At 66.7% G+C, this 230,686-nt stretch carries 148 protein-coding genes, 3 tRNA genes and 1 pseudogene (2 of these 152 cut by a window edge); 70 read left to right on the top strand and 82 right to left on the bottom strand.

All coding sequences use genetic code 11. From position 1 onward, the window contains the following. Positions 1–239, bottom strand: the 5' portion of a protein-coding gene (locus LZC94_19715) for a retropepsin-like domain-containing protein (protein ID WXB19446.1). Its footprint begins 676 nt before the window's first position; 239 of the gene's 915 nt are visible here — the first part of the coding sequence; the start codon lies at positions 237–239; the stop codon falls past the left edge of the window. A gap of 852 nt (positions 240–1,091) precedes the next feature. On the opposite strand from LZC94_19715, the gene LZC94_19720 reads away from it, so the two are divergent. Genes LZC94_19720 through LZC94_19740 form a run of 5 tightly spaced genes read left to right on the top strand, consistent with a single transcriptional unit; the run spans position 1,092 to position 5,950 of the window. Beyond that, positions 1,092–2,243, top strand: coding sequence for a hypothetical protein (locus tag LZC94_19720; GenBank protein ID WXB19447.1), 1,152 nt, complete (start codon positions 1,092–1,094; stop codon positions 2,241–2,243). A 9-nt stretch (positions 2,244–2,252) separates the two neighbouring features. After that, positions 2,253–3,743 carry a hypothetical protein gene (locus tag LZC94_19725; protein WXB19448.1) on the top strand — a complete coding sequence of 497 codons (1,491 nt, stop codon included), beginning with the start codon at positions 2,253–2,255 and terminating at the stop codon, positions 3,741–3,743. A gap of 16 nt (positions 3,744–3,759) precedes the next feature. Beyond that, on the top strand, positions 3,760–4,986 hold the full coding sequence (locus LZC94_19730) for a hypothetical protein (GenBank protein ID WXB19449.1): 1,227 nt from the start codon (positions 3,760–3,762) through the stop codon (positions 4,984–4,986). Next, complete coding sequence (locus LZC94_19735) at positions 4,983–5,210, top strand: acyl carrier protein (GenBank protein WXB19450.1); 228 nt, start codon at positions 4,983–4,985, stop codon at positions 5,208–5,210. Before LZC94_19730 ends, LZC94_19735 begins: the two co-directional genes overlap by 4 nt. Continuing rightward, the gene (locus LZC94_19740; protein WXB19451.1) at positions 5,207–5,950 is read left to right on the top strand and encodes a 4'-phosphopantetheinyl transferase superfamily protein; all 744 of its coding nucleotides are present in this window, start codon (positions 5,207–5,209) and stop codon (positions 5,948–5,950) included. The genes LZC94_19735 and LZC94_19740 overlap by 4 nt, the downstream gene beginning before the upstream one ends. Here the strand turns inward: LZC94_19740 and LZC94_19745 are convergent. Genes LZC94_19745 through LZC94_19755 form a run of 3 tightly spaced genes read right to left on the bottom strand, consistent with a single transcriptional unit; the run spans position 5,931 to position 7,403 of the window. Then, positions 5,931–6,665 carry an ABC transporter ATP-binding protein gene (locus LZC94_19745; GenBank protein WXB19452.1) on the bottom strand — a complete coding sequence of 245 codons (735 nt, stop codon included), beginning with the start codon at positions 6,663–6,665 and terminating at the stop codon, positions 5,931–5,933. The two genes, LZC94_19740 and LZC94_19745, sit on opposite strands and share 20 nt — an antisense overlap. After that, positions 6,662–6,943, bottom strand: coding sequence for a hypothetical protein (locus LZC94_19750; GenBank protein WXB20216.1), 282 nt, complete (start codon positions 6,941–6,943; stop codon positions 6,662–6,664). The genes LZC94_19745 and LZC94_19750 overlap by 4 nt, the downstream gene beginning before the upstream one ends. Next, complete coding sequence (locus tag LZC94_19755; protein ID WXB19453.1) at positions 6,837–7,403, bottom strand: hypothetical protein; 567 nt, start codon at positions 7,401–7,403, stop codon at positions 6,837–6,839. Before LZC94_19755 ends, LZC94_19750 begins: the two co-directional genes overlap by 107 nt. 137 nt (positions 7,404–7,540) lie before the next feature. On the opposite strand from LZC94_19755, the gene LZC94_19760 reads away from it, so the two are divergent. The 4 genes from LZC94_19760 (at position 7,541) to LZC94_19775 (ending at position 14,163) form a co-directional block, all read left to right on the top strand. Next, positions 7,541–8,524 carry a chromate resistance protein gene (locus LZC94_19760; GenBank protein ID WXB19454.1) on the top strand — a complete coding sequence of 328 codons (984 nt, stop codon included), beginning with the start codon at positions 7,541–7,543 and terminating at the stop codon, positions 8,522–8,524. Positions 8,525–8,601: 77 nt separating this feature from the next. Then, positions 8,602–9,804: an MFS transporter gene (locus tag LZC94_19765; protein ID WXB19455.1), complete on the top strand. Its 1,203-nt coding sequence runs from the start codon at positions 8,602–8,604 to the stop codon at positions 9,802–9,804. A 273-nt stretch (positions 9,805–10,077) separates the two neighbouring features. Further along, positions 10,078–12,489, top strand: a complete 2,412-nt coding sequence (locus LZC94_19770) for an RES domain-containing protein (protein WXB19456.1) — start codon at positions 10,078–10,080, stop codon at positions 12,487–12,489. 867 nt (positions 12,490–13,356) lie between these two features. Then, positions 13,357–14,163: a hypothetical protein gene (locus LZC94_19775; protein WXB19457.1), complete on the top strand. Its 807-nt coding sequence runs from the start codon at positions 13,357–13,359 to the stop codon at positions 14,161–14,163. A gap of 350 nt (positions 14,164–14,513) precedes the next feature. Here LZC94_19775 and arsB (LZC94_19780) read toward each other — a convergent pair. From arsB (LZC94_19780) to LZC94_19795, 4 genes and pseudogenes are all read right to left on the bottom strand, one after another. Next, positions 14,514–15,255 (bottom strand): annotated as a pseudogene (arsB, locus tag LZC94_19780) (ACR3 family arsenite efflux transporter). Positions 15,256–15,258: 3 nt separating this feature from the next. Beyond that, positions 15,259–15,726 (bottom strand): VOC family protein, encoded by a 468-nt coding sequence (locus LZC94_19785; GenBank protein ID WXB19458.1) that lies wholly within the window; start codon positions 15,724–15,726, stop codon positions 15,259–15,261. A gap of 57 nt (positions 15,727–15,783) precedes the next feature. Then, the gene (locus LZC94_19790; protein WXB19459.1) at positions 15,784–16,095 is read right to left on the bottom strand and encodes a metalloregulator ArsR/SmtB family transcription factor; all 312 of its coding nucleotides are present in this window, start codon (positions 16,093–16,095) and stop codon (positions 15,784–15,786) included. Between the two features lie 185 nt (positions 16,096–16,280). Further along, the gene (locus LZC94_19795) at positions 16,281–16,718 is read right to left on the bottom strand and encodes a hypothetical protein (GenBank protein WXB19460.1); all 438 of its coding nucleotides are present in this window, start codon (positions 16,716–16,718) and stop codon (positions 16,281–16,283) included. A 167-nt stretch (positions 16,719–16,885) separates the two neighbouring features. Between LZC94_19795 and LZC94_19800 the strand changes: the two genes are divergently transcribed. Together LZC94_19800 and LZC94_19805 are read left to right on the top strand one after the other, a co-directional pair. After that, the gene (locus LZC94_19800; GenBank protein ID WXB19461.1) at positions 16,886–17,155 is read left to right on the top strand and encodes a DUF3630 family protein; all 270 of its coding nucleotides are present in this window, start codon (positions 16,886–16,888) and stop codon (positions 17,153–17,155) included. Positions 17,156–17,374: 219 nt separating this feature from the next. After that, positions 17,375–17,656: a hypothetical protein gene (locus LZC94_19805; GenBank protein WXB19462.1), complete on the top strand. Its 282-nt coding sequence runs from the start codon at positions 17,375–17,377 to the stop codon at positions 17,654–17,656. 179 nt (positions 17,657–17,835) lie between these two features. On the opposite strand, the gene LZC94_19810 is transcribed toward LZC94_19805, so the two are convergent. Both LZC94_19810 and LZC94_19815 read right to left on the bottom strand, forming a co-directional pair. Further along, the gene (locus LZC94_19810; GenBank protein ID WXB19463.1) at positions 17,836–18,027 is read right to left on the bottom strand and encodes a hypothetical protein; all 192 of its coding nucleotides are present in this window, start codon (positions 18,025–18,027) and stop codon (positions 17,836–17,838) included. 135 nt (positions 18,028–18,162) lie between these two features. Further along, a complete protein-coding gene (locus LZC94_19815) occupies positions 18,163–19,245 on the bottom strand; it encodes a hypothetical protein (GenBank protein WXB19464.1) in 1,083 nt (360 codons plus the stop codon). 284 nt (positions 19,246–19,529) lie between these two features. Between LZC94_19815 and LZC94_19820 the strand changes: the two genes are divergently transcribed. After that, positions 19,530–22,220: a chitobiase/beta-hexosaminidase C-terminal domain-containing protein gene (locus tag LZC94_19820; protein WXB19465.1), complete on the top strand. Its 2,691-nt coding sequence runs from the start codon at positions 19,530–19,532 to the stop codon at positions 22,218–22,220. A gap of 1,117 nt (positions 22,221–23,337) precedes the next feature. On the opposite strand, the gene LZC94_19825 is transcribed toward LZC94_19820, so the two are convergent. Beyond that, positions 23,338–23,610, bottom strand: coding sequence for a VOC family protein (locus LZC94_19825; GenBank protein ID WXB20217.1), 273 nt, complete (start codon positions 23,608–23,610; stop codon positions 23,338–23,340). Between the two features lie 228 nt (positions 23,611–23,838). After that, positions 23,839–24,135, bottom strand: coding sequence for a hypothetical protein (locus LZC94_19830; GenBank protein ID WXB19466.1), 297 nt, complete (start codon positions 24,133–24,135; stop codon positions 23,839–23,841). 295 nt (positions 24,136–24,430) lie between these two features. Here LZC94_19830 and LZC94_19835 point away from each other — a divergent pair, with 295 nt between their 5' ends. Further along, on the top strand, positions 24,431–24,703 hold the full coding sequence (locus LZC94_19835; GenBank protein ID WXB19467.1) for a hypothetical protein: 273 nt from the start codon (positions 24,431–24,433) through the stop codon (positions 24,701–24,703). Between the two features lie 51 nt (positions 24,704–24,754). On the opposite strand, the gene LZC94_19840 is transcribed toward LZC94_19835, so the two are convergent. Next, a tRNA-Gly gene (locus LZC94_19840) sits at positions 24,755–24,827 on the bottom strand. 751 nt (positions 24,828–25,578) lie between these two features. Between LZC94_19840 and LZC94_19845 the strand changes: the two genes are divergently transcribed. Continuing rightward, on the top strand, positions 25,579–26,580 hold the full coding sequence (locus LZC94_19845; GenBank protein WXB19468.1) for a hypothetical protein: 1,002 nt from the start codon (positions 25,579–25,581) through the stop codon (positions 26,578–26,580). A 370-nt stretch (positions 26,581–26,950) separates the two neighbouring features. Here LZC94_19845 and LZC94_19850 read toward each other — a convergent pair whose 3' ends face one another. Both LZC94_19850 and guaA read right to left on the bottom strand, forming a co-directional pair. Next, entirely contained in the window at positions 26,951–27,283 is a 333-nt protein-coding gene (locus LZC94_19850) for a PEGA domain-containing protein (GenBank protein ID WXB19469.1), read from the bottom strand. Beyond that, the gene (gene guaA, locus LZC94_19855) at positions 27,283–28,839 is read right to left on the bottom strand and encodes a glutamine-hydrolyzing GMP synthase (GenBank protein ID WXB19470.1); all 1,557 of its coding nucleotides are present in this window, start codon (positions 28,837–28,839) and stop codon (positions 27,283–27,285) included. The genes LZC94_19850 and guaA overlap by 1 nt, the downstream gene beginning before the upstream one ends. Positions 28,840–28,896: 57 nt before the next feature. Between guaA and dut the strand changes: the two genes are divergently transcribed. Continuing rightward, positions 28,897–29,349, top strand: coding sequence for a dUTP diphosphatase (gene dut, locus LZC94_19860; GenBank protein WXB19471.1), 453 nt, complete (start codon positions 28,897–28,899; stop codon positions 29,347–29,349). 208 nt (positions 29,350–29,557) lie between these two features. Continuing rightward, the gene (locus LZC94_19865) at positions 29,558–30,610 is read left to right on the top strand and encodes a protein kinase (GenBank protein WXB19472.1); all 1,053 of its coding nucleotides are present in this window, start codon (positions 29,558–29,560) and stop codon (positions 30,608–30,610) included. A 348-nt stretch (positions 30,611–30,958) separates the two neighbouring features. Here the strand turns inward: LZC94_19865 and LZC94_19870 are convergent, their stop codons facing one another. Continuing rightward, complete coding sequence (locus tag LZC94_19870; protein ID WXB19473.1) at positions 30,959–31,510, bottom strand: CGNR zinc finger domain-containing protein; 552 nt, start codon at positions 31,508–31,510, stop codon at positions 30,959–30,961. Positions 31,511–31,595: 85 nt separating this feature from the next. Here LZC94_19870 and LZC94_19875 point away from each other — a divergent pair, with 85 nt between their 5' ends. Then, the gene (locus tag LZC94_19875; GenBank protein WXB19474.1) at positions 31,596–32,849 is read left to right on the top strand and encodes an MFS transporter; all 1,254 of its coding nucleotides are present in this window, start codon (positions 31,596–31,598) and stop codon (positions 32,847–32,849) included. Here the strand turns inward: LZC94_19875 and LZC94_19880 are convergent. The 3 genes from LZC94_19880 to LZC94_19890 form a co-directional block, all read right to left on the bottom strand. After that, positions 32,830–34,398 carry a sigma-54 dependent transcriptional regulator gene (locus LZC94_19880; protein ID WXB19475.1) on the bottom strand — a complete coding sequence of 523 codons (1,569 nt, stop codon included), beginning with the start codon at positions 34,396–34,398 and terminating at the stop codon, positions 32,830–32,832. The genes LZC94_19875 and LZC94_19880 overlap by 20 nt on opposite strands. Before the next feature lie 3 nt (positions 34,399–34,401). Continuing rightward, a complete protein-coding gene (gene bamD, locus LZC94_19885) occupies positions 34,402–35,202 on the bottom strand; it encodes an outer membrane protein assembly factor BamD (GenBank protein ID WXB19476.1) in 801 nt (266 codons plus the stop codon). A gap of 238 nt (positions 35,203–35,440) precedes the next feature. After that, positions 35,441–35,839, bottom strand: a complete 399-nt coding sequence (locus LZC94_19890) for a hypothetical protein (protein WXB19477.1) — start codon at positions 35,837–35,839, stop codon at positions 35,441–35,443. Between the two features lie 75 nt (positions 35,840–35,914). Between LZC94_19890 and greA the strand changes: the two genes are divergently transcribed. The 5 genes from greA to LZC94_19915 all read left to right on the top strand — a co-directional run bounded on the left by greA (position 35,915) and on the right by LZC94_19915 (position 44,449). After that, a complete protein-coding gene (greA, locus tag LZC94_19895; GenBank protein WXB19478.1) occupies positions 35,915–36,388 on the top strand; it encodes a transcription elongation factor GreA in 474 nt (157 codons plus the stop codon). Between the two features lie 26 nt (positions 36,389–36,414). Beyond that, positions 36,415–38,610 (top strand): ATP-dependent DNA helicase RecG, encoded by a 2,196-nt coding sequence (locus tag LZC94_19900; protein WXB19479.1) that lies wholly within the window; start codon positions 36,415–36,417, stop codon positions 38,608–38,610. Then, complete coding sequence (locus LZC94_19905) at positions 38,607–41,720, top strand: sulfatase-like hydrolase/transferase (GenBank protein WXB19480.1); 3,114 nt, start codon at positions 38,607–38,609, stop codon at positions 41,718–41,720. Before LZC94_19900 ends, LZC94_19905 begins: the two co-directional genes overlap by 4 nt. A 120-nt stretch (positions 41,721–41,840) precedes the next feature. Continuing rightward, positions 41,841–43,100: a hypothetical protein gene (locus LZC94_19910; GenBank protein ID WXB19481.1), complete on the top strand. Its 1,260-nt coding sequence runs from the start codon at positions 41,841–41,843 to the stop codon at positions 43,098–43,100. Positions 43,101–43,111: 11 nt separating this feature from the next. Next, on the top strand, positions 43,112–44,449 hold the full coding sequence (locus LZC94_19915) for a PQQ-binding-like beta-propeller repeat protein (GenBank protein WXB19482.1): 1,338 nt from the start codon (positions 43,112–43,114) through the stop codon (positions 44,447–44,449). A gap of 143 nt (positions 44,450–44,592) precedes the next feature. Here the strand turns inward: LZC94_19915 and LZC94_19920 are convergent, their stop codons facing one another. From LZC94_19920 to LZC94_19995, 16 genes are all read right to left on the bottom strand, one after another. Continuing rightward, positions 44,593–45,153: a GNAT family N-acetyltransferase gene (locus LZC94_19920; GenBank protein ID WXB19483.1), complete on the bottom strand. Its 561-nt coding sequence runs from the start codon at positions 45,151–45,153 to the stop codon at positions 44,593–44,595. 86 nt (positions 45,154–45,239) lie between these two features. Continuing rightward, positions 45,240–46,304, bottom strand: coding sequence for a polyprenyl synthetase family protein (locus tag LZC94_19925; GenBank protein ID WXB19484.1), 1,065 nt, complete (start codon positions 46,302–46,304; stop codon positions 45,240–45,242). Then, positions 46,301–47,344: a hypothetical protein gene (locus tag LZC94_19930; protein WXB19485.1), complete on the bottom strand. Its 1,044-nt coding sequence runs from the start codon at positions 47,342–47,344 to the stop codon at positions 46,301–46,303. Before LZC94_19930 ends, LZC94_19925 begins: the two co-directional genes overlap by 4 nt. A gap of 97 nt (positions 47,345–47,441) precedes the next feature. Then, positions 47,442–48,809 carry a hydroxymethylglutaryl-CoA reductase, degradative gene (locus LZC94_19935; GenBank protein WXB19486.1) on the bottom strand — a complete coding sequence of 456 codons (1,368 nt, stop codon included), beginning with the start codon at positions 48,807–48,809 and terminating at the stop codon, positions 47,442–47,444. A gap of 76 nt (positions 48,810–48,885) precedes the next feature. Then, the gene (gene mvk, locus LZC94_19940; protein WXB19487.1) at positions 48,886–49,857 is read right to left on the bottom strand and encodes a mevalonate kinase; all 972 of its coding nucleotides are present in this window, start codon (positions 49,855–49,857) and stop codon (positions 48,886–48,888) included. Then, complete coding sequence (gene fni / locus LZC94_19945; protein WXB19488.1) at positions 49,854–50,948, bottom strand: type 2 isopentenyl-diphosphate Delta-isomerase; 1,095 nt, start codon at positions 50,946–50,948, stop codon at positions 49,854–49,856. The genes mvk and fni overlap by 4 nt, the downstream gene beginning before the upstream one ends. A gap of 37 nt (positions 50,949–50,985) precedes the next feature. Then, positions 50,986–52,491, bottom strand: a complete 1,506-nt coding sequence (locus tag LZC94_19950; protein ID WXB19489.1) for a hypothetical protein — start codon at positions 52,489–52,491, stop codon at positions 50,986–50,988. Beyond that, entirely contained in the window at positions 52,488–53,504 is a 1,017-nt protein-coding gene (mvaD, locus tag LZC94_19955; GenBank protein ID WXB19490.1) for a diphosphomevalonate decarboxylase, read from the bottom strand. The genes LZC94_19950 and mvaD overlap by 4 nt, the downstream gene beginning before the upstream one ends. Before the next feature lie 11 nt (positions 53,505–53,515). Next, positions 53,516–54,295, bottom strand: coding sequence for a hypothetical protein (locus LZC94_19960; GenBank protein WXB19491.1), 780 nt, complete (start codon positions 54,293–54,295; stop codon positions 53,516–53,518). Positions 54,296–54,907: 612 nt separating this feature from the next. Continuing rightward, positions 54,908–56,002 (bottom strand): LuxR C-terminal-related transcriptional regulator, encoded by a 1,095-nt coding sequence (locus tag LZC94_19965; GenBank protein WXB19492.1) that lies wholly within the window; start codon positions 56,000–56,002, stop codon positions 54,908–54,910. A 630-nt stretch (positions 56,003–56,632) separates the two neighbouring features. Then, positions 56,633–57,442 (bottom strand): LytTR family DNA-binding domain-containing protein, encoded by an 810-nt coding sequence (locus LZC94_19970; GenBank protein ID WXB19493.1) that lies wholly within the window; start codon positions 57,440–57,442, stop codon positions 56,633–56,635. 5 nt (positions 57,443–57,447) lie between these two features. Then, complete coding sequence (locus tag LZC94_19975; protein ID WXB19494.1) at positions 57,448–58,629, bottom strand: histidine kinase; 1,182 nt, start codon at positions 58,627–58,629, stop codon at positions 57,448–57,450. After that, on the bottom strand, positions 58,626–61,907 hold the full coding sequence (locus LZC94_19980) for an efflux RND transporter permease subunit (GenBank protein ID WXB19495.1): 3,282 nt from the start codon (positions 61,905–61,907) through the stop codon (positions 58,626–58,628). Before LZC94_19980 ends, LZC94_19975 begins: the two co-directional genes overlap by 4 nt. Next, positions 61,904–63,331, bottom strand: coding sequence for a TolC family protein (locus tag LZC94_19985; protein WXB19496.1), 1,428 nt, complete (start codon positions 63,329–63,331; stop codon positions 61,904–61,906). Before LZC94_19985 ends, LZC94_19980 begins: the two co-directional genes overlap by 4 nt. Further along, positions 63,328–64,533, bottom strand: coding sequence for an efflux RND transporter periplasmic adaptor subunit (locus tag LZC94_19990; GenBank protein WXB19497.1), 1,206 nt, complete (start codon positions 64,531–64,533; stop codon positions 63,328–63,330). The genes LZC94_19985 and LZC94_19990 overlap by 4 nt, the downstream gene beginning before the upstream one ends. Before the next feature lie 107 nt (positions 64,534–64,640). Continuing rightward, positions 64,641–65,102, bottom strand: coding sequence for a carboxymuconolactone decarboxylase family protein (locus LZC94_19995; protein WXB19498.1), 462 nt, complete (start codon positions 65,100–65,102; stop codon positions 64,641–64,643). Positions 65,103–65,725: 623 nt separating this feature from the next. Here LZC94_19995 and LZC94_20000 point away from each other — a divergent pair. Further along, the gene (locus LZC94_20000) at positions 65,726–65,998 is read left to right on the top strand and encodes a hypothetical protein (GenBank protein ID WXB19499.1); all 273 of its coding nucleotides are present in this window, start codon (positions 65,726–65,728) and stop codon (positions 65,996–65,998) included. Between the two features lie 724 nt (positions 65,999–66,722). After that, a complete protein-coding gene (locus LZC94_20005) occupies positions 66,723–67,121 on the top strand; it encodes a RidA family protein (protein WXB19500.1) in 399 nt (132 codons plus the stop codon). A gap of 111 nt (positions 67,122–67,232) precedes the next feature. Here LZC94_20005 and LZC94_20010 read toward each other — a convergent pair whose 3' ends face one another. After that, positions 67,233–68,579 carry a sigma 54-interacting transcriptional regulator gene (locus LZC94_20010; protein ID WXB19501.1) on the bottom strand — a complete coding sequence of 449 codons (1,347 nt, stop codon included), beginning with the start codon at positions 68,577–68,579 and terminating at the stop codon, positions 67,233–67,235. A gap of 196 nt (positions 68,580–68,775) precedes the next feature. Beyond that, positions 68,776–70,392 (bottom strand): hypothetical protein, encoded by a 1,617-nt coding sequence (locus LZC94_20015; GenBank protein ID WXB19502.1) that lies wholly within the window; start codon positions 70,390–70,392, stop codon positions 68,776–68,778. Positions 70,393–70,943: 551 nt separating this feature from the next. On the opposite strand from LZC94_20015, the gene LZC94_20020 reads away from it, so the two are divergent. From LZC94_20020 to LZC94_20030, 3 genes are read left to right on the top strand one after another with little or no spacing between them, the layout of a single operon-like run. Next, positions 70,944–72,683, top strand: a complete 1,740-nt coding sequence (locus LZC94_20020; GenBank protein WXB19503.1) for a fatty acyl-AMP ligase — start codon at positions 70,944–70,946, stop codon at positions 72,681–72,683. A 5-nt stretch (positions 72,684–72,688) separates the two neighbouring features. Further along, on the top strand, positions 72,689–74,080 hold the full coding sequence (locus tag LZC94_20025) for a cytochrome P450 (GenBank protein WXB19504.1): 1,392 nt from the start codon (positions 72,689–72,691) through the stop codon (positions 74,078–74,080). 25 nt (positions 74,081–74,105) lie between these two features. After that, complete coding sequence (locus LZC94_20030; protein ID WXB19505.1) at positions 74,106–74,369, top strand: acyl carrier protein; 264 nt, start codon at positions 74,106–74,108, stop codon at positions 74,367–74,369. A gap of 77 nt (positions 74,370–74,446) precedes the next feature. Here the strand turns inward: LZC94_20030 and LZC94_20035 are convergent, their stop codons facing one another. Then, complete coding sequence (locus tag LZC94_20035) at positions 74,447–76,360, bottom strand: protein kinase (GenBank protein ID WXB20218.1); 1,914 nt, start codon at positions 76,358–76,360, stop codon at positions 74,447–74,449. 173 nt (positions 76,361–76,533) lie between these two features. Here LZC94_20035 and LZC94_20040 point away from each other — a divergent pair, with 173 nt between their 5' ends. Then, positions 76,534–78,264, top strand: a complete 1,731-nt coding sequence (locus LZC94_20040) for a serine/threonine protein kinase (protein ID WXB19506.1) — start codon at positions 76,534–76,536, stop codon at positions 78,262–78,264. A 62-nt stretch (positions 78,265–78,326) separates the two neighbouring features. Next, the gene (locus tag LZC94_20045) at positions 78,327–79,355 is read left to right on the top strand and encodes a PEGA domain-containing protein (GenBank protein WXB19507.1); all 1,029 of its coding nucleotides are present in this window, start codon (positions 78,327–78,329) and stop codon (positions 79,353–79,355) included. A 354-nt stretch (positions 79,356–79,709) separates the two neighbouring features. Here the strand turns inward: LZC94_20045 and LZC94_20050 are convergent, their stop codons facing one another. Genes LZC94_20050 through LZC94_20060 form a run of 3 tightly spaced genes read right to left on the bottom strand, consistent with a single transcriptional unit; the run spans position 79,710 to position 82,779 of the window. Continuing rightward, positions 79,710–79,955, bottom strand: a complete 246-nt coding sequence (locus LZC94_20050; protein ID WXB19508.1) for an acyl carrier protein — start codon at positions 79,953–79,955, stop codon at positions 79,710–79,712. A 20-nt stretch (positions 79,956–79,975) separates the two neighbouring features. Next, positions 79,976–81,118: an acyl-CoA dehydrogenase family protein gene (locus LZC94_20055; protein ID WXB19509.1), complete on the bottom strand. Its 1,143-nt coding sequence runs from the start codon at positions 81,116–81,118 to the stop codon at positions 79,976–79,978. Next, entirely contained in the window at positions 81,118–82,779 is a 1,662-nt protein-coding gene (locus LZC94_20060) for an amino acid adenylation domain-containing protein (GenBank protein WXB19510.1), read from the bottom strand. The genes LZC94_20055 and LZC94_20060 overlap by 1 nt, the downstream gene beginning before the upstream one ends. A gap of 425 nt (positions 82,780–83,204) precedes the next feature. On the opposite strand from LZC94_20060, the gene LZC94_20065 reads away from it, so the two are divergent. Next, positions 83,205–84,902 (top strand): B12-binding domain-containing radical SAM protein, encoded by a 1,698-nt coding sequence (locus LZC94_20065; GenBank protein WXB19511.1) that lies wholly within the window; start codon positions 83,205–83,207, stop codon positions 84,900–84,902. A gap of 4 nt (positions 84,903–84,906) precedes the next feature. On the opposite strand, the gene LZC94_20070 is transcribed toward LZC94_20065, so the two are convergent. The 3 genes from LZC94_20070 to LZC94_20080 are packed head-to-tail and all read right to left on the bottom strand — an operon-like array spanning position 84,907 to position 89,000. Next, positions 84,907–86,634 carry a hypothetical protein gene (locus LZC94_20070; GenBank protein WXB19512.1) on the bottom strand — a complete coding sequence of 576 codons (1,728 nt, stop codon included), beginning with the start codon at positions 86,632–86,634 and terminating at the stop codon, positions 84,907–84,909. Positions 86,635–86,676: 42 nt separating this feature from the next. Then, positions 86,677–88,140 carry a condensation domain-containing protein gene (locus tag LZC94_20075; GenBank protein ID WXB19513.1) on the bottom strand — a complete coding sequence of 488 codons (1,464 nt, stop codon included), beginning with the start codon at positions 88,138–88,140 and terminating at the stop codon, positions 86,677–86,679. Continuing rightward, on the bottom strand, positions 88,137–89,000 hold the full coding sequence (locus LZC94_20080; protein WXB19514.1) for a thioesterase family protein: 864 nt from the start codon (positions 88,998–89,000) through the stop codon (positions 88,137–88,139). Before LZC94_20080 ends, LZC94_20075 begins: the two co-directional genes overlap by 4 nt. A gap of 116 nt (positions 89,001–89,116) precedes the next feature. On the opposite strand from LZC94_20080, the gene LZC94_20085 reads away from it, so the two are divergent. The 4 genes from LZC94_20085 to LZC94_20100 all read left to right on the top strand — a co-directional run bounded on the left by LZC94_20085 (position 89,117) and on the right by LZC94_20100 (position 93,797). Continuing rightward, positions 89,117–90,325, top strand: coding sequence for a hydroxymethylglutaryl-CoA reductase (locus LZC94_20085; protein WXB19515.1), 1,209 nt, complete (start codon positions 89,117–89,119; stop codon positions 90,323–90,325). A gap of 283 nt (positions 90,326–90,608) precedes the next feature. Next, entirely contained in the window at positions 90,609–91,442 is an 834-nt protein-coding gene (locus LZC94_20090) for a tetratricopeptide repeat protein (GenBank protein WXB19516.1), read from the top strand. A 129-nt stretch (positions 91,443–91,571) separates the two neighbouring features. Further along, positions 91,572–93,299, top strand: coding sequence for an ABC transporter substrate-binding protein (locus LZC94_20095; protein WXB19517.1), 1,728 nt, complete (start codon positions 91,572–91,574; stop codon positions 93,297–93,299). 24 nt (positions 93,300–93,323) lie between these two features. Further along, positions 93,324–93,797, top strand: coding sequence for a DUF3574 domain-containing protein (locus tag LZC94_20100; protein WXB19518.1), 474 nt, complete (start codon positions 93,324–93,326; stop codon positions 93,795–93,797). Here LZC94_20100 and LZC94_20105 read toward each other — a convergent pair. Further along, a complete protein-coding gene (locus LZC94_20105) occupies positions 93,794–94,327 on the bottom strand; it encodes a DoxX family protein (GenBank protein ID WXB19519.1) in 534 nt (177 codons plus the stop codon). The two genes, LZC94_20100 and LZC94_20105, sit on opposite strands and share 4 nt — an antisense overlap. An 86-nt stretch (positions 94,328–94,413) precedes the next feature. Here LZC94_20105 and LZC94_20110 point away from each other — a divergent pair, with 86 nt between their 5' ends. After that, positions 94,414–96,036, top strand: a complete 1,623-nt coding sequence (locus tag LZC94_20110; protein ID WXB19520.1) for a PLP-dependent aminotransferase family protein — start codon at positions 94,414–94,416, stop codon at positions 96,034–96,036. Between the two features lie 46 nt (positions 96,037–96,082). Here LZC94_20110 and LZC94_20115 read toward each other — a convergent pair whose 3' ends face one another. The 4 genes from LZC94_20115 to LZC94_20130 all read right to left on the bottom strand — a co-directional run bounded on the left by LZC94_20115 (position 96,083) and on the right by LZC94_20130 (position 101,966). After that, positions 96,083–96,520, bottom strand: coding sequence for a GFA family protein (locus LZC94_20115; GenBank protein WXB19521.1), 438 nt, complete (start codon positions 96,518–96,520; stop codon positions 96,083–96,085). Between the two features lie 50 nt (positions 96,521–96,570). Beyond that, positions 96,571–98,286, bottom strand: a complete 1,716-nt coding sequence (locus tag LZC94_20120) for a serine/threonine protein kinase (protein WXB19522.1) — start codon at positions 98,284–98,286, stop codon at positions 96,571–96,573. A gap of 271 nt (positions 98,287–98,557) precedes the next feature. Continuing rightward, a complete protein-coding gene (locus LZC94_20125) occupies positions 98,558–101,017 on the bottom strand; it encodes an ATP-binding domain-containing protein (protein ID WXB19523.1) in 2,460 nt (819 codons plus the stop codon). A gap of 181 nt (positions 101,018–101,198) precedes the next feature. Continuing rightward, on the bottom strand, positions 101,199–101,966 hold the full coding sequence (locus LZC94_20130) for a 3',5'-cyclic-nucleotide phosphodiesterase (protein WXB19524.1): 768 nt from the start codon (positions 101,964–101,966) through the stop codon (positions 101,199–101,201). A 203-nt stretch (positions 101,967–102,169) separates the two neighbouring features. Here LZC94_20130 and LZC94_20135 point away from each other — a divergent pair, with 203 nt between their 5' ends. The 3 genes from LZC94_20135 (at position 102,170) to LZC94_20145 (ending at position 106,601) form a co-directional block, all read left to right on the top strand. Further along, a complete protein-coding gene (locus tag LZC94_20135; protein WXB19525.1) occupies positions 102,170–102,796 on the top strand; it encodes a hypothetical protein in 627 nt (208 codons plus the stop codon). Continuing rightward, positions 102,796–104,385: a hypothetical protein gene (locus tag LZC94_20140; protein WXB20219.1), complete on the top strand. Its 1,590-nt coding sequence runs from the start codon at positions 102,796–102,798 to the stop codon at positions 104,383–104,385. The genes LZC94_20135 and LZC94_20140 overlap by 1 nt, the downstream gene beginning before the upstream one ends. A gap of 188 nt (positions 104,386–104,573) precedes the next feature. Continuing rightward, positions 104,574–106,601 (top strand): CocE/NonD family hydrolase, encoded by a 2,028-nt coding sequence (locus LZC94_20145; GenBank protein WXB20220.1) that lies wholly within the window; start codon positions 104,574–104,576, stop codon positions 106,599–106,601. Positions 106,602–106,639: 38 nt separating this feature from the next. On the opposite strand, the gene LZC94_20150 is transcribed toward LZC94_20145, so the two are convergent. From LZC94_20150 to groL, 7 genes are all read right to left on the bottom strand, one after another. Continuing rightward, entirely contained in the window at positions 106,640–107,626 is a 987-nt protein-coding gene (locus LZC94_20150) for a hypothetical protein (protein ID WXB19526.1), read from the bottom strand. A 7-nt stretch (positions 107,627–107,633) separates the two neighbouring features. Continuing rightward, positions 107,634–108,824, bottom strand: a complete 1,191-nt coding sequence (locus tag LZC94_20155; protein WXB19527.1) for a FecR domain-containing protein — start codon at positions 108,822–108,824, stop codon at positions 107,634–107,636. Further along, entirely contained in the window at positions 108,824–109,345 is a 522-nt protein-coding gene (locus tag LZC94_20160; protein ID WXB19528.1) for an RNA polymerase sigma factor, read from the bottom strand. The genes LZC94_20155 and LZC94_20160 overlap by 1 nt, the downstream gene beginning before the upstream one ends. A gap of 214 nt (positions 109,346–109,559) precedes the next feature. Continuing rightward, entirely contained in the window at positions 109,560–110,054 is a 495-nt protein-coding gene (locus LZC94_20165; GenBank protein ID WXB19529.1) for a thrombospondin type 3 repeat-containing protein, read from the bottom strand. Between the two features lie 8 nt (positions 110,055–110,062). Further along, positions 110,063–111,259, bottom strand: a complete 1,197-nt coding sequence (locus LZC94_20170; protein WXB19530.1) for a hypothetical protein — start codon at positions 111,257–111,259, stop codon at positions 110,063–110,065. 75 nt (positions 111,260–111,334) lie between these two features. Beyond that, positions 111,335–111,883, bottom strand: a complete 549-nt coding sequence (locus LZC94_20175) for a YceI family protein (protein WXB19531.1) — start codon at positions 111,881–111,883, stop codon at positions 111,335–111,337. Between the two features lie 602 nt (positions 111,884–112,485). Then, positions 112,486–114,207: a chaperonin GroEL gene (gene groL / locus LZC94_20180; GenBank protein WXB19532.1), complete on the bottom strand. Its 1,722-nt coding sequence runs from the start codon at positions 114,205–114,207 to the stop codon at positions 112,486–112,488. Positions 114,208–114,480: 273 nt separating this feature from the next. Between groL and LZC94_20185 the strand changes: the two genes are divergently transcribed. Beyond that, positions 114,481–114,551: transfer RNA gene (locus tag LZC94_20185), tRNA-Gln, on the top strand. Positions 114,552–114,679: 128 nt separating this feature from the next. Then, positions 114,680–114,751, top strand: a tRNA-Glu gene (locus LZC94_20190). Positions 114,752–115,946: 1,195 nt separating this feature from the next. Here LZC94_20190 and LZC94_20195 read toward each other — a convergent pair. Together LZC94_20195 and LZC94_20200 are read right to left on the bottom strand one after the other, a co-directional pair. Further along, entirely contained in the window at positions 115,947–117,356 is a 1,410-nt protein-coding gene (locus LZC94_20195; protein ID WXB19533.1) for a hypothetical protein, read from the bottom strand. A gap of 311 nt (positions 117,357–117,667) precedes the next feature. Further along, complete coding sequence (locus tag LZC94_20200) at positions 117,668–118,279, bottom strand: hypothetical protein (protein WXB19534.1); 612 nt, start codon at positions 118,277–118,279, stop codon at positions 117,668–117,670. Positions 118,280–118,531: 252 nt separating this feature from the next. On the opposite strand from LZC94_20200, the gene LZC94_20205 reads away from it, so the two are divergent. The 4 genes from LZC94_20205 to LZC94_20220 all read left to right on the top strand — a co-directional run bounded on the left by LZC94_20205 (position 118,532) and on the right by LZC94_20220 (position 125,463). Continuing rightward, on the top strand, positions 118,532–118,912 hold the full coding sequence (locus LZC94_20205; GenBank protein ID WXB19535.1) for a hypothetical protein: 381 nt from the start codon (positions 118,532–118,534) through the stop codon (positions 118,910–118,912). A gap of 541 nt (positions 118,913–119,453) precedes the next feature. Next, positions 119,454–120,932, top strand: a complete 1,479-nt coding sequence (locus LZC94_20210; protein WXB19536.1) for a hypothetical protein — start codon at positions 119,454–119,456, stop codon at positions 120,930–120,932. Beyond that, positions 120,922–125,070: a DUF6531 domain-containing protein gene (locus LZC94_20215; protein WXB19537.1), complete on the top strand. Its 4,149-nt coding sequence runs from the start codon at positions 120,922–120,924 to the stop codon at positions 125,068–125,070. Before LZC94_20210 ends, LZC94_20215 begins: the two co-directional genes overlap by 11 nt. Positions 125,071–125,103: 33 nt before the next feature. After that, positions 125,104–125,463, top strand: coding sequence for an immunity 8 family protein (locus LZC94_20220; protein WXB19538.1), 360 nt, complete (start codon positions 125,104–125,106; stop codon positions 125,461–125,463). A 933-nt stretch (positions 125,464–126,396) separates the two neighbouring features. Here LZC94_20220 and istB read toward each other — a convergent pair. Together istB and istA are read right to left on the bottom strand one after the other, a co-directional pair. After that, a complete protein-coding gene (istB, locus tag LZC94_20225; GenBank protein WXB19539.1) occupies positions 126,397–127,182 on the bottom strand; it encodes an IS21-like element helper ATPase IstB in 786 nt (261 codons plus the stop codon). Next, a complete protein-coding gene (gene istA, locus LZC94_20230; protein WXB19540.1) occupies positions 127,179–128,684 on the bottom strand; it encodes an IS21 family transposase in 1,506 nt (501 codons plus the stop codon). The genes istB and istA overlap by 4 nt, the downstream gene beginning before the upstream one ends. An 856-nt stretch (positions 128,685–129,540) precedes the next feature. Between istA and LZC94_20235 the strand changes: the two genes are divergently transcribed. The 4 genes from LZC94_20235 to LZC94_20250 all read left to right on the top strand — a co-directional run bounded on the left by LZC94_20235 (position 129,541) and on the right by LZC94_20250 (position 132,355). Next, on the top strand, positions 129,541–129,864 hold the full coding sequence (locus tag LZC94_20235; GenBank protein WXB19541.1) for a hypothetical protein: 324 nt from the start codon (positions 129,541–129,543) through the stop codon (positions 129,862–129,864). Positions 129,865–129,990: 126 nt separating this feature from the next. After that, positions 129,991–131,334 (top strand): DDE-type integrase/transposase/recombinase, encoded by a 1,344-nt coding sequence (locus LZC94_20240; protein ID WXB19542.1) that lies wholly within the window; start codon positions 129,991–129,993, stop codon positions 131,332–131,334. After that, complete coding sequence (locus LZC94_20245) at positions 131,331–132,143, top strand: AAA family ATPase (GenBank protein WXB19543.1); 813 nt, start codon at positions 131,331–131,333, stop codon at positions 132,141–132,143. The genes LZC94_20240 and LZC94_20245 overlap by 4 nt, the downstream gene beginning before the upstream one ends. Beyond that, positions 132,140–132,355, top strand: a complete 216-nt coding sequence (locus tag LZC94_20250; GenBank protein WXB19544.1) for a hypothetical protein — start codon at positions 132,140–132,142, stop codon at positions 132,353–132,355. Before LZC94_20245 ends, LZC94_20250 begins: the two co-directional genes overlap by 4 nt. Before the next feature lie 638 nt (positions 132,356–132,993). On the opposite strand, the gene LZC94_20255 is transcribed toward LZC94_20250, so the two are convergent. The 7 genes from LZC94_20255 to LZC94_20285 all read right to left on the bottom strand — a co-directional run bounded on the left by LZC94_20255 (position 132,994) and on the right by LZC94_20285 (position 139,220). Further along, entirely contained in the window at positions 132,994–133,221 is a 228-nt protein-coding gene (locus tag LZC94_20255; protein WXB19545.1) for a hypothetical protein, read from the bottom strand. A 1,727-nt stretch (positions 133,222–134,948) separates the two neighbouring features. Beyond that, positions 134,949–135,392 (bottom strand): arsenic resistance N-acetyltransferase ArsN2, encoded by a 444-nt coding sequence (gene arsN2, locus LZC94_20260; protein ID WXB19546.1) that lies wholly within the window; start codon positions 135,390–135,392, stop codon positions 134,949–134,951. Between the two features lie 9 nt (positions 135,393–135,401). Further along, entirely contained in the window at positions 135,402–135,827 is a 426-nt protein-coding gene (locus tag LZC94_20265; protein ID WXB19547.1) for an arsenate reductase ArsC, read from the bottom strand. Positions 135,828–135,832: 5 nt separating this feature from the next. Next, positions 135,833–136,948 (bottom strand): ACR3 family arsenite efflux transporter, encoded by a 1,116-nt coding sequence (arsB, locus tag LZC94_20270; protein WXB19548.1) that lies wholly within the window; start codon positions 136,946–136,948, stop codon positions 135,833–135,835. 24 nt (positions 136,949–136,972) lie between these two features. After that, a complete protein-coding gene (locus LZC94_20275; protein WXB19549.1) occupies positions 136,973–137,443 on the bottom strand; it encodes a VOC family protein in 471 nt (156 codons plus the stop codon). A 56-nt stretch (positions 137,444–137,499) separates the two neighbouring features. After that, a complete protein-coding gene (locus LZC94_20280; GenBank protein WXB19550.1) occupies positions 137,500–137,811 on the bottom strand; it encodes a metalloregulator ArsR/SmtB family transcription factor in 312 nt (103 codons plus the stop codon). 380 nt (positions 137,812–138,191) lie between these two features. Next, on the bottom strand, positions 138,192–139,220 hold the full coding sequence (locus LZC94_20285; GenBank protein ID WXB19551.1) for a hypothetical protein: 1,029 nt from the start codon (positions 139,218–139,220) through the stop codon (positions 138,192–138,194). A gap of 109 nt (positions 139,221–139,329) precedes the next feature. Between LZC94_20285 and LZC94_20290 the strand changes: the two genes are divergently transcribed. Next, positions 139,330–140,109 carry an AraC family transcriptional regulator gene (locus LZC94_20290; protein ID WXB19552.1) on the top strand — a complete coding sequence of 260 codons (780 nt, stop codon included), beginning with the start codon at positions 139,330–139,332 and terminating at the stop codon, positions 140,107–140,109. Positions 140,110–140,124: 15 nt separating this feature from the next. On the opposite strand, the gene LZC94_20295 is transcribed toward LZC94_20290, so the two are convergent. Continuing rightward, a complete protein-coding gene (locus tag LZC94_20295; protein WXB19553.1) occupies positions 140,125–140,436 on the bottom strand; it encodes a hypothetical protein in 312 nt (103 codons plus the stop codon). A 609-nt stretch (positions 140,437–141,045) separates the two neighbouring features. On the opposite strand from LZC94_20295, the gene LZC94_20300 reads away from it, so the two are divergent. From LZC94_20300 to LZC94_20320, 5 genes are all read left to right on the top strand, one after another. Continuing rightward, on the top strand, positions 141,046–141,546 hold the full coding sequence (locus tag LZC94_20300; GenBank protein WXB19554.1) for a YfbM family protein: 501 nt from the start codon (positions 141,046–141,048) through the stop codon (positions 141,544–141,546). A gap of 99 nt (positions 141,547–141,645) precedes the next feature. Beyond that, positions 141,646–142,269: a hypothetical protein gene (locus tag LZC94_20305; protein WXB19555.1), complete on the top strand. Its 624-nt coding sequence runs from the start codon at positions 141,646–141,648 to the stop codon at positions 142,267–142,269. Between the two features lie 26 nt (positions 142,270–142,295). Continuing rightward, on the top strand, positions 142,296–142,631 hold the full coding sequence (locus LZC94_20310; protein WXB19556.1) for a hypothetical protein: 336 nt from the start codon (positions 142,296–142,298) through the stop codon (positions 142,629–142,631). Continuing rightward, entirely contained in the window at positions 142,631–142,969 is a 339-nt protein-coding gene (gene tnpB / locus LZC94_20315) for an IS66 family insertion sequence element accessory protein TnpB (protein ID WXB19557.1), read from the top strand. Before LZC94_20310 ends, tnpB begins: the two co-directional genes overlap by 1 nt. Positions 142,970–143,185: 216 nt before the next feature. Further along, entirely contained in the window at positions 143,186–144,715 is a 1,530-nt protein-coding gene (locus LZC94_20320) for an IS66 family transposase (GenBank protein WXB19558.1), read from the top strand. A gap of 488 nt (positions 144,716–145,203) precedes the next feature. On the opposite strand, the gene LZC94_20325 is transcribed toward LZC94_20320, so the two are convergent. Next, positions 145,204–146,574, bottom strand: a complete 1,371-nt coding sequence (locus LZC94_20325) for a ferritin-like domain-containing protein (GenBank protein WXB19559.1) — start codon at positions 146,572–146,574, stop codon at positions 145,204–145,206. A 389-nt stretch (positions 146,575–146,963) separates the two neighbouring features. Between LZC94_20325 and LZC94_20330 the strand changes: the two genes are divergently transcribed. Both LZC94_20330 and rox read left to right on the top strand, forming a co-directional pair. Further along, entirely contained in the window at positions 146,964–148,013 is a 1,050-nt protein-coding gene (locus LZC94_20330) for a metallophosphoesterase (GenBank protein WXB19560.1), read from the top strand. Between the two features lie 125 nt (positions 148,014–148,138). Then, positions 148,139–149,569, top strand: coding sequence for a rifampin monooxygenase (gene rox / locus LZC94_20335; GenBank protein ID WXB19561.1), 1,431 nt, complete (start codon positions 148,139–148,141; stop codon positions 149,567–149,569). Positions 149,570–149,749: 180 nt separating this feature from the next. Here rox and LZC94_20340 read toward each other — a convergent pair whose 3' ends face one another. Then, positions 149,750–151,414, bottom strand: coding sequence for an NAD(P)/FAD-dependent oxidoreductase (locus tag LZC94_20340; protein ID WXB19562.1), 1,665 nt, complete (start codon positions 151,412–151,414; stop codon positions 149,750–149,752). Positions 151,415–151,512: 98 nt separating this feature from the next. On the opposite strand from LZC94_20340, the gene LZC94_20345 reads away from it, so the two are divergent. Then, positions 151,513–152,148 (top strand): TetR/AcrR family transcriptional regulator, encoded by a 636-nt coding sequence (locus LZC94_20345; protein WXB19563.1) that lies wholly within the window; start codon positions 151,513–151,515, stop codon positions 152,146–152,148. A gap of 17 nt (positions 152,149–152,165) precedes the next feature. Here the strand turns inward: LZC94_20345 and LZC94_20350 are convergent, their stop codons facing one another. The 3 genes from LZC94_20350 to LZC94_20360 all read right to left on the bottom strand — a co-directional run bounded on the left by LZC94_20350 (position 152,166) and on the right by LZC94_20360 (position 154,768). Then, positions 152,166–152,867, bottom strand: coding sequence for a hypothetical protein (locus LZC94_20350; GenBank protein WXB19564.1), 702 nt, complete (start codon positions 152,865–152,867; stop codon positions 152,166–152,168). 119 nt (positions 152,868–152,986) lie between these two features. Further along, positions 152,987–153,700: a hypothetical protein gene (locus LZC94_20355; GenBank protein WXB19565.1), complete on the bottom strand. Its 714-nt coding sequence runs from the start codon at positions 153,698–153,700 to the stop codon at positions 152,987–152,989. A 429-nt stretch (positions 153,701–154,129) separates the two neighbouring features. Further along, entirely contained in the window at positions 154,130–154,768 is a 639-nt protein-coding gene (locus LZC94_20360; GenBank protein ID WXB19566.1) for a glutathione S-transferase N-terminal domain-containing protein, read from the bottom strand. Between the two features lie 102 nt (positions 154,769–154,870). On the opposite strand from LZC94_20360, the gene LZC94_20365 reads away from it, so the two are divergent. Continuing rightward, a complete protein-coding gene (locus tag LZC94_20365) occupies positions 154,871–155,779 on the top strand; it encodes a LysR substrate-binding domain-containing protein (protein ID WXB19567.1) in 909 nt (302 codons plus the stop codon). Positions 155,780–156,300: 521 nt separating this feature from the next. Here the strand turns inward: LZC94_20365 and LZC94_20370 are convergent. The 4 genes from LZC94_20370 to LZC94_20385 are packed head-to-tail and all read right to left on the bottom strand — an operon-like array spanning position 156,301 to position 161,809. Continuing rightward, positions 156,301–157,398: a Rieske 2Fe-2S domain-containing protein gene (locus LZC94_20370; GenBank protein ID WXB19568.1), complete on the bottom strand. Its 1,098-nt coding sequence runs from the start codon at positions 157,396–157,398 to the stop codon at positions 156,301–156,303. 25 nt (positions 157,399–157,423) lie between these two features. Then, a complete protein-coding gene (locus LZC94_20375) occupies positions 157,424–159,130 on the bottom strand; it encodes a tryptophan 7-halogenase (protein ID WXB19569.1) in 1,707 nt (568 codons plus the stop codon). 38 nt (positions 159,131–159,168) lie between these two features. Further along, positions 159,169–160,266, bottom strand: a complete 1,098-nt coding sequence (locus LZC94_20380) for a DUF1864 family protein (protein WXB19570.1) — start codon at positions 160,264–160,266, stop codon at positions 159,169–159,171. After that, complete coding sequence (locus LZC94_20385; GenBank protein ID WXB19571.1) at positions 160,253–161,809, bottom strand: tryptophan 7-halogenase; 1,557 nt, start codon at positions 161,807–161,809, stop codon at positions 160,253–160,255. The genes LZC94_20380 and LZC94_20385 overlap by 14 nt, the downstream gene beginning before the upstream one ends. 702 nt (positions 161,810–162,511) lie before the next feature. Between LZC94_20385 and LZC94_20390 the strand changes: the two genes are divergently transcribed. Continuing rightward, entirely contained in the window at positions 162,512–163,003 is a 492-nt protein-coding gene (locus tag LZC94_20390) for a flavin reductase family protein (GenBank protein ID WXB19572.1), read from the top strand. Between the two features lie 61 nt (positions 163,004–163,064). On the opposite strand, the gene LZC94_20395 is transcribed toward LZC94_20390, so the two are convergent. Then, entirely contained in the window at positions 163,065–163,796 is a 732-nt protein-coding gene (locus LZC94_20395; GenBank protein WXB19573.1) for an alpha/beta hydrolase, read from the bottom strand. Between the two features lie 165 nt (positions 163,797–163,961). Between LZC94_20395 and LZC94_20400 the strand changes: the two genes are divergently transcribed. Beyond that, positions 163,962–164,999, top strand: coding sequence for a hypothetical protein (locus LZC94_20400; GenBank protein ID WXB19574.1), 1,038 nt, complete (start codon positions 163,962–163,964; stop codon positions 164,997–164,999). Between the two features lie 6 nt (positions 165,000–165,005). Here the strand turns inward: LZC94_20400 and LZC94_20405 are convergent, their stop codons facing one another. Continuing rightward, positions 165,006–165,941, bottom strand: a complete 936-nt coding sequence (locus LZC94_20405) for a LysR family transcriptional regulator (GenBank protein ID WXB19575.1) — start codon at positions 165,939–165,941, stop codon at positions 165,006–165,008. 970 nt (positions 165,942–166,911) lie between these two features. On the opposite strand from LZC94_20405, the gene LZC94_20410 reads away from it, so the two are divergent. Continuing rightward, a complete protein-coding gene (locus tag LZC94_20410) occupies positions 166,912–167,430 on the top strand; it encodes a hypothetical protein (GenBank protein ID WXB19576.1) in 519 nt (172 codons plus the stop codon). A gap of 1,990 nt (positions 167,431–169,420) precedes the next feature. Continuing rightward, positions 169,421–171,721 (top strand): PQQ-dependent sugar dehydrogenase, encoded by a 2,301-nt coding sequence (locus LZC94_20415; protein ID WXB19577.1) that lies wholly within the window; start codon positions 169,421–169,423, stop codon positions 171,719–171,721. 48 nt (positions 171,722–171,769) lie between these two features. Here LZC94_20415 and LZC94_20420 read toward each other — a convergent pair whose 3' ends face one another. Genes LZC94_20420 through LZC94_20430 form a run of 3 tightly spaced genes read right to left on the bottom strand, consistent with a single transcriptional unit; the run spans position 171,770 to position 173,142 of the window. Beyond that, on the bottom strand, positions 171,770–172,129 hold the full coding sequence (locus LZC94_20420; protein ID WXB19578.1) for a GFA family protein: 360 nt from the start codon (positions 172,127–172,129) through the stop codon (positions 171,770–171,772). Positions 172,130–172,131: 2 nt separating this feature from the next. After that, the gene (locus LZC94_20425) at positions 172,132–172,524 is read right to left on the bottom strand and encodes a nuclear transport factor 2 family protein (protein WXB19579.1); all 393 of its coding nucleotides are present in this window, start codon (positions 172,522–172,524) and stop codon (positions 172,132–172,134) included. 39 nt (positions 172,525–172,563) lie between these two features. Next, positions 172,564–173,142 (bottom strand): TetR/AcrR family transcriptional regulator, encoded by a 579-nt coding sequence (locus tag LZC94_20430; protein WXB19580.1) that lies wholly within the window; start codon positions 173,140–173,142, stop codon positions 172,564–172,566. A gap of 1,692 nt (positions 173,143–174,834) precedes the next feature. On the opposite strand from LZC94_20430, the gene LZC94_20435 reads away from it, so the two are divergent. The 8 genes in view from LZC94_20435 to LZC94_20470 are tightly spaced (at most 35 nt apart) and all read left to right on the top strand, a layout consistent with a single transcriptional unit that may run on beyond the window. After that, positions 174,835–183,435, top strand: a complete 8,601-nt coding sequence (locus LZC94_20435; protein WXB19581.1) for an SDR family NAD(P)-dependent oxidoreductase — start codon at positions 174,835–174,837, stop codon at positions 183,433–183,435. Next, complete coding sequence (locus LZC94_20440) at positions 183,432–199,754, top strand: SDR family NAD(P)-dependent oxidoreductase (GenBank protein ID WXB19582.1); 16,323 nt, start codon at positions 183,432–183,434, stop codon at positions 199,752–199,754. The genes LZC94_20435 and LZC94_20440 overlap by 4 nt, the downstream gene beginning before the upstream one ends. Continuing rightward, complete coding sequence (locus LZC94_20445; protein WXB19583.1) at positions 199,661–203,359, top strand: amino acid adenylation domain-containing protein; 3,699 nt, start codon at positions 199,661–199,663, stop codon at positions 203,357–203,359. Before LZC94_20440 ends, LZC94_20445 begins: the two co-directional genes overlap by 94 nt. 35 nt (positions 203,360–203,394) lie before the next feature. Continuing rightward, the gene (locus LZC94_20450) at positions 203,395–214,470 is read left to right on the top strand and encodes a type I polyketide synthase (protein WXB19584.1); all 11,076 of its coding nucleotides are present in this window, start codon (positions 203,395–203,397) and stop codon (positions 214,468–214,470) included. Between the two features lie 3 nt (positions 214,471–214,473). Further along, entirely contained in the window at positions 214,474–220,221 is a 5,748-nt protein-coding gene (locus tag LZC94_20455; GenBank protein WXB19585.1) for a type I polyketide synthase, read from the top strand. After that, positions 220,218–224,582, top strand: coding sequence for an acyltransferase domain-containing protein (locus LZC94_20460; GenBank protein WXB19586.1), 4,365 nt, complete (start codon positions 220,218–220,220; stop codon positions 224,580–224,582). Before LZC94_20455 ends, LZC94_20460 begins: the two co-directional genes overlap by 4 nt. After that, positions 224,566–227,946 (top strand): acyltransferase domain-containing protein, encoded by a 3,381-nt coding sequence (locus tag LZC94_20465; GenBank protein ID WXB19587.1) that lies wholly within the window; start codon positions 224,566–224,568, stop codon positions 227,944–227,946. Before LZC94_20460 ends, LZC94_20465 begins: the two co-directional genes overlap by 17 nt. After that, positions 227,939–230,686 carry the start of an amino acid adenylation domain-containing protein gene (locus LZC94_20470; GenBank protein ID WXB19588.1) on the top strand. The gene runs 3,243 nt beyond the window's last position, so the window shows 2,748 of its 5,991 coding nt (coding positions 1–2,748); its start codon is at positions 227,939–227,941; the stop codon falls past the right edge of the window. The genes LZC94_20465 and LZC94_20470 overlap by 8 nt, the downstream gene beginning before the upstream one ends.

Raw genomic sequence — 230,686 nt, forward strand, 5'->3', positions numbered from 1 at the left:
CTGCACAGGGCAGGGGTTATCACATTGTCACCCGCGCCCGTGTCCAAGATGAACTTCTGATCGCTCGAATCATTGACGCGCACCGGCACGACGAGCAAGTGGTGCCAATATTCGAAAGGCGCCGAGCGTGTGCTCTCCGCCGCCATGATCGATACGGACGCCGGACGCCCGTCGACCTTTGAAGGCCTACATGCCGATGAAGCGAGCATGATCCACATCGCGGCGGAAAGACGTCTCATTCTTCTCTTTCCATATTGCCCCACGTGCCATGAGACGCCCGAAATTATGAATCGCCAGCGAAAAACGTCTACCGCGTTATGCAACGCTGGAGCTCCGCCGATGTCCGTCCATCTCCCTTGCAAGAGCCGTCGGCAGCGACGGGCTTCATCACGAGGCTCACACCCGGCGCCGAGGCTCGATGGCCGCTGGAGCTGCCGCCATTCCGCGGTGCGTCCAATGTGTCGAACGAGCAACGATTAGGCACACTGGGATGTGCGGTCGGCCTCCGCGACGACGCGTGACCGCGATCGATCGAGAGCACTTGTAACATGTTCTCAGTATGCTTATAGCAACTGTTTTACTGCATTGCTTCGCGCGCCCATTCGCGCTGGCTACGGTGACTTTGCGACATCCCAACGACGAGCGTCTCGTGCAGGAGGCTCGCCACTTCCTCGTGGCATCGCTCGCCAACCCCCTTGAAAGGGATGACCGTATGAAATTCGACGTTCACCCCTTGCCGTTCAAGCCGCCGAGGTTGCAGGGGTTGTCCGAAAGGCTGATGGCGAGCCACTACATCCACCGTGCCGCTGTTCGCTCTGGATATGTACGAACATGCGTATCGCCTGGATTTTGGGTCCAACGCGGGCGCATACGTGGACGCGGTCATGTCCAACCTGCATTGGCCGCGTATCGCCGGGCACCTCAGGCCGGACCTGCATCTCGAACACCACGAGCAGCATGAGCCGCCTTGGATTTCCGTCGGCGAGCTCTTGGCCCGGCAGGCACAGGATCGATCGATATTTTGGGCAACCCAAGTAAAGGTCATCGACTCCGGTACGTCGGCGGGAAACCCACCAAGGAACGCGAGGACCATGAAAAACACGGCTGCGCGCGAGTCGGGGCTTCGTCCAGAGTCGGAGCGTTTCCATCCGTTGCGCTTCACCCTTTCGTTCGTAGGTTCCGTGCTCGCGTTGCTGGCGCTGCTCGCGGCCGCGAACCACGCCCTGAACCCTCTCGTTTTCAGCCGAGGGGCGTTGCGCGACGTCGCGGCCGCGTTGGTTCAGGGAAAGCACGTCGCGGTGTACGATCCGAACCTGGATTTTCGCGGTCTTCGGCGCGAGCACATTCGGCTCATGCCGGAAGCGCCCGATGTCGCGATCTTCGCCGGCAGCCGCTTCGAGGTGGCCACCCGAAACACCTTCCCGGGTCGAAGCTTCTACAACGCCTTCGGTCACAACGACTACTTCGAGGACCTGTTTGCCTTCGTCGGCCTGCTCGAGGAGGCGAATCGCCTGCCCAAAACGCTCGTGATGAGCGTGAGGTACATCACCTTCGAGCCCATCGCGCGGAGGGAAACGGAGGAGTGGAAGATGTTCGCTCCCGAATACCAACGGATGGCCGAGAGGCTGGGCGTGCCCGTGGCGCCCTTCCGAATGACGTTCCCTCGCGACCACTACGCATCCTTGCTGTCGCTCGATGTGGCAAAACACGGGCTCGTTCAGTCATTCAAGAAGACCTCGGCGCCGTTCGGCGCGACGGACAAGGAGAGCCTCCCGGATATGGATGTCATCCATCCCGATGGGTCGATGTCGTTCTCCGCGGCGCACGCGGGAACCTTCACCGCGGAGTCGGCGCGAAAAGAATCGCTTGGCCGAGCGGAAAAGCTCAAAAAGAAGAGCGCCACTCAGCCCACCGACGACGACAAGGCGGCGCTCGGAAAACTGCTGGACCATCTTCGCAGCAAAGGTGTCCAAGCGGTCATCGCGATCACCCCGCACCATCCCGCGTTCTGGCAAGCCATTGCCCACGAAAATTATGGCAAGGCGCTCTCGCAGCTCGAGCAAACCGTCCGGCAGCTTGCCGCGCTGCACGATGCCGCGTTCGTCGGAAGCTTCGACCCCAAAGCCGCGGGATGCCAGGAGAGGTCCTTCCGCGACTACATCCACCTGGACGAGGCGTGCCTGAAGAGCATTTTCGACCAGATCCCCCCGATCACCGCCGACAAAACGGCGATCAAGCCCTGACGGCGATCCGTGTTCTTCCAGTCCTACGGCTTCATCTTTCTCTTTCTACCTGCGCTGCTCGGCGGCTTGGCCCTCGCGACCCGATTCGGAGCGACGCGGCGTCACGTCACCGGAATGCTCATCGTGGCCAGCTTGATCTTCTATGGCCAATTGAGCCCGCGTTCCTTGCCGTTTCTCCTGCTCTCCTACGCGGCCAATTTCCTGTTCTGCCATCTCGTTCAAACCGCGAAAGCCTCGGGCACACCCGGGTTGTTTGGCCGTACTCCTGGATTCTTTGCCGGGGTAGGGGTCACGTTCCATATCGCCGCGCTCGTCGTCTTCAAATGCTCGACCGAGCTCGGATGGAGCCATTTCCCGATCGGTGCGTCCTTCGTCACCTTCATCCACATCATGCTGCTGGTGGAGATCCTGAACGGAACCTTGGACCGGATCGATGCGACGGAGCATCTGCTCGTGTCCACGTTCTTCCCCTACGTGACCTCGGGCCCCCTCGTCGGCGGTTCGGAGATCGTTTCCCAGGTCCGAACCGGGGAGACGACCGATCCACCGCGCTTCGAACGCGTCGTGGCGGGCGCGATGCTCTTCGCCATCGGCCTGTTCAAGAAGCTCCTCGTCGCGGATTCGTTGGGGCCCTACGCATCCCGCGTCTTCGACATCGCCCAGTCGGGGCGGGCCATGACGTCGCACGACGCATGGTGCGGCAGCTTGGCGTACATGTTCCAGCTCTACTTCGACTTCTCGGGGTACTCGGACATGGCCGTGGCCATTGGCTATATGGTGGGCATCAAGCTGCCGCTGAACTTCAACTCCCCGTTCAAAGCCACCACGGTCTTGGAGTACTGGCAACGGTGGCACATGACGTTGACACGCTTTATCACGCAGTATCTGTATCTCCCCATCGCCATCAAAGCGACGCGCTGGGCAGACGATCGGGGCATCGAATCCGAATCGCTCCGCTTTGTGCTTACCGTCCTCGTACCCACCATCGTTGCCTTCGCCATCGCGGGAGTCTGGCATGGAAACGGTTGGACATTCGCGCTGTACGGATTGTACTGGGGCGCGGCCTTGTCCGTGTTCCACACCTGGAAACGCGCCTTTGACACGAGGTTGCCTCGCCCGGTGGCGTGGCTGCTGACCATGCTGACGGCGCTGGGGTCGCTGGTCATCTTCCGGAGCGAGAGCGTGGCCGCGAGCGCGCGCATCATGAAGGCCGCTTTTTCACCGTCCGCGGCCTCGGCCGAAAGCGTGGCGTCTTCTCCGCTGCCCGCCGGATTTGCGTTCATCCTCGCAGCCATCGGAGCGGCGGTCGTCATCCTGCCGAACTCGCAGCAGATTCTGCATCGGTATGCCGTGAGCCGCGATGACGTCGAACCGCACGCGGGGCTGTCTTGGCTCGCGTGGCGGCCCACCACGGTGGGGGCGATTGGGCTTGCCGTCGTGCTCACGGTTTCGCTGCTCATGGCCTCGGGCCCCCAGCAATTCTTGTATTACAAATTTTAGCGTCTGGAGAGACGATATGCAGCTTCGAAGCCCAACGCAACACCTGGTGTTGCCGCTTTCCCGTACTGTCGACGCCGAGCTCGCGTCGGACATCGAGAAGCACTCCGTGTATGTCAGCGAAGATCTGCTCTCCTTGAGCGTCGTCCAAAACGAGCCTCGCGTCCTCGTGGGTTACAAGGACGGCGCCGACATCGAACGCCTGCAAGAGAAGCTGTCGCGCTATCTCGATGCCATGTTGGCGCGCGTTCGGAGGGTCGAGCCCGCGGTTCACTACCAGAGGGGCCGCCGCTCGAAGGCCATCGAGCACGACGTCTTCCCGAAGCTGCTCGAGCGCGGGTGGGCGTTTCAGCACGGTCGCGGCATGGTCAGCCTCAGCGGGCCGGCGCTCACGCTGTCCAGGGTCATCGACGAGACGTTTGCCCGACGGTATCGCCGATCGTACGCCGCGCAGGATCGTGCCTATCCCGCGATGATCCAGGCGGAGTTGCTGGCTCGCTGCGGCTATTTCGAGATGCATCCGAACGCCGTCTCGTTCGTCTCTCACTTGCGGAACGACTTCGACGAAATCGAATCCTTCCGCGCCGTCAACGAAGGCGCTTCGCGGTTGAATGTGACGCACGGGGGCGCTTTCGCGCCCATCCAGCACTGCTTGAATCCGGCGGCCTGCTTTCCGTGCTACGAAGCTTTCGAAAACCATCGAATCGGCGCGGAAGGTCAGGTGCTCACGTGGCCAGCGCGCGTGTTCCGATACGAATCGAGCAATTTGGTCGGACTCGATCGTTTGTGGGAGTTCAACGTTCGGGAGCTGGTCTTCCTCGGCACGGACGCGTTCGTCCAGGCAGGCCGCCGGAAGGCCATCGCGCTCATTCAAGAGATTTTGGACGATTGGGATTTGAGCGGTCGCATCGAAACCGCGACCGACCCATTTTTTGCTACGGTCTACGCTTCCAAGGCTTTCTGGCAGGAGGCCATGGACGTCAAATACGAGATCCGGCTGGACATCGCGCCGAAATCCAACGGTACGGCGCGCACCGTGGCCGCAGGATCCATCAACCTGCACGGTGCGTTCTTCGGCGAGCGCTTCAACATCCGAGATGCCAACGGGGAGGCGGCCTACTCCGGTTGCGTGGGCTGGGGGCTCGAGCGTTGGGTGCTCGCCATCTTCAGCCAACACGGTTTCGATGTGCAAAAGTGGCCGGAGCGTTTGCAAGAGCGGGTATTGGCCGAAAGGGACGATTCATGAGCCTGAGAGCATTGGTCTCCAAGGTGCTGCGGGAGGCAGAAGAGAACGTATCGGACGACGCAAGTCCGAAAACATTGAAGTCGTGGAACAGTACGAAGCATGTCGAGCTGATCATGGCCGTCGAGCGGAACTACAAGGTTCGATTCAGCACGGCCGAAATCGTGACCGCGCGATCGTTGAAGAGCATCCGGGACCTCCTGGTAAAACATGGCGTCTCTGAATGACGACGGAGGCTCTGTGGCTCATTTCGATGGACGGGCTGGGCGCATGGGGCAGGGAAGGTGCTCGCGGCGTGATCGGGCCCCGGGAGAAGGCGGAGGTCGAAGCGTTCGTTCGACCCGAGGATCGGCGTTTGGCGCATGCGACGCGGGTGGCTGCGCGATGTGTCGCCAGCGCTTTTGTCGAGGGGCGTGTTTCTCCTCGTGAGTGGGTTTTCGACCGATGCGCCGAAGGCCGGCCGAGTTTGCGTCATCGCCGGGTGACAGGGTTGGAGCTGAGTCTTTCCCACACCGATACCCTGCTGGCGGTGGGGGTGCACATCGATCGGCGTCGGCGTTCGAGGATCGGCGTCGACGCGGAATGCGTGGACCAGGATGGGCCATGGCTTGCGACGGTGCGACGTTTTTTGCCCGACCGGGAGCGCGAATTCATTCTCGCCATGCCCAAGGGGTCCGCCTTGCATCATTTCCAGCTGCTTTGGACGGCCAAAGAGGCCCTGGCCAAAGCAAGCGGGAAGGCTTTCGTCGAGGTGCTCGGCGCCGAGCTGTTCGCGATCGGGCTGGATGGCTATCGGTCGCGATCCATGCCGACCTCCCGCGGGTTCGATGTGCAAAACTGGACCGTCCGCTGGTTGTCGCATGGTGACCACGTCGTCGCCGTCTGCGGTCCGCGCGGGTGCCGGCCGCCCCGTGTTCACGGGTGGACCATGGGCTGGCTCGTTTCGGTCATCTCTCCCCCCGCATGAAAGCCCTTACGAACGGGCTCGCGGGGGAATCGGCCAGCTCACGGCGGGTGCCTGTCTGTACGAGCTTGCCCTGCTCGAGGACGGCGATCCGTTGGGCGAGCCGCGCAGCTTCACGAGGGTCGTGCGCGACGAGGATGGCGGCCGTGCCGCGTTCGCCGAGCAGCGATGCGAGGAGCTGGAGGATTTCGTCCTCGAGCACGACGTCGAGGTTCGTGAACGGCTCGTCGAGCACGATCCACCTCGGCTGGGTGACCAGGGCGCGCGCGATCGCGACGCGCTGTTTTTGACCCCCCGAGAGCTCGTGGGGTCTTCGGCTGCCGAGGCCCGACAGCCCCACCCGGGAGAGCATCGTTTCGATGGCGGTGGTCCGCTGCGCCTTTGGAACACCCTTCGCCGCGAGCCCGAGCTCCAGATTTCCGGACACGGACACGTGCGGCCACAGCGCCAGGTCTTGAAATACCGCTCCGACGTCGCGCTCGTCGGGCGGCAGCAGGATCCGTCCCGGAACGCTTGCCAGCTCTCCACCGATGCGAATGGAACCCGCAGAAGGTGCGACGAGGCCGAGAACGAGTCGCAGAAGGCTCGTCTTTCCGCTGGCGGATGGCCCCACGAGGGCGACCATCTCACCCTCCTGAAGCGACAAGGAGACCTCGGACAGCACCGAGCGCCCGCCAAGCGACAAGGACACCCGCTCGAGCTCGAGGAGGGGGCTCAACGAAACCTCCGTACGGCGAGCGCGCCGATGCTCACGACGGTAAGTGTCAGCACGACGTGAATCATCGCCAGCGCGGCCACGACGGACGGCGATCCGTTTGCCTCCAAGGTGAAGATCCGGACGGTGAGGGTCTCGCCGCCAGGAGGATAGAACAGGACGGCGGTTTCGAGGTCACGCAAACAGAACACCAGCATGAGCCCCACGCCCGTGACGATGTCGCGCGCATGCAATGGGATGACGATGCGGGCGAGTCGTCGAAAATAGCCGGCCCCGGAGATCGCCGCTGCGTCCTCGTAGGCGCGGGAGGTGTTCGCGACGGAGCGAAGGCTCGCTGGCGATGGCGACGGGGAATCGGTTATCCGTGTCGTCGTTGTCGATCTGTGCGAGCACGTTCGGCTTGCTGGGCGCGTCGGCCTCGGCGCGGATCACCCATCGCCCGGGCTTGCCTTGGCCCGTTCGGCCAAAGGAAAGCGCCGAGGGTGCCGCGCCCGCCGCGTCCTGGTCGAAGTTTCGCGCGCGGGCTCCGCTGCTGCCCTGCGCGGGCTCCGCGGGATTGGTCGCGGCCGCATGGGGGGCGGGCGTGACGGCCGGTGAGCTCCCGGCGCTCGGCGCGGCTGCGGCATTGTTCGTGGCCGTCGCCGCTTGGGATGCCGGGGGCGATGTGCCGGCATTTTCGTTGCGACAGGCGAGGAAGCCCGCGGCGATGCAGAGGCTCATGACGGCGAATCGCTTGCTCATTTCGCACCCTCCTGCGCGGCTCTTCGCGACGCGGCGCCCGAAAGCGTCCCGGATAACTTACAACTGTGATATCACATATGCATTGCTTCACAACTGGTAGACTGAAAGCACATGCACGAGTGGTGTAGAGAAGGCACATGCACGACGAGCCCGATGAGCCGCGATGGCTGCTTTTGATCCACCAAATCCCGCCCAAGCCCGCCTACTTCCGGGCCAAGGTCGGCAGGCGGTTGGCGCGGCTCGGCGCGGTCGCCATCAAAAACTCCGTCTACGTCCTGCCCCTGAACGAGCAGACACACGAGGATCTGCAATGGGTCGCGCGTGAGATCGCCAGCGACGGCGGCGACGCGACCTTGTGCAAGGCCACGTTCGTGGAGGGGCTCCGCGATGACCAAATCGAAGCGCTCTTCCACGCGGCCCGCGACGCCGATTACATGCAGCTCGCCGAGGAGGCACGGCAAATCACGTCCGAGTTGCCCACGCGCCTCGGGCGTGACGACGAGCGCCGGCCCGCGCTCGAAGCGGATCTCGTGCGCTTGCGCAAGCGCGCCAGCGAAATTCTGACGATCGACTTTTTCGCGGCCTCCGGGCGCGAGTCCGCGGAATCCGCCATCGCCGCGCTCGAGAAGCGCCTTCGGCGAGGCGAAAAGCCGCCGCCCGAGGAGGAGCCCCGCCCGCGTCGCGACGCGTACCAAGGGCGCACCTGGGTCACGCGCAAGAACGTCCACGTCGATCGCATCGCGAGCGCGTGGCTCATTCGGCGCTTCATCGACGAAGGCGCGCGCTTTGCGTTCGTTGCCGGCCAAGGCTACCGCGCCAAAAACGGCGAGGTCACCTTCGACATGTACGAAGGCGAATTCACCCACGTGGGTGACGCGTGCACCTTCGAAACCTTGCTCGACCAGTTCGAGATCCGGGAGCCGGGTCTTTCGGCCATCGCGGAGATCGTTCACGACATCGACGTGAAAGACGGCAAATTCGCTCGCACCGAAGCGCCCGGCGTGGCCGCGCTCATCGCGGGCATCGCCGTCTCCGAGCGGGAGGACGAAGCACGCATCGAGCTCGGTGGGCGCATGTTCGGCGCTCTGCTCGAGCTCTTCCGCCGCAAGCGCGGCACGTAAGCCTGCCGGACGTCCCTCGATGCCGGCATGACCCTCGTTTCATGCAAATCGATGGTTGATGCGACCTGGAGCGCCCGATGGTCGATCGTTCGATTCTCTATGCGACCGCGTTCCTTCGTGCCCTTGCGACGGGCATGGTGGCCGTCGTGCTTGCGGCGCATCTGGCCAGCCTTGGCTTCCGCGTCGAGAACGTGGGTTATGTCGTGGCGGCGGGACTTGCGGGAAATGCCGCGGCGCTGCTCGGGGTAACGATCCTCGCGGGCCGTGTCGATCGTAAGGTCGCGTTGATCGTCCTCGGGGTCTCGTGGACCGCTGGCGCGCTCGTTACCGCCGTGGCATCGTCGGCCGTCATCATCACGGCGGCTGCATTTCTGGGGATGCTCAATGGCGCCGGTCGGGATCGCGGTGGCGCCCTCGCGCTCGAACAGGCCGCCTTGCCGGCGACGACCACAGACTCGCAGCGCACCCGGACCTTCGCCTGGTACAACGTGCTGCAGGACGTGGGGCACGCCCTTGGTGCCTTGCTTGGCGGCCTCCCGGCGCTCCTCGAGCGCGCGAGCGCGCTGTCACCGATGGACGCGTATCGGGTGACTCTCGGGGTCTACGTCGCATGTGCGGTGCTGAGCCTCGCTCTTTACACGCGGCTCTCGTCGCTCCGCGCGGGGGGCACCGAGAAGGCGGCGGCGCTCTCGCCCCAGACGCGCCGTGTCCTGGTGCGCATCTCGGCGCTGTTCGCGCTCGACAGCTTGGGTGGCGGCTTCTTGACCACGGCGTTGCTTTCGTATTTCTTCTTCGAACGCTTCGGGGCGAGCCAAGCCATCGTCGCCGTATTGTTCTTTGCGGCGCGGGTGGCGAATGCACTGTCGCACGTCGGAGCCGCCATGCTCGCGCGGCGCATCGGCTTGGTGAACACCATGGTGCTCACGCACCTGCCGTCGAGCTTTCTCCTTCTCACCGTCGCCATCGCACCTTCCTTTCCCGTCGCGGCGGCGCTCTTTCTCGTGCGCGAAGGGCTCGTCGAAATGGACGTGCCCACGCGTCAGTCGTACGTGATGGCGCTCGTCCGGCCCGAGGAGCGTGCGGTGGCCTCGGGGATGACGAACCTCGTGCGCATGGCAGGATGGGCCGTCGCGCCGCTCGTTGCCGGCGTGTTGATGCAGCGATCCTCGCTGACCGCGCCGCTCGTGGCCGGCGCGCTGATGAAAATCGGCTACGACGTTCTCCTCTACCGCGGTTTTCGATCGGTCCGGCCCCCCGAGGAGGCCTCGACCTCCGCGTGAGGGTCGCCGTCCGGCAACAAGACCGCATCTCGGGACCGTGCGGCAATTCGTTCCTCGATGCGGGCGGGCGCGGCTTCTGTAACGACAAAGGAGCTACCTTTCGGAGCGCCCGAAATACGTCGCGCAAGGGCATGCTGTCGCCCACGAACGGAGCTCGGCGACGACGGGCAGCTCGCGCGCGAGACCGACGAGCTGGGGCGCGTCTTCACGATCGTACGGGATCCGACCGGGGAGGCCATCGGCCGACGCGACTCAGTCGGTCAACTCTGGCCGATGGATCAGGAGCGCCCGCGCCCGCCGCCGCATCACGTACCGACCACGGCGCGGGAATGGGAGTACGGGGGCGTCCTTCCCGCGGGCTATGGTCTGCCCTCACGGCGACAACTCGAGCTCGAGTGGTTGCCGGCGTTCGTCATCGATGCGCTAACGCCGCCTTCGACCGGTGACCGATTCGACGATCTCGCGGAGCGCTGGAAGGAGACGACCGTACGTGACGTGCACGGCTTGCGGCTGCGCGTGGAGCGCGCGGGCACAACGGCGCGGCGCACGTGGCACTACGACAACAACGGCTATTGGACGCGCTTCACGGACTTCGATGGGGCCACGTGGCATCGGTCCTTCGGCTCGTGGAACCATCTGCGTGAGATGATCGATCCGCTCGGATCGCGCACCTCGTTCGAGCACACGAAGCGCGAACAGCTCGCGCGCGTGACGGATGCGGGCGGGACGGTCCACGGGTACGCCTACGACCTGCGCAATCGCCTCTCGGAAGTTCGGCGGCACGGCGGTGTGCGCGAATCGTACACGTACGACGCCGCCGGCGAGCTCGCGGAGAAAGTCGACGCAAACGGCAACGTGCTCGTGCGCTACGAGCGCAAAGACGAGGGCCGGCACGTCGTGCGCACGCTCGCAAACGGCGAGCGGCACGAGCTGCGCTACACGGCTGCACGGCAGCTCCAATCGGCGAGCGCCGAGGCCCCGGACGGCAAGCGCGACGAATACGCGTTCGCGTACAATTTGGTAGGCGCCCGCGTTTGCGATGAACGCAATGGGGTCGGCGTTCGGTGCCGGTTCTTGGGCGCGAAGCTCGCCGAGATGCGCGTGCTCGAGCAATTCGTGACGCGCTACACGTGGACGAGCGAAAACACGCTCGGAATCGTCGATCCAACTGGCGCCAAGCACACCATCCAACGGTGCCACGGTGGCGTCATCCGCAGGACGACCTCGAACCGGGTCACGGAGATCAGCCACTACCACCCCGACGGCTACTGCCTTTCCAAGATGGCGATGGTGGCCGGGGGCCTCTGGAAGCGCACATACGAACGTTCCGAAGAGGGTGACGTTCTCGCCATTCGAGACAGCCTGCGCGGCCGCCGCTCATTCACGTACGACGCTGCGCACCGGCTCGTGGGCGAGCTGCTCCCCGACGGCGCGAGCCGCGCCTTCAAGCACACGCGCGGCGGAGACCTCTTCGAAGCTCCGGGTCTTCGCGGCGTCACCCTGGACGAGCACCGCCTCCACGACGCCAACGGCAACCGCTTCGAATACGACCACCGCCACCACGTCGCAGCCGTGTACACGCCGAACGGCACGGTCCATCTTCGCCGCGATGCGCGCGATCAGCTCGTCGTCCTGCACGGGCCCGGGGTTGGCGTGTGGTCGGCACGCTACGATGTCCTCGGCCGCCGCATCGAGACCACGCACAACGGGGCAACGACGTCGTTTTATTGGGACTCGGACCGCCTCGTCGCGGAGATTCTGCCGGACAAGCGCCTTCGCGTGTACATCTATGCCGACGAGCTCGCCTTCGCGCCCTTCATGTTCGTTGACTACGCGAGTGGGGACGCGGAGCTGGAGAGCGGGAAGCGCTACGTCATCCTGGCGAACCACCTCGGCGCGCCGGAGTTGATCCAAGACGACGCCGGCGCCGTCGTGTGGCGCGCCTGGTACGAGGCGTACGGGCTCGCGCACGTCGAGGTCGGTGCGGATTTCCACCAGCCGGTACGCTGGCCGGGGCACTACTTCGATGCGGCGACGCGGCTGCATTACAACCGGTTTCGGTACTACAGCCCGGAGCTCGGGCGGTACGTGGAGAGCGATCCCGATGGTATCCGCGGCGGGCTCAATCTGCATGCGTATGCCGACGGGAACCCTCTCCGATACGTGGACTTGCGGGGGCTGGGCTGCGGCGATGGCAACCGGGATCCGAACAACGACGAGGATCGGCCGGAGCAAGAGTCGTCTGCGCGACCGAAGGTCGCGGATGAGGTCTTCCACTTGGTGACGAGCCCGGGAGCGGGGCAAGGTGTTCTATGCGGTATTGACAAGAGATTCTTCAACCCGGAGAGTCGATTTGGTAAGGCATTCTATGTGGCTGAAGAACCCGGCACGGCCTTCGCGGAAGTAGCGCATCATGAAATGAGCACAACGCATGGTATCCGTTTTTCCGTAGACCACCGTGCGACGCGCATCCTGGATTTAACAGATCCGCATGTGGCGAAGGAATGGGGATACCATGGGGGAGAAATTTCTTCCGAAACGAGAGCCTTAGGACCACGCGCAAAGGAGGCCGGCTACAACACCATCCGATATCCGTCCGAACGAGCCAGCGGAGGAACCAATTTGGCCATCCTCGATGATTATAACCAAATCCTGACACCACGAATGATAAGCCCAGCGACATGAGTCTCGTTTTTTACAAATACACCTGTGCCAATTGCGGCTGGCAATTCGAATCACCAACGACACTCGAATACGGGAAGTTTGTGATGAGGGGAGAGAACTCTTCAGAGCCAGCCCTTCTTTCCGCGATGGAAGACCCCGTATACGTGGAAGTAGATCGTATGCTCGAGTCTCTCGGAGCGTATCAAGGTAAGGTCGACAGTTCCGATATTCTACAAGCTGTATTCGGAGCTGCCTGCGACCCTGCACCGGATGGCACTCAGTACTTGATCGGAAGACGAGCCCCATGTCCCTCGTGCGGTTCAAGGGAGATGAGATCTTGGACGCCGGTCCGCCCGTATGATGGTCCAGTTTTGCCGATCACACATTCCGCGTGGTCGCGGTATTCGCGCGACGAGAAAGAACGCGTTCTCCGCGCCGCCGTTCAGGCAATGTCCGGACCGACGGCGCCGTAATGGAGCTAGCCGCGCGGGCAGATTTCATCAGGCACTAGGTCGCCGGTATGATGATGGTCCCGTGCTTCCGGTCACGCATCGTGCTTGGTCGCGGTAATCACAAGACGAGAAAAGCGCGTCATGCGAGCGAGCGTCCAAGCGCCTACGTTCGGGCTGGGGGCGCTCTGAAAACTTCTCGGGGTGCGCTCCGAGGGGCCCAAGATGCAGCCGCTTCAAGGTCCCTTCTTGTGTGATTCAGCCAACAGCCCTGCCGTAGATACGTGATTACTTTTTGCGAAGCGCATTCGTTTTTGGTACTGGCTTCTTGATATCACGCGGTGGCGTTTGAGTTTGTCAACTGCACGCGTGCGGCCCAGCGAAGCATTCTCGCGCCGGGCCACGGACTACCCCACGGCGACGACTCGAGCTCGAGTGGTTGCCGGCGTTCGTCATCGACGCGCTGACGCCGTCTTCGACCGGCGACCGGTTCGACGATCTTGCGGAGCGCTGGAAGGAGATTACCGTGCGTGACGTGGGTGAAGGCCCTTTGGCGGCGGTGCGCGCTGCATGTTGGCGCGCGGGGCATCGCGCGCCCCGCGATTGGCGCCTCCCCATCGCCGGTGTTAGGCTCTTGCCGGTGCTGGTTGGCGACGATGGAATGTTTTACGATGGTGCATGGCGCAGGCGCCCGGAGCTCGTCGCGCGCGTTGGCGAGGACTTGTTGCTGTATCTCGGGGATGCCATCCGCGCTTTCGAGCGAGACGGTGCACCGTGGAATAGTCTGATTGAGCACATCGCGCTTCGGGAAGGACTCCTCGGGGAGGTGCGAACGGTACGCGCCGATGCCGTGTGTAGAATGCGCCCTCCCAGAGACGGGGAGCTCGTTCTCGAGATGCAGCATCATTTTCGGGATTACATGTATGCTCTCTACGACCGCATTATCGAGCAATCATGGTGCCGGAGTGCGAGCCTCGAGCCCGCGAATCAGGCTGAGGGTCATAAAGGTAGGATTTCGGTTGCTATAGGCCGAATCGATTCGACGTTGTGCGAACGGCTCGAGCGTCGGATACGAGAGCATGCCGAGCACGCGTGCGCCGAAGTGTTGCGGCACGTGGGCGCCTTTCGTTCGCTGGTGACGCCGGAGCCTTTGGTTGATGCGAAGGTACTCGACGAAACGCTCCACGCGATCCGATGCGCCGAAACGGCTAACGCCCGGGAGTTGGATCGTTTTCGTTGGATATAGTAGCAGTTGACCCCTGCAGGTTCCAGCCGGCACCACGTTGACGCCCGCTCGATGGGGAGGCTCCGCGGCAACGAGGCCTCCAATTTTTGTGCTGCCAGTTCGGGAACCCGCTTTCTAATTGAAAGGCTGTCGGGGTGCGACTGCTCGATTCTCTCGCGCGACTCGAGGAGTCAAAAATCTGCGGATTTATTCTGCCGTTTACACTTGTCGCCCGAACGTCCAAGCAGCGCGGCCTCGCCCGTCCGTAGCGCGCCTTTCTTTGCGCAGATTTCTACGCTCAAATTCCTGCACCCTAATCGCTTCATCCGATTTCATCACCCAAATTCGCGCGATATCCTCGGATCGCCAACACCTTTCAATGACAACATCACCACGATCGTGAGCAGCAGCGCCACCAGCGTGATGGGCTGATGCGCGGCACGAACCGCGACTCGTACCACGCACCTCCCTTCGCCTTCATCAGAAGCCGGCGGTGACGATCCCCGCCGCGAACGGGATGCCGAGGTAGACGGCTACGCTCTTGGCCGCCTCGCCGATGGTGATGTCGACGACGGCGCTGCGGAGACCGAGCCAGCTCGGAAGCACCGTCGCAAAGACGTAGGCGTAGATGGGGAAGAAAATGATCTAAAAAACCGAGTTGAGCGCCACGAGACCGGCACCGTATTCTCTATCGCCTTTGGCCAGGTCATTCCAAACGATGACCATGGCGATGCATCGGGCGAGGCCGATCAAGATCAGGCCGAGCATGTAGTCCGGCTTGTCGTGCAAGAACACCACGGCGAGCCCGAACATGACGAGCGGCTCGATGATCCAGTTCTGCAGGAGCGAGAGCAGCTACACCCGTGGGGCGCGAAGGACCTTCCCGAGCTCCTCGTAGCGTACTTTGGCGAGCGGTGGATACATCATCAAGATGAGACCCACCGCGATCGGGATCGACGTCGTGCCGACGCTCATCCGCCCGACCGCCTCGTTGATCCCGGGAACGAAGAATCCAAGCGTTACGCCGGCGATCATCGCCGCGAAGATCCAGAACGTGAGATAACGGTCGAGGGACGACAGCTTGCGGGCGAGGCCGCGGGGCGACGCGGACATGGATCAGCCGCAGCAAGTGCCGCGCGTGCTGGCGTCGTTAGCGCCCGCCGCCGGCGTGCACGCCGCGCTCTGGAGCTGCTCCGGGCCCTGTCCCATCGTGGCCGCGTCGCCTGTCACCACGAAGACCTCCCAATGGTTCCCGTCGGGATCGCGTATCCAGACCTTGTCCTGCATGGCGTAGCAGCACGCGGTATTTCCCTCCGTGAAGGTCTCGAGCCCCGCCTGCTTGAACCGCGACCACGCCACGGCGACATCTTCGGTGCTCCCGACCTGCACGCCGAAATGGGATGCGTTCACGCCCGTCCTAGGAGCCTCTTGCATCGTGAGGTTGAGCGCCGGCGCCGCCAAGTCGAACTTGGCATAACCGGGCCGGCGCTTGGTGGCCTTCACCCCGAAGGCGCGCTCGTAAAACGCGACCGAGGCATCGATGTTCGAAACGTTGAGCGACACGTGCGGCTTGAGGATGTTCATGGTCTTCGTCTCCTTCTTCCAAATAATTCGAAGTAGATGGCCAAAAAAAACCGGGGATCAGCAGCAGGAGCCCTTGCCGCCGTTTTTGCAGCAATCCTCCCATAGGTACGCCGTGAGCTTGCGAAGCGCCTCGTAATTGGCCGAGTAGTAGTGGAATGTACCCTCGCCGCGGGTCTGCACGACCCCCGCGTCCACGAGGCGTTTCAGGTGATGGCTCAAGGTCGACGCCGGAAGATCGACGTGCCCCTGAATTTCTCCGGCGGACGCGCCCTCGGGCCCCGCCTGCACGACGAAGCGGAGGATGGCAAGGCGCACGGGGTGTCCCAAGGCTCCAAGCTGCTCGGCGTGATGTTCCAACTTCGAGGCCACGCCTTACTTCTAGAATGTTGGAAGTAGCTAGGCAAGGCGATCGCGCACTTTTCTTCGACCCTGCCGGGATCCTTGTGCCGGGCCCTGCACTTGGGTCTGCGGGCGCGATTGGCGTCAACAACGCTGCTCGCACCGCGTCCTCCGTAAATCTTCTCCGCGCAGCATCTCGTTCCTGTGGCGGCGTGCTATGCGGCGAGCCGTCGCGAAGCGTCCACGAGAACGCTTTCCTGTGCCGCTTGTGGGCCGCGCGAGAGCAGGGGGTTCATCGAAGGTCGAATCGTTGCAAGCATCGCGAGCACGCGCAGCGCCTCTTGTTCGTCGAGGCCGCGCACGCCGAAGCTGACCTTCGCGGGTTGCTCCACGCTGCCGCGGTGGATCTGCAACGAAAAGATCGACCGAGGGCCGCCGTAAACGGGTACCGGCTCGTGGTCGGTTCCCTTGTAGCCGTTCGCGCTCGGCAGCTCCGCATCGATCGCGCGCGCAATCCGCTCCGCGACGGACCACGCGGCCCGCGCCGATTCGTCGGCTTCGCGCGCTTCGTGGAGGGCGAGCCGAAACGCCGGCTCGTATGCCGCCAGGAGGCGCTTGACGGTGTCGGCGAGCACCGCGGGGGAGCTCGGCATTCGAGCAAAGAAATTTGGTAAAATACGGCGACCCGCTCGGACCGTCCGCGGACCAACTTCGAGCGGCAGGAAACCTGGGAACAAATCATCGAAGGGGCCGCACGGCCCGGAGGAGCTTGGACTCTGAAGCTTTGCGCGGGGAATACGATGCTCTCGCTTTGACGACGATGGCATCTGGACATCTCTGCATAAATCTCTCTGAAAAGGTCTCGTGGGAAGACTTCCCTTCGTTTGCTGCCGCGCTGTTGGAGCGCATCGGTGGAACAAGGGTGGGCACTATGGACGCAGTCGACGCTCGATTATGGGATATCGTTATCGACGAACATCGCGTGATATTGGTGTTCGACGACTTTCCCGCGATGGTGTCCTTGGAAGCGCGCGACCGCGAAGGTGATGATGTGCTCCGGCGAGTGCACGCCCGGCTCAAGGAAAAATAGGCGATCAAACACGCGACCCAAAAGCCCAGCCGTGAGCTTCGTGGTAGGTGTGTTACACGCAGAGCCGTCGCGAATCGTCCACAAGAACGCTTTCCCGCGCCGCTTGAGGGCTGCTCGAAAGCAGCGGGTTCATCGAAGGTCGAATCGTTGCAAGGATCGCGAGCACGCACGGCCTTCCCGTATTGAGCTCAAGCGCTGCGAATAGGCTTGGAATTTGGTGTGACCATCGCAGAATGGGTACGCATGCCGCGGCCGGGGAGGGAAGAATCGATTCAGATCGCGCTTCGTGTGGCGCCCGAATGGCTCCTCCGTGCGGACGCCGTTGCTCGACGGATGGAGCGCCCGGGGCTCTTCGTGACGCGAACCTCCGTCAGTCGGATGGCGATGGCGCAAGGGCTGGACCTGCTCGAACGCGCGGCGGGCATGGAGGACGAGGAGTCCGAGCCAGAGCCCGTACAAGTTGGATCGCACGCGACGGGCGAAGGCGTACGCGGTGCATAGGAGCCGATGCCCTGGGACCGGCGGCGGCATCGGTTCGCTGCGCGGATAAACGACGGCGCGGGGCTCCAGCAAGAACACCTTCGCGCACAACCAGAGGGCCGCGCGAGAGCAGCGGGGTTATCGAAGCTCGAATCCTTGCAAGCATCGCGAGCACGCGCAGCGCCTCTTCTTCGTCGAGTTTACAGGGCACGGGGCGCTCGGGAGTCCTCGAAGAAAGGCGTTCCGCCGTCCTTCGAGGCCTTCTCGTTGCGATCGAGCGCGATGCGGATGCCCGTACCGACGTTACCCGCACGTTCAATCTTCTCGTTTCGACCATGGGATTCGGCGGCCTTCTCTTGGCCCCACCGTCGCTGGGCATCATCGGTCAGCATGATGGACCGAGTGCCATTTTTCATACCGGAGCGCTCGGAGCCACCGCCAATACCGTTCTTGCCGTTACGGGCATCCATTCACCGCTGAATGCATCGCTCGCAGCCCGCCCTGCCGCCGATACGTGAGCTTGCGGCTCAATGCGTCGCGACGACGCCGAACACCGCGGGCGGATCGGCGTTGACGACGGGCGGTGGCACCCCTTGGGGAAGGTTGATCACGATGCGCCCGATCGAACCACCGCCGCCACCGGGGCCGTAAAAAGGTCCGGACCCGCCGCCGGCTTCGGGTAGCGAAGAACCCGTACCGCCCTTGCCGCCGCGGCCGAGGTCCGAGCCCGGGCGATAGTCGGCACCGCTGCCCCCGTTACCGCCGAGAGCGCGAAGGCTGGCGCCCTGCATGAAAATCTGCGCGGCTTCGAGCAAGATCATCCCACCGCTGCCACCGCCTGCGCCCCCGGTTCCATTGGAGGCGGTCGACCTGCCGTAGGTGCCGTTAGACTCGATCGGGCCATGAATGTCCAGACGGCCGCAGGAGACCAATTGGACCGCGCCGCCGCCGGCGCCACCGTCGACGGGGGGACGGCCCGAGGCGCTCGAACCATTTCCTCCTCGCGCTCCCGCGGAGAGCTGGGGTCCGCTCGAGGCATACGCGGCTCCCCCACTTCCGCCGCCCCGGGTAACGTGCCCGGCCCCGCCGCCTGAGAACCCGGCGCCTCGCGGATCGGGGGCACCGCTGCCATTGAAGAAGACGTCGCGGGCGGATACATCGATTCCGCCGGCATTCGTCACGGTGAGCGTGTTCGTTGCGACGATCGCCACCGCTCGGCGCTCGGAAAATCCCATTACTGCACCGATGACCACGGTGTCGAACTTGTAGACGCAAATGTCGGGGAAGCCATTTCCCTGAGCGACGATGATGTCGCACGTGCCGAGCGGATCGCCGGGCACAATCAGATCTTTGGTGCCCGGGCTGTCGCAGATATCGGCAGGGAGATTGGAAGGCGTCAATCGCCCCGGTGGCCCCGCATCCGGTTGGCCACTGTCGGGGGTACCCGCGTCGGTTTCGGGTCCCGCGTCGGCCCCGGATCCTGAGTCGCCCTCGGATCCCGCATCGCTGCCCACGCTGGGCGATCGATGCACCTTTGCGTCGCCGGCATCCTGCGACGAGCATGCGACCAGGGCATACAACCCGAACCACGAAGCATGACGCAACCTCATCGCCATTCACCCTCCGAGCAACACGCCAGAATGTGGCGTGCCGCGTGCATCGATCCACGAACCCCCTGCGGATCAGGAGGCCTCTCCCATGTTTGGGGCGATGAGCGCCGGTCCGTCATCACGGGTTCGGATTTTCGTGAACGAGCGTGACGGATCGCAACCGACGAACCCGATTAACCAATGAGCCGTGCGCGTGGGCGGCTCGTCCTGAAATCGGAGGGTCGGATATGGCGTGGCGTGGATGGACCGAAATGCGAGATGTGCAGACGAGGGCAATCCTTGCCATGGCGGCGTGCTTTGCCGTAGCGGGCATGGTGGGCGTGGCGGGATGCGGCGGCACCGATCCCGACGCGACGGGGTCGACGGGCGAGGACGTGTCCGACGTGTCGGACGAGCCCGGCGTCGTCGCCACGCCGCAGTTCGACCCACCCCAGGGGGCCTTCACCGCGGCACGAAACATTTCCCTCGCCACCGCCACCGCCGGCGCGACCATTCGCTACACGGTGGATGGCACCACGCCCGATGCGACCTCTCCGGCTTACGTTGGGCCCGTCGCCATTGCCCGAACGATGACCATCAAAGCCATCGCGTTCAAATCGGGATGGCAACCCTCCGGGGTTCAGTCGGTCACGTACTTCGTGGACATTCCGATGGGAACCGTGGCGCCGGTCGAATTCGTGCCCGGCTCGGGCGACTTTTCGAATGACGTCACCGTCAGCCTCTCGAGCCAGACCGAGGGCGCGACCATCTGCTACACGCTCGACGGCTCTTTGCCGGTGTGCGACGCGGGCCAGTGCGGTGGTGGCTCCACGCGCGACGCGGCGAGCGTTCCGGCGGAGGTGACCGCGACCGGCCAACGAATTCGTGCGATCGCATGCAAGAGCGGCATGGACACGTCCTCGGAGACCTATGCCGACTACACCTTGACCGCGGCCGCTCCGACGTTCGATCCCCCGCCAGGCGTCATCGATCCAACGAGACGGGTGAAGGTCACCACCACCACGCACGGGGCGGAGATTCATTATCGGCTCGACGGTGCCAGACCGAATTGCTACAGCCCCATCCTCGAGGGCGGCACATTCCCGGACATTTTCACGAGCGACACCACGGTCCGAGCGCTGGCGTGCAAAAAGAACTATGTGCGCAGCACCGTCGTCGACGCGAACTACCTCGGCCCCAAGTGCCCCAGTCAGACCGTCACGACCCGCGCGCAGCTCGAAGCGCTCTCGCGCTGCACCACCATCGCGGGCTCACTCCGAATCAGCTCGCTCGCAGGCGTGACGGATCTGGCTCCCCTGAGCCGCTTGCAGCGGATTGAGAGCTCGCTCATCATCGAGCAGAACCCTGATTTGCGCTCACTCCACGGCTTGGAGTCGCTGACGAGCGTCGGTTACGATATGTCGGTGCGCGGAAATGACGCATTGAGCTCACTGGGCGGTCTCGAGAAGCTCGCCAGCGTCGGTTACGAGCTGTACGTGGGGTACAATCCCCAGCTCACGTCGCTGAACGGCCTCGATGCGCTGACGAGCGTTGGCACCAACCTGGAGATCGCCGGAAATGCTGCTCTCACTCGGATCGATGGGTTCCCGTCACTGCAAACCGTCGGCATCGTGCTCCAGATTCGGTTCAATGGGGCCACCGAATGGATCGGTCCGAGATCCCTGACGCGCGTCATGGCGCTCTCCATCATCGGCGAAAAGAAGCTGCTGCACGTGGGCGGCTTCCCTGCGCTGAAGGAAATTCATGGATTGCTCGATGTGTCGAACAATGACGTGTTGGCCGAGATCGATGACATGCCGGCGCTGACCAAGATAGGTAGCACGGCCACGTTTACGGACAATCCTGCGCTCGCGGCCCTACCGGCTTTCGCCAGCGTGCGCGAGCTCGGCGGTTTGCGTGTTTGGTCCAATGGGCTGACCCGCCTCGAGGCGTTCAAACAGGTTACCGCGGTCCGTGAGGACATTTCCATCGGGGGGAGCCCCCAACTGACCTTGCTCGATCTGAGCAGCATCGAGACGATCGGCAGTCGCCTGGAGCTCTTCGACTTGCCGGCGCTGCGTTCGCTCGAGGGGTTGCGCGGTTTGACCACGGTCAAAGGCGAGAACATGCGACTCCGGGGAAATGTTGGATTCGCAAATCTTCGAGGGCTCGAGCACCTGACCACGGTCAAAGGCGAGCTGTCGATTTCGGGAGGAGGGTTGTCGGACCTGAGCGGGCTGGATAGTCTGACCTCCGTGGGGATCCTCAACGTGCGCGGCACCACGGATCTCCGTAGCCTGCGGGGTCTCGAGAAACTTGCTCGAATCGAGGGCGTGCGGGGCATGTCCTATACGAGCCAAATCGAAGGGAATGCCGCCCTGACCGAGATTGGCGGTTTGAATGCGCTCACCTACCTCGGTTCGTCATTTTCCATTTCCAAGAACCCCAAGCTGACGCACCTCGATGGTCTGCATGGGCTGACGTCGGCCGCGTCGTATTTTTACTTGCGCGACAATCCGGTGCTGACGAAGCTCGACGGGCTCGATGCGCTCGCCGAAGCGCAATCCGGCCTCTTCATCATCGGAAACGCCATCACCTCACTCGAAGATCTGCGCGCCCTCACCCGCGTCAACTACGATCTCGAGATCCGAGAGAGCTCTCTGACCAACCTCGGTCTGCGGGCGTTGACCTCGGTCGGCGGGTCTCTCACCGTGAGTGACTGCGCGGCGCTTCCAAATCTGGATGGCTTCGATGCTCTAAGTTCGGTCGGCATCGATCTATCGATCGAAAACAACGCTGCGCTGACCCGCACCGACGGGCTCTCGCACCTCACGTCACTTGGAAAAGGAACGAGCACCCGTGGCCGTTTGATCGTCCGGCAAAACCCCGTCTTGCCGCCGTGCCAACCCACCGCCATTGCCACGTCGCTGCAGAGTCATGGCTACCAAGGCACGGTCGATATCCGCGAGAACGGGGGCACGGGCACCTGCAACTAGGCAGGTGCGCCGACCTCGGAAGCGCGCGCGAAGGAGGGCGAATGGGCGCACGAACCCAAGCGGCAATTCGCCTCACCTCGCGACGGTTACGACGTGTTGCCGAGTGACAGCAATTTACTCGGATCGTTCGAGAGCGGCACGCGGGTGTCGTTGGTCGTGACATTGACGGCTGCGCTTTGCTGCTGCGGGGGGGTTGAAGTAGATGTAACCGCCCGGGATATTGGGCGAGCGACGTAGGGGGAGCCTTCGTTCGCCACGCCGTGCGCCAGGTACCGCGCGACGTTTGGATGCTCCACCTTGCCGAGCGCTCCGGCTTCAATGGGCGAGGGCGCGCGACGCCGACCGGTTCCGTACCCCCATCCCGGCGGGAGATGCAGAGCAGCTCGCCGCCGCGTATCTTCGTAACGCAGGGGCATCGACCAACGAAGAAGGTGACGTGATGCGCAAGCGAACGGGAACGGTCGCGTGGCGCGGTGGGGTATGACAAGCGCGCATCTCCATGCCTGATGGCTCGCGCCCATGGGTCGAGATACCGGGGATTCCGCAGCCGACGAGGACCGCGCGCAGGCCGTCGCCGAGATGGAGGAGGGCGCTTCGATGGCGGGCGATACTTTTGGTGCAGCGGCACCGTGGCAGCGACGACGTGGCTCTTCAAGCGTAGAACTACATGATGCACAAGAACGAACGGCGTTCGTGGGTAGCTCGGGGGGAGTTCCGAGCGTTTTAGCGACGAAGTGAGCGATGACCTTCAACCAGCAGAGGTGCCCGATGATGCGCCGTGCGTCGGGGATTTGAGCTCGAGCGGCATTAACACGCTTGGCATTTTCAAGAGCGTTCGCACAATGGCGGATCGATGCCGCGTTCGGCCGAAAAAGCTGTCCAAATCACAATTTGCGCGGACCGAGATTGGCTCCCGCGTGCGGACATGATCGCGCTGCAGATGTGCCGGCCCGGGTTGCACGTCACGCGGACTTGGGTCTTCCGGCAGGTGTTGGCTCAGGGACTCGACTGGCTCGAGCGCGAAGCACGCATCGCGGAGGAGACGAGTTCCGAAGCCGGCGCGGTTGCCGGTGATTCTCAAGCGGGCCATCCGCGGGTGCCTAGAACGCCAGCTGCATCACCGTGGCCGACGCCGGGCACGCCCCCTGAAACTCCTTTGACGATTGCACATCGGGCGGGGCGTCCGAGCGAAGACCTCCCAATGGTTCCCGTCGGGATCGCGTATCCAGACCTTGTCCTGCATGGCGTAGCAGCACGCGGTATTTTCCTCCGTGAACGTCTCGAGCCCCGCCTGCTTGAACCGCGACCACGCCACGGTGACATCTTCGGTGCTCCCGACCTGCACGCCGAAATGGGAAGCGTTTACGCCCGTCCTAGGAGCTTCTTGCATCGTGAGGTTGAGCGCCGGCGCCGCCAAGTCGAACTTGGCATATTGGAAGTAGCTCGGCTAGGCGATCGCGCACTTTTCTTCGACCATGCCGGGATCCTTTTGCCGGGCCCTGCACTTGGGTCTGCGGGCGCGATTGGCGTCAACTCGTCGGGAGACCTCCTCAACGCTGCTCCAACCGCATCCTCCGTAAATCTTCTCCGCGCAGCGTCTCGTTCCTGTGGCGGCGTGCTATGCGGCGAGCCGTCGCGAAGCGTCCACGAGAACGCTTTCCTGTGCCGCTTGGGGGCCGCGCGCGAGCAGCGGGATCATCGAAGGTCGAATGGTTGCAAGCATCGCGAGCACGCGCAGCGCCTCTTGTTCGTCGAGGCCGCGCACGCCGAAGCTGACCTTCGCGGGTTGCTCCACGCTGCCGCGGTGGATCTGCAGCGCAAAGACCGACCGAAGGCCGCCGTAATCGGGTACCGGCTCGTGGTCGGTTCCCTTGTATCCGTTCGCGCTCGGCAGCTCCGCATCAAGCGCGCGCAATTCGTCACGGGCCTTCGGCCCTCTTCGCTCCGCCCGCTGCGTCGTCGTGGCCCAGAACCCGATGTGCAATGGGACACGGGGCGCATCTACGTTCGGCGATCGCACTCGCTCGGCGACGACGTGATGCGAACGACGAAGCAACAGCGACGCTATGGTGTGAACTTGCCCGAGGAGGCGATGGGCGTCCTTCGCTGGCACGTCGAGACGCAGCTCAGGACGCCGGAGCAGCAGGACTCCGATCTCCTTTTCCCGGCCATCACGGGCGGGTTTCGCGCACCGTCGTTCTCACAAGCCCATGGCGGAGGTCGCCGAAGATCTGCGCCTGGGGAAGAAGCTCACCCAAAAGGGGCTACGGCGAACGTTCAACGACTTGCAGCGCGCCGCGGAGGTCGACGACATCGTCACGCGTTCGATCTCCGGTCACCTGACGGCGTCGATGCAGGAGCTCTACTCGACCGTGAACGGGGGAGAGCAACGCAAGGCCATCGCACGCGTGATCCACCTCTTCTCCGCATCAGGTGGGGAGCATTCGATGGCAAGTGGGGAGCAAACGAAGAAGGCCAGCTAGGATTGCACCCCGAACTGGCCTCATTTCTCGACGATTTTGCGTATTTTGAAGAGCGGGAAACGGGATTCGAACCCGCGACATCCAGCTTGGGAAGCTGGCACTCTACCAACTGAGTTATTCCCGCGCTCTACCGACCGAGAACGCTACCTAGCGCTCTCTTACGGTCCACGTCAAGAGCGGTGGTGACGGTGGGCCGACGAAAATAAGTCAACGGCCCGGGTGAAGGTTTGTTTTCACCCGGGCCGCCGGTACTGGCCCCATTCCCGAAGAATCCCATGAGTGGTCCCCCGCGATAGGGGGCGCCGGGATTTTCAGGGGGTGTTCGGGACGCTTACGGACGACCGCCGTCGGAGTCGGCAGGGCATGGCCTGCGATTCCGTACGGGCCCTTGGCGGCCTACAAATGCCACGATTGCCAAGAGCAGCTTGCGTCAGTTGTTACCGAGACAGCCCCTTCGGTTTGGGACCATTGGTACTCTGCATGACGCGTTACCTCCTCCGGACGTGCCGGCACTCGGGGGTCAACGGGAAGATCCCGCCGCCGCAGCGAGTGTTTCCGTTGTGGGCCGCTCGCGCGAAGCCCGAGCCTGTGTCGTACCCGCCAGGGTTTTCCCTTGCCGCATGAGCGCTGGATAGGAGAAGCATCCGAGCACGACGCCTTACTGTGTATTGTAACACGTGGTGGTCGAAGTTTTTTCCAAGCTTTTCTTCTTTTCCATTTTGCGCGGGTGTCTGAAGTGGGATGTCCGGTACGCAAGCCGGGCTCTTGTTTTTTCGTGCCTGGCGCTGGCGGTCGCCTTTCTCCTCACGACCGCGACCGACGAGGGCGGCGTCGCTTGGTCCATTCGCATCGGCCGAACATGGACCGTCATTCCTGTGTGTGCTTGGGTAGGTGTGTGGGCCACGCTCGCCAACGCGCGCGCGCGCAGTGAGAGGCTTGCGCTGGAAGCCCTTGGCCGTAGCCCGCAAAAAAACGCGGCCGGACCGGTCGCGGTCGGGATCGCGCTCTCGCTCCTCGGCGGGGCCGTGCTGATGGGATGCCCCCGGATCGATCTTCAGGGGTACTTTCCGCCGGTGCCGCGCACCGGGGACTTCGTGTTCGATGGCGTCGATTTCGTCGATCGCGCGCACGGGTTGCGCGTCACGAAAACAGGCGCGAGTGTTCCGCTGACGCGCACGGTCGAAAACGACGTCAGGGACGCAAAGGACGAAAAAGACGTAAAGGCCGAAGCGGCCGGCGACCGCGCTGGCGCGAACCGTACAACGCGTGCGACCAGCGCAGATGCTGGCGCGAACGGTACGGACCGTGCGACGGGTTCCCATACCGGCGGCTCCGGCTCCGGCGAGGCCGCCGAAGATACGGGTACATCCGGCCTCCGTGCGACGGGCTCGCATCCAGGCAGCTCCGGCTTCGGCGAAGCCAGGAAAGATACGGGGACGCCCGGCCTCCCTGCGACGGGCTCGCATCCCGGCGACTCCGACTCCGGCGAGGCCGCCGAAGATACGGGCACCTCCGGCCCCCGCGCGACGCGCTCACATACCGGCAGCTCCAGCTCCGGCGAGACCGCCAAAGATACGGGCACCTCCGGCCCCGGTGCACGGGCAGTCGCCGCGCTGATCACGGCGTTGGCGGGGAGCGCGCTGACATTGCTCGCGGCTTGCATGCGCGGCCCCCACGCGAAAGTGCGCGTGCACGTCGCCGTTGCGGCCATGCTTGCCGTGCTTCCGACCATCGTTCTGCTTCACTTGGCGGCAGCGTCAGCAAGCCGGTCGTCGCGGGAGCTTGCGCTCGTCTTCGCGACCGTACCGGCCCTGTTGCTTTTTGCTCACGCCCTCGTGAAATACCGGAACGATCCGGGTGAATCCGAGAGACCCTAGTAGGCTAGGAGTACCAGGCCCGATAACTCGGGCGCCGGAGCGCCGGAGCGCCGAACTACGAAGACTGCGGCGTGCTCGTGCCCTTGCGGTCGATCGCGTCCTGCAATCCACAACGAAGACGCGTCGCGCGCTTTACACGGCGGGTCTTGGGGGCCTTGGCCAGCCACTCGTGACGCTTCCTCATGCTCCAAATTGCGCGATTCGACATTCAGGTCAGTCCTTTAGAAATGTGAAAAAAGGAGGAGGCGGGACTCGTGCCACGGTTCCTCCCGAAATACAACGATTTATTGAAGAACATTCGCGGATCGGTCCGCTATGCAAGCCAATCGGGCGACGAGCCGTCCGGTTGCAGCTCCCGATCAGCCAACGATCAGTCCGGTATCGCCACCAGCGCGACATCCAGCTGAACCGGTGGATCGCCCTCTTTAACATCCACCAACCGATCCCACGGAAAGTGACCCGGCGCTTCGACGGTGATGCGGTGCCGCCCCGGTGGAAGCGCCACCCCATAACGGGTGACCCGCGCCAGGTTGCCAATCCATTGTTCGTCGACGGTGACGGTGGCGGTCTCCGGTTGACCGTGCATCCGCAAGGAGACCGTGCGCGGCGGGGTTCCACCGGCGCAGCCTCCCACGCCAGCGGCCGCGAGCAGCCCTACCATGCCCAGTACGGCGGCTTGCCGCAGCTGATGGAGCGCAGCCATCACTCCCATTCGATGGTCGCCGGCGGCTTCGACGAGATGTCGTAGACGACCCGGTTGATCCCGCGAACCTCGTTGACGATGCGGTTCGAGATGCGCGCGAGCAGATCGTAGGGGAGGGGAACCCAGTCGGCGGTCATGCCGTCCACGGAGCGAACAGCGCGGACGGCGCAGGTCTCTTCGTAGGTGCGGCCGTCGCCCATGACGCCCACGGAGCGGACGGGGAGGAGCACGCAGAAGCTTTGCCAGATGGTCTCGTACAGGTCGGCCTTTTGAATCTCGCTGGTCACGATGCTGTCGGCGGCCCGAAGGACCTCGAGGCGCTCGGGGGTGACCTCGCCCAAACAGCGGATGGCCAGGCCCGGGCCGGGGAACGGCTGCCGGAAGAGGAGATCGTGCGGCATGCCCAGGGTCTGCCCGGCGGCGCGCACTTCGTCCTTGAAGAGCTCGCGCAAGGGTTCGATGAGCTCGAGCTTCATGCGCTCGGGTAGGCCGCCCACGTTGTGGTGGCTCTTGATGACCGCGCTCGGGCCCTTGAACGAGACGCTCTCGATCACGTCGGGGTAGAGCGTGCCTTGGACGAGGTAGCGGGCGCCTTTGACCTTGGCCGCCTGTTCCTCGAACACGTCGATGAAGACCTTGCCGATGATTTTGCGCTTTTGCTCGGGGTCGGTCACGCCGCGGAGGGCGTCGAGGAAGCGCTTTTTCTCGTCGACGGCGATGAGGTTCAAGTGGAAGTTCTCGCGGAAGGTGGCGACGACTTGCTCGACCTCGCCCTCGCGAAGGACGCCGTTGTCGACGAAGATGCACGTGAGGCGGTCGCCGATGGCTTTGTGGCAGAGCACAGCGGCCACCGAGGAGTCCACGCCGCCCGAGAGGCCGCACACGGCGTGCTCGTCGGGACCCACCCGATCGCGGATGGCGGCGATGGCTTCGTCGGTCCACGAGCCCGGGGTCCACGTGGGCGAGAGGCCCGTGACGTCGAAGAGGAACGACGCGAGGATGTCGCTGCCCCGCGGGGTGTGAACCACCTCGGGGTGGAACTGCAGCCCGTAGACCTTGCGCTCGACATTTCCGAAGGCGCAGAAGGCGGTGTTGCCCGACACGCCGATGGTGGTGAAGCCCGGCGGAAGGGCCACGATGCGATCGCCGTGCGACATCCACACGTCGAGGGTCTCGCGCTTGGAGAAGCGATGGAAGATGCCCTCGGGCCGCTCGACCACCACCCGGGCGGCGCCGTATTCGCGCGCGGGGGCGTGCTCGACCTTGCCGCCGAGCGATTGGGCGATGAGGTTCGACCCGTAGCAGATGCCGAGAACCGGGACCCCGAGATCGAAGACGCGGGGATCGCCGAGGGGAGCGCCTTCGTCGTAGGTGCTGGAGGGGCCGCCCGAGAGGATGACCGCCCGCGGTGCCATCGCCCGTACCTTCTCGATGGGAAGCGTGCACGGGTGTATTTCGCAATAAACGCGCTGCTCGCGAATCCTTCGCGCAATGAGCTGCGTGTACTGCGAGCCGAAGTCGAGAATGAGGACCAGCTCGCGTTTTTCGCTCTTCACGAGCTGCGGCATAGCAAGAGCCTCGGCGCAGGTCCACGCTGTGTTACGGAAGAGGGCATGGTCCCTGACTTAATGATTGCCGTGGCCCATACAGGCCCCGTGCCGGTTCCACTCCCGCGGTACCAAACAGCGGGGTCGGCAGGACTGGACCTGGTGGCTGCGCTCGAAAAACCCCTGCGGATCAAGCCGCTGGAGCGGGTTCTGGTGCCCACGGGCTTGCGCTTTGCCATTCCTCCCCAATTCGAAGGGCAAGTGCGCCCGCGCTCGGGCCTGGCATTCGAGCATGGGCTGACCATCCTCAACGCGCCCGGGACCATCGACTCGGACTACCGCGGTGAGGTGAAGGTGCTGCTCGTCAACCTCGGCGCCAAAGCCGTCACCCTGTTGCCGTTGGACCGCATCGCGCAGCTGGTCATTGCCCCGGTGGCGCGGGCGCAGCTGGTGGAGACCGAGGCGCTCGACGACACCGCGCGCGGCCATGGGGGATACGGCTCGACGGGCACCTCGTAAACCGACCGCGCGCGCGCCGGCGCGCGATGCGGTCGCTCGAAGGTCTTCGTGGAGCTCTGCGGGGCTCGAAGGTGAGCAGCGAAAGCGGATGTAGGATTGATGCACGACGACGATTTTTCGCGCGCGCGAAGGCGAGCGTAGTTACACTTTAAGTTTGGAAAATATGGGCGAAATCCCGCTCGTTGGGTCGAAGATTCGAGGATGGCGTTTGGCGCGGTTGCTTGGGGTGGGCCCCGTCTCGGCAGCCTATGAGGTTTATTCGGGAGACGAAGGGCGCGGCGAGCACGCGGTGCTCAAGCTCTGCACAGTAGAGGATAAGGACGCGCAGCGGCTCTTCTTGCGTGGGGTGTATGCGGCCAACCGCTTCCGCCACCCGCGGGTGGTGCCCATCACGCAAGATGGGGTGGACGAGAACGGGGCGCCGTTCGTCATTCGCCCTTGGCTCGAGGCCCGCTCGCTGGCGGCGGTCGCGGCCGAGCGCACGCTCACGGAGCACGAGGTCCTCCGCATGGGGGAGCAGCTGCTCGATGCGCTCGAGATGGCCCATGCGCACGGCATCACGCACGGTGCGCTCACACCGACGAACCTGCTTCTAACCCCCAACGGCTCGGTCCGCCTCTGCGATTTCGCCATGACGCCCTCGCTCAGCCTCGAGGGCCCCTCCGGCCGCGCCAGCCATGCCGATGCACGCGACCGGTTGGCCGAAATGCGGGTGAGCGCCTTTACCGCGCCGGAGCGAAGCAGCTGGCAGGGCGCGCGCGCCACCGAGGCGGGGGACGTTTGGTCGGTGGGCGCATGCATGTACTTTGCACTTTGCAAACGGTCGCCGAAGGGCGAGAGCGCCAACGACGATCTTTTGCGCGACCTTCCAAACATCTCGAAGGCGACGGTCGCCATCCTGCATCACGCGCTCAACCCCAACCCGCACGACCGCTACGAGAGCGCCTACGCCATGCTGGGCGACGTACGGCGGGCCATGTCGGGGCGGCGGCCGAAGCTTTCGTTCGCGGAAAAGCCGATCCCCTCCGGTGGTTACCGCTCGCTTGCCGCGCTCACCCCGCCTTTGGGGCAGCCCGTCGATGCGGCGCTTGCCCGCATTGGGCGGCCGTCGATCGCCGATCAGGAGGTGCGGGCCATCCAGCGGCGCGGGAACGTGGCGTTGGTCCTTGCGATCGTGACGTTGGTCGGGGTCGCGACCTTCGTGATGGTGCGGGAGAAGCTCGCCGACCAACACGTTCGCGAATCGCCTGCGGCGCATTAGTACCCGACGACACGGCGACAGGCGCGCCGCGCCCGCGAGGAGGCGCCCGCCATCTGGTGCACGAACGGACCGACCGCGTGCGGGCGCTGCTCTCGCCGGCCCCGTCTCGCCGGTGGTCGTGGCCGCCGGTGGTCGTGGCCGCCGGTGGTCGTCGCCGCCGGTAGTCGTCGCCGCCGAGCGCCCCGTTCGAACGTTCTCGAGCCCGCAGAACGGCGCACGTGCGCTGCTCCCGTTGGACGGCATCGACGATGACGCGGCCGCGCTCTCGGACGCCGAGCTCGAGATGGCGCGGGCGAGCTTCGAAGGGAGCCAAGACATTCCGCGGGGCCGCCCGGGCCGAGGCGGCGTTTACTCCTCTCCCGCCTGCCGCCGCCGGTACGCGGCCATTTTGCTTCGGGCGCTGCACGCGTCGCTGCAGTAGCAGCGGGAGCCGTTGCGGGTGAAGTCGGCGTAGACGCGGTCGCAGGCGTGCGCTTCGCAGACGCCGAAGCGTTTCTGTCCATAGGTGTCCATCATGAGGGCGAGGCCCACGGCCAGCTCGCCGGCCAGCGATTCCACGGCGGTGAGCCCGTGCCCGTGGAAGTGCAGGTGAAAAGGCTCGTCGAAGTCGTCCGTGAGGTACGGGCGGGTTCGGTAGCGGCGCATCAGCACATTGAGGACCGCCGCCGCCTCCGCCGGCGTTTGCGCCGTGAAGGCCGCGCGCAACGCGTTGGCCACGCGCGTCAGGCGGGCGCCTGCCTTGGGGACGTCCGCCAGCATGGCCGACCATGGGGGGCTGAGATGCTCGGAGAAGCGCCGGCGCAAGGTGCGGCCCTTTGCGGGCTCGTAGGGGTGCGACTGGCGCTCGCCCGGGGTGGCGAGGTTGACCAGCTCGACAGCGAAGGTGGCTTGCCGCCGCATGTTACGGGCTAAATCCATTTTGGAGGTTGCCAGGTGAAGGGGTCGACGTTACGTCCATGGTGAGTTTAGACCGTAACGAGAACCGATGCCCACCTATCGTGCCCTCCTCGCGCGAAAGGGCGTGGTGCGCCTGTTTGGGGCCGCTGCGCTCAGCCGCATCACCACGTCCATGTTCGGGCTGTCCGTGCTCCTGGCGGTGCTGCATGCGCGCGGCTCGTACGCGGCGGCCGGCTCCGTCCTGACGTGCCACGCCCTCGCGCTCGCGCTCTGCGCGCCCGTGAGCGGGCGGCTCGCCGATCGATTCGGCCCTAGGCCCGCGCTCTCGGTCGCCATCGCCGTGCATGCGATGGGCTATGTCGCGCTCCTCGCCGCGCTGCGCGCCAACGCTCCGTTCCCGCACCTCGCGCTCGCGGCCATGGTCACGGGCGCCAGCACCCCGCCGGCGTCACCCATCACGCGCGCGCAGTGGCCGTCGCGGATCCCCGCCGACAGCCTTCGCGCCATCTACGCCATGGACGCGGCGCTCAACTCGGCCGCCTTCGTCGCCGGCCCGCTGGTCGTCGCCGCGCTCACGCTCGCCGTCTCGCCGCACGCCACGCTCGCCCTGGCGGCGTGCGCCAAAATCGCAGGCGATTGCTTGCTCGCGACCAGCCCGACGCTCGCCCGCGTCGCGCCCACCGCGAGCGCCCGCATCGAGCCCCGTGCGCCCGCGGGGCTCGAGCCCGACCCCCGCGCCGCGCCCCGTGCGCACGACGGCAGACGGCATGGCCTGCGGCGGCTCGTGGGCCCCGTCGCCGAGCCGCAGGTGTTCCTGCTCCTGGGCATCACCGCGCTCGACACCTTCGGCTTTGGCGCGATGCACGTGGGCGGCGCCATCGTGGCCCATGGTGAAGGCGCGGCGGGGCTCTTGAGCAGCGCCTTGGCGGTGGGGGAGGTCGCCGGCGGCCTGGCGTTCGGCGCGCGCACCTGGGCGGGCACCGCGCGCGCGCAGCTGACGGCGCTTCATCTCGCGACGGGGGCGCTGCTCGCGGGGATGAGCGCCGTGCGGGGTTTCGCGGGGCTCGGCGTTCTCTATTTCGCCTGCGGCCTGCTCGCCGGCGCACGCGATAGCCTCGACCAGATGGCGCTGGGCGACGCGGCGCCCGCGGGGTACCGCACGGAGACGTTCGCGTGGCTCGCGACCTTCATGTGGACCGGGTACGGCGCCGGCACCTTCGTGAGCGGCCAGCTGCAAGCCCGCGCCGGAACGACCGCCGTTTACCTCGCCGCCGCCCTCGCGGGCCTGCTCGCCGCGCTCTTGGCCACGCGGCTGCGCGCGCTCAGCCCTCGCCCCGCTTGATGGCGAAGGCGCGGATCTTCTTGTGCAGGTTGGTGCGCTCCACCCCCAAAATCACGGCCGTGCGTGAGATGTTCCACCCGGTGAGCTTCAAGGTGTCCACGATATACTTGCGCTCCGAGTACTCGCGGAACTCGCGCAAGGTCATGTAGCTGCCGGGGACGGGCGGGGGACCCGACGGCGAGTGCTCGTCGTGATCGTGATCGCCCTCGGGCGAGGCGGGGAGGATCGACGGCGACTCGGCGCCCGCCGGCTCGGGGGCGTCTTCCTCGCCGAAGGGGCTCTCGTGCGGATCTTCCGGCAGATCGGCGATGGTGACCCGGTCGCCGGAGAGGATGGCCATGCGCTCGACGACGTTCTTCAGCTCGCGCACGTTGCCGGGCCATTTGCGGGCGATGAGCGCGCGCACGACCTCGGGATCGATGGGCTTCTCCTTGGTGCCGTTCTCGCGCGCGAAGGCCTTCATGAAGGCCGCGGCCAAGAGCGGGATGTCCTCCACGCGCTCGCGCAGGGCGGGGCTGCGGATGGGGAACACGTTGAGGCGGAAGAACAGATCTTCGCGGAAGGTCTGGCGCTCCACCGCCTTGGAGAGGTCTTTGTTCGTCGCCGCCAGCACGCGCACGTCCACGTGCATCACGTGCTCGCTGCCGACCCGGGAGATCTCGCCCGATTGGAGCGCGCGAAGCACCTTGGCCTGGGCGACCAGGTCCATGTCGCCGATCTCGTCGAGGAAGAGGGTGCCGCCGTGGGCCTGCTCGAAGAAGCCGCGCTTGCGCGCCTGCGCGCCGGTGAAGGCGCCGCGCTCGTGGCCGAAAAGCTCGCTCTCGATGAGCTCGCGCGGGATGGCGGCGCAGTTCACCTTGACGAATGGGCCGTCCGTTCGCGGGCTCAATCGGTGGATGGCGCGCGAGATGAGCTCCTTGCCGGTGCCGCTCTCGCCCGTGATGAGGACCCCCGCCTTGGTCGGCGCCACCTTTTCGATGTCGTGGAACAAGCGGCCCATGGCGGGGGCCTGCCCGATCATCTCGTAGCGCTGCGACTGCAGGCGCGTGACCTCGGCCAGGGCGCGGCGCGTTTGGGCGGCCTCGAGGACGTTCTTGACGCTGACCAGCACGCGCTCGCGGGCGAGGGGCTTCTCGAAGAAGTCGCTGGCGCCCAGCTTGATGGCCTGCACGGCGTCGTTCACGGTGGCGTGGCCGCTGATGACGATGATGGGCAGATCCTTGATGGCCTCGTCGCGGCGGATGCGCTCGAGGGCGTCGAGGCCGCTCATATCGGGCAGCTTCACGTCGAAGATGGCCAGATCGACCGGCGACTCGGGGTTCCCCAGGAGGCGCAGCGCTTGGCCGGCGTTTTCGGCCAGGAGCACGCGGTAACCTTCGCCGGCGAGCACCAGCTCCAAGGCGCGGCGGATGTTCTTTTCGTCGTCGACGACGAGGACCGTTTTGGCCCCGGGCACCCCCGAATCGGGCGTTAACGGGTGCCCGGATGATCCAGATGAGCCACTCGTGCCACCTCCGGAGCCGCCTCCGGTATTCCCTGCAGCGGTCATGACTCAGACTCCTCGCGCCTTCATGAACTCGAGAAAGTTGTTGGCCTGAAAGACGAGCGCGCTCTCGGGGTAGCGCTTCACCAAGGTGTTGAACGCGGTGCGGGCATCGTCCCAGCGGTGCATCTTCAAGTACGTCTCACCGAGCAAGAGCAGCGCGTCGGGCAGCAATCCAAACTCGGTGCGCAAGGCGCTCGGCTCGCCGGCGGCCAAGGGGGCGCTCGGGGTGTGGCGGCAGGTGAGATCGGCCGTGAAGTTGCGCAGGGCGTACTGCACGCGGCCGATGGTGGCGTCGAAGTTATTTTTGGCCAGGTAGAAGCGGGCGACCGAGAGCTCGTGGCCGACCAGCTTGATGGTCACCTTCTCGAGCAGATCGCAGATGTGGGCGCTCTCTTTGGCGTCGGGGTAGTCCTGCAGGTAGCTCTTGAGCTCGCGGAACGACTCGAGGGTGGCCACCTGATCGCGCTCTTCGCTGGTCGGGAGCAACACCGAGTCGCTGATCTGGTTGTACTGCGCCTCCGCGATGCGCGAGCGGGCATAGGCCACCTCCGCATTGAGCGAGCGATGGTCGTGGACGAACTGTTTGTAGCCGCGGATGGCCTCGCCGAGCTTATCCTGCTCGAAGTCGGCGTCGGCGATGCGAAGCTCGGCCAATGGTGCATAGCGCGAATACGCGTACTTGCGTTTGACCTCGCGAAACAGGGCCTGCGCCTGGAGCCAGTTGTGCGCCTTGAACTCCTCGAGCGCCTTGTTGTAGTCGCGCTCCGCGTTGGCCGCATACGTGAGCCCGGTTCTGGACTCCGGCATCGGGCAACCGGTCAGGCAGGTCGCGCCCACGGCAAGCAACACCGCCGTCGCCCACGTGGCCAACCTCGGAGCTCGAGCTCGAGAAGAAGCGGCCGATTTTCTTCGGGAGGACGAAGAAGAAGAAGAAGGCGAGGGCGAAGGAGAAGAGGAAGCGAAAGACAGCAAGGAGGAGGACACAGAGGAGGATGAGGGGGGACCCGCGGGGCGCGACATGATGTCGGTCCCACGTTTAGCGCGTTCAGGCATCGGGACGCCAGCGCAGGATCCGCCTTGGGGGGGCGGTACCTTCGCTTTCGGCATGACGCACGAACATACGCATCAGAAGGCGCGTCTTATCCTGGATGTCGTCGGGTGCATCGCCCCCGATATCGACGGTCCCGTCGGCCAGGACATCGACCACCAGGCGGTGCTTTTCCTTGGGGGTGTACGCGTAACCCTCGTATCGGTACGGGGGCGAAAAGGTTTGGGTGGGGGCGATCGCGATGCGGCGCGCGCTGGCCGGTTGGCTGCCGATGGGGATGTTCGAAAGAGACTCGGGCGATTCGGCTTCGGCGCGCGTCACCGCTTCGGGAATGCCGCCGCCGCGCTCCAAAATGAAGCGAATTCCCCGCTCTGGATGCGCACCGACGATGGCCATGGTTCCCCTCCGATCTATTTGACCTTTACCTGGACGAGCGGCAACTGGCCATAGACCTATGGTAAAACCCCCTCCGTGGAAAAGAATCCGATCACCCCCGAAGGGCATGCCAAGCTGCGCGACGAACTCCACAACCTCAAAAGCGTGGAGCGTCCGAAGATCATCCAGATGATCGCGACCGCACGCGAGCACGGGGATCTCAGCGAAAATGCGGAGTATCACGCGGCGCGTGAGAAGCAGTCGTTCACCGAGGGGCGCATCAAGGAGCTGGAGGCGAAGCTGGCACTCGCCGAGGTGATCGACCCGTCCAAGCTCTCGGGCGCCAAGGTCGCGTTCGGCGCGACGGTCGTCTTGTCCAATGCCACCACCGGCGAGGAGACGAAGTACCAAATCCTGGGCGCCGACGAGGCCGACCTGACCAAGGGAAGCATCAGCATCACCAGCCCGCTCGCCCGCTCGCTCCTCGGCAAAGAGGTCGGCGACGAGGTGAAGGTCCGCATGCCCGGCGGCGACCGCACGTACGAAGTGTTGGACGTCATCTACAAGTAGCGCGTTCCCGAGAGCGACCAAGTAGCGTGCCTGAGAGCGAGCGCGAGCGGGGGATCTCCTGGAGCGATCCGGTCGAGAAGCTTCCCGGCATCGGCCCGAGCTCCGGGAAGACCCTCTCCGAGCGGGGGATCACCTGCGTGGGCGATCTGGTGTGGACCCTGCCGATCGCCTTCGACGATCTGCGCGCGCCGCGCTCGGTCGCGGAGGTGCTGCAGGACCCGGCCGGCGGTGCGGACCTCGGGCGCGCGGACGCGGGGGGTGCGCGGGTTTGCGTTCGCGGGATCGTGAAGTCGGCGACCGTGGTGCCGATGCGCGGGCGACGGGCGGTGCGGGTGATCGTCGCGGACCCTCCCTCGGGGGCGGCCGACTCGGGAGGAGCCGCGAAAAAAAAGGAGCCGACCATCTCGGCGTGGTGGTTCTTCATGGCGCACGCCGTGCTCTCGGCGGCCAAGCCGGGGGAGCCGTGTTTGCTCGTGGGGCGCCTGAACGTCGAAAAGCGGCTGATGGCGCACCCCGATTTCATGCTCGATGGCCCCGATGGACGCATCGTCCGGGCGCGCTATCCACGCCTGGGGATCGCCGAGGCGACCGTGCGCAAGGCCATCGCCGCGGCGCTCGATTCGCCCCGAGGCGTATCGGATCCGGTGCCGGCGCGCATCGCATCGCGCGAGAAGATGCCGCCGCTGTTGGCCGCGATGCGCGCCGTTCACGGGCGCGGCGGCGTGCTCGCGGAGCCGCCGGCCGACGCGGCGCGCGCGTGCCTCGGGGAGCGCTTGGGTTGGGCGGAGGCGTTCACCCACGTTTGGGCGCGTCTGGGGGCGGGCGTCGCGGGCGAGGGTGCGAGCCGGGCGCGCGCGCTCCCGCGAAACGAGCCTGCGCTCGCGCGGCTGCGCGCGGAGCTCGGGTTTGCGCTGACGGCGTCGCAAGAGCGCGCCATTCGCGAGATCGGCGCGGATCTCGCGCAGACGGCGCCGATGCGGCGGCTCCTGCTCGGCGATGTGGGCACCGGCAAGACCGCGGTTCTCTTGGCGGCCGCGGCGCAGTGCGTGGCGGCCGGCGCGCAGGTGGCCATCTTGGCGCCCACCGGCGTGCTCGCCGAGCAGTACCTGGACGCCGCGCGCCCCTTGATGCGCCAGGCCGGGGGCGAGCTCGGGCTGGTGACCGGCGCCGATCGCAGCGCGGTGAGGCGGCGCACCCTCGGGCGGATCGCGCGCGGCGACATCAAGGTGGTGGTGGGCACGCACGCGCTGCTCTCGCAAGACGTACAGTTCGCCGATCTGGCGCTGGTGATCGTCGACGAGCAGCACCGCCTGGGCGTGGCGCAGCGTCTCTCACTGGCCTCCAAAGGGCTGGCTGGAAAGGGCACGCGCCCGCATTTGCTCACCGTCAGCGCCACGCCCATCCCGCGCACCTTGGCCCTGGCCCTGCGCGGTGAGCTTCCGACGTCGCGCCTCGACGAGCGGCCGATGGGCCGGCCCCCGGTGGTCACCCGCACCTGGCCGCGCGCGCGCATGGCCAAGGTGATCGAGCGCCTGGGGGCGCTCTGCGCGCGGGGCGAGCGCGCCTTCTTCGTGTCGCCGCGGATCGACGTCGATCCCGACGATCCGAACGACGATCCCTCGAACGCGGCCATCGTTCGGGCCGAGGAGCTGGGGCGCGCGCTGGGTCCCCACATCGTGACCCTCGTCCATGGCAGCATGCGCCCCGAGGAAAAAGCGGCCGCCATGCGCGCGTTCCGGCGCGGCGAGGCGCAGGTGCTCGTCGGCACCACCGTGATCGAGGTGGGCATCGACGTGCCCGAGGCGACCTTGATCATCGTCGACGGCGCCGAGCGATTCGGCTTGGCGCAGCTGCATCAAATGCGCGGTCGGGTGGGGCGCGGCGCGCGGCCGGGGACGTGCTTGCTCGTCCACGACGAGCCCCTCTCGCCCCTGGCGCAGCAGCGGCTCGACGCGCTCTGCCGCCTCTCCGACGGTGCCCAGGTGGCGCAGGCCGATCTGGAGCTGCGCGGGGCAGGGGAGCTCGGGGGAACGCGCCAGTCGGGGAGCGGGGAGGAGCTCCACTACCTCGATCCGCTCCGTCCGCCCCCGTGGATCGAGCGCATCGAGGCCGACGCCCGCGCGCTGCACGCGTCCGATCCGTTGCTCGAGCAACATCCGGATCTGCAGCGCGCCGTGCGCCGCGCAGACGTGGCCATCGCCGTGCGCGAGGAGGCGGGATGACGGGCCGATCCGGCAAGACGGCGCTGGCGCTCGCCGCCTACCGTCGCGTGGGCGCCGTGCTGGCCGTGTGGACGGTGCTCCTCGTGGCCGAGCACATCGCGGTGGGCATCGGCTACCGCGCCCTCTTCGCGGGCACGTGGGAGATGGGCGCCGCGCGCAAATTCGTGAGCCCCATCGTGCTGGCCATCCTCTTGCCGGGGGCGGTGCTCGCCTATTTGTTCGGGGAGCTCGGACGCCGCAGCGTCTTCGATCGCAGCGCGCGGATCGCGTGCGGGGTCTTTGCGGCGCTCGGATCGGCCGCGGTGGCCGTGGGGGTCTCGGGCGGACGGCATATGGCGAGCCTGGCGGTGCGGGTCCCGTTCGTCGCCGTGCTCACGGTCGTCGCCGGCGCCATCGTGTATGCGGCCTGTCCGCGCGCGGTCGCGTTCGGGGCGCGGCGCCCGGGGACGCTCTCGGCCATGGGGGCGGCGGCGGCGGCCCTGTGCTGGGCGGCGGACGCCTTCGTGCTCCCGCGTCTCTACCCGGCGTTTCACCTCGCGCTCTTCGTGGCGATGCTCGGCTCCGCGGCGCTGGCGGCGAGGCTCCTCTGGGGCAGCAAAGGTACGGGCTTCGTCCTCTCGACCTTGGCGGTGGCGGGCATCTTCGTCACGCCTTGGGCCGCGCGCCGCCTTTCGACCATCGACAACCTGCGGCTGGTTCTCCTCGAGCACGCACCGTTGATGGGCCGCGCCGTGCGGGTGGCGGCGGCCATCGCGCCACCGCCGGACGATGCCGACGAAGGGCCGGCGGGCGGCGCCCAGGTGACCAGCGCCAAAATCTTGCCGGGCGAGGTTCCGCGGGCGCTCGACTGGTCGGGGCGCGACATCGTGCTCATCTCGGTGGACGCGCTTCGCGCCGATCACGTGGGCGCCTACGGCTACGAGCGTCCCACCACGCCGAACATCGATGGCCTGGCCGCCGCGGGGACCTTGTTCGAGTGGGCGTACTGCCCCACGCCGCACACCTCGTACTCGATCACGTCGATGATGACGGGCAAGTACATGCGGCCGTTGCTCCTCGTCGGCCTGGGCGAGGACTCGGAGACATGGGCCAAGCTGCTTCGCCAGTACGGCCACCTGACGGCCGCCTTCTACCCGCCCGCGGTCTTCTTCATCGACGCGCCCCGCTTCACCAAGTTCGAACAATCCGGGCTGGACTTCGAATACCGCAGGGTCGAGTTTTCCTCGGCCGACGAGCGCGCCGACCAGGTCGCGCGCTACCTGGAGCGCGGCGCGCAGCCTTCGCGGGCGCTCTTTCTCTGGGTGCACTTGTTCGAGCCGCACGAGCCGTACGTGATGCACCCCGAGCACCCCTTTGGCTCGCCCGACGCGCCGACCGATCGCGATCGCTACGACAGCGAGGTTGCCGCGGCCGACGCGGGCATCGGGAAGATCCTCGCGCGCGTGCGCGACAAGCGGCCGGGCGCCGTGGTGATCGTGACCGCCGACCACGGGGAGGAGTTCGGCGAGCACGGCGGCCGCTACCACGGGACCACCGTGTACGAGGAGCAGGTGCGGGTGCCGCTCATCGTGTCCGCGGGGGGCGCGCCCAAGCGGGTCTCGGAGCCCGTGCAGACCATCGATCTTTTGCCGACGACCCTCTCCGCGCTCGGCATCCCCAGGCCGGCGCGGCTGCGCGGGCGGGATTTGGGGAGCCTCATCGCCGGGCGGGCCGATAGGGGCGCACGGTCCGATGGGGCGGGGCGGTCCGATGGGGCGGGGCGGTCCGATGGGGCCGGGCGGCCGGAGACGGCCGATGGGGCGGGCCTGGCCTTCGCCGAGACCGACGACTTCACCTTGCTCGCGCGTGGCCCCGAGCGCCTGGTTTGCGCGCGCAAGGCGGGTGCGTGCGCCATGTACGAGCCGCGCACGGATCCGCGCGAAGAGCACGATTTGGGCGCCGAGCCGGCCGCCGTTGCAAAGATGAGGGAGCTGCGCCAGCTGACGGCGGCCATCGCCCGCGAGCACGGCCGGTTGGAGCGCGGCGAGGCGCAAGGCTGGCCCGACGCGCTCCGGCGCGGCTCGCAAGGCGACGTGGATGCCGCCGAGGACGTGGCGAGCCTGCTCGACGACGTACGGCTCGATGTTCGCCGCAAGGCCGCCGAGGTGCTCTTCGATCTGCGCGCCCCCGTGACCATCCCGGCGCTCCGTCGCGCCGCGGCCAAGGCGGACGACGCCGATGTGCAGCGCGGGTCTGCGCTGGCGCTGGTCCGCCTGGGCGAGGCGCCATCGCGGATCGCCGAAGAGGCGCTGCGGCAACCGGAGTGGAAGCGTCGCGCGGCGCTGGCCTTCGCCGAGCGCGGCGATGCCCGTGGCGCGCCGGAGCTCGTGGCCTGGTGGAGCACGGGCGCGGCGGCGCTCGATCTGGAGCGCGCGAAGGAGATTTTGGCGGCTTTCGCCAAGCTGCGCGAGCGCTCCGCCGTGCCAGCCCTGGTTCGCACCCTCGGCGATGTGCGCTTTCGCCCGTACATCGCCGACACCCTCGCGGCCATCGGCGATCCCTCGGCCAAAGCACCGCTCCTGGCGGCGCTCGCCACCGAGCGCTATGTGCCCACCCGCCCGCACGTGGCGCGCGCCCTCGTCACCTTGGGTGCGCGCGAGGAGCTGCGCGCGCCGCTCGGGCGTTTTGCGGGCCTGCCCGAGCCGATGCTGGACGCCTTGAGCTTCGCCTACGAGGCGAAAATCCTGGACGAAGCGCACGGCGGCTGGGCCCGAAGCACCCCGAGCCCCGAGATCACCGTACGGCTCCCCCGACCGGACCGGGGCCCGCTCCGCCTGCTGGTGCTCCTGGGCGACGCGAAAGACCCGGCCGACGCCGGCCACCCCGACCGAAAGGATCCGGTTGCGCTCCAAGGCACGGTCGACGGGGCGCCCGTTTCCGGGGGCGGGGAGGGGATCGTCCGGGTGCTGGAGCTCGATCCAACCGCAAAATCCTCGCGAATCGACGTTGCGCTTGCCAGCCCGGCTGGCATTCGCGCCCTCTGGCTTTTGCCGCACAGCGAAGAGATCGAGCCACCCCCTCCCGAACCGTGGGATGCGGGAAGCGTTGACCCCACTCTTCCTGGGCAATAATAGTCTTCCGCGCATCGGAGGCGAAACGTGGCGGACCAACCCAAAGACGAGAATGCACCGGAGACTCACTCGGACGCGCATGACGCGACTGACGCGAACGACGCGACCGAGAAACCGCCGGTGAACGAAGCAGCCCACGAGGCGGATTTGCCCGCGGGGGAGGACGCGCCGAGCGCCGAGAGCGAGGACGAGGAAGAGGCCAAGGCGATGCCCGAAGCCATCGCGCGCCGTGTGGCCGCGCTTGGCGAAGAGGACGAGGTGGAGCGCATCGCGCGGGCCGAAGAGGCCAAGCTCGCGGAGCGCCGCCGCGAGGCCAAGGGCAAGGGGAAGAAAAAGGGCGGGTTGGAGGCGGCTGCCTCGAAGCGCCTCGCCAAGATTGGCACCAAGGCCCCCGCGCCGAAGCGCGCCGTCGCCACCGCGGTCGACGCCGATCCGCTCATCGAGAAGACGGCGGAGTTCTCCAAGTGGGTCAAGAAGAACCAGAAGGTCGTCGGCATCTTGGCGGCCGCCGTGGCGGTCGTCGGCATCGGCTTCGGCGTCTACGCCTATTCGCAGAACAAGCGCGAGGGCGCGGCCTCGGTCGCCCTCGCGACCGCCGTCGCCGACGAGCGCGGACGCATCGGCGATCCCGACAAAGAAGACGACGATCCGGACCGTCCCAAGGATCCGCGCCCCATCTTCAAGACCCCCGCCGATCGGCGCGAGGCGGCCCTCGGCAAGTACCGCGAGGTCGAGTCGAAGTATACGGGCACCGGCGCGGCCTATCTGGCGCGGCTCGGCGAAGGCTCCTTGCTGCTCGACAAGCAAGACGCCGACGGCGCCATCGCGGCGTTCAACGACGCGAGCAGCTCCCCGCTGGCGCGCGTCGACGCCGAGGTTCGCGGGCGCGCGCTCGAGGGGCTCGGCTTTGCGTACGAGCTCAAGGCGCAGAACGCCACCGGCGACGAGAAGACGAAGCTGCAAGACGAGGCGATCAAGCGCTTCCACGAGCTGGAGAGCACCGACGTGCAGGGCTTCAAGGAGCTCGGCATCTACCACCAGGCGCGCGTCTACCAAGCCAAGGGCGACAAGGACAAAGCCAAGGAGCTGTTGAAGACCGTGCACGAGCGCACGAGCAAACCCGGCGAGAGCCAGGCGTACCCGCTCTTGGCGCAGCTCGCGGACGATCGCCTGCGCGCCCTCGATCCCAGCGCGGTCCCGCCCAAGGCCCCGATGGGCGGTATGGGTGGCATGGGCGGTATGGGCGGCCTGATGGGCGGCGCCGGCGGCGGCAAGTTCAACGAAGCCCAGATGCGCGCCATTCAAGAAGCGATGCGCAAGGCGCAACAGCAACAGGGCGGCGGCGCGCCGCCGGCACCTCCGGGGGGCGGAGGGCAGTGAGTCTCCAAACCATGAAACGGCGAAGCGGGTGGGCGCACCGGGCGCTGGCGCTCTCGGTGGTGCTCGGGCTCGGCGCGACCGGCGCAGGATGCGCCACCGCGGACACCGCGAACGATCGCATCAGCCCGGAGGTGCCGCTCTGGTACCACCGCCCCGCGAACCTGATGTCGGTGCTGGTCAAGCGCACCGTCACCGCCGCCGGGCGAACCACGGGCGAGGACTGGGAGCGCGGCCGCACGGAGATCGACGCGCGCCACGGCCGGATCTTCTTGGGAACGGCCGACCACGGGTTCTACGCGCTCCGCGCGGGCGACGGCAGCACCATCTGGCGCTTCGAAACACTGGGCGTGGTGCAGTGCGAGCCGCTCTACGATCCGGAGCTCGACATCGTCTATTTCGGCTCGCACGACGGCGCGCTCTACGCTGTTCGCGCCTTCGATGGCTCGCTGGTGTGGCGCTTCTTCTCGGGCGCCGAGATCTCCCGGCGCCCGGTGAAGTACGGCGACAACCTCTACTTCGCCAACGGCGCGGACCAGCTCTTTGCCGTCGACCGCCGAACCGGCAAGAAGAAGTGGCAAGCGCACCGCACCTCGGCGCTGGGCATGGAGATCGCCGGCTACTCCGGGCCGGCCGCCGCCTTCGGTAAGGTGTACCTGGCCTACTCCGACGGGCACGTGGTCGCCTACGACGCCCGCGACGGCACCGAGCGCTGGACGCCCGTCGATCTCTCCGCCGAGGCGGAGCAGTCCTCGCCCTCGGGCGAGGCCCCGCGCTACCTCGACGTGGACACCACCCCGGTGCCCGACGAAATTCCCGGCTCCGGCAATGTCGTGTACGTCGCCAGCTACGCGGGCGGCGTCTTTGCGCTCGACGCCGAGAGCGGGGCGCGCGTGTGGAGCAACGACCAAGCCCGCGGCGTGACGGATCTCGTGCTGTTCAGCGAGCCCGCCCACGCCCCGCACCCGAATGGCCCGGACCGCGATGGTCCCACCGTGCCCGCGCGCAAGCTGCTGCTCGCCTCCAGCGGCACCACCGGCCTTTGGGGCTTGGAGCCCGGCACCGGAAAAATGGTCTGGCGCAACGACGTGCCCGAAGGCGGCGTCACCGCGCCCGTTCAAATCGACGGCGCGCTCCTGGTGGGCACCACCCGCTACGGCTTGTTCCTCCTCTCCCCGCGCAACGGCCGGGTCATCGACGGCTTCAACATGACCACCGGCTTTGCGCAAACGCCCTCCGCCTTTGGCCACCGCGCCTACGCCATGACCAACGCCGGAACGCTCTTCGGGCTCCAAATCGAACCTCCGTCGCTCGGGCCCACCGCCCCCGGCAACGGCCAAAACTGGCCTTAATCGCGGAGCGCGATGGCTACAGGCTACAGACTCCGGGCTTCAGGAGGAGCGTTGTTTCTGCCTGAAGGCGGTAGCCTGTCGCCGCGTGCACTCCCGCCTACGGCCTCTCCGTGCGCCTTCGGCTCGAGGATGGCGAACGCTGATTAGCGCGCGCCGCCGAAGTCGTACCGCATGATGGGGCGCGCCGGCTTCCGGCGCGCGACCTCTTGGAAGCCAAGGCGCGTGAAGGTCGACGCAAACCCGGTGAACGAGGCGGACGGCGACTGCTCGGCGTCCACCGGGTACGCTTCGACGGCCGGCGCGCCCGCGAGCTTGGCGGCCTTCACGGCGGCCGCAATGAGCAGCCCCGTAACGCCTCGCCGGCGATGGCCGCGGCGGATGTAAAAGCACGAGATCGCCCACACGGGCATTTCGTCGACCTTGGCGAGGATCCGGCCGCGATCGAGCCATGGCAAATCATCGCGCGAGGTGAGCTGGCACCAGCCGACCGCCGTCTCCCCCTCGAACGCCAGGAGCCCCGGCGGCGGCCCCCGCTTCACGATCTGCCGGAGCGCCCGTTTGTTCTCCTCGCGCGGCCGCTGCCGATAAAGGCTGCCAATCCGCCAATACATGCACCAGCAGCCGTTCGACGCCCCGCTCTTGCCGAAGAGGTCTTCCAGCGCGGGCCAGAGATCCGGTGTGAGAGGACGGATCGCGAGCTTCATCCTTCGTTTTTACGCGCCATCCGAGCTTATCGCCAGCGCGCCGCCACGCCCGCAGAGCCCGCCGGACGGGCCCATCGGACCAAAGGTCAGTGCTCGCGCACCCCGAGCGCCAACACCGCGCCATGGAGCGAGAGGCGCGCGGCGGGGTCGAGCGGCGTCGCATCGAGGGCCGTCGTAGCCTCGTTCAAGAGCGCCGCCAGGCGGGCTTCCACCCGCGCGCGTGCCCCCGACTCGACCATGCGCGACACGACGCGATCGACGTCGGCCGGATCGGCGTCTTCATGGCCGAGGACGCGATCGAGCAGCGCGCGGGCGCCGGGATCGGTGAGGAGCTCGACCACGAGCGCCGTTCGCTTGCCCTTGCGCAGATCGCCGTCGGAGGGTTTCCCGGTGGCCGCGGGATCGCCGAAGGTCCCGAGCAGATCGTCGCGCAGCTGGAAGGCGATGCCGAGCGGATCGGCGAAGCGCTCCAACGCGGAGCGCGTTGCCGTCGGGGCGCCGGCGAGCACCGCGCCCAAAAGAACGGGGCCGCGCACGGTGTAGCTCGACGTCTTGAGATCGTGCACCTGCTCGACCGCCGCCGCGTCCGATGCTTCGGCGTGCACATCGAGCAGCTGTCCGAAGACCACGTCGATTTGCATGCGCGCAAACTCCACGCTGGCATCGACGAGCCGCTCGGGAGGAAACCGAAGGCCGAGCAGCACCCTCTGAGCGAAGCCCATGGCCAAATCGCCGGCGAGAACGGCGGAGGTCGCGCCCATGTGCGGCGAGCCAAACGCCTGGCGCAGGGCCGCGTGCACGCTGGGACCACCGCGGCGAATGTCGTCGCCGTCCATCCAGTCGTCGTGCGTGAGCAAGTACGCCTGCAGGAGCTCGAGCGCCACCCCCGCCATGACCACCGCGTCGGCGCCCCCCGCGCCGCCGCACGCTTCGTAGGAGGCGGCGAGGAGGGTCGGTCGGAAGCGCTTTCCTCCGCGGAGCGCCAGAGCGCGCAGCGCGCCCACCGTCTCCGCCACGGGCGCGCCGTAGCGGCGGGCGCGGTCGAGCATCGCATCGAGGCACGCCTCGAGCTCCGCGTCGACCCGTTGGCGCACGCGCCCGGCGAGGTCCGCGAAGGCGCGGCGGGGATCGTCTTTGGCCGTCGGGATCATGATGCGATTCTCCTCACTTCGTGCTCGTCGCGCGCATGGCCGGGCGGCGCGAGGAGCCGCTCGCTGCTCCCCGCGGAGAGAAGGTGGCGGCGCGTGTACGTCGCAAAGAGCAGCGGCAGAACGGCGTTGCGCCACTGGAGGTTGTAACCGTGGATGTACGTGTTGCGATCGTCGCCCGCCCACCGCGAGCCCAGCTCCTCGCGATCGAGCCGCGCGAGATCGCGCTCGACGGCGCGACCTAGCACCTCCCGCGAGCGGTCCGTCAAAAAGGGCCGGTGCTCGCGATCGTAGAAGAGGAGGAGGAACGCCCCCACCACCTTGGGCTCGTAGTACATCATCAGCGCCTCGTAATCGGAGGCGACGGCCGCGTTGATCAAGCGCGCGTTCTCTTGAAAAACGCGGGCCTGGAGCTCGGTCGACGCGGCTTCGTCTCCGCGCGGCAGCGCCGAGATCATATTGGCCATGCACAAAAGGTCGCAGTCCCACTTGTGCCATTCGCGCTTCTCCCAGGTGCGCAGGATGAAGCGCGGATCGGCCCCGCATGCTCGGGCGGCCTCGTAGAAACCGCTCGGGAGCGAGTCCTGCGACAGAAAGGGGAGGAGGTGCGCGTCGGTGGCCGGTACGCCGCGGAGCTTGAGCCACCACGCCGTGTCGTCGACGTCGTGCACGATTTTGACCGGCCTGCGGCCCTTGAAATACGACTTGCCGGAGGCGAGGGTGTCGCGCTTCCACCAGCCGCAGAGGGTGCCGTTGCCGAACTGCGCGAGGTGCTGCACCACCTCCGGATCGAGCGGAACGCCGAGCCCGCGCTTCACCAGGCACTCGAGCATGTAAAAGCCGTTGATGTCCGCGAGCCGCGCCCGCTCGATCCCGCGCCGGTCGACGAACGCCACATAGTTCTGCGCTCGAAACGACTCCTCGGCGGCATGGTTGATCGTAGCGCCAAAGAGCCAGCCGGCGAGCAGATCGAAGAGGGCCGAAAACTCCTCCTTCCACTCCGTCCACGTCACCTCGCGCGCCTTCGTCAGGTAGTAAGACATTCGCTCTCTTCCGCTCCGCCGTTTTCGTCGTCTCGTCGTTGGTTCATCGTTCTGCTGGTTTCGCGTACGCTTCGTCCGCGCACACTTCGTCCGCGGCTCACGCAGGCGGCGCGACGATCCCGTGCGCCGCCGCCGGGCGCCGGCTCTCGGCCTCGATGCGCGCCAGGATGGCCACGGCCCGCTCGAGGCGCACGTCGCCCAGCTCGGAGAGCTCGCGCGCGACCTGCTCCACCAGCGCGCCCGTGGCGCCGGCCGTCATGGCCACCGAGCGCGCGTGGAGCGACATGTGCCCGCGCTGGATCCCCTCGCACGCCAGGGCGCGAAGGGCCGACAGGTTCGACGCGAGCCCCACCGATGCGATGACCATCCCCAGCTCGCTGGCGCCTGGGTTGCCGAGCAGCTTCAGCGCGAGCCGCGCGCCGGGGTGCGCCCGGGTGGTGCCGCCCACGGTGCCGATGACCATGGGCATCTCGAGCTCGCCCTGAAGCACCCCGCCGGGGCCGAGCCGCCAGATCGAGAGCGGCCGGTAGCGGCCATCGCGCGCGGCGTACGCGTGGGCACCGGCCTCCACGCCGCGCCAATCGTTGCCGGTCGCCAGGGTGACGGCGTCGACCCCGTTCATCACGCCCTTGTTGTGGGTGGCCGCGCGGTACGGATCGAGCTCCGCGAAGCGGCTGGCGGCGATGACCCCGTCGCGCACGCGCTCCCCCGAAAATTCCTTCGTCTCGAGCGCGTGGAGCGGCACCAAGCACCGCACGCGCACCCGGCGCCGGTCGGCGAGGTTCGACAGGATGCGCAGCCCGGGCTCGCCCCCCGCGAGCGCCGCCAGCCGGCCGGCGACCGCCTCGGCCACGGTGTTCACCATGTTGGCGCCCATCGCGTCCTGGCAATCGACGAGCAGATGGACGGCGAGCATCCCGCGCCCCTGCTCCGTGCCCGGGACGTGCTCCGTGCTCGGAACGCGCGCCGTGCTCGGAACCAAGGTGCGCACCTCGATGTCGCGCGCGCCGCCGCCGCGCCGGACGAGCGAAGGGATCGCCTCGTCGCACGCCTCCAGCAGCGACGCGCGGCGGGAGAGGATCGCCTCGGTCGCCGCCTCGGTGTCGGGCACGTTCACGAGCTGCACCTGCGCGATCATGATCGGCGGATCGGCCTCGGCGGTGAAGCCGCCGCCGTCGCGCACGCTCTTGGCCGCGTTCGACGCAGCGGCCACCACCGAAGGCTCCTCCACGCACATCGGGACGATGTAGTCGCGATCGTTGACCCGGAAGTTCAACCCGAGCCCGAGCGGGAGCGCGTGGGTGCTGATGACGTTCTCGATCATGTTGTTCGCGGCATCGATCGAGAGCGCTCCGCCGGCGAGGGTGCGTACGTCCTCGTCATCGAGGCCGAGCCGCCCTCGGAGCTCGAGGTGGCGCTCCTCCACGGAGAGCTTGTAGAAGCGGGGAATCCTCGAAATCGTCATGATCTGCGTCGCCTTTCTTCGTTCCTCGAGTGGATTGAAACCGTCGTCGCGGGCCGATGGGGCATGCGCGGCTCCATCACGCCGCCCCGGCGGCGGCCAGGGGCTCGGCGCCGCTCCCCACCGTGGTGACGAACGACTCGAAGCCCGCGCTCCGCCACGCAGCCCGCACCTTCTCCGGATCGTCGGGGGCGAGGGCGATCACGCTGCCGCCACCCCCGCCGCCCGTGAGCTTGGCGCCCAGCGCGCCCGCGCCGCGCGCCAAGGTGCACATGGTGTCGATCTCGCGGCACGAGACCCCCAGGACCGCGAGCTCCTCCTGGTTTCGGCTCATCGCGTGGCCGAGGGCCACGAGATCGCCACGAAGCACGGCCGACGCACCTTCTTGCACCAGAACGCCGATGCCCTCGAGCACGCGCGACGTCATCACCGGCTCGTCCCTGTGCAGCTCCGCCACCCGCTGCACCAAGGTGCGTGTCTCGTGGCAGCGCCCCGTGAGCCCCACGCAAAGGGGGATGGAGTCGGCGAGCAGCGGCACCAGCCCGGTGGCCCTTCGGTACACGCCAAAGCCGCCGTGCTGCGCGATGGCTTGATCGATGCCCGACGGGTTGCCGTGAAAGACGCTCTCGGCCGCGTGGGCCGCCGCCGCGATCGCCGGCTCCGAGGCGCCCAACCCGAGCGCCCCCGAAATGGCGCGCGCGAGCGCCACGGCGAGGGCGGCGGAGCTCCCCAGCCCCGATCCCAGCGGAAGCTCGGAGCGGACCGCGAAGTCGTGGCGCAGCACCCGCGGATCGATCCCGAGCGACCCGAGGATCGCTTGGTAGGCCGAGATCAGCGCGTCCTCGCCGGCCCGAAATTCGGGCGGCAGCAGCGCCGGAAGCCGCTTGCGCACCTCCGGTGCGCCCAGCCCGGAGAGGAGCAGCATGCCATCGCCGCGCGTCGCCGAGACCTCGACGCCGCGCTCGAGGGCCGCCGCCAGCGCCGGGTACCCGTACACGACGGCGTGCTCGCCCAGAAGAATCACCTTGCCGAAGCCGCGGAAGGAGCTCATCGACGGCCCGCCTCCTCGAGCCATGCGCGCAAGGTCGGCCCGAGCACGCGCGGCGCGCTCCGGAGCTGCGCCGACGACCCGCACCCCGCGAGGAAGGTGAGCGCACGAACCCCCGCCACGATGTGCCGGAGAAACGCGAGCGCCCCCTCGTAGCCGCCTTCTTGGCGCGCGCGCAGCACCGGCGCCGCCAGTCCGCCGGCCGTGGCGCCCAGGGCGAGGGCGCGCGCCACGTCGGAGCCGGAGCGAAGGCCGCCGGTGGCGATGATCTCGAGCCCCAGGTCGGCCGATAGGCCCACGGACGCCCCCGTGGGAATGCCCCAGTCCCAGAGCTCGTCGCCCAGGAGCCGCTCGGGCCCGCGCGCGCGCTCCGTCTCCACACCGACCCACGAGGTGCCGCCCGCGCCGCTGACGTCGATGGCGGTGACCCCCGCCGCGCGGACCGCCCGCGCCACCGAGCGCGAAATGCCGCACCCCGTCTCCTTGATGACGACCGGCACCGGAAGATCGGCCACCAGCCGCTCGATCACCTTGAGACCGCCTCGAAAATCGCGGTCGCCGCCGGGTTGAATCAGCTCCATGGCCGGGTTCAAGTGCACGCACAGCGCATCGGCGCCCACGGCGTCGACCAGCTCGCGGATGGCGCTGCTCGACATATCGCGCGCTTGCACGAGGCCGATGTTGCCGAGCACCAGCGCCGTGGGCGCCACGTCGCGCACGGCGTAGGTGGCCGCGGTGTCGGGCCGCAGGACCATGGCGCGCTGCGAGCCAAGGCCGAACGCGAGGCCGAGCGCTTCCGCCGCCCGCGCGAGATCGCGGTTGATCTCACGTGCTTCGGGGGTGCCGCCGGTCATGCCGCTCACCACGACCGGCGCCGCCAGGCGATGGCCGAGGAGGGTCGTGCCCAGATCGATCGAATCGACGTGCCGCTCGGGCAGCGCGTCGTGGACGAGGTGAACCTCGTCCAGCAAGGTGCCTTTCTGACGGAATTCGACCTTGCCGCTCGCACAAAGCGCGATGTGATCCGCTTTGCGTGCGCCGATGATGCTCTCCTGGCAATCTTGGGTATTTTGGGTATCTCGCGTATCTGCCATGTTCGCCTCGCGCATGCGCAAAAGAAGGAAGCCGCGATCAGCCCGTGAACGCGTAATAGCGGTATCCGTGATCGGTTATCTTGGGGGTCACCGCGTCGCCGAGCCGGGCGAGCACGAACTCCCCGCGCGGCGGAAGGACGCTGCGCGGCGGGCCGATGATGGCGACGCCGTTCGCGTGCCCGCGCTCCACCTCGGCGTGGCCATGCAGGCGCTCGTACTCGTTCACGTCGATTTCCACCCTTCGGCCGCCGTCGGCCACCGGCCGTAGCTCCTCGGCGAAGCGCGCGCGCGACGCCACCTCGCGCCACCGGGGCGCGACCTTGCCGCTGAAGACCTTGGCGCTCGCGCCGCTGCCGTACGAGCAAAAGAGCACGCGCTGCCCCTCGAGCTCCTGACCGCGCTTGACCGCCTGCTCGATCAAGCTCGCAAATGCCAGGTACAGCGACGCCGAATAGACGTTGCCAATCTCGCGCGACAGCTCGAGCGAGGGCTCGGTCCGCCGGGAGAACTCCGCTCGGAACGCCTCCGACTTCATGAGCGCCCGCTGGAGCTCGCGGCGATCGTCGGGGTTCTCCAAGGACGCGCGCACCTTGTGCAGCTCACCGGCCAACGACGGCTCGGACTCCCAAAGGGTCGAGAAGACGCGCGCCGCGGCGTATTCGGCCATGCGCGGGAAGGGGACGTGGAAGAGGAGGTGATCCAGCTCGCCGTAAATGCTGGAGCGGGTCGTCTCCGCGCCGTTAGAACCATTGCGGCCGTCATGACCATTGCGGCCATTGTGACCATTGTGTCCGTCATGCGCGATCCGCTTGGCCGCGCGCCGCGACGTGTACTCGGAGAGGGCGCCCTCGATGCAATCGAGGTACACGTCAATCGAGTATTTTCCGTCGACCACGGCCGTGGAGCTCCAATTGGGCCGGAAGAAGTCGCGCTCGTTGCGGGTGACCGTGCCCGTGACCCCCGGCTCCAGCTCGAGCAGCCGCGGGTTTTCGCACACGAGCAGCGCCACCGCGCCTGCGCCCTGCGTGTACTCGCCCGCGCTGCGGAGCGGATACTTCGATATGTCGGTGGCGATGATGATCGCATACCGGCGCGTGTTCTCGCCGGCGCGGAACTGGTTGACGGCCGCCTCCAGCGCGTAGGTGGCGCCGATGCATGCAAACTGCACCTGCGGGGTGCCGACGTGCGGAAGGCTCTTTCCGTAGTGGTCCTCCAGCATGCCCAGCACGTACGCGGCCATCGACTTCGACTGATCGACGGTGGTCTCGGTGCCGATGGCCAAAATGCCGATGTCGGAGGGGTCGATCCCGTTCTCGTCGATGAGGCGCTTGGCGGCCATGGCGGCCATGGTGGCCGAGTCCTCGTGGCCGTCGGGCACGGCCATCTTCTTCACCCCCACGCCCGAGATGACCTTGCCGCGCAGCTTCTCGGGCGACTCCTCGCCCATTTGCGGGGCGCGAACCACGGGCCACTCGTTGGCCATATCGACGTAGAGGCGCGGCACGTAAACCGCATAAGCATCGATTCCAATAACCTTCGTCATAGACTCCTCGTCTCGTTGGTAAAGCCCGCGGAGGCCATGCGCTGTCCGTCGAGGAGCAGCGCACCGGCGCCAGGGGCGGCGATGATGGTTCGTCGGATCCCCGGCACCTCGGCGAGCGCGCGCGCGACGTACTCGGCGTCGGCCGGCGTCGTGAGCGCCTTGGGGTGCGGTCCGGCGTCGCAGGTGAACCACGCGTGAAAGCCGCGCGTGCGCAGCTTTTGAATCACGTGCAGCCCCTCCACCGTCGGCCCGCGCAGGTACACCACGCCGGGATCGGAGGCCATGGCGCACGCGTGCATGCGCAGCGCGCTTCGCTCGGCCACCGCGCCCAGCGCGGCAAGATCGCGCCGCTCGATGGCCTCCACCGCGCGCGGGATCTCCGCGGGCGCCGACGCCGTCCACGAGGCATAGTACGGCGAGGCCTCGCTGCGGGTCATTCCGTCGGTGGAGCCAATCTCCTTCGGGCCCTCGATGCCGATGCCGATGACCAGCCGGAGATCCGGCCAATCGCGCTCGGATGCGATGGGCGTGGCAAAGGACGAATCGGTCTGGCCCGGCGTCCCCACCCCGAGCAGGACCAGCCCGCCGAAGATGGAGCGCGCCGCCGAGCCGGACGCTTGCCGCGCCAGGATGGAGAGCTTGGTCCCATCGTGGGCGGCCCCTGCGGCCGCCGACGCCGCGAGGGTGAGCGCCGCAAAGGCCGAGGCGGAGGACGCGAGCCCCGCCGCGGTGGGAAAATCGTTCGAGCTGCGGACCTCGGCGAACATGCGCCCGGGCAAAACGCGATCGAGATGGCGCGAGACGCGTTCTTGCGCGCGGGGGTCGGCGGGTTTGCGATCGATCCAGACCGCATCGGCATTTCGTGCGGGATCGAAGTGGACACTCGTGCGCGTGGTGAGCGCGTCGACGGTGAGCGAGAGGCTGGGGACGGCGGGAAGGTTCCGCGCGAGATCGGACTTTCCCCAGTATTTGACGAGGGCGATGTTGGCACGGGCTTCGGCGAGGGCATACATGGCTGGCTCGTTCACCGCGTGGCGCCCGAGAGGGGAGCGATGTCGTGGCGTCGCTCCATGATCACCTTGCCGATGAGGTACATGGCGTAGTACCCGGCGTTGAAGAGGGCGGCCTGGATGAGACCGAAGAACGAGATGGCGCCGAGGAGCAGCACCACCAGCTCGCAGACGACCGACACGCAGCGGTGCTTGAGGAACATGTACGTCCAGCGCACCAGCCGGGAAGGGGAGCGCTGCATTTCGCGATGCCGGTCCATGCGGTCGTTCAGCTTCTCATCGACCACGTAACCGAAGGTGAGCAGCGCGAACGCTCCGCCCGCAAGGAGGGTCGGCTTCAAGTCGACGCCGATGGTCGCGTGCACGGCCAAGAAGGTGATCCCGACCAGCGCGGTCGAGAGATGAAACGCCATGTTGTCGATCTTCCGCGAGAGAAAGCAGCTCGCGATGATGGCCCCGTAGAGAACCGTGGTCTCGCCATCGCTCGCCATTCCGAGACCGACGGTCACGCCGCAGAGCACCGCAAGGAGCACGACGATGTCGCGCCGGAAAAGTTTGTCGTCGAAATGAAGGTCGATGACCTTGGTCAACAGGCCCCATCCGAACCAGAATGCGAACCGCAGCAGCAGCGAATGCTTGAAATACGGTAAAATATCGCTCAAACGCATGCAGAATGCGCCCTTTCCAAGGGAGCCAAGGACATTGAAGGTCTCGAGGTGCCGCAAAGACCGAGGGACACCGCCCGCCCGTGCCCAAACGAGAACGAGAACGAGCGCGAGGAGGCGGCGCTGCACGAAAACATCCAGATAGACGGGGATCGAACCGCGAACGCGATAATTTCCCCGACTCGTATTTAAGGTTGGCTACGCGGAGTGTCATGTCACCCCAGGGGGTGACTCCGGCTGTGTTCATTCGAAATGCCAATCGACATGCCACTTCAAATAACAATCAGCAAAGCAAACGGACCGCGATCGCGATTGCCATCGCGATGAGACGGGCATGCGGTGAACGCGCCGGCCCAATGGCCGAAGGCCGAGAAGTTGGTGAAAATGCCCAAAATATCGACAAAACACGCGCAGGACGAGCCGCCCGGCCGCCGGAAAATCTCGTATGCTCATCGCATTTCATCGCGAACGCATGTGTCGATATGAAGTTCGGAATGCAACACGAAGGTGACCATTCATGGTCATCGATTCGAAATGGCATTCGTCGGAGTCCGACCAACATCGGTGTCGCGGCGGCACAACATCGATGTAGACACCCGTGAACGAAATGCCATTCTCGGCGCGAGGCGCGTAAAATGGCGCGATCGCCTCGTGTTCCAGCCTCGAGCTAGGCGCCCGAGGGTGAAATCGTTTCAGGAATCGGTCGCGAAAGGATCTTGAAACGGGTTCGTCGGCGGTCGGTTACGGCGGTGGGGTGCCGCGAGCCATACCGGAGAACTCGCGTACCAAATCGACGCGGTTCGATACGCCCAGCTTGCTATACAGACGGCGCATGTACGTTCGCACGGTGTTCTCGCTCAGCCCTACGATGGCCGCGATATTGACCCGGCTATAACCGGCGACGAGCAGGCGTCCGACCTCGTGCTCCCGCGCGGACAAAGTCTCCGTGCGCGCCGCGGATTTGTCCGTCGTTTGCAGATCGCGGCGCGCGTTCTGCAGCGAATTTTGCAGCGATTTTTGCAAGTACGCAACCACGCAGCGGCCGGACGCAAAAATGGATTTCTCCTCGATGTCGGCGATCCCCATCACCGTTTGCGTGCCAAGCCGTGCGCTGGATACCACGGTTTCACCATGGCGGTGCGATTCAGCCAGACCAATGATGACTTCGGCGACCGAATCGACCTGCGCCGGGCCCTCGAGCCGGTCGTTGTTCGCGTTCTTCTCGGCTCTTTCGCCGTCGTCCGTGCGGGTCGCCCACACGACCTGGCGCTTGCTCCGGTCGACGACCAGCAAGGTTCCATGGGCGCCGTCGACCATCGCCAACGAGCGCAGCGCCGTCCTTTCGCGAAGCAGCTCGTCGGAGCGCCGGTGCGCCCGGGCGGAGGCCAGCACGAAGGGGGCGGCCTGCTCCATGCGCGCGACGTCCGCCGGGGTGAACGCGGGCTCGTGCTCCCGACGTTCGAGGCCACAAACGGCAAAAAGGCGGCCGCCCTCGTGCGGGGCTTCGTACAACGGGACCAGGATGGCCTGCACGAAACCATCGGCCACCGCGTGGTGCCGAAAATAGGGGAGCGCCGACAACGGAGCGCCCGGGCGCAGCTCGTTCGTCAAGTACGCGCGCCGTGTGCCCGTGACCACGGTGGCCGGGTCGAGACCGAAGGCCTGCGCGAGCTCGACCTGGAGCTCGCACGCGACCGCGGAGCCATTGGCGACGGCTCGAATGGCGCCGTCCACCACGCGGAGCGATGGCCCGAGGGCTACGGCTGGCGCGTGCGGCTCGCGATCCTGGCGGCCGAAACAAAAGAAGGCTCCGGATGCGGGTACGAGGTTCCGCATGAAGAGCAGAAGGCAAGATTGAAAATCGGCAAGAGCAAGGACACTGGCGCTGGCACTCGCACTACGCTCGATATCGGACTGTGAGGTGCCAATAACATCTACGGGAACTTCCATAAGGCAATACTCCTCGACCACCGAGCAGACCCACCGGGCCCGCGAGGCCGGCGAGGCCAGCGAGGCCAGCGAGACTGGTGCGCCAAAGGATGGCGTTTGACTCGTTCATCGTCGCGACGGAAACAATAAAAACAGTTCGTGTGCGCAATTTCCGGCGAGATGAAACGAGAATCAATTTCGGGCATTCGACACCGATATTCGCGTGGCGCGCGGCAAAAAGAACAAGACCACCCCCGCTCACAACATATGACGCAACTGCAGAGCGTCAACCAAGATTTCCCATTTCCTAAAATCGATTACGGCCGTTGTCCACTTGCTGGCGGAGTTCGTCGTCGTTGTGACGTTATCTTTTTACCTGGGTTTCACCTGACATGGGTCGCTCCAGGGCCAAGGTGCAGCGAGAAGGCGCATATCCCAGTAGGCTCGTAGACGAGAGAAAATCAGCAAAAACGAGGGAAACCGGCGAAACACGCGAAACAGGCGAAGGGAGCGAACGAGATAGGTCGTGCGGCGCGGTCAATGATCGCGGCGCAGCCCGACGACGGCCGTCGCCAGGAGCGCGTCGCGAACGCTGGCCGCGCGCTCGCGGGCGACGGGGACTTGCACGCTTCGGTGTTCGTTCCCGACGATGAGCGTGGTCTCGCCGGCTTCCCGTTCGATGCTCCGAACGTGCGGGGTCATCACGAGCCAATTGCGGTGCACGCGCAAATAGCTGCCGCGAAGCACGGCCTCGATGGCGGCGAGCGACAGATCGACATCCAGGCGACCTACGGGCGCATGAACGAAGCAGAGACGCCCTTCGGCCTCGAACGCCCATGCGTCGCGCACATCGACGAAGACGAGGCTCCTCCCACGCCGGGCCACGATGCGCCGGGGCTCGGACGCTTCCGGAGATGCGGGCGGCAGCGATGCGATGCGGTCGCCGCTCAAGGTCGACACGGTGGACGCGACCCGCTCGAGGCTCTCGGCGACCCGCGAGGCGGTGAACGGCTTGAGGAGGTAATCCGATACCCCCAGCTCGAAGGCCCGCAGCGCATGCTCGCGCGACGCCGTCGTCAGGATGACCCGGGGCGCGCCGGGCACCCGCGCAAAAGCCTCGATCCAGGTGAGACCCGCCGCCTCGGCCTCGCGCTCGCCCGCGAGGTGCACATCCACGAAGGCGATGTCGAGGGGCTCGGGGGAGCCGATGAGCGCCGCCGTCGCCAGCACGGTCGAGGGCACGGCCGCGACCACCCGCGCGCGCCCCGATTGCTCGAGGAGCTCGACCAGGTAGTTGCGCGCGGGCCATTCGTCTTCGAGTACGAGGGCACCAAGCTGTCGGGTCATTCCGCTCATGGGGTAGCTCGCTCGGGTGTGGCGCGTGTAGCGGGTGTTGCCGGGGGGCCGGGTTGTTGCACGGCTTGTTGCAAGGAGTGGGCTTCGCGGCGCTCCGTGAAATCGCGGGCGGAGCGCGGATCGCTGGGCTCGCGCATGGGTTCGGCCGCCAGGCGCACGCGGGCGACGGTCTCCGCGCCTTCGCGTGCCAGCTCGAAGTGGCCCTTGCCGCTGCTGTAAAAGGCCAGCCGTCGCTCCACGATGTGGAGACCTTGCCCGCCGGTGCGTCGGGGGCCGGGCCCCGGTCCATCGTCGCGCACCTCGGAGACGAGGGTCGCGCCCTCGACGGCGACGCGCACATGGAGGCGTCCTTGGGCTCCGCGAAGGGCGCCGTGTTTGACGGCGTTCTCGACCAGCGGCTGCAAGAGGAGGGCCGGCATGGCCATGCCCTCGGCGGCCGGATCGATGCTCCAGGTCACATGGAGCAAATCCGGGTGGCGCAGCTCGTGAATGGCCACGTAGCGCCGCAACCACGACACCTCGTCGGCCACGCGGTGGGTGTCGCGGAACTCCGTGGCCTCGCGGAAGAGATCGCCCAGGGCGGCGAGCAGCTCCCGCGCTTGAACCGGATCGTCGGTGACGAAGCCGGCGATGGCGTTCAAGGTGTTGAGCACGAAGTGGGGCTCGAGGTGGCTCCGCAGACGCAAAAGCTCGGCCTCGAGCCGCAATTGTTCGAGCTCGCGCTGGCGCTGATCGTGTGCGCGGAGCGCGGCGGGGAAGAGGACGAGCCCCGCCCACGCCGCGAGCATCGGGAAGGAGTCGCTGGCGCTGGTGATGAGCCGGAAGGCCAAGGTGTCGGGCTCGTTGGGATCCGGGTACACCAGGGGAAGGGACGGGAAGGCGCGGTGGAGCGCGAAGGTGCCGAGGAAGCTCCCCATCATGATGGGGAACGCCGAGATCAAGCCCGCCATGGCCGCGCGCCCCAAGGACCAGCCGGCCCGCTGCGCACGCGCGAACACGAACAAAACCGAGACCACCCCCAGCCCCAACGTGACGACGAAGACGAGGAGGGTGCAGACGATGTACCCCGGCGGCAGGGTGCCAAATACACCGCGGGGCACGAGGGGGGACGCCACGCCCAGGATGCCGATGGCGACCCCCACCACCCCCTGCCGAAAGGAAAGCGGCGAGCGGGTCACGAGGGTCCGACCGCGTGAGCGGCTCCGCGCGAGCCCGGCGATCCCCGTGAGCCGCGGCCACGTGAGAGGAACCCGCGCAGCCGCCCGACGAGGCGCGCCGTCCAAGCGCGCACGTCTTCGAGCACAGTGAACACCACGGGCGTGGCCAGAAGGGTGAGCAGCAAGGACAAGGTCTGGCCACCCAGCACGCCCACGCCAATCGCACGGTTCGTGCCTGCGCCCGCGCCGGTGGCCACCACCAAGGGGACCAGGCCGGCGACGAAGGCGAGGGTGGTCATCAGGATCGGGCGAAGGCGGTGCAGGTTGGCCACCATCACCGCATCGGGGCGCGTGTAGCCCGATCGCTCGAGCGCGAGGGTGTGGTCGATCTGGAGGATCGAGTTCTTCTTCACGATGCCGAAGAGCACGAGCATGCCGAGCGCCGAGAAGAGGTTCAGCGTCTGCCCGGAGAGACCGAGGGACAAGAGGGCAAACGGCACCGTGAGAGGGAGCGACATGAGGATGGTGACGGGAACGAGCCAGCTCTCGAACTGCGCGGCGAGCACAAGATACATGAACACCACGGAGAGCGTGGTCGCCAGCGCGAACGACGCCGCAGCCTTTTCCATCTCGCGCGCGTTGCCCAAGACCTCGGCGCGGTAGCCGGGCGGTGCGCCGATGCGAGCGTATGCAACATCGAGCGCAGCGACCACTTCATCCTCGCCGACGCCTGGAAGCGCGTTCAGGAAGACTGTGACTTGCCGCTGCCGATCGACGTGCCGGATCTGCCCGGGCGCGGCGATTCGCTCGAAGCGCGCGATGCCTTGCAGGGGGACGAGCCCGCCGCTGGCGGTGCGAAGGTCGACGGCACGAAGCTGCTCCTCGGGCGCGGCCAAGCCGCTGTCGATCCGGAGGATCACGTCGATGCTTCGATCCACGCTCGCGCCGCGCACCGAGCCTACGACGAGCCCGCTTCGCCCCACGAGGGAGAGCGCATCGCCTACATCGATGTGCGCGATCCCGAGCTCACGCGCCTTCACGCGATCGACGCGAACGGCGAGCTGGGGTCCGGACTGCGTCGATGAGGTGCCATGATCGGTGGTGCGCGGGATCTTCCGCGCCTCGGCCAGGAGCTTGTCCGCGTTGTCCGCGAGCACGGCCAGATCGGGGCCGCGCATCACGTACTGCACGGCGGCCGATTCGGTGCCGCTGCCGCCGATGTCGCTCACCTGACCGACGAACGCATACGCGCCGTTGTAGTTGCTGCCCGGCACGATCTCGTTGCGCACGCGCTGCATGGTCGCGGCCTGGGTGCCCGGCTCGTTCATCGACACGTACACCATGGCCTCGTTCGGGCCGCGGCCGGAGGCATCGCCGCGCGGGCTCCCGACCGTGACCACCGTGCGCTCGATGCCGGGCAGGGCCCGCACCGCGCGGGCCAGGCGCTCGGCGCCGAGCTCCGTGGCGTCGATCGAGGTTCCTTCTTCGAAGCGCAGGTAAATCTCGAAGCGCCCTTCGTCCTCGGCGGGCAGAAACGTCTTGGGTACGAGCATGCCCAGCGGAACGGTGCTGACCAGGGTGATCGCGAGCCCCACGAGCACCACGCCGCGATGAAGCATGGCCCACGCGAGCATGCGCATGTAGATGCGGTCGATGAACCCCGGTGCATGATCCGCGTCCGGCGCTTTGCGCTCGCCGCGCGCCCAGGCGCGGTAGATGGCGCGCTCGTCGCGTGGATCGGCTGGGGGCAGCGAGGCCGAGGACTCGGCCGGCGGATGGGCGTCCGGGCGGAGCCAGCGCCCGCAGAGCATGGGGGTCAAGGTGAAGGCGACGGCCATCGACAGGAGGATCGAGACCGACATGGTGATGCCGAAGGACGCGAGGAAGCGCCCGACCAGGCCGCCCATGAACGCGATGGGGAGAAAGACCGCCACCAAGGACAAGGTGGTGGCGAGGACGGCCAAGGTGATCTCGCGGGTGGCCACCACCGCGGCTTTTTGCGGCGGAAGGCCCGTCGAGCGGATGATGCGCACCACGTTCTCGAGGACCACGATGGCGTCGTCGATGACGATGCCCACGGCCAAGGTGAGGCCGAGCAAGGTCAGCATGTTGAGGGTCAGGCCCAGCGCCTTCACGATCGCAAAGGTGCCGATGACCGACGTGGGGATGGCCAGGCCCGCGATGAGGGTCGCGCGCCCGTTGCGGAGAAAGAGGAAGACGACGGCTGCCGCGAAGATCGCGCCGAGGATGAGGTGCTCCTGAACGGCGTGGAGGGACGCGCGAACGAAGACGGCCTCGTCGCGGACCACCGTGAGCTCGACGTCGTCCGGCAGGCGCGCACCGAGATCCTGCAGGCGCTCGCGCACGTCGTCGACGACGCGCACGGTGTTCTCGCCCGACTGCTTGATGAGCCCCAGCACCAGCGCAGGCTCGCCCGAGACGAGCGACGTCGACACGGGCGTCTCGACCCCGTCGGTGACGGCGGCCACGTCCGCCAGGTGCACCGAGGCGCGGCCGCGCTTGGCCACCACGATGGCCGCGAGCTCGTCGCGCGAGGTCGCCTTGGCGTCGAGGCGCACGGGCAGGGATCGATCGCCGGCCGGGAGATCGCCGCCGGCGACCACCAGGTTGTCGCGCGCGAGGGCGCTGGAAATGTCCGCGGGCGCGAGGCCGAACGAGGCGAGGCGCGCGGGGTCCAGATCGACGCGCAGGGCGCGCTTTCGGGCGCCGAAGATGCGCACGTCGCCGATGCCTTTTACGGCCTGGAGCTCGCGGCGCACCAGGGTCTCCGCCAGGTCCGTCATGCGGACCGGGTCGACGGTGCCGCGCGGGCTTCGCATGGAGAGCAAGAGGACGGGCGCCGAGTTCGGGTTGAACGTCTCGACCTGCGGGGGGCGCACCGTGGGGGGCAGCTCGGCGGCGATCCGCGCGATGCGATCGCGCACCTCTTGTGCGGCGACGTCCGATTTCTTTTCGAGCACGAACTGCGCGTAGACGAGGCTCTGGCCCTCCTGGCTGGTCGAGTCGATGCGCTCGAGCCCGGACACGGTGCCGATGGCCGTCTCGATCTTGGCCGTGACCTCCGACTCGACCTGCCCGGCCGAGAGGCCCGCCGCCAAGGTGGTGACATTGATCCAAGGGACGTCGACATTGGGGTACCGCTCGAGCCCCAACCCCTGAAGCGCCGCCAGGCCGAGCACCACGGTGAGCAGCCCGAGCACCCACGTGAACACGGGCCGGCGTACGAAGACGGCGGCGAAGCCTTTGCCGCCGTGGTTTGCGGAATCGCTGCGGCTCATGGCGAACCTCGACGGGCGATGCCGGCGGCCGCGCGCGGCGGGCCTCCGGCTGAAATGTCCGCGGCCGCGAGCGCGGGACCCGCGGGCGGCCGTGCGCGGCCGAGCGCCGCGTCGAGCTTGGCGCGCGCGAGCCGGGCGTCGACGAGGGCGTCGGCGTGCGCGAGCCCCGCGCGAATGAGCTCGCTCTCGGCGATGACGACGTCGAGCGGCGAGGTGACGCCGGCCTGGAGCTCGGCCCTGCGCGCATTGGCCAAGGTGCGCGCCGATGCGAGCCGCTCGCGGGCCAGCACGATGCGGTCGCGCGCCGAACGCAGCGAGGCCTCCGCCGAGCGGCGCGAGGCCACGAGATCGCGCCGGACGGCTTCGACCCTGGCCCTGGCCGCCTCGCGGTCCGCGCGAGCGCGCGCGAGCGCGGCGGTGCCCGTGGACAGCGCGGCGGTGGACCACTCGATCTGGGCGGTGATCTCCCAGCTGGTGACCGGCGTCTTGGTGGTGACGGCGAAGACGCGCGGGTTGGGTACGCTCACATCGGCGACCCCGGTGATCGCGATGCGCGGCAAGAACGCGAGCGCCTCGGCGTCCACGCGCTCGTCGGCCGCCTCGGCCTCGGCGATCGCCGCGGCCAGGGCAGGGACGGGGGAACCATCGCCGATGGCCAAAAGCTCGCCCTCGAGCACCTCGGCGCTCTCGAACTTGGCGTCCGCGGACGGCACGTCGAGGAACACGCCGAGCTCCGCGGCGGCGACCTCCACGTCCGCCTCGGCGGCGCGCAGCCGCAGGCCGGCTTCTTTCTCCGCCAGCTCGAGCCCGAGCCCCGAGGTCTTCGACGCGGTGCCGGCGGTCACGCGGCGCTGGTGCTCCTCGACCTCGGCGTGCGCCACCCGCAGCGCGTCGGCGGCCAGCTCGCGGCCGAGGGTCGCGCGCCGCCAGGCCAAGTACGCGGTGCGCGCGTCGAGCGCCACGCGGACCTCGGCGGCCTTGGCGTCGAACTCGCGCGCGAGCGCGGCTTTTCCGGCGGCGCGGGCGGCGGACGCCATGCGCAGCCAGGGATCGGTGAGCGGCGCCACCAGCGCGGCGCGCGCGCCGTAGCCGTCGAGGATCTGCGGGAGCACGTACACGTTGCCTTCGCCGAGATCCAGGCTGCGGTACCGCTCGGGCAAGGACGAGAGCCGCGTGTAGCGCGCCGAGAGGACCAGCTCCGGGATGCGCGAGCGGCCGGTGGCTTGCGCCTCGGCATCGGCGGCTCGGGCGGTGGCATGGGCGGCGCGCACATCAGGGTGGTTTGCCAGCGCCAGCTCGGCGACGCGTCGCTCGGTGAGCTGCACGGTGACGCCTTCGGCCGCGTTTGCGGGGTTCGTGGGGGCGATGCTGGCGGCTGCGAGGGCAACGGCGAAGGCCGCAACGAAACGTACGCCACGGATCAAGGCGCCACCTGCATTCCGTCGCGCAGCTCGCGGGGCGGATCGATCACCACCTCTGCGCCATCGGCGATGCCACCTTGCGGCCGCAGATGCACGTCGTCGCCGGCGCGGCGCACCACCTCGGGCAGCCACTCGGCGATGTGACCATCGCGGACCACCCAGACGCGCGCCACGGAACCGTCGCTTCGCACGGCGGTCTTCGGGACGATCACCACGTCCTCGCGCTCGTCCAAGAACACGCGGACCGCGACGCGCGCCCCCGGCAAGAGCGACGGCGGCGCAGGATCGATGCGGGCTTCGACGGCGCGCGTGCGCGCTTCGCCCGTGAGCCCCGGTGAGAGGCGCGTGATCTGCGCGCGGGCCCCCTCGAGCTCGACCTGCTGACCGAGCGCGATGCGGCCCGCTTCGTGCTGGCCCACCTCGAACACGACGCGCAAGGCGCTGGAGTCGACCACGCGCAGCACCGGGGCGCCGGGCGAAACCATCTCCCCAATCTCGACGAGCCGCTCCAGGACCACACCGTCGAACGGCGCGCGCAAGGTATAATCCGCGAGCGCCGCGCGGCTCTGGCGAAGCGCGGCGCGCGATTGCGCGACGGAGGCGCTGGCCACCCGTGCCTGCGCCAGCGCCGCATCCCGCTGGGCGCGCGCTTGCTCCTCACCGCTGCGCGAGCGAATCAAGTCTTGCTCGCTGACCGATCCTTGCGTGGCGAGCGACTCATTGCGCCGCCGCGCGTCCGCCGCCACCCGAAGCGCCTCCTCCGCCGCCAGCACCTCGGGCGACTTCGCCGGATCGCGCGCGCCGGCGAGCCGGGCCTCGGCGCTCACGGCGGCCGCCATGGCGCCTTCGGTGGCGGCGCGGGCCTCGGCATCGCGAAGGCGCGCCAGCGGCGTGCCCGCGCGAACCACGTCTCCACGCTCGGCCAGCAGCGCGTCCAGGCGGCCGCCCGCCGCCGCGGACACCACGGTGTCGCGCGCCGCGAGCACCGTGGCTTGATACGTGAGGGTGCGCGGAACCTGGGAAACGCGGGCCCGCGTCCGATTGACAACGACCTTGTTATTGTTGGTGGTGCCGGTCTCCGATGGATTGGCCTGAGCTTGAGCTGGATGGGAGCATCCCAGCGCTCCAAGCGCCCCAAGCGCCCCAAGCGCGGCAAGGGCTGCGGTGGCGATCGAGCCAACGAGCAGCGCACGCGAAGCATTCATACCGGCAACCTGGGTCGCCGGGTCCGGTCCGGCTTCCTTTCGCGTACGAGCCGGGCCTCCTCGGGGACGAAGTCGAGGAGGCCGGGGACGAACCAATCAGCCGGGAATCACCCCGGGATGACGCCCGCCACCTGGCGGGTGCTCGCGTTCAGGCGGTTCCACAAATTGACGGTGGCGATGGCCAGGATCAACGTCGCCAGCGCCTTCTCGTCATAGTGCCGCGCCGCCTCTTGGTACACCTCGTCGGGCACCGGATCCGCCCGATCGCTGAGCCGCGAAACGGCCTCTGCGAGCGCCAGCGCCGCCCGCTCGGCCTCCGTGAAATAGGGCGCCTCCCGCCAGGCCCCCACGGCAAAGAGCCGCTCGTTCGTCTCGTCCGCCTTCTTGGCGTTGCGCGCGTGCATATCGACACAAACGCTGCACCCGTTGATCTGGCTGGCGCGCAGGTAACACAAATCCAGCGTCCTGGCCGACACGCCGCCCAACTTGATGGCTTTGCCCAGGCCCATGAGGGCGTTCATGGCCTCCGGCACGATCATGGCCGGGTTCTTCATTCGTGCTTGCATCATGCTCACTCCTTGCGAGGTTTCGTCCTCCCAACGGGCGACCCACCACCTGGCGGACAATTTTCTTTCCGACCTCTCCGAACCGCCTCGCGCGGCGCACGACCTCCGTCGCTCACGCGCAAACACGGGCGAAAACCTCGAAAATCCCGTACTCCCAGCGGCGCCCCGCGGCCCGGTCGAAAAGTTTACATAATGCATCTTATGCGACATTTGAGCGCTAGGCGCGCCCCGAGCTTCCTTCTCGCGCCTCGGCCTGGGCGCTGCTCCGGCAGCGATCTCGGAGCAACCGTCGGAGCGGCCGAGAGACTCGGCCTGACCTGGTCGACGCGCGGCCCGCGTCCTCCGGGTACGCAACACGGCCTCCGCCGGCCACGGCCTCCGCGTACGGCAACACGGACGACCTGGCCCGCGTCCTCCAGGGACGCAACACGGACGACCGGTGTCAATTTGATCTTCTACTTGTATTCTACATCAACGTTTGCGTTTTGAACCGCCCCGACATTTTTGCCGCCGCACGACCGACCCGCCTCGCTCCGTCGCGCGTCGACATCGTCGACGCGTGACGCTCTCGCAACGTGCGGCTCTCGATCTCGACGCGAGCCAGGGCGTGTGCATAGTGAACGTCGATGAGCGAAGAGCGAGCCGCTCGGGTTCGGAAGAGCGCGGCGAGCCGGCGCATCAAAGGCTTCCCCGTGACCCCGCGCTCGACCGTCGTTGGCGTCGGGAGCGAGAATCCCATCGAACGGGCGCGGTCGCTCACCGTTCTCGCTCGGATTTACTGGAGGCCCATTTACGAGTACGTGCGCTGTCGATGGCGTAAACCACCCATCGCGGCGGAGGAGATCTCCCAGGAGTTCTTTCTGCGCGCGCTCGAGCGCGACACCTTTCGCGGCTCATGAAGACCAAATTGGTTGGTGGACTCGTCGTCGCAATGGGCCTTTTCACGGTCTTGGCAGGCTGTGCGGCCGGATCGCCCGAGGAGCAAGCGAGCGACTCGGAGAGCTCGGCGCTCGAGCTCTCGGGTTTCCGGCCCGCGACCGAGGCCGAGCAGCGAGCAGCCGCCGATCCGCAAGGGGAACATTTCCAAAAAGGAGGAGGAGAGGCCACGACCGCGGCAGCACCACTGGCGTGCACGCCCCCCGTCACGGGCGGTTTTCCCTCTTGCGCGACATGCGAACAACTTGCAAACGCGGCTTTGCAGTTTTGTGTCGCCAATGGCTTTCCGCGCGCCGTAGGCGTATGCAACCGGGGCACGTGCGCCGCGCCGCTCTTCCAAAACACCACGTTCCAGTGTTGCAACCCGTAAAAAGCTCGATATCTCGTTGAGCACGAAGAGCGGGCGCTCGAGCCCATCGACCATCGCCGCCGCGTGTGCATTCCATCGCGCGCGCGGCGGTGGTGTCGGTGCTCACCGAGCGGCCAAAAGCGGCCGCCCATGGCGTGATCCGTGCGGACTGCCCAACACGTGGAGCGTCCGGCGCGCGCGCAAACGAGCAAAATGAGAAGGAGGGCGCCGTCGGTCGCAACGGGATCGGCGCGTCGTCACGTGAGAGCGAAGCAGAATAGTCGATGGCTCGAGCCGGCAAGAGATATCATCGGCGCTCGCACGGAGGTGGCAAACAAATGGCGCTCGAATGCATCAATCCCCCGGATCTCCCGACCCCGCAAACATACACGCAAGTCGTTGTCGCGACGGGGACCAAGCTGATATTCGTCTCGGGCCAGGAGCCCGAAGACATCCACGGGAAGCTCGTCGGCCGAGGTGATTTTGCGGTCCAAGCGCGCCAGGTGTTCGCCAACCTCGGGCGGGCCCTGACGGCCGCAGGTGCCCTTCCCAAGCATGTAGCCAAGATTACGATCTACGTCGTCGGCTACGAGCGCGATTACCACCTCCCGATGATCGAAGAGGCTCGGCTGGCGCTGTTCGGGGATCACAAGGCGGCCGACGTCGTCCTGGGGGTCGCGAACCTATCCCCCGACTATCTGATCGAGGTCGATGCGGTCGCGGTGGTCGACGGTTAGACCGGCCTCGGGCCCTCCGACTTGCCGATCGCCATCCGCAACGCTCGACCCGAACTCGGTTCTCGGTTGATGAGTTGTTCGGCAGCGGTCACGACGACACCCCCGCGCCCCTCAAAGCAGATGCTTCCGCACCAGGCGGTGCAAGTACGTCCGATCCAACCCGGCTTCGCGCGCTGCGCCGGAGATGTTGCGCGAGTGCTGCGTGAGCAAGCGGGTCAGGTACTCGCGCTCACCGATTTCGAGCCACGCGTCGCGGAACTCGCGGAACGACTGTTTGAAGGCCACCGACTTCAACGCGGAGGTGACGGCGGATGCGCCCTCGGCGGTTTGCGAGGTCGTCGTGGTCTCCGGCGTCGATGCTTGGCCGCCCATTTGGAGCGCCTGTTGCGGCCCCACCGCGCGGGCGCGCTCGATGAAGTTTCGGAGCTCGCGCACGTTGCCGAGCCATGGGCGGTTGGCGGTGGCGGCCAGGAGCTCGGGCGGCGGAACGCGGCCCAGGATGGTCTCGACCAAGAGCGGGATGTCCTCGGGGTGCTCGCGGAGCGGCGGCACCAGGATGGGAACGCCGGCCAGGCGGAAATAAAGGTCCTCGCGGAATGCACCCGCGTTGACCATCGTGCGCAGATCGCGGTGCGTGGCGCTCACGATGCGGACGTCGACCCGGCGGTGCTCGCTCGACCCCACGGGGCGCACCGTTCGTGACTCGAGCACACGCAAAAGCTTCGGCTGCATCGCGATGGGCAGCTCGCCGATCTCGTCGAGGAACACGGTTCCGCCGTCGGCGGCCTCGAAGGCGCCCTCGCGCGCCGCCACCGCGCTCGTGAACGCACCCTTCACGTGCCCGAAAAGCTCGCTCTCGAAGAGCGCATCGGGCACCGCCGCGCAGTCCACGATCACGAAGGGCCCCTGCTTGCGCGGCGACGCATCGTGAACCGCCCGCGCGATCAGCTCCTTGCCGGTACCCGTCTCGCCCTGGATCAGGATCGAGAGATCCGTGGCGGCAAAGCGCGCCAGCGACGCGAACAACCTGCGCATCGATGCGCTGCCGCCGACCAAGGGACCAAAGCGGTGCGCCGGCCAGAACTGCGGCCCCACCTCGGTGGTCATCTCGGAGCCGAGCTTCAGGGTCGTGCCCCCCATCCGGATCTTCGAGCCGGTCTCGATGCGCGCCTCGCGCACCATCACGTTCTCGACGAACGTCCCGTTTCGGCTGCCCAGATCGCGCACCCACAACCCGCGCTCGTCGAAGTGAAACTCGGCGTGGAGCCGGGACACCGTGGGATCCGCGATCACGATCGCCGACTCGGCCGCCGATCCCACCAAGGTGCGATCTTGCAGCTGCACCGTGTGCTCGCCCGCCGCGTCGACCCAGCTCACGATCGACCTTCGCGTGGGTGGCGCTTGAAGGCTCGCGAGCGAATTCACCAAGGTCTGAGGCGGGGGGGGATTCGAGGGCATCCTCACAGCAGCTTATAGTACACGCACTTGGAAAGTCGCCCCGTCCCTCCGCGCCTCCTCATTTGCCCCCTTTGACGCACCGGTGGACGCATCGGAGCCCGTGAACGTACACGTCCACGGGCCTCGATCGCCGCGCGCCGCGCCAAACTTCTACGCGTCGCGCGTCGCCACCTCCGCCCAGCTACACCTCCCCCGGTTACGGCTCGTACAACCGCTCGCAGTGCTCCGGCCGCGATGCCAACTCTGCATCGCTCAGCAGCGCTCCGCCGCGCGGAATGCATTGCCCTCTCGGGGCCGTGATCCCCCGCTCCACCCAGCGCGCGAGCTGATCGAGCGCCACCTGCGCGTGCGGCTGCACGAACTCCAGGCTCCCGAAGTTGAAACCCTGACGGTACTTGTCGATGTGGTTTCCGTTCTGCACCTCGTAGAGCCGGTGCAGGTGCCCGCGCCCGTTCTGAACGACCAAGTCGCGGTAGACGCGCGCGTCGGTCTTCATCAGACTGAGCTGATCCATCGTACCGGATACGGTCAGGAGCGGACGCCGGATGCGGCCGCCCGTGATCGCGTCCTTGGACTTGGCCGTGAGTTTCAGCTGCGCATCGCGCGATGCGTAGTCGTAACTGGACCAGGGGCCCTGGTACGTCGGGTCGATCTTGCGGGCCGCGAAGCAGTGGAGCAGCTGCCAGTAGTTGTTCGCGTGCGTCTCGTAGTAGGAACCTTGCTCCGGGCTGAACGGGTTGGTCGCGGTCGCCCCCACCTTGAACTCGTCGCCGTAGCCGTACTCGAGGATGTTTTTGTAGGCGTCGCTGTTCGTATCGTAGCCCGACGCGCGGTACGCGGGCCAGTTGGCCAGCGCCGCCGCGTAGTCGCGCAGCAGGTTGTTCTCCGCGGTGAAGAGCACCCCTTCCCAGTCGATCCCGCCGTCGAAGTAGTCCGGGTAGTTCTCGAACACGTGCCGGATCGTCCAACCGCCGGCCGAGATGCCGACCGCGTAGTTGCGGTAGACCGAGCGGCCGTAGTGCACGCGCGCGATGCGCTTACCGAGCTTGGCCGCCTGAACCGTGCGGACCGACCACTCCTTGAACGAGTTTTGCGGGTCCGCAAAATAGAAGTGGAGGTATGTCTTGGAGAACGGCCCCGGGGCCCCGTCGGGTGCGAGCTGGCACCCCAGCGGATCGTCGGCCGTCGTCGGCCGTGCGTTGTACATACCTTTGTTGGACGCCACGTACGCGTACCCACGCTGCACGACGTAGTCGCTCCACGCGAAGTCGAGACCGAACTCGCTGCGGGTCGAGGATGGCGCCCCGGTGATGAGCCGGCCGTTCCAGTCGTTCGGCAAGCGAATGACGAAGCGGGCCTCGGCCTTGTCGATGAAGCTGCCCGAGACCTGGAAGCCCGGCACCTTCTTGGTAATGGGCGTGCGCGACGGAGAATCGGGCGAAATGCTCTGCCGATCCACGCGCGGGGTAAAGGCACCCGGCGGCAGCCCCGGCAACGAATTGTCGGGCGGGCTGGTTGCCTCGTTGTTCGTGGTCAAGTCCTCGCTCTCGACGCACGTTACATTGGTCGCCACATCGCGCAAGGCGGCGGTGATGCCCTCGCATCCCCGCCGACATTCGAGGCCCTCGATGGCGATGTGCAGCGGATCGCCATCTTCGGCCACGTCGGTCTTTGCATCCGATGAGCTCCTCGTATTTCCATCCGATACCCCGCAGCCGCTCGCGCCGGCAGCGAGGATGCCGGCACCAGCCGCAAAGAGGACCACCGAAACGATCCGCCATTCAACGGTACCAACCATCCAACGCTTTGCCATGAAATGCCCCCTGGGTTTGTCGCCGTCGTTGCATCCCATGCAACGCATCGGTGTTTTCAGGCCCACTGGTGCAGCCCGTATACCAGACCGGAACATCGCTCGAACGATTCGGGAAAATTCCATTGAAGACCCGGTGTGTCAAGTACACCGCCAACCATTGACCTTATTTCGTAGTCGATTCCAAATAGCGGAAACATCCCATCATGTCGGCTACATGCATTGCGTTATCGCATTTCGTTGGCGCCCCCCTGTGGCGTCGGCCGCCACGTGTTGCAGCCGCGGCGACACTTCGTCGCCCTAAGGTGTTCGTACGACCAGGATCGGCCGTTTCTCCCCATCTCGATCGCGCTACGGCAGCGCTGCACGGTAGGTGTGCTCCTTCCGTCTTACGGGTGTAGGCATCGCCGCGTACGCGCCGCACGCATTGACCACCCTCGGGCGCGTCGGTACAAGATGAATGGCAGATGGCCCATGACTCCCGGTATCGAAGCCTTATCGATTTAACGATAAGTCGAAGTCGAGAATCGGGAGACGCCCACGCCTATACCTTCTTGCTCGACGGCGAAGACCGCAGCGAAACCATCGACTACCGTGCGCTGAGCCGCCGCGCGCGCCGCGTGGCCATGGGGCTCCGGGCGTGGCCCGCGGGCGAGCGCGCCCTGTTGATTTTTCCTCCCGGGCTCGACTTCATCGCCGGTTTTCTGGGGTGCTTGCACGCAGGCCTCATCGCCGTCCCCGCCTACCCGCCCACGTTCGGCCGGCTCGCCCGCTCGCTCCCGAGGCTCGAGGCCATCGCCGCCAACGCGGGCGCCAACGTGATTTTGACCACCTCCCCCATCCTCGATCGCCGGGGCGCCATCACCGCGCATGCGCCCTCCCTCGGCCGATTGAATTGGGTGGCCACCGATCGTCTCCCGGAAGGGATCGAGGAGGAATGGTCGGAGCCGGATATCGGGCCAGACGACGTTGCCTTTCTCCAGTACACCTCGGGATCGACGGGTGCGCCAAAGGGCGTGATGGTCACCCACGGCAATCTGCTCGCGAACCTGGAGTGCACCTGCGAGGCTTGCTTTCGTGGCGCGAAAGACAGCATCTACGTGGGCTGGCTGCCGCCTTACCATGATATGGGCCTCATCGGACAATTGCTCCAGCCGCTCTACAGCGGATACCCGTGCATCACCATGTCGCCCCTGCACTTTCTCCAGCGCCCTTTTCGGTGGCTTCGGGCCATCACGCGCTACCGCGGCACCACCAGCGCATCCCCCAACTTCGCATTCGACGTCTGCAATCGCAAAATTCCCCCCGAGGAGCGCGCGCAACTCGATTTGAGCAGCTTGTCGGTCGTCTTCAATGGTGCGGAGCCCATCCGCGCGGCCACCCTGCGCACCTTCTCCGAGCTCTTCGCCCCGTGCGGCTTTCGTCCCTCGTCCTTCTATCCTTGTTACGGGCTCGCCGAGTCCACCTTGATGGTCAGCGGCGGCCAGCGCCATGGCGGCTACCGCACCCACGACGTCGACGCCCAAGAGCTCGAGGCCGGGCGCGCCCTCCCCGTTCGGGACCGAGCGCGCACCTTGGTCGGCGTCGGAAGACCAATGAGCGGTCACACGGTGACGATCGTCGACGACGGCGGCGTGCCCGTCCCGCCCGGGATCGTCGGCGAGATCCTCATCGCTGGACCGAGCGTCGCGCGCGGCTATTGGGGTGATCCCGAGCTGTCCGAGGCGACGTTTTGCGCGCGCATCGAGGGGGCTCCCGCGGCGCCTGGAGACCGCGAAGGCCGAGGTTTCGCCGGTGGTCCCGAAGACCGCGGCCATCCCGATCCTCACGTCTACCTCCGCTCCGGCGATCTGGGCTTCGTGAACGAGGAGGGCGAGCTCTTCGTCACCGGGCGGCGCAAAGATTTGATCATCCTGCGCGGCCGTAATTTGTTTCCGCAGGATATCGAGGAGATCGTCGAGGCGGCCCATCCCGCCGTTCGCCGCGGGTGCTCGGCGGCCTTCGCCGCGTCGGCCGGCGCGATCGGCTCCATCGACTCCATCGCCGCCGCCGGCTCGAACGACGACGACGAGGAACGGCTCATCGTCGCGGCCGAGGTCGAGCGGCACACGGATTTTGCGGCCGTCGCCCGCGCCATTCATCGCGCCATCGCCGATGAATTCACGGTTCGCGCGGCCGAGGTTCTCTTGTTGAAGGAGGCCACGATCCCCAAGACGTCCAGCGGCAAGCTGCGGCGATTTCAATGCCGCAAAGGCCATCGCGACAACACGCTCGACGTCATTTACAGGGGGTGACCTCCATGGAACCCAAGGCAACCCCGACCCTGGACCCCGATGCGACGCAGCCCCCGCGGTCGGAGCTCCCTGCCAGCGGCCCGCGCTCGGGCAGCGGCCCGGTGTCCGATCGGGAAGGCCCGCCTTCGCGCGATCCCTTCAACCCGTTCACGGCGGCCTTTCGCCGCGATCCCTACCCGCACTACCGCCGCATTCGCGCGCTCGATCCGGTTCATTGGAGCTTCGTGGGCGTTTGGATGCTCACCCGGCACGCCGACATCGTGCGCGTCCTCAAGGATCCGGCGCGCTTCAGCAGCCAGCTCTCGCTCTGGGATCGCTACCAATCGAACCCCAAGTTTCGAACCTTGACCGGGGAGCCCACGCCCTGCGCGGCCGTCTCCGAGCAAATGATGATCTTCCGCGATCCGCCCGCGCAAACCCGACTTCGAAAGTTGGTGCAGCAGGCCTTCTCGCCCCGCGCCGTGCAGGCGATGCGCCCGTGGATCACCGCATATGTCGAGCAGCTCCTCGATCGCGCCGAGGCCTCGGCCGGCGCCGCAGCCGAGCCCCCGACCCGCGCCGCAGCCGGCGCCCCGAGCCCCCGCGAACGCGAAATCGACCTCATCGCCGAGCTGGCGTGGCCCCTCCCCGTCGGCGTCATCTCCGAGATGCTCGGCGTGCCGGAGGCCGATCGCGACTTCATTCGCCTGTTATCGAGGCGCTTTGCGCCCGCATTTGCCCCCATGACGCCGCCAACGGCCATGGATGCCGCCAACGAAGCGTGCGCGCAGTTCGTGGACTACTTTCGCGTCCTCTCCCGCGCGCGACGGAAGACCCTGGGGCCGGATTTGCTCAGCGCCTTGCTCTCGGCGGAGGAGACGGGCGACCGGCTCACCGAGGCCGAGGTCATCTCCAACTGCTTTCTCCTCTTCTTTGCCGGCCACGAGACCACCGTCAACCTGATTGGAAATGGCCTCCACGCGCTCTTGAACCACCGCGATCAATGGGAGCTGCTCCAAAAAAATCCGGAGCTCGTTCCCAACGCCATCGAGGAGCTCTTGCGCTACGATAGCCCCTTTCAAATCGTCTACCGAAACGCGGTGGAGACGGTCGAAATCGGCGGCAAGACCATCCGCGAGGGCGAGCAGCTCTTCGTCTTTTTGGGCTCCGCCAACCGCGACGAGGAGGTCTACGCCGATCCCGAGGTGCTCGACGTGACCCGCAAAGGCATCTCCCACCTTGGCTTTGGCCACGGCATTCATCATTGCTTGGGCGCCGCGCTCGGCCGGCTGGAGGCCGCGGCCGCGGTGTCGGCCATCGTGCGCCGTTATCCGAATCTTCGCGCGTCGCAGGCTACCCCGGCATGGGGAGACAACATCTTGCTGCGCGGCCTTCGTTCCCTTCCCGTTTGCATCTGAAAGACCCGAGAACAAGGAGCCATCATTGGAAACGTCACTCAGTCGGGCGTCCCTCTCCACGCAAACCGTGCGCGCATGGCTCATAAGCAAGTTCGCCGCCGCGCTCGAGGTCGAGCCGGAACGGATCCAAGCGGACGAGCCCATCGTCAGCTACGGGCTCGACTCGATGGTCACCGTCGAAATCGCCGGCGAGCTCGAACGCGCCCTCGAGATGCGGCTGCCGCCCACCTTGGTCTGGGACTACCCGACCATCGAGGCCATCGCCGAGCACCTCGCCACCTTGCGCTGACCTCGGACTGCGAAACCGCGGACTGCCGACTGCGAAACCGCGGATCGGACGCCTTCGCCGCGCGGCGCACGCGCTTGCTATTTTTTGTACGGATCGTTCACGTCGATCTCGAACGGCTTGGGCCGCGGCGGCTTGGAGGAGGGTGCCGCGGGCGCCGGATTGACGGTCGCGCTCTCCGGCGGCTTGGGGCTCTGCGCACCCGGGTTCGCGAGCGCGGGCGGCTCCACCTTGGGCGGCTTGCGCGGACCGGGTGCGAACACGGGCTTCGACTTTTCAGCGACCAAGTCCACGTGCAGCGCGATGGGTGCCGTCCCCGCGAACTGCACGAAGTCCGTCTGCGCCCGATACCCCGGCGCCTCGACCCGAATGCGGTGCGAGCTCGCATCGGGCACCACGGTGGCCACGTAGGGGTTCGTGGCAACGCGCACATCGTCGACATAGAGCACCGCCGTGGAGGGCGAGGCGGAGATGCGCAGCGGGAGCGGCGAAGGCGCCGTTGGCGCGGGCGCATCGTTCGAGGTGAGCACGGGCGCGCTGCTTGCCGCGCCACTTGCTGCCGATGGCGTCGACGTTTGAACCGGCGCGGGCGGCCGCGATGTCCACCACGCAGCCGTGCCCAGGGTGCCGACCACCGCGAGCGCCGCCGCGGCCGCGGCCACGTGCTTCTTCCGGTTTGGCGGCGGCACCAACGAATCCATGGGCGCGAGCACGGTGGGATCGGCCACCGCCACATACCCTTCCGTGCCCGTCGTTCGTGCAGGTGCCAGCTCTTGTTCGCGCAAGGCCCGCAGCTTCGCCTCGATGAGCGTCCGGGCGTGCGCGCGCTCCGCCGCGAACATCCGCGCGATCACCTGCCCCACCTCTTCGCGCGAAGGTCGCCCGAGCTCGTCGATCAGCGCATCGAGATCGGCCCGAAGCGCCTGCGCGGTGGGGTAGCGGAGCTCGCGATCGAACGCGAGGGCGCGCATGCAGATCGCCTCGAGACGCGGATCCACGTTGGGCGCCACGGTGCTCGGCGGTGGGATGTGCCCCTCGGCCAGGTGTCGAAAAATCTCGACGTCGGACAGGCCGCGCCACAAACGCGTCCCTGCCGCCGCCTCCCAAAGGGTGGCCCCCGCCGCAAAGACATCGCAGCGCCGATCGATGTTCGCGTTCACGAACTGCTCCGGCGCCATGTAGGCGACCTTGCCCTTGAACACCCCCGCCCGCGTGGCGTTGCCCGAGTCCGAAGCTTTGGCGATGCCGAAGTCGAGCACCTTCACCTGACCGTCGTACGTGACGAAAATATTGCTCGGCGCCACGTCGCGGTGGATCAAGTGGAGCGGCCGCCCCTCGAAGTCCTGCACCTCGTGCGCATAATGAAGCCCGGCCAGCACGTCGGAGATGATCTGAAGATGGATCGCCAAGGTGAACCCCATGGGGGTCGCGTGGGGCATGTGGTACGAGCGTGTGCCCTTTCGCACCTGGCTGATGGATTTCGGCCCGCTGCCATGCACCCTCCCGCTCTCGGGCGGCCAACTCTTTCGGCTCGGCGGCTCCGGGCTTCGCTCCCCTTCTCGCTCCCGCCGGTGCGCGGAGCTTGCGCTTACTGAAGAGATAAGGCTCGCAGTGCGATGCACATCGGATGTGCCGAGCGAACCCCCGCTGCGTTGCGCGTCAGACGAGTTGCGCGAAATGCTTCCTAATTGGAAATCGGGGGTCGCGAGCGCAGGCCCCCCGGCCGATTCCCCGAGCCGCAGCTTGCGGAGGATATAGAAGAGCGTCTGCCCCTCGAGGTACTCCATCACCATGAAATGAGCGTCGCCATCGACCCCCACTTCCTTGGTCTGGACGATGTTCGGGTGACTGAGACGACCGGCCAGACGCGCTTCGTTGAGGAACATTTCAATGAAGCCCTCATCGGCGGCGATATCGTGCCTTAGCCGTTTAATGACGCTCAGCTTACTAAATCCACCTGGTCCGTGGGACACCGCGAGAAAGACCTCGCCCATTCCCCCTTGGCCGATGGCCAGAATGCATTCGTACTTACCAATCGTTACAGGGTGCGTCAGCTCGCTCATCTTCGGCTCAGCCTCCGAACCGCGTTGATTCGTTTTACATCATAACGTTCGACCGGCCCAGATCGTTGTACGCCCTGTCTCGAGCGTATAGATTGTTGGCCACGATGATGGTCTCGCCTGCTGGGGCACCAGGCAAGTACGAGCTCCTGTTCGAGCTCGGGCGGGGCGGCATGAGCCGCATCTATTTGGCCGTCATCCGCGGACCTGCGGGGTTCAGCAAGCTGGTGGTGATCAAACGGCTGCACGAGGAGCTGGCCGCCGATCCCGAGTTCCGCACCATGTTCCACGAGGAGGCGCGTCTGTCGGCGCGGCTCAATCACCCGAACATCGTGCAGGTGAACGAGGTCGCGCAAGACGGCCACTTCGACATCGAGATGGAGTACCTCGAGGGTCACTCGCTCGAGGCCATCGTTCGCCGCGCCGCCAAGGAAGAAGGCGGCATGCCGGTGGCGCTTCACTTGCGCATCCTGAGCGATGCCCTCGCTGGATTGCACTATGCACATGAATTTCGGGACTACGAGGGCAAGCCCCTGCAGCTCGTACACCGCGACGTTTCGCCCCACAACATTTTCGTGACCTACGAAGGTCATGTGAAGCTGGTGGACTTCGGCATCGCCAAGGCCGCCGATTCGGCGCAGCACACACGCACCGGCGTACTCAAGGGAAAGTGCGCCTACATGGCGCCGGAGCAGCTCCTCACCCTGCCCATCGATCGGCGCATCGACATCTACGCCATGGGGGTCATGCTCTGGCAGGTGGCCACGGAGCGCAAGCTCTGGAAGGGCATGTCCGATATCGAGATCTTCCAGCGGGTCGCGGCTGGGGACATCCCCGCGCCCTCCACCGTGAAGCCCGATGTGCCGCGCGAGCTGGAGGCCATTTGCACCAAGGCGCTGGCGCGAAATGCCGATGACCGCTTCGCCAGCGCCGAAGAGCTGCGCGGTGCCATCAACGACTACCTGCGCGCATCCTCGGATCGCGTCGATGAGCGGGACGTGTCGCAGTTCGTCGCGCGTCTGTTCGATACCGAGCGCCGCCAAGTGCGCGCCGCCATCGAGACGCAGATGCGCCGCGAGCGACCGTCGCAGCCGAGCATGTCGACCGTGCCACGCATGCCTCTCACGACGACGTCCGGCACCATGGAGGTGGTGGCCAAGTCGACACCGTCGGAGCCACCCCAACGCGCCACCCACGGACGCGCCCTCTTCGCCGCCGCCTTCCTCGGTGCCATTCTGGCTACGGCTGGAGGCAGTTACTACTACCTTCAGCATGCCACCGGCGGCTCCGGCAAGACCGGGAGCGCTCTCGCTTCCTCTTCTTCTTCTTCTTCTTCTTCTTCGTCCTCCTCCACCGACACCAAGGAGAGAGGGGCCGGCGCGACGGGCGCAAGCGAGACCACATCCGCGACATCGGCAGGCTCCGCAGGATCGGCGAGCCCGGTGGAGTACATCGACATCACCATCGCGGCCACCCCGCCCGACGCGCGCTTCACGGTGGACGACATGCGTCTTCCCACGAACCCCGCGCGGCAGCAATTCGTCCGCGACGGCAAGGTGCATCGCATCGTGGGGACGGCGCACGGGTACGCATCCTCCGAGCAATACGTCAAGTTCGCGGCGCCCACGGGATCCGTGCAGCTCGCGCTCACCAAGCTCCCGCCCAATCTACCCTTTCGACCGGCCAGGCCCGCGGCGGCCAAACCCGACCCGAACAACGATCCGGGCGGCCCGCCGCCCCCGCCGCCCGTGATATCGAGCCCCCCGCCATCTTCCGCGGCCACCGCGCCGGCGCCCAAGAAGACCAGCATCGACCAAGACAACCCTTACGGGAAATAGAACCCCCGCCACCGAACGCAAACGAGACGGCCACTCGCGCATTGGCCAAATGGAGGCTTGGAATGAAAACAAATTCTCTCGGGCGGTGCTGGGTTTCGTTTGCGGCGGCCGCCGTCCTCGCCGCGGGTCCCGTGCAGGTCGCGTTCGCGCAGGAGCCCCCCGCCCCGCCGCCGTCGCAGCAGCCGCAAACGGCGCCATCCGCCGCGGAGAGCACCTCGGCCGGAAAGCTCGAATCGGCGCGGCTGCATTACGAGCGCGGGGTCGAGCTCTTCAACGAGGAGGCATACGAGGCGGCGCTGGTCGAGTTCCAGCGCGCGTACTCCCTCACGCCCTCGTACAAAGTTCTCTACAACATGGGCAAGCTGCACAAGGCGCTGAAGGACTTCGCGGCCGCGCAGCGCGACTTCACCCGCTACCTCGAGGAGGGCAAATCCGAAATTGCGGCCAGCCGCCGCGCCGAGGTGCAAAAGGAAATTGCGCAGCTCGAGGTGCGGGTCGCGCGGCTCGAGGTGACGAGCTCCGTGAAGGGCGCCGAAATCTCGGTCGACGACGTGCTCGTGGGCAAGACGCCCATCTCGTACGCCATCGTGGTAAACCCCGGACGCCGCAAGGTGACCGCGTCGAAAGAGGGCTATGCGCCGGCCAGCAAGGTGGTGGAGGTGGCGGGCTCCGACTCCGTAGCCGTCGATCTCCGCCCCACGGATCTGAGCGTCTCCATCGCGGATCAAAAGCCGCCCAAGCCGGCCGGGCCCCGCAACCGCGCCATCGTCAGCTGGGCGGCGACCGCGGCCCTCGCGGGTGGGGCGGGCGCGTTTGCCTATCTGACGTCGAAGAAGTCGGACGATCTCGACAACCTCAAGAACGCGAAGCAACCCGACCCCGCCGCCCTCGACTCGACCTACGACGACATGCGCCGCAACGCCCTGATCGCGGACATCTTCGCGGGCGCCGCGGTGGTGGGCGCGGGCATATCCATCTTCTTCACCGTAAAGGCCGTTCAAGCCTACTCGGAGGAGGAGCCGGCCCCGGCGCAGCCCAGCGTCAAGGTGAACGCCGGCCTCGGCTCCCTGCGCCTCACTGGGACTTTCTAGCCACGTACGCGCCAGCGCGCCGTAAAGGCCGTTCAAGCCTACTCGGAGGAGGAGCCGGCTCCGGCGCAGCCCAGCGTCAAGGTGAACGCCGGCTTCGGCTCCTTGCGCCTTACTGGGACTTTTTAGCTACGTTCGCGCCCCGCGCGCCGTGAAAGCCGTTCAAGCCTATTCGGAGGAGGAGCCGGCCCCGGGGCGCAGCCCAGCGTCAAGGTGAACGCCGGCCTCGGCTCTCTGCGCCTTACTGGGGCTTTTTAGCTACGTTCGCGCCCCGCGCGCCGTGAAAGCCATTCAAGCCTATTCGGAGGAGGAGCCAGCCCCGGCGCACGGTGAACGCCGGCCTCGGCTCTCTGCGCCTCATTGGGACTTTTTGGCTACGTATGCGGCTAGTGCGTTCACGGTGCCGAAGTTTCCATCGATGTCGTGCTCGTCGACCTCGATGTGAAACTCCTTTTCCACGAACCGCACCAACGCCAGGAGCGCCATCGAATCCAAAATTCCATTCTCGTTCAAATCGAGATCGCCCGGCAGATTCTCCTCGGCCTCGCCCGGGAGGCACTGGCTCACGATGAACGATGTAAGCGCTGCCTTGATGGTGTCCAAGTCGATCCCTCCTTGCCGCGTCAAAGCCCCAGGCCCCGAGCGATGATGTTCTGCTGAATTTGATCCGTCCCACAATAAAGGCCGCTGCCGATGGCGTTGCGCAAGGTGCGCTCGATTTGCTGCTCGGTGGTGTAGCCATAGCCGCCAAAGACTTGGATGGCGTCGCGCGCCGAGGCCACATAGCACTCCGAGACATGGTGCTTGGCAATGGCCGACTCCAGGATCGCCGGCTTGCCGTGCTCCTTTCGCCACCCGATTCGGTAGACCAGCGGCCGGCACGAGTCCAGGCGGACCTTCATCGCCACGATGAGGTTCGCCAGCGCCTGGAATTTGCCAATGGGTTTTCCAAACTGCCGCCGCCGGCGCGCGTGCTCCACGCACTGCTCGAGCAGAAACTGCATGTCGCCCAGGCAGGTCGCCATCATGCAACCGCGCTCCCACTCCATGGCGCTCTCGAACACGGCCGCGCCGCGCCCTTCCCGGCCCAAGCGATTTTCGAGCGGGATCGCGCAGCCTGCGAACGAGACCTCCGCCATGGGCGACGTGCGCAGCCCCATTTTTTCGATGGGCGCGCCGATCGTGAGCCCCGGCCGGTCCGCCTCCACCACGAAGGCGGTGATGCCCATGGGGCCCAGCGCCGGATCCAAGGTCGCATACACCACGAACAAATCGGCGATGGGCGCGTTGGTGACGAAGGTCTTCGCGCCGTCGAGCACGTACCCATCGCCCTCGCGCACCGCGCGCGTCTTCATGGCAAAGACGTCGGAGCCCGCGTCGGGCTCGCTGGCCGCGGTGCCGCCGATGATCGTTCCATCGCACGCGCCCGGAAGGTAGCGGCGCTTTTGCTCCTCGGTCCCGTAGAGCAGGATCGGCATGGCCGCCGCCCACAGGTGCGCGTGCATCGAGAAGAGCAGCCCATGATCGCGGGTGCCATAGCCGAGCCCCTCCATCACCGCGATCACCTTCGGCATGCCGAGCCCCGCGCCGCCGTACTCGGACGGGATGGGCATCCCGAGCGCGCCGAACGCAGCGCACCGCTGCCACCCCTCGCGATCGAAGCGGCCCGTGCGATCGGCCTCCACCAGGTTCGTTCGAAGGGACTTGGCGAAGCGAATGGCCTCGTCTTGCAGCTGCTTTTGCTCGTCCGAGAGCTCGGTGAACATCAACCGATTCCCCCCGCGTCGCGCACCAGCGACGCATAATCGATTTTGTCCGTCGAGGTGCGCGGGAGCGGATCCACGAAGACGAACCGGTCCGGGTTCATGTACCCGGGCAGCGCGCCCGCGCAGTACGACTTCATGTCGATCAGCGAAATGCGGCGCGCCCGCCCGCTCGCGGTCACATAGGCCACGATGCGGACCCCGAGCTCCCGATCCGGCACCGCCACCACCGCCGCCGCGCTGAGCGCCTCCCACCGATGCAGCGCGCTCTCGATCTCACCGAGCTCGATGCGGTACCCGCGCCGCTTCACCATGCGATCGCGGCGGCCAGCGTAGACGAAGCCACCGCCGGAATCCTCTTTCGCATCGTTCGCGCCTTTCACGCGCTCCCGCACCACGTCGCCCGTGCCATACCAGCGTTTTCCATGGCGCTCGAGGAAGACACGAGCGTCCAGATCCGGGCGGTTCCAATAGCCGCGAAACACCGATGGCCCGGCGATGTAGAGCAGCCCTTCGTCCCCGGGCGCCACCTCGCGCCCGGACTCGTCCAGCACCAGCCCTTCGCAATGGGTGCAGAGTACACCAATCGGCCAGGGCTCCGTGCGCTCGTCGGCGATGGGGTGCTCGACCTTGGCGAAGGTGCACACGTTGGTCTCGGTGGGACCGTAAAGATTGTAGTACGCGGCGCGCGGCCACGCGCGGGTGAGGCTTCGAAGGTGCTTGATGGGAAATACCTCGCCGGCAAAGAGCACCAGCCGCAGCGCGGGAATGGGCAAGGCCTCGAGATCCCCGAACTGCACGAGCAGGCTCAAAATGGACGGGGTCGAATACCAGACGGTCAGCTGCTGCTCGATGATCCGCCGCGCCAGGAGCCGGGGGCTCTGCGCGGCCTCCGCCGGGATGAGCACCACGGCCGCGCCTTGCCGCTGCGGGAGGAAAAGATCGAGCACCGATAAATCGAAATGAAAGGGCGCGTGGCTGCTGAACCGATCCTCGGCGGTGGTGGCGAGCTCGGACGCGCACCACTCGACGAACGCGATGGCGTTTCGGTGCGTGATGCTCACGCCTTTGGGGGTGCCGGTCGACCCCGACGTGCAAAGGATGTACGCCAGATCGTCGGGTTCGCGCGCCACCAGGTCGCCCGATGCATCCGCGGCGGGCGCCGGGTCGCGCGGCCCGCGCGCATCCGACCCCGCTTGCAGCACCTCGGCCCACGGCCCGTGACCATGAAGGGATGTGGACGATGCCGCGTCGGTCGCGAGCTCCGGCGGAACGCTCACCAAAAGCTCCGGCGCCGTCCAATCGGCGAGGGACTCCAATCGCGCGAGGCTGTCCGGATGGCTGAACAGCGCACGAACTTGGCAATTCATCAGAATGGCGGCGTTGCGGGCGGCCGGCGCCGTCCAATCGATGGGCACATAGGCGGCGCCGGCGCGCAAGACGCCCGAGAGGATGGCGACGGCGGCGAAGCTTTTGGGCAGCACCATGCCCACGCGATCGCCGCGGCCGATGCCGCGACGGCGAAGAAACGCCGCGATGGCGGCGGCGCGATCGTCCAGATCACGGTACGAGTGCACCCTACCGGCGGAGTCCACCACCGCGGGCCGATCGGGGTACTGCAGCGCGGTGCGCTCCAAGTACATCGCAAGATGGCAGGCGGTCATCGGGCAACTCGAACGATACCCAATCATCGACGTTCCGCCACGCTCATTGCGGTGCGCGGCACACTTTCACGCAGCGCGCTCCCGGGACGCGCGCACACGTTCACGCAGCGCGCTCCCCGGACGCGCGCACATTCACGCGATCGCTCGCGGTGCGCCCGCGCACATTCACGCGATCGCTCGCGGCACCCCGCGCACGTTCGCGGGACGACCTCGGGCTCGGGGCGCCTACCGGTGGCGCGGATATCCCAGTTTCATTTTGGAACGACTCTTCCATACGGGTACGCTCGTGCGGGCGGTGCGCATCCACGTGCGCGCGCAAGCGCGCAATTGCGTTCGTTCGCGCGCATCGGACGTTGCTGCGCGGTGGCCGTGGTGTAACCTCGTGACTCCAGAGCATGAGCTCGAGGACGCCGGGGAGGCCGAGAATGCCAACGAAGATCGTTTTGTTCGACGCGCAGGGCTACTGGCTCAAAAAGACGCGCGACGAGATGGACCAAGTCGTCTTGCCGCTCGGCCTCATGTACCTCGCGTCCTACGCGCGCTCGAAGCTCGGCGACGCGCTCGACATCAAGATTTACCACACGATGGTCGACTTCGATAACGACGCCGAATCGATCGCCGCGTGCATCCGTCGCGAGCGGCCGGACGTCGTGGGCATCCGCGGGATGACCCGTTACCAAAAAGAGTTCGCCCAGGTCGCGCGCCTCGCCCGCGAAAACTCGAGCGCGCTCATCGTGGCCGGAGGACCCTACGCGTCGTCCGACGAGCAAGCGGGGCTCCTGCCGGAGATCGACATCGCGGTGCTCGACGAGGGCGAGATCACCTTCACGGAGATCCTCGATCGCTTCCAGCGCGGGCAGCCGCTCGACGGCATCCTGGGCACCGCCGTTCGAAGGGACGGCGTCGTTCATCGCGCGCCCAAGCGGCCGTTCTTGGACTCGCGCGAGCTCGAGGCCCTCCCCTTCCCCGCCTACGATCTCATCGACATGGACAAGTACGCCACGCAATTGAGCTACGGCTACAACCGCCGGCGCCAGGGCGTGATCTACACCTCGCGCGGGTGCCCCTACCGCTGCGACTTCTGCCATGTGCTCTTTGGAAAGAAGTTTCGGGAGCGGGGCCCCGAGAGCCTGCTCGCCGAGTTCACGTGGCTCTACGACCAGTGGAACGTCCGCGACTTTTACGTGGTCGACGACATCTTCAACCTCCAGAAGGAGCGCGCCGTCGAGTTCTTCCGCAAGCTCTCCAAGAGCCACATGGGCGGCAACATCCGTATCTACTTCGTGAACGGGCTGCGCGGCGATCGGATCGACAAGGAGTTCATCGACGCGGCGGTGGAGGCGGGCGCGGTGTGGCTGGCGTACGCGGTGGAGACCGCGTCGCCGCGGCTGCAGAAGCAGATCCAGAAGCACCTCAAGATCGACAAGGTCAAACGGGTCATCGAGTACTCGTACCAAAAGGGCGTGGCCGTCATCTATTGGGGCATGCTGGGGATCGACACGGAGACCATCGAGGAGGCGCAGTCCACCGTCGATCTTTTGTGCAGCATGCCGCCGTCGACCATCCCCATGCTCTTTTCGATGAAGCCGTACCCCGGCACCGAGGCCTACGCCAAGCTCCGGGCCAAGGAGAAGGCTCTGGACGAGAGCCTCAAGTTCCAATTCCAGGACACGGGCAGCGAGTATCACAGCTTCGCGGGCCTCATGAAGAAGGACGAACGCTACTTCGATGTGCTCAAGACGTGGGTCGACCAGGCGCAATCGCCCGAGCGCATGAAGACGTGCACCAAGAACTTGATGCGGATCGGCAACACGGACGAGGACATCCGCATCGCGTACAAGCTCCTCTACCGCAAGCTCCCCAAGCGCATCGTCGACGAGTTGATCCAAACTTGCCGCCACGAGCTCGCCGCCGAAGGCCCGCCGCCGCCGGCCGTGTGGCCCGAAATCGTGGAGGCAAAGCCCGAAAACGAAGCGCGCACCCCGGCTCGCCGGGCGCTGCCCCTGGTCGCAAGCCCGGCGCCCGTCGCGTCTGTCGCATCTGTCACGCCCGTCGCATCCATCGCGCAGGCCGCACCTGTCGCACCTGTCGCGTCCATCGCGTTGGCGGCGGACGCGGAATGAGCCATCACGGGCAGTTGAAGTTGCCGGTGACGGAGCCCGTGGACGAGTTGTAGTAGAGGCCCGACGATACGAAGCTGGCGGCGGCCGAGGGCATGCACCAGACCTGCATGTCCGTGTCGGCGTCGCCGGTGGTGATGTTGAAATCGAGCGGCCCCGTGGCCCCGGTGAGGTTGATATGGCGGCCCTGGCTCAGCTCGAAGAAGCCGGCGTTGAAGGCGCTGGTGTCGCCCACGTTGATCGCAAGGCCATCGGGGACGAGCCGCTCCAAGCCTCGGGCGATGTTCTCTCCGTTGAGCGGCGCGGATCCCACCGCCGCCACGGCGTAGGTGAGAAGGTAGGCCGCATCGTAGGCCGCGGCCGCGTAAAAGCCCGGGACCGCGGCGTCTTGGCCGAAGGAGCTCCCGTAGTTGGATTGAAACTGCCGAAAGAGGGTGCTCTGGGTGCCCGCCTCGGTGCCGATGATCCGCGCGCGCAGGTTGGGGGTCCCGATGTAGCTCGGTCCTCGCCCCGGATAAACGCGATCCAGAAGGTCGCTCGTCTTGGCGGCCGCCGTTGCAAACATGTACTTGGGCCGGTACTCCGCCGTCGGGGACCAACCTCGCTCGATCTGCTCGAAGACTTTAGGGATGAGCTCGGCCGTGCCCACGAAAATGATCAAGTGCGCGAGCTTCGACGCGCTGAGCACCTCCGAGACGGCCCGCGCGTACGCCGCTTCGGCGTTGGGAGCCCCCGGCTCGCCGTAGGTCACGGCCTGGTAGTTCCCATTGGCGAGGTTGTCGGCCGCGGAGAGCCCGTTGAACCGGAGCTGCTGGAAAAAGCTATCCCGGAGCGCGAGCCCGAACGCATCCCCTTTGTGGACCACGGCCACCTTCATGGCGGTTCCGGGCTTCACCGTGCCGCCCGAGCCCTTGAGCTCGGGCTCCACCGTGTTTGGAACCACGGTGGAAATAACCTTGGCGTTGAGCGCGTCGCTCGGAACCGTGCGCCAAATGAGGCGCGGATCGCGGCTGGCGATGGAGGAGATGGCGGCCGATCCGGCGGAGGGAGAAATGATGAGCGTCTTGCTCGAGAGGGTCTTCGCGCCCGAAATGGTGATGACGTCGCCGCTGAAGGCAGGGCCGTGAATGGCGGGGACCTTGACCTCGTCGATCAAGAAATTGAACGTGTCCGCGAGCGGCCCCGACGTTCCATCGCAGCTCACCCACACGAGCCCCCGGTTCTTCTCCCCTTCCTTACGCGGAGGTAAGCCGGGCGTGTTCTTCATCAGATCTTGCAACGCGAGCTGCACGGCGTTGCGTTGGGCGACACCGATGGGCGCGTAAGTCGGATTGACGTAGTTGTTGACGAACCCGAGAACGACCGTGTCGTCCTTCTTCAACTCATTGATGTCGCCGATGATGCCGTTGCAGGTGGGTATCACCAGCTTGACGCAGCGATTTTGGTCCTTGCGGCAAATGTGCGGCGCGTCCGGATTTCGCTCGATGCACTCAGCGTTGGTGGTGCAGTAGCCCGCCTTCGGCTCGCAGACCCCCAGGTCCTTACGGCAGTAGAAGCCGCCAAACTTCGAGCAGTCCCCGTCGTTGAAGCACTGCTCCTTATCCGTCTTGTAGACGATGGTGCAGCCCGTCGACGCGCCGGCCAGCACGCCCGCCAAAGACGCGAGGGCGGCGACGGTGGACGCGGCGACGACGCCCGCGCGGGTCAGGACCGAAGCACGGCGAAGAAAGCTCATTTCGATAACGGATATCAGTCGCGCCCGCGACTGGCAAACGCATTACCGACTTTCCGCCGAAATCTCGTCGAGCGCCTCCAGGAGCCAACCTAAAGCGTAGTCGATCGTTTCCGCCGTAAATAAGTCCGGTTGATAGGTACAAAGAAGCAAATCCCGCTCCACGGCGAACAGAAGATCCATTCGGTACATGCGCATGGGAAATGCGAAGACGCGCAAAAAAGCGCTCTCCAAGGTCCCCGCCCTTCCCGAGCGGTTCGCGCTTCCCGGGCTACCCGAGGTCGCCAACGGCGGCGCGATCAGCGGCTTGCAGGCGATTTCGGCGGCGTCGGGCCAGCGCGCCGAAAGCATGGCTCGCGGATGGTCCGGGGCTTGGCCCTCGCAATCGTAAAAAGGAACATGGTCGGTAATGCCAAATGTGAACCGATAGGTTTGTCCGGTGGCCTCCTCGATACGCCGCAATGGTAACTCGTGAATCAACGCCCGGCGAATCGATGACTGCGTTGCGCGAACGACATCGGAGCGTGTTTGCACACCGGGCAACAGGCGGACGCGCACCGGCAACATATCGGCAAAGGAGCCAATCAACGACTTCGTTTGCGTCGTTCGATGGGCGGAAGCGACCAAGGTCACGATGTCGGTGGCGCCAGACCATCGTTGAGCTACGAGCGCCAACGCGGCGAGCACCATGGAAAATCGGGTGCAACCGAGCGCACGGCTCGACCTAGCCACCCGCTCCGCCAATTCTTTTTCGACGCGAACCCATCGCGTTTGCTCCGGCGATGGGCGGGTGCTGCGCGGTTGGCGATGGGGCGGTTGGTAGCACGTAGCGCCCTCGAGGTACGTGCGCCAGAATGCGACCCTGCGGTCATCCGGCGCGATCCGCGCGCGCTGGGCGCGCGCCACCTCGGCAAAGCGAACGGGCAAAGGCGGCAAATGCTGCAACACAGGCCGCGCGGGGGTGTCCTCCTCTATTAAGGCGGTATAGAGGGCACGCAACTCCCCAATAAAGTTGCGGTACGACCAAAAATCGACGTTCACATGATTGGTGGTCCACAAAAGGACGTGGTGCTCGGCGCCCAGACGCAAAAGGCGGGTGCGATGCACGGGGCCACGGACGAAGTCGAGCGGGAGCTCCACCTCGCTGCGAATGGCGTCATCGAGCGCGAGCGCGCGCGCGGCATCGGGGAGGCTCGAAAGATCCGTCGCGATCAAGGTGCCGGTCCTTGGCTTTTCGACGATTTGCCTTGGCTGCCCCTTCACCAGACGAAGGCAGGTGCGGAGCGGCTCGTGGCGCTCCTCGAGGAGGGCGAGCGCTTTCCCCAGCCGGTCCACGTCGAGGGGTCCGGTGATCTCGAACGCCAGATTGCCATTGAACCGCGCGGGGCCGCTGTCGGGATATTGCAGCAAAAACCAGAGGTACTGCTGCGCAAATCCAAGCGGCGCCGGCTCGTCCTCCGTCTCCGCGTCGGCGCGGGCCTCCAGGTGTGGGTTGCCGAGCGGGTTCACGGGTTTGCACCCGGAGCGAGCGGGCCGCTGGTGCGATAAAGCATTTGGCAATCGCCCTGGGCGACCTGGTCCCCATCGCGGGTCCAAACCGTGGCCGCGCCGTCGATTAACCCGCCAAGCGCGATGTCCGAACGCGCCAGGCAGCGAAGCCACTCGGTGCTCGCCGGATGGTAAAAGCGCGCGCCGAGCGCCATGGCCGGCGCGATGATCGGAGCGCGCCGGATGTGCGGGTTCATCGCGGCCAGCCAGGTGCCCACGTAAATGGCAATGAGCGCGCGCGCGGCGTCGGCAAATGCATTCGGCAGAACGGGGCGCGGGCGAAAGCGGTACCAGCCATCGAGCTGCGGCTCGCCGGGCTCGTGCCATCCTTGCCAACCAATCAAGCGCTGCTCGAGGTGCGTCCACAAGGTGATGCGCGGCGAGGGCGGGATGGGCATGGCGCCCAAATCCCACTCCGGCAGGGTTTCGATGGGCGGGCTCTCGGGCATCGAACGGACATCGCGATCGTCGAGGTCGACCGCGGCGCGCTCCCCCACGGCCCACACGGACGCCTCGAGGACGGGGCGCTCTTGCTGCGTCATCGACACGTGCAGCGACTCGGCGCGTTTGCCGCCAAAGGCGCGGCGCACGGCGAGCCGTACGGGGCCGACCAGCACCGGGCCGAGAAAGTGGCAATTGAACCGAGCGGGCCGTTCGAGCCCACTCGCCATTCCGGCTGCACGTAAGGCGATGGCGGCAAGGTAACCCCCGTTGGGGCCAAAGACGGACCAATCGCTCGTAACGTGACCGCTGTACGTGCCAGCCGTACCAGCCTCGCCTGCCTCGCCATGCACGGCCGTGTCATCGAACAGATCGCCCATGAGGCCCCCTCGCCTTTTCGCGATTGTGCGGCAGGCCCACGCAATGGGGCAAGAGCTTGATACTACAGGAGTCGATTCCTTTCTTTGGAGACCACGCACCTCAAGCGATGGAGCCTATGAGCAAAGAACACATCGACCACGACCTACCCAAGGTCCCCGCGCGCGGCATTTCGACCGAAGAGGCTCGGCTCGAGCGGCTGGAGTTCGCGCGGAGGATCACCGGAGCCCCCCTCGACCATATGCAGGAGACATCCCTCGCCGCATCGAGCCTCGCCAACAACATCGAATCGCTGATCGGCGGGATTGAAATCCCCGTCGGTCTGGCCGGCCCGCTCCTCTTTCAAGGGGCGTGCGCCACGGGCATCATTTTCGCGCCCTTCGCGACCACCGAGGGCGCGCTGGTGGCCTCGGCGACGCGCGGCGCCACCGCCCTGTCGCGCGCGGGCGGGGTGACCACGCGCGTGCTGCATCAGCGCATGGTGCGCGCGCCCGCGTTCCGATTTCGAAATGTGGCCAGCGCCGCGGCCTTCGTGCAATGGATCGAGGCCCAATTCGAGCCTCTCTCGGCCGAGGTGCGCAAATTCTCCGAGCACGCAAAGCTCATCTCCGTGGAGCCGTATGTGCTCGGGCGCATTGCGCATGTCGTATTTCAATACAGCACCGGCGACGCTGCGGGTCAGAACATGACCACGCATACCACCTGGCACGCGTGCCGGTGGCTGCTCGAGCAGCTGCGCGCCATCGAGACCATCGAGCTCGAACACTTCGAGATCGAAGGCAATATGGCGGGCGACAAGAAGTTCTCCTTTCACTCCCTGCTCCGCGGGCGCGGCTTCCGCGTGGTGGCCGACTGCGATGTGCCGCGCGAGGTCTTGAGCGAGGTGCTCAAGGTGACCCCCGAGCGCCTGATGCTCGCGCACGAGCACAGCATGAGCGGCTCGTTCCAAGCGGGATCGCTCTACAACATCAACGCCAGCAACGCGGTCACCGCCATCTTCGCGGCCACCGGGCAGGACATCGCGTGCGTGCACGAGTCCTCGGGCGCGCTGCTCTCCATTCAGAGCGCGCCGCACGGCATCTACGCCAGCATCCTCTTGCCGAGCCTCGTGGTGGGGACGGTCGGTGGCGGCACGCATCTGCCACGGCAGCGCGAAATGCTGCAGCTGATGGGGTGCCTCGGCGATGGCCACGCCGAGCGCCTGGCCGAGATCATCGCCGGCTTCTGCCTCGCCCTCGACCTATCGACCCTGGCCGCGGCGGCGAGCGATCAGTTGGCCGCGGCACACGAACGTCTCGGTCGCAACAGGCCAGTGAAGAAAATGTGAATCGCACTCCCAATCATCGCCATTCGACGTCATTCCGCCTTGGTGCCGAGCGTGTAGTCGACTCTGCGCAGGCGCCGGATCGTGCGCACTTGTGAGTTGACGAAGCGATCGCGCCGTAGGAAAGATGCGCTTCATGAGGCACTGCCGTCTCGCACTCGCCGTTTTGCTCACGATCACGCAGTCGGCCTCGCTTCCTGCGTTTGCTCAGCAGGCAACGCCGCCTACCCCTCAAGGCTCTCCGGCCGGCAAACCGCCCGGTGGCCCGCAAGGCACCCCCGCCTGGATGAGTCCGCGCATGGAAGAAGCGCGCACCCGATACAGCCGCGGGCTGAAACTCTACGACGAAGGCAACATCATCGCGGCGCGCGTCGAATTCGAGCGCGCGTACGAGCTCGCGCCGAGCTACCGCATCCTCTACAACATCGGCCTCTGCTACAAAAAGCAGAATGACTATGTCGAGGCGCTAAAGGCTTTCGAGCGCTATCTGTCGGACGGCGGGGACGAGGTGCCCGAAGAGCGCCGCGTCGCCGTCAACAAAGAGATTCAAGACCTACGGCCCAACATCGCCACGGTCACCATCTCCACCAACATCCCCGGCGCGTCCATCACGGTGGACGATGTTCCAGTGGGACAGACCCCGCTCTCGCAGAAGGTCCTGGTCAACCCGGGCCGGCGCAGGATCGCAGCCTCCAAGAGCGGCATGTTCCCGGCCACCAAGTCGGTCGTCTTCGCCGGCTCGGACGTCCAAACGGTCTCCCTCGAGCTGGTCGACCTCCCCAAAGCCGCCACGGAGACGCGCGAGGAGCCGCACAAGGTGCCCTACTGGGCCTGGGGTATCACCGGCGGGCTCGCGGCGGGCGCCATCGTCACCGGCGTCCTCGCGCTCAAGGCCAACTCCGACCAAAACGCCCTCGTCGAACGCGAAGACTCCTCGCGCCCCGATATCGACAGCGCGCGCGACAAGACGAAGGCGTTCTCGATCGCGGCCGATGTCCTAACCGCGTCGGCCGTCATCATGGGTGGTATATCTCTCTACCTCACGCTGCATAAGTCGGAAAAATCCACTACGACAGCGCGTTTGACCCCGGGCGGCGTCAGCCTGGTCGGACAATTCTAATCCGATCGATCTCGTTCGATCTCGATTGAGTTTGATCGGGCGCAATGTGCCTCTCGATCGGACGAGAACGAGCTCGGGCGAGCTCGACGCCTGAACCTCTTCCTGTTACACCACATAAGGCTTCCATCGATGAGCACCATGCCGCGCGCGGGGGGACGACCCATGCTCCATACCTCGCCAAGAAGGCCAAAGCCGCCCGTTGTCGTCGCGCTCTTGAGCCTCGCCCTCAGCGCCTTCGCCGCGTCCAACACGGCGTGTACGGCGCTTTTGGGCAAGACCACCGATCAGTGCTCGACGAATCAAGATTGCACCAAGTTCAGTGGGAAGCGTTTCTGCCGCAGGAGCGACGCGACCTGCCAACCGCTGGTGACCCCCGAGTGCCCGCGCGTCTTTGGCGGCACCAACGATCAGGGGTACTTGGATGACAACGCCGTTTACATCGGCGCGGTGATCTCGCTGACCGGCGCGTACGGCGACAACGGTGGGTACATCCCCTTCGAGGGCGCCGTCCGGACGGCGCTCGACGATTTCGACAAGGAGTCGAAGGGTCTGCCCCCCGCGGCAGGGACCAACGGGCGCCGCCGGCCGCTGGTGGCCATCATGTGCGACGACAAGAGCGCGGAGGACTCGGACGAGAATCGGACCGTGCTGCGCGCCGCCGACCACCTGGTGAACACCGTGGGCGTGTCGGCCGTCATCGGAACGCCCTCGACGAGCACCACCTTGGCCATGGCGACCGAGCGCACCATCCCGGGCGGTGTCTTTACGATTTCACCCTCGGCCACCGCCGAAAATCTAAGCTTGCTGCAAGATTATCCGGCGGGCGACTCGCCCGAAAATGGCCTGCTCTGGCGCACGGCCCCCTCGGATCGCTTTCAGGCGGCGGCCATCGCAGCCTACCTGCAGCAAAGGCTGATCCCCGGGCTCCACAAGGCGCCGAAGAACGTGCCTGCGGGGCAGGTGAAGATCCTCAATCTGTTCCGGGGAGACGCGTACGGCGAAGGGCTGAATGCCATCTTCAAGGCGACCGACGCGTTCAATGCCATCCGGGGCGAACAATACCGTGAGTTCAATTACGGTACGACGGTGGGCAGTCCCACCCCGACCGACATCTCGGCGCAGATTCGGGATTTTGCTCCCCACATCATTCTGACGTTCGGTTTGTCGGAGTCGGCGGACACCATCAAAGAGACGGAGCGGCTGTGGGGCGAATTGCCCAGCACGCGGAACCAACCCCGCCCGTACTACGTATCCACGGAGGGCGTGGCCGTGCAGGCCTTGCCCGAGATCGTCAAGGGCAGCACCGTGGACCCCAAGCTGAACACCCGCGCGCTCTATGCCTCGCCCAACCTCACGGCGGTCGAGAACGAGATCTTCTCGTTCTTCCGCGACAGCTACAACGCGACGATGGACCGGCTTTACCAGCCCGGGCAAGCGGCGGACGCCAAGGGGAAGATCAATTACTTCGGCCTGGCCGGCACCTACGACTCGGTTTACATCCTCGGCTACGCCATCACCAGCGCCAGCAGCGGCAATCGCTCGGGCAAGGTGACGGGGCGAGACATCGCGCAGGCCATGAAGAAGCTGGTCAACGGCGACGCGGCGCCGCTCTATCGAAGGCAGATGGGGCAAGCGCTCGCCACCCTGAGCAACGGCGGCACGGTCAACATCAGCGGGGCCTCCGGGCCGCTCGACTTCGACCTGAAGACGGGCGACGTGGCCGCCGACATTCCGCTCGCGTGCCTGACCGCCAGCGGCGACTCGACATCGTCGGCGCTCGTTTACCGAGTTGGCACCAAGAATGTCGACGGGACGTTCGATAAGGACGCTTGTGGCTACACACCTCCGCAACCTTAATCCGCCGAAGGGGAACCTATACCCATGATGAAAAGCCTCTTTGCCATTACCACCGCATGTTCACTCGCTCTTCTCGGCGGGTGCGCTGCATCGAGCAACCCCGATCCGAGCACCCAAGGGGGCTTGGAAGAGGACCTCTCCAAGCACCGCTGCGACGTTCGCACCGCGCCCCAGGGTTCCGTGCCCATGGTGTCGACCCAGCTCGTCTTCGGGCTCGATCGCAAGGGCACTCCGATCCCCGAGGCGCAGTTCGCGGGCTTCGTGGACGCGCAGATCACCCCGCGCTTCCCCGACGGCTTCAGCGTGATCGACGTGAAGGGCCAGTATCAAATGTCGACGGGCCAGATCATCAAGGAGCCGTCGAAGATGCTCATCGTCTACCACAACGGCTCCCGGGGCACCTCGCAGAAGCTCGAGGAGCTGCGGACGAACTACAAGCAGCAGTTCGAGCAAGAATCGGTGCTCCGCACCGACGAGATCATCTGCGTCGCCTTCTAACGCGCTGACGCGTGGGCATCATCATGGGACGGACCGTGGTCGCGCGACGTGCGTTGCAGCAGGGCGTCGAGCGACCATGAGGGGTCGCGGAAGGTGGCGAGGAGGAGCGCGCCGCCCGCGGCCGAGAAGACGGAGTAGCTGAATGCGCTGTGGATGCCCCGGGCCGAGAAGGTCATGGACAGCGCGAACGACGTGAGGAGCGCGGCGCTGCCGAGGGCGGCCTCCCGCGTGCGCAGCCCCACGAGCAGCATCACGCCGAAGACAATCTCGCCCAAGGTGGCGAGCCACGCGAGCAGCGGTGTGAGCGCCGAAGGCACCCACCAGGTGAGCGTGTGCGTGTACTCCGTGAAGTGCGCGAAGTCGCCCCACCCGACGCCCGGTGCGCCCGGCGGGCCATAGAGCCCGAATCGGTCGGCCACGGCCGACAAGAACGCGGTGCCTATCCCGAAACGGAGCAGGGCTTGCGCGGGCTGGCCCAGGGATGCGTAGCGGTCGGGGGGGCTCTTCGAATCGCGTTGGCTGACTTGCATGACTTTCTCCACCGTTGGTTTCACCGCCAACAGTGTGGTCTGCCTGGTCTAGGCAAAAGATCCACTTTTGACATATTGGTTGGACCATGGCGCGCCCTTGGGTCTTTCCCGTTGCGCTCGATGCAGCCTCGGCAACCCCCCTTTTTCTGCAGATCGCGCAGGCCATCGTCGCCGACATCCGCCGCGGAAGGCTGCGGCCGGGCGCGGTTTTGCCCGGATCGCGGAGCCTCGCCCGCACCTTGGGCGTGCACCGCAATACGGTGCTCGCGAGCTACCGGGATCTGCAAGATGGCGGCTGGATCGTCTCCACGCAGCGCAGCTTGCGGGTGTCCGAGGCGCTCGCCTTCTCGGCGTCGTCGCCGGCTGCCTCGTCGGCCGCATCGTGGTCTGCTGCGTCCTCGGTCGCTTCGTCGAGGGGCGTCTCGTCGAGGGGCGTCTCGTCGTCGGGCGCCTCGTCGTCGGGCGTCTCGTCGCCGACCGGCGCCTCGTCCAAGGCGCCGGTGCGCGCGCGGACGAATGGCGCGCCGGGGTTCGATCTGGAGCGCGCGGTCCTGTCGCAGGATCTGGCCGAGCTCGGGGCGCGTGCGATGCTCCCCGGTAGCGGCGGTCCGGATCTGCGCTTGCTGCCCGTCGATCTCCTGGCGCGCGGTTTTCGGAGGGCGCTGCGGGCCAAGGGCGGCTCGGCCCTCGCGTATGGCACGCGCCAGGGCGATGTTCGGCTGCGCCGCGCGCTCGCCGAGCTGCTGTCGGACGCGCGCGGCCTTCTGGCGAACGAGGACGACGTTCTCGTCACCAGCGGGAGCCAGATGGCGCTCGATCTGGTGGCGCGCGCGCTGGTGCGCCCGGGCGATGCGGTGGCGGTGGAGAACCCGGGCTATCCCCCGGCGTGGGACGCGTTTCGCCTGGCGGGGGCCGAGCTCGTTCCGGTGGCCGTCGACGAAGGCGGCATGCGGGTCGATGCGCTGGAGGCGCTGGCGAACGAGCGCCCGCTGCGCATCGTCTACACCACGCCGCACCATCAATTTCCGACCACCGTCACCATGGCACCGGCGCGACGCATGGCGCTGCTCGCCCTCGCACGCGCGCGGCGCATCGCCATCGTGGAGGACGACTACGACTTCGAGTTCCACTACGCCGGCCGCCCGCTCTGGCCCCTCGCCAGCGGCGACGACGCCGGGGTGGTCATCTACCTCGGCACCCTGTCGAAGATCCTCGCCCCCGGGGTGCGCCTCGGTTTCGTCACCGGTCCGCGCCCGCTCATCGAGGAGCTCGCGGTCCGGCGCTCCCGCCTGGATCGCGGCAACCCGGCCATGGACCGGGCCATCTGCGAGCTGATCGAGGACGGCCTCTTGCAGCGCCACGCGCGCAAGATGCGCCGCATCTACGAAGCACGCCGCGACGCCTTGGTGGGAGCCCTCCGCCGCGATCTCGACGGCGTCGTCTCCTTCGATGTGCCCGCCGGCGGCATGACCCTATGGCTCCGCGTCACCCCCGAGATCGACGTCGACCTTTGGGCCCAGCGCGCCGTGGCGCACGAGGCCTCGTTCCTGACCGGCCGCGCCTTCGACTTCCACGCCCGCCCCCGCCCCACGCTCCGCATGGGGTTCGCCAACCGCGACGAGCGCGAGCTCCGCGACATCGTCCGCCGCATGCGCGCCGCCCTCGGCGGAGCGAGCTCGCGCGCATCCGTTGCCCCGGCAACATCCTAGCAACGTGCAAGCCCAACCCGAGGTCACGCGGGGAACGGGTACGGGATCACGCCGGTTCTTCGGGGAACTGCGCGGCGCCCTCGGGGATCTCCACGCCGGGCAGCTTCCGCGAGACCCAAATATGCGTGGCCGGGCGGAGGTCGACGGGTTCGTCGAGCGAGCCGGCTTTGACGGTCATCGTATCGCCCGGCCATGCGTTCCCGACCAGCGCCTCGCCGTCGGCGGCCGCGGGCCGATGGAACAGGCGAGAGCCGCAGTTGGGGCAGAACGCGCACACCAGGCGGTTGCCGCTATCGGTGTCGCGCGTCCACTCCTTGGGCTCCCCCTGCGTGAGGCGGAAGCCCGCGCTCTGCACTTGGAGCGAGACGCTGAAGGCCGACGCCGATTGCTTTTGACACTCCAGGCAATGGCAGACGTACAGGGCGAGGGCCTCGCCGGTGATCGCATATCGAATTTGTCCGCATTGACAGCCGCCGGTGCGCATGGAGCCTCCTTCGTAGGAGAGCTTACGAGCGCGCCGCGCGGACGCCGCGACTATTTCTTCCAGGGATCGTCTTTGTCGATCGTATCGACCCCAGGGCGGGCCGGCTTCTGCGGAGGCGGCGCCGTCTCCGACGGGGGCGGTGCGGCGGGCGCGGACGAGGGCGGCGGTGCGGCGGGCGCCGTGCCGGAGGATGCGCGCTTGCCCCCTCCCCCGCTGGGACGCCAGACCGGCGCCGAAGAGCGGTGCTCCTTCTCGAGCGACAGGGGGAGGCGGAGGTTGGCGATGTCGAATGTCACCTCCTGCGTCTTGGACGCGTAGCCCTCGGCCTGCACGCGCACGATGTGCTCTTTGCCGTCGCGCGGGTAGGTGCCGCGGGGTGGCCTGCCCGCGACGGGGACATCGTCGATGAAGACGACCGCGTTCGCGGGGCTGATATCGAACTCGATTTCCGTCTCGAGCTTCGCGGGCGCCGCCGATACCGTGGTCGGCGCCGAGGCGACGGGCGAGGTGGTCGGTGTGTTGGTCTCGCCGCGGGGGCGCGCGACCAAGGCCGCGGCCACCAGACCGCCGGCCACCAGCACCGCCGCCACGATGCCCCAGTGTCGCTGGGGCGCGCTGGGTGCCACGATGGAGACATCGGTGTTGGGCATGGCGGCGTAGTTGCCGCTCGTGCCCATATCGAGCAGGCTCGCCGAGGGCAGGGAGCCGGTGGTGGTGTTGTTGGGCCCGAGGCGCGGGAGCGATCGCGTGGCGGTGATGCCGGGCGACTCCGCGGTGGACAGCCGCGCCTCGATGGCCTGCGCGATCTCCTGACGGCGCTCGGCGAAGAGATCGTTGAGGAACGTGGAGACGTCCGAGTGGCTGTTGCCGGGCAAGGTGGCGAGCAAGTGCTCGAGCTCCGCTTTGAGCGCGAGCGCCGTCGGGTAGCGATCGTTCGGGTTCGCCGAGATGGCCTTGCGGCAAATGCGGACGAGCTCCTCGGGGATGCCCGGGAGCGGAATCGGCTCGGGGATCTTGTGGTTGGCCAGGCTCTGGAGGATTTCCATCTCCGAGGCGCCCGCCCACATCCGCTTTCCGGTGATGGATCGCCAGAGCACGGAGCCCACGGAGAAAATGTCGGCGCGCCGATCGATGTGCGAGACACCGAGCAGCTGCTCGGGCGCCATGTACGCGATCTTGCCCTTGATGGTGCCGGCCTGGGTTCGAATGTTCGAGTCGCTGGCCTTGGCGATGCCGAAGTCGAGGAGCTTGGTGATGCCGTCGTAGGTCACGAAGACGTTCTGCGGCGAGACGTCCCGGTGAATGACATGCAGGGGCGTGCCGTCGAAGTCCTTGAGCTCGTGCGCATAGTGCAGCCCGCCGCACGCGTCGCACATGGCGCGCAGCACCACAGCCAGCGGCAACGGGACACCCCGGGAACGGGCGCGGCGCATCACCTCGTCGAGGCTCTGCCCTTCGAGGTACTCCATGGCGATGAAATACCGCTCGCCGTCGAAGCCGACCTCGTTGGTCTGCGCCACATTGGGGTGGTTGATGCGCGCCGAGAGCCGCGCCTCCTCGAGGAACATCGTGCAGAACTCGGGCTCGGCCGCGAGCTCCTGACGCAAGAGCTTCAGCACCTGCAGCTTATTGAAACCGCCTGGCCCCTGGATGACCGCAAGCATCACATCGGCCATCCCCCCGCGCCCGAGCTCGAAAATGAGGCGGTACTTCCCAGCTACGGGAGGGGATGCCGTGCTCGTTCGGTTGGAGGTTGGCGCCGTCATGCTCGAATTCATCTTGTGTTCGTACGGCCAGTAGCACCCTTCGGGTTGCATCGGCCTCGCGGCCGTCGTGAATCTAGCGGTTTACGTTGCGCCGAGATCTACGTTGGACGATAGCACGCTCCCGCAAGCGTTCGAAAGCTCGAGGCAAACCTACCATCGTAACATCCATGCCGACGTCTGACGACAGGCCCCCCCAACCGACACGTCGGGCGCCGTTTTACTGAATCGAGTCTTGGAGGTAGGTCGGATTCCCCGGATCGGGGACAGCACCCTAGCCTGCGCCGTTGCTCGCGGCGCCGCTGTTCCCGAGGCCGCCATCGACGGCCAGCTCGGCCGGTGCCGTTTCGAGCGCGGCCGTGACCACCGGCGACGGTTTGTCGCTGGCGATGCACCAGAGTTGATGCGCCGCGCGCGTGGCGCCGACATACAGGGCGTGGCGCGCTTGCGAGGTCTCGGGGTACGAGGTGGCGGTGGTCTCGAGCAGGATGACCTCGTCGAACTCGAGGCCCTTGGTCTGGCGCACGTCGGTGACGTCGAAGCCGGGCTCCCAGCTGAAGTCCTGCTTGGCGACCCGCCGCACCCGCGGCACCTCCGCGCGCTCCAGCCCCTCGTAGATGACGTCGGCCTGCTGCGGAAAGCGGGCGACGAGCGCCACGTTGGCGTACGGCTCGTCCTGCGCCAGCTGCTTGAGCGCATCGGCCAAGAACGCGACCGACTCGCCCACCGAGGCAAACGTAAAGAGCTCGACCGGCGGACCGCGACGGGTGGTGATGGGCTCGGCCTCGTGCGCATACGGCCCGAGCACCCCGCGCGCGAACGTGGTGATCTCCGCCGTGGAGCGGTAGCTGACCTTGAGCGGCTCCAAGGTGGTGGCCGCCATGCCCAGCTCGGCGAGCAGCCCCTTCCAATCGAACTCGCCGCGGGTGTCGTCGTCGTCGAGCATGCGCTGCGCGCTGTCGCCCGCCAGGGTGATCGAGCGGTCTTTGGTGGCCAGATCGAGCAAGACCCGGAGCTCGAGGGGGCTGTGATCCTGCACCTCGTCGATGAACAGGTGCGCCATGCGGATGGGCGAGCCATCGGGGCCCGAGAGCGGCCCGCGCATCACCTGCCAGAGGCGCAAGAGGATCGGCACGTCTTCGTGGTCGATGGAGGCCGTCTCGCCATCGCGCTCGCCCTCGGCGCGGACGCGCGCTTGCCGCACGCACCACTCGTGCACGCGATCGAGCTGCGCGGAGCCGAAGTCCTTCGAGCCTCGGAACGTCTCGGTCAGGAGCTCGCGCGACGTCAGGATCTCGTCCCACGCGGCCATCACCGCGCGCGCCCGCGTCCGCAGCTCCTGCCCGAGCCGCTCGATCGCGCCGCGCGTGACCGCCGGCAAGGTGGACGCGTTGCCCGCGCCATCGAGCGCGCGCTTGCCCGCGAGCCACTGGGCAAAGGTGGTCACGCGTTGATCGGGCACCACCTCGTCGCGGCCGCCGCGCGCGTCCCCCGAGGACGAAGAGGCGGGGGCGCCGGTCCAGCGCGTGGCCTTCCACGCGGTGACCACGTTGTGGCCGGAGGGCCATTTTTCCATGGTGCGCTCCACCCGCTGATCGAGCTCCTCGTGCAGGCGCTCCACGTACGTGTGGATGGCCCGGAGCATGGCCGGGTGGTTCTTGGCGCGCAGCACCACGGGCGGCGTGTCGTCGTGGTAGTGGTGCGGGAGCTTCGGGAAGAGCTCGGGGAGCAGGCGGCGCGCAAAGCGCGGGAAGGTGGAGATGGGCACCCCTTCCACCCCGAGCGACGGGAGCACGCGGGCCACGAAGTGCATGAGCGCCTCGTGCGGCACCACGACCATCATGCGGTCGGCGCGAAAGCGCTGCGGATCGGCGAAGGCCAGGTACGCGATCCGGTGCAAGCCCACCGTGGTCTTGCCGCTGCCGGCGCTGCCTTGAATGGCGATGAGCCCCGCGCCCGGGCGCGTGATCAGCTCGAACTGCGCCGCGTCGAGCATGGAGGCGATGGCCGGCAAATGCTTGTCGCCCGGTGCGTGCCGTTGCGACTTTCCATCGGCCTGCGCCGGGTCCGACTTCGCCGGGCGCTCGGTGCGCAGACGGGCCGAGAACGCATCGAGGCGCTTCCAGCGCCCATCGTCGCCACAGACGAACGTGCCTTGCGGCGAGCTCACGCGAACCAGCTTGCCGTCGGAGATGGCCACCCCGCGGCGGGCGAGCACCATGCCCTCGACCGGGCGACCGCCGAGCGTCTCCTCGTAGTCGTCCCCCTCGCGGTACCGATAATAGATGCGGCTCACGGGGGCCTGCCGCCAGTCGACGATCTTGATCCCCGAGCTCGAGTCCACGTACGACTTGGCGCCGATCAGAATATCGCGCCGCTTTCCCCCCTCTTCGAGGCGCAGATGGCCGAAGTAGGGGTTCTTGGCGTCCACCGAGCCGGCGACACCCTTTCCACGCTGCGCGCGCAGCGAGCCCAGGTGGTGCATCTGCTCGAAGAGGGCCGGCAGATCCTCGGGCTTGGCGACCGCGACATCCTCCCGCAGCTCGAGCAGGCGCGCATCGTCCAGCTCGCGTCCACGGAGGGCGGACATGTTGGCGCTGGCGCCCGAGCCGAGCGCATCTTGAACGGTGGCAAGGAGCTTCAGTTCTTCACGAACGACGCGGGTAGCGACTTCATCCTCCTCCAGGCCGGGAATGGCTTCATTCTCGAAGGAGCGTGCGGGGATTGAGGACATCGGGTCTTGGTTGCCGAGTGGGCCTGAGGGCTGGCCAGGTAGGCCTTGGGGGTTCGCGGTGATCACGTAAGCCCCAACGTTTGATACCTGGCGCGTTCAATCGCAAGTGAAGAAAACTCGCTGGAGCACTCGCATGGGCTGCTCGAGCAAAGACCGTGAGCAAAGACCGAACCGACGTGGCTCAGAGAATGAACTGGTCGCCCAGGTTGAGGACCGTGAGGTTCAAGCCTTTGAGCTTGGCGCACTCACGCTCCACTTCACCCTGGAAAGTAGGTTTCATGTGATAGAGCAACGTTGCGAGATCTTTTGAGTTTTTATACTTCAAAAGCTCCGGGCCCAGGGTCTGGGGCGTGTGGTGACCGCTGACGGTCGCGAGCGTTTGCTGGGAATTGGGAAAGCTCACCTCCATCAGCAGGGCTCGCAAGTCGGGCACCTCGTTGAGCACCTCCCAAAACCGCTGGGTCGGCCCCGTATCGCCGCTGTAGGCGATGGAGCCATCGCGGCCCGCGATGACGAAGGCGCTGCAGTCGATGGTGTGGCTCACCAAGATGGCGCGCACGGTGAGGCCGACCACGTCGGTGGGCACCTCGGGCTTGAGCACCCGATACGCGATCGTGGGCTTGGTAGCCTCGGGGATCTTGGTGAAATCGGGCCAAAGTTTTCCGTTGAAGAAGTGCTTCCGCAAAAGCTCGATGGTCGGTTTGATGCCGCAGACGAGCAGGGGCTCACAGCCGTTCTGCGCGCGGTTGTCGGCGATCGTGGCCAAATCGCGGATGTGATCGAGGTGGGCGTGGCTGACGAGCACGGCCTCGAGACGGCACTGCGCCGGGAGATCCATGCCGCTCGTGAGCGATCCGGCGTCGATGGCGACCCGCTCATCGAGCAAGAAGGCGCTCGTGCGGTGGTGCGGCGTCTCGCCTCCGTGGCAACCGATGACGCGTAAGTCCATCGCTCAGATCACCGCACACGGTGACGAGGAACCACGCGGCGCTGCGATGGAATTCCGCGGGAAGCCGAAAGGAATCGACATGTTCGGTGCTCGGGTAGCTCTCGCGCTGCGTTTCTCCAAAGGATCCGCGCTTTTCGCATGCGGCGGAACGTTCGAAAAGTTTACCGTGCCGTTTCGTTCCAAGTCAAAAACAAGGTCGATCGATGCGGCTACTCTCTCTCCTTTTTTTCGTGTCGGGCTTTGCAGCCCTCGTCTACCAAGTCGTCTGGCAGCGGACGCTCTTCGCTATTTACGGGATCAACATCGAGTCGGTGACGGTTGTGGTCACCGCGTTCATGCTGGGACTCGGGCTCGGCAGCCTGGCGGGCGGCGCCATCTCCAAGGACGCGCGGCGCCCGGTGGTGCTCTTGTTCGCGCTGGTCGAGGCCTCCATCGGCGTGTTTGGCGCCGTGTCCCTTCCGCTGTTTCGCGCGGTGGGACAGATCACCCTGGCGCTCTCGCCGGCTGCCGTGGCGTTCGTTACCTTCCTCCTCATTCTTGCGCCCACCATGCTGATGGGCTCCACCCTGCCCTTGCTCGTCGCCCACTTCACACGGCGTTCGAAGAACGTCGGGCAGTCGGTGGGGCTGCTCTACTTCATCAACACGCTGGGCTCCGCGTTCGCGTCCATCGTGGCCGTGCTGGTGCTCCTCCCGCGCTTTGGGCAGCTCTCCGCCGTGCACGCGGCCGTCGCGTTGAACCTCGCCGCGGCGCTGACGGCCTTCGTCGTGCACGCGCGTGAAAAGAAGAGCGCGAAGGGCGAAAAGAAGGGCGCGAGGGTGATGGCGTGATGGGCACCCGCGTTCGTTTTCCGCTCACCCTCGCCGTGGCCCTGATGGCGGGCTTCATCGCGCTCTCGTACGAGATCCTCTGGTACCGCGCCTTCTCGTTCGTGAGCTGGAGCCGGCCCACCGTCTTCGGGCTCCTGCTCGGCTGCTACTTGTTCGGCGTCGCCCTGGGCTCGTTCGGCAGCCGCCGTTTTTGCCGCGATACGGAGTCGGCCGGCGCCTTGCGCGCGCTCGCATGGTTCGTGTTTTTCTCCGACGTCGTCGGATTTCTGGTCATCCCCACCTTGGCGCGTTTGGCGCACGCCACCTGGTTTCCGGCCTTTGGCGTGGTGGCGCTCTCCGCGGGGCTCCTCGGCGCCGTGCTCCCGCTGGTGGCGCACTTTGGCATTCCGGCCGATGACCGCGCGGGGCAGCGGCTGTCTTACGTGTATCTTGCAAACATCATCGGCTCGGCGGGCGGGAGCTTCCTCACCGGGTTCGTGTTGATGGATGCGTGGTCGACCCCGGTCATCAGCATCTTTCTCGGGTTCGTGGGGCTGGCCATGGTGGCCCTCCTCTTGATGGCGAGCTCTCTGGCGAGCCGCCCGACCAAGGCCGCGCTATCCGCGGGGTTGGGGGCGGTGGTGCTCGCGGGCGCGGGCGCGGTGGCCGCGTCGCCGGTGCTGTTCGATCATCTGTACGAGCGGCTGCTCTATAAGGAGTTGTATAGCCCGGAGCAGGCCTTCGTCGAGGTGGTGGAGAACCGGCACGGGGTGATCGCGGTCAACCCGTACCAGCAGGTCTTCGGCGGCGGCGCGTACGACGGGGCCTTCAATGTCTCGCTGGTGGACGACAAGAACGTCATCGAGCGCGCGTTCGCGGTGGCGGCGCTCCATCCGCAGCCGAAGCAGGTGCTCATGATCGGGCTCTCGTCCGGCTCGTGGGCGCACGTGGTGTCGCACCTGCCGGGGGTCGAGCACCTGACCATCGTCGAGATCAACCCGGGCTACTTGGAGCTGATCGGGCGGCAGCCGCAGGTCAAGAGCTTGCTGTCGAACCCCAAGGTCGACATCGTGATCGACGACGGCCGGCGGTGGCTGCTGCGCCACCCCGAGCGCAAATTCGACTTCATCGTGATGAACGCGACGTACCACTTTCGCGCGCACATCACGAACCTGCTCTCGGTGGAGTTTCTGGAGCTGGCGCGCGCGCACCTGCTCCCCGGGGGGGTTCACTACTTCAACACCACGTCGTCGGAGGACGTGCAGCGCACGGCGGCCACCGTTTTTCCGCATGCGATGCGCGTGATCAACTTCGTGGCCGTGAGCGATTCGCCCCTTGGCTTCGATCCGGTGCGCTGGGAACGGGCGCTGCGCGAGGTGGTCATCGATGGGTTGCCGGCGCTCGACTTGAACGAGCCGCACCAGCGCGATGTGCTTTCGCGGTTGCTCGCGCTGGGTAAGAGCTTGGACGAGCGCGAATACGCCTTTTATGCGCTGGAGCGGCGGGATGCGCTTCTGGCGCGAACGGCGGCCGCGCAGATCGTCACCGACGACAACATGGTGTGCGAGTGGGAAGACTTGTTGCGGTTTCCCAAGGGGTCGAATTTGTAGGGGCGGCGCGCCCGCGCGGTGCATAAATACGCGCCGCGCTGGCGCGATAAGGCAAACTGCCCATCGCGCTCAAAAGGCTGGTGATTGCGCTCGCCCTCCTGCGCGGTCCTTCGCGTCCCGAAACGAAGTCGGTCAACATGGCTCGGCTGGCAGGAAATTCGGCTGGAAGGTGAAGGAGGTGTCCGTTGATGCGACGTTTCATACCCACGGGCCTGGCGGCGTTGGCGCTCATTGGATGTCAAAATGACGCCAATACGGAAGGCAATACCCTTCAAAGTGCGATAGAACCCCACCCAAATCCTAGCGCGGGAACCCCGAGCGCGGCGGGGGCGGGTTGGACGACCAATGGGACGCGGGGCAAGACGCGTGCGCCCAGTGCGCCCATCACCACCACCCCGGGCGGCTCGTGGAGCGACTACGATCCGCCGTCGCTCTACCCGCGCACGGTCACCTTGCCGACGCAGTACATCCCGATGGCCGACGGCGTGAAGCTGGCGGTGCTCGTGACCTTGCCGGCCGACATCGGGGGCAAACCGATTTCGGGGCCGCTGCCGGTGGTCTTGCAGGAGACCGATTACAACGCGGCGCTGGCCACCGTCGCGTCGGACGCGCTGCAGCCGGTGGTGCCGGGCCTGTCGTGGCTTGGCTCGGTGATTGGGGCGTACGACCCGTACATGGTGAAGCATGGCTATGTGAACGTGTCCGTCGATGGGCGCGGGACCGGCAACTCGGAGGGCGTGTGGCGCGCCTTCGATCCGGATCATCAGGCCGACGACGACGAGCGGGTGCTCGACTGGATCGTCGCGCAGCCTTGGAGCAACGGGAGCATCGGGGTCGCCGGCATCTCCGACGTGGGGATTCACGCCTTTCTCTTCGCGCAAACGGGGCACCCCGCCGTCAAAGCGGTGATCTCCGAGGGCGCGGGCGGCGATACGTACCGGGATGTCGCCATCACCGGCGGGCAGGGCAATTTGCTCTTCTTCAGCACGTGGTTCTCGCTCACGACCTTGGTGTCGGCCATCAACCCGCAGGTGCTCACGAACCCGGCCACCGCCCTCCCCCTCACCTTGCAGCACCTGACCAACGCCCTCACCGATTTCCAAGTGCCGAAGTTCGTGAGCGCCGTGTTGGGGGATCCCGCGCTCGTCTACGACGGCGCCTTCTTCGCGGGGCGATCGCCGGTGGAGGCCACCGATGCGATCAAGGTGCCCACCTTCATCGTCACGACGGCGCACGACATCTGGCAGCGCGGCATGCCGCTGATGTACGAGGGCATCAAGCACAACGCGCCCACGAAGATGCTGGTGGGCTCGGGGACCCACGCCGAGATGGCGCTCAACCTGAGGATGACGGGCGACGGCGTTCCCATCTTCGACCGCATCCAGCTGCGTTGGTTCGATCAGTACGTGAAGGGCCTCCACGTGGGCGCCGACACCCTCCCCAACGTGACCCAGGACGTGCTCGGCTACGGGCATATGGCCACCGCCACCGACTGGCCGCACCCCGATGCGCACGCCGAGCGCTATTACCTGCACGGCAACAAGCAGCTCACCGCGGCCGCGCCCACCGACTCGCCCTTCGAGAAGAACGATCCGCGCAAGCTCGTGCAGTACCCGCTGAACGGCATCTGCTCCATCAGCACCTCGCAGTGGACCTTGGGGGCGCTGAGCCTCCTGCCGATACCGTGCTTCCACCAGGACAACCTCACCGAGCTGTTCAACCTGGTCTACGAGACACCGGTGCTGCAGCAGGACATGTACATCAACGGCCCGCTGCAGGCCGACATCTGGGCGTCGACCTCGGAGAAGGGCGGTTCCATCTCGGTGCGCGTCGACGACGTGGACATCTTCGGCAATGCCACGCCGCTCAGCAACGGGCTCCTGAACGATCAGTTCCGCCAGGTCGATGCGTCGCGCTCGCGCACCTTGGACGGGCAGATGATCCAGCCCTGGCATCCGTACACCGCGGCGTCGGCGCAGCCGGTGGTGCCGGGCGAGATCATGAAGCTGTCGGTCGAGGTCTTCCCCACCGCCGCGCTGCTCGAGGCCGGCCATCGTTTGCGCGTGGCCATCGGCCCCAGCAACGCGCCGCAAGGCGTCCCGGTGGGCGAGCAGATCCAGCTCCAGAGCCCCATCGGAACGATGACCGTCTACAACGATCCGAGCCACCCCTCGAGCATCGTGGTGCCGGTGGTGCCGGTCTCCAAGCTGCGGTAGGTGCGGTCGCTGCCGGGGCGGCGGGCGGCTCGGCGACGCTAATTGATCGAGCCGCCGACGAACAACGTGGCGCTCCCCTGGAACGCGGGGAGCTCCAAGATCGTGAGCGCGGGGCCGCCGTAGCGTTGATCGTCGCCCCAGTAGGAGCCGCCGACGCGGGCGCCGAAGAGGGCCCAGCGCGCGACGGTGGCCGACAGGCCGAGGGACACTTCGAGCGCGGGGTGCGTTCGCGAGGCATCGATGGGCGGGCGGCCGTTGCTCCAGCCGCCCGTGATGGTCGTGATGTGGAGCGCGCCCCCCACGCCCGGCTCCAGCGCGAGCACGCTCCCCAGCGGAATGCGCCCGCGGATGGCGGCCGACACCGTGTGATCGGCGAAGCGGCCCAAGTACGCCGGGGTGGTGTCGAGCGACCACCCCGGGCCCTCCTCCAGGCGAAGCGCCAGCCCGAGACGGTCTTCGAACAGCCGCGGCCAGAACGCGACGGAGAAGCCCACGCGCGGCTCGAAGAACGTCTCGCCGCTGGCGTTCAGGCGCGTGCCGCCGTCCAGCTCGAGCCGGAAGATGCCGATGCCGTGGCCTTGCGATTCGGCGCGGCCACCGAGGCGCTCTTGCGGCGGCGCCACCGTGCTCGCGCGCAGGAGCGTCTTCAACGAGAGCGCGATGGCGGCGGCCGACGCGTCGTCGATCTCGCCCGAGCTCACCGGCCGGGTCACGGCTTGATCGTCGCGCGCGTCGTAGAGCCAAATGGCGCGCTCGCCTTCGCTCTCGACCAACCACGCCACCGCGTCGACCTCTTTTTGCGCCGCCACGCGGCGCGCGTCGCGGGTCAGCATGGGGCGCTCGGCCGAGGACTCCAGCGGCACCGTCTCGATTTCCCACGGCGTGAGCGCGATGGCCACCGCGTGCTCGACCCGCTGGGGTGCGCGAACGAAACCCAGGCGCCGGCGCTCGGCGTATGCGGAGCTCGTGACCAACGATCCGACCAGCACGATGAGAAGAAAGACAACACGGGGTACGAGCGACATCGGGGCTCTACGGTACCCTCGTTTTTCCTTTCAGCCGACCCAAGAGATCGCGGGCATCGGCGGCGTTGGGACCGCGCGGAAAGCGGACCAAATAGTCTTCGAGCGTACGGCACGCATGCTCTTTCATGCCGCGATCGGCCTGAAGGCGGCCCGCCGCATACAGTGCATTGGCCGCCCAGGGATCGGAGCCGCGCGCAAGCTCGGCATATTGCGCCAATGACATCATCGGTCGGGTCGATTCGAGGCGCGCGGCCGACTCGTACACCATGCGCCGCGACATGGCATCGGATGGCTCGGCCGGTGAGAAAAGCGACGAGGTGTCGCTCTCGTTCGATGACGAGGGGACCTCTGGCTCGGCGCTCTCCACCACCGGCGGTGGCGGTGTTGCGCTCTCGGGCCGCGGTGAGCCCGAAGCCTTTCGCGAGGCGCGCGGAACCTCGGCCGCGGTCGACGCGGGCGCGGGATCCAACACCGCCGCGGGCTCGGGCACGGCCAGCGGCTGCGCGGTGTCCTTCGCCGGCCAATGCTCGCCCGCGTGCACGTTCGCCATTTGGCCGTGGGCCGACACCTCGACCATCCCGCTGCTGACATCGACCCGCGCGCCCTCGCCCGTGCGATCGACGCTGAAGCGCGTGCCGGTGACCCGCACCCGCGCCTCCCCCGCTTGCACCACGAAGGGCGGGCGCTCGCGCCTGGGGGTGACCTCGAAGTCGACCTTGCCCCGCTCCAGCACGACCAGCACGCCGTGGGCGTCGTCGCCGTTCACGAAGAGCGCCGCTTGAGGACCGACGTCGAGCGCCGCCTCACCGATGACCAAGTGCGTGCCGCTCGTCCCCGTCTCCACGTGCGAGGAGATGGCCGGCGGCGGCTCCGGATGCCATACGGCGCGCGAAACGATGGCCCCGATGGCCGCCGCCACCGCGCCGGCCACCACGAAATAGGCGCCCGTGCGCCACCAGGCGTAGGCGGGCCCCTCCACGATGTGCGAGGTGGCCACGCGCTCGTCGTGCTCCGATTCGTCGTGCACCTCGCGCGCGGCGTGCTCGTCGCGCTCCAGCTGATCGAACAGCGCGCCCTCGATCTTCGCCCAGCGCGCGTCGTTGAGGGGTTCGACGTCGACGTGGATGGACGACGACGATTGGAGCCGCTTGCCGGATCCGCGTGAAGCGCGTTGAGGAGGTCGGTGATCGGGTGGCATTACGGCTCCTCCTCTCGCGCATCCTTCGCATCGTCACCGCCGTCGCGCCCGGAGACGCGAAGGCTTCGCTTGCCGGAGACGAATTCGACCAAGACCGAATCTTTCCCCGCGCGCTCCGAGAGCTCGCGCCGGGCGCGCCAGACGCGGGTCTGCGTGGCGACCAAGGACGCGTCCATCAGCTCGGCCACCTCGGCCAGCGGCCGGCCGTCGATGGCGTGCAAGGTAAATGCGGTGCACTGCTTCGGTTCCATCCCGTGCAGCACCGCATACAGATGCCGTGCCGCTTCGCGCGCGAGCGCCCGCTGCTCGGCGGAAGGATCGTTCGCCGCCATCTCGGGCACGAGCTCCAGGGCCGGCGGACGCGCTTTTCGCTTGGCGATATGCGCATAGGCCACGCGCACGGCGCAGCGATCGATCCACGTGGCCAGCAGCGACTCGCCCCGGAAGGTGGGGAGCGAACGAAAGACGTTGATGAACGCGTCCTGGAGCAAATCATCCATGCAGGCGTTCGACCCCACCATGCGATAAAGGGTCGCATGAACGCGACCCCGATGCGTATGGAAAAGTTCATGCTGGGCCGCGCGATCGCCCGCGACACACCGCTCCGCGAGGTGCAAATCCTCCTCGCGCTGCGTTGAAATCGTTAGCCCCAGCCCCATCGCGCTCCCTTTCTCCCTCTTCTTCCTTCTGCTTCCTTCTGCTTCCTTCTTCTACTTCGGCCTCTTTTTGCTTTGTTTACTTCGAATTAGCACGCCCGGTGGATCGCGCCCGGCGTCGTAGCCCGATCGTGACCGCGGCCGCCAACAGGACAAGGCCGGCATTCGGCAAAGCGCGCCCCGGGCTCACCTGGGCACCGCAACCGTAGGCCGGGATGCTCGCCTCGCCCCCGGGTGGCGTGTTCGGATCCGTGCCCGCGCGAAGCTCCGCAATATCGCCGACGCCATCGCCGTCGCTATCTTTGCCCTCGGCCTCCACCGCCATGAGGGCGGTCTTCAGCGCCGTCTCGTCCTCCTCGACCAAACCGCGCTGCATCATCAGCCGGCCGAAGGGCGTCACGACCGTCCCCTTCCCGCCCGAGTCGGTCAGGTGGCAGAGGGTGCACGGGGGCGCGGCGTTCAATTGAAGGGTGGATTGAATGGCGGGCGGGAAATTCGGCGTCGCGGACGCGGGTGCGGTCACGAGGAGCGCCAAGCTTGCGGCAACGGAGAAGCAAAACGAGCGGGTTCTCATCGCGCGGCTCACAGGTAAAGGTGGAGTTGGGCGAGGAAGCTCGAGGCGCTCACCGAGGAGTTGCCCGTCGCCAGGTGTTGCTGGATCCCATCGATCCGGACGTCCGCGTGCGGGGCGAAGAACCAGGCGGCCGACGCCCAGCCTCCATAGGACCAGCCCGTGGGATCGATGGCGTCGCGTTTGAGCTCACCGGTCAGGAGAAAGTGCAATCCCTGCCAAGGCTCGTAGTCCCCCTGCACATAGCTGGCAAAGCCGAAGTTGGTATTTTTCGTGCCCTGGGGCACCTGGCTCCGCGGCTGCATGTTGAGCAGGAAATCGGCCTCCCCGGTGAGCACGAGTTGCTTGATGGGCACCCCGCGCACGAACACGCCGTGCGCTTGCCGGGTCAGCTCCGTGCCCACGCCCACGTCCCTCGAGGCATGCGCCACTTGGCTGCTGACGCCGAGCGCCAAGGTGGTGAACGGCGCCCACTCGATGTAGCCCGCGTACCCGCGCTCGCGGTACCGATCGGGATTGAGCTGGAAGTTGCCCAAGATGGCCATCACCTCCCCGCGGATGGAGTCGCCGTTGTAGGCCAGCGCCACGCCGTGCTGTTGGTGCTTCTGCGTGGTGGTGCGGGTCAGATCGCGCGCGAACAAGGTGTGCTCGATCTGGCGGATGCCAAAGGGGATGTTCATGCGCCCGGCGCGCAGGAGCCACTGCTTCTCCTCGCCGAGATCGACGCCCACCCAGTGCACGCGCGAGATCAGGTTGTCCTCGTTGCGGTGGGTGATGTTGTTCGGCGCCGCGCCCCTGTGATCGAAGCCGATGCTGGCGTTGGCCCGAACGCGATCCACCGCCACTTGGGCCGTGAAGTCCGCCTGCATGACGATGATGCGCGAGTCGGTGACCGCGGGTCCGTTCTCGCCTTTTCGGCGCGCGGCCAGGTACATGTTGCGCACGTCGCCGCCGAGCAGCAGGGTGGGCTCCGGGACCGGCACCAGGCCCCACAAAAAGTCTTTCAGCTTGGTCGGCTCCGCGTCCTCCGCGCGCCGCGTGTACTGGCTTTGAAGCAGAATTTCGCCCTGGGCGCGGCCGTAGGGCGTAAGCAAGCTGCCGCCGGAGGGATCGGCGTGGCATTGCGCGCACGAGGTGTATTCGTGGCGGATCATCCACGCGTATGCGTGCGCAGGTCGCTCCCAGCCGAGGAGCATGAACAGAAGCAATGCGAATGGAAGTAGGCGAAGCCCGAAGGCCCGCCAACGGCGGTCTTTATTTTTCATTCGGCGAAGGGGGTGGCTCTATTGGTCTTTGGCGCCAAACTGCACGTCGATGTCGATATCCGGCTTTACGGTGACCCCCAGGTAACTGGGAATCTCGATTCCAAAGTCACGAACATTCACGTGCAGGGTGCCTTTGACGGCGAACGTGTCCCCGTTCTTGCGCGCGGTGTAACGCGCCGTCGTCTGCCGGCTCTGCCCATGAATCGTGAGGGTCCCGGGTGCATCGCCCGAGACCTCCGCCCCCGCCGCTGGAAACTTGATGGCCGAACGCTGAACCTCCAAGGTCGCGTTCGGGTAGCTCTGCACCTGAAGGTACTTCTCGCGCATGTGCTTGTCGCGCAGCGCAATGCCGGTGGTGAGGTTCGCGAGCGGGACGACGATCTTGATGACGTTCTCGTCCCCCTCCGTGTTGAGCTCGCTCGTCGTCCCGACAATCTTGAGCCCCGCGGGGCCGCTCGCGTTGAAGTGAACCACCGCCGGCTCGCTGGTTCGAGCGAGCTTGGCGTCCGCCACTAGAGCGGAGGTGCCGATGACGAGTACGAGGACCCCCGACAACGTGTTCTTCATGGACACTTCTCCAAGGTAAAAAAGCGCGGGTGGCGTCGATGGGTGATTGCGCGCGACCCGGACTCTACGACCATCGGCGAGTACAGTGCGATGCCCGACGCCGGGGCATGCAAAAAATCGTTACGCGCCCTCCGTATACGGGCCGTCTCCGCGAACGGTTTCGTACCGGGGTCAGAAGCTCGACGCGCTATCTACGGCGGTTCGGGTAGCGCGAGCGAAAACGCCAGGCGTCATCTTCGTGAATTTTACAGTGGAGTGCGCTGGCGCGTGGTCGTGGCGCGCTCGGGCATGGCGGCATTGGCGATTGCGCGCCATCGGCCGCGGCGCATCGGCGATTGCGCGACATCGGCCGCGGTGCATCGGCGATTGCGCGCCATCGGCCGCGGCGCATCGGCGATTGCGCGCCATCGGCCGCGGTGCATCGGCGATTGCGCGCCATCGGCCGCGGCGCATCGGCGATTGCGCGACATCGGCCGCGGTGCATCGGGCGAGCGCGCAATATCGGGCGCGCGACAAAAAAACGGACGCGGACCCCGAGTCATGCTCGAGGCCCGCGATGCGTTCAGCCGGGGGATCGGCTGGACCGAAGAGGCAGCCCGACGTCAATCCATGTCGAAGTCGCCGCCCATTCCACCCATGCCGCCCATGCCCCCCATTCCACCCATGCCGCCCATGCCCATGCCGCCCATTCCACCCATGCCGCCCATTCCACCCATGCCGCCGGGTGCACCGCCGCCTGCTTTTTCCTTCTTGGGGCGATCGGCCACGACGGCCTCTGTGGTGAGCATCATGCCGGAGACGCTGGCAGCGAACTCGAGCGCGGAGCGAACGACCTTGGCGGGGTCGATGACGCCGGCGTTGACCAGGTCCTCGAACTGTTCGGTCTGGGCGTTGAAGCCAAAGTTCCCCTCGCCCGCGCGCACCTTCTCGAGGATGACGGAGCCATCGGCCCCTGCGTTGCGTGCGATCTGGCGAAGCGGCTCCTCGATGGCACGGCGAACGAGCTTCACGCCGGCCTCGAGGTTGGCGTCGACCTTGACACCGTCGAGCGCCTTGGCCGCGCGGAGCAGGGCCACACCTCCGCCAGGCACGATCCCTTCCTCGACGGCCGCGCGCGTGGCGTGCAGCGCATCTTCGACGCGCGCCTTCTTCTCTTTCATCTCGGTCTCGGTGTGCGCGCCCACCCGAACGACGGCCACGCCGCCGGCCAGCTTGGCGAGGCGCTCCTGGAGCTTCTCGCGATCGTAGTCGCTGGTGGTGATCTCGATCTGCTTGCGAACGGCCTCGACCCGGCCCTTGATCTGGCCCTTGTCACCGGCGCCGTCGACGATGGTGGTGTTGTCCTTGTCGACGGTGATGCGCTTGGCGCGCCCGAGATCCTGCAGGGAGATGTTCTCGATCTTCACGCCGAGATCGTCGGAGATGACCTGTCCGCCGGTGAGGATGGCGATGTCCTTGAGCAGCTCCTTGCGGCGATCGCCGAAGCCGGGGGCCTTCACCGCCGTGACCTTGAGGAGGCCGCGCAGGCGATTGACCACCAAGGTCGCCAGCGCCTCGCCCTCGACGTCTTCGGCGATGATGAGGAGCGGACGCGCATCACGGGCCACCTGCTCGAGCAGCGGGAGCAAGTCGGCCATGTTGGAAATTTTCTTCTCGGAGATGAGGACGAGGGCGTCTTCCAAGACGCTGGTCATCTTCTCGGGATCGGTCACGAAGTAGGGCGAGAGGTAGCCGCGATCGAACTGCATACCCTCGACGACCTCGAGCGAGGACTCGGTACCACGCGCCTCCTCGACGGTGATGACGCCTTCCTTGCCCACTTTTTCCATGGCATCGGCCAGCATGGTGCCGACGGCGGCATCACCGTTGGCGCTGATGGTGCCGACCTGCGCGATGTGGGCCTTGTCCTTGGTGGGCTTGGCCAGCGCGCGGATGGCCTTGGCGATGGCCTCGACGGCCGCGTCGATACCGCGCTTGAGATCCATCGGGTTGTGCCCGGCTTCGACCAGGGCCAGCCCGTTCGTGTAGAGCGCCTGAGCGAGGACGGTGGCGGTGGTGGTGCCATCACCGGCCTTGTCGCTCGTCTTGGAGGCGACCTCACGAACCATCTGCGCGCCCATGTTCTCGAACTTGTCGAAAAGCTCGATTTCCTTCGCGACGGTCACGCCGTCCTTCGTCACGACCGGGGCACCGAAGCTCTTCTCGATGACGACATTCCGCCCTTTCGGACCGAGCGTCACCTTCACGGCATTGGCGAGGTGGTTGACCCCCCGCAAGATCTTGCTTCGTGCACCACGGCTAAAATGAATTTCTTTCGCGCTCATGAGCGTCTCCGCTTTATTGAAGGGCATGGCGCCCGAAAACCTGGGGCTTTCCATCTGTTGGCACTCGAGAGGCCCGAGTGCCAAGCCGCGCGCAAGCTAAACTCCTCCCAGCCCACGTCAAGGGGTCTTGGATCACGCACGGGGTCCAGGCGCGCAGTGGTCACCGGCTCCGCCACCCTTCTCATCAACGCATCGCAGAAATCCTTGACATACGTTCCAGCCCAGGTACGATGCGCCTCCCTTCGCTTCGCTTCAGTCCTTTTTTCCTTCCCTTGGGGGATCGTCTAACGGCAGGACGCCAGATTCTGGCTCTGGCTATCAAGGTTCGAATCCTTGTCCCCCAGCTTCTCCCTTGTCTTGTCTTCCCCGCAGAACAGCAGCAAAAATTCCGTAAGAAAAACTTGATGAAGCTATAGCGGTTGAAGTACTTAGAGCGCCCTTCGCTTCCGGTCCCCGGAAAAGAAGAGCCACTGGCCCCATCGTCTAGCGGTTAGGACATCGGCCTCTCACGCCGGTAACACGGGTTCAATTCCCGTTGGGGTCGCAGCAGAAGTATTCGGTTTGATTCGCGTTTTTGGGGTTTCACGTTCCGGGGATCGCTTATTCGATCCAAAAACCCCGTGCATTCCGGACTCGCAAATAGCGAACTCGGCAATGGCGGAAAGACGCAGCCGAACGCTGCGGGAAGCCTTCGAGCTTGCTCGATGCAGCCCTGCAGCGTCTCGATGTTGGTGTTTCCGCTGCGGGCCTGCAGCCGAACGACGTCGTCACCTCGCATCGCCATCCACGTCCGCGACGTGTGCCGCAAGTTGTGAAAGCGGATCGGCGCGCGCAGGGCGTCGTCTGCGAACAGCTCCGGCCGGGGGATGCCCGCCCTCTTCAGGTGCTTGCGGAGGAGCTCCGCGCGATCTTCGTCCGGCGGCATTCGAAAGAGTCGCTGCCCCGGCGGCGTGACCTTCAGCAGGTACGCGATGAGCGGCCAGAGTTCCGCCTCGATTTCGAAGACCCGTGCCTGACGCGTCTTCGTCCTCTTCACGCCCTCGGCTCTCCGATCGCGTTGCTTGTGAACGCTGAGCGTGCGGTGAACCACGTCCACGTCTTCGGCCGTGAGCGCGGCCAGCTCGTTGGAACGTCCAGCGGAGTACACGTCGCCCGCGTACATGCGGCGCCAGTAGACGGGCACGAGGGGCATGCTACGAGCTGGAGAAACTCATCGGGGTAGAGAATGGGTTGGGATCGGACGATCCCGCGCTCGGGCCCACGTACGTCTTTCGCCGGGTTCACCTTCAGGACACGCAGCGAGAGCTGCCTGCTCTGGCATGCCTCATCGAGCGCGGTGTTGAGATCGCTCCAGACGTTCCGAGCTGTCGTCCACGCGAGGCCCGGCTTGCGCCCCTTTCGCGCCTCGTCGAAGCCTCGCTCCTCGTAATAACGAGCGCGTACTTCGATCTCCCGATCAAGAAGACGCACAATCTCTTCGCAATGCTCCGAAGTGATGCCGGGCATCGTTTTGCGACCAACGATGCGGAGTGCCCAATTTTGATCCGGCCCTTCATGTCCCCGATGGTCACGAAGTCATCGCGTGCTCCCCGCGCTCGTTCCAGAGCTTTGTTGTGAACCAGTACTTTGGCACAAGGGAATGGAACGGTTCCGTGTGTCCACTCTCCCCTACTCGCTGAATGTCCGCTCTTCAGCAAGTTGCGCAACGACTTTGCGCACTCTCCTTGCGCAGCCGCCGGTCAGCCGCCGCCTGCCACGAGCGAAGCAAGCGTCACGGCGCCCTTCGGAGCGGTCACGGCGTCGAATTTCTGGTTGAAGCCATACCAGCGGAAGCGCCCAGCCGAAACGCCGGGCCTCGGATCGTGCTGCAGCGGCAACGGGGTGGCAGACGCGGACAGCTGCAGCCTGAGCTGTCCGCTTTCAATCAGCACGGTCTCGCATCCCTTGAAGTAACGCTGGGTATCGTCGGCGCGTGCGGCCACCTTCGAGGCGGGCTCTGCGCGCTTCGAAGTGAGCAGCCACTCGGCCTGCTGGTCTGGGTACCAGCCAATGGCACCTTGCGCCACCGCTGCGATTGCCGCCTTGTAACCGATGTTCATGCCGAACATGCCTTTGGGTCCGTCGGGGTGCGCGTCGACCGCCTTCGCGGTGAGCAGCGCCTCCGGCACCTCGAACCACTGATCGTCGATCTTGCCTTTCAGCTCGGGGTGGGCCGAGAAGAAGAACCTGCCCCGCGCGTAGGTCTTGCCGCCCGGAAGCTGGACGACGCTCATCTTTTCGAGCTGCTTGCCCTCCCCGCTTTCGGCTTCGTAGACAAGACCGAGCTCGCGCGAGGCACGTACCGTGAAGCGCCACGATGTGATCTTCGGAATCTCTTCGACCGTGACGCCGTAGACGTGGACCGTATGCAGGCTGCGCAGCGCCGAGCGCATGGCGCCGATCAGATGCCCCGGCGTGTCCTTGGTGATCGCGGCGGGAGCGCCGCCCTTGATGCAGAGCGCTGCGTCGGTCACGCGCGATGCGTCGATCACCGGCGCGCCGACGGTGTCATCGGGCTGTTCGTCGGGCGTGACGGCGGGAACCGACGTCGCTGGCGCCGCCGAGGATTTGCTCGGGCCGGACGGGGTGTCGGCGCAGACGGTGAGGGCGGGGTCGCGGTAGACGATGGCGCGCGGCAGGACGTCAGGGGTCTTCGTCCAATTGGGAACGTCCTTGCCGCAGACCGACGCGTCGGCCACGCCAGCCGCCACCTTGGTGATCCGGAAGGTCGCTTCCGGCCCGCAGGCCACCTTGGTCGCCTTGCCGGTGGGAAAACTGATCTCCTGGTAGAAGCAGTCTCCCTCTTTCGCGTTCAGCGTCAGGCACAGCTCTCTGCGCGATTTTCGCCTACCGACCTCGAGGGATCCGTTGGTCACGTCGGTGCAGCGCTTGCCCTTGCTGATCACCTTGTAGGCCGCCTCCGGGGCGTTGCAGTCGACGATGTGGAAGTCGTCCCCGGTCTTGCCGCCCTTTCCACGCGCCTCGAGGCAGGAGCCGACCTGGGCTTTGACCGGATCGTCCTTGGCGGCGCAGCCGGCGATCGTCGCGACGAGGAGAGCCACGGCCGCGAGGGCCAGCAAAAACCGGGTCGATCCGCGCAACATCCGCATCGCGGAGCACTATAGTCGGTTAGCGGCCGGCCCAAATGAGAAGTCGTTTGAACGGATAAAAAAATGGGCGCGTGTCGGGAGGCTCCGAGAAGAGCCGCTCTTTGTAGCGCTCCAAAAAGCGCGTAGAGTCGGGGGAGAGCTGCGCGCGGATTTCGATCAGCAGGGACCTTCGACATTGCTTGCATATGCAAGCATCTCCGCGGACGCGAGCGACGATCGAACCGGTCGATTCCCCTGTGCCGCGGTACGAGGTCACCTTCGGAGCGCGCGGGGATGTCGACGAGGTGGTCGTCTGGGAGCGAGCGATGAAGTCAGAGGGCTTCGCGTGAGGCTCTCTCACGGGCGCGGTGGATGCGGGCACGAAGTTCGTCACGGTTTGAGCCGTCGTAGCGGAAGACATTGGGGTGCTCTTTGGGGCCGCCCTTTGCGTACTCCGCGTTCAACGAGGTGGCGAGACAGACAACGAGACCGCGCGGGCGGTGTTTGAGCCACGGCATGAAGTAGGGTGGGTAGTCGTCGAAGAGAATCTTTCCGTAGACGAGCGACTTGTCCTGGGTGACCGTCACGATCGCATCGGGCAGGTGCTCGAGACACCAGTCGAGCTTCTCGCCCCACGCGGCACCGTTTGCCCGCGGGCCCTTCGTGAGCACGTAAAGTCGAAACGTTGCGGCTTTTAGCTCCTCGATGACTTCGAAGCCGAGCGGCAGTTTCCTCAAGCTACGCCAGAAGCCCGGCTGCGCCTGAATCAGTCTTCTGCGCGCTTCGATGTGCGGGGGCTCGACCCTCTCCATGGAACGCGGCGCATAGGGCGGCTCCTCGGGGGCCTGGAGCATCTGCATCTTTTCGCGAAGCGCCGTGTCGTAGTCGGCCAATGTGCCGTCGAGATCGATCAGCGCGATCTGGTCACTCGATTCGATTTCCATGCTTCTTTGTTACACCGCTCTCCGTCACGTTGCAGCTCTTTGCGAGCTGCGCAACGGGATACTGTTCATCGGCAGCGAGGAGGCCGGCGAATCGTACGAGTTGGGCAAGGTGCAGGGACAACTTCACGCCCGCCGGCGGCGAGCGCTCGATGGGCGCACGTCCCGCTCGACGACCGCACAGATGCCGCTGCTCCCCGGTTACGGCGCCTTCTTCGAGCTCGAGGGAGGCACCGTCGCCTCCGAGCCCGCTACGTGGGCGCCCTTCATCTCGGCACCGCCATGCGCAGCGTGTCCTCCGCGGGGTCGAGCCCAGTTAGAACACGCGGCAACACGACGTTCGGTGGCGGATCCACCTCCGTCGTCGTCTCCACGGGCGCGGGCGCATCGGGTGAAAGCGGCGGGTTGCCCCTCCCACCGAAACGCACCGCGCTCGGACGGTATGGCTTCCTCGACCGTCGCGCTCGAACTGAGATCGTACGCCCGCGGCTGGTCGTAGAAATCCGTAACGACGCGACGCAGGTCCGTAGCAAGAACGAACGCATCGGCGGGCCGATCGGCTGGATTTTTCGAGAGCGTGGAAGTCACGAGCCGATCGAGAACCTCGGGCACGTCCACACGTTCCCGAAGACGTAGAGGGGCACGGTTCATGACCGCGCGGAGAATCTCCTCGTCATGACGGCACCCCATCGTCAGCGGATGCTCCTCCGTCAGCATGACGAAGAGTGCCACACCCATCGACCACAAATCGCTTTGCGGGGTGGCAGGGTGCGGATGCTGTATCTGCTCGGGTGGAGCGGGCGCCCGACACCTTGCGATGCGCTCGCGATGGGGAGCCCGGCAACAGCGAGAACGCCGCATTGGCGCATTTTGGAATCGCTGGCGCCAAGTCGGACAACGGAGGAATTCAAGCAAACGTCGCGCTCGCGTGCGGTGGCATCGCGTCCGAGACGTCGATGTACCGTGGCCAACGGCACCCCTGGTCGAAGCTGCCCACCGTGAACAGCAGCTTCTTCGTCGAAACGCCATCCACCCTACGAAGTCATTCTCCGTAGACGTCAAGCACAAGCTGACCGCGCAGCGGCCGTCGACGTCGTGGATGACGAGCCAACACGTCGAACGTCTCTGCCCCTATCCTTCCGCGCGTTCCGAAAATCGCGTCTACTCGCCCGCAACGATGACCGCAAACGATGCGTTTCTTCGACTCCATGAAGACTTGAACTGGTTCGTGATGTGCCCGGAAATTCGCGTTCTGCACATCGCGACGAGCGCCACGGAGCGTTCCGTCGTTCTCGAGCAAGTGGCGGCGACCGAGGCCCACGGCGACAACCGCAGCCCGTTCGCGATTCTCGAGGATGCCCACACGCGCGACGAACCAGGCTGGCTCGCCCGCGCAGAACGAATGCGCGTCATCCACGAAGTACGCCGTCTCGGCATGGTCAAGGAAGGCTACGCGCTCGACGTGCTGCCAGCTCTCCAGCACGGCGAAAACGCGCTCGCCACGATGGCCTGGCAGCTCGCCCAGTGTCTCGAGGCGCAACACCGTGTGCCGGAGCTCGCGGGTCTCGCTGTTGTCCTGGCGCCGACCGTGCTCGAGCAGCCGGATCGATTTGCCGAATCGGTGCACGCGCTCCTGCGCATTCCTCAGCTCGCGCCGCTACGGTTCATCGTCGTCGAGCTCGGCCAGCACGCCGCCGAGCCTCTCCTCGCTCGGCTCGGCGATGCGGGCATGCGCGCCGAGTGCATCGTGGACGCTGCGCAACACCATCGCGAGCAATCGGAGACGTTGGCCGCCATGGCGGGCGCGCTGCCCGCCGCCTCGGCCAACATCGCGGCCGGACACGCGGGACCGAGGGACGTGTGTGCGCCGCCTCGTGCCGGGGAACCTCCAAGGGACGCTCCGGTATCTTCCGATGTGGCGCAGCACCTCGCGCAGGAACTTGGCCCGGCTGCGGCGCTCCTGGGCGCTTCGGGCGCGGCGATCAAACGTCGCATCGCGGGCGCCGCCATCGCGATGCAGGAGCGCCGCTTCTCGGACGCGATTCGACTGCAGTCCGAGGCATGCGAACAATGCTGGCAGGCGGGGCTCACCCGCATGGGATGCATCCTCGAGTCATCGCTCGCAGCCTACTTCCTCCACGCCGGCGACGCGGCTCGTGCACATGGTGCATTCGACGTCGCGGCAGGCCGCGCCGCCGCGGCAGGTCTCCACGATGTCGCAGCCCAAGCTCTTCTCGGGCTCGCCGCCGTTCTCGTACTGCAGAAGAACTTCCACGGCGGGGTGCTCTCCTACACGCGAGCAGGAGAAGCCGCGGAGCGCGCGCAGATGCCCCAACTGGCGATCGAAGCCTATCGGACGGCGGGCCAAGTCGCACTCCGTGCCGGCGCGGAGGACGGCGCCGTTTCCGTCTGGAAGCGCGCCCTCGGCGTCGTCGCCCAGGCCGGGCCCGAGATCGCAGCCGCGTCGAGCGCTCCCGTCGTCGCGCGGGCGCTGGCGAAGCTCGTGAGCGAGCGCGGAGAGCATGCGAACGCGCAATCGCTCCTGGATCAAGCCGACGCGTACGAGCGCCAGCCACCGCCAAAGACGGCGGATACGACGTTGGTGCTCAAGGCACGGCCAAGCGCGGACGCACCGGAAGAGGCCCATGCTCGGTAGCAGCCAGCTCGATCTGGTCATTGGCCTCGACATTCACATGGAGATGGTGCCGACACCGGCGCCCGTTCCAACGCCGTTTCCAATGCCCTTCGTGGGCATGGTCGAGTTCACGCCGTTCGGAACGTTGATCGCGTTGGGGATCGCGAAGGCCGTTTCCTGCGTGACCGGCGAGCCGCCGAGCGGGCCCGTTCTCATCAACGGGTTTCCCGCCACGAAAACTGGCGACGAAGCGAGCAACAAGAAGATGCTCCCCCACATGGTCATTCCGCCCGGGACCATGTGGACTCCGCTGCCGAAGCCGTTGAAGGTGAAAATGAAGCCGGGCCCTCCCCCGCCCCCGGACAACCCGGCGGCTCCGCCCGGCGATGCCGTGTTGGTGACCGGCTCGAAGACCGTTTATTCCGAAGGGTCGAATCAGTGCCGGCTCGGGGACTTGGCGATGTCGTGCAGCGATCCGGTGCGATTGCCGTCCTCGGTCCTCCTCGCGATTCCCAAGGGGATGCCGGTCTTGGTCGGCGGACCGCCCGCCTTCGATTGGACGACGACCGCCAAGGCGTTCTTCTTGCGAAACAAGTGGACGGCGGGGCTGCTGCACAGCCTCGTTTCGCGCTTGCCACCGGGCCGTCTGCGCAACCTCCTCGGCAAGGCGGCTTGCTTTCTCACGGGGCACCCTGTCGACGTCGCGACGGGAAGGCTTCTTACAGACGCGACGGACTTCGAGCTTCGCGGGCCCATCCCCCTCACCTTCGAGCGAAATTACGCGTCCTCATGGGCGCACCGTGATTCCACCTTGGGATACGGTTGGAGCCACTCCTTCGACGAGCGCATCTGGGTCGAGCGCGGCAAGGTCGTTTACAAGGCACGTGACGGGCGGGAGATCGAATTTCAATGCTACGACCTGCCGGGCCGATACATGCGCGAGGGGCAAGAGCGCTTCTATCCCATCGACCGGCTCACCTTGAAATGCCACGGTAACGGCTACTGGTCGATTCGTACGCCCGACGGGCTCGTTCGCGAATTCGAACCGGTTGCGGGGCTCGATAGCCGCGTCTCGATGCTTCGCCGCATCAAGGACCGCGTAGGCCATGGGGTGAACTTCGACTACGCCGGCGGCTTTCTCGATACCGTGAGCACGAGCGAAGGGCGTTGGATGCGGTTCGTGCATCAGCATGGGCTGCTTCAGCGTGTGGTCGTTCAAAACGGAGAAGGCGTCGAGGACGGCTGGTACAACCAAGTTCGATTCACGTATTCACCCGAACGAGACTTGATCGCGGCCACCGATCCGTCGAATCGGTCTCGAACGTACAAGTACGATGCGCACCTGCTCATCGAGGAGCGCGACCGGGACGGGATTACGTTCTGGTTCGAGTACGATGGCCGCGACCAGAGTGCTTATTGCGTGCGCACGTGGGGAACGGACTGGAAAACGACCGATCGCCTGTTCTTTCGCGAGATAACGTACGACAAGAAGAACGGGCGAACGTTCGTAGAGGACTCGCTTGGTCACACCACCACGTACGTCATGAATCCGGCCAACGCCGTGGTCGAGGTCATCGACCCGCAGGGTGCCACGACGAAGTACGAGTACAACGAGTTTCTCTGGGAGACGGCGGAGATCGACGCGCTCGGACAGACCACGCGCACCGAGTATGACGCTCGCGGGAACGAGACGAAGCGCGTGCTCCCAAACGGCGCCGCCGTGACCGTCGAGTACAATGGATTCGATCAGCCCGTACGAATGATCGATGCGCTCGGTGTCGAGTGGGGATGGAGCTATGATCGACTTGGGCGCCCCTCGAGTCAATGGAATAGCGCGGGCGAGCACGTGGAATTGGAATACGAAGGCCGCGTTCTCAAGAGCATGGTCCACGCGGGCGAACGGCGTCATGCATTCGAATACGACGGCGCCGAGAACGTCTCTCGGGTGACGCTGCCGGATGGTACCGCGCAAGAGCGCTGGTACGATCGACAAGGGCGAATCATCAAGCTGCGGGATGCAACGGGACGTGCCATCCGCTTCGTCTACGATTGGGAGTCGCACGTCTCGTCCATGGAAGAAACCGGCGGAATCACGCGCCGGATGGCGTATTCCGGTGAAGGCGACGTCATCGGGTATCAAGACAACTTGCGCCACATCTTCTTCGACTATGCGGGCTATCATTCTCTTGCCTGGCGCATGGAGGGCGGTGAGAAGATCGCGTATCGCTACGATTCGGAGGGCGAGCTCGAGGCGATCATCAATGAATTGGGCGAGGCGTATTCGTTTATGAATGACGCGTGCGGGCGCACTTCGGAAGAGCGCGGCTTCGAGGGGCGAAAGCACCTCTTCGTGCGCGATCCGCTCGGTCGTGTGACCACCTGGACGAGGCCCGACAAGAACGAGGTGAAGGTCGCCTACGATGCGATGGGCAACATCGTCTCGATGAAATACCCCGACGGCACGGAAGCCGCGTTCACGTACGATGCCATCGGAAATATGCTCAGCGCGACCAATGCGTCCGGCACAGTGCGATGGGAGCGCGATCGCCTTGGGCGCGTGGTCCGTGAATCGTTCAACGAGGATTGGGTCACGAGTGCTTACAATGTATTTGGTGAGCGCGTCCAGGTGGGGAGCTCGCGCGGTCTGCGCCAGGAGATCGTGCGTTCCCCGATGGGGGACGTGCAAAGGCTCGGCTTGCTCGAGCGGGATGCCCACGGAATCGTGCGAATGTCCGGCTGGCTCATGGCCTTCGAGCGCGATGCCCTCGGTCGCGAGACAAAGCGCGAGATGCCCGGGAACGTGGCCGTACGACAGAGCTACGATGAACGCGGTCTCCCCCAGACACGCGACCTCGTTCGTAGCGCCGAGGTGCTCGCCCGCACCCAGTACACCTGGGTGGGAGACGATCGGCTCCGTCGCCGTGCCGACCAGGGTCTTGGTGCGACGGATTACGTGCACGACGCGCGCGGACGGCTCGACTCGGCGCGATTTCCCGATGGATCGATTCAGCTTCGGGCGCCCGGTCCGACGGGCAATCTTTCTCGAAAGCGCGATCGCTCGGATCGGCGCTATCTGAGCAGCGGCATTCTGCGCGAGGCCGATGGGACGACGTTTCTTTACAACTACAACGGCAGCCTGATTCACAAACGGACGCGCGACGGCAACGAGTGGGAATACACGTGGAACGGCGCCGAGATGCTGGCCGGCGTGAGAGGTCCGGATGGCGTCGAGGTCGAATTTGCGTACGACGCGCTCGGCCGGCGCGTGACGAAGGTGGTGCGAAGGAAGGGCCGCGACGAAGTAGTTCGCGAGTGGCGTTGGGATGGCAACGTTCCGGTCCATGAGTGGACCAACGGCGCCGATGGCGTGAAGGATATGACGAGCTGGCTCTTCGAGCCCGAAGGCTTCACGCCGCTCGGCAAAATCGAGCGAGAACGTGGCAAGGCCGCGAGGAGCTACGCGATCGTCAGCGACTACTTGGGTACGCCGCAGGAGATGCTCGACGAGAACGGTCACGTCATCTGGCGGGCGCAGCTCGACCTGTACGGCACCGCGCATGTGACGGAAGGGAGCAGCGAGGCGTGCCCGTGGCGGTGGCCGGGTCAATACGAAGATCGAGAGACCGGTCTCTACTACAATCGGTTTCGCTATTACGATCCGAGCCGGGGCGATTACATATCGCAGGATCCTATACGATTCCGCGGGAGCGGGGTGCTCTATGGATATGTCGACGACCCGTGCATTTGGATTGATCCGCTGGGTCTACGCGGCAGAGGGCGCGGGTCTGGCTGCGCGACCGGTGGCGATGGTGACGAAGAAGGGCTCAAACAGTCGCTGCGAGCAAAGCTGCGTCAGATTGAAGGTGAAGCAGCTCTGCCCGGAGACCGCGGGATCCGCGCAGCGGTCGAGCGACGAGAAGTCGACAAACTTGCCAGAGCATTTCTCGGCCCCGGACATTCGATACTCGAGCGCGGTAAGAAGGGCGAATTCTGGCTAATCTCCGCAGACGGGAAGAGGCTGGTTCGGTCCACGACGGAAAAGCGCGGAAGCGCCTTCGCCCGAACAGGTAAACAGGCCAACTTCCATCAGCGGCAGACCGTCCGCGATGGCTGGTTCGACAAGGAAAAGGTGTCCAACGTTCACGTTCATGTAAAGTAATGCAATGGTGTACTCACCCCAAGGAGGGGAAAATTGAAGCTCGTAATCCGTGGGCACGGCATCGTGGGACGTGGAAATCTTCGGCTCTGGCAACCCGAAAACCCGGATGTGGTAGCCGAATATCTGTACGTGGACATAGGCTCGAAGCCGGGAAAGGGCGCTGACACATTTAGTATCCTGGTAGCCACGCCCGCGGGCCTGGACACGCTGGAGGAGAGAGAGGGCATCCTCGCATCCCGAGCTCTGTTGGTTATGAAGCGCTATAATTTCGAAGACCTCTGGCGGTGGCTCGAGCGAACCGTCTCCAAGTGTGAAGCGGAAACGTGGAACGCCTGTGTCGAGAAGCTTCGCATTTATTTTCAGTGGGAGTACGAGAACTACAAGGAAGGTTGAGCGCGGTCTGGCTACTTGGTTCGACGCGGCGTCGATTCGGTGTTCCGTCTCGAAGATCACCGTCGTCGCGGGAGGGACGCACCGACTGGACTCGACGCGACCCAGGAATGCCGCGGGCGCATTTGCTCCGGGAGTGTGCCGTTTCTCGGGATTTGAAGGGCCCGGCCAACGCTCCGCCCCGGAAACGTCGACGGCCACCGCTTTGCCCTCCCGGTAAACGGCGGATGGCCCGGTCGCCATGGCCGGACGCGGCTTGCATCCCGTCTTGCACCCGGCGGTGGTGGCCCCATGATTCCGTAGGCCATCGTGCCTGCGACGCCGATGGTCCACACCGAGAACCGCAATCCAGAGGGTCTTCTTATCCATGACTTCAATAGGCGCGTTGGCGACCCGCGTGACACCGTTACCGAGAAAAAACGCACCAACAGGTCACGAGCTCCCATCTCGCGCCTCTTGGCGTCGAGGCCGGGCGGTCCGGCCCGAACAGGAGAGAACCGATGTTTCGCAAATTCCTTCACGTCGTGGCGATGACGACCGTCCTCGTCGGATTGCCCACGCTCGCTTTCGCGGCCACGTCGGCCGATGATTGTCACTACCCATTTCCCTGCGCAGGGAACTGACCCGGCGTGACGCCGCACGCGCGCGCGCGGAGATTCAAGGTCTGCTGAAACGGCTCGCCGAGGGCGAGCGCACGGCCATCGTGCCGCGTTCGAGGCGGTCTGGCCGGTTCTGCGCTGCGCGTTCGAGGCCGACACGGACAACGTTCGGATCATTCACCGTCGGAGGGAAAAGGGAGGGCTCTTCGCCGCGAACCTGCGACCTTGATCATGGCCAAGGCGCGGCATCACAAGATGTTGCCGAGCGTGTCGATGCGCAGAATTCGGTGCAGCCCGGTCGCCGCGTGAACGCGGATGATCCGGGCTGCCCATTCCGTCACGAGTCGGCCGGCGGGTCCTTCTTCGCCTTGCGGGCTGCCCGCCTGTCCTTCGCGGTGGCTTCGGATTCGCGCATTCGGTAGCTCTCTCCTTCGATGGTGACCACGTCGGCGTGATGAATCACTCGCTCGACGAGGGCCGTTGCGCAGGTGGCCGATGGGAAGATCGTGTGCCAGTCCTTGAAAGCGAGGTTCGTGGTGAGCACGAGGCTCTTCTTTTCGTACCTTCGACTGACGACTTGAAAGAGGAGATCGGCATTGCGATTGTCGAAGGCGAGAAACCCCACCTCGTCGATCACGAGAAGGCCGATCTTGGAGAAGTAGTGCAGCCGGCGCTCGAGCGCCCGCGCCGACTCTTGAGCTCCGAGATCGAGCAAGAGCTTTGCGGCCGAAAGAAAGAGCACGGAATGCCCGGCGAGCACCGCGCGATGTACGATGTTTTGCGCGATCATCGTTTTTCCAAGCCCGCTCGGCGACACGAGCACGACGTTGCGATGCGCCGCGACGAAGTCGACAGAGAGGACGGATTCGACCAGAGGTCGGTCGATCTTGGTCGGCCAGTCCCATTCGAAGTCGCTCATCGGCTTGAATTTCTCCAGCCGGCTGCGCGACATCCGCCGCTCGAGACCGCGCCTAGCCCGGTCCTTCTCTTCCAGGTCGGCGATGTACTCGAGGATCTCGGTCAATCCCCAACGCTTTTTCGTCGCGAGCGCGACCAGATCGTCGAAGGCGCTCGCGGTGGAGAGCAGTCCGAGGGCGCGAAGGCGCTCGCGAAGCTCGGTCATGGCTCGTCCTCCCCGTCGTGGCTCTTGGCGAGTTTGTCGTAGACGGCGAGTGAGCGCGGTGCGACGACGATGTCGCGCACGCGCGGATCGTTGGGCAGTACGGGGGGCACTTGCAGCGGAGCGCCGCGGGCGCGTCGGCGCTGGTCGAGGATGTGAGCAACCGATTGCGCGGTGAACGCGCCACGCCGATGGGCGTCGGAAAGGGCGGCTTGGAGCTCGCTTTCGCCGTGCTCCTCGAGCAGGTGCAACAATCGGGTCGTGGTCCCTCCGAGGTGTCCGCCGTGGCGCGCGACCTCGTGGAGGAAGGGCTCGGCGCTCGTGCACACGGCAAAGAGTCGATTCCGACCGCGATGCTCGCGCGCACGTCGTTTTTCGTCGGCGAGCGCCGTGAGGTGCTGCGGCGTCTCGATCTGCCGTCCTTTCTCCCATGACCTCGGGTAGCGCGCGACCTCGGTGTCGCCATCCAGGATGCGAAGCAGGGCGTCGGATGCGACGAGTGTCAGTGGCTTGCGCACGAGGGTATGAGGAATCGAATAATCGTTGCCGTCGAAACGGATGTAGGGTGATTTGCCGGAGGCGGTAGCTCGAACGTAGTCGCAGAGAAAAGGGTGCTCGGGCAAAGCGAGCAGACGTCCGCGCTCCTGCTCGAGGGCGTCATGGATGGTGCGCTTGTGCAGATCGCCAGGGACGATGCGCGCATGTGCGACGCTGCCAATCCAGTCGTCCAGTTTGCGATTGAGCTCTTCGACGGAGCGAAACGCGCGGGCGGCGAAGAACGATTCGCGTAGGTACCGAATGGCGCGCTCCACACGACCCTTTTGATTGCCGCGCGCCGGCGCGACGGGCTGGGGGGAGAAGTGGTAGTGCCCGGCGAGATCGAGCAATCGAGGGTGGAATCGGATGACATCGCCCACGCGCTCGAGCACCGCCGTCTTGAGATTATCGTAAAGGAGGGCACGCGGGACACCGCCATACGTATGGAAAGCCGCCACGTGGCAGCGCAGAAAGCTCTCGAGCGTTTGATCGAGAACGAAACGGGCGAAGATGGCCCGCGAATACGAGAGCACCATCACGAAGCACGAGAGCGGTCTCCGTGTCTCGCCGATGGTGATGGAACCGAACGAGCCCCAATCGACTTGAGCCTGCTCCCCTGGGAGCGTCGTGAGACGGAAAAAGGCTTCGTGCCGAGAGATGGGCCGGACGCGCCGAACATATCGCCGAAGCGGCCACACGGAGCCTTCGTAACCACGCTGCGCGATCATTTCCAGCACGCGGGTGGCGCGCAGTCGCGGGTGGGTCTCGAGGGTCGCGCGGATGAAGGCTTTGTACGGATCGAGCATCGAAGCGCTCGCGCGATAGGCGACATTGGCGAATCGCTGTGGCTCGATCGCGTGCTCGACGGTGTCGCGGTGGAGCCGGAGCTCGGCCGCGATGGTGCCGATCTTCCAGTGCTCGGCGAAGAAGAGGCGGCGAATGCGCGAGCGAAGCTCGGGCGCGATCATCGAGCCACCTCGAAGAGGAGCAACTGTCGCAAGTCGTTGAAATCGCCAACGCCCGCGAGATCACGATGGCGCCGTCGTCTCGGGGGAGCGCGGGCAACCAATCGAGCGAATAGAGCAATCCGCCCTCGTCCCCGAATGCCGCGCGATAGAGGGTGGAGTCGGATGCCCCATCCCGGTCTTTGGCACAAAGTGCAGCGCGGACCTTCTGCCCCTGCCAGAGGGCCACGGCCTCGAGCAGCGTCGCGAGGGCGCGCGGGTGCGCAGGGTCCGCGCGCAGATTGGCCTTTACGATCGTCTCGCGGGCGCCGGCCATCGCGAGTACGCGGGTGGTTGTTAACGCACCTATCTGTTGACGCTCGATGGCGCGAGATCGCGCCGGAAGTATGAGGGAGAGCGGCCATAGGCGACCTATTCCCCATCACATACATGGATTGGTCCCTTTCCCTCCAAGGGAGGTAGAGCGGGGCACGGAGGTGGAGCGTCGACGTGGTGTCGTCTGAAGACAAAAAGGAGACGGGAGGACCCGATTGGAAGCGGAAACGTCCTCCCGTCGCGCTCCGATCGCATGCTACCGAGACGGAGCGTTTACGTCGTCGTTCATCTGGCCATAGATGTCAAGAATTGGGCGAAGTCGCCGCCGAGCGTGGAGGCCGGCCGCCCCTCCTGCTGCCCCCGGTGCGGCGCGGCGTCGCGCCCGGTGGGGGGATTGCTCGGTCTCTGGGGGCATGGGCTTCGGGCTCGGCAAGTCCGCGGGCCGACAGAGCCCGAGGCAGCTCCGACGATGAGCGTCGTGCGGGTACGGCGTTACCAGTGTCGGCGCTGCAAAGCGACGATCACCGTGTTGCCTCGAGGAGCCGTGGCGCGTCGGCATTACAGCGCGGGGGCCATCGCCCTGGCGTGCGCGCTCTACGGCATGCTCGGCGCGACGCTTTCGGACACGCGCAGGCGGACGAGCCCCTGGCGTAGCGCCGAAGCAGGGTGGCCGACGCTCCGACGATGGCTCCAGGCCGTCGAGCGGCGCGTCCTGTTTCGCGTCGTACGGCCGTGGCCACGCGAAGCGCTGTTGCGGGCGCGAGCCGAGCGCGTCGCGGCCACGCTCGTCGCGTTCGCGCCCTTACCCCACCTCGTCTCGATCGAGGCGAGGGCGTTCGAGGGGGCCGCCTTCGCGGGGCGCGATTGACCCTCTGCCTCCAAGTGCAAGCCCGCGCCCCACCGCGTTGGATCGTCGCGCGCTGCGATCGAGTGCGCTCCATTCCCGTAGGCGCTCGGGCGTAGGGTCGTCCGGCGCAGAAATGGTGTATACTGCATGCAATCGCTCACTCCCAAAGATCACGCCGAGGCGGTCGCGCTTTATCGAAGTGAGATCGTAGGCTCCCTCACGCGCCGCGAGCTCGATCGCGGCCAGTTGGCCGAGGCGCTCACCGAGCTTTCTCAGCAGCGCTTTCGTCCACCACGAGGCCACTCGTCGCGCACCTACTCGGTCGCGACACTCGAGCGTTGGTACTACGCGTACAAGGAAGGAGGCCTCGAAGCGCTGCGTCCGCAGGCCCGTTGCGACCGTGGTCGGGGGCGCGAGATGCCCGTCGCCCTGCGCGAGCTTTTGGTCGACATTCGCCACGAGCATCCGTCGGCATCGGTGCCGCTCATCCTGCAGACGCTCGGAGCCGACGGGCGCCTCGAGCCGGGCACCGTCAGCGCGTCGACGGTGCGCCGTTTCTTCGCCGAGCGCGGGCTCGACAAGGCATCGCTGCGCGCCGGCGGTACGCGCGGCAAGATGCGGTTGCGTTGGCAGGCCGAGCATCCGGGCGCCCTCTGGCAGGGGGATGTCTGCCATGGCGCGCCGCTCGTCCATTCGTCCGGCTCGACGACTGTGCGCATCCACGCGCTCATGGATGATGCGTCTCGCTACGTCATTGCACTTGAAGCCATGACCTACGAGCGCGAGATCGACATGCTGTCGGTCTTCGTACGCGCCGTGCGCAAGCATGGTCCCCCCGACGCCATGTACCTCGACAACGGCGCCACCTACCGCGGCGAGACGCTCTCTCTCTCGTGCGCCCGTATGGGCACCACGCTGGTGCATTCCAAGCCGTACGATGCCCCGGCTCGCGGCAAGATCGAGCGCTTCTGGCGTACGTTGCGCGAAGGGTGCCTCGATCACATAGGCTCGCTCACCTCGCTCCACGCCCTCAACGTCCGGCTCTGGGCGTGGCTCGATGAGCACTACCACAAGACCCCTCACGGCGCGCTGATGGGCAAAACGCCGCTCGAAGTCTTCACCGCCGCTGCAAGCGAGCCCGATCCCTTCGACGAAAGAAAGCTACGCGCTGCACTCACCGTCCACGCCCGTCGTCGCGTCCGTCGCGACAACACCATCGCAATGGATGGCGTGGACTGGGAGACCGATCTGCACTTTCTTGCCGGCCAACTCGTCTCCGTCTCGCGCTGCCTGGTCGATCCGAGCGAGCCGCCATTCATCGACCACGAAGGCAAGCGCTTCGTCCTGCACCCGGTCGACCCCGTGCGAAACGCAACGCGTCCGCGCTCGGCACAAAACCTCGACGAGCCTCACGTTGCACGTGTCGCATTCGACCCATCGCGCGCGCTGCTCGACAAGGCGCTCGGCAGAAAGCCGGAGGGATCGCGATGAGCCCCGAGACGCTCTCCCACTTCGGTTTGAATCAAGAGCCATTTTCCAAGGAGATCGACGACGCGGATCTATGGCTGCCCCCCAGCAAGCACGCCGTCCTCGACGAGCTCACCGACGCGGTGCACGCTCGAAAAAGCGCCGTCCTCACCGGCGAGCCGGGCGCCGGAAAAACCTGCCTCTTGCGCGCGTTGCGGCACGCGCTCAAGGCCGACACCTTCCGTCTGACCTATTGCCACAACGTTACGCTCGGCCGGCGCGATTTCTATCGCCAGCTATGTCTCGCCCTCGGCGTTCCCCGTGGTGCCACTGCTGGTGATGTCTTCTTGTCCGTGAGTACCCACGTCGAGGAGCTCGCCAAAGAGCGCGTCTTCCCCGTCTTCCTCGTCGACGAGGCGCACCTGCTTCATCAGGACACGCTCGACCATCTCCACATCTTGCTCAATTACGCATGGGACAGTCGCGCACTGTTGTCGCTGCTGCTGGTCGGGTTACCCGATCTCGACGACCGACTGCGCCTACGGCGCAATCGGTCGCTCTATTCGCGATTACACCACCGCGTTTCCATCGGGTCGCTCACCGCCGACGATACGGCCGATTACGTCCGCATGCGAGTCACCCGCGCCGGCGGACCGAAAGATCTCTTCGCCCCCGACGCCGTCGCCATGCTCCACGAGGCGGCCGCCGGCAGCCTGCGCGACACCGATCGCATCGCCACCGCCGCTCTGCGCTTGGCAGTCCGGCGCAAACGCAAGACCATCGAACGCGAGCTCCTCGCCCGCGTCCTTCACGCCGAAGGAATTGCCACATGAATCGCGTGACCCTCGAAGCGGCCGCCCTGCGCGTCGCCATCACCCTCGTCCGGCGTACGCTCCGCGACGTCTACCTTCCAGGCGACGACGCCTTCGAGCCTCACCAACGTGACGTAGGCCGGGTACTCGAGTTGCTCGACCAACTCGAGATCGCGCTGCTCCGCCTCGACATCGCCCTGGACCGCGACCGCATCGGCTCGCAGCCCTTCTGACGCAGACCGCCCGCCACCGCGCCGTCTGCGTGATGCCCATCATTTAGCCGGCGCGGAACGACATCAAATTAAAGGCGTGGCAACAGTGGTGAGCGGTCCGGGGGAGATCCCCATCCAAATGTCGGTCATCGAGCGTCTCCATCGCCGAGGGCTGCGCCATCTCCGTGACGGCGGGCGGCTCGGGCGAAACGAGGGTTGCTGGAGGGCCAACTTCTGGGCGACCGGTGTCCGTTACATTTCGCCCGCGATCGCGGAGGCGAGCGACCCGACGGGCGGTGGCCCACCGACCTTCGAAGCTCTGCCAATGCCTTCGCTTCGATAAGGCTCGAGCCTCGGCGCGTTGCAAATCGCGACAGGTCTCACTGCAATAGAGATGACCCCGATCGCAAGACGAGCAAAGCAGGATGAGCCGACGACAGGTGTCGCGAATGCACTGAATTTGTCGAAGATCGAGAGCGTCGTGCACACGGCGCCGCCAGGAATTGGGCCGGCGCTGGGCACTCGTGCGACAACGTCATCGTCGAACGCGTGCACACCGCGGGCGACCTGGGCTCGAAGTGGTCAGACTTCGGGCCCTTCTCTTTTTTCAGGCGGTCATCCCAAATCGTCCCAGAACCGGCGCGCGGTGGCCAACTACGTCACGAGACCGGCCTGCCCGAAATTCCCCGCTTCGAGGCGCCCGCCAACACACAAGACGGGCGATTCAAGATGACCATCGCGCCGAAGTGCTGCCGGTTCGTCGACCCGGCCGAGGAGCGCGCGATGAGGCGCGTCTGGACGGTGGGCGTCAACGCGTCCAGGCCCATGACGGATGCGTGCTCGAAGCTGGAGGTCAGCCCCGTTTCGCCGGTCGATTCGGTAGGCACCTGCCCGTCGTAGCTCGAGGCGTGGAGCTCCTGATCGCTCGGCGTTTCACTGGAAGATGGGGATTCTGTGCAGGCGCGAGGAGAAACGCCGAGGGTGAAAGAGCACTCCAATATGCGACGGAAGACATTTGGATGGACATGGGTCACCTCGACTCATGAATACGCAGCGGGCTTTCCCACCTTCCTATCCTTGAACTCGAAATCCAAGTTTCGAAAAGTCTCTCGAAGGACCCGCGCGCTGCGCCATCCTGAGGGGCCGAACGGGACGGCGCGGCCGAAGGTAACGCTGGCGGTGGCTCCACGAAACGCCGGACGAAGACGCCATGCAATGAATGCTGCCGTGGTCCGTGCGGAAAGCGCAACGGCAATGGTCGCGACCCATGGCATACGAGCATCGTTCTGCTGCGGATCGCTTCCACCCGTCATGACCATCCCGACCACCGTGAACATCCGCGCCAGAATCGCGCCGATGACCAACCCGCTCAACACGGGCTCGATGCAAGCGCGTAAAACGGCTTTCGGATCGCGAAGGCCGCAGGAAGGGCACGAGGTCAATCCCAGCGCGGCTGCGGCATCCTGGCCTGACTCTTGGACGCGAGCTCGGAGAAGACTGCGTCCACGGTTGCTTCGACCCGGTATGTACAATGCACACATACGAAGAGACCTTGCGCGGTCCGTGCGTCCTCCATGAAATCGGCCTACGCCGCAGGCTCGACCATTCTTCCCCGGATCCATGCGTGCAGCCTACGACGCCAGTTCCGCGCGCGAGACTTGCGTTCCGGCTATAGAACTTTCGAGGCGTCCATTCGTCCCCTCGGGGATGAGTTACCGGAACCTTGGGTCGGTCACGTTTGCAACGCTGCTTATCCTCGTGCAAGGGTGCCCTTCGGGCTCGCAGCAAGCGGCGGACGCCGGCGCACGCGCACACGTGCGCCCACAAGAGGCGCCCCCACACGACGCGGCTCACGCGGCGCACGATACCGTTGCGCGCGACGCAGGTGTGGAGGCGCCTCTCCTTGCGCCAGCAACCGCTTCTCCATCGACGACGGGGGCGCGCGGAACGCTCGACGGCGGCACACCTCGCCCGGCCGTTGCGAAGGAATCCTGTCGACGAGACGACGATTGCGCCACGCTAAGTGACTGTTGCGGCTGTCATGCGGGGGGTAAACAACGCGCGATTGCGCGCAGCCATCTCGAGGTGGCGGAGAAACAAGCTGAGCGCGCGTGCCGTGGAACGGCGTGCCCTGACGTCATGTCGGGCCATCCCAGCTGCCACCGAGATCCCGTATGCCGCGCAGGTGTGTGCGTCCTCGAGCCGCGGAAGGTCCACTGAATTTGCCCGCGCGCCTTCTCGGTCCCATCTCACGCGCTCCGCCGCCGCTTGGTCGCTGCATGTACGAACACTCCCAGCATTGCACTTTGTCGCGCCATAGGTGTCGCAATGGTCCGAACAGATGGCGGTGCATGGGCTGACGCGACATTCTTCGTGTCTTCCTAAACGTCGTGGAGTTTCCTCACTCACCGCTGCCGTTGGCGTTTCGAACGCATGCCTGCACCAGCGTGCCCGTGCGCCGTGTAAAGCCGACGAGGCAACCATCTACGCACGAAGTGCAGCGTCCGCCCGAGCAAACATCGCCGTTGGCGCACGCGTCCTCATTCGCTCATCGTTTCGTCCTCCTGTCCTGAAGACGGTGACCCCGAACAAAGGACGCACGCGTTCGCGCGGACTACGGACGATTCACCTGCCAGACGAGGCAGGTCGCCGAAGCCGGGCAAGCCCCGGCAAATTCCGGGGATGCAGCAAGCGCCGCCGGGGCGGAGGCCCTTGTCGTTTCACGAAAGCCGCGCTTCCTGAAGTAGTCCGCCGCCGTCGTCGTAAGCAGAAAGACTTCGCGCATGCCGCGACCGGCCGCGTGCTCGAGCCGCTCGGTGACCAGCGCACCGCCGATCCCGGCGCTACGCGCTGCATCGACGACGGCCACCGAGCGCAACAGCCCGGCATCGCCGTACGCCTCGAGCCCCGCGACCCCCACCAGCGCGCCGTCGTCCCCTTTCGCGAGCACGTAGCCGGTTGGGAATTGGTCCCGCAGCCCATCGAGCGGAAGGCCGGCCGCGATCAGAAGCCGCTCGACCTCGGGCAAATCGGTCTCGTGTGCAGGCGCGAGTTCCATGACGAAACGTTACTCCAATTCTTCGCTCGCGAATCGTTCGAGCATGCCGCGAATGGTGTCGCGCGCCGTGCGGAAGCGGGTCAACATTTCGTCGCGCGACCGCGGCTCCGCGCTGGCCGGATCCGGGATCGGCCAGTGAAATCGTTTTACCTTGCCCAAAAACACGGGGCACACTTCCTCGGCGCAGAGGGTGACCACGATGTCGACGCCGCTTGGGTCGATGGTGTCGACGGACTTCGATGTGTGGGAGGTCAAGTCGATGCCCTGCTCCTTCATCACGTCGATGGCGTAGGGGTTCACGTGCGAGGGCTGGCTACCGGCACTTTGTACGTGAGCGCGACCCCCGAAGATGGCGCGGCCGAGTCCTTCGGCCATTTGACTGCGCGCCGAATTGGCGACGCAGAGAAACAAGATGCTCGGCTTCGATTCGGACATGATGGTCACGCTTTCGAGATGGAGGGCGATGCATCGGCCGTCGCGCACGGCGGGGCCACGACCTCGAGGGTCGTATTCGGGAAGAATCGCCTTTGGGCCCAGAGCGCCACGTTCACGAGCCCGATCAGCACGGGGACTTCGACCAGCGGACCGATGACGGCCGCGAACGCCGCCCCGCTGTGGATGCCGAAGGTGGCCACGGCGACTGCAATCGCCAGCTCGAAGTTGTTCGACGCGGCCGTGAACGACAACGTGGCCGACTGCTTGTAATCCGCCCCGACCCGCTTGCTCATGACGAATGACACGGCGAACATCACCAGGAAGTAGACGAGCAGCGGAACGGCAATGCGGATGACGTCCAGGGGAAGCTGCACGATGGCTTCACCCTTGAGCGAGAACATCACCACGATGGTAAAGAGCAGCGCCACCAAGGTGATGGGCCCCACGCGCGGAACGAAGCTCCGCTGGTACCACTCCCCTCCCCGCGCGCGAACGAGGAGGGTCCGCGTCAGGAAGCCAGCCGCGAACGGTACGCCGAGGTAGATGGCCACGCTTTGGGCGATTTCGCCGATGGTGATGTTCACCACCGCGCCCGGAAGGCCGAGCCAGCCCGGCAAGAGGGTCGCGAAGAAGTACGCGTACACCGAGAAGAAGAGGACTTGGAAGATCGAGTTGAACGCGACGAGCCCCGCGCAATACTCCGTATCGCCCTTGGCGAGATCGTTCCAGACGATGACCATCGCGATGCAGCGCGCGAGGCCGATGAGGATCAAGCCGAGCATGTACTCGGGCCTGTCGTGCAAGAAGAGGACGGCGAGCGCGAACATCAGGAGCGGCCCGACGATCCAGTTCTGCACCAGCGACAGCACGAGCACGCGCTTGTTGCGAAAGACCCGGCCGAGCTCCTCGTACCGGACCTTGGTGAAGGGCGGGTACATCATGAGGATCAGGCCTACGGCGATGGGAATCGACGTCGTGCCCACGCTCATTTGGTTTAGGGCGGTCGTGACACTCGGGACGAAGTAGCCGAGCATCACCCCGAGGCCCATCGCCAGAAAGATCCAGAGGGTCAGATAGCGATCGAGAAACGACAGGCTTTTGACAACGCTTGACGTGGACATGTCCCTACCTCCCCTCGTCCGGGATCAAGGGCAGCAGCCGCCGGCCTTGACCTTGCCACCCTCGACCATGTTCGGCGTGCAGCATGCACCGCTTTTGAGCTGCTCCGGCCCTTCCCCCATGGTCGCCGCGTCGCCCTTCACCACGAAGACCTCCCAATGGTTTCCGTCCGGATCGCGGATCCATACCTTGTCTTGCATCGCGTAGCAGCACGCGGCGTTCTCCTCGGTAAACGTCTCGAGCCCCGCGGCCTTGAAGCGCGCCCATGCCGTCGCCACGTCCTCGGTGCTCGCGACCTGCACGCCGAAGTGGGAAGCATTCACGCCCGTGCGCGCGGCCTCCTGCATCGTGAGGTTGAGCGCCGGCGCCGTGAGATCGAACTTGGCGTAGCCAGGACGGCGCTTGGTCGCCTGCACTCCGAAGGCGCGCTCGTAGAACGCGACCGATGCGTCGATGTTCGAAACGTTGAGGGATACGTGCGGTTTGAGGATGTTCATGATGTGCCCTTCCTTCTTCCAAAATATTCGAACCAAAAGACAAAAAAACACACCGATCAGCAGCAGGTGCCCTTGCCGCCGTTCTTGCAGCAGTCCTCCCACAGGTACGACGTGAGCTTGCGAAGGGCCTCGTAATCGGCGGAGTAGTAGTGGAACGTGCCCTCACCGCGACTCTGCACGACGCCGGCGTCGACGAGTCGTTTCAAGTGATGGCTGAGCGTCGACGCGGGCAGATCCACGTGCGCTTGGATGGCACCGGCCGGCGCCCCCTCCGTGCCCGCCTGAACGACGAATCGAAGAATCGCGAGGCGCACGGGATGCCCGAGCGCGCCGAGCTGCTCGGCGTGATGTTCCACCTTGGAGGCCACGACTTACTTCTAGATTGTTCGAAGTAGATCGGCAAGGCGAACTGTCGCTTTTTTGTGAGATAGGCACCACGCTTGGCGCTTTAAAGGGTGCGGCGATCACCGGCGCCGAAGTCGCTCGAGCATGGCGCGCGCATCGTCGCGGCTGCGATGGCGATGGTCAGCGGGCGGAGCTCGTAGTGGATCTCCGCCAAGAGGCGCTGCGTGGTGGCCATCGATGTCTCGCAACTGCATGCTGCCCGACCGGCAAGGCTTAATCCCCAGTGAGCCCGGAGGCTTACATGTGAGCACATTGCGAATACCCGGCGCTCGCCCCCATCGGGCGACGTGAGCGTCGCTTTCGACGGACACCACGGGCGAGCTCGACGACGTGGGTGCTCGCGCTACGGGAGGACTTTGACGGTCACCCCGTCGACGATCTCGAGCGCCGTGGTGAGCACGGACAAGTCCGGATCGAGCGTGCCGTCTTTGCCCGAGTGGTGCCCGTGGCCGACGGGGTTCAGCGCATAATAGCGCGTCTTTTGCGAAAGATCGATCGCAGCGGCGTAGACGACGGAGGGCTGTCCGTTCTGCCCGTTACCGCTGTAGATCGGATCATCGGGGAATCGGTCTTTGGTGTAGTAATCGTTCCAATCCCAAGATTGATTGACCTCGAAGTAAATCGTGAATGCTGGAAGTGGAGCGTCGGTCTTGGTGTGCAGTCGCCAGTTCTCCGTGGCGGTGGCCGCGGAGACCACGTCGGGGACGAGATGCTCGGCGTCGGGGAGATAGTAGCCGTCGCTCGCCCGAATGCCCCTTCGGTGGCCCCAATAGGGTAACGCTTCCGGCCTTCGGATGCTTGCCACGCTCTTTACGCCCGCGGGCGCCTCGGTGAAATGATTCGAACCGATCGCCTTGGACACGTACAGGGTCTGGAGGAATTGCCCCTCGGGGCTCTCGATCCAGACGGCGAACAAGGGATACTGGAACTTGCTGCCCTTTCGCACTTCGAGCTCCAGGGAAACGCCGCGACCCGAGACGTTCGTCTCCAGATGCTGATAAATCGGACGCTCCTCTCGGATGTTCGCTTGCTGGCTGCGCCAACGGTTTCCCCACTCGTAGACCGCGGCGAAACCGGGCAGCTCGAAGAACAGGCCGGCCAAGAGCAGCATCGCGGGGACGAGCGTGAGGTAGAATTCGGGCTTGAGCGCGAACCGCTTTGGTTGCGGCTTGTAGCCGTAGCCTTTGAGGGCGCGGAAGTTGTTGCGGATATGAAAAACCGCAACGCCGAGAAAAACGAGACCGAATAGCGTGTGGATCGCGGCGGTTCGGTTGTCGTGCTTCACGAAAAAAAGCAGCAAACCCGTGCCCGTGAGCACGAGGAACCCCGCGGCGACCAACAGGCTGACGAGCGATCGCGTGTTGACCTTCATGAGCCGTGCGCAGCGTTGACAAGACAAAGCATCGTGCCAGCATGATGGCGTGCGATTGAACGTCGGCTATCAGGATCTTGCTCGAATGAACTGGAGCGTTGGTTCTCCGATGCGGCCTATGTTCGTGGGGCGCGATCTTTTGGTCGCGGAGTGGCACTGCGATGGGCAGAAACGACCGTGGTCTCGGGAGGTGCCCACTTACGACGAGCTCGACCTGCCGCGCGCAGGTGTGCACTTGCGGGCGCGTGGGCGGCACCGGCAGGTGGTCGATGCCACAACGGCCGCGTTCACCACGGCGGAGGACGGCTATGCGAGAGCGTCGCCCACGGCGCGGCCGCAAACGAGCACGCTGATCTTTCTTCGCGGTGAATTGGCGAGCGCGCAGATGCCGGGCCGGGCGACGCACGCATGCCGGATTGCACCGGAGGTGGCGAAGTTGCATTTCCGTCTCCTGGGTGCGAGGGATCCCGTTGCCATCGAGGAGACGGCGCTGGCGTTGGTGGCTCGGATCCTCACGCCCAAAGATGCCTCGGAGCGCGCGGCGCGGGAGCTCACGGTTTCGCCGTCGCGGCGCCGATTGGCTCACGAGCTCCAGCACGTGATGGCCACGCGATTTGCCGAGCACCTTACGTTGGAGAGCATCGCGGCGGCGTGCAAGACGTCGCCTTTCCACGCGAGTCGCGTGTTTCGGCTCGTCACCGGCGAGACGATTCACGGGCATCTCACGCGGGTGCGGCTGCGGATCGCGCTGTTCGAATTGCGGCGCGGCGCCGGCCGGTTGACCGACATCGCGCTTTCGAGCGGCTTCTCGTCGCATAGCCATTTCACCAGCGCGTTCCGCGCGGAGTTCGGCTGCCCGCCCTCGGCGTTCGTCCCGCGCGCCCGATGAACGGAGTGCGCGGCCTCAAGGAGGAAACGATGCTGCGCGTGTTCGCCTTCGTCGCCAGTGTCGCGGAGCGTTGCATCTCGTCGCCAAGCCCCTCCAGCAGAAGGCCGACGCCTCGTCGGCAAACGGCGACACGTGCACATCGTCACCGGTGCTGTATTCCACACGGCGAAGTTGCGACTGGTCGTCGTACGAGAACGGCTCGGTGGTGATCGGTTTTGCGCCCAGCAGGCCACTCGGCAGCAAGTCGCGCATGGTCACGTGCAGCGGGTCGTCGAGAGCATCGTAAAGGTCGATCGTGAGGTCCTCAAGCACGGTTTGGGCGCTCACCGACGGTGAGGGGGCCGTGTAGCCCACCGGGGGCGCGCCCCAAATCGGTGGAGGATTACGCCGAACGCATGCCTGCTGGAGGCGTCGTTGCGTGTCATATTCGTAGCTTGCTACTGCCCGCGGTGTCCCATACGTGACGGCCCCTACGAGCCCGTCGGCGTCTACGCTCCTGCGCGTCGTGAGAGCACCGTAGCTCCCCCCTGCCCTATTGGCGAGTCCCCGCGCGGTATAGCTGGTCGTGACCAAGTCTTTCCCCGTGAGGCCACCTGCCGTCACGGACTGCCCTTGCATCGCGGGAACCTCCATTCCCATCGACTGCGCGATCACCCGATCGGCCTGGTCATACCCGATAGCCGTTTTGAACCAATGCGACGTGTAGCCCGCCGCTAACTTAGCGCGGATTCGTCCCTCTCGGCACCGAGCTCCGCTCCTCCTCGAAGGGGACGCCGTTCTGCCTGGACCGCCTATGACCGTCGTCTCCGACGATCGCACATTTGCCCGATCGCCGATCATGCCAACGACGATGTTCCGCGTCGTCGCTTCGTCGAGTAACGAAATCGTCGATGACCGGGAAGATGCACGGCACGAATGACGTAGGATGCAGGTACCATGAGCATCAACATCCAAGTCTATCGCGTGTTCGCTTCCGAATTCGATGCGCTCACGAAGTTGACCGAGAACCAGCTCGAGATCCTGCTTTTTGGACAGGAGGGAGGAACGGGATGGGTCATGGAGCCAGGGCGGATGATCGATTTGGAGAAGGCGTATGACGCGGTCGATTACGTCATCACCGGCGATTCGTCGCCACCCGTCGCGTCTTTCCTCCTCGGGGGCGGCGACGAGACCATCGATTACGAGTTCACGTACGGACCGGGTCGTATCTTCGCTCCGGCACGTACGGCGACGATCGCCGCCGAGCTTTCGGGGCTTTCGCGAGAGACCATCGACGCGCGGTTGAACGACACGGCCGTTATGGTCGAGCGCTACCCGTTCGACGGTCGGTACGACGCCAACGATCGCGAGTGGGTCGCGGGAGCATTCGAGAAACTTCGACGCTTCGTGCTGTCCGCAGCCGACTCGGGATGCGGGCTCCTCGTTGGAAGTTCCTAGACAAGACCTTTCGTTCAGGTACCAAGTCAGCGAGCTACCGCCGTAGCACCGCGCGGGTGCCCGCAGAATCATTGCACGTCACTGTACGACGTGCTCGCTGTGCGCGCGCCGCCGCCGCCGAACGCCGTCTTCGTGCGCAACTGCATTCGCGCGGCGGCCGAACATGAAAACATGATGAACCTCGCCGTCGCGACCTCGGGACCAACCGCCCGCCGGCGCCGGGTCGGGCGCGGTCCGCACATTGCGCGCCGCTGCTGGACCGCGTCTCGTGTTGTTCCCGCACTCCGGTGCCGGCGCGCGGTCGATGGCCGGCTGGGTCGACGATCTGCCCGCCGGCATCGACTGCTGCGCGCTGCAACGACCAGCTCGCGAGAACCGATTCGCAGAGCCGCCGATTGCCTCCCTGCGCGCCTGATCGAGGAATCCTGCGCGGACGACGTCGGTCCTGATCGCCTGGAACGCTTGATCCGCGACGCACACGGGTGGGTAGACTTCATTCCGAACACGAAAGCCGAGTCGGTGGAGCGATTGACGTCCGCCGCGGTTAGCCGCTCCCTACGCGTGGCCGTCGGCGGGCTGCGCCGCATGAACGTGAGCGAAGGCGTGAACAGCGTGTTCACGACCGGCGACCAGTTGCTCTGGGCGCTGCCGAGCCACTGGTATCCGTCCTGCGGAGCGCGTCGTGACGAGGGGCCGAAGCGGCAGCAAACTCGCGATGCATGAGGAAGCGAGCGAAGAGGCCGGAGTGGGTGAGGCGAATCGCGGCGTGGGAGGCCAGCGGGGAGAGCGCGGGCGAATATGCGAAGAAGCACGGGTGGAATCCACGGACGTTGGTGTGGTGGAAGAGGAAGATCGCGCGGCCCGAAGCGAGCACCGAAGTCGGCAAGGGATTTGTCGAGGTTGTGCCGTCGCGCAAGGCCTCCGCACCCGAGGTGCCTATTGCGACGACCGCTGTAGCGCGCGGGACATCCTCGCCTTATGACAGCATCGAAGTGGTTCTTCGCTCGGGTCGGATACTTCGTGTGCAGACGGGGGCCAACGTCACCGTACTTCGCGCGTTGATCGGCGTATTGGAGGAGAGCTGATGTTCTCGGCGAATGTCCGCATCTTTGTGAGTGTCGAGCGGGTCGACCTTCGCATCAGTTTCGATCGGCTCGCGGGGATTGTGCGCGAGCGTTTCGGTGACGATCCGCGAGGAGGTTCGCTCTTCGTGTTTCTCAACAAGGCGACCGACAGGTGCAAAGTCTTATTCTACGACCGCACCGGATATGCGCTTCTATACAAGCGCCTCGATCAGGGGGTATTCGTCGCGCCGCCGCGCACCGAGGGCGCCTCGCGTATGGAAATGAGTCCCGAGGCGTTTGCCCGATTTCTCGAAGGACTCGCCGTCGAAGGTAAGAAAAAGAATAGCAGCGTACACTGAATACATATCGCATGATGCGATATCGTGATATGCACGACGTTCTCGATGCATCGAGCCGTGTCGCCCGTCACGCCCCCCAATGCCAGCATCGCGGCCGCTCTCGTTGCGGCGCTGGCCCAAGGAGCGTCCTCGGATGCGGTGTCGAGGCTTGTGGCTGAGGATAGAGAGCTTCGCGAGCAAAACGCACGGTTACGTGCCGAAAGTGAATCGCAACGCGTGCGCATCGATGCCCTCGAGGCGCAGGTGGCATGGCTCTCGAAGCAGCTTTTCGGCGTCAAACGCGAGCGCTTGCCGGCAAGCACGTTGCAGGTGCTGCTCGATGCGACGATTCTCGGCAGTGAGCCATCGCCGGCCCCGGCCGAGCCCGAAAAGCCCAACGCGGCGCAGCCACTGGCCGGCCCCGATCGCGTGCCCCCGTCGCCTCCGAGCGGTGTCCGAAAGCGCCGTACTCCACATGGGCGCGGGCAGCTTCCCGAGCACCTGCCCGTGGAAACCGTGGACATTTCGCCCGGCGAAACTCCTGAGGGAGCCCGCTACATCGGTGAGGAGGTCTCTTACCGATTGGCGTTCCGTAAGTCCGGGTATACACGATTGCGTGTGGTCCGGAAAAAGTTCGCCCAAGACAATGACGATGCCTCGGTCGCCGTGCACATCGAGCCCGTGCCCGACGAGATGATTCCGCGCGCGTTGCCCGATCCTGCGATGCTCGCCCACACGATTCACTCGAAATGGGGCGATCAGATCCCGTACACGCGCCTGTCGAAGATCATCGCCCGGCATGGTGTGCGTGTGCCCGTTTCCACGTTGAGCGCGTGGGAAAAGCTCGCCGAGCCGGTGGCGCGCCTCGTCGTCGATGCGGCTTGGGAACACGCGTTGGCTCAGTGCCAGGTCATCGGCATCGATGCGACGGGGGTGCGCGTGATGGCAAGCCCCCACGATCGAAGAGCTCACATCTGGGTGCTCCTTGCCGATCGGGCGCAGGTCTTTTTTCGCTATTCCGCGCTGCACACGAGCGACATGCCGAAAAGCTGGCTCGAAGAATTTGGCGGTATCGTCGTCGCAGACGCCTCCAGTGTGTACGACGAATTGTTTCGCGCTCCCGGCGCGCCGAAAGAGGCCGGCTGTATGGCACACTGCCGGCGCAAGTATTTCTTTGCTTTGCCCACCGACACGCGGGCGCGCGGTTTCGTCGAGCTTGCCGACGAGCTGTTCACCATCGAGAGGGACATCGCGCACCTTTCGCCCGACGCACGCCTTTTGATTCGAAAAGAGCGCTCTGCACCGCTGGTCGAGATTTTCGCCAGGGCCCGCGATTGCCTGCTCGACGACCCCAGCGTGGATCCACGCGGGCCTTTCTCCCGCGCCCTTCGGTACAGCCACAATCATTGGGAGGCGCTCACGCGATTTTTGGTGAACGGGAGCATTCCACTTTCCAACAATGACGTTGAACGCGAAATTCGACATGTGGCGATCGGACGGAAAAATTGGATGCACCTGGGCTCCGACGACGCCGCGGAAGTGGCCTGCACATGGCTTTCGCTCATCGCATCCGCGCGCCACGCCGGACTCGATTCCGAGGAATACTTGCGCGACCTGTTTCGTGTCCTGCCGAGTTGGCCCAAACGACGCGTCGTCGAACTTGCCCCCATGAACTGGCTCGCCACGCGCGCCCGCCTCCTCCCCCACGAGCTCGAGGCTCCTCTCGGGAAGATCACCATCCCCCCGCAGCTCGGCGAGTCCCCATAGTAGCGCTGCGCTCGATAGCTCCGTCATTCGCACCGCCAAATCTAGGCCGCCTGCTCGACGGAATCACGACGCGGTTGGCAGGAGGGATACAGCCACTGCGCCGCGCCCGTTGAAGGCCCCTCGGGCGGCACCGCGTCGCGCGAGCGTATCCGAGAGTATATGCGCGACATCGAGACCGCTCCGCGGATCGCCATCCATCGCGTTTCTCCTCGCCCCTGCAGATGCGCCACGATGCCACATTGTTGTGCAAGATCGGGCATCACAATGGCACGTATTGGCCACCCCAAAATCGAGGTTCGCGACGCTGTGCGCGACGCCAGCGTAAATTGCGCCTTACGCGCGAGCAACACGTCCGCCTAAAGCGCATCGTCGTCGCGCAAGCCGAGGACGTCTTCCAGGAGACCGGACGGCGCGTGACTGTCTCGATCTCGGACGCGCTCCGGTGGTTGACCGACGAAGCCGCACGCACGCTCGATGCTCCGTCGCAATTAGCCGATGGTCTCTGCGATGGGGCGACGATACATGGCCCGCGCCAACTCGGCGGCCATGCGTGCGCTCTCGCGTGGCGGCGGCTGGCCTGCGCGTGCGGTCAGCTCCGCGGCGACTGGCAGATGCGCATCTTCTAGCATTTCGCATATGGCAGCCGCGCGCGCGTGTGCGACCCGTGCGCGGGCCTTGGGCGAGAGTTTTTCATCGAGCCATGCGGCGACCTCCCACGCGAGCCCTGCATGACGGGTCTCGTCTCGTGCGATGATGCGCATCGCCGCCGCGATGACGGCATCGCCCGCTCGTTCGGCCTGATAGGTCGCGACCAGCGCACCGAAGGTTTCACGCACGCACCCTTCGACGGCATTTTCGATGGCCATGGCCTCGAGCGAGCGCGTCTTCCGCGATGCGACCACGGGGGTTGTCGGAGCGGTGGCGCCGTAGCGCTTTGCAATGCGCGCCGTCATTGCGGCGTGCCGCATCTCATCGCGTGCGGCGCGGGCGGCACGGCGGCGCAGGCTTCGCGGTGCGCCGTGGTGCGTGAGCTCTCTCTCGAGTGCCCGGAACGCGATGACGGAGGCCGCCTCGAGGTGCGCAACCTCCGCAAAATAGCGCCCCACGGGCGAATACGTCGAATCCGAAGGTACAGCGATCTCGAGTCCCTCCGGACGACGCCCGATGCAGTAGCCATAATGGCGGCTCGCGATCTCGTCCGCAAGCACGGCCACCGTGCCGTCGCGCGCGACGCGAAGCAGGTAGCGCGTGATGACGATGGGATCGCAGTCGCCGGTCACCTTCTTCGCGATCACCTCGAACCCGTCCGAGCTCACGCGCACCGTACGCTCCCCACACGCGATGGTGTACCCCTCCATGTACGCCCGGAGCCATGCCTCGACCCCGACGTCGATGGGCCCGAAAAGCGCCGCGACTTCTTCCTTCGTTCGAAAAACCGCGACGTCGTTGCCGCGTGTTCGCACGAAGGCGTTCTCGAATCCAATGGGAGAGCCCGCGGTCACGAAACCACCGGTCGCGTTTACCGCGGCGACTGCACGCGCGCACGCCGGCCGATCGCTGGCCGTTGCACACGCGGTGCCCCCCGAGCCGGCCACGTCGGCCACGATTTTCACGTCATCGCCGCCGTCGGGATGGTTTCGCCAGTGCTGCGAGCGCAAATCGATGTAGTCGCTGCCCGTGTTGATTGCGAGCTCGGTCAGATCGTAGTGGCGCGGATCGTAGCATCGGAGCGGCTCGAAACTCTCGATGGCCAGACGCTCGTCAAAGGGCGTCGGGTCGTCGATGTCCACGCGATTCCCTGAATCGCCTTTGAGCTCGAATGAGCTGTTGTTGGTGCCGCACCCACTTGCTTGGGACACGAGGAGGGCAGCTGATGCCGCGACCCCCGATGAAGCCACCGAGGTCCGAACGATGCCACGAAAAATGCGCCCCAATTGGCTCGTCGTGCTTCCGCTCTTCCGCATGCGCGAAACCTCCGAGTCAAGGACAGAGCGATTACCGTGCCATCCGCGGTACGGAACGCCATCGCGAAATGCCGACGTAGGATGTGTCAGATTGTGCCTCCGCGCAGCGGCCATGATCGTCCACGCCCTTGGCGCGTTCCCAGATCGATCTCGTGCGATGTGCGCGAAGGTCCCTGCATGCGGCAATTCACGAGTACCTCGACACAGACGATGCGACTGGTACCTCGATTTCGACTTGCGCTTCGAGGACGCTGCACATTTCGCAGCGGCTCTCGAATGGTGATTTGGCGGCGCCGCCGCAAATCGTGCAGGAGACGAACGTGAGAGCTTTGGACCTTTCCATTGCCGGACCTTCCTTTCAACGCTTCCCAGAGCCGCGCGATCCGGCGCCGTCGTCCGAGATCGTGCAGGCGCATCCGGCACGCTCTTTGCCGTTGCTCTTTTTCGCCCATTCGTCGGGCAGATGCTGCATCCTTGTTGGTCGGGCCAATACGCCGATGTCCCATACGCACCAGAACTTCTTCTTTGCAGCCGTGGGTGACACCCATGGAGCCATGCACGCCATGGTGCGGCTGCTGTCCGCGTGGGAAAAACGCTCGAAACGGTCGCTGTCGTTGGTGTTCCAAGTGGGTGATTTCGAGCCCCATCGGCACGAAGCCGATTTGGCGACGATGGCGGCGCCTGCCAAATACAAACAGCTCGGTGACTTTTCCGACTATGCCTCGGGCGCAAAGGTGTTTCCGTGGCCACTGTACTTCATTGGCGGCAACCACGAGCCGTACGGCTTCCTCGATGCGCGGCCGGAGGGATTCGAGCTCACGCCCAATTGCCATTATCTCGGACGGGCCAGCGCCATCGAGCTGCACGGCCTACGCATCGTGGGGCTCTCGGGCATCTACCGTGAGGACGCGTTCCAGCAGACGCGCCCGCCCCTCTCCAGCATCGGCAAAGTATCGAACAAGGCTTTTACCTATTTTACTGAAGGAGACATCGAACGAGCCCTCGGTTTCGAGCGCGCCGACGTCTTGTTGCTTCACGACTGGCCAGAGGCCATCGTGGATCCCGCCGATGCCGAGGACTTCGAACAGCAGCGGCGGAGCATGCGCTACGACAAAGTCGGAAATGAATACGGGCGGCTCCTGGCGGATGGTCTGCGGCCGCAATTGATTCTGTGCGGCCATATGCACAAATCGTATCGCGCTACCATTCGGCATCCGACCGGGGACGTGACGGAGGTTTGCTGTCTCGCCAATGTCCAACAAGGCAGCTCCGCAACGGCCGTGTTCCAGGTGGCCGACGGTCGGATCCGCGAGGTTTCCCCGATCGGCGCGTGAACACGGCCTACCCAAGCCGGGCACGACATTCCAACGAGTTTCACGCATACGCATTCCGAGGAGAAAGACCTGATGACGAGACGCACGGCGACGGGCTGGGAGAGAATTGGGCGAATGGGTGGTTCATGTTCGATGTGATCATTGCTGGGTGCGGGCCGACAGGTGCCATGCTGGCCGCCGAACTGCGGCTGCACGATGTGCGGGTGCTCGTTTTGGAGAAGGAACCCGAGCCCGTGTCGTCGTTCGTCCGCGTCGTGAGTCTGCATATTCGCAGTCTCGAGCTCCTGGCGATGCGCGGACTGCGCGAGCGTTTTCTCGAACGCGGAAGACAGCGTCCGGTCGGCGGTATCTTCGCCGCCATCCCCAAACCCGCGCCCGAGGGCCTGGACTCCACGGACGCCTATTTGCTGGGCATCCCGCAGCCGGTCATCGATCGTCTACTCGAAGAGCATGCGGTCAACCTGGGTGCGCAGATCCGGCGGGGTTGCGCGGTGGCGGGGCTCGAACAGGACGACGAGGGGGTGACCGTCTCTCTCTCCGATGGGGAGCGGCTGCGGGCGCGTTACCTCGTCGGCTGCGACGGCGCGCGCAGCACGGTGCGCAAACGGCTTGGCGTCGGCTTCCCCGGCGAGCCCTCGCGGAACGATACGCTGATGGGTGAGATGGAAGTGCGCGCGCCGAAGGAGGAGATCGCCGCCAAGGTGACCGAAATCCAGGCGACCAACAAGGTGTTCACTCTCGGGCCCTTCGGCGATGGGATTTACCGCGTCGTGGTCCCCGCCGCGGACGTCCGCGAGGATCGCACGGAACCGCCCACCCTCGAGGACTTCAAACAGCAGTTGCGCGCCATCGCCGGGACCGATTTCGGCGTGCACTCCCCGCGCTGGTTGTCCCGCTTCGGCGATGCCACCCGGCTGGTCGAGCGCTACCGGATCGGGCGGGTGCTGCTGGCCGGCGATGCGGCGCATATCCACCCGCCCGCCGGTGGTCAGGGCCTGAACCTGGGCGTTCAAGACGCGTTCAACCTCGGCTGGAAGCTGGCCGCACAGATCCGCGGCTGGGCGCCGGAAACGTTGCTGGACACGTACCATACCGAACGTCATCCGGTCGCCGACGACGTACTGAATAACACCCGCGCCCAGGTGGCATTGTCCTCCACCGATCCGGGCCCGCAGGCCTTGCGCAGGCTGCTCACCGAATTGATGGACCTCAACGAGGTGAATCGATACCTGATCGAGAAGATCACCGCGATCGGCATCCGCTACGACTTCGGCGCAGGCCCCGATCGGCTCGGCCGCCGCCTGCGCGACATCGACCTGAAACAGGGCCACCTCTACGACCAACTGCATCGGGGCCGCGCCCTGGTGCTCGACCGCACCGAACGCCTGTCCGTCGAGGGCTGGTCGGATCGCGTCGACCTCATCGCCGATCCCGCTGCGGCACTGGACGTTCCGGCCCTCTTGCTACGCCCCGACGGATACGTCGCCTGGATCGGCGAGCAACAAAAGGACCTGAACGACCACCTCGCCCGCTGGTTCGGCAAGCCTGCCAACTGATCCCGAACGTGCTCACCAGCCGTCGGGGGGTGGGCACGACCGTCGAGGTCCGCTTGCCGTTGGTGGGGCTAATCCCTCCTCAGTCCCGTGAATCCAGATGGGTCGATGCCGCGGGGGCGCGCCGTCGCGACCAACGAGGATCGCCTCGCGAGCCCGCGACGGGACGCAGCCGAGCGCCGATCATACGCGGAGCTCCGCCGCCTCGGCGATGCGTCGAGCCGCCTGGGCGCCGCCCCTCATGGCGCCGACGATCCCATGTCCAGCGCGCGTCGAGCCGCCGCACAAATAGAGGCCGGGGATCGGGCCGCGGTAGCCGGGGCGGTTCTTCATGAACTGCGCGGGTGTGGCCGCGAGCCCGTACGGCGACCCGTCGAACGTGCGCGTGTAGCGCTGATGGGTGACGGGGGTCGCCGACTCGCGGTACACGATGTCCTTCGCGACGCCGGGGAAGAGGCGATCGAAGCGCGCGATCATGTCGGCCTCGAGCTCGTCTTTGAGCGCGCGGTACGCGTGGTTGTCTTTGTAGCGATACGCGCGCGCGGCTTCGTCGCCGACGTGCCACGGGTCACCGGTTGGTACGACAGTCATGACCTCGACGTTGTTGATCCCCGCGGGCGCGTGGAAGAGCGCGTTCTCGGGATCCTTCATCGAGGCGCTGGTGATGTAACAGCCGTGGGCGCGGAGCGGTCCTCGGCTCGGGGCATAGTGGCCTTCCATGTCGTAGTCGTCGAACTGCCAATAGTTGGCGGGGCGCATGCCGCGCGCGGAGAGAGCGCCGCGCACGCCGAGGAAGGTCATGAAGAGCGCCGCCGCCATCTCGAAGCGCTGCGTGCGCGTCACCAGCGATGCGGGCAAGTGGTCGAATCCGATCAGGCGCTCGAAGGTCACCCGCAGATCCGCGTTCGAGAGGACGACGCGCGCGCGCACGTCGACCGGCGCGCCGCCAGCCTTCGCTTCCAGTCGAACGCCTCGCGCGTGGCCGTCCTCGATCACGATCCGTTCGACGCCGCGCCGGAGGTGGATGGTCCCCCCGCACGCCTCGATGCGCGCGGCGAGGCGATCGGCGATCGTTTGTCCGCCGCCCTTCGGATAGTACGCGCCGCGGAAGTAGTGCTCCGCGAGCCCGAGATGGAGGAACGCGCTTACCTTGCTCGGCGGCAGCGCATAATCGCCGTTTTGCCCGACGAGCACCGCGCGGAGCTTCGGATCGCGCGCGCCGCACGCGTCGAGCACCTGCGCGATCGTTCGGTTCTGGTTTCGGCCGAGCGCGAAGAGATCGAAGAAGAGCGCGAGCGCGTCGCGCGCGCCGAGCTTCCCCTTGGATTGAACGCGCCGCGATGCGCGCCCCACCTGCTCGAGGAGGCGCACGTAGCGATCGATCGCGCGCCGCTCGTGCGCGAACGCCGCGATCAAGCGCTCGCGATACAGCTCGACGTTCGCGGGGATGCGAAACTCGAGGTCCGGGAAGACCAAGGTGTCGAAGCCGTCCGGATCGAGCGCCGCGTAGTCGAGCTCGATCCCGACCCCGCGCAGGATGCGCGGAATATCGCCGCCCGGGCCGCAATCGCCGATGTAATGGAGGCCGACGTCGAAGCGGTAGCGATCGTGCTTGCCGCCGCGGACGAAGTGGGTCCCGCACCCGCCGGCCACGTAGTGCGACTCGAAGACGGCGACCGACAGCCCGCGCTGCGCGAGGTACGCCGCCGCGGTCAGCCCTCCGAGGCCGCTCCCGATCACGGCCACGTCCACGTGCTCCGGCACCCGCGCGCGCTGCCGGCTCCGCGAGGCCGCTTCGAGCGGGACGTCCTTTGCGTTTGCTTCCACGTATTCGGCTGATGTGGTCATTGTCCACATAGCCTAGGGCCCAAAGTGGACGTTGTCCACATCGCCGCGAATGCGCTAGGGTTCTCGGGTCGGGAGACCTCCTCCCGCACGAGAGGTCGATGGCCCGGCAATACCACCACGGGGACTTGAAGAGGTCGCTCCTCGACGCGGCGGTCGCGTTCCTCGCCGATGGCCGTGACTTCACGATGCGCGAGCTCGCGCGCCGCGCCAAGGTCACGCACAACGCGCCGTACCGTCACTTCGCGGACAAGGAGGCGCTGCTCGCGGCGATCGCGGAGGAGGGGTTCGAGATGTTGGCCGCAGACGGCGCGCGCGCTCTCGCGGCCGCGGGCGGCGATCCGCGCGCCGCGCTGCGCGAGCTCGGTGCGTCGTACGTCTTCTTCGCGGTCGAGCATCCGCACCACTTCCGCCTGATGTTCGGGTTGCCGCTCGCCAACGTGCAGGCGGCGCATCCGTCGCTCGGCCTCGCCGCGCAAAAGAGCTTCGCGCAGCTGACCGACGCGATCGAGGCGATCCGCGCGGGCGGCCTTTTGCGGGCGGACCGCGATCCGCGCGGCCTGGCGATCATCGCGTGGGCGCTCGTGCACGGGCTCGCGTCGCTCCTCGTGGCCGGGCAGCTCCCGGGCGACGTGCGCGCGATGGCGCACCTCGCGATCGGCGACATCGCGAACGTCTTCTTCGAAGGGGTGCTCGCCGCCCTACCCCCCGCAAAGGCCGGCGCGTCGAATCCATGAAGCTTCGCCCGGACGCGCTACCAAAAGTTCGGATCGCTCGCGATGCGAAATCCGATCGAGCCCCATGCCGGTAGAAGGGATTCGCCGAAGATACCCGCGCCGACCGTCGCATCCACCTGGACACTGGACGACACGAAGTGCCGCACCCCGGTCTGAAATGCGCCACCCGGTGCATCGGCGTAAGGGTCTCCCGAGAAGACCTCGCCGACGACGTGCAGCCCGCCCACCATGCGAATCTGCGTGCCAATACCCCACGTGCCCGACACATGGCGCCCCTCGGCCTGGGTGGTCGTGAAGAAGCCGACGTTTTGATGCAGCAGCACGCGGTCGTGCGCCTCGAGAGATTCCGTGAGGGCGATGTACCCGAACGTGTCCCAGCCCGCGACCTTGAGGGGCCCGGCGCCAAAAGGCCCGAATGCCCCAGCCACCACCGCGAGCCCCGGGATAATCGCGCCGGGTCGGGTCTCGAGCGCCAAGGCTTTGAGCTGGAGCAGCGGCGCCGCCATGGTGCCCTCGCCACGGGTGCGGCCATAAAAACCACCCGCGGACACTTCGAGCGGTGCCCACGGTCCGGCGGCGACCACGGTCCAGTGCTGCGGGCCGGCTTCATCGACGCGGAGCCACGTTTCCAATTGAGCGGCCCGATCACCGACGACCCGCGCATCGTCGGTGATGAAAGGGCGCACGGCCACGGCTTCGCGCGGCGACAACGCCATCATCAGGACCGCACCCGTAACCCACGCTCGACGCCGAGGCACGGGCCGATTGCTAGCACAGGTGCATCGTTCACGGATTCGCTTGCCGCGCGGTCGGCGTTTGGCCTTGCGCGGCCGGGGCCTCAGCGGGCCGCGGCTGCGCGGGCCGCCGGCGTGGTTCCCACGTCGAATTCGCTCGGGACCGAGAGCACCTTGGCGAGCTTGGCTTCGAGACCGCGGAGGTTGCCTTGGGTGAGCTCGACCGCGAAGAGATGCTGGTTCAGCACGCGGAGCAATTCTTGGGGCACGACATTGCCGATGTCCACGTCGGTCTTCACATCGGTGTAGCGGCTGCTGGAGACGAGGGCGTGTGCGTTGGCGTAGATGATGCCGTGGTAGTCGCGCTGATCCGCGTACACCGCGGCGTATTGGTGGAGCACGGGCGCGGCGATGTATGCGACCGATTGATTCGCGACGCTCACGTCCCAAGCTTCGTGCCGGAACGTGGCGAGTGAGAGCCTCAGCGTGAGGCTTCCCTTCGAGGGCGTGATGATCCGCTCTTGGATGGTCGCGTTGGGGGTCCCCGCTTGGATCTCGCGCGCCAGCTCGTCGCGCAGCGCATACATCGGCTTGTGGCGCTCGATGTTCGAGCGCACGGTGGACCGAATGTCCTCCAGGTTCGCCCGAAGCTCCGCCTCGATCTCGTGCTGCGCCGCCTCCCCGCTGGATTGGTGTCGAAGGGTGAGCACCACTTGCTCCGTTCCCAGTGCGGTGAGAATGCCGAGCACGATCATCACATATTGGAGACCAAACGCTTTGAGCGACGAAGCCGGTTGGCTGGGGACATCGATTTGCACGGCAGGCCTCCGTATTCAAAAGAGACGTACGTCGAAGTGTAGATCACCGCGCCCCCATCGTCCTCCCCGCGCCAAAGACACAGCCGCCGCTCATGGCGCCGATGTGTCGATCACCGCGATCCGCATGGCCGTGCGGGGTGGCCCCCCCGCGCCCGACGCCATTTTAGCGCAATGGAAAGTCGAATAGACATCGTGCGCGCCGCGACTCATCCACCCACGAGCGTCATCGACGCTACCTCGCCTCCCGTGGCTGCCCTGCCCTCCCCGCCGCCTCGAAGCGACCGGGTGGGGTGCTCGACCACGCGACATCGATCCGGCGGCTCCTGCGTTTGCATTGAATATCACATTACGAAATCCTACTTCGCTCGCGCATCCGCGAGCGGTGCGGCCGAGTCCGATCTCCGCTCGAGAGAGCATGACGGAAGGTTCCTACGGCGCCGTTCGATCGGCGCGGGGGGCCGCGGGCAGGATGCCCTCCGCCGCGAGCGCGTCTCGGACGGACGGGCGCTCGCCCACGAATGGGACATAGTCGGCCAGCCGCGCGGGCAATTCCTGGTGGGTCACGTCGACGAATTTGCGGAGCGCCCAGAAGGCATATGCGTCGGCGATCGTGAAGTCGTCTCCGCCGAAGTAGGGCCCGCGCCCGAGCATCTCTTCGAGGAGCCCGACCCGCTGCGCGAGCCGCCGAGCCGCCCAATCTTTCGCTTCGTGGCCTACGGCTGGCATCAAGGTAAATGGGAGAAACGCCTTGTGCAGCTCGGTCGCGATGAAGCTCACCAGCTCGTCCAGGCGCAGGCGCTCCATCGTTCCGCGGGGCGGAGCGAGCCTCGACTCGGGCTGCAAGTCCGCGAGGTACTGCACGATGACCGAGACCTCCGTGAAAAGGGAACCGTCGTCCATCACCAACGCGGGCACGTAACTCTTGCGGGTGATCTCGGCGAAGTCGCGACCGTCGGCGAGCTTCTTGCGGCGTAGATCGACCCGAGCGAGCTCGAAGGGCCGCCCGAGCTCCCGCAAAATGATGTGCGGAGCCAGCGAGCACACGTGCGGCGCGTAGAACAGTTTCATCGTCTTGTTTTGGACCTTTCCTCGGGACCACGCCCGCCTCCGAGTAAATGCGACACCACGCGAAGATAGACAAGCATCGCAAATTGGATGCATTGTCCGCCCATGCGGACAATCGACTTGGACCTCAATGCCGTCGCCGTGTTCTTGGAGGTGATCGACAAGCGGAGCTTTCGCGCTGCGGCGACGGCGCTGGGGATGTCGAAGTCGACGGTCAGTGAAAAGGTGGCGCAACTCGAAGAGCGCCTCGGTGCGCGCCTCCTCGATCGAACGACGCGAACGATTCGCATCACGGAGGCCGGAGAAGCGTACCGGCGTCGGGTCGAGCCCGCGCTGGACGCCGTCAGCGAAGCGGAGCGCGCGGTGAGCGAGCTTCAGGCCGCTCCGTCGGGGCGCCTCCGGATCACGACCACCGTGGATATCGGGCAGAACGCGCCGTTCTTTGCCGAGGTGCTCGCGATTTACATGCAGCGTTACCCTGCGGTCGAGATCCACGTGGAGCTGTTCGATCGGCGCGTAAACCTCGTCGAAGAAGGGTTCGATCTGGCGATTCGACCGGGCGCGATGCCGGATTCGACGCTCGTCGCACAGAAGCTCGGCTCCGTCGGGACCATGCGCCTCTATGCGAGCCCCGCCTATCTCGAACGAAAGGGAGAGCCGCGCTCCCCCGCCGAGCTTCGCGAACACCACTGCATGATCATGACGAGCCACCCCCAGCCTCGGGTGTGGACCTTCCGCGGCAAGAGAAAGCCGATCGCCATCGACGTGCGCCCTCACCTCGCCATCAACGGCTTCCTCGTCCTTCGCGCCGTCGCGGAGGCAGGCGCAGGTATCGCGCGACTGCCGGAGTACCTCGGGGAGCCCTCGGTCCAACGAGGAGCGCTCCGCAGTATCCTCGACGACTTCGCGCTACCGCCGACTCACTGGTACGCCGTCTATCCGAGCGCGCGAAACCTGTCACCGAAGGTTCGCGCATTCGTAACATTGCTCGAGAAGAAGTTTCGGACCGGGTAGTCCGGAAAGCTCTCCCTCACCTCGTTGGATGAATCGATCGGGCACCTGCGCAGCGATGCGGCATTGCGTCCGATCCATCGTCACGCGCAAGTCGCGAGTCCTGTTTGGATATATATTCCGGTTTTTTTGAATTCATTCGGTCTTGCGCGGCGTCTCGGATTCGGAACCAAATGCCCGACCTTTCGACCATGGGATTCGCCGGCCTCCTCCTCGCCCCGCCCTATTGGGCGGAATCGGCCAGCATGATGGGCTGAGTGCCCCTAATTATGCCGGATCCATCGGAGCGGCCGCCATTACCCTTCTTGCCTTCGCAGGCATTAATTCATCCCTGACGGCCCGCCCTGCGGCGGATACATGAGCAGGCCCCGACGCCGGACCGCGACCTTTGGTCGGCCCCAATGCTGTTCACTTAGGATTTCTCTCGCTCCCGGTACCCGTACCCGTTCCCGAGGGTTCCGGGAGAGAAGATTGGGAAGGGGAACGGGTACGTATACGGGTTAAGTGACCGGCATTGGATCTAGCTAGCCCACGCTGCGCGCCGCCGGCATGTCCTCGGGCGCCGATGGCGTGGCAGGCTCGCGGCCCACCCGGTCGACCCACTGCTTGTAGAAGGAGCGGTATTTGAGGACCAGGGAGTCGTAGCGGCTGAAGGCGCCGCCGCCGTCGGGCTTCATCGCGTTCCAGAGCTGGACGTCTGCGCCTGCGGCCGACTTGGTTTGCAAACCGAAGAGCACGTAATTGGCCAGATCCCGGAACCGCCCGCGCCTCGGGATGGCGATGAGCGCATGCATCACGTTCTCGCGCGTGTCCACCGGGGTGACGCACTGGAGTAATTTGTACTTCTCCTCGTTGTCCAGGGTCACCGACATGAGACACCCGCCGGGGTAGCCGTCGAAGGTCAGGTACATCCGGCTCATGTTCAGCCCGATCAGGTTGGCGAACATGCCCATCGCGCCGAAATAGCGACTGACCTTGAACTCGATGCTCCCGCCGAACCACGCGCCGGCCTTCACCATGCCCGCGAACTCCGGGCTGGCTTGGCTCGCGTCGAAGACCTTGAGATCGAAGGCGGTGATCGGCAGCGCGTGCACCGGGGCCGCGTGCTGCGCGTCGTAGAAGTTCTCCACGATTCGGAGCACGGTGGTCCGGGTATCGTACGCCACGCGGAGCACCATGTGGTCCGGCCGGCCCACGTCGGCGGTGGGGACCTCGGGCAGCGGGTGCTGCGGTGCCTGCGAGCCGTACCAGACCCAGATGTAGCCGTAGCGCTCCGCGGTGGCGTAGATTCGCTGCCGCGCCCCGGACGGGATCCGCACCAGACGCGGCACGTCGGGTTGATGGCCCGGGATGTGGGCGCAGCCGCCGGTGGCGTCGAAGCGCCAGTGGTGGAAGGGGCATTGGATGCACCCGTCCACCACCTTGCCATCGGCCAGGCTGGCGCCCAGGTGAGAACAGTAGCGGTCCATCACCACCGGGACCCCGCGGGCATCGCGCCACGCCACCAGCTCCTCGCCGAACAGCTTCACCGCCACCGGCGTTGACTTCAGGTCCTTCGACAGCATCGCGACATACCAGCTCGCGGACAGCTTGGTGGTGAGCTCGTTCAGCTCGGCGTTCATGGCTCTCGATCTCCCGGAGCGGTCCCTATTTGAGGGCCAGCCCCACCCGCGTCGTGACGTAAGAGCGCAAGAGCTCGAACATCGGGTTGTAATCGAAGTACTTCTTCACCTCCTCCGGCGCCGAGGTCTGCGTCCAGTGCATCAAGCGCATGGCGGGGACGAGGCTATATTTCGATTTGTTCTTGAAATAACGCTCGCCGGTGATGCAGTAACCGAAGTTGAACATCGGCCGCGCGAAATCCTCCTGCTCGATCAGGTGGTGAATGCGCGCCGCCGCTTCCTCGGCCGACTTGCGCTTCTCCTCGACCGCGAAGACCTCCTGCTTGCACTCATTGAAAAGCTTGGCGTAGCCCTCCATGTCCGCGCAGAGGTACCCGAGGTAGGGCGGGTTGTCGTCCAGGTGATCGAGGTCCGCCTCGTTGCGCGAGGCGCGGAAGCGGGCGTGGGCTTGCACCAGCCGCCATTGTCCCAGAATGGTGCCCACGGCCCAGAGGCGGTGGAACGCGTCCCAGAGTTGGAAGTTCGAGAACGCGGTGTAGCAGCAGCTCACGAAGTCGTCGTTGTGCTCGAGCAGCTTTTGCTGGAGCCGATCCACGTATTCGAAGCGCTCGGGCGAGAAGTCGTCGTCGCGCAGCGCCTTGATCAAGCGCGCCGCCAGCGCATGGATGGTGACCGCGGTGTTCTCCAGACCGCGCGAGAACAGCGGGTCGATGAAGCCCGCCGCGTGCAGCATCAGGGCATACCGATCGCCCACCGTCTTCTTCGACGAGTACTGCAGCCGATCGGTCTTGACCCAGTCCCGCACCGGCCGCGCGTTCTCGAATTGCGCCTTGATGGTGGGGAACTTGGCCAAAAACTCGTCGAACTCCTGCTGCGCCGGGATGTCCGTCTTGGGGTGGATGCGCGGATCGAGCTGGAGCCCCACGCTCACCAGATCGTTGGTCGACCGGCGGTGGTTGTTGAACGGGATGACCCAAAGCCAGCCGCCGTGGAACATGTGGTGGAGCGTGCCGTCGTGCCACCGCCAGCGCTGGCCCTTGGTGGTGAAGATCTCGTCGAACGGCTTCACGCCCTGCATGTGCGTGTAGAGCGTGCGGGAGTGGGTCCGGTAGCGGCACGGCTCCTCGCGGAGGCCGAACTTGAGCGCGAGCGGGGCCCGCGGTCCGCCGCAGTCGACCACGTAACGCGCGGTGAAGCGCTCTCCGTCGCTGCTGGTCAGCACCGCGCCCTTGTCGTCGATCTCGTACTCGGTGATGCGGGTCCGCTGGCGCACCTCACAGCCGTGGCGGAGGGCGGCGTGGAGCAAGTACGCGTCCACGTCCTGCCGGTAGAAGTGGCTCTCCGGGCCCCAGGGCAGCTCCGGGATGATGCACTGGGTGAACTCCTTCGGATCGTGGGTCCGTCCCTCTTTGTGGAACACGAAGCCGAAGTTGCGCTTGATGCCGGTGCTGGACGCGACCTTGCGGAAGGTGGAGTGGAACGAGGTGATGTCGTTGATCTCCGGGATGCCGTAGCGGTCCGCGATGATCCGGTTCATCAGCGACGTCTCCGGGATGGAGGACTCGCCGATGGTGAAGCGCGGATGGCTGGCCTCCTCCACGATGAGCACCTTGAACTTCTGCTTGGCGAGGATGGCCCCCATCTGGGTGCCGGACATCCCGGACCCGAGGATGATCACGTCGTAGTGGTTGCTCTTGCTTCCATTGCTGCCGTTGGTCTTCTGCTGCTGCATTCGGGACGCTCCTGATCGTCGGATGGCGACCAATCGGGTTAGAGGTCGAAGAGGGTGAGGCGCGCGCGGGCGTCGCGGGTGAGCGCGAGCAGCTCGCCGAGCATGGCGGGCGCATAGCCGCCGCTGCCCACCGAGTGCGCCTCGTTCTCGGGGACGTAGGCCTGCTCCGCCAGGCGCATGTGCGGCGCGCGGAAGCGGAGGATGACCTCGAAGATGCGATCGAGCGCCTTCAGGCTGGCGAGGACCTTCGCGGTGGGCCCGCGATCGCGCGCCTCCGCCTCGGCGCGATCGAGCAGCGAGGGGCGGCCCGTGAAGCGATGGTAGAGCGGGCGGAGCTGCGGGAGGATGTACGGGACGTACGTCTCTTTGAACTCGGTGCAGCCGCGGTGCGTGGTGCTCGAGCTCCAGAGCGCGTGCTCGAGGACGAAGAGCGGCATCTCCACCGCGCCTGGCCCCAGCCACGACTTGCCGGCGAAGCGAACCGGTTCGAAGTAGGGCCGCAGCTCCGCCGCGAAGATCTGCGGCGGGATGTTGCGGTAAGCGTAGACGATCGCGTCCACCATCTTCCGAAGCAGGTGCGCGACGTCGTCCGCCATCGGCGCGAAGGCCGGCGAGGTGAGCGGCTCCTCGTAGAGCTCCAGGGTGCGGTGGACCGCCGCCTCCAGCGCCGCCATCGAGAGGCGGACGCTCTCGAAGAGGTGCGCCTCCGCATCCACCTTGGTGAAGCGCCGCTCGAGCGCGGGATCGGCGGGGTTCCAGACGGTGACGTGGAGCAGGTTCACGCTGGGCGGCAGGCCGGTGAGCCGCGACAGCTCCAGCATCACCGGCTCGAGCGCGGGCAGCACCTCCGCCGGCTCGTGGCCGTGGCGCCGGATCGACCCGATCAGGAAGCCGAGATCGCGCATCCCCGCGGCGGCGTCGAACGCGTCCCAGCCGCGAACCACGTCCAGGGTCGGGAGCAACCCCTGGAGCAGCCGCAGCAGCCCGGGGAAGTCCTGGCGCACGTTCGACTCCGGAACCTGGCGCAAGGAGGGGAGCGCGCGCAGCGGATCCCGTGCGGCGATCGCCGCGTGCATCGCGGCGAAGTCGGGCGCGGGCCGCGTCGGAAGAGGCAGAGCGCCCTCAACCCCGCTCATGCAACGCCCGGAGGTACTCGTGGTTGGTGGGGAGGATCTGCTTCAGATGCTCCGACTTGCGGGCGATCTCCGCGAACATTCCCTCCGCCTTCTCGATCGAGGCGCTTCGGTAGCGGGCGCGCGGGAACGGGCGCTCCGGCAGATAATCCAAGCCGGCGAATACGCAATAATAGTTTCCGTTCAGCCAGAAGTTCCGGAACTCGTACTCGAAGCTGCTATAATAGCTATTATCGTCCAGGTCGCCGGTGGTGAGCGGGAGGCCCGCCTCGTAACGCTCGATCTTCTCCTTGATGTTGTCGGAGAGACGCAGCTCGTGCCGGTTGGCGCGCCAGAACGCGGTGTCATCCCGCTGGGCCATGAAATAGTGCGCCTGGACGAAGTCGCGGCAGTCGTCGTACATGAACTCGACTTCCGCGTTGAACCGGGCGATCAACCGCTCATCGAAGGAGCGGTCCGGGAAATGTTTTACCAGCTGATACAGCGACGCATAGATGAAGTAGATGCCTGTCGACTCCAGCGGCTCGAGGAAGCAGGACGAGAGGCCAATCCCAACACAGTTCTTCACCCAGGCCCGCGCATTCCGGCCCACGCGGAACTTGATGTGGTTCAGCGGCTGGCCCTCGGGGACGTTCCATAGGGCGCGGAAGTCCGCCGTGGCCTGCTCCCGCGTGGAGAACTTGCTGGAGAAGACGTACCCGCTGCCGAACCGACCCAGCATCGGGATCTTCCAGGTCCAGCCCGCATTCATCGCGATCGAGGAGGTGTAGGGCTCGACCCCGTTGCGGGCGTCGTCGTGCGGCATCTGGCCTGCGACCGCGCTATCGCACAGCAGGTGATCCGACATATCGATGAATGGCTCCTGCATGGCCTGATTGATCAAAAGGCCGCGGAAGCCGGAGCAGTCCACGAAGAGGTCGCCGGCGATGGTCCGTCCGCCCTTGGTGGAGAGGCTGACGATATGCCCGCGCTCGTCCAAGGTCACCGACTCGTAATCGTCGATGATATGGGTGACCCCCCGCTCGATCGACCAGCCGCGAAGGTAATCCGCGACCAAATGCGCGTCGAAGTGCCACGCGTGATGCATCTGCCGGCTGCCATCGAGGAGGCACGGTGCCCGCTTGTCGTCCAGCGCGGCCGCCTGCGGATAACAGGCGTATTCCATGGGTGTCTGGAACCCGGCCTGTTTCTTGAGCAGCCAGTAGTGCGTCAGCGGGATCCCGTCGCAGGACGCGGGATTGCCGAACAGGTGATAGAAGTGGTTGGAGCGGCCGGGCTGGGGCTTTCTCCAGTTCACGAACTTCACCGCCGATTTGAACCCCCCGTTCACGAATTTCATCCACTTCGTCTCGGGAATACCGAGGAAATCGAAGAAGACCTTCTGCAAATTGGGTATGGTCGCCTCGCCCACCCCGATCTTGGGGACGGCGGCGGACTCGACCAGCGTGATCTTCACCCCGGGAAGGGCCTTCGAGAGGTATGAGGCGGTCATCCAGCCGGCCGTGCCACCGCCAAGGATCACGACGTCCTTGATCAACTCATTCATTGCCCGCTCCGGTGATAGTTGATTGGATTTATTAACTGGGCTTCATAATCGGATTTCACAATCCAATTCGAGGTTCGATGTCTGATAGTCGGCTCTTGCGTGGAAATCCAGATTTTTCGTTCACAATCGGGAAATACGGATATGCTGCAACTGCATCGAAATTGTGAAAATGACACGGGCTGGAGGTGGCGCCGCTTGCGCAATGTGGACGCTGTGTCCAACTGCCGCGGCCGATATCGGCCAATCGCGCCTCTATCTACGTTACGCGTTAGGAGGCGCCGTGTCCGGCTGCCGCGGCCCCTCCCGACCCATTCCGCCCTTATTTTTACGCGCGGTTCGACGCTGTGCCCGACGGCAGCGACCCATTCCGGCCGCCCTTTTTTTGGGCGTGCGTCGCCCGCCCGGCGTTGCTGCGAGATCCAGACTTTGGGGCATGGGTCGCGCGGCGGCAACCCGGTACGTTCATGTCATGCAATTTGTTTCACTGGGACGCTGCCTTTCCCAGGCCTCCGGCAATTTCAGATTTCCAATGGTGGCCGAGCTTCGCGACAATGAACGGCGCCTTACGCTACACACCGCCAACCCTTCGAATCTCGTTGTTGTGATTTTCACCTCCGCGCATGGTTGGCGTTCGGATGCCATAGCAACGACTAAGCGCGTGCTTTGGACTCGAAATGGCTTATAGAGGAGGAGGAGACCAAAATGGTAAATGCCATCTCGTCGTCCGCGTTTCGTGAAAGCCTTGCTCACTTTGCCAGCGGCGTGACCATCGTCACCATGTGCACCCCGGACGGGCCGGTGGGGTTTACGGCCTCGGCCTTCACCTCCGTCTCGCTGGATCCGCCGCTGATTCTCGTTTGCGTCGGGCGGCAGGTCAGCTTGCACGACCGCCTCCAACCGGACGCCCATTTTGGGGTGAGCATTCTCTCGCAAGAGCAGGCCTGGCTCGCCTCGCAGTTCTCGCAGCGCAGATTGGACCGGTTCCGCGATGTTCCCCGGCGCGAAGGGCCCATTGCCCAAGTACCGCTCATCGAGGGGGCGCTCGCGCAGCTCGAGTGCTGTTGCCACGAGCGGTACCCGGCGGGGGATCACACCATCGTCTTGGGCCGCGTGCTCCATACGTCGACCACGCACGGGCGCCCGCTCGTTCACTTCAAACGAAGCTTCGGGGGCTTCCACGGAGAAATGCCATGATCCGTGGGCATGAACTCCCCTCCCCGTGCGTTGGGGTTCGTGGGCGCTCTTTCTAGTTTTTTTAGGTTTTGGGTTGCGCCCGACGCGCCCGATGCTCTTCGCGCGCGGCATTCCCGAGAAATGACGCGAGCCAATCGTTGAACCCGGCGCTACGTTGAACCGCGTGACCCGCGCCGCGGAGGATCACGCGCTCGCCTCCAAGCGCGTCATGAAGCGCGTCGCAGATGCGCTCGATCCCGGGATCGTGATCGCCCGACACGACCGCGGTCGGCACGCGCGCGGCCCGAATGCTGGCGAGATCGGGGCGCGCCTCCCCCGGATCGCGCAGGTTTCGGGCGAGGCGTTCGAGCTCTCGCGTGACCTCGTGATCCGGTGGCATGCCTGCGAGCTGCATGAAGGCCGCGCGAAGCTTCGGATCGGCATGGGGATCGCCAATGGACCGAGCGAGGCGGGTCACGCGCGCGACGTCGGGATCCTCCTCGGCGACGAACCAGAGCGGCGGCTCGATCCAGGTCAGGGAGGCAAAGCGATGCGGCGCGCGCGCGGCGGCCACCGCAGCCCCCACGCCGCCATAGGAATGCGTGACCACATGCGCCGGATGCGGCAACAGCGCGAGAAGATCGTGCGCATCGGCCTCCCAATCTTGGCGTGCGCCGGGAGGGCTCGGGTCGAAGCAACGTCGCCATGGGATGACGAGCCGCCAGCGATCGGCGAGCGGCGCCTGGCGTGACCACGTGAGCTCCGGGCTCGCGCCCCCGTGGACGAACACCACCGTCTCACCGCGGTCCCCCAAGGTTCTGGATACGAGTGCGTCATTTGGCAGCGCCGACATCGCGTAACACTATGTGCTGGCCGGCGCGTGCGCGGCAAGTGCTCGGGGGCACGTCGCTCCGATCTCCGGCGCGCGCCGGGGGGAGAGGGCTTGCCACGGCCTCGAGAAGTGGCAATTATCGGTGCCTTGGCCTATCTCCTGCCGGTCCTCTTCTGCGCGATCGCTGCTTTTCTGTTCGTGCTCGTGGCGGTCTACGTGCGCGGAGCGCGGCGCGCGCACGCGGCCATCGACGCGGAGCTCTCACGCCGCGGCATCCATGTCCAGGGGCTCGGCATGAACGGTGCACCCCTGCCGGCCACCCCGAGCGTGTTTGGTGCTCCCGAACGCGGAATCGTGCTCACGCGTCGCGATGGCATTCGCGCCTCCCTTTCGCCCCACCCGGCGCAGGGGGCGGCCGCCTTGCCGGGCTTCGGACCGGTCGCCCCGCTGCACACGCTCGTCGAGATGCCGACCGACCTGCCGGATCAAATGATCTGCGCCCACGAGCGCGCGCAGGCGGTGTTCGGGGCCTTTCCCCCTTCGCCGCAGCACACGGGAAACGCTCGGTTCGATGCACGCTTCGGGATCTTCGCGCCGCCCGTGGGAGCAGCTGGATACCACGCGGATCCCATCCCATGGGTGCGCACGCCATCTGCAACGACGTTGTTCACCAATTTCGACGTCCTGGGTTTTACCGCGTTGCATGTGCACGCGGGGCGCGCCCGCATGTTGTTTGCGCCGCAAGCGGTCGACGGCTTGGTCGCCGCGCTCGACACGGGAGCGTCGCTCGCGCGGCCGCACGAGGCGTGTCCACCCGCGCAGCCGCCGAGCCGTCTGATGATGAACTCGGCCAAGGGGATCGCCCTCCTGCTCGTGGCGATGCTCGTGCCGATGGTATTGGGATCGTCGATGGTGCCGCGATTGACCGGAATGGGTTTCGAGATCGCGGGGAGCACGGTCGCGTGCCCGCAAGGCGGCTCGTTCCACTATTCCTACCGCCCCAATCGCATGAGCACCTGCACCCACGCGAGCGGCACATACGCGGCGGACCGAACCGCCTATGCGCTATGGCAGTTTGCGTTGTGGGCGCCCTATGTGCTCATGGCGACTGCGGCTTCGGTGGGCCTCTACTTCAAGCTCCGGCGCGATACGGCGCGCGTCGTGCTTCGGAACCTCGCGCCCTGAGCCCCTTCATCGGATCCGGCGCGCTCGCGATCGGCCCTGGCCCGCGCCGGTCGCGTGACGGATGAAGGCCTGCAGCGAAGGCGAATGGCTGCGATTTCCGGCAAAGTAGAGAAACATCGCGTCTAATGGAATCGACCAATCCGGCAGCACGCGTTCGAGTTGTCCGCCGTCGAGGAGGGCGCTCGCGCTCCGGTCGGGTATGCAACTGATCCCGTGGCCTCGGACGGTGAGATCGATTTGAACGGCGAGATCACCGGCGATGGTTTGAGCGCCGGGATCGACGCGATGCTCGGCGCCGGCCTCGGAGACCAACGCCCATGACGCGATCATCCCCGTGGTGCGGCTGCGGCACACGACGCTCTCGTGCTCCGCGAGATCCGGCGGTGCCTCCGGTCGCCCTCGACGCTCGAGGTAGGCGGGGGCGGCCGCGAGGACGCTGGCGGAGGCTGGCGCAATTTCGATGGCCGTCATGCCCTTTGCGAGAAGGTTGCCGTATCGAATCCCCGCGTCGAAGCCGTCTTTGACGATATCGACCCATCGATCCTCGACCTCGATCTCGAGCTCGATGTCCGGATAGTGCGCGCGAAAGCTCGGTAGCGACGGTGCCACGATGCCGTCGTAGGCGGCCTTGGGCATCGTCAATCGGAGCGGTCCGGCCGGGTGCTCGCCGTTACCCATGGCTTCTTCGGTCGCCGCCACGAGCTCCACGAAAACGGGGGCGAGGCGTTCGACATAGGTCGTGCCGATCGCGGTAAGACTGAGGCTGCGCGTGGAACGCAGCAGCAACGCCGTGCCGAGCCGGCCCTCCAGCGCCCGCACGGCCTGGCTCGCGGCCGATGGCGTGATGCCCAACTTCTTGGCGGCACCGGTAAAGCTGCGCGCTTCCACGACAGCTAGCAGAATCGGAATACCGGTCAGCCACTCCCTCGATTGCGTCATCATTTGCAAACTTCACTTCCGAGTTTTTATGGGGACGAGCGCCGAACATGATTACCGAAGTTGGCCCGAGGGCAGCCATGCTGAAGAAAAGGAGTGCAAACGGCTGCACGACCGGATTCCCGACAACGTTGTCTTCAAGGACCAAAATCGAGCCCGCGATGGAAGATCTGGAATATCCTGCACCGCCCGATGCGCAGCACCACCTTCGAGCATCGAGCGAACGAGCGCGTTCGGCCCGTCCATGACGTCGGGCGACGGGCCAAGACGTCGGGCGACCGCGTCCCCCCGTTCCGTTCGCACGACCCGGCCGCGCTCCCGAATGGCTACCACGAGCTCGTTGCCGTGAGCATGTGTCCGCGAGGCTTCATTTGGCCGGGGAAGCCCGACGAGCCGCGCGACGGTCCTCTCGCGTGCTAGGGTCAAATCCCCTGTCCTTCCAGGGTTTCCCAACGGACTACCCCATGGACGAATGGTCACCATCGCGCAAACTCCGCGTGAGCATCTCCCTCGCATCTCCCTGTTCGTGTCTCCACCCACGTGGATCCAGTTAAACGATGTCGGAGCAGTAAATCCTAATATTGATCATCAATACAGTCAACGGATCTTCGCGGGTCGAGAACGGATCGTCCGAAGCTGGCTCAAATACTCTGCATACGTAAAGTTCCGCACGGGACGACGTTGGAGCGACAGCCATCGACCTTACGCACACGCGGCGCGCAGCGGTGATTCGAAAAGCGCTCGACGTGCGAACGATTCGTGTGTGAATGATTTCAATTCGTATTTTGTGATTCGCCCCAAGTGGTCGCGTGCGGCCAGATCCCGCGACGCGCGCGGTGAGCCGATCCACGGCGGCGGCGCTCGCTGCCGCGCAGCAGCGACAGGACAATCGTCCGCACCGCAAAGCCTGCGCCGGTGCTCTGCGCCCATCGTTAAATGTGTAGGAAGGCGGCACCCCGCGCGCGGGATCGCTCGGGTGGTGCAGGATCGTGCGGCACGGGATCGCGCCGCCGAGGGACGGGAAACCGCACCGCCGATGGCGATGGCGATGCGGACGCTCGGACCGATGGTGCGGCCGGCCCGCGAGCATGCCGGAGGCGACGCCCAGACGATCGCGCGGCGCCGCGCCAATCCGCGGGCAGGTGTTTCGGCAATTGGAAGAGGTGATGCCCGCCGCGACCCGCTGCGGCAGGATCACGGCTCCGCGCGAGCTCGTTTCATCGAGCCGGGCGAATCGAAACAGACCGCAGCACAGGCTCGCCGTGCCGCTGGCTGCGAGCCGCCGCGCGCCGAATCGGCGGCGAGCGGGCCGCCGATTCGGCCACAGTGCGGCCGGAGGAGATTGGGGGACGAGCTCGCCCGCGGGCCTCGCACGAGGATCGGCTTGCCGGCCGCTCGAAATCGATTCGCGATCGCGATCATGTGCCCGACCTGCGTGCTCTTGCCCGTGATCCCGATGATGCCGGCGTCGCTCGCGCAATCGACGGGCAATTGACGGGATGGATATTCGGATCGCAGCGCTCGACCTCGTCGTCCGCGGGCAGCATCGCCGCCAAGGTCGGCATCGTGCGATCCGCCATCGGGGTGGCGGGTGCCATTCCGTGGGATGTGTAGTTCTCCGCATTGAAATGCGTGGGAACGTCGGCGCATGGGTTGATAAGGTCGATGGACGTCACGGGTTCCTCGCCTCCTGAGACGATGGAGCAAGGTTTATTCCGGAAATGAGGGACCTGGACGATTCGGATGGGTTCAATGAGACGAACGGGCAACACCTTCGTCGGCTGGGGCCGCGAGCCCAAGGAGATACCAGGTCCGACGATGCTTGCACGTACAACGTTGTCATGCCGCAGCCACAAAAAACCGATGGTACGCACAAATTGTGCGGACAACTGTTCGCCAGGGGGCCTTGACGGCCCGCGCGACGGATGCCACCTACGTGATGTGCGCGACCCGCGCGATGTACGCGACCCGCGCAAGCTTACGGGGAACCAAGGGCGAGCCCGGACTCGCTCGCTGCGAAGGTTGCTCCTTTCCGCGTTGGCACCATTCCGCGTTGGCACCATCACGCCTCCGTTGCCAAATGCTGTTACGCGTCGAACGCCGCCGCCGAAAGGGTACGGCGGTTCTCCTCGGTACGATGGGCTCATCCCCATCGTGCGCTCGAGTGCACGGCCTGGACATCACTCGCCAATTCGTTCCGTTGGGATCGTTGCTGTTGCAACGATTGACACGCACTCGAGCCCTACCCGCCTCTTTCGCCGGACTATGGATGCAGTTCCGGTGAGCGTCAAGATCGTCGTCCGAGAAAATTCAAGTGCACAATGCATTTCTTACCGTGATGCACGGGGGGACCGCGAAGCCCCCTTTGCTGAGTTACGTTGATACGCGACGATGTGCTTTGCGTCCAATCGAATTGAAGGTGGATTGGTGCAAGGCTCGTCGGCATTATCGCAAGACGCCACGACCGATGGGTCGCCGCGAGCTGCGCGTCAAACCCGGGTTCCAGGTCGGTCGTGCTCGTCAAAGCCGTTATTCGTTTGCATGTAAATATTTGCTTTCGATCGCCTGCGGGACCGAAGCGCACCCGAATACCTTGCACGCACTCCAAGTCTTGATGTGCAATACACAACAATCCATTCGGCGTTCTCTCGCATCATAGCTCGGAAGCGCAACTTCAAAATGACAATGCCCTTCTGACAATGGAAATGAAACACACGCCGCGGAGCGAGCTTCGAAGATCGATTTCACGTATCTCGCGAAGGACGAGACCCAGCGGGTGATGCGGACCTACGGCGAGATTGACCTCTGCGGCTCAGTTGCCGTTTCGAATACCAGTATCAATCCGGTCACGTTCCCGTGCCCGCCAAATGCACGATGCCCGGACGCCGATCGTGGATGGCATCGAGCACGTCTGCCGGTCTGGCCGCTCCGCGGGTTTGCATTCGAAAACAGTCTCCGAAGATCGCGCTCGCGTCGTGACGTCGATTCGATTCGACGTTGCTATGGCATTCCAATCTTTACGTCATCGTCCTACCGGAGAGATGCGCGAATCGTTCGGACGACAAACGTGAGCCGTCCAGGGTCGCCCTCGACGATGAGACGCACGAGGCGGGCACGCATTTGTTCGATGAGTTCCGGGTCCCCCAGCTCGAGGGCGGCTCGGAAGTGGCGAGCGCCCGCCAAGCTCGCCGCGCCTCATACCTGTTCGTTCGAGGTAAATGGCTTCCGCGCGCGCGATGGCCGTCGCGTTGGGCATCTCCTCGCGGGCCGAACCTTCACGAGCTGCATCGCGTCACGGACGCGCGCGATCGGCTCGGCCGAAAGCTCGCCGACGGTGGACTCCACGAGGTCGGTCGATGCCACGGGGGTCCTCGAAGAGGGCGACGACGATGGCGACGACCGGCACGCGGGGCTCGCTACCCGGCCGCGGGCCCGCGACTTCCGGCCACGGGGCAAAAAAGAGAGGTGAAGGTGGCCGCCCGCTCGTGGATACTCAGCCCTATTGCATGCACCTACAAGCGACCATCGTCTCCTTGGGACTCGCCCTCGCGCTCGGCGCCGCAGCCACCTTCTCGGGATGCGGCAACAACGGCAACAGCACCAACGACGGCCCCCGTGACGGTGGAGGGGTCGATGTGGACGGGGCCGTTCGCCCGCAGCCCGCGCGGTATGGGCTCGATCAGCGTCCGGCCAACCCGACCTGCAAGGCCCCCCCGCGGCCGCCGAGTACGGCTTCGGTCAAGCTGGAGCAAGTGTACAAAAATGTCCAGCTCGACAATCCCATGACCATGGCGCAAATTCCGGGCGATCCTTCGCGGTGGTACGTCGCCGAGCGCTCGGGGAAGATCCTGAGCTTTCCGGTGCAGAACCCGCCCGATTCGCCGCGCGAGGATTTGAACATTGCCAATCAGATCACGAACCTCGGTAGCGAAGGCGGCCTCCTGGGGATGGCGTTTCATCCCAACTTTTCGCGGAACGGCTATGTGTATCTCTCGTACACGACCGGCACCGAGGAGCGCATCGTCTCGGCCATCCGGCGCTTCACCAGCGCGGCCCGGGATGGAACGGCGTTCGGGGCGCAGGCCGATGTGCTCGCGTTCAATCAGGAGAGCTCGGGAAACCACAAGGGCGGCTGCGTTCAATTCGGCCCCGACGGGTATCTCTATGCTTCGTTCGGCGATGGCGGCGGCGTCGGCGATCCCTTCTTCCATGGACAGGAGACCACGAGCTTCTTTTCCAAAGTGCTGCGCATCGATATCGACCATGGGGACCCGTACGCGATCCCGGACGACAACCCTTTCAAGAACGACACCACGGGGAAGAAGAAAGAGATCTTCGCGTACGGCTTCCGCAACCCCTTTCGTTTCTCGTTCGACCGCGTCTCTCGGGAGCTATGGCTGGGCGACGTGGGGCAGGACGACTGGGAGGAGATCGACATCGTCAAGAACGGCGGCAATTACGGGTGGAGCCTCAAAGAGGGAACGCATTGTTTTCCGCCGAGCACCACGAGCTGCTCGAGCGCGGGGTTGATCGATCCCATTTACGAATATTTCAACCCGCCCCCGCCGAACGGCGTAGGCGCGGTCACCGGGGGGCGCGTGTACCGTGGCAAGGCCATCCCCGAGCTGGTGGGAAGTTACCTCTTCGGCGATTCGCAGACCGGCGAGGTGTGGGCGATGTCCATCGATCCCGTGAGCCGAAAGCCCTCGGTCACCCGCATCGACGATGGAAGCACGGGCGACACCTTGACCTCGTTCAACGAGGACCTCGACGGGGAGATCTTCGTCACCGCGCTGGGCAACAAGGTCTACAAAGTGGTGCAGAACCCCACGTCCGAGCCGCCGGGGGCGCCGTTTCCGGAGAAGCTCTCGCAGACGGGGTGCGTCGATCCCGCCCAGCCAAAAAACCCCGCACCGGGGCTCGTCCCTTACGGTGTGAATAGCCCGCTGTGGTCCGATGGCGCGGACAAGGAACGGTATCTGGCGCTCCCGGACACGAAGAAGATCCACGTCCAGCCCGACGGGGATTTCGATCTTCCCGTCGGCAGCGTCCTCGTCAAGACGTTCACCGTCTCGGGCAAGCGCATCGAGACGCGGCTGTTCGTGCGCCACGACGATGGAGATTGGGGCGGCTATTCGTACGAGTGGAACGAGGAACAGACCGACGCGACCTTGCTCCCCTCGAACAAGAGCAAGACGGTCGGCCATCAAACCTGGTATTTCCCGAGCCGCTCCGATTGCATGTCGTGCCATTCGACGGTCGCGGGCCGCACGCTCGGCCTCGAGGTGGGGCAGCTCAATGGCGATTTCGTCTACGCCTCCACCCAGCGCATCGCGAACCAGCTCGCGACCTTCGACCACATTGGCCTCTTCGACGCCCCGCTGGGCCGGGCGCCGGCCGAGCTCACGAGATACCCCAATCCGAGCCAGCCCGGAGCCGACTTGGGCGACCGGGCTGCCTCGTACCTGCACGCCAATTGCTCGTTCTGCCATCGCCCCAACGGCATCGGCGGCGGAGGCACTGACTTCCGCTACGGGACATCCCTCGCCCACCGGCGCGTATGCAATGAGAACCCGGAGAACGGCGATCTCGGGGTGCCGGGGGCGAAGATCGTCACCCCCGGCGCGCCGGAGACGTCGATCCTCTCGCTGCGCGTGCACGCGCTCGACTTCCGGCGCATGCCCCCGCTGGCCACGAGCCTGGTCGACACCGCCGATACATCGGTGCTCGACGCGTGGATCCGCTCGCTCCCATCGTGTCCAAAGGGCGACGGCGGAGCGGATTGACGCGGGGTCTCCCGGATCGTTGGAGCTCGTACCTTTCGGGAGGCGACGTCATCGGCTTTTGCCGTCGACGTGGGTCACCGTGAACGAGCCGGGAGGCACATCGTCGAGGCAGCGGACATTCACGATGGCCATCGGGGTGCCGTCGGACTGGACGCTGCGCCAAAACGCTTCGACCCCGCACACTTTGCAAAATAAGTGATGCCCGATGCGCCGGTTGAATTGGTAATCGACGAGCGCCTCTTCGCCCTGAAGGAGGCGAAATCGGTCGGACGTCACGAACGTCAGCAAAAATCCTTTTCGCGAGCAATGCGAGCAGTTGCACTCCACCACACGCGCGAGATCGGCTTCGACCTCGAAGCGCACGTTTCCGCAGTGGCATCCGCCGCAGTAGGTCTTTGCGGTGCCCATGGTCAAAACATCCCATTGGGGTTGGCCGACTCCTCTGGGATGGGTTGGATGACATCCCAATGCTCGACGATTTTGCCATCTTCCAACTTGAAAATATCGATGATGGCCGAGCCGCGCTGCCCGGGCTCGCGGACGCCGTGCACGTGGGCGATGACGAAGTCGCCCTCGGCGAAGACGTGTTTGATCTCCGCCCGCAGGTCGGGGAATTTCTCGTTTAGGTAGGCGAGGAAGGCCTCGAAGCCTTCGTGGCCGTCGGCGATGAGCGGATTGTGCTGCACGTAACGGCGGCCGAGCAGCTTCGCGGCGGCCGCGTAGTTCTTTTGCCGGAGGCCGGCCTCGTAGAAGGCGAGAACGGTTTGCTTGTTCGCTTCGAGGGTGGAAGGGTCGGAGATCATGTTTTGTACCTTTGAGTCAAATATTGATAAAAAAAAAGGTCAGAGTGCGCTCATCGCGGCGCGCACGGCGCGCAGCAATGCATCCGGCTTGGCCGAGACCTTGGCGATCACGGTCATGCCGAGGATCGTGGTGAGCATGAGGCTCGCGAGGTCCTTCGCGTTCCGATGGGGGTCGATTTCGCCGCTGCGCTGCCCCTCTTCGATGGTCGCTTGGAGGGCGCGCTCCATCCGCTCGAAGATGCCGCGCACGATGGCGGCTGCGGATTCGTCGTCGTCCGCGCACTCCGCCGCCGTGTTCACCGCCATGCAACCACGGCGCCGCAGCTTGGCCCGCTCCGGCGCGGCGAGGCGTTCGAGCGCCGCTTGCAGCCGCGCGCGTACGGGGCCCGGCTTGGCGAGCTCCCCCACCAGGCCCGCCACGCGCTCGTCCCCATACCTTCGCAGCGCCTGCTCGAAGAGGGCGCGCTTGTTCTCGAACGTGTTGTACAAGCTGCCCTTTCCGATCCCGAGCGCCTCGACGAGATCGGCCGGGGTCGTGGCGCCGTATCCTTTTTGCCAGAATACGTTCATCGCCGTGGCGACGGCCGCGTCGGGATCGAACTGCTTGGGCCTGCCCATGCTGTGATCGGTACCACTTTTGGACCCGTGAGTCAAAAATTTCTCCGGCGCATGCGCCCGCCGATTGCGCGGGTGGAGGTCGGCCCCTATGCCGCAGGTTGCGTCTCGATGCCGGCGCGGTTCATCGAGCGCTTCTCCGAGGTCCGAGCCGATGTTGGCGTCCGCGATCGCGGCATCGATCGAAGCGCGCGAAGAAGGGATCCCGTGGCTCCTCGCGATAGCACGAGATAGGACGGCGGGTACGGGGGCGGGTCGGTTTGCTCGCCATATGCCAAATCGACGGAGCATAACAAATTTTGCACTGTGGATAAGAAAGATACGTGCTCACCGTGCGAGCAATGCCTGCGCGGCGATGCAGTCAATTGCACAGCACCCGAGCCGCTCTTCATCCGTGCTTTCGGGTTTGGCGCGATTGCGCCCGACGATCGGCTTGCGCACGGGGCCGCCGAGGTCGGTGGGACGGGGTGAGCCCTTTGGATCGTCGAGCCCGTCGTCTCCTCATCATGAGGTAGCGCGCGCGGCGTTCACCGGTGCACCCGCGGTACTCACATGTCGCCGACTTTTGTTCGCAATCTGCATAAGAGCGTAACGACCGACGAACCACGCCACGCCGGGGCGCATCGAGCGAGATGTATGAACTGCGCCGTGAAGTAATCCCATGTTCGCGTAAATATCTCCATTACGAGAAATTTTCTCCCCTCCGCGCGACATGTCCAACCTCGAGTCGTCGGCGATCGATTCGGTGAGCGCTCCATACGTAAAAAGGTAATCGGCCATTATCGGGAGCCCGATCGTTTCGAGAAATTCTCGTGAACAGCACGCTGCTGCGCCGTCGGACGAATCCGCCCTACCGGCCGCTGTGCCGGCCGCATCCAATCGATCGCCGGGCACTTGCCAGGTCGCCAAGGTCGCCCGCGATGCGAGTGGCGTGCTTTTGCCCTTTCAGTCGAATGCGATTTAATGCGCGCCATTGTCGTAGGGGCGATTTAACTATCTCCATCTTTTGGACTATCGTGAAATGCATCGATGGATCTTGCCGGCGTTCCGCGTTTGCCCCAAGATGTCGCCTGATCCAATCGTAAAACGTGCCTCTCGTCGTTGGCCCGCGCACGGATTGAGTGTTTCGCTCGCTTGGCGGCCGGGACCAATTCATTTCGACAAAGTACGGATTAAATGAGCTCACGTACGACCGCTGCAAGCTATTCGGCAATCGCGGACAGATACGATGAACCGTCGAACGAGACGTCTTTTTGGGGTGAATTGGCTCGGCGGGCGTACGAGAACATCGCCCTTCCCAAAGGGCGCGCCCTCGTCGTCGACGTCGGGTGCGGGACCGGGCTGGCGCTGGACCATCTTCAGGGCCGTGCCCCGTCCTCGGTGAGGTTCGTCGGGGTCGAGCCGTCCGAAGGGATGCGGCGCTTGGCGCAGCAGCGCGCTTCGCGGAGCGGGCGGGTCGAGGTTCGAGAAGGGCGATTCGAGGCGCTCCCGCTCGCCGACGCGTCGGTCGACTACTTTTACAGCATTTGGGCGTTTCACTGGGTCGAGGATCCCCAACGCGCCGCCGCCGAGATACGCCGCGTCCTGAAGGACGGCGGTGAGCTCGATATGTGGTTTCTCGCGTTGAATAGCGGACGGGAGTTTGCGCAGGCGATCGGCGATGTCCTCGGGAAGTACGTGGGCCTGGAGGCGCGCTTGCGTGCGGCCTCTAAGGTGGCCTCGTTCGATCGGGAGCTCGTAGACAATCTATTTTCGTTCATGAGGCCCGATGGCCTCACCATTACCGAGGAGACGGAGACTCACTACGACTCGCTCGAGAGGCATTGGGCCTGGCAGATTCGTTCGGAGACGTTCTACTCGGAAATACCCTTCGGGCAGCGGCAGCAGTTCGATACCGAGCTACGCGCGGCCATTTCCGAGTTGGGCGACGATCGCGGCATCCCTTATACGCGGCGCAGCTTCCACGTACGCTATCGCCACCGCGATCGCGCCTTCTCGGCGCCCCCCTCGTGGTGGGCCGATGGCCGCAAGGACGAGCGGCCCACCTTTCTCTGGACGGTCGCCGCCGAGACCGATCGCGAGCTCCGCGCGGGCGCCGCCGAACTGGCAGCGGATCTCGAGAATGGGCGGGAGAAGCCTGCGCAAGATCTCTGCGCGGTCGTCCATGGAAAGGGCGACGCGCGGCGGTACCGGGCCGCGGTGGTCGCAAAGGACGCGGCGGCGCTCGTGTCGGGCCTCGGAAAAATAGCCGGAAAGCGCGTTCCGCCTCTCGGGGCGTTCGGGGTGGTGAAGCGGCGTCCCGTGATCGCGTTCATGTTCAGCGGCCAGGGCGGCGACCTGACGGGCGCGGGGCGCGCGCTGTTCGAGAAGTGCGCCACGTTCCGGGGAGGGATCGAGGCGTGCGCGCGTCACGCCGACGCGTGGCTGAGCGCGCCGCTGGTCGACCTTATGTTCCGAGAGGGCGGCCCGAGTGTCCCGGACTCCGCCGAGAACCAGATCATCCTTTTTGCGCTTCAATATGCGCTCGCCAACACATGGCGATCCTGGGGCGTGCACCCGCACGTCGTCGTCGGACATAGCCTCGGCGAATATGCGGCAGCCTGCGTGGCCGGGGTCTTTTCCCTGAGTGACGCGCTGCAACTGGTCGCGGCGCGCGGCCGCGCCATGCGCGAGTATGCCATCCCGGGATCCATGCACGCCGTGCATGCGAGCGCCGAGCGGATCCGTCCCGTCCTCGACGGTCATGGGGGACGGATCGTCGTGTCGGCGTTCAACGCGCCGGGCAGCGTGGTGCTCTCCGGGGACCCGAACGAGCTCGCGGTCGTTTCGAGCGAGCTCGGAGCCGTGGGGATCCGAACGAGACCGATGCGCGCTCCCCATGCCTTTCACTCGCCGCACATGCTGCCGGCGGCCCCGCCGCTGCGCCGGGTGTGCGAGGCGGTGGCGTACTCCGCGCCGCAGATCGCGTTCGTCAGCACGCTGCACGGCGGGCGCGAGGTGGAGGCGTTCGACGCCGAGTACTGGGTGCGCGAGATGTTGGAGCCCGTCCAGTTCATGGACGCGGTCGACGCACTCGCGCGGCGCGGGGTTTCGGCCTACGTGGAGATCGGCCCCGAGAGCACGTTGAGCAAGCTGGTCGCGCAATGCCTCGGCGATGCGCCTTCCGTTTGCATTCCATCGCTGGACCGCGAGGATGATCCGCCTACGGCCGCCGATGCCCAAGGTGGCGACAGCGGCAGCTGGTCGCGGTTGCTCGCGGGCCTGGGGGCGCTCCACGCGCAAGGGGTTGCCATCGCTTGGGAGCGGTTCGCGCCCGACGTCTCGCATCGCATCGTTCGGCCGTCGGCGGATCTACGCGGCGGGTCGTCGCAGTCCCAGGCGGGCGAAGCGGCGGACCCTGGCTCCAACCCGGCGCACGATGAATCGGGCGCTTCGACGTGGCTGCGGCAGCTCACGGCGGTGGCCGCGGGCGAGAGGCTCCGAGTGGCACGCCGGCTCGTGTTCGCGGAGGTGGAGGAGCTGCTCGGGCTCTCCGCGCAAGGCGCAGCGCGCGGGACTTCGAAGGCGAGCAAAATCGATGCAGATCGCACGGGTCTGATGGAGCTGGGGCTGCGTTCCGTTCAGATGGTCGCACTGGCGAGGAAGCTCTCCGATCGGCTCGAGCAGCGGGTATCGGAGACGATCGCGTTTTCGTACCCCAGCGCCGACCGCCTCGCGCGCTTCGTGCTCGACGCGCTCGCGCTGGAGTGGGTGGACGATACCGTGGTGAAGAAGCGCGATCGGTCGCGCGGCGGGCTTGCGGGCTCGCGCGCGAGCGACGAGCCGGAGCCCATCGCCATCGTCGGAGTCGGTTGCCGGCTCCCGGGTGGGGTCGTCGATCTGAATGGATTCTGGAGCTTGCTCGACGCGGGCCGCGAGACGGCGCAACCGATTCCTCCAGAGCGCGCCGCGATGGGGGGGTGGCCCGACGCCGAAAAGGCGCGCCCGGCCGAAGCGCGGGCATCGCTGCTCGGCGAGGTAGCCGATTTCGACGCGTCGTTCTTCGGTATCTCACCCCGGGAAGCGCAGAGGATCGATCCCACCTACCGGCTCTTGCTCGAGGTGTGCTGGGAAGCCCTCGAGAACGCCTCCATCGTCCCCGCGACGCTCGTGGGGAGCGAAACGGGCCTCTTCATGGGGATCGGTCCCTCCGAGTACGAGGCCGTGCGACCGCAAGCAGCGGCGCCGAACGACGTGGACGCCTATTCCGGGCTGGGAACGGCGCCCAGCGTGGCCGTGGGACGTATCTCGTACGTCCTCGGCCTCCGGGGCCCTTCGTTCGCCATGGACACGGCTTGCTCGTCGTCGCTGGTGGCGATCCATCTGGCGTGCCGGAGCTTGCGCGGCGGCGAATGCGACTTGGCCATCGCCGGCGGGGCCTCGCTGATCCTCGCGCCCGGCACGTCGACGTGGCTGGCGAGCACCAACGCGCTGGCCGACGACGGCCGGTGCAAGACCTTTTCGGCGGACGCCGATGGTTACGGGCGCGGCGAAGGATGCGCGGTCGTGGTCCTCAAAACCCTCCGCCGAGCCCGCGCCGACGGCGACCGCGTGCTGGCGTGGATCCGCGGCTCGGCCATCAACCATGATGGCGCGAGCGGCGGTTTGACCGTCCCGAGTGGGAGCTCCCAAGAGGCGCTGGTGCGGCGTGCCCTCGAGGACGCGGGGTGCACGCCGTCGTCGGTGGCGTACGTCGAGGCGCACGGAACGGGGACGCCGCTCGGCGATCCGATCGAGGTCGAAGCCCTGAACGCCGTCTACGGTCGCGGGCGAGCGGCGACCGAGCCGTTGTTGCTCGGATCGGTGAAGACCAACATCGGGCACCTGGAGTACGCCGCGGGGGTTGCAGGTCTGCTCAAGACCGTCGTCGCCCTGCAAAGAGGACGAATTCCAGCGCACCTCCACGCGCATGCGCTGAACCCACGCATCGCCTGGGACGATGTTCCGCTCGCGGTCGTCCGCGAGCCGGCATCGTGGCCCGCGTGGAATGTCCCCCGGCGCGCCGGGGTCTCTTCCTTCGGCCTATCGGGCACCAATGCCCACGTCATCCTGGAGCAAGCTTCCGGTGGAGATCCCGCCGAGGCGCCGCGCTCCACGGCGGAGGAGCCGGAGTCCTTGCCGGTGCTCCTTTCGGCCAAGACGCAGGACGCGCTGCGCGCGCAGGCGGGGCGGTTGCGCGCGCACCTCAAGGCCCATCCCGATCTCGACCTCGTCGACCTCGCCCATTCCCTCGCGACCACCCGTTCGCACTTCGAGCATCGCGCCGCGGTAGTCGCGCACGACCGGGCGATCTTGATCGATGCGCTCGCGGCGCTGGCCAAGGGCGAGCCCTCGAAGAGCTCCGTGGTCGGGCGAGGCGATGGCGACGGCAAGGTCGTCTTCGCCTTTCCAGGGCAGGGTACGCATTGGCGGGGCATGGCCGCGTCGCTGCTCGCGAGCTCCCCTGTGTTTCGGGAGCAGATCGAGGCGTGCGAGCGTGCCTTCGCGCCCTATGTCGATTGGTCGTTGCAGGGCGTGCTCACCTCCCCGGAGGGCACCCCCTCTCTGGACCGCCTCGCCAACTTGCCGCCGGTTCTCTTCGCGGTGATGGCGGCGCTGGCGGCTCTCTGGCGGTCGATGGGGGTCGAGCCCGACGCCGTCGTCGGCCACAGTCAGGGCGAGATCGCCGCGGCCTATGTCGCGGGCGCCCTCTCGCTGGAGGACGCGGCCAAGATCGTGACCCTGCGCAGCCGGGCGCTGACCAAGCTCTCGGGCAAGGCCTCGATGATGACGGTGGAGCTGGGGGTTCGCGAGGTGGAAGGCTACATCGCGCCCTTTGGCGATCGGCTCGCCATCGGCGCCATCAACAGCCCGCGGGCAACGTTGGTCGCCGGCGAGCCGGGGGCCATCGACGAGCTTTTGGCGAAGCTCGCGGACGAGGGCGTCTATGCGCAACGCGCGCGCGGGGATCATGCCTCGCACTGCGCGCAGGTCGAGGAGCTCGAGGAGGAGCTCGTGTCGGCCATGGCGGGCATCACGCCGCGCGCGTGCCACGTCCCCTTCTACTCCAGCGTGGCCGGCGCCCGGATCGAAGGGACCGAGCTCGATGCCGGCTACTGGTACCGAAACATGCGCTGGACGGTGCGGTTTCAGGACGTAACCGAGCGCCTCTTCGCCGACGGGCATCGATTCTTCATCGAGCTCAGCCCGCATCGCGCGCTCACCCTGCCCCTGCATGAGACGATCGAAAACGTCGGCGGCACGCCCGTGGTGGTGGGCTCCTTGAACCGCGGTGATGGGCGCTTGGCGAGAATCCTTCTCAACTTGGCGGAGCTGCATACCCGCGGGCTGCGCGTGGACTGGAGCGCGTTCTTTCGGCCTTGGAAGCCGCGCCGCATCGAGCTGCCCACCTACGCGTTTCAACGCGAGCGCTTTTGGCTCGATGCTCCCCGCGCGCGGCACGCCGACGTGGCCTCGGCCGGGTTGGCTCCGGCCGATCACCCGTTGCTCGGCGCCGCCGTCGCGCTGGCGGACTCCGATGGCTTTCTCTTCACCGGCCGCCTGTCGCTCGCCGAGCACCCGTGGCTCGCGGGGCATCAGGTCTGGGGTACGGTGATCGTGCCGGGTACGGCGTTCGTCGAGCTCGGGCTCATGGCGGCCCACCGGGTCGGGCTCGATCGCATCGACGAGCTCACCTTGGAGACACCGCTCGCGTTGCCCGATCACGGGGCCGTCCTCGTGCAGCTCTCGGTCGGCGCCCTCGACGAGGCAGGTCGCCGGTCGTTCACCCTCCACGCGCGCCCCGAGGAGGCGCCCGAGGATGCATGGTCGAGGCACGCGCGCGGCACCTTGAGCGCAGACCGCGGCGCGAGCGAACGACACGATCTGCGCGCTTGGCCTCCGCCGGGCGCCGCGGCGTTGCCGCTCGAGGGTCTCTACGACCGTCTGGCCCGAGCTGGGATCGGCTACGGCGCGGAGTTTCGAGGGCTCGAAGCGATCTACGAGCGCGCGGGCGAGCTCTTTGCCGATGTCGTGCTCCCAGCCAACCTCGCGCGGGAGGCCGGGCGCTTTGCGCTTCATCCCGCGCTCTTCGACGCCGCCTTGCATGCGCTCGTGGCCGAGACCGTTCACGACGCCGCCGATGTGCGGCTACCCTTCGTGTGGAACGGTGTGTCGGTGCACGCGGCCAGCGCCACCCTGCTACGGGTTCACCTCGTGCGCAGCCCCGAAGGCGCCATCTCCCTCACCCTCGCCGATGCCGCCGGCGAGCTGGTGGCCCATGTCGAGGCGCTCACCACACGTCCCTTGTCACGGGAGCAATGGCGCGATGCGCTTGGAGCCCCGGCCGACGCGCTTCTGCACGTCGGGTGGACCGAGGCGGGTGGCCCTTCGGACGCGAGCCCGAGCCGGGAGGTGCGCCACGAGGCGACCGCGGCCCGGCCGGAGCGCTGGGCGTTCGTAGGACCCGATGCCCTGGCGGCGATGGCGGCGCCCCTGCAAGACGCCGGGACGCTCGAGCACCATCCCGATCTCGCGTCGTTGCGCGATGCGCTCCGCGAGGACGCCACCTGGCCCGACGTCGTCGTCGCTCCCTTCGTCGCGGGCTCCGCGGCGGATCCGAGGGCCGCCGCCCACGAGGCCACGGAGCGCGCGCTGGCGTTGCTGCAAGCGTGGCTCGCGGACGAGCGCCTCGGCGCCTGCCGCCTAATCGTGCTCACCCGGGGCGCGGCCCTGGCGCCTTCCGATCCGAACGTCTCCGATCTCGTTCACGCGCCGCTTTGGGGCCTGGTGCGCGCAGCCCAAACCGAAAATCCGCACCACGCCATCTTCCTGGTGGACATCGACGGGACGGAGGCGTCGGCGCGCGCGCTCCCGACCGTCTTCGATGCGGGTGAGAACCAGGTGGCGCTTCGCCGCGGGGCGCTGCTCGTGCCCCGGCTGGGCCCCGCACGCGCGAAGGACGCGCTGGGCCTCCCGGCGACCCCCGCGTGGCGCCTCGACGTGACGACCAAGGGCACCTTGGAGAGCCTCGCGTTCGTCCCGCACCCGGAGGCCATGGCGCCGCTGTCGGCCGGGCAGGTGCGGGTCTCGGTTCGCGCGGCGGGACTCAACTTCCGCGACGTGCTCGATGCGCTGGGGATGTATCCGGGCGACCCCAAACCGCTCGGCGGTGAGGGTGCCGGGGTGGTGCTCGAGGTAGGGCCCGAGGTGACCCGCGTGTCGCCGGGCGATCGGGTGATGGGGTTGCTCCCGGCGGCCTTCGGACCCATCGCCGTGACCGACCATCGCCTGCTCGTTCGTGTGCCGGCGGGTTGGTCGTATCGCGAGGCGGCCGCGGTTCCCGTGGTCTTTCTCACGGCCTACTACGCGTTGGTGGACCTCGCGCGCCTCGGCCCCGGAGAGCGCCTGCTGGTGCACGCGGCCGCGGGCGGTGTGGGCATGGCGGCCACGCAGATCGCGCGCCACCTGGGGGCCGAGGTCTTCGGCACCGCGAGCCCCGGCAAATGGGGCACCTTGCGCGGATCGGGCTTCGATGAGGGTCGCATCGCGTCTTCGCGTTCGCTCGATTTCGAAGCTCACTTCCTGCGCGTCACGGGCGGACGGGGGTTCGACGTGGTCCTCGATTCGTTGGCGCGCGAGTTCGTGGACGCCTCGCTTCGCCTCTTGCCCCGCGGCGGCCGTTTCATCGAGATGGGGAAGACCGACATCCGCGTCCCGGAGACGGTCGCGGCCGACCATCCCGGCGTCACGTACCGCGCCTTCGATCTCTTCGAGGCCGGCCCCGAGCGCACCCAAGAGATGCTCGTGGAGCTGGTCCGCCTCTTCGAGGCCGGGGTGCTTCGTCCCCCGCCCATCACGGCGTGGGACGTGCGCCATGCGCCCGAGGCGTTCCGCACGTTGGCGCGCGCGCACCATGTCGGGAAGCTGGTGGTGACCGTGCCACGAGCGCTCGATCCGGCGGGCACGGTGCTCGTCACCGGTGGGACCGGGACCCTGGGAGGCCTCTTGGCCCGCCACCTGGTGCAACGGCACGGCGCAAAGCATTTGCTCCTCGTTTCGCGCCAAGGACCCGCAGCCCCCTCGGCCGAGACGCTTGCGCGCGAGCTCGAAGGTTTGGGGGCTCGGGTGACGGTGACGGCATGCGACGTCGCCGACCGAGAGGCGCTTCGAGCCCTGGTGGCCTCGATCCCGACCGCCCATCCTTTGACCGCGGTGGTCCATGCCGCCGGTGTGCTGGACGATGGGATCGTGGGCGCGCTGACCCCCGAGCGGCTCCACGCAGTCCTGCGCGTCAAGATCGATGCGGCGCTGCACCTGCACGAGCTCACGCAGGGCCTCGATCTGTCCGCGTTCATCCTCTTTTCATCCATCGCCGGCGTGGTCGGCAGCCCCGGCCAAGCGAACTACGCGGCGGCCAGCGCATTTCTCGATGCGCTCGCGCACCATCGCCGGGCGCAAGGGCTGCCCGCGCTCTCGCTCGACTGGGGCTACTGGGCCGATCGGAGCGGGTTGACGGCGCATCTCAAGGGCGCCGATCTGCAGCGCATGGCCCGAGATGGCCTGCGCCCTCTCGCGTCGTTGGAGGCGCTCGCCCTGTTCGATGCGGCCCTCGGCCGGCCCGACCCGACCCTCGTGGCCGCGCGGTTCGATGTCGCGGCGCTGGGCAAGCAGGACCGAGCCGCGCTGGCGCCCATCTTCCGATCCATGGTGCGCGCGAACCACGCGATCGGTGCCCGGCCGCTCGCCTCCAACGAGCGGACGCCCTCGTCGCTCGCGCATCGCTTGCTTCCCATGTCGCCCGAGGACCGAGAGCGCACGCTCCTCGATCTCGTCCGCGCCGAAGTGGCCAACGTCCTCGGCATCACGCCTCCGAGCAGCATCGCCACGCATCGGCCGCTGCAGGAGCTGGGCCTCGATTCCCTGATGGCCGTCGAGCTCCGAAATCGCTTCGCCGCCCTCACGGGCTTGCGCCTCCAAGCGACCCTCCTCTTCGATCACCCGACGCCCCGCGGGCTGACCGAGCTCCTGGCGAAGAAGCTCGTTCCACACGACGCCGAGCCTCGCGTCGCCATCCTCGAGGAGCTCGATCGCTTCGAGCGCTCGCTGCTTGCGACCACCGCCGACGATGCGCTGCGCGCGAAGGTCGGTCAGCGCCTGCGCGCGCTGCTTGCGACATGGAGTGCGCCCGCGGACAACGGTCACATGGACTTCGACGCGGCCAGCGACGAGGAGCTGTTCGCGAGGTTCGACAAAGGTTTTGCCGAGGTGAAGCCATGAGCGAGAACCGCTCCACGGAGGAGAAGCTCCGCACATACCTCAAGCAGGCCATGACGGAGCTTCAGGATACGCACGAGCGCCTGCGCGCCGCCGAAGAGAAATGGCACGATCCGATCGCCATCGTGGCTATGGGATGCCGCTACCCGGGCGGCGTGCGCTCCCCCGAAGATCTCTGGGAGCTGCTGCGCGAGGGGCGCGATGTCATCTCCGGCTTCCCGCAGAATCGCGGCTGGGATCTCGACGCGCTTTACGACCCCGATCCCGACGCGCACGGCAAGTGCTACACGCGCGAAGGCGGGTTTCTTCACGACGCCGATCTCTTCGACCCCGCCTTCTTCGGCATCAGCCCCCGCGAGACGCTCGCCGTCGACCCGCAGCAGCGCCTCTTGCTCGAGACCTCCTGGGAGGTCTTCGAGCGCGCAGGCATCGATCCGGCAACTCTGGAGGGCTCGCGGACCGGCGTCTTCGCCGGTGTCATCTACAACGATTACGGTGCTCGGCTTCCGAGCGCACCTGGCGATCTGGAGGGTTACATCGACTTGGGCAGCGCCGGGAGCGTGGCCTCGGGGCGCATCGCGTACACATTCGGATTTCACGGTCCGACCGTCACCGTCGACACGGCCTGCAGCTCCTCGTTGGTCGCCATCCACCTCGCCTGTCAGGCTTTGCGTCAGGGTGAGTGCTCCCTCGCGCTCGCAGGTGGCGTCACGCTCATGGCGACGCCCGCGCCCTTCATTTCGTTCAGCCGCCAGCGTGCGCTCGCCCCCGATGGTCGGTGCAGGTCGTTCTCCGCGGAGGCGAATGGCTCGTCGTGGGCCGAGGGCGCGGGCATGCTGCTCTTGGAGCGGCTGTCGGATGCCACCCGAAATGGGCACCCCGTTTTGGCGGTGGTGCGTGGCTCCGCAGTCAATCAAGACGGCAAGAGTCAGGGGCTCACGGCGCCCAATGGGCCGGCGCAAGAGCGCGTCATCTTGCAGGCGCTCGAGAGTGCACGCCTCACTCCCGCCGATGTCGATGCCGTCGAGGCGCATGGTACCGGAACGACGTTGGGCGATCCGATCGAGGCCCATGCGCTCTTGGCGACCTACGGGCGGGCGCGACCGCAGGAACGCCCGCTCTGGTTGGGGAGCCTCAAGTCCAATGTCGGGCATACCCAGGCGGCCGCCGGCGTGGGCGGTGTGATCAAGATGGTGCTGGCGATGCAGCATGGTCTGTTGCCGAAGAGCTTGCATGCCGGCAATCCCTCTCCGCACATCGATTGGGCGGCGGGGGCGATGCGGTTGTTGAATGAGTCGGTTGCTTGGTCGGAGAATGGGCGGCCGCGGCGCGCGGGTGTTTCGTCGTTTGGCGTCTCGGGGACCAATGCCCATCTCGTGCTCGAGCAAGCCGCGGCGGGTGAATCGTCTGCGCCGGGCGTGGCGGGTGAACAGGCGGCGGCGGTGTTGCCGGATTTGCCGGTGGTGTTGTCGGCCAAGAGTGAGGGCGCGTTGCGCGCCCAGGCCGAACGGCTACGGGCCCACCTCGTCGACCATCCCGACCTCCGGCTCGCCGATGTCGCGTACTCCCTCGCCACCTCCCGCTCGCACTTCGAGCATCGTGCCGTGCTCGTCGCTCGTGACAACGTTGCTCTACGCGACGACCTCGATGCCTTGGCGCGCGGTCAGTCCACGGCGCGCCTCGTCACCCATCCCAGTACCCATTCGGGCAAACGCGTTTTCGTCTTCCCGGGGCAAGGTTCTCAGTGGCGCGCCATGGCGCGTGCCCTGCTCGACTCCTCCCACGTCTTTCGCGACGAGCTGCAAGCTTGCGAACGCGCCTTCTCCCCTTATGTCGATTGGTCGCTGCTCGATGTCTTGCGTGGCACCGCGGATGGTGGCGCAGACGGCGCCGACAGCTGGATGGATCGCGTCGATGTCGTGCAGCCGGCGCTCTTTGCCGTCATGGTCGCGTTGGCCGCGCTCTGGCGCGCTTGCGGGGTCGTGCCCGACGCCGTCGTCGGCCATAGCCAGGGCGAGATTGCTGCCGCTTACGTCGCCGGCGCTCTGTCGCTCGAGGACGCCGCCAAGATCGTCACCCTCCGCAGCCAGTCGCTCACCCGCCTCGCCGGCAAGGGCGCCATGGCCGCCGTCGAGCTCGACGTCGATGCGCTGCATGCCTACTTGGCACCCTTGGACGACCGCATCTCCATCGCCGCCGTCAACGGTCCCCGCAGCACCCTGATCTCCGGCGACCCCGACGCCGTCGATGCCTTGCTCCGCGAGCTCGACACCGCCCACGTCTTTGCGCGCAAGGTTCGCGTCGATTACGCCTCCCATAGTCCTTACATCGATGCCGTCCAGGCCGAATTGCTCTCGCGGTTGGACGGCCTTTCGCCTCGCTCGGGCGCCATTCCCTTTTACTCCACCGTGACCGGCGGCCGCCTCGACGGCGCATCGCTCGATGCGGACTACTGGTACCGGAACCTCCGGCAAACCGTCCTTTTTGCCCAGGCTACCCAATGCCTGCTTCAAGACGGCTACCCGTTCTTCATCGAGAGCAGCCCCCACCCCGTGCTGACGTTGGCCCTCCACGAGACCGCGGCCCAGGCTCAGGTCCCGGCGACGGCCGTGGGTACACTTCGCCGCGATCAAGGCGACGCCGCGCGCTTTCTTCTCTCCTTGGGCGAGCTGCATGCCGCCGGTCTGCCCGTCGATTGGCAACGCTTCTTCCAACCTTGGGCTCCTCGCCGGATCGCCCTGCCGACGTACGCCTTTCAGCGGGAGCGATTCTGGCTGCAGGCACGGTCGTCGCGGCAGGCCGACGTGGCCTCGGCCGGGCTTACGTCCGCCGAGCACCCCCTGTTGGGGGCTTCGACGGCGGTCGCCGATTCGGGCGGGTATCTCTTCAGCGGACGGCTCTCGCTCGCGGAGCACCCGTGGCTTTCGGGGCACCGGGTCTTCGATTCCGTCATCTTGCCCGGAACCGCCTTCGTCGAGATGGCGTTGGTCTCCGCCCACCGCGTCGGGCTCGATCGCGTCGAGGAGCTCACCCTGGAAGCGCCCCTCGCGCTCCCATCCCACTCCCCAAAGGCCGCCGTGCTCCTCCAGCTTGCCGTCGGCGCGCCCGATTCGACCGGGCGACGCTCGCTCACCTTCCACGCGCGCCACCACGATGCGCCCGAGGATGCCTGGACCCGACACGCCAGCGGCTGGCTTGCTCCCGATGCGTCGGCGAGCACGTTGGCGCAGAGCAACACTGCAGAGGGCTTCCCCGCGTCCGCCGCGGCAAACGACTTCGATTCCCAGTTCGAGGTCGATCTGCGCGATTGGCCTCCCCCGGGGGCTACACCCTTGGCGCTGGAGGGCCTCTACGAGCGCCTCGCCGATGCCGGCCTCACCTATGGCCCCGACTTTCAGGGCCTTCGGGCCGCCTTCGAGCGCGACGGCGAGCTCTTTGCCGAGGTCGCTCTACCCGAAGATCTGGCCGAGCAGGCCCGCCGTTTCGTTCTGCACCCGGCCCTCTTCGATGCCGCCTTGCACGCGCTCTTCGTGGGGGCCCATGGCGCGGTGCCGGATATCGCTTTGCCTTTTGCGTGGAGTGACTATTCAGCGCGAACCATCGGCGCGCCGGCCGTGCGCGTGCGCTTTCGGCATTTGGCGGATGGTGGCGTTGCCGCCGACGTAGCCGATGCGGCCGGTGAGCCGATGGCTCGGCTCCGAGGCCTCGCCAGCCGGCCGATATCCCCCGAGAGGTTCCGGCACGCGCTCGCGCCCGATCCGCTGTTGCGCGTCGAGTGGACGGAGGTGAACGATGCCTCGCGCGAGCGGCTCGAGGGAGAGCTGCGCGGTGCGCACGGAGCGTCCTCGGCACCCCGGCACTGGGCCGTGCTGGGCGACCCTTCATGGGCTCCGGACTTGGTGCAGCTTCACCCGTACGCGGATCTCGACTCGCTGCGCGACGCGCTCGAACGGGGCGCTGCGGTACCGGACGTGGTCCTCGCTCCGTTCGTCGCCCCACATGAGGATGAAGATGTGATCGGCGCCGCCCATCACGCCACGGCCGGCGCACTCGCGCTGCTCCGAACGTGGCTCGCCGAGCAGCGCTTTGCGTCCTCTCGTCTGGTTTTGCTCACCCGAGGCGCCATCGCGGCACGCCCCGAAGACGAGGTGTCCGATCTGGCGCATGCTCCACTCTGGGGGCTCGTGCGCTCGGCGCAATCGGAGCACCCGGACGTCCCCATCGTCCTCGTCGACACCGACGGCACCACCGCCTCGGGTCCCGCGTTGTTCTCCATCGTCGATCCGCGGGCGGTGCCCCCGGGGCTCGACTCCGAGAATCAACTCGCCGTGCGCGAAGGACGATGCTTCGTACCGCGTCTAGCGCGACGGGCTCCGCCTGCGTCATCCGCGTCGTCCACGGTGTCCGCATCCTCCGCGCCTCGGCTGCTGGATCCCGAGGGCACGGTGCTCATCACGGGCGGCACCGGTACGTTGGGGAGCCTTTTGGCCCGCCATCTGGTGCAAAACCATGGGGTCAGGCACCTCCTTCTCGTCTCGAGGCAGGGACCTGCGGCGCCCGGCGCGGAGAGGCTCGCGGGTGAGCTCGAGGAGGCCGGCGCTCGGGTGCGCCTCGCGGCGTGCGACGTGGCGGATCGGGGTGCCCTTCGCGAGCTCGTGGCATCCCTCCCCGACGAGCGTCCACTGACCGCGGTGGTGCATGCGGCGGGCGTGCTGGATGACGGGGTCCTCGGCTCGCTGACGTCCGAGCAGCTGCACTCGGTTTTGCGCGTGAAGCTCGATGCCGCATGGCACCTGCACGAGCTCACGAAGGCGCGGGAGCCCTCGGCGTTCGTGCTCTTTTCCTCGCTGGCGGGCGTCTTCGGCAACCCCGGTCAGGCCAACTACGCGGCGGCGAACGTCTTTTTGGACGCGCTCGCCCACCATCGGCGGGCGCGGGGGCTGCCGGCGCTCTCGCTCGACTGGGGCTACTGGGCGGACACCAGCGCATTGACGGGGCAGCTCACCGACGCTGACATTCGACGCCTTGCCCGGGGCGGTTTGCGCTCGTTCTCCTCGAAGGACGCGCTCGCCCTCTTCGATGCGGCCCTCGCCCTGCCGGATGCGACGCTCGCGGGCCCGGACGCAGCCCTCGTGGCCGCACGCTTCGATTTTGCGGCCCTCGGCAAAGGAGCGCCGCACGAAGGCGCCTTGCCTCCATTGCTCCGGGGTCTCGTGCGAGCCATCGCGCCGCGACCCTTTGCCTCGAGCGAACGGGCGGCCTCGTCGCTCCAGCAACGTCTGCTCGCGTTGCCGCCCGACGATCGCGGGCAAGCCCTGCTGGCGCTCGTGCGCGCCGAAGTCGGCCGGGTGCTCGGCATTCCTTCGTCCGGCACCCTCGAGCCGCATCGGCCGCTGCACGAGCTGGGGCTCGATTCGCTGATGGCCCTGGAGCTGCGCAACCGCCTCTCCGCCGCCACCGGGCTGCGTCTGCACGCCACCGTTCTCTTCGATCATCCCTCGCCGGCCGCCCTCACGCGCTTTCTCTCCACCCTGCTCCTCGACGGCGTCACGGCGCCTTCTGCCCTTCGCCGCACCCGAAGCCTCCCCCGAACCGCCCCCATCGAGGACGACCCCATCGTCATCGTGGCCATGGGATGCCGCTACCCGGGCGGTGTGCGCTCCCCCGAAGATCTCTGGGAGCTGCTGCGCGAAGGGCGCGATGCCATCTCCGGCTTCCCGCAGAACCGCGGCTGGGATCTCGACACGCTTTACGACCCCGATCCCGACGCGCACGGCAAGTGCTACACGCGCGAAGGCGGGTTTCTTCACGACGCCGATCTCTTCGACCCCGCCTTCTTCGGCATCAGCCCCCGCGAGACGCTCGCCATCGATCCCCAGCAGCGCCTCTTACTCGAGACCTCCTGGGAGGCCATCGAGCGCGCGGGCATCGATCCCGATTCGCTGCGCGGCTCGCAGACCGGCGTTTTTGCTGGGGTGATGTATGGCGACTACGGTGCGCGGGTCGGGCATGCGCCGGACGATCTGGAGGGCTACCTCGTCTTGGGTAGCTCCGGGAGCGTCGCCTCGGGGCGGATCGCGTACACGTTCGGACTTCACGGTCCGACCGTCACCGTGGATACCGCCTGCAGTTCCTCGTTGGTCGCCATCCACCTCGCCTGCCAGGCTTTGCGTCAGGGTGAGTGCTCCCTCGCGCTCGCAGGTGGTGTTACCGTCATGGCTTCGCCGGGCCTCTTCGTCGCCTTCAGCCGGCAGCGCGGGCTCTCCCCCGACGGTCGATGCAAGTCGTTCTCCGCGGAGGCCGATGGTGCCGCGTGGGCCGAGGGCGCGGGCATGCTGCTCTTGGAGCGGCTGTCGGATGCCACCCGAAATGGGCACCCCATCTTGGCAGTGGTGCGTGGTTCCGCCGTCAATCAGGACGGTAAGAGCCAAGGGCTCACGGCGCCCAATGGGCCGGCGCAAGAGCGCGTCATCTTGCAGGCGCTCGACCATGCTCGGCTGACCCCCGCCGATATCGATGCCGTCGAGGCGCATGGTACCGGGACCACCTTGGGCGATCCCATCGAGGCCCATGCGCTCTTGGCGACCTACGGGCGGGCGCGACCGCAGGAACGCCCGCTCTGGTTGGGGAGCCTCAAGTCCAATGTCGGGCATACCCAGGCGGCTGCTGGCGTGGGCGGTGTGATCAAGATGGTTTTGGCGATGCAGCATGGCGTGCTGCCCAAGACCTTGCATGCTGGCAATCCTTCTCCGCACATCGATTGGGCGGCGGGGGCGATGCGGTTGTTGAATGAGTCGGTTGCTTGGTCGGAGAATGGGCGGCCGCGGCGTGCGGGTGTCTCGTCCTTTGGGGTGTCGGGGACCAATGCCCATCTCGTGCTCGAGCAAGCGCCGGGTGTACCGTCCGTGCCGGCGGGTGAGTCGGCGGTGTTGCCGGATTTGCCGGTGGTGTTGTCGGCCAAGAGTGAGGGCGCGTTGCGCGCCCAGGCCGAACGGCTACGGGCCCACCTCGTCGACCATCCCGACCTCCGGCTCGCCGATGTCGCGTACTCCCTCGCCACCTCCCGCTCGCACTTCGAGCATCGTGCCGTGCTCGTCGCTCGTGACAACGTTGCTCTACGCGACGACCTCGATGCCTTGGCGCGCGGTCAGTCCACGGCGCGCCTCGTCACCCATCCCAGTACCCATTCGGGCAAACGCGTTTTCGTCTTCCCGGGGCAAGGTTCTCAGTGGCGCGCCATGGCGCGTGCCCTGCTCGACTCCTCCCACGTCTTTCGCGACGAGCTGCAAGCTTGCGAACGCGCCTTCTCCCCTTATGTCGATTGGTCGCTGCTCGATGTCTTGCGTGGCACCGCGGATGGTGGCGCAGACGGCGCCGACAGCTGGATGGATCGCGTCGATGTCGTGCAGCCAGCGCTCTTTGCCGTCATGGTCGCGTTGGCCGCGCTCTGGCGCGCTTGCGGGGTCGTGCCCGACGCCGTCGTCGGCCATAGCCAGGGCGAGATTGCTGCCGCTTACGTCGCCGGCGCTCTGTCGCTCGAGGACGCCGCCAAGATCGTCACCCTCCGCAGCCAGTCGCTCACCCGCCTCGCAGGCAACGGCGCCATGGCCGCCGTCGAGCTCGACGTCGATGCGCTGCATGCCTACTTGGCACCCTTGGACGACCGCATCTCCATCGCCGCCGTCAACGGTCCCCGCAGCACCCTGATCTCCGGCGACCCCGACGCCGTCGATGCCTTGCTCCGCAAGCTCGACACCGCCCACGTCTTTGCGCGCAAGGTTCGCGTCGATTACGCCTCCCATAGTCCTTACGTCGATGCCGTCCAGGCCGAATTGCTCTCGCGGTTGGACGGCCTTTCGCCTCGCTCGGGCGCCATTCCCTTTTACTCCACCGTGACCGGCGGCCGCCTCGACGGCGCATCGCTCGATGCGGACTACTGGTACCGGAACCTCCGGCAAACCGTCCTTTTTGCCCAGGCTACCCAATGCCTGCTTCAAGACGGCTACCCGTTCTTCATCGAGAGCAGCCCCCACCCCGTGCTGACGTTGGCCCTCCACGAGACCGCGGCCCAGGCTCAGGTCCCGGCGACGGCCGTGGGTACACTTCGCCGCGATCAAGGCGACGCCGCGCGCTTTCTTCTCTCCTTGGGCGAGCTGCATGCCGCCGGTCTGCCCGTCGATTGGCAACGCTTCTTCCAACCTTGGGCTCCTCGCCGGATCGCCCTGCCGACGTACGCCTTTCAGCGGGAGCGATTCTGGCTGCAGGCACGGTCGTCGCGGCAGGCCGACGTGGCCTCGGCCGGGCTTACGTCCGCCGAGCACCCCCTGTTGGGGGCTTCGACGGCGGTCGCCGATTCGGGCGGGTATCTCTTCAGCGGACGGCTCTCGCTCGCAGAGCACCCGTGGCTTTCGGGGCACCGGGTCTTCGATTCCGTCATCTTGCCCGGAACCGCCTTCGTCGAGATGGCGTTGGTCTCCGCCCACCGCGTCGGGCTCGATCGCGTCGAGGAGCTCACCCTGGAAGCGCCCCTCGCGCTCCCATCCCACTCCCCAAAGGCCGCCGTGCTCCTCCAGCTTGCCGTCGGCGCGCCCGATTCGACCGGGCGACGCTCGCTCACCTTCCACGCGCGCCACCACGATGCGCCCGAGGATGCCTGGACCCGGCACGCCAGCGGTTGGCTTGCGCCCGATGCACCCGCGGGTACGTCGGCGCAGCGCGACGCTGCGGAGGGTTTCCCCGCGTCCGCCGCAGCAAACGACTTCGATTCGCCATTCGAGGTCGATCTGCGCGATTGGCCTCCCCCGGGGGCTACACCCTTGGCGCTGGAGGGCCTCTACGAGCGCCTCGCCGATGCCGGCCTCACCTATGGCCCCGACTTTCAGGGCCTTCGGGCCGCCTTCGAGCGCGACGGCGAGCTCTTTGCCGAGGTCGCTCTACCCGACGCGCGCTCCGAAGATGCCGCGCGTTTCACCTTGCACCCCGCCCTCTTCGACTCCGCCCTGCACGTGCTCGCCGCACAATCGCTCCGCGATGCGAAAGGCGTGCACCTGCCCTTCGCTTGGGCCGATGTCGCGCTTCGCTCGGCCTTTGCCTCCTCGTTGCGCGTGCGCCTTCAGCCACGTCCCATCGAGGGTACCGTCGCCCTCTTTCTCGCCGACACCACCGGCGAGCCGCTCGCGCGCGTCAATACGCTCACCACCCGACCCGTGGCTCCCGAGCTTTTGCGCGCGGCCGGTCACCACCTTCCGCTTCTGCGGCTCGATTGGACCCAGCTCCCGAACGAGCGACCTTCCCTCTCCGAAAACGTCCGTTCCCTAAACCTGCGACTCGAGCACGGCACCGCACTCTCTGCGCTCGACGCCCTGAGCTCCCACGAGCCCGACGGCCTGCCCCATCTCCTCGTCGTTCGATGCTCCGCCAGCCCCGCGGACGGCTCCGCCCTGATCGCCTCCGCGCACCAAGCCGCCGCTGGCGCCCTCGCCCTGCTCCAGCGGTGGCTCGCCGACGAACGCCTCGCCTCACGTCCGCTCGTCTTTCTCACCCAAAGGGCTATCGCCACCCACGCCGGCGATGACGTGGCCGATCTCGTTCACGCCTCGCTCTGGGGGCTGGTCCGCTCCGCCCAAAACGAGAACCCCCAGCACCCGCTCTTTCTCCTCGACACCGACGAGCACCATGCGTCGGCCGACGCACTGGACTCGGTGCTCGTTGCCCTGACGAAGACGGGCGCATGGCGCGGCGAACCCCAGCTCGCGCTCCGCGACGGCCACCTACGCGTCCCACGACTCGCCCGTCTGACGCCATCGTCCTCTCTGTCGTCGCAGACGCCGTCGTCCTTGTCGCTTTCATCTCCGACACCATCGTCCCCGATCACGGACCTCCACGAAGGTACCGTCCTCGTGACCGGGGGCACCGGAACCCTCGGCACCCTGCTGGCTCGACATCTCGTCCGCTCGTGGGGCGTGCGACACCTCCTGCTCGTCTCCCGTCAGGGCCCCACCGCACAAGGCGCCGATGCGCTGCAACGCGAGCTCGAAGCTGCCGGCGCTCACGTCACCATCGCCGCCGGCGATGTCTCCCAGCGAAGCGCCCTCGAGGCCCTCCTCGCCACCATCCCCCCCGAGCACCCCCTCACCGCGCTCTTTCACACCGCCGGCGCACTCGACGATGGCGTCCTCTCCTCTCTCACAACCGAGCGACTCCAGACCCCCTTGCGCGCCAAGCTCGACGCCGCCCTCCACCTCCACGAGCTCACCCAACATCTCCCCCTCCGCGCCTTCGTCCTCTATTCGTCCCTCGCCGGCGTCTTCGGCAGCCCGGGCCAAGCCAACTACGCCGCCGCCAACGTCTTCTTGGACGCCCTCGCCCACCATCGCAAATCCCGCGGACTCCCCGCGCTCTCCCTCGACTGGGGCTACTGGGCCGACACCAGCGCCCTCACCGCCAACCTCACCGACTCCGATCGTGCACGCTTCCTCCGCTCCGGCGTTCAACCCCTCGCCTCCAACGAAGCGCTCACCCTGCTCGACCTCGCCCTCGCCCGCCCCGAGCCCGCACTCGTCGCCGCACGCTTCGACCTCGCGCCCTCACGCCAACAGCCCACACCCGCCCTGCTGCGCGATCTCGTCCGACCCGCCCTTTCGCGCCCCCGCGCCACCAACACCCAGACGTCTTCGTCCCTCGAGCAGCGCCTGCTCGCCGCGTCCCCCCAAGATCGCGACCGCGCGCTGCTCGATCTCGTGTCCACGGAGGTGGCGGACGTCCTGGGGATCGCTTCGTCCGTCGCCCTCGAGCCGCATCGGCCGCTGCACGAGCTCGGCCTCGACTCCCTGATGGCCCTGGAGCTGCGCAACCGCCTCTCCGCCGCCACCGGGCTGCGTCTGCACGCCACCGTTCTCTTCGATCATCCCTCGCCGGCCGCCCTCGCGCGCTTTCTCTCCACCCTGCTCCTCGATCGCGCTCCGACGCCTTCGACCCTTCGCCGCACCCGAAGCCTCCCCCGAACCGCCCCCATCGAGGACGACCCCATCGTCATCGTGGCCATGGGATGCCGCTACCCGGGCGGTGTGCGCTCCCCCGAAGATCTCTGGGAGCTGCTGCGCGAAGGGCGCGATGCCATCTCCGGCTTCCCGCAGAACCGCGGCTGGGATCTCGACGCGCTTTACGACCCCGATCCCGACGCGCACGGCAAGTGCTACACGCGCGAAGGCGGGTTTCTTTACGACGCCGATCTCTTCGACCCCGCCTTCTTCGGCATCAGCCCCCGCGAGACGCTCGCCATCGATCCCCAGCAGCGCCTCTTACTCGAGACCTCCTGGGAGGCCATCGAGCGCGCGGGGGTGGACCCGATTTCGCTGCACGGCTCACAGACCGGCGTTTTCGTCGGCGTCATGTACAACGACTACGGCGCCCGTCTGCTGCACGGCCCCGACGATCTCGAGGGCTACATCAGCATGGGCAGCTCGGCGAGCATCGCCTCGGGGCGGATCGCGTACACGTTCGGATTTCACGGTCCGACCGTCACCGTGGATACCGCCTGCAGCTCCTCGTTGGTCGCCATCCACCTCGCCTGCCAGGCCCTGCGCCAGGGTGAGTGCTCCCTCGCGCTCGCAGGTGGCGTGACCGTCATGGCCTCTCCGGGAATCCTCGTCACCTCGAGCCGCCAGCGTGCGCTCTCCCCCGACGGTCGATGCAAGTCGTTCTCCGCGGAGGCCGATGGTGCCGCGTGGGCCGAGGGCGCGGGCATGCTGCTCTTGGAGCGGCTGTCGGATGCCACCCGAAATGGGCACCCCATCTTGGCAGTGGTGCGTGGTTCCGCCGTCAATCAGGACGGTAAGAGCCAAGGGCTCACGGCGCCCAATGGGCCGGCGCAAGAGCGCGTTATTTTGCAGGCGCTCGACCATGCTCGGCTGACCCCCGCCGACGTGGATGCCGTCGAGGCGCATGGCACCGGGACCACCTTGGGCGATCCCATCGAGGCCCATGCGCTCTTGGCGACCTACGGGCAGGCCCGCTCCGAAGAGCGCCCGCTGTGGCTGGGGAGCCTCAAGTCCAATGTCGGACACACCCAGGCGGCCGCCGGCGTGGGCGGTGTGATCAAGATGGTTTTGGCGATGCAGCATGGCGTGCTGCCCAAGACCTTGCATGCCGGCAATCCCTCTCCGCACATCGATTGGGCGGCGGGGGCGATGCGGTTGTTGAATGAGCCGGTTGCTTGGCCGGAGAACGGGCATCCCCGGCGGGCGGGCGTTTCGTCGTTTGGTGTCTCGGGGACCAATGCGCACGTCGTTCTCGAGCAAGCGCCGTCGTGGCTTCCGTCGGTCGCATCGCCCGCGTCGGTCGTGGCGGTGGCGTCGTCCGCGTTGCCGCGGGTGCCCGTGGTGTTGTCTGCCAAGAGCGAGGTCGCGTTGCGCGCCCAGGCCGAGCGGCTACGGGTGCACCTCGTGGATCATCCCGAGCTCGAGCTCGCGGATGTCGCGTACTCCCTCGCCACCTCCCGCTCGCACTTCGAGCATCGCGCTGCGATGGTTGCGCACGATCGCATCACGCTGGCATCAGCCTTGGAGAGCATCGTTCAGGGACGAACGTTTGCGGGCGTGGTCGGTGCGGGTATCGCGCGGGCGGGTAAGCTGGCGGTGCTCTTCACGGGTCAAGGGAGTCAACGGACCGCGATGGGACGCGCGCTCTACGAGACGTTTCCCGTCTTCCACGACGCCTTCGATACCATCTGCGCGCGGCTGGATGGAGAGCTCGACATCGCGCGAGCGTCGGGAACAGCCGAGTCATCGCACCCGGCTTCGCATCCCCCGTGGCCTTCCTTGCGCGACATGCTGCTCGCCGATGAAGGCTCGGAGGAAGCGTCCCGGCTCGATCAGACGGCCTTTGCGCAGACGGGCCTGTTCGCGCTGGAGGTCGCGCTCTTTCGGCTCCTGGAGAGCTACGGCCTCGGAGCGGATCTTCTGCTGGGGCACTCGATTGGAGAGCTCGTGGCCGCACACGTGGCCGGCGTGCTCGCGCTCGAAGACGCCTGCAGGCTGGTCGGTGCACGCGCACGCCTGATGCAAGCTCTCCCCCAGGGCGGAACGATGCTCACCGTGCAAGCGTCCGAGGACGAGGTGCGCGGTGCGCTCGACGGCGAGCCCGGTGCGGGCATCGCGACCATCGCCGCCGTCAATGCGCCAGCGTCCACGGTGGTGAGCGGGGATGGCGACGCGGTGCTCCGGGTGGAGAAGCACTTCGCGGCCTTGGGCCGCAAGACGTCGCGGCTTCGGGTCAGCCACGCGTTTCATTCTCACCACATGGACGGCATGCTGGAGGACTTCCGGCGCGTCGCCGCCAGCCTCACCTACGAACGGCCGCGCATCCCCGTAGTCTCGAATGTCACGGGCAATCTGGCGGAAGCGGATGCGCTTTGCTCGCCCGAGTATTGGGTGGAGCACGTGCGGCGCACCGTTCGTTTTCGCGACGGGCTCGAGACCCTTCACCTCGAAGGGGCCCGAACCTTTTTGGAGCTCGGCCCGAGCGGGGTGCTCTCGGCGCTCGCACGCGAGACGTTGCCGGATGATGGGCAGTCGATCGCCTTCGTGCCCACCCTGCGCAAAGATCGCCCCGATGGCGATGCGTGGATCGAAGCCCTCGGCGCCTTGCACGCGCGCGGGCATCGCCTCGAGTGGGACGCGTTCTTCCGCCCTTGGCATCCTCGTCGCGTCCCCCTGCCCACGTATGCCTTTCAGCGGGAGCGATTCTGGCTCGATGCTCCGGCGGCTCCGAACACCGATGTCGCATCGGTGGGGCTTACGTCCGCCGAGCACCCACTGCTCGGTGCCGCCCTCGCGCTGGCCGGCTCCGAGGCCGTCGTTTTCACGAATCGCTTGTCGCTCGCGGAGCACCCGTGGCTTTCGGGGCACCGGGTCTTCGATTCCGTCATCTTGCCCGGAACCGCCTTCGTCGAGATGGCGTTGGTCTCCGCCCACCGCGTCGGGCTCGATCGCGTCGAGGAGCTCACCCTGGAAGCGCCCCTCGCGCTCCCATCCCACTCCCCAAAGGCCGCCGTGCTCCTCCAGCTTGCCGTCGGCGCGCCCGATTCGACCGGGCGACGCTCGCTCACCTTCCACGCGCGCCACCACGATGCGCCCGAGGATGCCTGGACCCGACACGCCAGCGGCTGGCTTGCTCCCGATGCGTCGGCGAGCACGTTGGCGCAGAGCAACACTGCAGAGGGCTTCCCCGCGTCCGCCGCGGCAAACGACTTCGATTCCCAGTTCGAGGTCGATCTGCGCGATTGGCCTCCCCCGGGGGCTACACCCTTGGCGTTGGATGGCCTCTACGAGCGCCTCGCCGATGCCGGCCTCACCTATGGCCCCGACTTTCAGGGCCTTCGGGCCGCCTTCGAGCGCGACGGCGAGCTCTTTGCCGAGGTCGCTTTACCCGACGTGCGCTCCGAAGATGCCGCGCGTTTCACCTTACACCCCGCGCTCTTCGACTCCGCCCTGCACGTGCTCGCCGCACAATCGCTCCGCGATGCGAAAGGCGTGCACCTGCCCTTCGCTTGGGCCGATGTCGCGCTTCGCTCGGCCTTTGCCTCCTCGTTGCGCGTGCGCCTTCAGCCACGTCCCATCGAGGGTACCGTCGCCCTCTTTCTCGCCGACACCACCGGCGAGCCGCTCGCGCGCGTCAATACGCTCACCACCCGACCCGTGGCTCCCGAGCTTTTGCGCGCGGCCGGTCACCACCTTCCGCTTCTGCGGCTCGATTGGACCCAGCTCCCGAACGAGCGACCTTCCCTCTCCGAAAACGTCCGTTCCCTAAACCTGCGACTCGAGCACGGCACCGCACTCTCTGCGCTCGACGCCCTGAGCTCCCACGAGCCCGACGGCCTGCCCCATCTCCTCGTCGTTCGATGCTCCGCCAGCCCCGCGGACGGCTCCGCCCTGATCGCCTCCGCGCACCAAGCCGCCGCTGGCGCCCTCGCCCTGCTCCAGCGGTGGCTCGCCGACGAACGCCTCGCCTCACGTCCGCTCGTCTTTCTCACCCAAAGGGCTATCGCCACCCACGCCCGCGATGACGTGGCCGATCTCGTTCACGCCTCGCTCTGGGGGCTGGTCCGCTCCGCCCAAAACGAGAACCCCCAGCACCCGCTCTTTCTCCTCGACACCGACGAGCACCATGCGTCGGCCGACGCACTGGACTCGGTGCTCGTTGCCCTGACGAAGACGGGCGCATGGCGCGGCGAACACCAGCTCGCGCTCCGCGACGGCCACCTACGCGTCCCACGACTCGCCCGTCTAACGCCATCGTCCTCTCTATCGTCGCAGACGCCGTCGTCCTTGTCGCTTTCATCTCCGACACCATCGTCCCCGATCACGGACCTCCACGAAGGTACCGTCCTCGTGACCGGGGGCACCGGAACCCTCGGCACCCTGCTGGCTCGACATCTCGTCCGCTCGTGGGGCGTGCGACACCTCCTGCTCGTCTCCCGTCAGGGCCCCACCGCACAAGGCGCCGATGCGCTGCAACGCGAGCTCGAAGCTGCCGGCGCTCACGTCACCATCGCCGCCGGCGATGTCTCCCAGCGAAGCGCCCTCGAGGCCCTCCTCGCCACCATCCCCCCGAGCACCCCCTCACCGCACTCTTTCACACCGCCGGCGCACTCGACGATGGCGTCCTCTCCTCTCTCACAACCGAGCGACTCCAGACCCCCTTGCGCGCCAAGCTCGACGCCGCCCTCCACCTCCACGAGCTCACCCAACATCTCCCCCTCCGCGCCTTCGTCCTCTATTCGTCCCTCGCCGGCGTCTTCGGCAGCCCGGGCCAAGCCAACTACGCCGCCGCCAACGTCTTCTTGGACGCCCTCGCCCACCATCGCAAATCCCGCGGACTCCCCGCGCTCTCCCTCGACTGGGGCTACTGGGCCGACACCAGCGCCCTCACCGCCAACCTCACCGACTCCGATCGTGCACGCTTCCTCCGCTCCGGCGTTCAACCCCTCGCCTCCAACGAAGCGCTCACCCTGCTCGACCTCGCCCTCGCCCGCCCCGAGCCCGCACTCGTCGCCGCACGCTTCGACCTCGCGCCCTCACGCCAACAGCCCACACCCGCCCTGCTGCGCGATCTCGTCCGACCCGCCCTTTCGCGCCCCCGTGCCACCAACACCCAGACGTCTTCGTCCCTCGAGCAGCGCCTGCTCGCCGCGTCCCCCCAAGATCGCGACCGCGCGCTGCTCGATCTCGTGTCCACGGAGGTGGCGGACGTCCTACGGCTTGCGTCGCTGGCAACCCTCGAGCCGCATCGTCATCTGCAGGAGCTCGGCCTCGACTCCCTGATGGCCATCGAGCTCCGAAACGCCTTGGGGCGCCGCCTGGGCATCGCCTTACCGACCACCGTTGCCCTGGACCACCCCACCCTCGACGCGCTCGCCGGCTATCTTCGGGATCGCATCGGCCGATCGGGCTCCGGCGACGAGGACGAGGATCCCGCGTGGGATCGCGTCGCGCGACGTGGCCCGGCGCGCGGCGACGGCGACGAGGTGCGGCTCGCCCCGCTGTCGTTCGGGCAGGAGCGGCTATGGTTTCTCGACCGCCTGGCGCCCGAGAGCGGCCAGTACAACGAGCTCTCCGCGTTGCGGTCGACGGGACCGCTCGACATCGAGCTCCTTCGCCGGTGCCTCGCGCTCCTGGTGAAGCGCCACGAGTCGCTGCGAACCGCGTTCCCGGAGCTCGCGGTGCTACCTGGAACGGCAGAGATCCCGCGGGCGCTCATCGCTCCCGACGGCCCCACCCCGCTGGACGTGATCGATCTGCGCGCGCACGACGGTGATGGCCCGCGCTCCGGGGCGAGCGTCACACACATGGCGGCGGAGCTCCGAGCGCGCCCCTTCGATCTCGTGCGCGGCCCGCTGTGGCGCGCGCGAGTGCTGATCCACGACGAGCACCGGCACACGCTCCTCTTCGTCAAACACCACATCATCACCGATGCCACGTCGGAGAGTGTCTTTGCCGACGAGCTGGCTCGCCTGTACCGAAGCGGCGCCGACGCGGCGGTGCTCCCCGAGCTGCGCTTCCAGTATTCGGACTTCGTACGCTATTCGAGGGCACGGGCCGCCGAGGACCGGTATCGGGAGAGCGCGGCGTGGTGGAAAGAACGGCTGGCCGGCCTTCCGCGCCTCGAGCTGCCTTATACCGCCCAGAAGGCAAAAGCCCCGAGCCCTCGCGGCGATGTGGTGCGCGTGAACATCGCTCCGGCGCTCGCGCGCTCGGTACGCGAGTTCACGCTTCGTGAAGGCCATACGCTCTTTGCCGTTCTTTTGGCCGGGTGGGCTTGCGTCCTCCATCGGTATTGCGGGCAATCGGACTTTGCCATCGGCACCGTGATCGCCAATCGAAACCGGACCGAGCTCGATCGCGTCCTCGGGTTCTTCATCAACACCGTGGTCTTGCGGTGCGATCTCTCGTCCCATCCGACCTTCGTCGAGCTCGTGGCTCGCATGGCGGAGACCACCCGTCAGGCCCTCCGGCACCAAGACGTGGACTTCGGCGAGGTGGTGCGCGCGCACCACGGCGAGGCGGGCCAAAGCCTCGACCCCATCGTCCAGACCACCTTGAACCTGCTCCCGCCTTTTCGTGCCTTGCCGGGAGGCGAAGGGGCGAGCCTGGCGTGGGACGACGAGAGCGCCGCGACGGTCCAAGCCGCGAAGTTCGACATCTACCTCGAGCTCGTCGAGCACGAGGACGGCCTGCGCGGCAAGTTGGAGTACGCGGCCGATTCCTTCGACCGCACGACCATCGAGGCCATGGCTGCACACTTCGAGGTGCTCCTCGGGGCAGCGATGGCGACGCCCGACGTGCCCATCGGGCGGCTGTCGATGCTCTCGCAGGCCGAGCGAAGCGCGCTGCTTCGGTGGAACGACACGGCGAGAGACTATCGAAACGACAAGCTCGTCCACCAGCTCGCCATGGATCAAGCCGCGCGCACGCCCGAAGCGGTGGCCGTCGTCTTCGAGGGACGAGAGCTTCGTTATGCGGAGCTGCGTGAGCGCGCCAACCAGCTCGCCCATGCGCTGCAAACGCGCGGAGTGGGCCGGAACACCGTGGTCGGAGTGTGCATGCACCGCTCCCTCGAGCTCGTGGTCGCCCTGCTCGGCATCCTCCAATCGGGCGCCGCGTTCATGCCCCTCGATCCGGACTATCCCGACGAGCGGCTCGCGTTCATGATCTCCGATTCGAAGTCTCCGGTGGTGATCACGCAGCCGCACTTGGACGCGCGGATCGAGGTCCACGGAGTGCCGACCTTGCAGCTCGAGCCTACCTGGGCGGCCATCGCCGATCAGCCTCGGGGCGAACCGAATCGTGATGGGCAGACCGGCTCGGATCTCGTGTACGTCATCTTCACCTCGGGCTCGACCGGCAAGCCGAAGGGGGTCATGAACGAGCACCGCGGTCTGCTCAACCGCCTCCAGTGGATACAGGAAACGTACGGGTTGACCACCGAGGACAGCGTTCTGCAGAAGACACCTTTCAGCTTCGATGTATCGGTGTGGGAGTTCTTTTGGCCGCTCGTGGCGGGCGCGCGCCTCGTGGTCGCCCGGCCCGATGGCCACCGCGATCCGGCGTACATCGCCCAGCTCATCGTGGAGCAAAACGTCACCACCGTGCACTTCGTGCCCTCGATGCTTCGCGCGTTCCTCGAGGAGCCTCGCGTGGCGGACTGCCGCACGCTCCGGCGGGTGATCGCCAGCGGCGAAGCCTTGCCCTTCGATCTGGTGCAGCAATTCTGGCGGCGCAGCAGCGCCGAGCTCCTCAACCTGTACGGCCCGACGGAGGCATCCATTGAGGTGAGCTTCTGGCATTGCCGCCCGAACGACGTGCGGGGCATCGTCCCCATCGGACGCCCGATCGCAAACACGCAGCTCCACGTTCTGAACGAGAACCTCGAGCCCTTACCGATTGGAACGGCGGGCGAGCTGTACATCGGCGGCGTGGGGGTGGCTCGCGGCTATCTCGGGCGAGAGGAGCTCACCGCCGAGCGCTTCGTATGCGACCCGTTCGGTACCGAGGGCGCCCGCCTGTATCGGACGGGAGACCGGTGCCGGTGGCTCCCCGACGGTACCCTCGAGTACCTCGGGCGGATCGATCATCAGGTCAAGCTCCGCGGGCAACGGGTCGAGCTCGGCGAGATCGAAGCTGCCATCCATGCGCATCCCGGCGTTCGGGAAGCCGTCGTGGTGGCGCGCGAGGGTGAGGGCGGCGACAAGCACCTCGTCGCGTACGTCGTTCCCGACGGCGAATCCGCGGACTCGTCGGCTCCGCGCGAGGCTGCGCGGTGGTTTGGCCAGGACCAGCTCGAACGCGACGTGATCGGAGCGCTGCGCAAGCAGCTCCCCGAGTACATGGTGCCGTCCTCGTTCGTGATGTTGGAGTCGTTGCCGCTCACGTCCAGCGGAAAGGTGGATCGGCGCGCGCTGCCATCGCCGCGAACGGACGTTTCGCGCGCCGGACGGGCTACCGCGGCCCGTTCGCCGCGCGATGATCTCGAGCAGGCGATGGTGGAGATTTGGCGGGAGATCCTCGAGCGCGAGGATGTCGGCGTCGGGGAAACGTTCTACGAGCTAGGGGGCACCTCGATCCAGCTCGTTCGGGTGCAAAACCGGCTCTCGAGCAAGTTGAATCTCCAATTGACCGTGGCCGAGCTCTTTGCCCATCCGAGCATCGATGCGCTCGCCAAACACGTTCGCGAGGAGGGTCGAAGCCGCTCGCAGGCGAGCACGGAGGCCGACTGGGTCGAGAAAGAAAAGAAAGAGACGAAAGAGACGAAAGAGAAGAAGGAGAACGGCACCGGGCTCGAGGAGCTGCCCCTCACGGAGCTCTATCGAACCGTCAAAGAGCGCTTGGCGACCGCCATGACCGAATACGAGTACGACGAGGACGAGTGATGGATTCAACTTCGGGTGACGGAAACATCGAGACTATGACACTCGGCCGGGACGAGCTCCTCGCCATTGAAAAACTGAGGGCTCATACCCGGCGATTGGAATCGGAGCGGAGCGAGCCGATCGCCATCGTAGGTGCGGCGTGCCGGCTCCCCGGCTGCGACGATCTCGAGCAGTTGTGGTCTCTCCTCGACGGTGGCGGGGACGCGATCACCAGCTTGCCATTTCTGGACGGTGCGCCCCTGCCCTGCGGCGTCGTCCCCGGCGTGGAGTCGTTCGACGCGGAGTTCTTTCGGATGGCGCCGCGCGAGGTCGCCCGCATGGACGGGCGCCAGCGGCTCGTCATGGAGGTGACCTGGGAGGCGCTGGAACGCGCCGGCATCGCGCCGTCGCGCCTCGATGGCGCGCGGGTCGGAGTCTACCTGGGGGCATCGGGACTTTCGAGCCTGGGCGGCGAGGCGGACAGCCACGATATCACCGGCAACCTCGCTGCCGTGGTGTCGGGGCGGGTCAGCCATTTTTTGGGGGTACGGGGGCCGAGCATGGCCGTCGACACCGCGTGCTCGTCATCCCTCGTCGCCTTGCATCTCGCGTGCAAAGCGCTGCGCGCCCGGGAATGCACGGTCGCCCTCGCGGGCGGCGTGGGGATCATGGCTCGAACCCCGCGGGAGATCGAGTCGTGGCTTACGCTCGGGCACCTCGCGAAGGGTGGAAGGTGCAGGCCCTTCGATGCGTCGGCCGATGGCATCGTCGGCAGCGACGGCTGCGCGGTGGTGGTGCTCAAGCGCTTGAGCGCCGCCATCAAAGATGGCGACTCCATTCTGGCCTTGGTGAAAGGGAGCGCCATCAACCACGATGGCCGCGCCCAAGGGTTGACGGTTCCGAACGGGGTCGCCCAAGAAGAGGTGATCCGCAGGGCTCTCGCCGACGCGCGCGCGACCGCGCACGCAATCGACTACGTCGAGTGCCACGGGACGGGCACCCCGCTCGGCGATCCCATCGAGGTGCAAGCCCTGGGCAACGTGTTTGGAGACGAGGGCCGGGGCCGGCCTTTGGTCATCGGATCCATCAAGAGCAACCTCGGCCACACCGATGCGGCCGCGGGCATCGCTGGCTTGCTGAAGGTGGTGCTGTCGCTCCAGCACGATCGCATTCCGAAGAGCCTGCACTTCGAGGTGCCCAACCCTCATGTCCCTTGGGACGCGCTGCCCATCAAGGTGGCTGCCGAGTCGATGGAGTGGCCAAGGAGCACCGCGCCGCGGTTGGCGGGCGTGAGCTCGTTCGGCATCTCCGGCACCAACGTACATGTCGTCCTGGAGGAGGCCCCCTCCGCCGATGCCGGGCACGCGAAGGAGGCGGAAGCTCGGGCGGGCCAACCTGCCGGCGCGCCTATCGTTCCCGTCCTTCCATTTCTCTTGTCCGCCAAGAGCGAGGTGGCGCTGCGCGCGCAGGCCGAGCGGCTGCGCGATCACCTCGAGGCGAATCCGGAGCTCGAGCCGGCCGACGTGGCGTTCTCCCTGGCCACCGCGCGCTCGCACTTCGATCATCGCGCGGCCATCGCCGCCCGCGATCGGACGGAGCTCGCATCGGCCCTCGAGGGCATCGTTCGAGGACGCTCGTTCGCGGGCGTCGCGGTAGGCGCCGGCCTCACCAAAGGCAAGCTGGCGGTGCTCTTCACCGGCCAAGGTAGCCAGCGCGCGGCGATGGGGCGCGCGCTCTACGAGACGTTTCCCGTATTTCGCGACACCTTCGACGTGGTTTGCGCGCTCCTCGAACGAGAGCTCGACCTCGGGCCCCCGACGCGCACCTTGCGCGCCGGGCGGCCGCTACGCGACGTGCTGCTCGCGGACGAAGGCTCGGAGGATGTCTCCCGGCTCGATCCGACCGCCTTCGCGCAGTCGGGTCTGTTCGCGCTGGAGGTTGCGCTCTTTCGTCTCGTGGAGGGCTGGGATCTCGAAGTCGATTTTCTGCTCGGGCACTCGATCGGAGAGCTCTCGGCGGCGCACGTGGCCGGCGTGCTCTCGCTCGAAGATGCCTGCAAACTGGTCGGCGCACGCGCGCGCCTGATGCAAGCCCTCCCTCTGCGCGGAGCCATGCTCACCGTGCAAGCGTCGGAGGACGAGGTGCGCGGCGTGCTGTCGCGCAGCAACGGAAAGGCCAACATCGCCGCCGTCAACGCGTCAGAGTCCACGGTGGTCAGCGGCGACAGCGACGCTGTGCTCGACGTGGAGAAGCACTTTGCGGCCTTGGGGCGCAAGACGTCGCGGCTTCGCGTCAGCCACGCGTTTCACTCCCATCACATGGACGGTATGCTCGAGGGGTTCGGGCACGTCGCGCGCAGCCTCACCTATGAACGGCCGCGCATCCCCGTGGTCTCCAATGTCACGGGCAAGCTCGCCGATGGCGATGAGCTCTGCTCGCCCGAATACTGGGTCGAGCACGTCCGGCGCACCGTTCGTTTTCGCGATGGCCTCGAGACCCTCCACGCCGTCGGTGCGCGGAACTTTTTGGAGCTCGGCCCGAGCGGGGTGCTCTCGGCGCTCGCGCGCGAGGCCTTGCCCGACGATGGGCAGCCTCTCGCCTTCGTGGCCGCCTTGCGCAAAGGTCGCTCGGATTGCGACGCGCTCATCGAAGCTCTGGGCACCCTGCACGTCCGCGGGCGCAACCTCGATTGGCGCGCGTTCTTCGCCCCTGCCAAACCTCGTCGCGTAAAGCTCCCCACGTACGCCTTTCAACGCCAGCGCTTCGCGCTCGGCGCGCCCGAGCCGCGACGGGCCGATGCCGCGTCGATGGGGCTCTCCTCGGCAGAGCACCCGCTGCTCGGTGCCAGCCTGGCATTGGCCGACTCGGATGCGTTCGTCTTCACCCATCGCTTGTCGCTCTCGGAGCACCCGTGGCTCGCGGACCACCGGATTTTCGGCGACGTCGTCTTTCCGGCCACCGCCTTCGTCGAGCTGGCGACGGTCGCGGCCCACCGTGTCGGTTTCGAGCGGGTGGAGGAGCTCACGTTGGAAGCACCGCTGGTGCTGCCGGAGCACCCCGCAAACGCCGCAGTGCTCGTTCAGCTCTTGGTGAGCGCACCCGACGAGACGGGCCGGCGAACGCTCGTCCTGCATGGGCGCCCGGCCAGCTCCGAGGAGGATGCGTGGATCCGCCACGCCAGCGGACGGCTCGCTCCGAGCACCGCGTCGTCGTTCGATTTCGACCTGCGCGACTGGCCTCCGCCCGGGGCGGACGCGGTCGCGCTGGATGATTTCTACGAGCGCCTGGCCGATGCCGGGGTGACCTATGGCGCGGACTTCCAAGGTCTTCGCGCCGTCTACCGGCACGGCGACGAGCTGCTCGCCGAGGCGGAGCTCACCGAGCCGCTCGCTCGCGCCGCCGAGCCCTTCTCCTTGCACCCCGCGCTGCTCGACGCGGCCTTGCATGCGCTCATCGCCGACCAAGCCGACGGGGCCGAGCCCTTCTTACCCTTTTCGTGGGCGGATCTCTCGGTGCGCGCCCGCGGAGCTTCCAGGCTGCGGGTGCGGTTTCGGCGCTCGGGCGACGCGGGCTCTTTTTCGCTCGACATCGCCGATAGCGCCGGCGAGCCGCTGGCGCACGTCGAAGCCTTGTCCATGCGCCCCGTCGCACGCGAGCAGTTCCGTCGCGCGTCCTCTCGGTCTCCCAGAGATGGCCTCATGCGCCTCGAGTGGACGCAGGCGATCGACTGGAGCTCCTCCCCCATCGTTTCGTCCGAGCGCTGGGCGCTCTTGGAAGGCGAGCACGGAGGGTGCTCGGCGTTGCTCCCGGCCGGGTTGCAATTCGACCGATACCGCGATCTTGCCTCGCTCGAGGGGGCGCTCGCGCAGGGCGCGCCGCGCCCCGATGCGGTGGTCGTTCCCTTCGTCTCGTTCGCCCCCCCAGCGGACATCGTCTCGACGGCCCATCGAGCCACGGCGGAAGCGCTCGCCCTGCTGCAAGCTTGGCTCGCGGACGAGCAGCTCACCTCGACTCGCCTGATCGTGCTCACGCGGGGCGCGCTTTCCGTCTCCCGCCCCGCCGGCGCCGAAGACGATGCGCCCGCAGGCGAGGACGTGGTCGACCTGGTGCACGCTCCGCTCTGGGGCTTGGTGCGCTCGGCGCAGTCGGAGAATCCCGAAGCCTCCATCGTCCTCCTCGACATCGATACCACCGACGCTTCGCGCCTCGCTCTGCCGCTCGTCTTGGATGCCGCCGAGAATCAACTGGCGCTTCGCGACGGACGGTGGTTCGCACCACGGCTCACCCGTGTGCCCCCGCGCTCGCCGTCACCGGCGGCGGCGCCGCTCGATCCCGAAGGCACCGTGCTCATTACCGGAGGAACGGGCACCCTCGGGGGTCGCTTGGCACGCCATCTGGTCGAGGGCCACGGTGTCAAACATCTGGTCCTCGCCTCCCGGCAGGGACCGGGCGCTCCTGGCGCCGGCGCGCTGGTGCAGCATCTCGAGGCCGCGGGGGCTCGCGTGACCATCGCCGCGTGCGATGTCGCCGATCGCGATGCGCTTCGCGCGCTCTTGGCCTCGATCCCCGACGCTCACCGGCTCACCGCCGTGGTTCACGCCGCGGGCGTCGTGGCCGATGGTCTGCTCGGCTCGTTGAGCCCCGAGCAGCTCCACCCCGTTCTCCGCGTCAAGCTCGATGCGGCGCTCCACCTGCACGAGCTCACCCGAGATCTCGATCTTTCGGCCTTCGTCCTCTTTTCGTCGTTCTCCGGCGTCCTGGGCAGCCCGGGCCAGGCGAACTACGCGGCGGCCAATGTGTTTCTGGACGCGCTCGCGCAGCATCGCAAGGCGCGAGGGCTGCCGGCGCTCTCCCTCGACTGGGGCGCTTGGGCCGAAAGGAGCGGGCTGACCGCCCACCTCACCGACGCCGATCGACAGCGCATGGTCCGCAGCGGCTTGCACCCCCTCGCCTCCGAAGAGGGGTTGGCCCTCTTCGACGCCGCCCGCGCCCAGCCCGATGCCGCGCTCGTCGCGGCGCGCTTCGATGCCGCGGTCCTCGGCAAGCAGCTCTCGCGGGACGGCACCGTGCCGCCGCTGTTCCGAGGGCTCCTTCGATCCCATGCGCCGCGCAAGCGGGCGGCGCTCCCCGCGGCTGCGTCCTCGCTCGAGCAGCGCCTGCGGACCTTGGCGCCCGAGGACCGGGACCGCGCCCTGCTCGATCTCGTCAGGACCGAAGTGGCCGCTGTTCTGGGAATGACCTCCCCGGGTGCCCTCGAGCCGCATCGGACCCTCCAGGAGCTCGGGCTCGACTCGCTCATGGCCCTCGAGACCCGCAATCGGCTCTCGGCGGTCACCGGGCTGCGTCTGCACGCCACCTTGCTGTTCGACTACCCTACCCCCGCGGACATCGCCCGCTTCCTCGTCACGTTGCTGGAGCGCGACGCCAAGGCGGCGCATCCCCGGCCGCAGCGGGCGTCCAGCGACGACGATGATCCCATCGCGATCATCGCGATCGGGTGCCGCTATCCGGGCGGCGTACGCACCCCCGATGAGTTCTGGCAGCTCCTGCGCGAAGGGCGCGACGCCATCTCCGGCTTCCCCGACAACCGCGGATGGAACGCCGAGGCCATCTACGACCCCGATCCCGACGCCTACGGCAAGAGCTACGTGCGCGAAGGAAGCTTCGTCCACGACGCCGATCGCTTCGACCCCGACTTTTTCGGCATCAGCCGGCGCGAGGCCCTCACCGTCGATCCGCAGCAGCGTCTCTTGCTCGAGACGTCCTGGGAGGCATTCGAGCGCGCGGGCATCGACGCGAGCGCGCTCCACGGATCGCAGACCGGCGTCTTCGTCGGCATCATGTACACCGATTACGGCGCTCGCCTGATGAACGCTCCGAGCGACCTCGAAGCGTACATCGGCATGGGGAGCTCCCCCAGCGTGGCCTCCGGGCGCATCGCGTACACGTTCGGATTGCACGGCCCGACCCTCACCATCGACACCGCCTGCAGCGGCTCCCTCGTCGCCATTCACCTCGCCTGCCAAGCGCTGCGCCAGGGGGAATGCTCCCTTGCGCTGGCCGGCGGCGTCTCCGTCATGGCCACGCCGTGGGTCTTCATCACCTCGAGCCGCACGCGCGCGACGGCCGCCGACGGTCGCTGCAAATCCTTCTCTGCCCAGGCCGATGGCACGGGCTGGGGCGAAGGCGCCGGCATGCTGCTCTTGGAGCGCCTCTCCGATGCTCGACGAAACGGCCACCCGGTGCTCGCCATCGTGCGCGGCTCCGCGGTGAACCAAGACGGCAAGAGCCAGGGGCTGACCGCCCCGAATGGTCCGGCACAAGAACAGGTCATCCTCCAGGCGCTGGACAGCGCCAACCTCTCGCCCGAGGACATCGATGCCGTCGAGGCCCACGGTACGGGAACGACCTTGGGCGATCCCATCGAAGCCCACGCGCTGCTCGCCACCTACGGCCAGGCTCATTCCAAAGAGCATCCCCTCTGGCTCGGGAGCCTCAAATCGAACGTCGCGCACACCCAGGCCGCGGCGGGCGTGGGTGGTGTCATCAAGATGGTCCTGGCGATGCAACACGGCACGTTGCCCAAGACCCTGCACGCGGACGAGCCGTCTCCCCACATCGACTGGTCGTCCGAGACCGTGCGGCTCTTGAGGGAGCCCGTTGCCTGGCTCCCGAACGGGCATCCGCGCCGCGCCGGTGTTTCCTCCTTCGGGATCAGCGGGACCAACGCCCACGTCATCCTGGAAGAGGCGCCAGTCGGGGAGACGGGTCGAGACGTCCGCGAGGAGACCGCGCAAGGCACGCGCGCCGAAGAGCCCCCCGTGATGCCCGTGGTGTTGTCCGCCAAGAGCAAAGACGCGCTCGGTGCGCAGGCAGAGCGGCTGCGCGCGCACCTCGAGGCCCACCCCGAGCTCGAGCTCGTCGACCTCGCCCACTCCCTGGCGACCACCCGTTCGCACTTCGAGCATCGCGCCGCGGTGGTCGCGCAGGACCGGGCGACCTTGATCGATGCGCTCGCGGCGCTCGCCAAGGGCGCGGCCACGAAGAGCTCCATCGCCGGACGAGGTGTTGCGGAAGGCAAGGTCGTCTTCGCCTTTCCGGGACACGGGACGCATTGGCAGGGTATGGCCGCGTCGCTGCTCGCGAGCTCCCCTGTCTTTCGCGAGCAGATCGAGGCGTGCGAGCGCGCCTTCGCGCCTTACGTCGATTGGTCGTTGCAGGGCGTGCTCTCCACACGGGAGGGCGCGCTCTCGTTGGAGCGCCTCGATATCATGCAGCCGGCCCTCTTCGCGGTGATGGTGGCGCTGGCGGCTCTCTGGCGGTCGATGGGGGTCGAGCCCGACGCCGTCGTCGGCCACAGCCAGGGCGAGATCGCCGCCGCCTATGTCGCAGGCGCCCTCTCGCTCGAGGACGCGGCCAAGGTGGTGACCTTGCGCAGCCGCCCGCTGCACAAGCTCGCGGGCAAGGCGGCCATGATCGCCGTGGAGCTGGGGCTGCGCGAGGTGGAGGGCTACATGGCGCCGTTCGGCGATCGGCTCGCCATCGGGGCCGTCAACAGCCCGCGCTCCACGTTGGTCGTCGGCGAGCCGGGGGCCATCGACGCGCTGCTGGCGGAGCTCACGGCCGCGGGTGTCTACGCGCAGCGCGGGCGCGGTGACTATGCATCGCACAACAAGCACGTCGATGAGCTCGAGGAGGAGCTCGTGTCGGCGATGGCGGGCATCACGCCGCGCGCCTGCCGTATCCCCCTCTACTCCAGCGTGACCGGCACCCGGCTCGAAGGGACCGAGCTCGATGCCGGCTACTGGTACCGAAACCTTCGGCAGCCGGTCCGATTTCGAGACGCGACCGAGCGCCTCTTCGCCGACGGGCATGTGTTCTTCATCGAGCTCAGCCCGCATCGTGCGCTCACCCTGCCCCTGCACGAGACGATCGAAAACGTCGGCGGCACGCCCGTGGTGGTGGGCTCCCTGAACCGCGGTGATGGGCGCTTGGCGAGAATCCTTCTCAACTTGGCGGAGCTGCATACCCGCGGGCTGCGCGTGGACTGGAGCGCGTTCTTTCGGCCCTGCAAGCCGCGCCGCATCGAGCTGCCCACCTACGCGTTTCAACGCGAGCGCTTTTGGCTCGATGCTCCCCGCGCACGGCACGCCGACGTGACCTCGGCCGGCTTGGCTTCCCCGGACCACCCGCTGCTCGGCGCCGCCGTCGCGCTGGCGGACTCCGATGGCTTTCTCTTCACCGGGCGCTTGTCGCTCGCCGAGCACCCGTGGCTCTTGGACCATGGCGTCTTCGAGACGGTGCTCTTGCCCGGCACGGCCTTCGTGGAGCTCGCGCTCTCCGCCGCCCACCGCCTCGGGCTCGATCGGGTCGAGGAGCTGACCTTGGAGGCCCCGCTCGTCCTGCCCGTCGTTCCCGCGAATGCCGCCGTACTGGTGCAGCTGTCGGTGGGCGCGCCCGACGAGACAGGCCGCCGGCCGCTCGCCCTCTACGCGCGCCCCGAAGTCCCCGGTTCGCCGTCGCTCTCCGTCGACGATGCATCACCCGACGCCTGGACCCAGCACGCCACAGGCATCTTGGCGCCGCTCCCCCCCGATGCGAAGCCCTTCGACTTCGAGCTCCGCGCGTGGCCCCCGCCCGGCGCGACACCTGTCCCCCACGGCGGGTTCTACGCGCAACTGGCCGAGGCCGGGGTCACCTACGGGCCCGAGTTTCAGGGGCTTCGTGCGGTCTACGCGCGCGGGGAGGAGATCTTCGCCGAGGTCGCGCTCCCGGAGTCTCTGGCGCCAGAGGCACGCCATTTCGTCCTTCACCCCGCGCTCTTCGATGCCGCCCTGCACGCGCTCATCGTCGAGGCGGCCGCCGCGGCCACGGATGTCTCCCTTCCCTTCGCGTGGAGCGATGTGTCTGTCCGCGCCGTCGGAGCCGCCATCCTGAGGGTGCGCTATCGGCGGCCCGACGGATCGAGCTCGTTCTCGCTCGCGATCGCCGATGCGGCCGGCGAACCCTTGGCCCACGTTCAAGCCCTCGTGACCCGCCCCATCGTCCGCGAGCAGCTTCAACGGGCCTCCGCTTCGGTCGCCTCTTCCGTTTCTTCCGCGTCGTCGTCGTCGCGCTCCGATGGGCTCGTGCGCGTCGATTGGATCCCCGTTCGCTCCCAGCTCGCCGTGACGCCGGTCGCGCGCTGGGCCCTGCTCGGTCGGGGCCATGACGACCTCGCCGCGGCGTTCGGCGCGCGCTTGGAGCGCTACCCCGATCTTCCCGCCTTGCAGCTCGCCCTCGAACGGGGCGCACCCGCGCCCGATGTGGTGCTCGTCCCCTTCGTCTCCACCGACCCCCAGGTCGACGTGGTCTCCGCGGCCCATCGCGCCACCGCCGATTCGCTCGCGCTGCTCCAGTCGTGGCTCGCCGACGAGCGCTTCGCCTCGGCGCGCCTGGTCTTGCTCACACGCGGCGCTATCGCGGCCCACGACGGCGCCGCCGATAACGGCGCCGCCGACAGGCTCGATGATCTGGCCCACGCCCCCATCTGGGGGCTCGCGCGCTCCGCCCAATCGGAGAGGCCCGATTCGACCATCGTCTTGCTCGACATCGACACCGCCGAGGCCTCCCGACGTGCCCTGCCGGAAGTCTTGCGCGCAGACGAAAATCAGCTCGCCCTGCGCAACGGCCACCTGCTCGTCCCGCGCCTCGCCCGATGGGCTCCTTCCGCCTCGTCGTCCTCCGCCTCGTCCGAGTCCCAGTCCCCGTCCGAATCCGAGTCGACGTCGCCTTCGCCGAACGGCCTTGGCGGCGACGGCAACCGCGGCACGGTCCTCATCACCGGCGGCACCGGCACCCTCGGCGGCCTGCTCGCACGCCACCTCGTGCAAAAGCACGGTGTGCGACACCTCCTGCTCCTCTCGCGTCAGGGGCCCAACGCCCCGGGCGCCGATGCGCTCGCACGCGAGCTCGAGGCCCTCGGCGCGCGTGTCATCCTCGCCGCCGGCGATGCGGCCGACCGCACCGCCCTCGAAGCGACCTTGGCCACCATTTCCCACGAGCATCCGCTCACCGCCGTGGTGCACGCCGCGGGCAGCCTCTCCGATGGTCTCATTGGCTCGCTGACCGCCGAGCGACTCCACGCGGTGCTGCGCGCAAAGCTCGACGGCGCGCAGCATCTGCACGAGCTCACGCAACACCTCGACCTTCGCGCCTTCGTCCTCTATGCATCCTTTTCGGGGGTCCTCGGCACGCCAGGGCAGGCCAACTACGCCGCGGCCAACGTCTTTCTCGATGCCCTGGCGCACCATCGCCGCGCCCGGGGCCTCTCCGCGCTTTCGCTCGACTGGGGCTACTGGGCCGCGACGAGCGACCTCAGCGCCCACCTCACCGACGTCGATCGGCGCCGGATGGCGCGGGGCGGCCTGCAGCCCATTTCGTCCGAGCAGGGCCTCGCGCTCTTCGATGCCGCGCTGGAGCGGCCCGACGCCTCGGGGGCCGCGCTGGTCGCGGCCCGCTTCGACGCCGCCATCCTCGGCAAGACGCGCGATGGCGCCGTGTCGCCCATGTTCCGGGGCCTGGTGCGCGCCAGGGCTCCTCGGCCGCTCGCGTCCAACACGATGACGGCCTCCTCGCTCGAGCAGCGCTTGCTCGCGCTCCCCACCGAGGAGGACCGGGAGAGCTTTCTGCTCGACCTCGTGCGCTCCGAGGTCGCCACGGTGTTGGGCGCCGCCTCTCCCCGCGCCCTCGAGCCCGATCGCCCGCTCCAGGAGCTCGGCCTCGACTCCCTCATGGCCCTCGAAATACGCAATCGGCTTGCTCATGCAACCGGCATGCGTCTACGGGCCACCCTCCTCTTCGACCATCCCACGCCCGCCGCGCTCGCGCACGTGCTGCTCGGGCAGATGTTCGCCGACGGTCGGAAGGCCACCCGGTTCGACTTCGCGGAGCTCGACAAGCTCGAGACGATGGTCTCCGCGATGGGCCCGGACGACGTCGGGCGTTCGAGCCTCGCGCATCGACTGAGGGCGCTCTTGTCCAAGCTGGATGGCACCCCCGCGCCGCACGCAGACGTCGTGCAGAGGATCCAATCGGCGACCGACGACGAGCTGTTCGACTTCTACCAGCAAGTCCAAGCATCCGGAGCGTGATCGATGTCCCAAGACGAGAAACTTCGCGACTACTTGAAGCGCGCCCTGCTCGACCTGCATCAGGCAAAGGAGCGGCTGCGCAAGCTCGAGGACGAATCACGCGAGCCGATCGCCATCGTCTCCATGACGTGCCGCTTCCCGGGCGGCGTGCGCTCGCCCGAGGATCTCTGGCAGCTCTTGTGCGAGGGGCGCGACGCCATCTCCGGCTTCCCCGAGGGCCGCGGGTGGAACGCCGACGCCATCTACGATCCCGATCCCGACGCCCACGGCAAGAGCTACGCGCGCGAAGGAGGCTTTCTCCACGACGCGGATGGCTTCGACCCTGGCTTCTTCGGGATCAGCCCCCGCGAGGCGCTCGCCATCGACCCCCAGCAGCGCCTCTTGCTCGAGACGTCGTGGGAAGCGTTCGAGCGCGCAGGCATCGCCCCCCACGCGGTGCGCGGCTCGCAGACCGGGGTGTTCATCGGCAACATGTACAACGACTACGGCGCGCGGCTGCGGCATTGGCCCGACGATCTGGAGGGCTACCTCGGTATGGGCAGCTCCGCCAGCGTATCCTCGGGGCGCATCGCGTACACGTTCGGGTTGCACGGTCCCACCATCACCGTGGACACGGCGTGCAGCTCGTCGATGGTCGCCATCCACCTGGCCTGCCAGGCGCTGCGCCAAGGTGAGTGCGATCTCGCCCTGGCCGGTGGGGTGAGCGTCATGTCCACGCCCGGGCCCTTCGTCGCCTTCAGCCGCCTGCGCGGGCTCGCTCCCGATGGCCGCTGCAAGTCCTTCTCCGCCGATGCCGACGGCGCGTCGTGGTCGGAGGGTGCGGGCATGCTGCTCCTGGAGCGCCTCTCCGATGCCCAGCGAAACGGTCACCCCGTGCTCGCCATCGTGCGTGGCTCCGCGGTCAACCAAGACGGCAAGAGCCAGGGCCTGACCGCCCCCAACGGTCCCGCGCAGGAGCGCGTCATCCTCCGGGCCCTCGAGAGCGCGCGCCTCTCGCCCAAGGACGTCGACGCCGTCGAGGCCCACGGCACCGGAACCACCTTGGGCGATCCCATCGAGGCCCACGCGCTGCTCGCCACCTACGGACGGGCACGCTCCAAGGACAATCCCCTTTGGCTCGGCAGCCTCAAGTCCAACCTCGGTCACACCCAGGCCGCGGCGGGGGTGGGCGGCGTCATCAAGATGGTCCTGGCCATGCAGCACGGCATGCTGCCCAAGACCCTGCACGCCGAGAGGCCGTCTCCGCACATCGACTGGTCGTCCGAGGCCATGCGGCTCCTGAACGAGTCCACCCCGTGGCCCGAGAACGGGCATCCGCGCCGCGGCGGTGTCTCCTCCTTCGGCGTCTCCGGCACCAATGCGCACGTCATCCTCGAGCGAGCCCCCGAAGCATCTTCGGAGAGCGGACCGCGACGGGGCCCAGAGGCCGAGGCGCCGCACGCGGTCCCCATTCTGCTGTCGGCCAAGACCGAGGCGGCGCTCCGGGCGCAGGCCGATCGGCTGCGGCAGCACCTCGAGGCACACCCGGATCGCGAGCTCGTCGACGTGGCGTATTCGCTCGCCACCTCGCGCGCGCACTTCGAACACCGCGCCGCCATCGTGGCTACGGACCGCCTGGCGTTGACGAGCAGCCTCGCGTCGATCGTCGACGGCGAGACCGCGCCCAATGTCGCCAAGGGTCAAGCCCACCGCGGCGGCAAGCTCGTCTTCGTCTTTCCGGGGCAAGGCTCGCAGTGGCCGGGGATGGCGTCGTCGTTGCTCGCGACCTCCCGCGTCTTCCGGGAGCAGATCGAGGCGTGCGAGCGCGCCCTGGCGCCGCACGTGGATTGGTCCTTGTTGGCCCTCCTTCGGGGGGACGCCGGCGCACCATCGCTCGAGCGCATCGACGTCGTGCAGCCGGCGCTGTTCGCGGTCATGATCTCGCTCGCGGCCCTCTGGCGCTCGATGGGGGTCGAGCCCCATGCCGTGGTCGGTCACAGCCAGGGCGAGATCGCGGCCGCGTGCGTCGCCGGCGCCCTCTCGCTCGAGGATGGCGCCAAAATCGTGACCTTGCGCAGCCGTGCGCTTGCGCGCTTCGCAGGCCTCGGCGCCATGGCGGCGGTCGAGGCTCCCCTCGCCGAGCTCGAGAGCGTTCTTCGTTCGCTCGGGCCCGTTGGAGATCAGGTGTCGGTGGCCGCGGTCAACAGCCCATCGTCCACGGCCGTCGCGGGTCCGCCCGACGCGATCGACGCGCTCCTTCGCGCGCTCCAAGCCAAGCAAATCTTCGCGCTCAAGCTGCGAACGGAGGTCGCCTCGCACTGCGCGCAGATCGATGCGCTGCGCGAGGAGCTCGCGAAGGAGCTGTCCGACGTGATACCGCGGAAGACGCGCATCCCGTTCTACTCCACGGTGACCGGCAAGCCGCTCGACGGGGCCGAGCTCGGCGCCGCGTACTGGTTCGACAACATCCGCCACCCCGTGCAGTTCGGCGAGGCGACGCGGGCGCTCGTGGCGGATGCGCATCGATTCTTCATCGAGGTGAGCCCCCATCCGATGCTGATGATGCCTTTGTTCGAGACGCTCGAGACCGAAGGCCTCCCCCTCGGCGTCGTCGGCTCCATCTGGCAGGACGAGGGCGATCTCGGTCGTCTTCTTCTTTCGCTGGGCGAGCTTCACATGCACGGGTACCCCGTCGATTGGGGCGCGTTCTTTCAGCCATGGTCGCCGCGGCGGGTGCCTTTGCCCACCTACCCCTTTCAGCGAGAGCGCTTCTGGCTCGACTCCCCGAGGCACGCCGACGTGATCTCCGCCGGGCTGGGCACGGCGGACCATCCGCTGCTGGGGGCCGCGGTGAGGTTGGCCGACTCGGACGGCTTTCTCTTTACGGGCCGGTTGGCGCTCGCCGAGCACCCCTGGCTCCTGAGCCACCGCGTCTTCGAGACGGTGCTCTTGCCCGGCACGGCCTTCGTGGAGCTCGCGCTCTCTGCCGCCCACCGCCTCGGGCTCGATCGGGTCGAGGAGCTGACCTTGGAGGCCCCGCTCGTCCTGCCCGTCGCTCCTGCGAACGCAGGCATGCTGGTGCAGCTCTCCGTGGGCGCGCCCGATGAGACGGGCCGGCGGCCGCTGGCCCTCTACGCCCGCCCCGAGGTGCCCGGCTCGCCGTCGCTCTCCCTGGACGGTGCGTCGTCCGATGCTTGGACCCGGCACGCCACGGGCTTCTTGGCGCCATTTCCGCCCGACGCGAAGCCCTTCGACTTCGAGCTCCGCGCGTGGCCCCCGCCCGGCGCGGCACCTCTGCCTCTCGACGGGTTCTACGCGGAATTGGCCGACGCAGGGTTCACCTACGGGCCCGAGTTTCAGGGGCTTCGCGCGGTCTACGCGCGCGGAGAGGAGATCTTTGCCGAGGTCGCGCTCCCCGAGTCGCTGGCACCGGAGGCGCGCCGGTTCACGCTGCATCCTGCCCTCTTCGACGCCGCCCTGCACGCCATGGTCGTTCCGATATTGCGCACGGCGACCGACGCTGCTCTGCCCTTCGCGTGGAGCGATGTATCGGTCCGCGCCGTCGGAGCCGCCATCCTGAGGGTGCGCTTTCGGCCGCACGATGGCGCGAGCTCGTTCTCGCTCGAGGTCGCCGATGCGGCCGGCGAGCCCTTGGCCCGCGTTCAAACGCTGGCGACCCGGCCCATCGTTCGCGAGCAGCTCGAACGGGCCTCCGCGTCGTCGTCGTCGCGCTCCGATGGGCTCGTGCAGGTCGACTGGATCCCGGCGCGCTCCGAGCTCGCCGTGACACCGGCCGCGCGCTGGGCCCTGCTCGGTCGGGGCCATGACGACCTCGCCGCGGCGTTCGGCGCGCGCTTGGAGCGCTACCCCGATCTTCCCGCCTTGCAGCTCGCCCTCGAAGAGGGCGCACCCGCGCCCGATGCGGTGCTCGTCCCCTTCGTCTCCACCGACCCCCAGGTCGACGTGATCTCCGCGGCCCATCGCGCCACCGCCGATTCGCTCGCGCTGCTCCAGTCGTGGCTCGCCGACGAGCGCTTCGCCTCGGCGCGCCTGGTCTTGCTCACACGCGGCGCTATCGCGGCCCACGACGGCGCCGCCGATAACGGCGCCGCCGACAGGCTCGATGATCTGGCCCACGCCCCCATCTGGGGGCTCGCGCGCTCCGCCCAATCGGAGAACCCCGACTCGGCCATCGTCTTGCTCGACATCGACACCACCGAGGCCTCCCGACGTGCCCTGCCGGAAGCCTTGCGCGCAGACGAAAATCAGCTCGCCCTGCGCAACGGCCACCTGCTCGTCCCGCGCCTCGCTCGATGGGCTCCTTCCGCCTCGTCGTCCTCTCCCTCCGCTCCCGCCTCGTCCGAGCCCGAGTCGACGTCGCCGAACGGCCTTGGCGGCGACGGCAACCGCGGCACGGTCCTCATCACCGGCGGCACCGGCACCCTCGGCAGCCTGCTCGCACGCCACCTCGTGCAAAAGCACGACGTGCGACACCTCCTGCTCCTCTCGCGTCAGGGGCCCAACGCTCCGGGCGCCGATGCGCTCGCACGCGAGCTCGAGGCCCTCGGCGCGCGCGTCACCCTCGCCGCCGGCGATGCGGCCGACTGCACCGCCCTCGAAGCGATCTTGGCGGCCATTCCCCACGAGCATCCGCTCACCGCCGTGGTGCATACCGCGGGCAGCCTCTCGGATGGCCTCATCGGCTCGCTGACCGCCGAGCGACTCCGCACGGTCCTGCGGGCAAAGCTCGACGGCGCGCAGCATCTGCACGAGCTCACGCAACACCTCGACCTTCGCGCGTTCGTCCTCTACGCGTCCATCGCCGGGGTGCTCGGCGGGCCGGGGCAGGCCAACTACGCCGCGGCCAACGTCTTTCTCGACGCCCTGGCGCACCATCGCCGCGCCCGGGGGCTCCCCGCGCTCTCGCTCGACTGGGGCGCTTGGGCCGGGACCAGCGGGCTCACCGCCCACCTCACCGACGCCGATCGGCGTCGGATCGCGCGGGGCGGCTTGCAGACCCTCTCGTCCGAGCAGGGCCTCGCGCTCTTCGATGCCGCGCTGGGGCAGCCGGGCACCGCGGGCCGCGCGGAGCCAGGCGCACCGAGCCCCGCGCAGATCGCGGCCCGCTTCGACACAGCGATCCTCGGCAAGGCGCGCGACGGAACCGTGCGCCCGATGTTTCGGGGCCTGGTGCGCGCCAGGGCTCCTCGCCCGCTCGCGTCCAACACGACCACCGCCTCCTCGTTCGAGCAACGCCTGCTCGCGCTTCCCTCCCAGGAGGATCGCGAGAGCTTTCTGCTCGACCTCGTGCGCCCCGAGATCGCGGCGGTCATGGGCATCAGCGCTTCCTCATCCATCGACCCCGATCGCCCTCTTCAGGAGCTTGGCCTCGACTCCCTCATGGCGCTCGAGATCCACAACAGACTTTCTGGTGCGACGGGGATGCGACTGAAGGCCACCTTCCTCTTCGACCACCCCACCCCCGCCAAAATCGCGCGCGCGCTGCTCGCTCGGGCAACGAACGTGACCTCGGCGGAGGCTGAGGCGACTATCCGCGAGAGCAAGATTCGGCACGCGATTGCGGCCATTCCGCTCGAGCGCCTGCGAAAGAGCGGTTTGCTCGGCCCGCTCCTGCGGCTCGGAGATCCCGAGGGCGAGGGTGTCCACGGCGCGGACGATGCCCGAGGCACGCTGGAAGCCATCACCGCCATGAACGACAGCGAATTGATCGCGCTCGGCCTCGCCGAAGCCGAGCAACGGAGCAGCCCATGAACAAGCCACCGAGCGACGCGATGGACGCGCTCCGCGCCGCCCTCTTGAGCGTTCACCGGCTGCGGGAACAGAATCGAGAGCTCGTCCACGCGGCGCGGGAGCCGATCGCGATCGTGGCGATGGCCTGCCGCTTCCCCGGCGGGATTCGCACGCCGGAGGCTCTGTGGGAGATCCTACGCGAGGGCGGGGACGCCATCTCCGGCTTCCCCAGCGATCGCGACTGGGATCTCGAGGCGCTCTATGACCCCGATCCCGGCGCCTCCGGCAAGAGCATCACGCGCGAGGGAGGCTTCCTCCAGGATCCGCACGGCTTCGATCCTGGCTTTTTCGGGATAAGCCCCCGTGAGGCGCTCGCCATCGATCCCCAGCAGCGCCTCTTGCTCGAGACGTCGTGGGAAGCGTTCGAGCGCGCGGGCGTGCCTCCCCGCACGCTGCACGGCTCGCAGACCGGCGTCTTCGTCGGCGTCATGTACAACGACTACGGCACCCGGCTGCGGCACGTTCCGGACGATCTCGAGGGCTATGTCGGCATGGGGAGCTCGGCGAGCGCAGCCTCCGGGCGGATCGCGTACACCTTCGGGTTGCACGGCCCGGCGCTCACGTTGGACACGGCGTGCAGCTCGTCGCTGATCGCCGTTCACCTGGCCTGCCAAGCGCTTCGCCAAGGTGAGTGCTCGCTCGCGCTCGCGGGGGGCGTCGCCATCATGGCCACACCAGGCGTCTTCGTCGCCTTCAGCCGCCAACGCGCGCTCGCCCCCGATGGTCGCTGCAAATCCTTCTCCGCCGAGGCCGATGGCACAGCGTGGTCCGAGGGCGCCGGCATGTTGCTCCTGGAGCGCCTGTCCGACGCCAAGCGCAATGGGCATCCCATCCTCGCCGTGCTCCGCGGCTCCGCGGTCAACCAGGACGGCCGAAGCCAGGGGCTGACGGCGCCCAATGGCCCCGCGCAAGAACGGGTCATCCTCCAGGCCCTCGAGAACGCGCACCTCTCGCCCAAGGACATCGACGCCGTCGAGGCCCACGGCACCGGAACCACCTTGGGCGATCCCATCGAGGCCCACGCGCTGCTCGCCACCTACGGACAGGCCCGCTCCAAAGACAACCCCCTTTGGCTCGGCAGCCTCAAGTCCAACCTCGGTCATACCCAGGCCGCCGCGGGCGTCGGCAGCGTCATGAAGATGGTGCTGGCGCTCGAGCACCGGCTCTTGCCGCGAACACTGCACGCGCAGAACCCGTCCCCGCACATCGATTGGTCGCCCGGCACCGTGCGGCTCTTGAACGAGGCCGTCCCCTGGCCCGCGACGGATCGCCCGCGCCGCGCCGGCATCTCCTCCTTCAGCGCCAGCGGCACCAACGCGCACCTCATCGTCGAAGAAGCCCCCGCCGCCGCTTCGAGCCCCGAGACGGCATCGGAGGGCGGAGCGCCGGCCACCTTGCCGGTGCTGCTCTCCGCGAAGAGCGAGGCGGGACTGCGCGCGCAGGCTGCCCGGCTGCGCGAGCATCTCGTGGCGCACCCCCAGGTTTCGCTCGGCGACGTGGCGTATTCCCTCGCGGTCACGCGGTCGCACTTCGAGCGTCGCGCCGTCCTGGTGACGGGCGATCGCGCGCAGCTGATTGCCGGGCTCGAGGCGCTCGCCCACGGGGCGCCCGCGCATGGGCAACATGCACCTGATGGCCAAAGCGAGCCGGCCGCCGTGGCGGGAGAGAGCGCGGGAGACGGCAAGCTCGTCTTCGTCTTTCCTGGACAAGGCTCGCAGTGGCCGGGGATGGCGCGCGCGCTGCTCGCGAGCTCACGGGTGTTCCGCGAGCAAATCGAAGCATGCGAGCGAGCGCTGGCCCCGTACGTCGATTGGTCGCTCCGCGCGGTCCTCGAGGGCGAGCCCGAGGGCGACGCGTTTCTCGAGCGGGTCGACGTCGTTCAACCCATCCTCTTCGCGGTCATGGTCGCGCTGGCGGCCCTCTGGCGCGAGGCGGGCGTTCGGCCCGACGCGGTCATCGGTCACAGCCAGGGCGAGATCGCCGCCGCGCACGTGGCCGGCGCGCTCTCGCTCGACGACGCCGCCAAGATCGTCGCGCTGCGCAGCCGCGCGCTCACCGCGCTCGCCGGCAAGGGGGCCATGGCCGCCGTCGAGCTCGGACCCGACGCGTTGCAGCCACACATCGAACGCTTCGCCGGGCGCCTCGCCCTCGCCGCGGTCAACGGTCCCCGCGCCACGCTCGTCTCGGGCGAGCCGGACGCGATCGATGCGCTGGTCCTCGAGCTCACGTCCGCCGACGTCTTCGCCCGAAAGGTGCGCGTCGACTACGCCTCGCATGGCCCTCAGGTCGACGCCGTGGAAGAGGAGCTCTTGTCCCGATTGGCCGGCGTCGCACCGCGTGCCTCCAGCGTCGCCATGTACTCCACGGTCACCGGCGCCCGGATCGATGGCACCGCGCTCGATGCGGCCTACTGGTACCGCAACCTCCGCCAGACGGTCCGCTTCGCCGAAGCCACCGAGCGCCTGCTCGAGGAGGGCCACCCCTTCTTCGTCGAGGTGAGCCCCCACCCGGTGCTCGCCTTGGCGCTGGGCGAAACGCTGGAAGACGCCGCGCGCCGCCGGACAGATGCGCCGGGGCGCGCGTTCACGGTCGTGGGCACCTTGCGCCGTCACGAAGGAGACCTCACGCGGTTCCTTCGCTCGTTCGCCGAGTTGCACGTCCGCGGGCGGAACGTCGACTGGAACGCCTTCTTCCGCCCCTGGAAGCCCCGGCGGGTCGACCTGCCCACCTACGCCTTTCAGCGTGAGCCCTTCTGGCTCCGTGCCACCGAGCCGCGGAACGCGGACGTGACCTCGGTGGGGCTGCTCCCCACCGACCACCCGCTGCTCGGCGCCGCCGTCGGCTTGGCCAGCTCGGACGGCTATGTCTTCACCGGCCGCGTGGCCCTCGCCGAGCATCCGCAGCTCTTGGGCGAGCAGCGCGGCGACACCATCGCCTTCCCATGGGCGGTGATGGTGGAGCTCGCGCTCGCCGCGGCCGAGCGCATCGGGCTGGACCGGCTCGAGGAGCTCACCTTGGAGTCCCCGTTCGCGCTCCCCGCGTCGGCCGTCGTGCTGGTGCAGCTCGCGGTCGCTCCCCCCGACGCGAAAGGCCGTCGCTTGCTCACGCTCTACGCCACGCGGGAGGACGCTCCCGACGCGGCGTGGACCCTCTGCGCCCGCGGCGCGTTGGGCGCGGCCGACGAGCGCGCGGGATCGTTCGAGCTCCGCGCGTGGCCCCCGCCGGGCACCGTCCCCCTCTCTCTCGACGAGGGGGACGATGGCGATACGGCGGGCCTCGCACCGCCCGCCGAGCGCCATGTGCTGCGGGCCGTCTACGCGCGCGGAGACGAGCTGTTCGCCGAGGTGGAGCTCCCCGAGGCGATGGCGAGTGAGGCCGAGCGGTTCGTGCTCCATCCGGCCCTGCTCGAAGGCGCATCGCAAGCGCTGGTCGTGGCAGGCCTGGGCGACCGCGATCCCGGTGTCCACGACGATGCCGTCGCGATGACGTGGCCCGCGGCCTGGAACGAAGTCGCGATCCATGCGGTCGGCGCCTCCGCGCTGCGGGTGCGCCTCGCGCGCAACGACGCGGGCGGCTCCTACGCCATCGCCCTCGCCGACCCCGCCGGCGAGCCAGTCGCGCACATCGGAGCGCTCACCGCCCGGAGCTTGTCGAACGACGAGCTCGCGGCCTTGTCCTCCGCTTCCCCGGCGGGGGAGCAAGCGGCACGCGCGCGCGCCCTCGCCAGGGCTTCGCGACCGCGCGCCGCCTCGGGAGCTTCGGGCGACGCGAGCTCGCTCGTGTCGCGCATCGTCGCGTTGCCGCCCGACAAACGCGAGCGCGCGTTGCTCGACGTCGTGCGCGCCAATGTCGCGGCGGTCCTCGGGATCGCGTCCCCGGGGGCGATCGAGCCCCATCGTCCAATCCAGGAGCTCGGCCTCGACTCCATCATGGCCCTCGGGGTCCGAAACCGGCTTTCGGCCGCCACCGGCTTGCGCCTCAAGACCACCCTGCTCTTCGATCATCCGACGGCGGCCTCGGTGGCGAAGCTCCTGCTCGAGCGGCTCCTCGCGGACAAAGGATCCGAGACGGGTCTGACGGGTGCGGGGACGGCCGCGGATCTCGACCGGGTGGAGAGAACGCTTTCCGCGCTCCACGCGAACGAGGCCATGCGGAAGGCGGTCACCCTTCGTTTACAAACACTCTTGAGGACGTGGACGAGCCAGGACGATGCACCGCACGACGCGACCTTCACCGAGAAGGTGGACGCCGCGAGCATCGACGAGCTGCTCCTCCTTCTCGACCGGAAACTAGGAGAGGACACCGATGTCAGCAGTTCGTGAAGAGAAGCTCGCCGAGTACTTGAAGCGCCTGACACACCAGCTCCACGCGACCGAGACGCGGCTGCGCAACCTTGAAGACAAATCGCGCGAGCCCATCGCCATCGTGAGCATCGGCTGCCGGTACCCCGGCGGAGCCAACTCCCCCGACGAGCTCTGGCAGCTCCTGCGCGATGGGCGCGACGCGGTCTCCGGGTTCCCCGACAACCGCGGCTGGGATATCGAATCCCTCTACGATCCCGACCCCGACGCCAGCGGTAAGAGCTACGCGCGCGAGGGTGGCTTCGTCTATGACGCCGATCGCTTCGATCCGTCCTTCTTCGGCATCAGCCCTCGCGAGGCGCTCGCCATGGATCCGCAGCAGAGGCTCCTGCTCGAGACGTCCTGGGAGGCGTTCGAGCGCGCGGGCATCGATCCCAGCACGCTTCACGGCTCGCAGACCGGCATCTTCGCGGGCGTTATCTACAATCACTACACGGTGGGGGTGCTGCAGCCACCGGCCGGGCTCGAGGGCCACATCGTGGTCGGGACCGCCCCGAGCGTGGCATGCGGGCGCATCGCCTACACCTTCGGGTTTCACGGCCCGGCCGTCACCGTGGACACGGCCTGCAGTTCCTCGCTCGTCGCCATCCACCTCGCCTGCCACGCGCTCCGCCAGGGCGAGTGCTCCCTTGCGCTCGCCGGAGGGGTCTCGATCATGGCCACGCCGGCAGCCTTCATCATGTTCAGCCGCCAGCGTGCCATGTCCCCGGACGGGCGCTGCAAGGCCTTCGCGGCCGAGGCGGACGGCACGGGCTGGGCCGAAGGTGCCGGTGTGTTGCTCCTGGAGCGCCTCTCCGATGCCCGGCGCAACGGTCACCCCGTCCTCGCCATCTTGCGCGGCTCCGCCATCAATCAAGACGGCAAGAGCCAGGGCCTCATGGCGCCGAGCGGCCCTGCGCAGGAGCGCGTCATCCTCCAGGCGCTCGAGAACGCGCAGCTCTCGCCCCGAGACATCGACGTCGTCGAGGCGCACGGCACCGGCACGCCCCTCGGCGATCCCATCGAAGCCCACGCCCTTTTGGCCACGTACGGACAGGGGCGCGCCGAAGATCGACCTCTGTGGCTCGGCAGCGCGAAGTCCAATTTCTCGCACACGCAAGGCACCTCCGGGGTCACCGGCGTGATCAAGATGGTGCTCGCCATGCAGCACGGGCTCATGCCCAAGACCTTGCACGCGGACAATGCCTCGCCTCGCATCGATTGGTCCCAGGGCCACATCCGGCTCCTGACGGAGGCCGTCCCCTGGAAGGCCAACGGACACCCTCGCCGCGCGGCCGTCTCGTCGTTCGGTATGTCGGGCACCAATGTTCATGTCATCCTCGAGCAGGCACCACCGCCCGCCCCCGAGGACTCCGCCGCCCCACCTCCAGCGCGGCCGGCCGCCGTGCCCGTGTTGCTCTCCGGCAAGTCCGAACAGGCCCTGCGCGCGCAGGCCCTGCGCCTTCACGAGCACCTCGAGGCCCATCCGGATCTCGAGCTCGTCGACGTGGCCTACTCCCTCGCCACCACCCGCGCACACTTCCAGCATCGCGCCGCCATCGTCGCCGGCGATCGGCCGGCGTTGATGAACAGCCTCGACGCGCTCGCCCGCGGACAAGGCGCGACCAACGCCGTCCTCGGCCAGCGTGGCGGCGACGGCTCGCTCGTCTTCGTCTTTCCCGGGCAAGGCTCGCAGTGGCCGGGGATGGCGCGCGCGCTGCTCGAGGAGTCGCCCGTATTTCGCGAACGAATCGAGGCATGCGCGGGCGCCTTTGCGCGCGTGCTCCCGCCCGACGCCGGCTGGTCCTTGCTGGACGTCCTCGGCGCTCTCGACGGCGAGAGCCCGCTGTTGGAGCGCGTCGACGTCGTGCAACCGGTGCTCTTCGCCGTGATGATCGCGCTCGCGGCGCTCTGGCGCTCGCTCGGCATCGAGCCCGACGCCGTCGTCGGCCACAGCCAGGGCGAGATCGCCGCGGCCCATGTCGCAGGCGCCCTCTCGCTCGAAGACGCCGCCCGCATCGTGACCTTGCGCAGCCGCGTCCTCTCGCGCCTCGCGGGCAAGGGGGCCATGGCCGCCGTCCAGCTGGGCGAGCAGGCGCTCCGAGACCAGCTCCAACCGTGGGGCGAGCGCATCGCGATCGCCGCCGTCAACAGCCCCCAAGCCGCGCTGGTCTCGGGCGAACCGCAGGCCATCGATGGCTTGATCGCCGACCTCACCGACCGAGGAATTTTCGCGCGAAAGGTGCGCGTCGATTACGCCTCGCATGGAGCTCAGGTGGAGGCGATCCGCGACGAGCTCCTCGCCGATCTCACCGGCGTCACGCCGCGCGCGTCCGACATTCCGCTCTACTCCACCGTCACCGGTGCCCGCCTCGAGGGGACCGAGCTCGATGCCGCGTACTGGTATCGAAACCTCCGGCAGACCGTCCGCTTTCGCGACGCCGTCGGCAGCCTGGTGGCCGACGGTCATGCCTTCTTCGTCGAGGTGAGCCCGCAGCCCGTGCTCGCCGTGCCGCTGCGCGAGACGCTCGACGCGGGCAAGCCCACGGTGGTGGGCTCCCTTCGCCGCGACGATGGCGCCCTCGCGCGCCTCCTTCTTTCGCTCGGCGAGCTTCACATCCGCGACCGCCGGGTGGACTGGGAAGCCTATTTTCGGCCGCTCCGGCCGCGCCGCGTGGAGCTGCCGACCTACGCCTTTCAACGGGAGAGCTTCTGGCTCCGCGAGTCCGCCGATGCCCAGGCGGACGCGCGCGAGCCGCCGCGCCAGCGGGACTTCTGGAGCGCCGTGGAGGCGTCGGATCTCGACGCGCTGGCCGCGGCGCTGGGCATCGAGGACGGAGCTCGGCGCACCGCCCTCGTGAGCTTGCTCCCGGCGCTCGCCACCTTCCGCCGCGAGACCCGCCCCCGACCTTCGCCCGCGGGCGATCCCGGATCCATCGCGCTCGACGATGCCAAAGGCTCGGGGGCCGGCGCCGAGGCGGGCCAGCTGCACGCGCGCCCGGCCCTCTCGGTCGCCTACGCGCCACCCTCCACCGACGTCGAGCACGTGCTCGCAGAGGCGTGGGCGCAGGTCCTCGGCTTCCGCGAGGTCGGCATCCACGACGACTTCTTCGATCTGGGCGGCAACTCGCTCATCGCGGGCCAGGTGCTCTCGAGGGTGAAGGCGTCGTTTCCGGTGCCGATAAGCTTCAGCCTCTTCTACGAGGCGCGGACGATCGCCGGCTTGGCGACCCACGTCGAAGAAGGCCTCATCGCAGCGCTCGAAGAGCTTTCGGAGGCCGAGGCGGAGCGCCTTTTGGGCTCGGATCCCCAAGCACCCCAAGCACCACGAGGAACCCATGTCTGATCACGATTCCACGGCGAGGCGTCTCGACGGAATGTCCGCCACCAAACGCGCGCTCCTCCAACGATGGAAGCGAGGCGGAATGGAGCCATCGTCCTCCGCCATCCCTCGCGTCGGGCCCAAGGTGACGGGCGCTCCGTACGAAGCCCCGGCGTCTTCGACGCAGCAGCGCTCCTGGTACCTCGATCAACTCGTCCCCGGAAGCCGCACCAACAACGCCTCGTTCGCCTTCCGCATCGTGGGGCCGCTTCATCGAGCGGCGCTCGGGCGCGCGCTGACGGAGCTCGTCCGCCGCCAGGAGAGCTTGCGCACCACGTTTCCGAGCGCAGAGGGGCGCACCAAACAGGTGATCGGCGCGCCGTTCGTGCCTTCGTTCCCGCTCGAAGACTTGACCGACCTGCCGCCCAACGCACGCCAGACGGAGCTCGAGCGGCTCGCGCGAGCAGAGGCCACGCAACTGCTCTCCCTTGAGCGAGGACCGCTGTTCGCGGCCCGGCTGGTGCGCCTGGCGGAGAACGAGCACGTCTTGCTGCTCACGATCCATCACATCATCTTCGACGGGTGGTCGTACGTCCTTTTGAACCGCGAGGTGATCGCGCTCTATACCGCCTACGCGGAAGGAAAGCCGAGCCCTCTGCCCGAGCTCGCTCTTCAATATGGCGACTACGCCGCGTGGGAGCAAAAGCGAATCGCGGACGGTGCCTACCGCGCGAGCCTCGACTTCTGGAAGAAGGAGCTCGCCGGGGCTGCGACCTTGTCGTTGCCTACGGACCGCCCCCGGCCGGCCGTGCAAACCTTCCGAGGCGCGCGGATGGAAATGCTCCTCCCGCAGGCGCTGGCGGACGCCGTCCGCGACGCGTGCCAGCGCGAAGACGTCACCCCGTACATGTTCTTCTTGGGCGCCTTCACCACCTTGCTGTCACGTTACTCGGGCCAAGACGACGTGGTGGTCGGCTCCCCCATCGCCAATCGGCCCGGCGTGGAAACCGAATCGATCATCGGCTTCTTCGCGAACACCATCGCCCTCCGGACGGATCTGTCCGGCGATCCCTCCTTTCGGGAGCTGCTCGGGCGAATCCGCCCGCGAACACTCGCGGCCTTTCAGCATCAGAACCTGCCCTTCGAGCTGCTGGTGGCCGAGCTCGCGCCCGAACGCGATTTGAGCCGCAACCCCATCTTCCAAGTGATGATGGTGCTGCAGAACCAAAACTTCGAGCTGCCCCCGCTCCCCGGGCTCGAAGCGTCGGTGGAAGACGTGCATTCACGGACCGCCCAGTTCGACATCTGGCTCCAGTGGCGCCGCCTCGGCGAGACGTGGACGGCCACCTTCGAGCACCGGACCGATCTGTTCGACGACGCGACCATCGCCCGTCTGTGGCGTCACCTCCTGAAGATCATCGAGAGCGCCACGTCGAACCCCGCGCTCCGCTTGTCGGAGATCCCCTTGCTCGACGACGAGGAGCGGCACCAACTGCTCGTCGCGTTCAACGACACGGCGAAGGATTACGGCCGCGAGCACCTTTTGCACGCGCACATCGAGCGGCAGGCCCAGGAGACGCCCGACCGCGCGGCCGTGTTCTTCGAAGGCGAGACGCTCTCGTACCGCGCCCTCGACGAACGGGCCAACCGGCTGGCGAACCTCCTGGTCGCCGCGGGCGTGGCGCCCGACACGCTGGTCGGCGTCCACGCGGAGCGGTCCGCGAACCTCGTGGTGGCCCTGCTCGCGGTCCTGAAGAGCGGCGGGGCGTACGTTCCGCTCGACCCCTCGTACCCTGAGGAGCGCATCGAGCACATGATCCGCGATACCCGCATGCCGGTGCTGCTGACGGATAGGGCGTTGCCGACCGGGTGCAGCACCCGGCTCGGAGATGCGGCGCCGCGGACCGTTTCGCTCAACGATTGGACCGAGCTCTCGCGGTATCCAGACGAGCGCCCGGCGGTCGCCATGTCCCCCGAGCACCTGGCGTACGTCATCTACACGTCGGGGTCGACCGGCCTCCCCAAGGGGGCCATGAACTCGCACCGAGGCATCTGCAACCGGCTGCTCTGGATGCAGGACGCCTATGGCCTGACCCAGGACGACCGGGTGCTCCAGAAGACGCCTTTCAGCTTCGACGTGTCGGTCTGGGAGTTCTTCTGGCCGCTGATGACGGGCGCAGGGTTGGTCGTCGCCCGGCCCGAAGGGCACAAGGATCCGTCCTATTTGATCGAGACGATCACCCGGCAGAAGATCACCACGATTCACTTCGTTCCCTCGATGCTGCAGGCGGTCCTCGAGCATCCCCTGCTCTCGGACTGCACGTCCCTCGCGCGGGTCGTCTGCAGCGGCGAGGCGCTCCCCGCAGCGTTTCGCGATCGGTTCTTCGCGAGGCTCCCCGGGACCGAGCTGCACAACCTCTACGGCCCCACCGAGGCCGCGGTGGACGTGACGTTCTGGCCCTGCCGCACGGATCCCGAGTCCCCCACGGTCCCCATCGGCAGGCCCATCGCGAACACCCAGATCTACATCCTCGACGAGCACCGGCAGCCGGCGCCGATCGGCATTCCGGGAGAGATCTACATCGGCGGCACCAACGTGGGCCGCGGGTATCTCAATCGGCCCGAGCTCGACCTCGAGCGGTTCGTGCCCGATCCATTCGGCGCGGTCGCCGGAGCCAAGATGTACCGGACCGGCGATCGCGCCCGCTACCGCAGCGACGGCGTCATCGAATACCTCGGGAGGCTCGACGAACAGGTGAAGGTC

Source organism: Sorangiineae bacterium MSr11954, assembly GCA_037157815.1.
In the GTDB taxonomy this organism is placed as follows: domain Bacteria; phylum Myxococcota_A; class Polyangia; order Polyangiales; family Polyangiaceae; genus Pendulispora; species Pendulispora albinea.

Bases quoted from the DNA above. Each gene is read 5' to 3' on its own strand.
- LZC94_19720 (WXB19447.1), top strand. From the start codon at position 1,092: ATGAAAAACACGGCTGCGCGCGAGTCGGGGCTTCGTCCAGAGTCGGAG.
- LZC94_19730 (WXB19449.1), top strand. From the start codon at position 3,760: ATGCAGCTTCGAAGCCCAACGCAACACCTGGTGTTGCCGCTTTCCCGT.
- LZC94_19735 (WXB19450.1), top strand. From the start codon at position 4,983: ATGAGCCTGAGAGCATTGGTCTCCAAGGTGCTGCGGGAGGCAGAAGAG.
- LZC94_19740 (WXB19451.1), top strand. From the start codon at position 5,207: ATGACGACGGAGGCTCTGTGGCTCATTTCGATGGACGGGCTGGGCGCA.
- LZC94_19755 (WXB19453.1), bottom strand. From the start codon at position 7,403: ATGAGCAAGCGATTCGCCGTCATGAGCCTCTGCATCGCCGCGGGCTTC.
- LZC94_19760 (WXB19454.1), top strand. From the start codon at position 7,541: ATGCACGACGAGCCCGATGAGCCGCGATGGCTGCTTTTGATCCACCAA.
- LZC94_19765 (WXB19455.1), top strand. From the start codon at position 8,602: ATGGTCGATCGTTCGATTCTCTATGCGACCGCGTTCCTTCGTGCCCTT.
- LZC94_19770 (WXB19456.1), top strand. From the start codon at position 10,078: ATGGATCAGGAGCGCCCGCGCCCGCCGCCGCATCACGTACCGACCACG.
- LZC94_19785 (WXB19458.1), bottom strand. From the start codon at position 15,726: ATGAACATCCTCAAGCCGCACGTGTCGCTCAACGTTTCGAACATCGAT.
- LZC94_19795 (WXB19460.1), bottom strand. From the start codon at position 16,718: ATGCCGAGCTCCCCCGCGGTGCTCGCCGACACCGTCAAGCGCCTCCTG.
- LZC94_19800 (WXB19461.1), top strand. From the start codon at position 16,886: ATGGCATCTGGACATCTCTGCATAAATCTCTCTGAAAAGGTCTCGTGG.
- LZC94_19810 (WXB19463.1), bottom strand. From the start codon at position 18,027: ATGCTGACCGATGATGCCCAGCGACGGTGGGGCCAAGAGAAGGCCGCC.
- LZC94_19815 (WXB19464.1), bottom strand. From the start codon at position 19,245: ATGAGGTTGCGTCATGCTTCGTGGTTCGGGTTGTATGCCCTGGTCGCA.
- LZC94_19820 (WXB19465.1), top strand. From the start codon at position 19,530: ATGGCGGCGTGCTTTGCCGTAGCGGGCATGGTGGGCGTGGCGGGATGC.
- LZC94_19825 (WXB20217.1), bottom strand. From the start codon at position 23,610: ATGCAAGAAGCTCCTAGGACGGGCGTAAACGCTTCCCATTTCGGCGTG.
- LZC94_19835 (WXB19467.1), top strand. From the start codon at position 24,431: ATGGCGGAGGTCGCCGAAGATCTGCGCCTGGGGAAGAAGCTCACCCAA.
- LZC94_19850 (WXB19469.1), bottom strand. From the start codon at position 27,283: ATGGCTGCGCTCCATCAGCTGCGGCAAGCCGCCGTACTGGGCATGGTA.
- dut (WXB19471.1), top strand. From the start codon at position 28,897: ATGGTCCCTGACTTAATGATTGCCGTGGCCCATACAGGCCCCGTGCCG.
- LZC94_19870 (WXB19473.1), bottom strand. From the start codon at position 31,510: ATGCGGCGGCAAGCCACCTTCGCTGTCGAGCTGGTCAACCTCGCCACC.
- LZC94_19875 (WXB19474.1), top strand. From the start codon at position 31,596: ATGCCCACCTATCGTGCCCTCCTCGCGCGAAAGGGCGTGGTGCGCCTG.
- LZC94_19880 (WXB19475.1), bottom strand. From the start codon at position 34,398: ATGACCGCTGCAGGGAATACCGGAGGCGGCTCCGGAGGTGGCACGAGT.
- bamD (WXB19476.1), bottom strand. From the start codon at position 35,202: ATGCCGGAGTCCAGAACCGGGCTCACGTATGCGGCCAACGCGGAGCGC.
- LZC94_19890 (WXB19477.1), bottom strand. From the start codon at position 35,839: ATGGCCATCGTCGGTGCGCATCCAGAGCGGGGAATTCGCTTCATTTTG.
- LZC94_19905 (WXB19480.1), top strand. From the start codon at position 38,607: ATGACGGGCCGATCCGGCAAGACGGCGCTGGCGCTCGCCGCCTACCGT.
- LZC94_19915 (WXB19482.1), top strand. From the start codon at position 43,112: ATGAAACGGCGAAGCGGGTGGGCGCACCGGGCGCTGGCGCTCTCGGTG.
- LZC94_19920 (WXB19483.1), bottom strand. From the start codon at position 45,153: ATGAAGCTCGCGATCCGTCCTCTCACACCGGATCTCTGGCCCGCGCTG.
- LZC94_19925 (WXB19484.1), bottom strand. From the start codon at position 46,304: ATGATCCCGACGGCCAAAGACGATCCCCGCCGCGCCTTCGCGGACCTC.
- LZC94_19930 (WXB19485.1), bottom strand. From the start codon at position 47,344: ATGTCTTACTACCTGACGAAGGCGCGCGAGGTGACGTGGACGGAGTGG.
- LZC94_19935 (WXB19486.1), bottom strand. From the start codon at position 48,809: ATGACGATTTCGAGGATTCCCCGCTTCTACAAGCTCTCCGTGGAGGAG.
- mvk (WXB19487.1), bottom strand. From the start codon at position 49,857: ATGAGCTCCTTCCGCGGCTTCGGCAAGGTGATTCTTCTGGGCGAGCAC.
- fni (WXB19488.1), bottom strand. From the start codon at position 50,948: ATGGCAGATACGCGAGATACCCAAAATACCCAAGATTGCCAGGAGAGC.
- LZC94_19950 (WXB19489.1), bottom strand. From the start codon at position 52,491: ATGACGAAGGTTATTGGAATCGATGCTTATGCGGTTTACGTGCCGCGC.
- mvaD (WXB19490.1), bottom strand. From the start codon at position 53,504: ATGTATGCCCTCGCCGAAGCCCGTGCCAACATCGCCCTCGTCAAATAC.
- LZC94_19965 (WXB19492.1), bottom strand. From the start codon at position 56,002: ATGCGGAACCTCGTACCCGCATCCGGAGCCTTCTTTTGTTTCGGCCGC.
- LZC94_19970 (WXB19493.1), bottom strand. From the start codon at position 57,442: ATGACCCGACAGCTTGGTGCCCTCGTACTCGAAGACGAATGGCCCGCG.
- LZC94_19980 (WXB19495.1), bottom strand. From the start codon at position 61,907: ATGAGCCGCAGCGATTCCGCAAACCACGGCGGCAAAGGCTTCGCCGCC.
- LZC94_19990 (WXB19497.1), bottom strand. From the start codon at position 64,533: ATGAATGCTTCGCGTGCGCTGCTCGTTGGCTCGATCGCCACCGCAGCC.
- LZC94_19995 (WXB19498.1), bottom strand. From the start codon at position 65,102: ATGATGCAAGCACGAATGAAGAACCCGGCCATGATCGTGCCGGAGGCC.
- LZC94_20000 (WXB19499.1), top strand. From the start codon at position 65,726: ATGAGCGAAGAGCGAGCCGCTCGGGTTCGGAAGAGCGCGGCGAGCCGG.
- LZC94_20005 (WXB19500.1), top strand. From the start codon at position 66,723: ATGGCGCTCGAATGCATCAATCCCCCGGATCTCCCGACCCCGCAAACA.
- LZC94_20010 (WXB19501.1), bottom strand. From the start codon at position 68,579: ATGCCCTCGAATCCCCCCCCGCCTCAGACCTTGGTGAATTCGCTCGCG.
- LZC94_20015 (WXB19502.1), bottom strand. From the start codon at position 70,392: ATGGCAAAGCGTTGGATGGTTGGTACCGTTGAATGGCGGATCGTTTCG.
- LZC94_20025 (WXB19504.1), top strand. From the start codon at position 72,689: ATGGAACCCAAGGCAACCCCGACCCTGGACCCCGATGCGACGCAGCCC.
- LZC94_20035 (WXB20218.1), bottom strand. From the start codon at position 76,360: ATGGGCGAGGTCTTTCTCGCGGTGTCCCACGGACCAGGTGGATTTAGT.
- LZC94_20040 (WXB19506.1), top strand. From the start codon at position 76,534: ATGATGGTCTCGCCTGCTGGGGCACCAGGCAAGTACGAGCTCCTGTTC.
- LZC94_20045 (WXB19507.1), top strand. From the start codon at position 78,327: ATGAAAACAAATTCTCTCGGGCGGTGCTGGGTTTCGTTTGCGGCGGCC.
- LZC94_20055 (WXB19509.1), bottom strand. From the start codon at position 81,118: ATGTTCACCGAGCTCTCGGACGAGCAAAAGCAGCTGCAAGACGAGGCC.
- LZC94_20060 (WXB19510.1), bottom strand. From the start codon at position 82,779: ATGACCGCCTGCCATCTTGCGATGTACTTGGAGCGCACCGCGCTGCAG.
- LZC94_20065 (WXB19511.1), top strand. From the start codon at position 83,205: ATGCCAACGAAGATCGTTTTGTTCGACGCGCAGGGCTACTGGCTCAAA.
- LZC94_20070 (WXB19512.1), bottom strand. From the start codon at position 86,634: ATGAGCTTTCTTCGCCGTGCTTCGGTCCTGACCCGCGCGGGCGTCGTC.
- LZC94_20080 (WXB19514.1), bottom strand. From the start codon at position 89,000: ATGGGCGATCTGTTCGATGACACGGCCGTGCATGGCGAGGCAGGCGAG.
- LZC94_20085 (WXB19515.1), top strand. From the start codon at position 89,117: ATGAGCAAAGAACACATCGACCACGACCTACCCAAGGTCCCCGCGCGC.
- LZC94_20090 (WXB19516.1), top strand. From the start codon at position 90,609: ATGAGTCCGCGCATGGAAGAAGCGCGCACCCGATACAGCCGCGGGCTG.
- LZC94_20095 (WXB19517.1), top strand. From the start codon at position 91,572: ATGAGCACCATGCCGCGCGCGGGGGGACGACCCATGCTCCATACCTCG.
- LZC94_20100 (WXB19518.1), top strand. From the start codon at position 93,324: ATGATGAAAAGCCTCTTTGCCATTACCACCGCATGTTCACTCGCTCTT.
- LZC94_20105 (WXB19519.1), bottom strand. From the start codon at position 94,327: ATGCAAGTCAGCCAACGCGATTCGAAGAGCCCCCCCGACCGCTACGCA.
- LZC94_20110 (WXB19520.1), top strand. From the start codon at position 94,414: ATGGCGCGCCCTTGGGTCTTTCCCGTTGCGCTCGATGCAGCCTCGGCA.
- LZC94_20115 (WXB19521.1), bottom strand. From the start codon at position 96,520: ATGCGCACCGGCGGCTGTCAATGCGGACAAATTCGATATGCGATCACC.
- LZC94_20120 (WXB19522.1), bottom strand. From the start codon at position 98,286: ATGACGGCGCCAACCTCCAACCGAACGAGCACGGCATCCCCTCCCGTA.
- LZC94_20125 (WXB19523.1), bottom strand. From the start codon at position 101,017: ATGTCCTCAATCCCCGCACGCTCCTTCGAGAATGAAGCCATTCCCGGC.
- LZC94_20130 (WXB19524.1), bottom strand. From the start codon at position 101,966: ATGGACTTACGCGTCATCGGTTGCCACGGAGGCGAGACGCCGCACCAC.
- LZC94_20135 (WXB19525.1), top strand. From the start codon at position 102,170: ATGCGGCTACTCTCTCTCCTTTTTTTCGTGTCGGGCTTTGCAGCCCTC.
- LZC94_20140 (WXB20219.1), top strand. From the start codon at position 102,796: ATGGGCACCCGCGTTCGTTTTCCGCTCACCCTCGCCGTGGCCCTGATG.
- LZC94_20145 (WXB20220.1), top strand. From the start codon at position 104,574: ATGCGACGTTTCATACCCACGGGCCTGGCGGCGTTGGCGCTCATTGGA.
- LZC94_20150 (WXB19526.1), bottom strand. From the start codon at position 107,626: ATGTCGCTCGTACCCCGTGTTGTCTTTCTTCTCATCGTGCTGGTCGGA.
- LZC94_20155 (WXB19527.1), bottom strand. From the start codon at position 108,824: ATGCCACCCGATCACCGACCTCCTCAACGCGCTTCACGCGGATCCGGC.
- LZC94_20160 (WXB19528.1), bottom strand. From the start codon at position 109,345: ATGGTGGGGTCGAACGCCTGCATGGATGATTTGCTCCAGGACGCGTTC.
- LZC94_20165 (WXB19529.1), bottom strand. From the start codon at position 110,054: ATGAGAACCCGCTCGTTTTGCTTCTCCGTTGCCGCAAGCTTGGCGCTC.
- LZC94_20175 (WXB19531.1), bottom strand. From the start codon at position 111,883: ATGAAGAACACGTTGTCGGGGGTCCTCGTACTCGTCATCGGCACCTCC.
- groL (WXB19532.1), bottom strand. From the start codon at position 114,207: ATGAGCGCGAAAGAAATTCATTTTAGCCGTGGTGCACGAAGCAAGATC.
- LZC94_20195 (WXB19533.1), bottom strand. From the start codon at position 117,356: ATGCGGATGTTGCGCGGATCGACCCGGTTTTTGCTGGCCCTCGCGGCC.
- LZC94_20200 (WXB19534.1), bottom strand. From the start codon at position 118,279: ATGGAAATCGAATCGAGTGACCAGATCGCGCTGATCGATCTCGACGGC.
- LZC94_20210 (WXB19536.1), top strand. From the start codon at position 119,454: ATGACCGCAAACGATGCGTTTCTTCGACTCCATGAAGACTTGAACTGG.
- LZC94_20215 (WXB19537.1), top strand. From the start codon at position 120,922: ATGCTCGGTAGCAGCCAGCTCGATCTGGTCATTGGCCTCGACATTCAC.
- istB (WXB19539.1), bottom strand. From the start codon at position 127,182: ATGACCGAGCTTCGCGAGCGCCTTCGCGCCCTCGGACTGCTCTCCACC.
- istA (WXB19540.1), bottom strand. From the start codon at position 128,684: ATGATCGCGCCCGAGCTTCGCTCGCGCATTCGCCGCCTCTTCTTCGCC.
- LZC94_20240 (WXB19542.1), top strand. From the start codon at position 129,991: ATGCAATCGCTCACTCCCAAAGATCACGCCGAGGCGGTCGCGCTTTAT.
- LZC94_20245 (WXB19543.1), top strand. From the start codon at position 131,331: ATGAGCCCCGAGACGCTCTCCCACTTCGGTTTGAATCAAGAGCCATTT.
- LZC94_20250 (WXB19544.1), top strand. From the start codon at position 132,140: ATGAATCGCGTGACCCTCGAAGCGGCCGCCCTGCGCGTCGCCATCACC.
- arsN2 (WXB19546.1), bottom strand. From the start codon at position 135,392: ATGGAACTCGCGCCTGCACACGAGACCGATTTGCCCGAGGTCGAGCGG.
- LZC94_20265 (WXB19547.1), bottom strand. From the start codon at position 135,827: ATGTCCGAATCGAAGCCGAGCATCTTGTTTCTCTGCGTCGCCAATTCG.
- arsB (WXB19548.1), bottom strand. From the start codon at position 136,948: ATGTCCACGTCAAGCGTTGTCAAAAGCCTGTCGTTTCTCGATCGCTAT.
- LZC94_20275 (WXB19549.1), bottom strand. From the start codon at position 137,443: ATGAACATCCTCAAACCGCACGTATCCCTCAACGTTTCGAACATCGAC.
- LZC94_20285 (WXB19551.1), bottom strand. From the start codon at position 139,220: ATGAAGGTCAACACGCGATCGCTCGTCAGCCTGTTGGTCGCCGCGGGG.
- LZC94_20290 (WXB19552.1), top strand. From the start codon at position 139,330: ATGCGGCCTATGTTCGTGGGGCGCGATCTTTTGGTCGCGGAGTGGCAC.
- LZC94_20300 (WXB19554.1), top strand. From the start codon at position 141,046: ATGAGCATCAACATCCAAGTCTATCGCGTGTTCGCTTCCGAATTCGAT.
- tnpB (WXB19557.1), top strand. From the start codon at position 142,631: ATGTTCTCGGCGAATGTCCGCATCTTTGTGAGTGTCGAGCGGGTCGAC.
- rox (WXB19561.1), top strand. From the start codon at position 148,139: ATGTTCGATGTGATCATTGCTGGGTGCGGGCCGACAGGTGCCATGCTG.
- LZC94_20340 (WXB19562.1), bottom strand. From the start codon at position 151,414: ATGACCACATCAGCCGAATACGTGGAAGCAAACGCAAAGGACGTCCCG.
- LZC94_20345 (WXB19563.1), top strand. From the start codon at position 151,513: ATGGCCCGGCAATACCACCACGGGGACTTGAAGAGGTCGCTCCTCGAC.
- LZC94_20350 (WXB19564.1), bottom strand. From the start codon at position 152,867: ATGATGGCGTTGTCGCCGCGCGAAGCCGTGGCCGTGCGCCCTTTCATC.
- LZC94_20360 (WXB19566.1), bottom strand. From the start codon at position 154,768: ATGAAACTGTTCTACGCGCCGCACGTGTGCTCGCTGGCTCCGCACATC.
- LZC94_20365 (WXB19567.1), top strand. From the start codon at position 154,871: ATGCGGACAATCGACTTGGACCTCAATGCCGTCGCCGTGTTCTTGGAG.
- LZC94_20370 (WXB19568.1), bottom strand. From the start codon at position 157,398: ATGAACGCCGAGCTGAACGAGCTCACCACCAAGCTGTCCGCGAGCTGG.
- LZC94_20375 (WXB19569.1), bottom strand. From the start codon at position 159,130: ATGCAGCAGCAGAAGACCAACGGCAGCAATGGAAGCAAGAGCAACCAC.
- LZC94_20380 (WXB19570.1), bottom strand. From the start codon at position 160,266: ATGAGCGGGGTTGAGGGCGCTCTGCCTCTTCCGACGCGGCCCGCGCCC.
- LZC94_20385 (WXB19571.1), bottom strand. From the start codon at position 161,809: ATGAATGAGTTGATCAAGGACGTCGTGATCCTTGGCGGTGGCACGGCC.
- LZC94_20390 (WXB19572.1), top strand. From the start codon at position 162,512: ATGGTAAATGCCATCTCGTCGTCCGCGTTTCGTGAAAGCCTTGCTCAC.
- LZC94_20405 (WXB19575.1), bottom strand. From the start codon at position 165,941: ATGATGACGCAATCGAGGGAGTGGCTGACCGGTATTCCGATTCTGCTA.
- LZC94_20420 (WXB19578.1), bottom strand. From the start codon at position 172,129: ATGGGCACCGCAAAGACCTACTGCGGCGGATGCCACTGCGGAAACGTG.
- LZC94_20425 (WXB19579.1), bottom strand. From the start codon at position 172,524: ATGATCTCCGACCCTTCCACCCTCGAAGCGAACAAGCAAACCGTTCTC.
- LZC94_20430 (WXB19580.1), bottom strand. From the start codon at position 173,142: ATGGGCAGGCCCAAGCAGTTCGATCCCGACGCGGCCGTCGCCACGGCG.
- LZC94_20440 (WXB19582.1), top strand. From the start codon at position 183,432: ATGAGCGAGAACCGCTCCACGGAGGAGAAGCTCCGCACATACCTCAAG.
- LZC94_20450 (WXB19584.1), top strand. From the start codon at position 203,395: ATGACACTCGGCCGGGACGAGCTCCTCGCCATTGAAAAACTGAGGGCT.
- LZC94_20455 (WXB19585.1), top strand. From the start codon at position 214,474: ATGTCCCAAGACGAGAAACTTCGCGACTACTTGAAGCGCGCCCTGCTC.
- LZC94_20460 (WXB19586.1), top strand. From the start codon at position 220,218: ATGAACAAGCCACCGAGCGACGCGATGGACGCGCTCCGCGCCGCCCTC.
- LZC94_20465 (WXB19587.1), top strand. From the start codon at position 224,566: ATGTCAGCAGTTCGTGAAGAGAAGCTCGCCGAGTACTTGAAGCGCCTG.